Below are 230,686 nucleotides of genomic sequence, written 5' to 3'. Positions count from 1 at the left end.
TGGTGATCGGTACTGACCACGCTGCCGAAGCGGTGATGGGCTTCTTCACCAAGTTCGGCGACGGCGCATGCGATCTGGCACCGTTGAGCGGCCTGGTGAAAAACCAGGTACGCGCCATCGCCCGCCATTTCGGCGCACCGGAATCACTGGTCGAGAAAGTACCGACGGCGGACCTGGAAGACCTGTCCCCCGGCAAACCGGACGAAGCCTCGCACGGCGTGACGTACGCCGAAATCGACGCTTTCCTGCACGGTGAACCGGTGCGTGAAGAGGCCTTCAAGATCATCTGCGAAACTTACGCCAAGACCCAGCACAAACGCGAATTGCCGTACGCGCCTTGAGTGTGTGCGTGCGGAACGAGAGAGCAGCAACACTATTGTGCCCATGCTCCGCGTGGGTACGCCTTTCTGGACGCTCTGCGTCCGCTTCTGAATGTGCGGCGTGGCACAGTTCTGTGACGCGGAGCGTCACCCACGGCATTCCCACGCTGGAGCGTGCGGAACGATAATCTCAACTATCGTGCGACGCTCCGCGTCGGCATGCCGTTCTGGACGCTCCGCGTCCTCGTTCGGGGGCGTGTCGTTACTTCAGGGTCACAGCGCCTTTCATCATGCTGATGTGCCCGGGGAATGTGCAGAAGAATTGATATTCCCCGGCAGGGTCCAGTTTGGACACGTCAAACGTCACCGAACTACTTTCGCCAGCGCCAATGACTTTAGTGTGGGCGATGACGCGGCTGTCGTCCGGCTTCAAATATTCTTTATCGATGCCCGCCGCCATGCCGTCGGTAACGATTGCCTGGGTATCGGACTTCTTGCTCAGCACCCAGTTATGGCCCATGACGTTCTTCGGCAGACTGCCGGAGTGAGTCAAGTTGACGGTGAATTCCTTGCAGCTCTTGTCGATCTCAATGGCTTTGGTGTCGTACATCATCTGATCGGTCGAATCGACTGTGGCTGAACACTCGGCAGCCAGCAACTGGCTACTGGCCAACGACAACAGCGAAATCGCTACAAGCTTGCGAATCATTTGAATCTCCAGGGCAGGACTTGATTAACGTTATAACTAACGTAAGAAGAGAGTGCCCGATCAGGGCCGGGGTTCCAAGGACGTGCGTCAAATGGTCCTTCGGGCGCTCGCGACGGAGCGCCCCACTGAATAACGATTCACAGAGACAGGTAATTAGGCACTGACCGGCATTACCGTCACCCGAACATCGGGATCATGCGTGCCACCGCCCAGAATCACGCCGCGCAAAGGCGATACGTCGGAGAAATCACGCCCCCAGGCCAGGCTGATGTGCTCCAGCGCAGGTTGCACATTGTTGGTGGGGTCAAAGTCAACCCAGCCAGAGGCCGGACAGAACACCGATACCCAGGCATGCGAGGCATCGGCACCGATCAGCCGGGGCTGGCCTGGTGGTGGCTGGGTGAGCAGATAACCACTGACGTAGCGCGCCGCCAGACCTCGAGAGCGCAGGCACGCCAGCATCAAGTGGGCGAAGTCCTGACACACACCCCGTCGCCGCTCCAGCACTTCCATCAAGGGCGTGGCGACCTGAGTCGCCTCGTCATCGAAGGTGAATTCGTCAAAAATCTTTTCCATCAAGGCCTGTACGCCCAGCAACAATGGGCGTCCCGGCGGGAAACACTCTTGAGAAAACTCGACGAACGAACGCTTCAAGTGTACGTAGGGTGATTCGAAGCGATAACGACAGGCCTCAAGAATGTCCTCGGTCATCGGCTTCGCACTGTAAGTCAGTGCACTGCGGGTCACTTCCCATTCCGGCGACAGATTGAAGTCCAGAAACGGCTTCTCCATGACCTCGATACGCAACCGCGCATTGACTTGCAACTCGTCGTGCGGACGCTCGAACGCCAGTCGGGTCAGCGGGTTGCCGAACACATCCAGCTCATCACGGCGCGTGGTAGGCTCCGGAAAAATCTCGAGTGCCTGCTCGGTACAACGCTGCCACGGGCTGCTACGCGGCCAGAGATGCGCCAGTTGCTGGGCCAGCGAAACCGGGCTGTCGTACTTGTAATGCGTGTCATGAAAAATCTGGTAGAAGGCGCTCATCAGACAGATACCGTGCGTTGGCTGACGTCATCGACGTGGGCAAAATGGCGCAGCGCCAGGCGGTCGGAGGCCTGCCCACTGCTGTCGCCAATGCTCTGCAGCAGATCGGCCAGCCCATCGAGGACAGCGTCGATGCTGCTCTGACCGAAAAGCGGGTTCTCCAGGCTGCCAAGGTCGAATGCGGCGAGACGCTGAGCCAGCACCGCCAGGCTGCTGTCGCGCGGCGCCTCAAACTCGTCGTTCAGGCGGCGCAGCGAGCGTTGCACCAGCTTGAGTTGAAACAGCACCGCATGCGGGTTCTGTTCATCAAGCAGCAACAGGTCCAACACCGGAATCAGATGCGGCACGGCCATGTACCGCGAACGATAAGTGATGCTGCTGTTGCCCAGTTCCAGCAACCACTCCAGCCCGGCTTTCTCCGAGACTGCCGAGCCGCGCAAAAACGCCGCCAGACTGGTGCTGAGAAACTTCAGGCGCTCGATACGTCGCCCGATCATCAAAAAGCTCCAGCCTTCGTCGCGGGTCATGTCATCCAGCGCAAAACCGGAAAGCGCTGCCAGAGACATCACCAGCCGGTTGAGGAAATCCAGCAGTTCGCCAAAATCCGGCTCTTCGGTTTCCAGGCTCGAGGCTTCGCGCTGCAATTCGACCAGCGCCTGCCAGTTTTCCCGTGAGAGCTTGCCGCGCACTTGCGAAGCGGCCCACTGCAAACGCTGCAAATTGGCGCGCAGGCTGAACGGCCACTCGTCACCCAGCAGAGCAACCAGCAGGCGATCCTTCAATTCTTCGCCCTCCTCGGCTTCGGGCAGCATGCCCAGGCTCTCGGCCAGCGCGACAGCCGCCTGCAACGCGAGGGGATCGTCGTCATCGACATAGCGCGTCAACATGATGCGCAGCAGACGAGCACTGTCATCGCAACGTTCGCAGTAACGTCCGAACCAGAACAGGTTCTCCACCACCCGCGACGGCAGGTAAGGGTCACGGCGAATCAGGTCATAGACACCCAGCGTGCGCTGCCCCTTCCAGGGCTCGCCAAGGTGCGAGCGTTCGCCCAGCACCCAGGTGTCCTTGCTCGCGCCGCCGCGCTGCATCGATACCACGTCGGCATCGGCTTCGGCGGCCACTCGGGTCAGGCCGCCCGGCAGTACGCGATAGCCGTCGAGGCTGGCCACTGCGTATACGCGCATACCGATGGCACGCGGCTGCAAACCGGTGCCATCGGCCTGCAGCACCGGTGCATGAGACAACTGCGCCAGCTCCTGAGCAACGTAGGCATAGGGGCGCGACTGCATGCGCTGGGCAAGTGCGTTGCGCTGCTCCTCATTCAAGTCGCGACCGAACACCGGGGCGAAGTGCTGCGAAGGAAATGCAGGTTTGATCAACAGATCAGGCAGTTTCTCCAGCGCTTGCGCCAGCACGGGCGGCTCTCCGCACCACCAGGTTGCAACCGATGGCAGGATCAGATCTTCGCCGAACAGGTACTGACTGATTTTCGGCAAAAAGCCCAGCAGGCCAGGCGACTCCAGAACACCACTGCCCAATGCGTTGGCGACCAGCACATTGCCCTGACGCACGGCCTCCAGCAGCCCCGGCACACCGAGTGCAGAATCGGTACGTAATTCCAGAGGATCACAGAAGTCATCGTCCAGACGGCGCATGATCGCGTGAACCCGACGCAGACCGCTGAGGGTTTTCAGGTAAACAGTGGCATCGCGTACGGTCAGATCGCCGCCCTCGACCAGTGGATAACCCAACTGCCGTGCAAGATACAAATGTTCGAAGTAACTTTCGTTGAAACGCCCGGGCGTCAGCAGCACCACCAGTGGCGCCTCGCTGCTGGTCGGCGCCTGTCGGGCAAGCGTCTGTTGCAACGCGTCGAAAAAACCCGAGAGGTGCCGGACCTGCAGGTCGCGATAGGTTTCCGGCAAGGCACGCGCAACGCTCTGGCGATTTTCCAGTGCATAACCGGCCCCCGAAGGCGCCTGTGTGCGGTCGGCAGTCACCCACCAGCGCCCATCGGGGGTGCGTGCCAGATCGACAGCGTACATATGCAGGAACGTGCCTTCGGGAGGTTTTACTCCCTGACACGGCCACAGAAAGTTGTTATGACCGAATACCAGCTCAGCGGGCAGCAAGCCGTTGGCGATCAGCGTCTGCGGGCCATAAAGGTCCGCCAGCACCGCGTTGAGCAGTCGCGCACGCTGGGCAATCCCTGCCGCCACATGCTGCCACTCATCCGCCGCAATGATGTGCGGCAACAGGTCCAGCTCCCATGGGCGATCCGCGCCTTTTGGGTCGGCGTAAACGTTGTAGGTGACACCGTTTTCCTGGATCTGCCGGGTCAGCAAGGCCTGGCGCTGGATCAGCTGCGCCGAGGTGCTGCGTTGCATGTGTTCGTACAGACGACGCCAGTGCGGGCGAACGGCACCGTCGGCATCGAGCATTTCGTGGTAAGTACCCTCGGACAGCGGGTAATGGTCAAGCAGGTCGGGCATGGAAGGCTCGGCAGGCAACGTAAGGACTTCAGATTAGTGCAGTCAGATGTCACGTCCGTGTGCATCTGACGCACAGAGCCACTGTTTTTCTAATGCAGACGCATATCCAGCGTCATCGGCAGCTCGTCGCTAATGTTGAGCGACGGAACGTCCAGTTTGCCCGGGGTATGACCGATGCGGAAGAAACGTGACAGGCGACGGCTTTCCGCTTCGTTGGCGTTGACCGGCAAGGTTTCGTAATTGCGGCCGCCCGGGTGGGCGACATGATACGCGCAGCCGCCCAGCGAGCGGTGCATCCAGGTGTCGACCAGGTCAAAAACCAGTGGCGCATGGACGCCGATGGTCGGTTGCAGGCAGTTGGCCGGTTGCCAGGCGCGATAACGCACACCCGCGACGAACTCGCCTACCCGTCCGGTGGGCTGCAAAGGCACCGCGACGCCGTTGCAGGTCAACACGTAACGCTGCGGTGGCAACCCGCTGAGATGCACCTGAAGACGCTCCAGCGACGAATCGACATAGCGCACCGCGCCACCGGCCGAGCCCTCTTCACCCAGAACGTGCCAGGGCTCCAGCGCCTGCCGCAGTTCCAGCTCGATGCCATTGACGGCGTAATCACCCACGTTCGGAAAGCGAAACTCCAAATGCGCAGAGAACCAGTCGGCCTGCACCGGGTAGCCTGCCGCGTTGAGGTCGGCGACCACATCGGCGAAATCCTGCTCGATGAAGTGCGGCAGCATGAAGCGATCATGCAATTGCGTACCCCAGCGTGCCAGCTTGGCCGGTGCATAGGGCTCACGCCAGAAGCGCGCCACCAGTGCCCGTAGCAGCAACTGCTGCGCCAGGCTCATGCGCGCATGCGGCGGCATCTCGAAGGCACGCAGCTCCAGCAGGCCAAGACGTCCGGTTGCACCATCGGGCGAGTACAGCTTGTCGATGCAGAATTCGGCGCGATGGGTATTGCCGGTGACGTCAATCAACAGGTTGCGCAACAGACGGTCCACGATCCACGGAGCGACTTCTTCACCAGGCTCCGGCATCTGCGCGAAGGCGATTTCCATTTCATAAAGCGAGTCGTTGCGCGCCTCATCGATACGCGGCGCCTGGGACGTCGGGCCGATGAACAGACCGGAAAACAGGTACGACAGCGAAGGATGGTTGTGCCAATAGCTGATCAGGCTGCGCAGCAGGTCTGGGCGACGCAAAAACGGCGAGTCCGCCGGTGTCGCGCCGCCCAGCACGAAGTGGTTGCCGCCGCCTGTGCCGGTGTGGCGGCCGTCGATCATGAATTTCTCTGTGGTCAGGCGTGTGAGACGCGCCTGCTCGTAAAGAAACTCGGTGCGCTCGACCAACTCGTCCCAACTGGCGGACGGCTGCACGTTGACCTCGATCACACCAGGGTCCGGGGTAATCCGGAAGTTACACAGACGCGGATCGCTCGGAGGCTCGTAGCCTTCCAGCAGAATCGGGCATTGCAGTTCTTCGGCGGTCGCTTCGATCAAGGCCACCAGTTCAAGGTATTCCTCAAGCTTTTGCAGCGGCGGCATGAACAGGTACAGCCGCCCTTCGCGCGCTTCGGCACACAACGCCGTGCGGGTCAGCCAGTCGGCCGACTCATCGATCTTCGGCGCGCGCTCGGCGTCCGTGTCTGTGGACTTGAGCGCCGAGGTCAACGAGTCGCTGTCGGCCAGCTCGGGGAAGTCCTGGTTATGGTCGGTCGGGTGAATGAACGGGTATTCCGCCGCCTTGACCCAAGGCTGTGACGCCAGCGGCAATCGATAGCCCAGCGCAGAATCGCCCGGCACCAGACGGCAATGCTCGTCACGCAGGTACCAGCGGCCACTCTGCCAGCTGTCACCGTCCGCGTTGCGGGCCAGCGGCAGGACCTGACCGATCATCTTGTCTAGTCCCTGAGCGAAGACCTTGCGCAGACGCGCGCGCTCCAGCTCATCACCCAGCCGCGAGTCTTCGGCAGTCACGTTGACCGGCAACGCGCCTTCGCGCCACAAGTAGTAGAAATTGTCTTCGTAAGCCGGGAAAACGAAGCGGGCCGGCAGCTTCAGACGCTCGGCAACGCTGGCCAGAAAACGCCCCGCCAGTTCGCCGGTAGCGCCGTAGTCGCGGGTTTCATCGGCGATCAGTGCATTATTGCGCCACACCGGCTGGCCGTCCTTGCGCCAGAAGCAGTTCAGCGACCAGCGCGGCAACTGCTCACCCGGATACCATTTTCCCTGCCCGAAATGCACGATGCCCAGCGGCGCGTAATGCCCGCGCATGCGCTGGAACAGCTCGGCAGACAGCTCACGCTTGCGCGGTCCCAGCGCGGCGGTGTTCCATTCGGCGCCATCGCGATCGTCGATGGACACGAAGGTCGGCTCACCACCCATCGTTAGGCGCACATCATCGCGCAGCAGATCGGCGTCGATCTGTCGGCCCAGGGCCTGGATGTCCTGCCATTGCGCCTCGGTGTAAGGCTTGGTGACGCGCGGCGCCTCCCAGATACGCTCGACCGACATTTCGTGGCTGAAATCGGTTTCGCACGGCTCGACCAGACCGCTGATCGGCGCTGCGGAAGACGGCTCCGGGCTGCACGCCAGCGGAATATGCCCTTCGCCTGCAAAGAGGCCGGAAGTAGCGTCAAGCCCGACCCAGCCAGCACCCGGCAAGTAAACCTCGCACCAGGCGTGCAGGTCGGTGAAGTCGACATCCGTACCCGACGGCCCATCGAGCGCCTCGACATCGGCCTTGAGCTGAATGAGATAGCCCGATACAAATCGCGCCGCCATGCCCAGATGGCGCAACAGCTGCACCAGCAGCCACGCGGAGTCACGGCAAGAACCTGAAGCGTTTTCCAGGGTGAATTCCGGGGTCTGCACACCCGGTTCCATGCGGATCAGGTAAGCGACATCCTGACTCAGGCGCTGGTTGAGGCCGACCAGAAAGTCGATGGCGGGTATCGGCTCGCGACTGATGCTGTCCAGGTAGGCTTTGAACCTCGGCGTCAGCGGCAGTTTTTCCAGGTACGGCGCCAGTTCGCGCTGCTCTTCGCTGGCATACGTGAAGGGGATGTTCTCGGCGTAAGGCTCCAGAAAGAAGTCGAACGGATTGAACACCGCCATCTCGGCGACCAAGTCGACCTCGACGCGAAACTCTTTGGTCTTTTCCGGGAAGACCAGACGCGCGAGGTAATTGCCTTGAGGGTCCTGCTGCCAGTTGATGAAGTGGTTTTCAGGCAGGACTTTCAGCGAATACGACAGCACGCGTGTGCGGCTATGGGCGGCCGGGCGCAGGCGAACGATCTGAGGACCCAGTTCGACCGCGCGTTCGTAGCGATAGTGCGTGACATGGTGCAAGGCAATATGAATCGACACGGCGTGCCTCCTGCGAGCCTGAACGGTGATTGAGCCGCGCAAGACTTATGCCATCCGGTCAAAGTCGTGCGCCAACGAGATTGGAACTCCCCGCCTGAACGGGCGCAGCACCAAAATCGTGCCGGCCGAAGCCAGCGGTGCAAGGGTTGCACGCTAATAAGGCAGACAGTGTGGCAGAGGGAATGAGTGGGGGGTGAAGAATTGTGAGCGGCGTGGGTATGTGGCGTTGATGGACAGAGCTGCATGGCGCAAGTGGTGTGACGCGGAGCGTCACGAACGGCATTCCCACGCTGGAGCGTGAGGAACTATGATCTCGAGTATCGTGCGACGCTCTGCGTCGGCATGCCGTTCTGGGCGCTCTGCGTCCGCCTTACTGCCGGTCCCCGGCAGATCGCGAACAAGTTCGCTCCCACGCCCTCTGGGCAGAAGCTCGCTATTCAGCGGCCTTCAGAACCCATGTATAGACATGCAGTACTGGACGCTCTGCGTTCGCCTTGCTGCCGGTCCCGGGCAGAAGCCCGCTATTCAGCGGCCTTCAGAACCTATGTATGGACATGCAGTTCCGGACGCTCTGCGTCCGCCCTGATACCCCAAGTTAGCGTGGCACCACCGGCTTGCGCTTGGGCGGTTTGGTGCCTTTGCCTTTGGCTGCATCCATGCGTTCCTTGGCGGCCTGCTTGTTGCGCGCCATTGCGGCGGCCTTGGCCTCTTCGCGCTTGTCCCAGGGCTTGCTGCCATCGCTGCCACGCGGCGGCAGGCCGGTGTGCTGGGTCTGGATCAGCGTGGTCTTGGCAGTTTTCGCAACCTTGTGGCTGCCCGCCGGCGTCGAGTTCTTGCGGCGCGCACTCTGATAGCTGTCGGTAGCCGGCTGATGCAACGGAATCAGTTGATCCTTGCCCGGCCCGATCAGATCGGCACGGCCCATGCGTTCCAGTGCCTCACGCAGCATCGGCCAGCCTTTCGGATCGTGATAGCGCAGGAAAGCCTTGTGCAGACGACGTTGCGCTTCGCTCTTCACGATGGTGACCGCATCGCTCTTGTAGGTGACCTTGCGCAGCGGGTTCTTGCCCGAGTGGTACATGGCCGTGGCCGTGGCCATCGGCGACGGGTAGAACGCCTGCACCTGGTCCGCACGGAAACCATTGCCCTTGAGCCACAACGCCAGGTTCATCATGTCTTCATCGGTGGTGCCCGGGTGGGCGGCGATGAAGTAAGGAATCAGGTACTGCTCCTTGCCGGCTTCCTTGGTGTACTTCTCGAACATGCGCTTGAACTTGTCATAGCTGCCAATGCCCGGCTTCATCATCTGGTTGAGCGGACCTTCCTCGGTGTGTTCCGGGGCGATCTTCAGGTAACCACCGACGTGGTGCGTGACCAGTTCCTTGACGTACTCCGGCGACTCGACCGCGAGGTCGTAGCGCAGGCCAGAGGCGATCAGGATCTTTTTCACGCCCGGCAAGGCGCGCGCGCTGCGATACAGCTGGATCAGCGACGAGTGATCGGTATTCAGGTTCGGGCAGATACCCGGGAATACGCAGGACGGCTTGCGGCAGGCCGACTCGATCTCCGGGCTTTTGCAGGCGATGCGATACATGTTCGCGGTCGGCCCGCCCAGGTCGGAAATGACCCCGGTAAAGCCTGGCACCTTGTCGCGGATCTCTTCGATTTCGCGAATGATCGACTCTTCGGAGCGGTTCTGAATGATCCGTCCTTCGTGCTCGGTGATCGAGCAGAAGGTGCAGCCGCCGAAGCAGCCACGCATGATGTTCACCGAGAAACGAATCATGTCGTAGGCAGGGATCTTTTCCTTGCCGTACGCAGGATGCGGGACGCGCGCGTAAGGCATGCCAAACACGTAGTCCATTTCTTCAGTGGTCATCGGAATGGGCGGCGGGTTGAACCAGACGTCGACCTCTCCATGCTTCTGCACCAGCGCACGGGCGTTGCCCGGGTTGGTTTCAAGGTGCAAGACGCGGTTGGCGTGGGCATACAGCACGGCGTCGTTGCGGACCTTTTCCACCGATGGCAAGCGGATGACCGTCTTGTCCCGGGTCATGCGCGGGCTGGCAAGAATCTGCACCACCTTGGCTTCGTTGGGGTCCTCGACGTTGCCTTTTTCCTGCTCGATGGCGCAGGCCTGCGTGTCCTGGGTGTTGACGTACGGGTTGATGATCTTGTCGACCTTGCCCGGGCGGTCAATACGCGTGGAATCGACTTCGTACCAGCCCTGCGGCGTGTCGCGACGAATGAACGCAGTGCCGCGCACGTCGGTGATGTCTTCGATCTTGTGGCCGTAGGACAGGCGCTGGGCGACTTCGACAATCGCACGCTCGGCGTTGCCGTACAGCAGGATATCGGCGCAGGCGTCGATCAGGATCGAGTTGCGAACCTTGTCCTGCCAGTAGTCATAGTGGGCAATACGACGCAGGGAAGCTTCGATGCCGCCCAGTACGATAGGCACATGCTTGTAAGCTTCCTTGCAGCGCTGGCTGTAGACCAGACTCGCGCGATCCGGACGCTTGCCGGCCATGCCGCCAGGGGTGTAAGCGTCATCGGAGCGAATTTTCTTGTCCGCGGTATAGCGGTTGATCATCGAGTCCATGTTGCCTGCAGCGACACCGAAGAACAGGTTCGGCTCGCCGAGCTTCATGAAGTCGTCTTTGGACTGCCAGTTTGGCTGCGCAATGATCCCGACCCGAAAGCCCTGGGACTCAAGCAGACGGCCGATGATTGCCATGCCGAAAGACGGGTGATCGACGTACGCATCACCGGTAACGATGATGATGTCGCAGGAATCCCAGCCAAGCAGATCCATCTCTTCCCGGCTCATGGGCAGGAAAGGTGCTGGTCCGAAACATTCGGCCCAGTACTTGGGATAGTCAAATAACGGCTTGGCTGCTTGCATGTTCAGGACCTACGTTTGCACGTTGGAAAAATCGCGGGCGCGGAATATAGCACATTTTTTGATCAAACCCGACGACAGTGGTCGGATTTGATTGGCCTGCACCCGGATCAATCGTCGTCGAAGTTGTAACTGCCCGGTGCCAGGTTCTCGAAACGCGTGTATTTGCCGATGAATGCAAGGCGCGTGGTGCCGATCGGCCCGTTACGCTGCTTGCCGATGATGATCTCGGCGATGCCTTTATGCTCGGTTTCCGGGTGATACACCTCATCCCGGTAGACGAACATGATCACGTCGGCGTCCTGCTCGATCGCTCCGGATTCCCGGAGGTCGGAGTTGATCGGACGCTTGTTCGGCCGCTGCTCAAGGGAGCGGTTGAGCTGCGACAGGGCTATGACCGGGCAGTTGAATTCCTTGGCCAGCGCTTTCAGCGAGCGCGAAATCTCGGAAATTTCGTTGGTCCGGTTGTCACCGCTCGATCCGGGGATCTGCATCAACTGCAGGTAGTCGATCATGATCATGGCGATATCGCCGTGCTCACGTACGATCCGCCGTGTACGCGCACGCATTTCGGACGGGCTGATACCGGCGGTGTCATCGATGAACAGCTTGCGATCATTGAGCAGGTTGACCGCAGACGTCAGCCGCGGCCAGTCATCGTCGTCGAGCTGACCCGCGCGCACCTTGGTCTGGTCGATGCGCCCAAGCGACGACAACATACGCATGATCAGCGATTCACCTGGCATCTCCAGCGAGTAGACCAGAACCACCTTGTCACTGCGCAGCACCGCGTTCTCGACAAGGTTCATGGCGAACGTGGTTTTACCCATCGACGGACGTCCGGCAACGATGATCAGGTCAGCGGGCTGCATTCCGCTGGTCTTTTCGTCGAGGTCGGTATACCCGGTCGACAGGCCGGTAATGGCGTTATCACTGTTGAACAGGGTATCGATACGGTCGATGGCCTTGGTCAGCAGGTCGTTGACGCTGACCGGACCGCCCGTCTTGGGGCGCGCTTCGGCGATCTGGAAGATCTGCCGTTCAGCCTCGTCAAGAATTTCTTCGGCGGTGCGGCCTTCCGGGTTGAACGCACTGTCGGCGATTTCGGTACTGATGCCGATCAATTGCCGCAATGTGGCCCGGGCCCGGACAATCTGCGCATAGGCCTTGATGTTGGCGACCGAAGGTGTGTTTTTCGCCAGCTCACTGAGATAGCCCAGGCCGCCTACTTGCGAGGTCTGCCCTTCCTTGTCCAGCTGTTCAGCCAGGGTGACCACGTCAATCGGGCTGTTCTGGTCGGCCAAGCGGGCGATAGCGCGGAATATCAGGCGGTGGTCATGTCGATAGAAATCACCATCGGAAACTTGATCGAGCACTCGCTCCCAGGCGTTGTTATCCAGCATCAAACCACCGAGCACGGCCTGTTCGGCCTCGATGGAATGTGGCGGCACCTTCAGGGCAGCGGTTTGCAGATCGTATTGCTCGGGGGTGGAAATATCGTTCATGGCCACTTCAATTCGAGGTTTGCAGAATGGGGATGGCACAAAGACAAAGGGCACGACCTGTGAACAGGATCGTGCCCGATGTTAATCCTCTGGCAGCAATGCCGCCAGACGATTACGTATTGCTTAAGCAGCCACTACGACAACGCGTACGGTCGCTTCTACGTCGCTGTGCAGGTGCACGGCTACGTCGAATTCGCCAACGTTGCGGATAGTGCCGTTCGGCAGACGAACTTCGCTTTTTGCAACTTCAACGCCAGAGGCGGTCAGTGCATCAGCGATGTCGTGTGTACCGATCGAACCGAACAGCTTGCCTTCGTCACCAGCGGTGGCAGTGATAGTCACTTCCAGCTCAGCCAGTTGGGCAGCGCGAGTTTCGGCAGATGCTTTCTTGTCTGCAGCCAGTTTTTCCAGCTCTGCACGACGCTCTTCAAACGCAGCCACGTTGGCAGCGGTTGCAGCGGTTGCTTTGCCGTAAGGCAGCAGGTAGTTACGACCGTAGCCGGCCTTAACGTTTACTTTGTCGCCCAGGTTGCCCAGGTTGGCGACTTTTTCCAGAAGGATCAGTTGCATGTGGAAATCCTCTTAACTTTTAACCTTCACCGTTCGCAGGACCATTGCCGGAATCTTTCGAAATCCGGCGACCGCGAAAATCAATCAGGCTGTCGACAATGGCAATTACCACGAGCAACGGATAGATCAGTTGCATGAACACCAGCAGCGTTATGTACATCCCCACCAGCCAGAACCGGGAAAGCCGCTTTTCAGCAACCAGACCGTGGATCAGAGCCAGCCCCGCAAACACCAGCGGTACGCTGCACAGCGGTGTAAGCATTGCTATCTGCGGACCGAAATTCGGCCCCACCAGCATGCACACCAACAGCGCCAGCGCAGGCACCAGCGGGAGTTTCACAGCGCGAAATTCACGCCCGAAACCACCGGGGTTGTACAACAGCGCTTGCCAGTACCGCCCAAGAATCAGGCACAGCACACTGACGATTTGCAGCACAGCCGCTATCAGGCCATTCAGGACGGGTGCAATCAGTGACCCCAGACGCGCTCGCTCTTCTACGTTCAACTGCTCGTAGAGCCCGGACAGCATTGTCGGCAGATGCTTTTGCAACTCCTGCGACATTGCTTCCAGAGGTTCGCGAAAAACCGTGCCCAGAATTACTGCATACACCACACCCAACGCCACGCTAACCAGCAGCACGCGGACCCAGGACTCGCTGGCACGCAAAACCATTGCCAAACTCAGCGAACCAACCAGCACCATGGCTGTACGAGGTTCGCCGAAATACCACCAGACCAACGCCGGCAGCAGAGCCCAGGACAGGACACCAACGGCATCACTGAACCCGCGTCGCAGGAGCACAAGGCAACCCGCGGCAGCACTCAACCAGAACAACAGCGGCAATGCCGCACATCCAGCCACTACAAGAGTGGCCTGCATACGGCCGCGCATGATGAATTCAGCCAGGGCACGCATGCTTTCTATCCTTTGTTACGTTTTGTCGACTACCTGGTCTCAGCGGCCGTGGCTGTCGGTGTAGGCCAGCAGGGCCAGGAAGCGGGCACGCTTGATAGCGGTGGCCAGCTGACGCTGATAACGTGCTTTGGTACCAGTGATACGGCTTGGAACGATTTTGCCGGTCTCGGATACGTAGGCTTTCAGAGTGTTGAGATCTTTGTAATCGATCTCTTTGACGTCTTCAGCGGTGAAGCGGCAGAATTTACGACGACGGAAGAAACGTGCCATGTAATTGGCTCCTCAAAAGGTCCGTGGATTACTCGTCAGCGTTATCGCTAACGTCGCTGTTGTCGCCGTCATCGCCATCGGCGCTGTCGGAGTGCTCAGGACGGTCACGACGCTCACGGCGCTCACTGCGGTTCTCTTCAGCCTTGAGCATCTCGGACTGGCCAGTTACGGCTTCGTCGCGACGGATGACCAGGTTACGGATCACAGCATCGTTGTAACGGAAGTTGTCTTCCAGCTCGGCCAGAGCCTTGCCAGTGCACTCAACGTTCAGCATCACGTAGTGAGCCTTGTGAACATTGTTGATTGCGTAAGCCAGTTGACGACGACCCCAATCTTCCAGACGGTGGATTTTGCCGCCGTCTTCTTCGATCAGCTTGGTGTAACGCTCTACCATGCCGCCGACTTGCTCGCTTTGATCCGGGTGGACCAAAAAGATAATTTCGTAATGACGCATGAATGCTCCTTACGGGTTGTAGCCTGCCGCTCAAAAGCGGTCAGACAAGGAGTGAATGACACTGTTGGTCTTGCTCAGGGACAGGCACATGCGCGCCTGCCGTGACAGCAAGGGGCGCAATTGTAGAGAAGGGTCGAGGGAGGCGCAAGGCAATTGGTGAATTAATGAGCAGATCGCATGGCGCGACCTGCTCACTCTGGCCAAGCGCCGAAATCAGGCTTTTTTGCCGGCAGCCTTGACACTGCGCTGACGCAGCGCTTCAAACAGACAAACGCCGGTCGCGACCGAGACATTGAGACTGCTGACGCTGCCCGCCATCGGCAGGCGCACAAGGTAGTCGCAGTGCTCGCGGGTAAGGCGACGCATGCCCTTGCCTTCCGCCCCCATGATGATGATGGTCGGGCCGGTCAGGTCCTGTTGATACAACTCGACCTCGGCCTCGCCTGCCGTGCCGACAACCCACAAGCCGCGCTGCTGGAGCTTTTCCAGTGTGCGCGCCAGGTTGGTCACAGCCACCAGCGGGATGACTTCTGCCGCACCGCAGGCGACTTTGCGCACGGCTGGCGTCAAGGTTGCTGACTTGTCCTTGGGCACGATCACGGCCAGCGCACCTGCCGCATCGGCGGTACGCAGGCAGGCGCCAAGGTTATGCGGATCGGTCACGCCATCGAGCACCAGCAGCAACGGCGAACCTTCGCTGCGGTCCAGCAGCTCGTCGAGCATTGCCTCGCCCCAGACCTGACTCGGGCTCACATCGGCAACCACACCTTGATGCACGCCCTCGACCCAGGCATCCATTTCGCGACGCTCCGCCTGACCAATGGTCACGCGATTCTCACCCGCCAGCGCCACCAGCGTCTGAACGCGAGGGTCGTTACGACCCTCGGCCAGCCAGATGTGCTTGACGCGTTTCGGGTGATGACGAAGTAACGCTTCTACGGCGTGAACGCCGTAGATTTTTTCCAGCTGACTCATGACTTGGCCTTGGGTTTACGAGCGCCACCGCTTTTCGCGGCTGGCGCGGAGCCCGTTTTTGACGGACCTTTACGGTGTTTGCTGGCCGGCTTGCCCGATGAAGGCGCAGAGCTCGACCTGTCAGGCTTTCCCGACGACGCCTTGCTACCACCCTTCGCGTCTGCCAGAAGGGCTTTTTTCAGCTCGCGGCTTTTGCGCACTTCTGCGTTTTTCGCCGCTGCATCGCTCGGGCGATACGCTTCGGTACTGCTCTCCTTGGCAGGAGCGCTACGGCGGCCGGACTTGGCAGGCGCCTTTTCCTTTTCCGCCGCTGTGATGGCAGCAGGCGGCGCGGTGTCATGACCACGACGTTTGCGACCAACCGGCGTTGCAGCCGCTGCGGTTTCGGAAATCTCGAAGTCGATCTTGCGTTCATCCAGATCAACACGCATGACACGCACTTCGACGGTGTCGCCCAGACGGAAATTACGTCCGGTACGCTCGCCGGCAAGGCGGTGGTGCAGGGGGTCGAAATGGTAGTAATCACCCGGCAGAGCCGTGACGTGGACCAGACCTTCGACGTAGATGTCAGTCAGCTCGACGAACAGGCCAAAGCCGGTTACCGCCGTGATCACGCCCGGGAATGACTCGCCCACGCGATCTTTCATGTATTCGCATTTGAGCCAGTTGACCACGTCGCGCGTAGCCTCGTCGGCACGGCGCTCGCTCATCGAGCATTGTTCGCCCAACTGATCGAGTAGCGCGTCGTCGTACGGATAGATACGCGCCTTCGGAATTGTTGCAGCACCGGCACGACGTACGTGCGGAGTATCCTGCTTGGAGCGGATCACGCTGCGAATCGCACGGTGCGTCAGCAGATCCGGATAACGACGGATCGGCGAGGTGAAGTGCGTATACGCTTCGTAATTGAGACCGAAGTGGCCGTTGTTGTCAGAGCTGTAAACGGCCTGGCTCAACGAACGCAGCATCACGGTCTGAATCAGGTGGTAATCCGGACGGTCACGAACGGTTTCAAGCAGCGCCTGATAATCCTTCGGTGTCGGACCTTCCTTGCCTTTGTGCAGCGTCAGCCCCAGCTCGCCCAGGAATGCACGCAGTTTTTCCAGACGCTCTGGCGGCGGGCCATCGTGAACGCGGTACAACGCGGGGATTTCGTGCTTCTTCAAGAACTGCGCGGTGGCCACGTTAGCGGCCAGCATGCACTCTTCGATCAGCTTGTGGGCATCGTTGCGAGTGGTCGGACGAATTTCGGCAATCTTGCGCTCGGAACCGAAGATGATCCGGGTTTCCTGAGTTTCGAAATCGATAGCACCGCGCACGTGACGCGCGCCCAGCAACACCTTGTACATGGCGTAAAGCTGCTTGAGGTGCGGAACCACGTCGCCGTATTCGCCGCGAAGGCTTTTGGCTTCAGCCGTTTTCGGCTGCTCCAGGATCGTGCTGACCTTGTTGTAGGTCAAGCGAGCATGGGAGTGGATGATGCCTTCGTAGAATACGTAGTCAGTCATCTCGCCGGTCTTGGAGATGGTCATCTCGCAAACCATGGCCAGACGATCGACATGCGGGTTCAGCGAGCACAGGCCGTTGGACAACTGCTCAGGCAACATCGGTACAACACGCTCAGGGAAGTACACCGAGTTGCCGCGAACCTGGGATTCAGCATCCAGCGCCGAGCCGATTTTCACGTAGCTCGATACGTCGGCAATGGCCACGTAGAGCTTCCAGCCACCGGAAAACAAGCGCAGCTTGCCCGGCTTTGCTTCGCAATAAACCGCGTCATCGAAGTCGCGAGCATCTTCACCATCGATGGTCACGAAAGGCAGGTGGCGCAGATCTACGCGGTTTTCCTTGTCCTTCTCTTCGACTTCCGGCTTGAGCTTCGCAGCTTCCTTGAGTACAGCCTCAGGCCACACGTGCGGAATATCGTAAGTGCGTAGCGCAACATCGATTTCCATGCCCGGCGCCATGTAGTTGCCGACCACTTCGACCACATCACCCTGCGGCTGGAAGCGCGGCGTTGGCCAATGGGTGATTTTCACCTCGACGAACTGGCCGATCTTCGCACTGTTGTTGCGGCCCGGCGTTACCAGCACTTCCTGTTGGATTTTCGGGTTATCGGGTACAACAAAACCAATACCGCTCTCTTCGAAGTAGCGACCAACGATGCTTTCATGAGCACGCGAGATGACTTCGACAATAACGCCTTCGCGACGACCGCGACGGTCAAGGCCGGAAACACGCGCCAGCGCCCGGTCACCATCGAATACCAGACGCATTTGCGCCGGACTCATGAACAGGTCATCGGAACCGTCGTCTGGAACCAGAAAGCCGAAGCCGTCGCGGTGCCCGGAGATGCGACCCAGGATCAGGTCAAGCTTGTCTACCGGTGCATAAGTGCCGCGACGGGTGTAGATCAACTGGGCGTCACGCTCCATCGCCCGAAGGCGGCGGCGCAGAGCCTCGAATTGATCTTCGGTGGTCAGGCCGAACTCTTCGACCAGTTGCTCGCGACTGGCCGGCGAACCGCGCTCGGCAAGGTGCTGCAAGATCAGCTCACGGCTGGGAATAGGGTTTTCGTATTTTTCCGCTTCACGAGCGGCCTCGGGATCGAGGGACTGCCAATCGGCCATTAGATAGTTTTCACCTTGTATATATAGGGGTTAGTTTGGCATAGACCTCATGAAACGGGAAATTTCACGCTCAAACCACTCGACAAAAAGCCTCCCTGACCACGCTGCAACACCCGAAACACACCGCCCGCGAATTTTTCGACTTTTTTTCATCGTCGGGGTTTACAGCCTAAAAAGCGCTCCGTATAGTGCGCGCCATCGACAGGTCGATGCCTGTTGATACTGCCCAGATGGTGAAATTGGTAGACACGCCAGCTTCAGGTGCTGGTGACCGCAAGGTCGTGGAAGTTCGAGTCTTCTTCTGGGCACCAATTCAGGCAACAGACTACAACAGTCTCAAGCCACACAAAAACCCGCGAAAGCGGGTTTTTGCTTTTTCGGGTTTTGATTATTAAATCAAAACAGGGGTTTACAGAGTAAAACGATCGCCGTATAGTGCGCCCCATCAACGGCGGAGACGCTGCTGATGCTGCCCAGATGGTGAAATTGGTAGACACGCCAGCTTCAGGTGCTGGTGACCGCAAGGTCGTGGAAGTTCGAGTCTTCTTCTGGGCACCAATTCAAACAAAACCGAGCCACTGGCTCGGTTTTGTGCTTTCCGACTTCAGAAAAGCTCCCCTCCCATAGGCATGGCAGCGCCACATTTGCAGCGCTGTATGATGCTCAAGCCCGAAACTGCCCCAGGCTCGCCTTCAACTGCGCAGCCAGCCCGCTGAGTACCTTGCCGCTAGCAGTCGTCTCGACCACCGCCTCGGCAGCTTTCTCGGCCTGTGCGTGAATCACCTCGACCCGACCGCGAACGGCCTGCGCGCCTTCAGCCTGATGTACAGCCGCCTTGGTTGCCAGACCGATGGCCGCGTGCACTTGCTCGACGGAAGCCTGCACGGTCTGCTGGCGTTTGGCACTGTCTCGCAGTACTTCCAGACCTTCCTTGGCTTGGCGTCCGGCGATGCCGATGGCGGCGACCGCCTCTTTCGCGCCGCGCTGGAGGGCCACGATGTGCGCCTGAATATCACCCGTCGAACTCTGCGTCTTGCTGGCCAGCGCCCGCACCTCGTCAGCCACCACGGCAAAGCCCCTGCCCGTTTCACCCGCGCGTGCGGCTTCAATGGCTGCGTTGAGTGCGAGCAAGTTGGTTTGTTCGGCAATACCATGAATGACTTCCAACACCACCTCTATCTGCTGACTTTGCTGCGCCAGACGCTCGATGACTTGCGCACCGGTCTCGACCTGCCCGGCCAGCGCTTCGATCAGCCCGCCAACCTGACTGGACGTGCGGGTGTTTTCATCGGTTGCCTGCTTGATATCGATCACCTGACGCAGGGCTGCCTGCATCGCGTGGCTTTCCGACTGCGCCTCGTCGGCCATCTGCTCCAGCGCTTTGAGGCTGGCCGCTACTTCGTCCCGCTGCAATTCGGCCGCCGCATCGGCGCCGGCGTTACGCTGGCTCATGACACCGATTTCCTGCCCGGTGCGCTGCGCCACCTCGCCTGCCTCGCGGACGATAGGTTGCAGCTTGTCGATGAAGCGGTTGACCGCGGCCGACATATCACCAATCTCGTCATTACTGTCCAGCTTGACGCGCTTGGTCAGATCACCCTCGCCCGCCGCCAGGTCATTGAGTGCCGCGATCAGCAGATGCAGCTTGCTGACGACCCGGCGCCCGAGTACTACCGCCAGTAACAGCAATACACCCAGGCCGACCAGGGCCAGCCCCATGCCGATTCTCCAGCGCAGCGTTTCAGCAGCTTCCTGAACCGCCACACGCGTGTTGGCGGTCATTGCCACCCCCGCTGCCTGGGCGGACTGTAGACGCGTGCGCAAGGCAGTCGAGCTGTCTTTCGAGGCGCTGGCAAGGCTGTCAGACACCAACTGCTCACCACTGATGATGAGGGTCGCAAAACGCTTGTCCAGGGCGGCAAGATTCTCTTCGACCGTTGCCGTGGATACACCCATGCGCACCTTGCCGATCTCCACACCGTTAGGGCTGATGGATGCCTCGACGTAATACACGGAAGGATCGTTTTTCGCCGCATTGAGGACCTTGTCCATCGCCCGCTCGCCTTCGCCCTTGGCCAGCAAGGCCTTGACCAGCGGATTGTCGCGGTTCATATAACGCGTAAGGTGCTCACCTGCGGCGTCGTCATAAACCACGAACAGTACATTGGGATTGCGCTGGGCACGGCGTGCGAATTCGGAAAGCGTTGGTGTGTCGTTGTCCCACATGGCGCGTGGAGCGACGGCGGCGAGCAGTTCAGCCATGTCGGTCGCGGACTCGCGAAGGTCTTTCTCCAGCGTGGCACGCAGTTGAGCCTGCTCGTCCTTCAGACGGGTAGAGAGCCCGACACTCAGGCGCTGACGAGTGCTGGCTGACAACGCATCGAGGCTCGACGTCACTTCGCTACTCGCCGACTCCAGCTCTGAGGAAAGATGTTGCGAATCTACCCCGAGACGACTGGCGAGATCAGTCTCAAGCGCGGTGACCGTGCTCCGGGTAAGCGCAACCGCCACCACGACCTGCACCAAAAGGGCGATGCCCAGCGCGATGAAGACCGGGCGCAGCAAACGACTTTGCAACAGAGATAAGACAGCAGACACAGGAGAATCCCTCCACCCTCAGCGCCATTAAAATGATGGCACTTTTCTGTCATCTTTGTAGCAAGCGCCGTGCCGTGACACAAGTCTCACTTTTGCCGGGGCTGAATCCACCAGACACTGAAAACAAAAAGGGCCGCAAAAGCGGCCCTCTTGGTACAGCGCGGTGACGTATCAGCCGAACGGGTGACGCAGCACGATGGTTTCGTTGCGGTCAGGACCGGTCGAAATGATGTCGATAGGCGCACCCACCAGTTCTTCAACACGCTTGATGTAAGCGCGAGCGGCAGCAGGCAGCTCTTCGAGGGTCTTGGCACCCAGCGTGGATTCGCTCCAGCCTGGCATCTGCTCGTAGACCGGACGCAGGCCCAGATAGCTGTCAGCGTCGGTAGGCGCGTCGATGACGGCACCCTCTTCGTTCTCGTAGCCCACACAGATGTTGATGGTTTCCAGACCGTCGAGCACGTCCAGCTTGGTCAGGCACAGGCCAGAGATGCTGTTGATTTCGATGGCGCGACGCAGGATGACGGCGTCGAACCAGCCGCAACGACGAGCGCGGCCGGTGGTAGCGCCGAACTCGTGACCACGCTTGGCCAGGAAAGCGCCGACATCGTCGAACAGCTCGGTCGGGAACGGACCCGAACCCACACGCGTGGTGTAAGCCTTGGTGATGCCCAGAATGTAATCCAGGTACATCGGACCAAAACCCGAACCGGTAGCGATACCGCCCGCAGTGGTGTTGGAGCTGGTGACGTACGGATAAGTACCGTGGTCGATGTCCAGCAACGAACCCTGGGCACCTTCGAACATGATGTCCTTGCCATCGCGACGCATTTCATGCAGCGCAGCGGTGACGTCGAGCATCAGCGGCTTGAGCAGATCGGCGTATTCCATGCACTCGTCGAGTGTCTTCTGGAAGTCGATGGCAGGCTCTTTGTAGTAATTGACCAGCACGAAGTTGTGGTAGTCGAGCAGCTCGCCCAGCTTGGCCGCGAAGCGTTCGCGATGGAACAGGTCGCCAATGCGCAGACCGCGACGCGCAACCTTGTCTTCGTAAGCCGGGCCGATACCACGACCGGTGGTGCCGATCTTGAATTCGCCGCGGGCTTTCTCACGCGCCTGGTCCAGTGCAACGTGGTACGACAGGATCAGCGGGCAGGACGGGCTGATGCGCAGACGCTCACGCACCGGAATGCCTTTCTCTTCCAGCTTGATGATTTCGCGCAGGAGCGCGTCGGGAGCAACCACTACACCGTTACCGATCAGGCACTGCACGCCTTCGCGCAGCACACCGGACGGAATCAGGTGCAATACGGTTTTCTCACCGTCGATCACCAGTGTGTGGCCGGCGTTGTGGCCACCCTGATAGCGAACTACGGCGGTAGCATGTTCGGTCAGCAGATCAACGATCTTGCCTTTGCCCTCATCACCCCATTGAGTGCCCAGGACTACGACATTCTTACCCATAACACTTGTCCTCATTCACGCAAACTTGGTGCCGGCGGCGGCCGGCAGGAATACTCAAGAAGCCAGCGGCATTACCTGCCAGTGCTCGCCATGCTGAATCAATTGCCGGTCACAGTCGGCTTCACGCGCGGCGCTCGCCTGCTGCCCAGGCAACGCCTGAACCACACGCTGACCTTCACTGCGCAACTGGCAAACCATCTGCCAGAGTGCCGCATCCGTACTGTCCGGCACCCAGATGCCACCAGACGGTAAGACGATTTCTGCCTGACCCAGGGTAACCAGGGTTTTCAGGTCGGTGGAAAAGCCGGTCGCCGGGCGGGCACGACCGAAGTCGGCACCGATGTCATCGTAACGACCGCCCTGAGCGATCGACTGGCCCACGCCCGGCACGAACACCGCGAACACCACACCGGTGTGGTAGTGGTAGCCGCGCAGCTCGCCGAGATCAAAGTACAGCGGCAACTGCGGGAAGCGCGCAGCCAGACGCTCGGCGATCGCCAGCAGATCATCCAGCGCAGCCAATACCGGCGCAGGTGCGCCAGCCAGACGGTCGCGCGCCGCATCCAGCACCTCACGACCACCGCACAGATCAACCAGCGCGCGCAGCATTGAAGCAAGCTCTTGCGGCAGATCGGCGGTCAGGGCAACCACTTCATCAATAGCCTTGCGCTGCAGTGCATCGAACAACTGCTGCTCGACTTCTCCCGACAGGCCAGCGGCACGCGCCAGACCACGGTAGATGCCGACATGCCCAAGGTCCATGTGCACATCCGGCACATCGGCCAGTTGCAACATGGCCAGCATCAGGCTGATGACTTCGACGTCACTGCTCGGGCTGGCATCGCCGTACAGCTCGGCGCCCAGTTGAATAGGGCTGCGCGAGGAAGACAGCGCGCGTGGCTGGGCGTGCAGGACACTGCCCGCATAGCACAGGCGGCTAGGGCCTTCACGCTTGAGGGTGTGAGCATCGATGCGTGCAACCTGCGGCGTGATGTCGGCGCGAAAGCCCATCTGCCGGCCCGATTGCGGGTCGATAACCTTGAAGGTGCGCAGGTCCAGATCCGAACCCGCGCCAGTCAGCAGGGATTCGAGATACTCGATATGCGGGGTGACGACAAACTCATAGCCCCAGCTCTGAAACAGATCCAACACCTGACGGCGCGCTACTTCAATGCGCGCCGCTTCCGGTGGCAGTACTTCTTCGATGCCATCTGGTAGCAGCCAGCGGTCGACCGTTGCCATTACGCCATTCCCCTGTGATCCAGGCGGCCAGCCTATTAGGCCAGCCTTGAGTGAAGCAGAAAGTGGTGCGCTGTATGACGGGCACGACAAATGCCCGAGACAGGTCTTGCAGACCACTTTCCTCGAAAAATCTTGCCGTGCTCTATTTCAGATACGGCCAATCAATCGTGCAGACGCAAAAAAGCCGGGAATTTCCCGGCTGCCGCATGATACACACGTTTCACCGTACGTTCACCCCACCGGGCGGTTTTGCCGCCCGGCGGATGATTAATTACGGCTTGGCTTTTTCCAGATAGCGAAAGAATTCGCTGTTCGGATCAAGCACCATCACGTCGCTCTTGTTCGCAAAGCTTTCACGGTAGGCACGCAGGCTACGATAAAACGCGTAGAACTCCTGATCCTGACCATACGCCTTGGAGTAGATCGCGGCAGCTTGGGCATCACCATCACCACGCGCTTCTTCCGATTCGCGATAGGCTTCTGCCAGCAACACACGACGCTGACGATCGGCGTCGGCACGAATGCCTTCAGCCAGCTCGTTACCCTTGGCACGGTGTTCGCGGGCTTCACGCTCACGCTCGGTGCTCATACGTTCGAAAACGCTGCGATTCACTTCCTTCGGCAGGTCGATAGCCTTGACACGGACATCGACAACTTCGATACCCAGCTCTTTCTCGGCCATGCGGTTCAGCGAACCGGTTATATCAGCCATCAGCGCATCACGCTCACCCGACACGACTTCGTGCAGGGTACGCTTGCCGAACTGATCACGCAGACCGGATTCCAGACGACGCGAAAGACGCTCGTCGGCAATCTGTTTGAGGCCGGAAGTCGCGGTGTAGAAACGCTCTGCATCCTTCACCCGCCACTTGGCGTAGGCATCGACCATGACCGCTTTCTTTTCCAGCGTCAGGAAACGCTGGGTCGGTGCATCGAGGGTCAGCAGACGACCGTCGAACTTGCGCACCTGGTTCACGTAAGGAACCTTCACATGCAGACCAGGCTGAACGTCAGCCTGGACCACACGACCGAATTGCAGCAGAACCGCGCGCTCGGTCTGGGACACTATGTAAAAGCTGTTCCAGGCGATGACTGCCAGTACCACGCCGACAATAAGGGTGATCAGTGATTTGTTACTCATCAGCGAGTCTCCCTGGTACGTACTTCACCACGCTGCTGAGCCTCATTCGCCCGGGCAGCGGCGGCAGCAGCGGCAGCATCATTAGCCGACTGCGATGGCGTACCTGAATTGGAGCCATTGCCGTTACTGCTGCGGCTGCTCTCGATCATCTTGTCGAGCGGCAGATAAAGCAGATTGTTCTGCCCCTTGTCGCCGGTCACTAGAACCTTGCTGGTGTTGCTGAAGACTTCCTGCATGGTGTCCAGATACAGACGCTGGCGGGTAACTTCAGGAGCCTTGCGGTACTCGGCAACCAGTTTGGTAAAGCGATCCGCCTCACCCTTGGCGCGCGAAACAATCTCATCGCGGTAGCCGTTGGCATCTTCAAGGATGCGCTGAGCCTGACCACGGGCTTCCGGGATCACACCGTTGGCATAGCTTTCAGCCTGGTTACGCGCACGCTGCTCGTCTTCACGAGCACGGATCACGTCATCGAAGGCTTCCTGAACTTCACGCGGCGCTGCGGCGCTCTGTACGTTGACCTGAGTGACGGTGATGCCGGTACGGTAGGTATCGAGGAAGCGTTGCAGACGCTCCTTGATTTCGCTGGCCATCAGTTCACGACCTTCAGTCAGCACCTGATCCATTGCCGTGGAACCCACGACATGGCGCAGCGCACTTTCAGTGGCGTGCTGCAGGCTGATTTCAGGCTGGTCGACGTTCAGGACGAAGTCCTGCAGATTGCTGATCTTGTACTGCACGGTCAGAGGCACTTCGACGATGTTCTCGTCTTCGGTGAGCATCTGGCCCTGTTTGCTGTAGGCACGCTCGCGAGTCACGTTTTCCATGTACTTGCGATCGAACGGCGGGAAATAGATGTTGAGACCCGGCCCTACGGTTTCGTGGTATTGACCGAAACGCAGCACGACAGCCTGCTCCTGCTCATCAACAACATAAATAGCGCTGTAGAGCCAGAAAGCGACGAGCACGACCAGGCCGATACCGAGCAGGCCAAAGCCACCGCCCTTGCCTGAACCGCCACCACTGCCGCCGCCATCGCTGCCGCGTTTGTTACCGCCGCCGAACAACCCCTTCAGGCTTTCCTGCAGCTTACGGAAGGCCTCGTCGAGATCAGGTGGTCCCTTGCGGTCGCCGCCACGGCGTTTGCCACCCCAGGGATCTTGATTATTCGAGTTGCCACCCGGCTCATTCCAAGCCATAGCGCTCTCCATCTGATAAAGCAAAGACGCGCCCGCGGCGCGCCGACCAATGCTACAGAATGCTCGCGAAAGCCGTACAACGGCTTTCTCGTGCTTTTATTGCAAAGTGTGTTGCTCGATGAACTCCAGCGGCTGCAATCCTTCGCGACTCACCAGTCGATTGAGTTCAACGCGCGGCAGTCGTACGACCAACACGCTGGCACCTTGCTCGTCATGCGTTTCGCTCTGCACCGCACCCAATTCGAAAAACTGGGCGCGCAGCCGGGCAAGACTCTGAGGCAAAAGCAGCGTGCCGACAAACAGGTCGTCGCCGAGCAGTTCGGCGATAGCCTGCTTGAGCAGGTCCAGCCCTCGACCATCACGGGCAGACACCCAGACACGCTGCGGCTTGCCATCGGCATCCCGCTGTATCTGAGGCTCCACGCCTTCAAGCAGATCGAGTTTGTTATAGACCTCAAGGATCGGCAAGCCCTCGGCACCGATCTCACCGAGCACGGCCATGACCTGCTCGATCTGCGACATGCGGTCAGGCTCGTGGGAGTCGATCACATGCAGCAGTAAATCGGAGTTGCTCGACTCTTCAAGCGTCGCTCGAAACGCTTCTACCAGTTTGTGCGGCAGATGGCGAATGAAGCCTACGGTATCGGCCAGCACGATAGGACCCAGGTCATCGAGTTGCAGACGACGCAAGGTAGGATCGAGCGTGGCGAACAGTTGGTCCGCCGCAAACACATCCGAATCGGTCACCGAGTTGAAAAGGGTCGATTTGCCGGCGTTGGTATAGCCCACCAGTGAAACCGAAGGGATGTCGGCGCGACGACGTCCACGACGTGCCTGATCGCGCTGGCTGCGAACCTTCTCCAGCCGACCCTTGATCTGCCGCAGGCGAACCCGCAGAAGACGTCGGTCGGTTTCGAGCTGGGTTTCGCCTGGGCCGCGCAGGCCGATACCACCTTTCTGACGCTCAAGGTGAGTCCAGCCACGGACCAGGCGCGTACTCATATGCTCAAGCTGGGCCAGTTCGACCTGAAGCTTGCCTTCGTGGGTACGTGCACGCTGCGCAAAGATATCGAGGATCAGACCCGTGCGATCAAGCACGCGGCACTCGAAAACGCGTTCGAGGTTACGTTCCTGACTGGGCGTGAGGGTGTGATTGAAGATAACGAGATCAGCCTGTGCGGCCTTGACCTGGTCGCGAAGCTCCTCGACCTTGCCAGAGCCAATCAGGTATTTGGCCGATGGCCGATGACGCGGCACGTTGATAAACGCAACGGTATCGGCACCGGCCGATATGGCCAGCTCCTGAAACTCCTGCGGATCTTCGCGCGCCTCAGGGTCCTGACCATCCAGATGAACGAGAATTGCACGTTCACCACCACTGTGGCGCTCAAAGAACAAGGCAGACTCCTATCAGGCGTTACCTGGCTCGGCGTCTGCGCCGTCAGCGTCGGTAGCGCTGGGAAGGCGAATCGGGCGAACCGGTACGACGGTGGAAATGGCGTGTTTGTAGACCATCTGGCTGACAGTATTCTTCAGCAAAATGACGAACTGGTCGAAAGACTCGATCGTGCCCTGCAGCTTGATACCGTTGACCAGGTAGATCGATACCCCGACCTTCTCTTTTCGCAAGGTATTCAAGTAAGGGTCTTGTAGCGAATGCCCTTTTGACATGTGCCGCACTCCTTTAAGGATCAATAAATAATAAATCGAATTCGATTGGCTTACCGGCCACCCCCCAAGGATAGACGGCTATTGCAGGGACTCAGCTCAATATGGAGACCGATCCCAGGTATTTCAAGGCGCGCGACAGATTGTCGCTGGCCAGACTGTCCAGCCAGTGCAAATCCTCCCAGCTGCGTAGCCAGGTGAACTGCCTTTTGGCCAGCTGGCGCGTTGCAATGATGCCGCGCTCCTGCATTTCATCCAGCGTCAGCTTCCCATCCAGGTGATCCCAGACCTGGCGATAACCGACGGCTCTTATCGAAGGCAACCCGGAATGCAGGTCGCCTCTTGAGCGCAATGCCAGTACTTCGTCCAGAAACCCCTGATCCAGCATCTGCTCAAAACGTAGCGCGATGCGTTGATGCAGCACCTTGCGATCAGCCGGAGCGATGGCAAGGTTCGCGACAGTATAGGGCAATTGCTGACGCCCTGATGCGGCTGCTTCGGTACTTTGCGCAGTTTGTTGCTCGCGGTGTGCTGTCATGCTCATTCCGCTGACGCGATACACCTCGAGTGCCCTGATCAGCCGTTGCGGATCATTGGGGTGAATACGTGCCGCCGAAACGGGATCGACCACCGCCAGTTGATCGTGCAATGACTGCCAGCCGAAGGCCTGTGCATCCGCCTCAAGCTGCGCCCTGACCTGCGCATCGGCCGCCGGCATATCCGCCAGCCCGTCCAATAGAGCCTTGAAATACAACATAGTGCCGCCGACCAGCAAAGGAATATTTCCGCGCGCGGTAATTTCCGCCATGGCCGCCAATGCGTCGCTGCGAAAATCGGCTGCGGAGTAGCTTTGTGCAGGGTCCAGAATGTCGATCAGACGGTGTGGATATTCAGCCAGCTGTGCTTTCGAAGGCTTGGCGGTGCCGATGTCCATGCCGCGATAGACCAACGCCGAATCGACGCTGATCAGCTCACAAGGCAGCACTTTGCTCAGTTCTATCGCAAGGTCGGTCTTGCCTGCGGCGGTAGGCCCCATAAGAAAGATAGCCGGAGGTAAAGCATTCATTCATTGACCGCGCAGGAATAATTTATCCAGGTCATTGAGACCCATCTGGGTCCAGGTAGGACGACCGTGGTTACATTGCCCGCTGCGTTCGGTGTTTTCCATGTCACGCAACAGGCCGTTCATTTCCGGGATGGCCAGACGCCGATTGGCGCGAATCGCGCCATGACAGGCCATGGTCCCGAGCAACTCGTTCATGTGTGCCTGCACCCGGTCGCTGGTGCCATACTCCATCAGATCCGCCAGCACATCGCTGACCAGCCGATTGGCCTCGGCCTGCTTGAGCAGCGCCGGGATCTGGCGGATCGCCAGGGTTTCCGGGCCAAGCCGCTGCAGCTCGAAGCCCAGGCGCTGAAACGTCGCGATATGTTCTTCAGCGCAGTCCGCTTCACGCTGGCTGACCGCGAGAGATTCGGGCACCAGCAATGGCTGGCCACTCAGGCCTTCATTGGCCATCGCTATTTTCAAGCGCTCATACATGATTCGCTCGTGGGCGGCGTGCATGTCCACCAGCACCAGTCCGTGAGCATTTTCAGCGAGGATATAGATACCCTTTAGCTGCGCCAGCGCATAACCCAGCGGCGGAATATCGCCGGGCGACTCCGGCAGCGACGAGGGCGCGGCACTGGGTAGCGGTGCGAAGAATTCACGGTAGGCGCTTTGCGCTTCGGCCACCGGCACGCCAGAGGTGGGCCGAGGCGTGTATTGATACTGATAACCGCTGCCAGCGCCGCCACCGGCAGCAGGCCGGGCAAAAGGCTCGCCCTGCGGCTGTTCAAGCACGGTGTTGGCCAGACGCATTTCACCCTGCGGCCCGAACTCACCGGCCTCAGGCCCGGTAGGCCGAGGCTCGGCGGCGACCGGTACGCTGCCACCCAGTTGATTTTCCGGGCGCACATCACCCAATGCACGGTGCAGGGTGCCATAAAGGAAGTCATGCACCATGCGCCCGTCGCGGAAGCGCACTTCATGCTTGGTCGGGTGAACGTTGACGTCCACAGCGGCCGGGTCGACCTCGAAAAACAGCACGAACGTGGGGTGACGGCCGTTGAACAGCACGTCGCGATACGCCTGACGCACCGCATGAGCGACCAGTTTGTCGCGCACCGCACGCCCGTTTACGAAGAAATATTGCAGGTCGGCCTGGCTGCGAGAGAATGTCGGCAGCCCCACCCAGCCCCAAAGATGAAGGCCATTGCGCTCGATCTCAATGGGTAACGCCTGCTCCAGGAAGCCCGGCCCGCAGATGGCCGAGACACGCCGCGCTCGAGCGGTGTCGTCATGCGCTTCATGCAGGCTCAACACAGTTTTGCCGTTGTGGCGCAAATGGAAGGCCACGTCGAAACGTGCCAGCGCCATGCGCTTGATGACTTCCTGCAGGTGATCGAATTCGGTTTTTTCGGCCTTGAGAAACTTGCGCCGGGCAGGCGTGTTGAAGAACAGGTCGCGCACTTCAACGGAGGTGCCTACCGGATGCGCTGCTGGCTGGACGCGCGGCGCCATGTCACGGCCTTCGGTTTCAACCTGCCAGGCCTGATCGGCGTCGCGGGTGCGCGAGGTCAGCGTCAGGCGCGCCACGGAGCTGATCGAAGCCAGCGCTTCGCCGCGAAACCCGAGGCTCATGACGCGCTCGAGGTCCTCCAGATCGCGAATCTTGCTGGTGGCATGTCGCGCCAGCGCCAGCGGCAGGTCATCCGAGGAAATACCGCCGCCATCGTCACGCACTTTCAGCAGTTTGATACCAGCCTGCTCGACATCGACATCGATGCGCCGCGCGCCGGAGTCAAGGCTGTTTTCCAGCAGCTCCTTGATCACCGACGCCGGACGCTCGACGACTTCGCCGGCCGCAATCTGGTTGGCCAGACGCGGACTGAGCAATTCGATGCGCGCAGCGTTCAGGACAGTCTGAGCGTTATCGGCTTCGGTGCCGTCGAGCAGAAGATCGGTCATTGCTGAGTCGCCACCTCGGAACTTGGAATTCGCAGATCCTGGCCAATCTTCAGTTCATCGCTTTTCAGATTGTTGGCGCTGCGCAGCGTAGCGATGTTCATGTCATAGCGCGCCGCGAGCATGGCCAGGGTTTCGCCGGAGCGGACCACATGGTTGCGTGGCCCTTGGGCCAGCTTGCCGTTGTCACGCAGCCAGGCAATATATGTGCCCTGTGGCGGGTTCTGCTGGAAGAACTGCTTTACCCCGGAATTGATCGAACGCGCCAACGCCTGCTGGTGCGACGCAGAACTGAGCTTGTTGGCTTCGTTGGCGTTGGAGATAAAGCCGGTTTCCACCAGAATCGAAGGGATATCCGGCGACTTGAGCACCATGAAGCCCGCCTGCTCGACGCGCGATTTGTGCAACGAGGTGACGCGACCGATATTGCTCAGCACCTTCTGACCGACGTTCAGGCTCGAAGACAGCGAAGCGGTCATGGACAAGTCCAGCAACACCCCGGCGAGCATGCGGTCCTTGTCATCAAGGCTTACCGCACCGGCACCACCGATCAGGTCGGAACGGTTTTCACTGTCCGCCAGCCAGCGTGCGGTTTCGGAGGTCGCACCGCGATCAGACAAGGCGAACACCGACGCGCCAAACGCCGCGGTGGACGGCGCAGCGTCGGCGTGAATGGACACAAACAGGTCGGCCCCCTTGGCGCGGGCGATCTCGGTACGTTTGCGCAACGGAATAAAGTAGTCGCCGGTCCGCGTCAGTTCAGCTCGGTAGCCTTTCTCGGCATTGACCTGGCGCTGCAGTTCCTTGGCGATCGACAGCACCACGTTTTTCTCTTTCTGCCCGGCACCGCCCGAGGCACCCGGGTCTTCACCGCCGTGCCCGGCATCGATCACCACGACAATGTCGCGCTTGCCATTGGGCACCGGGGTCAGCTTGATTTCAGGCTTGGCCGGGCTGACCGGGACAGCGGGCGCGGTATTGGCCGCGGTATCCGGGATCACCGGTGTCGGGTTGGCATCGGCGGCGTTATCGAACAGGTCGACCACCAGACGGTTGCCGTACTGCTGGTTCGGCGCAAGCGTGAAGCTTTTGGGCGTCACCGCCTTTTTCAGGTCGATGACCACGCGCAGATCCGTCGGCGTGCGCTGGGCAGAGCGCATGCTGTTGATCGGCGTATTGGCTGTCGATACATTCAAAGGGCCACCGAGTGTCGCGCCATTGATATCGATCACCAGACGATCAGGCGAAGTCAGGGTGAATACGCTGTGCTGGACAGGCCCGGACAGGTCGAATACCAGACGTGTGTTGTCCGGTGCTCGCCATAAGCGGACACTTTTTACTTGCGTAGCAGCAACCGCCTCGACAGCCAGGGCCATCAGCAGCAGACCAACTACAGTAACCAGCGCGCGCATGCGCATACCTAACCCCATATCTATTTGAATTCCAAAGCCAAAGTGGCACACCAGTGTTCGCCACGCGAGCCCAGCGGGCTCAATATCACGGACCGACCTTCTCCATGCGGGCCAATGGTAATGGTCAGGTCAGGCTTTGGCAAAAAGCCTGCACCACGCTGGGGCCATTCAATCAGACAAAGTGCATCGCCGTCGAAGTAATCACGCACACCCATGTACTCGAGCTCTTCGGGATCGACCAGACGATAAAGGTCAAAGTGAAAGACCCGGATGGCACCTATTTCGTAGGGCTCGACCAGCGTGAAAGTAGGACTCTTGACAGCCCCGGCATGCCCGAACCCGCGAATCATTCCCCGCGAAAGAGTGGTTTTTCCAGCGCCCAGATCGCCATCCAGAAAGATGACACCCACGCCTTCGGTAACCGCGGCCAGGCGTGCACCAAAATTCATCATGGCCTCTTCGCCAAGCACATGCAGCGTTAAATCAGACACGGTTGCAGCTCCTCCAATAACTGACGAATGGCAGGAATAATATCGCTGGCAGCCAGCCCGCGACCGTATTCACCGACTTTCTGACCGGCGCTTGCGTGCAGCCACACCGCCAGACAGGCCGCATCGAATGGCGTCAGATGCTGCGCCAGCAGCGCACCGATCAACCCGGCCAGCACGTCACCCAGTCCGGCGGTGGCCATGGCCGGATGACCGCGGTCGCACAACGCCAGCTGCCCGCTCGCATCGGCGATCAGGCTGCCAGAGCCCTTGAGCACGCAAACCGTATCGAACTTGCGAGCCAGCGCCCGCACAGCAGCGGCCCGGTCAGCCTGAATGTCCTTGATGCCGACGCCCAGCAAACGCGCGGCCTCTCCCGGATGCGGAGTGATGACGCAGCCTTTGGGCAGGCTCACCGCCCCAGCGGCCAGCATATTCAGAGCATCGGCGTCCCAAACCTGGGGCCGCTCGGCGTTGGCGGCAGCCGACAGCAAACTACGCCCCCAGGCGGCCTGCCCCAGCCCCGGACCGACCACCAATACGCTGGCCGGCTCGATCAACGCCATCAACTGGTTAGCCGAGCGAATGGCCGCACTCATGATTTCCGGCATGCGCGTCAAAGCGGCCGGAATATGTTCGGCGCGGGTCGCCAGCGTCAGCATGCCTGCCCCGCTGCGCAGGGCGCTTTCGGCGCTGAGCAAGGCAGCACCGCCGAAACCGTGATCGCCACCAATGACCAGCACCCGGCCGAACATGCCTTTATGTGCAGTACGCGGACGCGGTGCCAGCGCCGGCAGACTGGATGCGCTCAGACGCTTCGCGCTGACCGGCGCCTGCGCAACCAGCGCAGGGTCGGCGCGTAAGTCATCAAACACCAACTCGCCCACCAGGTCCGCCGCATCGCCCGTCAACAAGCCCAGTTTGAGGCCTATGAAGGTAACGGTCACATCGGCACGCACCGCCACGCCCAGCGCCTGCCCGGTGTCTGCACTCAAGCCCGACGGGATGTCCACAGCGGCGACCGGCAGGCCGCTGGCATTGATCGCCTTGATCGCCGAAACATAAGGCTCGCGCACGTCACCGTTGAGCCCGGTACCGAGCAAGGCATCCAGCACCACGCCGGTCAGCGGCTGTCCGGCCCATGCCTGAGTGTATATGCCGGAAGCCGCCGCGTGCGCCGAAGCGGCATCACCGGTCAATGCAGCAGGGTCGCCGACAGCCAGCACCCTGACTTGCCAGCCTGCCTTGTGCGCCAGCGCGGCCACCAGATACCCGTCACCAGCGTTGTTGCCACGTCCGGCCAGCACGGTCAGTTCATTGGCCTGCGGCCAGCGTCGGAGTATCGTCCGCCAGAGCGCCTGGGCAGCGCGCAGCATCAATTCCAGGCCTGGCGTACCGGCAGCAATCAGCCTTGCATCGAGGTCGCGGACCTGCGCAGCGCTGTACAGCGCGTCGGGTAAATGAGGTTTCGTGTCGAACATGCGTCTATAGGCTCCGATGTCTGGCAGAATTATACGCACCTTGGCCCCGGTTTCTCTCTGCGCATGTCCGCTATTACTGCTGTACTCCCCACTTGTGACGATCTTGCCGCCCTTGCCCTGTCAATCAAGGCATGGGGGCGTGAGCTGGGCTTTCAGGAGGTGGGGATCAGCGGTCTGGACCTGGCAGAGCACGAGCAGCACCTGCAACGCTGGCTCGATGCAGGCTATCACGGCGAAATGGACTATATGGCAGCCCACGGCAGTAAACGTTCCCATCCGGACGAGCTGGTGCCGGGAACGTTGCGCGTGGTGTCGCTGCGCATGGACTATCTGCCCGGCGACACCGAGATGGCCCAGCGCCTGACAGAACCGGAAAAAGCCTATGTGTCACGCTACGCCTTGGGCCGTGACTATCACAAGTTGATCCGCAAGCGCTTGCAGCAGTTGGCCGAGCGCATTCAGCAGGCCATTGGCCCGTTTGGTTTTCGGGCGTTCGTGGACAGCGCGCCAGTGCTGGAAAAGGCCATTGCCGAACAGGCCGGGCTCGGCTGGATCGGCAAGAATACGCTGGTGCTCAACCGCAAGGCGGGCAGCTTTTTCTTTCTCGGCGAGCTGTTTGTCGACATCCCGCTGCCGGTCGATGCGCCGCATGCGACGGAACACTGCGGGCGCTGCACGGCCTGCCTGGACATCTGCCCGACGGCGGCCTTTGTCGGACCCTATGTGCTGGACGCACGGCGCTGTATTTCCTACCTGACCATTGAGCTCAAGACCGCGATCCCCGAAGAGCTGCGGCCCTTGATCGGCAATCGGGTGTTCGGTTGCGACGATTGCCAGATTGTCTGCCCGTGGAACCGCTTTGCACGGCCCACCGACCAAAGCGACTTTCAGCCCCGCCACAACCTGGACAACGCCGGGCTGGCCGAGCTGTTTTTATGGGATGAAGACAAATTCCTCAGCAGTACAGAGGGCTCGCCCCTGCGCCGCGCCGGGTACGAACGCTGGCTACGCAACCTGGCTGTCGGACTGGGCAACGCGCCCTCCACCATCCCGGTGATCGAAGCCCTGCAAGCACGGCGAGATTACCCGTCGGAACTGGTCAGGGAACATGTGGAATGGGCGCTGCAGAGGCATGGGGTGGCGCCGCTTTAAATATGCAGCGCGGCGCAGAATGGTGACGCGGAGCGTCAAGAACGGCATTCCCACGCTGGAGCGTGAGAAACGATGACTCTCCAACTATCGTGCCTAGGCTCTGCGTACGTCTCAGGGCTCGTCTTTATAGACGAACTTGGGCATTTCCCAGCGGAAACGGATCGCCAGCAGGCGCAGCAGCAGGCCGCCGAACAGGGTGATGAGCACGGCCTGCTCATCCGGTAATTGCAGATACTGGCACAGCAAAAAACACCACGCGGCCAGAAACGACACGCTGGCATACAGCTCGCGGCGGAAGATCAGCGGGATGTCGTTGCAGAAGATGTCTCGCAGAATGCCACCGAAGACCCCGGTGATGACACCGCACACTGACGCGATCACCAGACCATGCCCGGCTTCCAGCGCAGTCATGCAGCCGATCAGAGTGAAGGCCACCAGCCCCAGCGCATCAAGCACCAGAAACAGAGAGCGCAGGTGGCGCATCAATGGCGCGATGAAGATCGTCACCAAGGCCGCCACACTGGTCAATATGAGGTATTCCGGGTGCTTGACCCAGGTCAGCGGGTAATGGCCGATCAGCACATCGCGCACCGAACCGCCACCCAGCGCCGTGACGCAGGCAATCAGCACCACGCCAAACCAGTCCATTCCTCGACGACCCGCAGACAGCGCGCCAGTCATGGCTTCAGCAGTGATGGCGATCAGATAAAGCATCAGCAACATGGCGGCGACTCTGCGACAAAGGCGCGCAGTCTAACCAGCCGACAAGCGCACTGAAAGAGTGCAGCGAAGATTATTCACTGCGCGCGCGAGTCTCAATCAAGGCTTGATGAAGTGCTCACGATAAAAGCGCAGCTCGGCAATCGACTCACGAATGTCGTCCAGCGCCAAGTGGGTGCTGCCTTTCTTGAACTTCAGTTCAGGAGACCAGCGCGCAGCCAGTTCCTTGAGGGTCGAGACATCCAGATTGCGGTAGTGGAACCAGTTTTCCAGCGTCGGCATGTGGCGGTACAGGAAGCGGCGATCCTGGCAGATGCTGTTGCCGCAGATCGGCGAACTGCGCTCCGGCACCCACAGTTTGATGAACTCAAGGGTCTGCGCCTCGGCTTCAGCCATGCTGATGGTGCTTTCGCGTACTCGCTGGGTCAGGCCCGAGCCACCGTGCTGGCGGGTGTTCCACTCGTCCATTTTCGCCAGCGTCTCGTCGCTCTGATGCACAGCGATCACCGGGCCTTCGGCCAGGGTGTTCAGCTCGCTATCGGTGATGATCGTGGCCATTTCGATAATGACATCGGTATCAGGGTCCAGACCGGTCATTTCCAGATCGATCCAGATCAGGTTCTGCTTGTTCTGCATGTGTCGACTCCTCAGCGTAGGCGCGCAGTTTAGCTCACCCTGCCGTGCTAGACTCCTGCCGATCAATCGTACTGCCTAATTCATCGGTTACATCACATCGGAACACCCATGGCCAAACGCCAACTCAATCGTCGTCAAAACTGGCGCATCGAAAAAATTCAGGGCGAGCGTGCTGCCCGCGCGGCAAAACGCGAGTCCGCTACGCTTGAAACACTGGAAGGCGGCGACCTCGGCCCCGAACAGACCGGCCTTGTAATTGCTCACTTCGGTGTTCAGGTCGAAGTCGAGGCCCAGGAAGGCGAAGCAAGCGGTCAGGTATTTCGCTGCCACTTGCGCGCCAACCTGCCGGCACTGGTCACGGGTGATCGCGTTGTATGGCGCGCCGGCAATCAGGGCATTGGCGTCATCGTTGCGCAACTGCCTCGCACCACCGAACTGCGCCGACCGGACTCACGCGGCCAGCTCAAGCCTGTGGCTGCCAACGTCGACCTGATCGTGATCGTGTTCGCGCCCATGCCCGAGCCACATGCCAACCTGATCGATCGTTATCTGGTGGCCGCCGAGCATGCCGGGATTCGTCCGCTGCTACTGCTCAACAAGGCCGACCTGATCGACGAGCAGAACGCGCCCGCGCTCAATGCGCTGCTGGCGGTCTACCGCACTCTGGGTTACCCGGTACTGGAAGTGTCGGCGCATCACGGCGACGGCATGCAGACACTGCAAAGCCAGCTTGACGGCCATATCAGTGTGTTCGTTGGCCAGTCCGGCGTCGGCAAGTCTTCGCTGGTCAACAGCCTGCTGCCGGAAACGGATACTCGGGTCGGCCCGCTGTCCGAAGTCTCCGGTCAGGGCACACACACCACGACCACCGCCCGCCTGTTCCACTTCCCGCGTGGCGGCGATCTGATCGACTCACCGGGCATCCGTGAGTTCGGCCTGGGGCACGTCAGCCGTGCCGACGTGGAAGCTGGCTTCATCGAATTCAACGACCTGATCGGCACGTGCCGCTTTCGCGACTGCAAGCATGACCGCGAACCGGGCTGCGCCCTGCTCAAGGGGCTTGAAGATGGCCGAGTGCAGCAACAGCGCATGAACAGCTACCGCTCGATCATTGCCAGCCTGCCGCAAGACAGTTACTGAGCACCGAACGCCGCACGCAAAAACGCCGCGATTATCGCGGCGTTTCTGTATCGGTTGCAGCTCAGTTCTGGGCCGGCTCGACCCGCAACTTGCCATCGTCAAAGATATTCAGCTTCTGCCGGATCTCGTGCGGCTGCGCGTAGGCCTGCGGGTCGGGCTGCGCCCCTGTCGAAGCCCCCGGCGCAGCGGGAGCACCTGGAGCAGCAGGCACCGCCGGTGCGGGTGCTGTCGGCGCCGCAGGCGTGGCTGGCGCACCGCCGGAGTTCTGATCGCCTTCGATACGCTGCTGAGCCTTTTTGGTCAAAACCACAATGTCGATACGGCGGTTGACCGGATTGGTCGGGTTCTCGCGATCATAAAGAGCCGACGAGGCATAACCCACCACCCTGGCCACCTGTGAATCCGGATAAGTACCGGCCACCAGCGCACGACGTGCAGCGTTGGCGCGGTTGGCCGACAGTTCCCAGTTACCGAATCCGCCGTTGCCTACAAAAGGTGTCGCATCGGTATGACCGCTGATGCTGATCTTGTTCGGCACGCTCTTGATGGTGTCAGCCATCGCCAGCAGGATGTCTTCGAAATAAGGCTTGAGACGTGCGCTGCCCGAATCGAACATCGGCCGGTTATCGGCATCCATGATCTGGATACGCAAACCGTCCTGAGTGATCTCGAACAGAATCTGGTCCTTGAATTTCTGCAGTTGCGGGTTTTCCTCAACTTTGTTCTGTAGCTCTTGCAGCAGCATCTCCAGACGCTCCTGCTCGACCTCTTCAGCCTTGGTTTCGGAAGTCTCGGCCTCAAGGGGCACGGTGTCAGGTGACGGCGTGGTCTTGACCTCTGGGTTCAGCGTCTGATTCGGCGACATCTCGGGCGAGCCGCCCAAGTCGATCACATACGGCGAACCGCTGTCTGAAAAGCCGACCGGGTCCTTGAAGTAACCGGCCACCGCGAGCAACTGTTCGGGCGTTGCGGAGGACATCAGCCACAGCACCAGAAAGAACGCCATCATCGCCGTCGCGAAGTCGGCAAACGCGATTTTCCAGGCACCGCCGTGATGTCCGCCACCAAAGCGCTTTACGCGCTTGATGATAATCGGCTGATTATTTTCCATGACTTAGCGACCGCGAACCGCTTGTTCCAGCTCACTGAAGCTGGGGCGATGCAGCGGGTAGAGAACCTTGCGGCCAAACTCGACGGCCAGCGAAGGCGGCATGCCGGAGGCCGAAGCCACCAGCGACGCCTTGATGCTCTCATAGACGTTCATTTCTTCCTTGGCATCATGGGCAAGACAGGTGGCCAAAGGACCGAAGAAACCGTATGCCGCAAGAATACCGAAGAAGGTACCCACCAGCGCCGCACCTACGTGCATGCCGATTGCAGCCTTGTCGCCCGACCCCAGCGACGCCATGGTCACCACGATACCAAGTACCGCCGCCACGATACCGAAGCCGGGCATGCCGTCGGCGATACCGGTAATGGCATGGGATGGATGCTCGAGCTCTTCTTTCATGCTCAGCAGTTCCATGTCGAACAGGCCTTCCAGCTCGTGAGGAGCCATGTTGCCGGACGACATGATGCGCAGGTAGTCGCAGATGTACGCGGTCATGCGCTCATCTTTGAGGACGCCAGGGTATTTGGCGAAGATCGGGCTGGAGGCGGCGTCTTCGATATCCCCTTCAATCGCCATCATGCCCTCACGGCGGCTCTTGTTGAGGATTTCGTATACCAGCCCCAGTACCTCGAGGTAATAGGCGTGTGTGAAGCGCGAACCGAACATCTTCAGCGACTTCTTGAACACGTGCATGGTCATGTAGCCAGGGTTGGCCTGGAGGAACGCGCCCAGTGCAGCACCGCCGATGATCAAGACCTCGTAGGGCTGGAACAGCGCCATGATCTTGCCATGGGACAGCACATATCCGCCGAGGACACTCGCGATAACGACAATGATGCCGATAATTTTAGCCATAGGAAAAAATACTTTACTGAGTCGGGTTCAGGGACAGTCCGGAAGTTCTTGAATCTCTTCTTCTCCTTATCGGCCTAACTGGGCCAGACTATAGCCGGTTCTTTTGAAAAACCCATTTATCCGCCTCCATAAAAGGAGGAAAATGGCCTCAGCGTCCCGTACGCTGGCGGTTTCCCAGCTCAGATAATCAGCCGCACAGGCCATCGAATGTCGACAGCACACGCAGCACATCATCTCGTTCCGAAAACGCTGGATGCCTGGGTCAAGTTGCTTGACGGCATCGCGTTGCCGGTCCCGGCGGTCAATCATGGGCACGTTCGCGCAGCATTGAACGACAGTCGCCGCTCACTGCGTGAAATCGCTGAAATGATGCAGGAAAGCCCCGCACTGGTACTGAGTGTGATGCGCGAGGCCAACCATCACACCCACGGTTTGACCGAGCAGGCCGAGAGCCTCGAAATTGCGATCAACCGCCTGGGGCTGGCGCGTACCGAAATCCTTCTGGGCCGCTTGCCGGCCAAGCCGCCCGAGGAAATTCCTGCGGCCTATCGCCAATTGATTCTGGTCAGCCAGCACGCCACACAACAGGCCAACGGGTTGTTTGCCAGTCGCCTTGCACGACTCTGGCAAGACATCCATATGGGCAGCCTGCTGTTCCTCTCACCACTCTGGCCGATGGCGCTGGCCTATCCGAAGCTGCTCGAAGAGCTGGAGTTGCGGGTTATCCACAAGGGCCATTCCAGCCTTGCAGTGGAAAAAGAGCTGTTCGGCGTCAACCTGCTGGAGCTGTGCCTGGCACTCGCCGAGTTCTGGCGCCTGCCAATCTGGGTCACGCGCGGTTATAAGTTGCTGATCAACGAGCGACGCGATCTGGCCAAGGTGCTGCGCATCGCCCGCGAAGAATACAGCCCGCTGCAACAGCAACAACTCATGGACGCCGACCCCAACTTGCGGCGCTGGCTGAACCAGCCAGCCAATACTGTTTTGCTGGGTAATGGTCTGGCGCTGGCGGCGCAACATGCCTGGAACAGCCCGCATTGCCTGCGCTGGGAACGGCTGACCAGCCTTTATCTGCAACAGTCGATCAGCGAAGTGCAGCAGCAGGCGCATCAAAACGCTGCCAGCAGCGCGCGTATTCATGCGGAAAAAGACCTCTGGCACCCGGCCGAATCGCTGCTCTGGCCCTGGGATGCGCGCCGCGTAAGGCGCGACAACGAACCCGCCCCTCCGCCCTCGGCCGACGCCCTGCAGCTATGGCGCAAGCACTGCGCCGAGCTGCTGCAGGACCCCAGCCCGTTCATCAACGCCATGCACTTGACCACCTCGGCGCGCGACGCGTTCATGTCGTGCGGTATGGAGCGGGTCATGCTGCTGATGCTGGACAAGACATCGACCGTACTGCGCGTCAATCAGATGGCCGGACTGCCGACTGAAACCGCCACCTTGCAGCTGTTCATCAAGGAAAGCACCGTGCTGCAACGCTTGCTGACCCAGCCGACGCAGTTGCGCATGACGCCCGCGAACAACGCGCAGTTTGCCGCCCTGCTGCCCGCGCCGCTGAAAACCCTGTTCAGTGGCCAGCACTGGCTGATTCGTTCGCTGAGCAACAACGGTAAAGTCATGTTGCTGGTGGTCGCCGACCAGGGTGGCGGGGCCTTGTCGGAAATTTCCGTACAGGCATTCGGAAAAACCGCGCAATGTATTGAAAAGGCACTTGGCATCTTTAGTCATCGCAAAGCGTGAGGCCTGGCGTACAATTCGCCTCTTTCCTTTCATCGGAGGCTGCAAATGTCCGCATTCACTGGCTTGTCGCTGGTCATCGAACCCAACGATCTGCTTGAGCGTCTAGACGCCCCGGAATTGATCCTCGTGGATCTGACCAGCAGCGCTCGCTACGAAGCCGGGCACATTCGCGGCGCCCGTTTTGTCGATCCGAAACGTACGCAACTGGGCAAGCCTCCTGCGCCTGGTCTGCTGCCCGACACTGCGGAGCTGCAGCAGCTGTTCGGCGAGCTTGGCCACAACCCCGACGCAGTCTATGTCGTCTACGATGACGAAGGCGGCGGCTGGGCCGGGCGTTTTATCTGGCTGCTGGATGTCATCGGCCATCACCGTTATCACTATCTGGATGGCGGCGTGCTGGCCTGGGAAGCGCAATCGCTGCCGTTGAGCACAGACATTGCGCCCGTTGCAGGCGGCCCGGTCACGCTGACGCTGCACGACGAACCTACCGCCACGCGTGAATACCTGCAAAGCCGTCTGGGCGCCGCCGACCTGGCAATCTGGGACGCTCGCGCCCCGACCGAGTATTCGGGCGAAAAAGTAGTCGCCGCCAAGGGCGGACACATACCCGGCGCGGTCAATTTCGAATGGACTGCGGGCATGGACAAGGCGCGCAACCTGCGTATTCGTCAGGACATGCCGGAGATTCTTCGCGACCTGGGCATGACGCCCGACAAGGAAGTGATCACCCATTGCCAGACTCACCACCGCTCGGGCTTCACCTATCTGGTTGCAAAAGCGCTGGGCTACCCACGGGTAAAGGCCTACGCCGGTTCGTGGGGCGAGTGGGGCAACCATCCGGCTACACCGGTGGAAGGCCCGCAAGCGGTCGCCGCGCCCGTTGCAACGGTTGAGGCCATCGAACCCGAAGCGCCTGTCCAGCCAGCCGAAAGCATCGAGCCTGTCGGTTCCGATGAACCGGGGGAGGCGTCCCGGAAATCCTCAGGGCACTCCTCTTCAAAACGCGCATTTTCAGGACACTCATCTCCAGGACCTTCAATGAAAGACCGCTTGTTCATCATCAGTCAGTACCTGTTGCCACACCACCTGCTGTCCCGACTGGCTGGCTGCGTTGCCGAATGCCGCGTGCGCTGGTTCAAGAATGCCTTTACCGCGTGGTTCGCCCGCCGTTATCAGGTCGACATGTCACAGGCACTGGTCGAAGACCTGACGTCCTACGAGCATTTCAACGCGTTCTTCACCCGTGCGCTGAAAGCCGACGCCCGCCCGCTGGATACCACACCCGGCGCGATTCTTTCGCCGGCCGACGGCGCCATCAGCCAGTTGGGCCCGATTGATCATGGCCGGATCTTCCAGGCCAAGGGGCACAGCTTCAGCGTGCTTGAACTGCTGGGCGGTGATCCCAAGCTGTCGGCACCGTTCATGGGCGGCGAGTTCGCGACGGTCTACCTGTCGCCGAAGGACTATCACCGCGTACACATGCCACTGGCCGGCACATTGCGCGAAATGGTCTACGTGCCGGGCCGTATCTTTTCGGTCAACCAGACCACCGCTGAAAACGTGCCGGAACTGTTCGCCCGTAACGAGCGAGTGGTCTGCCTGTTCGACACCGAGCGCGGGCCTATGGCTGTGGTGCTGGTCGGCGCGATGATCGTGGCGTCGGTCGAGACGGTGTGGGCCGGGCTGGTCACGCCGCCCAAGCGTGAATTGAAGACGTTCAGCTACGACGAAGCAGCGCGTGCGCCCATCCACCTGGAAAAAGGTGCCGAGATGGGCCGTTTCAAACTGGGCTCCACTGCCATTGTGCTGTTTGGGCCAAATCAGGTGAAATGGGCCGAGCAACTGTCCGCTGGCTCCAAGGTACAGATGGGCCAGGCACTGGCAGCTCCGACACAGGCATGAGCGTGATTTGAAGTCACGGTGCCTGGCATGGGCGCCCAATTAATTAAAAGGGGCGCTCATGCAGTTTTAAACCGGACGGTAATGGCTCCAGGCCATATTTACTGCGCAGTGATGCCGATACTGGTAAAGTTGCCCGATCGGTGCTGTAGGATACTTCGCACTTTCATGGGCGTATGCTCGACATGTCGCCGCTCCGCGATGACGTCAGCCCCCATTTAAAGCCACCGTCCGGGCCAGTGAGTTGTTGGAGTTCGCCTGTCACATGAGTAATTTTAGCCTCCCTCTGCTGCTGCGTGCCCCCACGCCAGCGCAGTCGAGCCTGACATTCTGTGAAGCCAACCCACGCGACCTAAAACGCTGGATCTCCAGGCTGCCCAAGGCAAACCTGGGAGAAATGGCACGCCAGCTCTATCAAGGGCTGACCGAGCTGAACCAGCTGATCACCCCCAGCGAAAACCGCCTGCAACTGCTTGAGCTGCTGCGCCCCGAGGTGTATTTCGTCTGCAAGCACCTTGAGCGCCACTTTCTCAATCAGGCCATTGTGCTGGACGAGCGGCCGCGCAAGGTTGCCAATCTCTGCCAAGCCCTGCAAAACCATCTGGCGACCGGTTACAAGCAAATCATCCAGCAGGTAGCGCCCCGCTACACCAAGGATCAGGCCGGACTTTTCAGCACCGCGCTGCAACGAGCACTGCATGGGCTCAACGGACCGCTGATTCGCGCCAATCAGCTCTATTGCCCGGTTCAGGACGGTCTGTGGCTCGAACTGCATCAGATCTACCAGATTGCCCGCCATTACCAGTTGCACAGCGCGCCGGTCGAAGAGCCTCTGGCTCATCACACCAAGGCGTTGAGTGTGGAACAGACGTATGTGATCGCACTGCTGATGGGGTGTTCGCGCTGCAATCAGATGCGTCAGTTGAACATTGGCAAACTGGCCGATGCACTTGAGGCCTGGAGCCCGCTGGTCAAGCTGCAATCGCCTGCCGGGGAGAACAGCCTGTTTGCCCTGGACCCGACGGCAGACAAACCGCCGCTGTATCGCACCCTGTTCAGCGATGAGCAATCACCGAGGCTGCTGGGCATCGACACCCAGTCGCTGGCAGAGGCAATCAACCAGTATCTGGCCTTGCCGGACGACCAGCGCAGCCCGTCCAGACTGCTGATTCCGACCGGTATCAATACCGACCTGCTACAACATCTGGCGGCCGCCTGGGGTGATGTGGCCGAGCGGACCTTTCAGCGCACGGCAGGCCAGGGCACCCTGAAGCTGTGCATCGGCATGAGCGCACTGCATTTTTATGTAGCCGGTCAGAAGTCGTTCAGCGAACTCCTGCAACTCAACAGCGCAGGCAGTGCTGCGAGTTTTTCGCTGAAGATCGCCAATGATGACGAAGACGACCCTTGGGCTTCAGCCTTCGATACACAGCGCGGCAAGACCTCATCGCACCTGCTGCCCTATGAAGAAATCGAATACCCGAAGAACGATGGCGATAACGACTCGCTTTCCAACGGTCAGCACACGTTTCCGACCTTCGACCTGAATATCGTCAACCACAGCCCGGGCGGTTACTGCCTGGCGTGGCAGAAGGAAGTGCCTCAGCAGTTACAGGCTGGCGAACTGGTAGGTATTCAGGACGACTCCGGCCAGGGCTGGAGCATTGCCATTGTGCGCTGGGTCCGGCAAGTGCGCAGCGGCGGCACACAAATGGGCATCGAACTGATCGCCCCCTTTGCCCAGCCGTGCGGCATGCAACTGATTCGTGAACAACAGAATAGCCAGTACCTGCGAACCCTGATGCTGCCGGAAGTACGCGCCATGGAAAAACCTGCGACCTTGCTCGCTCCGCGCCTGCCCTTTCAGGAGGGCAGCAAAGTAATGATCAACGTCGGGGGCGAAGAGCGCCGTGCCTCACTGAGCAACCGGCGCATCAGTAGCGCCAGTTACAACCAGTTCGAGTATCAGATCTACGATGCGCCGAAAGCCGCCGAGGTCGAAAAGGCAAAGCCAGGGCAAGAGTTCGATTCTCTGTGGGGCACGCTGTAGTCGCTGCAAATGTCGCGGACACTGCAACGACTACGGCGCAAGATTCAGCGCTTTCCTTCGCGGTCGCGAAACCCCAACAGATAAAGCACGCCATCCAGCCCCAGCGTTGAAATCGCCTGCTTTGCCGATTGCTTGACCAATGGCTTGGCGCGGAATGCGACACCCAGCCCGGCAATCGCCAGCATCGGCAAGTCATTGGCACCGTCGCCGACCGCAATGGTCTGCTCCAGACTCAAGCCTTCCTTATGCGCCAGCTCGCGCAACAGGTCTGCTTTGCGCTGCGCATTGACGATCGGCTCCACGGCGACGCCGGTTACCTTGCCATCGACCACTTCCAGCTCGTTGGCGTACACATAATCAATGCCCAGCTTTGCTTGCAGCTGCTTGGCGAAGTAGGTGAAGCCACCCGAAAGAATCGCGGTCTTGTAACCCAGACGTTTGAGCTCGGAGAACAGCGTTTCAGCGCCTTCGGTCAAGCGCAGAGAAGCGCCGATTTCATCCAGCACACTTACATCCAGGCCCTTGAGCAGAGCCAGACGCTCCTTGAAGCTTTCGCTGAAATCCAGTTCACCGCGCATAGCACGCTCGGTAATCTCGGAAACCTGCTCGCCTACGCCTGCAGCCTTGGCCAACTCGTCGATCACTTCGGCCTCGATGAGGGTCGAGTCCATGTCGAACACAGCCAGACGCCGGTTGCGGCGAAACAGCGAATCCTGCTGGAACGCGATATCTACGTTGAGATCCTGGGCAACCGCGAGGAATTCGGCCTGCATGGCTTTCGGGTCGGCTGGCTCGCCGCGCACGGTGAACTCGATGCAACCCTTGCCTTTGTCGGCCGGCGTGTCGAGCGGCATGCGCCCGGACAGACGATCGATCTGATCGATATTCAGACCGTATTTAGCCGTAATGGCGCTGACGCACTGCAATTGCTCGGCCGTGACCTTGCGGGTCAGCAGCGTAACGATGTGGCGCGCCTTGCCCTGCCCTTCAACCCAGTGCTGATAATCCGCTTCGGACACCGCCGTGAAACGGACCTGCTGATCCAGTTTGTAGGCGGTGAACAGGATGTCCTTGAGCACGGAAGAACCCTGCACGGTATCCGGAATTTCAACCAGGATGCCGAACGACAAGGTGTCGTGGATAACCGCCTGACCAATATCGAGAATGTTCACGCCACCCTGGGCGAGGACGCCGGTGATGGCAGCAGTGAGACCGGGACGGTCGACACCAGTGATGTTAATCAGGACGATTTCGCGCAAGGCGCACCCCCGTAGTGGAAAAAAACCGCATTCTAACCACATTCAGTGACCACCGGGCACAGGCAGCGCTTTGCCGCTACTGGGTCGCTCGTTATACTGCGCGACAACTTCACCGAAAGAGCCGTGCTCTGTGAACCGGCCCACGCCCGTTAAAACCGATAATTTCTTCCTGCTCATCTTTCGTGCCCTGCGTCATCGCCGAGTACCGATCGCTTTGCGCATTGCCAGCCATAACGTGATCCTGGTCGCTTTGGCGCTGGTGATCTACGCCGGTGTCATGGGTCTGCAATTCAAGCAGGCCATGCATGAACAGGCAGATGCGCTGGGGCAGGCCCTGACGACCCAGACCGCCACCTCGGCCACCGAGCTGTTGGTGTCCAACGACATCCTCAGTCTCAACGTGCTGCTGGGCAATCTGGTCAAGAACCCGCTGGTAGCGCATGCCGCTATCTACAGTGTGGATAACCGCATTCTTGCGGAGGCTGGCCAGCGCCCGAAAAACGGACTTCTGGGCGAAGCTCAGGGCCTGTATGAAATCAAGATCACGTTTCAGGACGTGATGGCGGGTCATCTGCGCATCAGCCTCGACATGTCACAGTTCCAGCAGCCGATGACCATCAGCCTGCAGAGCATGGGCATTCTGGCAGGCATTCTGCTGGCCCTTGCACTGGCACTGAGCCTGCGCCTCGGCCGCCATATCTCCACGCCGCTGATGCAGATGCGCATCTGGCTGCGCGATATCGACCCGTACACACCGGCTACCGACCGCCAGGATGAAATCGGCGATCTGGCCCGGCAACTGCGCACCTCGTTCGCGCCGCCGGTGCCGGAGCCAGAACCGCTGCCCGAGGCCGAGTATGACGGCGAGGAAGACGACAGCGAAGATCCGTATCTGGAGCCGGAAGAGAAGCCTGCGCCAGTGGTTTCAGCTCGTAGCAGCGAAGCAAAACCGCGCTTGCCGGCACCACCGGTGCAGCGCCGCATCGTTGCCGAGGAAGATGAAGACGACGATGAGGATCCGTTCGCCGATCTGCGCGACCACTCGGACAACTCGCCAGCCGTTCGCCCGGCGGCTGCATCGGTAGCGCCGGTCGAACCGCACAACAGTGCAGTACTGGCCGTGCAGCTGGGTGCACAGGATCAATTGCGTCGCCTGCCGCGTGCACGCCTTACCGAATTGCTGCAACGCTACCGCGACTGCCTCGATCAGGCCGCCTCGCTGTATGAAAGCGAGCTGCATACGCTGAATGACGGCAGCACACTTATGCTTTTCCACAGTCACGAAAGCGGTGATGACTACCTGACCAACGCGATCTGCTGCGGCGAGCTGTTGCGCGCACTCAGTCATGCCTTGCAGATCGAGGTGGCCGATAGTGGCATCACCTTGCAACTGCAACTGGGCCTGACGCTGGGTGAAGGCTTGAGCGGTCTGAGCCAGATCGATCTGTTGCTGACCGAAACGGCGCAGGACGCACTGGCGCTGTCTCAGCACAGCCGCAACCTGCTGCTGGTCGAGCGCCGCATCAACGACGATCCGTTGATCCGCCAGCGCGCCCGCATCCGCCCGATCGCCAGCCCGGAAGGTGCCTGCTGCGTAGAACGCCTGATGGAGCCCTACCCGTCGATGCTCGAACGCCAGCTGGCGCGCATGCACGAATCCAACAAGGCCTGATCCTCTCCTCCGCTCACGCTTGAAGTGAGACGCTTGTGCCCATGCTCTGCGTGGGCACGCCGTTCCGGACGCTCTGCGTCCTATCCTGATCAACCTCTCCCGGCGCAAACAGATGACGCAGAGCGTCACGACCTGCATTCCCACGCGGAGCGTGAGGAACGATAGGTGTCCGCAAGATCACCACCTGGCCCGGCCCCAGCGCGGGAATGCCGCACCGGGGCGTGAGGAGCGATAGGTGCGCGCAAGATCACCATCGTGCCCATGCTCCAGCGTGGGCATGGCGTTCTGGACGCTCTGCGTCCTATCCTGACGGTGCAGCGCGTCAGGAACGCCGAGGTGTGGGAACCAGAGATGAGCGCCCAACAAAAAGCCCGCATCGCTGCGGGCTTTTTGTTGGGCCAATCCTAGAAGCGGAACACTTCAAGGTCGGTGCGTATGGGCGAGGCCATTGGAATTCTTGGTTTGTCAGGCTCTTTGGCCTTGGCAACAGGAGGCTTTTTCGGTTCTTCGATCGGTTGCCAGGAAATCGGCTTGATCGCAGTGCTGACCTGATCGGCCAAGCGTTGCAACAGCATGCCCTGGGCCTTGACCTGGTCGGCGGAGCTACCGGCATGGACCTGTTCCAGGTGGACCAGTCGACTGTCACGAACATGGCCTTTACGGTCCAGAAGACGCCATTGCGCATCCAGAACGGCAGGCTGTTTGGCACCGGAGTCCAGACGGGTGATCGACAGTACGACCTGAACGTCCGGTGTGAAGTTGGCAACCGCAGGTGCCATGACGACACGCTGGCTGTCCAGCTTCCAGGCCAGCTGGCGCAAAAGCAGCTGGTCGATGTCCGAAGACAGATTGCCCGCCCAGCGCCCGTCAGGCGATGCGGTCAAGGTGCCGTCGGGCTGGCGTTGCAGCAGGGTTTCGCGTTGCAGATAGTCGGCCACCGAAACAGGACCCAGCAATACTGCCAGACCACTACTCTGTTTCGGCTGACCAGGCTCACCGCTATCGAGCTGATAAAGCGCGGTCGGCTGGCGCACACTGCAACCAGCCAGACCCAAAACGCCAGTCATCAGCAAGATCAGGGGAAGGCGTAAAAGATTCATCATCCCATCCAGGTAGCCGCCCCGAGGCAGGCCACAGTATAAGTACTTTCAAGACCCATGCAGGCACTGAGCCACGCATGCACCCCAAGACCCCATATCATCCGTGAATACGCATCATGACTCCAGCGATTATGCATCGTACTTCATGGCAAAACGAAGAACGCTGGTGCCAGATCAATGTTTTCAGCTATTTTCCACCAATAATGCGTCGACGCGCTGGAAGCCCCTTGGCAGTTTATTGCCACGTCGGCCACGCTCCCCCTTGTAATGCTCAAGATCTTCAGGTTTAAGCGACAGCGTTCGCTTACCCGCCTGGAGTACCAGCGTCGCGCCCTGCGCGATCACCGCCAGATCGGTCACATATTCTTCTCGGCTGGCTACCCGCTCGCCCGGAATACCGATGATCTTGTTGCCCTTGCCTTTGCCCAATTGCGGCAAATCACTGATCTTGAATACCAGCAGGCGGCCTTCGGTAGTCACCGCTGCCAGCCAGTTCTGCTCACGGTCGGGCACCGGCCGAGGCAAGATGACTTTTGCCCCGTTCGGCAAGCTCAGCAACGCCTTGCCCGCCTTGTTCTTGGCTTGCAGGTCTTCGCCTTTGACGACAAACCCATAACCGGCATCCGAAGCGATCACATACAGCGCGTCATCTTCGGGCATCAATACGCACTCGAACGTCGCACCCGGTGGCGGTTGCAGCTTGCCGGTCAACGGCTCGCCCTGGCCTCGTGCAGATGGCAGGGTGTGTGCAGCCACCGAATAGCTGCGCCCGGTCGAGTCGATGAACACGGCGAACTGATTCGAGCGGCCGATGGACGACGTCTTGAAACCATCCCCCGCTTTGTAGGAAAGTCCGGTGGCATCGATATCGTGGCCTTTGGCGCAACGCACCCAGCCTTTTTCCGAAAGCACGACAGTTACCGGCTCGGTGGGCATCAATTCGTTTTCAGACAGCGCCTTGGCTTCGGCACGGGCAACAATCGGCGAGCGGCGATCATCGCCATAGGTTTCGGCGTCGGCGATCAGTTCGGCACGGACCAGCTTGCGCAACTTGGACTCACTGCCCAGCAGTGCCAGAAGCTTGGCCTGCTCTTTGCGCAGGGCATCCTGCTCGCTGCGCAACTTCATCTCTTCCAGACGCGCCAACTGACGCAGACGGGTATCGAGGATGTAGTCCGCCTGAATTTCCGACAGACCAAAGCGTGCTATCAGCTCTGCTTTAGGATGTTCGGCGGTGCGGATGATGTGAATCACTTCATCCAGGTTCAGGTAAGCCGTGAGCAAACCATCCAACAGGTGCAGACGATGCTCGACCTTGTCCAGACGGAATTGCAGACGACGCCGAACAGTACCGATGCGGAACGTCAGCCATTCGCTGAGCAGTGTCTTGAGGTTCTTGAGCTGCGGCTTGCCGTCCAGACCGATGATGTTGATGTTCACCCGATAGCTGGACTCCAGCTCGGTGGTCGCGAACAAATGCTGCATCAACTCGTCCAGCTCAACCCGGTTGGAGCGCGGAATAATCACGATACGACAAGGGTTTTCGTGGTCAGACTCGTCACGCAGGTCGGCAACCATCGGCAGCTTCTTGGCCTGCATCTGCGCGGCGATCTGCTCCAGCACCTTGGCGCCGGAAACCTGATGCGGCAGTGAAGTCACGACAATGTCGCCATCTTCAATGCGGTACACGGCCCGCATGCGCACCGAACCACGCCCGGTCTCGTAGATTTTCAGCAGGTCGGCACGCGGCGTGATGATTTCCGCTTCGGTCGGATAGTCCGGCCCCAGAATGTGCTCACACAGCTCCGGGACAGTAGCCTTGGGGTCGTCCAGCAGATGAACGCAGGCGCTGGCGACTTCGCGCAGGTTGTGCGGCGGCACGTCGGTGGCCATACCGACGGCAATGCCGGTGGTGCCATTGAGCAGGATGTTCGGCAAACGCGCCGGCAGCACCGCCGGTTCGTCCAGTGTGCCGTCAAAGTTCGGCACCCAGTCAGCCGTGCCCTGGCCCAGTTCGCTGAGCAGGACTTCGGAATAGCGCGACAGACGCGCTTCGGTGTAACGCATGGCCGCGAATGACTTGGGATCATCCGGCGCACCCCAGTTACCCTGCCCGTCCACCAGCGTGTAGCGGTAGCTGAACGGCTGGGCCATCAGCACCATCGCTTCGTAGCAGGCCGAGTCGCCGTGCGGGTGGAATTTGCCGAGTACGTCGCCGACGGTACGCGCCGATTTCTTGTGCTTGGCGTCAGCCCCAAGGCCCAGTTCGCTCATCGCGTAGATGATGCGCCGCTGAACAGGCTTCAGGCCGTCCCCGATATGCGGCAAGGCACGGTCCATGATCACGTACATGGAGTAGTTGAGGTAGGCCTGTTCGGTGAAGTCAGCCAGTGATCGGCGCTCTACACCATCCAGGCTGAGGTCAAGGGAGTCGCTCATGCGGGCCTCATTATTTCGTTGACTGGCGCAGCAGCAAGTTGCCGCCACGCTGTGTGAATTCGAGTTGTTTCATGGCACTCATGCCCAGCAGCACCTGCTCACCGTCCAGACCGGGTGCCACCAGAGCACGCACATTGGTCAGGACTATATCGCCCAGTTGCAAGCGGTCGAGCGTGGTCCGGAAACCCTGACTGTTGCCATTGGCCGTGTTGACCGTGACCGCAAAGCCGCGTTTCAGGCCCAGGCTGTCAGCCATATCCCCGGGTACGGCCACGTCGGTCGCCCCGGTGTCGATCATGAACTCTACCGTCCGGCCGTTGATCTGGCCGGTACTGACAAAGTGCCCCTGACGATTACCCGCCAGTTGCACTTCGATGTATCCGTCACCGTGTTGCGAGGCAACCACCGTATTGGGGTTCTGTTGCTTGTCTTCCCAACTGCCGAAAAAGCGCGTCGCCAGAAACAGGCCAGCGGCCCAGGCAACGATCATCAATATCTTGCCAGCGCGCTTGCCGGGTTGCGGTTGATTCGCTGGCTGGCTCACTGACCGGCGCTCCAGCCCGCCTCAGGCGCAGCGAACCGCCAGACAATCGGGCGTTTTTCACCGTCGGCGCGCGCACCGAAGTTATTGTCGATGCCAATCCATGCGCCCTTCTCGTCCACCACCAGCGCTTCGGTCAGGCCATAGGGCTGATCATAACGACGCGAAGGCACCATCGCTTCCTTGGCGAACGACCAGCAACGTTCGATCTGCCCGGTCTCAAGCCCACGCCGACAGATGCGATAGGCCGCTCGCTCGAGCGTGAACAGCTTGCCGTTGTATAGCGAAAGGTCGGAAAAGTCCGTGGACACGGTCTTGTGCCCCTGTTCTGCGGGAAGCAGGTCTTTACCGTCTTCGGACAGCAGCACGCAGCTTTGCCCGCAGCTCCATTGTTCCTTGTCACGCTGCACCACCAGCAGCCCGCGTTTCTCGCGCTCGGCGGCCAGCCAGATGCGGTCGCCCGAGGCGTTCACGGCGATACCTTCGAAAATCGCATTGAAGTGTTGCAACATGCCCTGGCCGCGCGCCTGTTCTATCAGCGCTTGCGGCAAATCCAGCCAGAACGGTGCACCACTGACCGGAACCTTGAGCACCGTGCCATAGGCCTCGCTGACCAGATAGCGATTACCGGCTGCATCACAACTCACGCCTTCGAAATCCAGATCACCACCACGCACCAACGCGGAAAGGCCTGCCAGCGAACGCAACTTGAGCGGCAGATAGCTGTGTGGCGCAGGTGCGTCAATGCGGTGTGCTTCTGCCTTCCAGGTGTTTTGCGACACATCGAGGCTATACAGCACATTGTCGTCACGGTCGGAAACGGTCCACAGCTGGCCATTGCACATGGCCAGACCCGACAGATTGCCGCCGACCATGTCGTCTACCGGGTGCTCGGATTGCAGTTTCAGGACCTCAAGCGGCGCGGCGAAAACCGGCGCGGCAACCAGGGTCAGGGCGGCGAGCCAGGCTCGTATCAAGTCAGGACCTCGGCGAGGTTGCCCTTCGATTCAAGCCAGGACTTGCGATCACCTGCACGCTTCTTCGCCAGCAACATGTCCATCATTTCCGACGTAGCAGCGAAATCATCCAGCGTGAGCTGCACCAGACGCCGTGTGTTCGGGTCCATGGTGGTTTCGCGCAGCTGCGGCGGGTTCATTTCACCCAGGCCTTTGAATCGGGTGACCTGTGGTTTGCCACGTTTCTTTTCAGCCACCAGACGGTCGAGAATTCCGTCGCGCTCGCTTTCGTCCAGCGCGTAATAGATTTCCTTGCCCAGGTCGATCCGGTACAGCGGCGGCATGGCCACATACACATGCCCGGCGTCGACCAGCGGACGGAAGTGCTGAACGAACAACGCACACAGCAGCGTTGCAATGTGCAGACCGTCCGAGTCGGCGTCAGCAAGGATGCAGATCTTGCCGTAACGCAACTGGCTGATATCCGCCGCACCCGGATCAACCCCGATGGCAACCGCGATGTTGTGCACTTCCTGGCTGGCGAGCACTTCGCCGCCGTCGACTTCCCAGGTGTTCAGAATCTTGCCGCGCAGGGGCAGGATGGCCTGGAATTCCTTGTCCCTTGCCTGCTTGGCCGAACCACCGGCGGAATCACCTTCGACCAGAAACAGCTCGGAGCGCGCCGGATCCTGTCCGGCACAGTCAGCCAGTTTGCCCGGTAGTGCGGGGCCTTGGGTAATGCGCTTGCGTTCGACCTTCTTGCTGGCCTTGAGGCGGCGACCGGCGTTGTTGATCGCCAGGTCAGCCAGTTGCAGGCCCAGCTCCGAGTGGGTATTGAGCCACAGACTGAAAGCGTCCTTGACCACGCCGGAAACGAACGCCGCCGCTTCACGGGAAGACAGCCTCTCTTTGGTCTGGCCGGAAAACTGCGGTTCCTGCATCTTCATCGACAGGACGAAGGCAATTCGCTCCCAGACGTCTTCCGGTGCCAGCTTGACGCCCCGCGGCAACAGGTTGCGGAACTCGCAGAACTCGCGCATCGCATCCAGCAAGCCCTGGCGCAAGCCGTTCACATGGGTACCGCCCTGCGCCGTGGGGATCAGGTTGACGTAGCTTTCCTGAACGCTGTCGCCACCTTCGGGCAGCCAGAGCAGCGCCCAGTCGACCGCTTCCTTGTTACCGGCGAAGCTGCCGCAGAACGGTTCATCCGGCAGTCGCAGGAAGTCGCTGACCGAATCCTGCAGATACGAGCGCAAGCCGTCTTCGTAATGCCACTCGACTTTTTCGTTAGTGGATTTGTCTTCAAAGCTGACCAGCAGGCCCGGACACAGAACCGCCTTGGCCTTGAGCACGTGCTTGAGGCGGCTGACCGAGAACTTCGGGGTGTCGAAATACTTCGGATCGGGCGCGAAATAGACGCTGGTCCCGGTGTTGCGCTTGCCGACAGTGCCGATAACCGCCAGCTCTGTGGCCTTATAGCCGTCGGCGAAGGTCATTTCGTATTCGTTGCCATCGCGCTTGACCCGCACCCGAACCTGAGTGGAAAGCGCGTTGACCACGGAAATCCCTACGCCGTGCAGGCCGCCGGAGAACTGGTAGTTCTTGTTGGAAAACTTGCCACCCGCATGCAGCTTGGTGAGGATCAGCTCGACGCCGGACACCCCTTCTTCCGGGTGAATGTCCACCGGCATGCCGCGGCCGTCGTCGGACACCTCAAGCGAGTTGTCGGCATGAAGGATGACCTGAACCGAGCGCGCGTGACCAGCCAGAGCTTCGTCGACACTGTTGTCGATGACTTCCTGAGCCAGGTGGTTGGGCCGCGAGGTGTCGGTGTACATGCCCGGACGTTTGCGAACCGGATCGAGGCCCGAGAGGACTTCGATGGCGTCTGCGTTATAAGAGCTAGCGCTGGGAGTGGCCATGGGTTCTCGTTATCAATCTTTCATGGAATTTCGGGGGTTCAATGTTCTTGCATTCAGTAGGCCGGGCATCGATCGTCTACAGCGCCGACAGGTCGATCTTTTGCAGTAGATCGGGGGCAAACCCGGCAAAGCTCAACAACGCTGGCATTTGCTCGGCAAAACCCTGAAAACTGTGGTCGCCGCCCGCCTGAATGCGCAACGCACAGGCCCGGTAAAACTTCTCGGCGCGACGATAATCAAGGGTCTCGTCACCGGTCTGCAACCACACCTGAAACTGCTGTGAGTCCTGGGGAGCAGGAACCTCCAGCTCGGCCAGCGCCTGAATATGGTCTTCGGTCAACTGCCACTGCTCGCCGGTGTACAGGTTCTGCTGCACGCCGAGAAACCCGTCAAACAGCTGATGCGGGTTGACTGCCGGGTTGATCAGCACCGCCTTGAGGCCATGCTGCTGCGCCAAATGAGTCGCATAGTAGCCGCCGAGCGAGCTGCCGACCAGTAATGGCCGTCCCAGCTCCTTTATAGCGGTTTCAAGCTGACCCATAGCCTGACGCGGATGGTGATGCAGTTCAGGGACTTGCAGACGATCAGCCAGACCCAACGACTTCATCAGCGCGGCCAACTGGCAGGCCTTTCTCGACAGGGCCGAGCTGTTCAAGCCATGAATGTATAGCAATGAAGGTGTGTCGCTCGTCACGCTGTCGCTCCCGAGTGCAAGGCAAAGCCGTGTAGTTTACAGGGACTTACGCTACAACACCTCACTGGAAACGTGTCCGCCCGCTCATTCAGTAGCCAGTACCGCCGTAATCGACTTCGAATTCCATGCCAACCACTCTGGAAACAGCGGTTTCCAGCCGTCCGTCGTCATACAGTCGCAGCCAGCGATAGCCCGGCGCCGTGGTGTCCACCTTGAAATCGGCACTGCCAGGCGCGAACTGAATGCAGGTCGAAGGCGACGCCAGCAGGCGCACACCATTGCGCATCTGGTCGAACTCCTGATGCACATGCCCCCACAATACAGCCCGAACCTGCGGGAATCGATCCAGCACCGCAAACAACGCATCGGCATTGCGCAGACCGATGGGTGCCATCCATTCACAGCCAATGGCCACCGGGTGATGGTGCAGGCAGACCAGATGATGCCGGTCAGGTGCTTCGCTCAGTGACTGTTCCAGCAATTGCAATTGCCCAGTGGCCAGAAAACCTGGCACCGAACCGGGCACTGCCGAATCCAGCAGCGTCACCCGCCACTGGCCGATGTTGATGATCGGATCAAGCAGCCCTTCAGCCTGTGCGACATGCTCCATCTGCGGCAATTCATCGTGATTACCGGCAAACCAGCGCGCAGGCGCTGCGATCTGCGCGCTTATCCGGCGAAACGCTTCATAAGACTCGACGCTGCCATCCTGGGAGATATCCCCGCTTGCAACCACAAGATCAACCTGCGGCTGCTCGGCGAGGACCAGATCAACGACTTTTTCCAGACTGTCGCGGGTACTCATACCCAACAACGCCCCGTCCGCCTCGGCGAACAGGTGGCTGTCGGATATCTGCACCAGCAAAACTGACGATGAAGGGGCTGCGCTTGGCAAGACCGTCTCCCAGAGAGGATTCAGCGCGATTATGTGATGTGGCAGCGGGCGGGTAAACCGGGAATGTGAGCGCAGACGAGCATTTGGTCACATTTGCTGATTCGCTCGGCGCTTGAGCACAATTGAAGCAATAAGTCCGGCCGACACCATGCCCGCCAGTCCCGCACCCAAGAGATAGCTCAGCACCCGCTCATAAGGCATTCCAGGCCAGAGATATCCCGCCAACAAAAGCTCCAGGACAACGCCAAGAATCATTCCTGCCAGTCCAGCCAGATGAACGACCCACGGCATGAGCCTTAAAGACAGAATACCGATGACCACTCCGATAATGGCCGTATATAGAAAGTGTTCCCAACGCAGAGCGCTGCCTGTCAGGGTTATCAGCCCTAGATAGCTGAAAAGGCTGAGGGTGATTCCCGAGAAGCATGCTAACTGACATCCGGGGGAGCCTAAGCCACTCATTCGTTATACCTGCAAATCAATTCAGGTCGAATGTAAGGCATGTTGTTTCAAATCCAAGATGCCGGGGGATTTTCAGAAACCACCTACAAGACTGGAGCCTGCCCGCTGTCAGCTGACGTCACTTATCGGTCAATTGGGTGCAGGAAAAAATACAGGGCGAGGCCAAGGAGCAGTAGCGCGATAACAATTGAAGAGGGGTTAACGCACCGCCTCAAACTCATGCCCGCACGCCAGGCAATGACTCAGCCATTCCCCCAGAAACAGATTGAGCTGGGCCTTTTCATCCGGTTGGTGCATGTCGGCATTGGGGTAGGGATAAATGCCGCGAAAGCGCCGCGCATGCTCGGCGCCGATGACTTCGGCCATGCGTGCATCGTGATAGACCTGCACTTCGAGCACCGGCACCGGCAGCCACGGCAGGCTATGTTCCTGGCGGACTTGCAGGGTGGTGGTGTACGGGCAGTCGAGCAATACCTCGACGGCCAGTACGCCCAGCATCTGGTCACCCTGTGTAACGGCGACGCGGCGTGAGCGCTGTTCGTTGCGCATGTCGGGCAGCAGGCGCATCAGGCGCGCGTAGTTGGCCTCACACGCAGCCTGCAGTCCGGCAAGGTCGACACGGTAGCGCTCGCGCAATAGATTCACGACCATAAACCCCTTATCTCCGCACGATTCAGCGCCAGCCATTGCAGGGCGATAATCGTCGACGCGTTTTTGATTGTTCCGTCTTTCATCGCCTGCATTGCGTCGTCGAATGACCAGACCGTGACCCGGATGTCTTCGCCTTCGGACTCAAGCCCGTGAATTCCGCCTGCCCCCTCACTGCTGCACTGCCCCAGGTACAAGTGAACAAACTCATTACTGCCACCTGGAGAAGGAAAGTATTTGGTGATGGGCCAAAGCGAGCGGAACACCAGTCCAGCTTCCTCCTCTGCCTCGCGATGAGCAACTTCTTCCGGCTGTTCATCCTTGTCGATCAGCCCGGCGACCAGTTCGATCAGCCACGGGTTGCTGGTCTTTTCCATGGCACCCACGCGGAACTGCTCGATGAGCACCACTTCGTCACGCTTGGCATCGTAAGGCAGTACGCAAACCGCATCGTGGCGAACGAAAAGCTCGCGGCTGATTTCCTTGCTCATGCCACCTGCGAACAGCTCATGGCGCACATGCAGCTTGTCCAGCCTATAGAAGCCCTTGAAGCAGTTTTCACGCTGTATGGTTTCAAAAGCGCTTGGTGCAGATCGTGTGGTCTGGGTCATGGGTTTCTCGCTTGCCGCCGTTTTTGACATCGGGTCATCCTAACGCGCATCGACGTTAAGATGCAGCCCCTTTGAAGATGCAGGGTAGACGGCCGGGACTTAAAACAATTCTAATCTGCCATGATCGAACCGAAGACGTTGTTTACAGTCCAACCAGCCTGCATACGCACAACGCAACCGCCTTTACTGAAACTGCCAAGGATCAACATGTCGTTACTGAGGATCACTTCACTGGCTTGCCTGGCCCTGTTGCTCGGCGCCTGCCAAAGCCTCTTCACGCCCAACATGCGCACACCGCTGCAAGTCCAGCGCGATGCCTCCGAGCTGATCAAGCCAGGCTGCACCACGGCGGACTGCCCGCTGGTGAACATCGATACCGTGCATTTCCCCGATGAGCCGCGATTGGACGCCATCGTCCAGAAGACCCTGCTGCAACTGACCGTTGCCGACAGCAGCGCCTCGCCGCCTGCGTCTATCAAAGCCTATCAGGAGCAGTTCCTGAGCCAGGCCCAGGGTCGCAACGCCAGCTATCTGCAGGCCAAGGTACGCGAGCAGCATGACGGTATCGTGGTTGTCGAACTGTCCAGCTACCTGGATACCGGTGGTGCCCACGGCAACCCTGGCCGGGCGTTCATCAACTATTCGCGTCAGCAGCAGAAAGTCCTGACCCTGGCAGACATGATCATCCCGGGCAAGGAAAGCGAGTTCTGGCAGAAGGCCCAACTGGCCCATCAGGGCTGGCTGGTCTCGACCAAGATGAATGAAGACAGCGAGTTCATGAAGACCTGGCCGTTCAAGCGCACGCCACACATCGCGCTGACCTACGGCGCGGTGATCCTCAAGTACTCGGTGGATACCATTGCGCCGTATTCGATGGGTCACATCGAGCTGAAGATTCCTTACCCTCAGCTCAATGGCATCCTCAAGCCGGAACTGTTCCCCGGTCGCGGTTGATTGCACCGCCGATCAACAGCTGCAACACGCCAGCGACAACGAGCGCTGGCAGTGTTGCACCGACATTCGGGTAAAAACCAGCCAGCAGGTGATAGGTGCTGAGCCCGCCCAGCCACGCCAGCAGACTCATCCAGCGCAAACCGCCCTCCACCACCCGACCACTGCGACGACGCAGGATGAAATGGTCGACCAGCACCACGCCGAACAGCGGCGCAAACACCGAGCCGATCAGCAGCAGGAAGTTCTGGTATTGGGCCAGCGGTGCCAGACAGGCGATCAGCGTGCAGATCACGCCGATGATCAATGCCAGGTGCTCGACGTTGATGCGTGACAGCAAAGCACTCGATACCGCCGCCGAATGAATATCGGCGAACGCATTTTCCGTCTCATCCAGCAGAATCAGCAGCAGCGGGATGCCCAGACCTGCGCCGGCCAGCGCCAGCAGCAAGGCATTGACCTCACCGCTCGGCGCGAACGCCAATGTATAGGCAACGCCCAGACTCATCAGCCAGAAGTTGCCAATGAAAAAGCCTGCAGCCGTGCCGCCGAAGACACTTTTCGCACGCTGGCCGAAGCGCGAGTAGTCGGCAATCAGCGGCAGCCAGGACAGCGGCATGGCGATGGCAATGTCGAACCCCGAGGCAAACGGCAGTGAACCATCACCGGATGTCGCCCACAGCGCTGCCAGATCAGCCTTGCTCAGCAGATTCCAGGTCAGCCATGAACACGCGGCCAGCAGTATCCAGATCCCCCACTTGCGCAAGAATCGGCGCACGAAGGTCAATGGTCCGCTGACCGCCAGCAGAGTGGCCAGCGCGCCGAAAAACAGTGTCCAGAGCAGCGGACTGGTCCACAGACTGCCCTGCGAAAAAGCCCGATCGCCCAACAGACTGGCAGCATCGCGCATGACGATGATCTCGAACGACCCCCAACCGATCAGTTGCAGCAGGTTCAACACTGCGGGCAGCGACGCGCCTTTGCTGCCCAAGCTGAGTTTGAGAGCTGCCATGGACGACAAACCGGTGTCACTGCCGATCACGCCGACACTGGCGAGCAGTAAAACGCCCACCAGCGTGCCGAGAAAAATCGCCAGCATCGAGCCAGACATACCCAGCCCCGGCGCCAGCAAGGCCCCGGTTTGCAGCACCATCAAACCGATGCCGAGGGAAAACCACAGGGAAAACAGATCCCGCCCACCAAACACCCGCTGGCTGGCGGGTACAGGGGTGTCGGGAGAATAGGTGCCGGGTGTGTTCACAGAGGGGTCTCGTGTGGAAAGTCAAGGAACCGGGTGCAGCCGCACTGCACCTTCAGAATCGGACGCAGAGCACACTTCTGCCCGTAGGGGCGTAGGAGTGACCGGGGCGGCGATCCGCATTGTTCGCGAAAGCTTTATTCCGGGCGATACATCTTCAGCGGATGTAACGGCCCTTTCGCGAACAAGTTCGCTCCTACGCCCTTCGGGCAGAAGCCAAGCCCTTTCGCGAACAATGCGGGATCGCTGCCCCGGTCGCTCCTACGACCTTCGGCCAGAATCAAAAGCGGAACTGTGTATAACGACGGGCTATCGCCCTCTACACCTTCTTGTACAACTGGCTGCCTTCCTGCTTGAAGCGCTCGGCCTGTTCGGCCAGGCCTTTGGCGACGTCAACGTCGACTGCTTCGATGCGCTGATTGGCGGCGTACTCGCGTACTTCCTGGGTGATTTTCATCGAGCAGAATTTCGGCCCGCACATGGAACAGAAATGCGCGACCTTGGCCGAATCCTTGGGCAGGGTTTCATCGTGGTACGAGCGTGCGGTGTCCGGGTCCAGGCCAAGGTTGAACTGGTCTTCCCAGCGGAACTCGAAACGCGCCTTGCTCAAGGCGTTGTCACGGATCTGCGCGCCCGGATGGCCTTTGGCAAGGTCCGCTGCGTGGGCTGCGATCTTGTAGGTGATGATGCCGGTCTTCACGTCATCCTTGTTCGGCAGCCCCAGGTGCTCTTTGGGCGTGACGTAACACAGCATGGCGCAACCGAACCAGCCAATCATCGCGGCACCGATGCCCGACGTGATGTGGTCATACCCCGGCGCAATATCGGTGGTCAGCGGGCCCAGAGTGTAAAACGGCGCTTCGTCGCAGCATTCCAGCTGCTTGTCCATGTTTTCCTTGATCAACTGCATCGGCACATGACCGGGTCCTTCGATCATGGTCTGCACGTCGTGCTTCCAGGCGATCTTGGTCAGTTCACCCAAGGTTTCCAGCTCACCGAACTGCGCAGCATCGTTGGCGTCGGCAATAGAGCCCGGACGCAAGCCATCGCCCAGCGAGAAGCTGACGTCATAAGCCTTCATGATTTCGCAGATGTCTTCGAAATGGGTGTACAGGAAGTTTTCCTGGTGATGCGCCAGGCACCACTTGGCCATAATTGAACCACCACGGCTGACAATACCGGTCACACGCTTGGCGGTCAGCGGCACATAACGCAGCAACACACCTGCGTGGATGGTGAAGTAATCAACGCCCTGCTCGGCCTGCTCGATCAGCGTGTCGCGGAACAGCTCCCAAGTCAGGTCCTCAGCCGCACCGCCCACCTTTTCCAGAGCCTGATAGATAGGCACTGTGCCGATCGGCACCGGCGAGTTGCGGATGATCCATTCGCGGGTTTCATGAATATGCTTGCCGGTGGACAGATCCATGACCGTGTCCGAACCCCAGCGAATGCCCCAGGTCAGTTTGGCAACTTCTTCTTCGATGGAAGATCCCAGCGCGCTGTTGCCGATGTTGCCGTTGATCTTCACCAGGAAGTTGCGGCCGATGATCATCGGTTCCAGTTCGACGTGATTGATGTTGGCCGGAATGATCGCGCGACCACGGGCGATCTCTTCGCGCACGAACTCGGCAGTAATTTCCTTCGGGATGCTCGCGCCGAAGCTGTGCCCCGCATGTTGCTGGGTCAGCAGGCCTGCGGCGCGGGCTTCCTGAAGCTTCATGTTTTCGCGGATGGCGACGTATTCCATCTCGGCAGTAATGATGCCCTGACGCGCATAGTGCATCTGGCTGACGTTGGCGCCGGCCTTGGCACGACGCGGGTTGCGCACATGAGCAAAGCGCAGCGCAGTCAGTTCGGCGTCGCTCAGGCGTTGCTGGCCGAAGTTGGAGCTCAGGCCGGGCAGACGCTCGGTGTCATTGCGCGAGTCGATCCAAGGCGAGCGAACATCCGCCAGGCCTTTGCGCACATCGATTATCACGTTGGGGTCGGTGTACGGGCCGGAGGTGTCATAGACCGTGACCGGCGCGTTGATCTCGCCGCCAAAGTCAGTCGGCGTGACGTCCAGAGTAATTTCGCGCATCGGCACGCGGATGTCCGGGCGCGAGCCCTGAACGTAGATTTTCTGCGAACGGGTAAACGGCTGTACCGATCCGGAATCGACTTGTGCCGACTCGCTCAAATGGGCTGCATTTTTTAGTGTTGTACTCATCACGGCTCTCCAGACATCCGGTTGCGGATTTATTGTCGGAGTGACCTGACGTGACGGACGGGTGCACCAGTGCTGGTGCTGAGTATCGAAAGGAGGCGAACGTTGTTCGTTTTTTGAACAGTCGACCCCGGACGGTACTCAAGAGGACTCGCCGGGAGACGAGAAATCTTGTTCCCTACGCAGGCGCTAACCTGATCAGGTTCAACGGGATCCGGTTTAACCGATCTCAGCCTCATAGCAAGGCACCCCGACAAGAACGCGATCAGTCTATGCCGGGGCGCGGTCGCAATGCCAGCCTATTTGCACAGGGCTCGATAAATGGCGCAAATCGCCGATTGTTGCTAAAAGAGTCTGGCTCTACACTCGCTAACCCGGTTTCTCTTAAACCGTGATTACTTTTTTCATGAACAGGGAATGCCTCATGCTGCGCAAACTTTCGTTGGTTGTGGCCGTTTCGTTTGCGTCCAGCGGACTGACGTGGGCAGCCGATGTGCCACTGCCGACCCAGACAGGCCTGCTGAATGTCTATCAGCAGGCGGTGGACAACAACGCCGACCTTGCGGCATCCCGCGCCGATTACGATGCCCGCAAGGAAGCCGTACCGCAGGCCCGTGCCGGTTTGCTGCCGAACATTTCCGGCAGCGCACAAAGCAACAATACCCGCACCAGCATCGACCAGCCCAGAGCCGTTGCCACCCGCAGCGGTAACGTCTATCAAGCAACCCTGAGCCAGCCGATCTTCCGTGCCGACCGCTGGTTCCAGTTGCAGGCCGCCGAGGCGAGCAACGAACAGGCGGCACTCGAGCTGTCTGCTACCGAGCAGAACCTGATCCTGCAAGCGGCGCAAAGCTATTTCAGCGTGCTGCGCGCCCAGGACAATCTGGCCTCGACCAAGGCCGAGGAAGCAGCGTTCAAACGCCAGCTCGATCAGGCCAACGAGCGTTTCGATGTCGGCCTGTCGGACAAGACCGACGTGTTGCAGGCGCAGGCCAGCTACGACACCTCGCGCGCCAGCCGGATTCTCGCCAAGCGCCAGGTGGACGATGCGTTTCAGGCTCTGGTGACGCTGACCAATCGTGAATACAACTCCATCGAAGGCATCGTGCATACCTTGCCTGTGCTAGCGCCAACGCCAAACGATGCCAAGGCCTGGGTCGATACCGCAGCACAACAGAACCTCAACCTGCTGGCCAGTAACTACGCCGTCAATGCTGCCGAGGAAACCCTGCGTCAACGCAAGGCCGGGCACGCCCCTACACTCGATGCCGTGGCGACTTATCAGCGTGGCGACAACGACTCACTGGGTTTCAGTAACCCTAACTACACCGGGCGCAATTATGGCGGCGACGTCGAGCAGCGCAGTATTGGCGTGCAGTTGAATATCCCGATCTACAGCGGTGGCCTGACCAGTTCACAGGTCCGCGAGGCTTACGCGCGCCTGAGCCAGAGCGAGCAACGCCGTGAAAGCCTGCGTCGTCAGGTGGTGGAAAACACGCGCAACCTGCACCGTGCGGTGAATACCGATGTCGAGCAGGTCCAGGCCCGCAAACAGTCGATCATCTCCAACCAGAGCGCACTGGAAGCCACCGAAATCGGTTATCAGGTGGGCACCCGCAACATTGTCGACGTGCTGGATGCGCAGCGCCAGTTGTATGCCTCGGTGCGTAACTACAACAACACGCGCTATGACTACATCCTCGACAACCTGCGCCTCAAGCAGGCGGCAGGCACTTTGAACCCGGGCGACCTGCAGGATCTTTCACGCTACCTGAAGGCTGATTACAACCCGGACAAGGACTTCCTTCCGCCCGACCTGGCAACCGCCGCGCAGAAGAACTTCGAGCGACCCGCAAAGCGCTGACAGGTGACGCAGAGCGTCACGAAATGCATTCCCACGCTGGAGCGTGAGGAACGAGAATCTCAACTATCGTGCCCATGCTCCGCGTGGGTATGCCGCTCTGGACGCTCTGCGTCCTCCCCGATTCAGCGCCTGCCCATCAGCCGCCCGATCCCGGCGAGCAGACGTTGTAGCGCGCCCTGATTGGCTTTCATCACTGCCAGCCCTGTATCGGCCATGCTGCGGGCCTGCTGTGGCTGGTCGAAAAGCCCCTGCACGGCGGTGGCCAACGCGGCTGCGTCGCTGACTTCCTGCAGCGCACCGGCAGTGTGCAGCATGGCGGCAATCTCGAGGAAGTTGAACAGGTGCGGGCCGCTGAGTACCGGTTTGGCCAGCGCCGCAGGCTCCAGCAGGTTGTGGCCCCCGTTAGGCACCAGGCTGCCGCCCACAAAAGCGATATCCGCCAGCGCATAGAGAAACAGCAATTCGCCCATGGTATCGCCCATCAGTACCGAGACGTCCGGCGTGACAGCCTGCGCGGACGAACGCCGAACCGTCGCAAAACCCTGCTGCTGACACAGCGCATGCACGCTGTCGAAACGCTCGGGATGGCGCGGTACCAGGATCAGCAGCGCATCAGGATGGCTCGTCAATAACGTGCGATGAGCTGAAAGAACGCTTTCATCCTCGCCCGCATGGGTGCTGGCGGCGATCCATACCGGACGCTGCGCGGTCTGCCATTGTTCACGCTGCTGGGCGGCACGCTTCAGAAGCTGCGGGTCGATACTCAGGTCGAACTTGATCGAGCCGGTCACCGCCACGCACTCGGGACGTGCGCCCAGATCACGAAAGCGCTGCGCCTCAGCTTCAGTCTGCACCGCGAACCAGGCCATTTCCGTGAGCATCGGTCGCGTCAGCCCGGCAAAACGCGCGTAACCCCGCGCCGAGCGCTCCGAAAGCCGCGCATTGGCGAGCACCACGGGAATCCCGCGCAGGGAACACTGATGGATGTGGTTGGGCCACAGTTCGGTTTCCATGATGATGCCCAGCCGTGGCTGCACCTGATCGAGAAAGCGAGCGGCCGCCCACGGCAGGTCGTAGGGCAGGTAGCAATGCTGAATGCGCGGCTCGCTGGCGAACAGCGCCTTGATTCGCTCCGAACCTGTGGGCGTCATGCAAGTCACAGTGATCGGCAACTGCGGATATTGCACCAGCAGCGAGCGAATCATCGGCGCGGCGGCGATGCTTTCACCCACCGACACCGCATGCACCCAGATACCGCCCCGCTGCATGACCGGCAAGCCGCGGGCGAAGCGCTCGCCGATGCGCTGGCGATACGCCGGGGCCTTGCGCGCACGCAACCACAGGCGCAGGGCAACCAGTGGCAGGCCAAGATGAAACAGTAGGGTATAAAGAGTTCTATTCATGGGCGCGGAGTTTATCAGCCCGCCATCACAAGTCGCTAGAATGCGCAGCCTGACGAAAAGGAATGCACCATGAACGCTTATTATCTGCTGGCTATCGCCGTATGCGCGGAAGTCATCGCCACCACATCCATGAAAGCCGTGAAAGGGTTCAGCACTCCCCTGCCGCTGTTGCTGCTGATCACTGGTTATGCGATTGCATTCTGGATGCTGATTCTGGTGATGCGCACGATCCCGGTCGGCATCACCTACGCCATCTGGTCGGGCATGGGCATTGTCATGGTGAGCATTGCGGCGTTCTTCATCTACGGCCAGAAACTCGACCTGCCCGCGTTGTTGGGCATGGGCATGATTGTGGCTGGCGTAGCCGTCATCCAGCTGTTCTCGAAAACCGCCGGGCATTGAAAAGCCGATCCTTTATAATGCTCGTACTTTTTGCTCACTGAGGTGCTCATGCCATCGGTTATTTCCACTGACGTGCTGATTGTCGGGGCTGGCGTAGCCGGTCTATGGCTCAACGCCCGGTTGCGTCGTCAAGGGTTCTCGACAGTGCTGGTAGAAAGCGCCAGCCTGGGTGGCGGGCAAAGCCTCAAGTCTCAGGGAATCATCCACGGCGGTGCCAAGTACGCGCTGCACGGTGCGCTTTCCGGTGCCTCCGAGGCCATCGCCGACATGCCGCGCCGCTGGCGTGAAGCTCTCGATGGCAAGGGCGAGCTGGACCTGTCCGGTGTACGCCTGCTGTCCGAGGCCCACTACTTGTGGTCGCCGGGCAGCATCGCCGGCAACCTCACCAGCTTCTTTGCAAGCAAGGCGGTGCGCGGCCGTGTGGATCAGGTCAAGGGCGAGCAACTGCCACCTGCACTGCAAAACCCCAAATTCAAGGGCAAGGTCTATCGCCTCGCGGAGCTGGTGGTCGATGTGCCGAGCCTGATCGAGCGACTCGCCGAGCTGGCCGGTGACAGCCTGCTGGCCGGTCAGAGCATCGAGCCGCTGTACGAGGGCGATGAGCTGATCGGGCTGCGCGTCGATGGGCGCGATATTCATGCCCAGCGCATCGTACTCAGTGCCGGCGGCGGAAATGCCGATCTGCTCAATGCACTTGGCGTGTCGCAACCGCAGATGCAGCGCCGCCCCTTGCACATGGTGCTGGTCAAGGGCCCGACCCTGAAACCGCTGTTCGCCCACTGCCTGGGTGGCGGCCCCAAGCCGCGCATCACAGTCACCACCCATCCTGCGGCTGACGGCCAGTGTGTGTGGTATCTGGGCGGCGATCTGGCTGAGGCCGAGGGTGTGTCGCGCGAGCCGGACGCGCAGATCGCCGTCGCCCGCAAGGAGCTTGAAGCCCTGCTGCCGTGGGTCGATCTGAGTCAGGCGCAGTGGGCGACCCTGCGCGTGGACCGCGCCGAGCCTGCCCAGTCGGGGCTGGTGCGACCAGACAACGCCTTTCTCGACAGCCAGCGTCGCCTGATGGTTGGCTGGCCTACCAAACTGGCACTGGCCCCGGACTTCGCTGACCGGGTTCTGTCGCAGCTTTCGAGAGATGGCATTCACCCGACACCGCAGTCACCGCTGGTTGATGTGCCACGGCCGCCGATGGCCATACCTGTCTGGGATGAGCTGCTGCCATGAGCCTGAAAACCCTGCACGACCTGCATCGCCCGCTCGGCAATAGCGGCCTGAGCGTATCGCCCCTTGGCCTGGGCACCGTCAAACTGGGCCGCGACCAGGGCGTCAAATACCCCAGCGGTTTCAAGATTCCCGATGACCAGCAGGCGCAGATGCTGCTGCGCATGGCCCGCGACATGGGCATCAACCTGATCGACACTGCACCCGCCTATGGCACCAGCGAAGAACGGCTCGGGCCGTTGCTGCGCGGTCAGCGCCAGGATTGGGTGATTGTCAGCAAGGTCGGCGAAGAATTCGATAACGGCCAGTCGAGCCATGACTTCAGCGCTGAACACACCCGCAAATCGGTCGAGCGCAGCCTGAAACGACTTGAAACCGATTTTCTCGATCTGGTGCTGGTGCATTCGGACGGCAACGACCTGGCGATACTCAACGAGGCCGAGGTGTATCAGACCCTCGCCGACCTCAAGCGCGAAGGCAAGATTCGCGGCTTCGGCTTTTCCGGCAAGACGGTCGAAGGCGGCTTGCTGGCATTGCGCGAAGGTGATTGTGCGATGGTCACCTACAACCTCAACGAGCAAGGCGAGAAACCGGTGCTGGATTACGCTGCCGCCCATGGCAAAGGCATCCTGGTGAAGAAGGCGCTCGCCAGTGGTCATGTCTGCCTGACGCCGGGCATGGATCCGGTGCAGGCCAGTTTCCAACTACTGTTTGAACATCCGGCGGTTGCCAGTGCTATTGTCGGCACCATCAATCCGTTGCACCTGGCGCACAACGTTGCAACTGCCGCTGCCGTGATTTGCCGTCAAGCCTGATTGAGGCGGCCGACCCCAACGCAAGAAGGAGCCGTTATGCCGCGAACACTGATCCGCAAGAACCCCAGCAACTTCAAGACGCTGCCGCTGTTTGTCGAGGCCACGCCGGAAGGCCTGAGCTACCAGAGCATCGGCATGCCGATGAACTTCGCGCAGACCTTGCAGCGGCGGCGCAAGATCGACGTGCCCGACACCGAACGTTTCTCCACCGAGCTTGCCAATCTGGGGGTGTCCGTTCGCCTGACCGTCAGCTGGCAGAATCGCGATTACTGGGTGCTGGTTCGCCAGCGTCGTCAGGACCGTGGCGACGTCGTACTCAAACTGATCTCAGGCTATGTGCCGGCCCATGAACTGGCCCTGCCACTGCATACCGCCATTCAGGAAGTGGCCGAAGAGTGCATGATCGAAACGCCTCAAGGCTGGCTGAGTGGACTGTTCAAAGAGACCTGGCTGCCTGCGCCATATGCCGCTGCGCTGCATTATCGCGAGGCCATGCCCTTTCGTCTGAGCCCGCTTTCCGGCGCAGCGCGACCGGTGCGAAGCAGCAGCCTGACACTGCTGGAACGCCCACGGGCTTATGTGCATTTACCCACCGCGTCCTTGCAGCTGATTTACGACATGCGCCTGGAAATCCCCAAGGAAGCGCGCCCGGTCAGCCTTTTCCATGTCGATGAAGTGCTGGAAAACGATCAACTGGTCGCCCGCCTAAACCGCAGCAAACCCGATCTGTACCTGATGCCGCTGGAAAATGGAGTGCCGCTGCCCGAGCTGTACACGCTCAAGCGCGACAAACTGATCCCGGCTGGCACCCGAGGCCTGTACCTGGCCGAAAGTTTCGCCGCGCAGGATGGCTGGGTCGTACGTGAGGAACGGATTCGCTGGAAGGACTGGCTACGCCAGCAGGGCATGGCCCCGCCGGCGAAGAAGTCTGGACTGAAACGCCTGACCGGAAAGGCTCGGGAGCTGCTGTACGCCATGAGCCGCAAGCTTTGAGCCTCAAACCTCTTGGTTTGCTTTGGCTTGTAGCTTGCAGCTATAAAGCTAACCCTGCCCGCGGATCTTCTCGACAATCGCCGTAGTCGAGCTGTTTTCCACCAGCCCCAACACACGCACCTCGCCACCATACGCCTGGACGATATCAGCACCGACCACCTGATCGACGCCGTAATCACCGCCCTTGACCAGCACGTCGGGTTTGACGTGACTCAGCAGATTTTCAGGGGTGCCTTCAGGGAAGCTGATCACCCAGTCCACAGCACCCAACCCTGCCAACACGGCCATGCGCCGGTCGACGCTGTTGATCGGACGGCCCGGCCCTTTCAGACGGCTGACAGACGCGTCATCGTTGACGGCAACAATCAGACGATCACCCTGCGCCCGCGCCTGCTCCAGGTAGGTCACATGACCCGCGTGGAGAATGTCGAAGCAGCCATTGGTGAAGACGATTTTTTCCTTGTGCGCGCGCGCATCATCAACCGCCAGCAATAGTTGCTCCAGCCCCAGTACACCACGCTCGGAACCTTCTTCGCGCTGAATGGCGCGGCGCAGCTCCGGGGCGCTGATGGCTGCCGTGCCCAGCTTGCCGACCACAATGCCTGCTGCCAGATTGGCCAGCGCCACCGCATGCGGCAGTTCCTCGCCCGCAGCAATCGCTGCCGCGAGGGTGGAAATTACCGTATCACCGGCGCCGGTCACATCGAACACTTCGCGAGCACGGGCCGGCAGGTGCAGCGCCTGCTGATCAGGACGCAGCAGGGTCATGCCGTGTTCACCACGGGTCACCAGCAGCGCGCCGAGATCGAGCTCGTGCATCAACTGCGCGCCCTTAGTGACCAGTTGGGCCTCATCGACGCAATGACCGACGATGGCTTCGAACTCGCTGAGGTTCGGCGTAATAAGGCTGGCACCGCGATAGATCGCGAAATCCTTGCCCTTGGGATCAGCCAACACCGGGATACCGCGTTTACGGGCGGCCTGAATCAGCGCCTGATGGTTTTTCAGCGCGCCCTTGCCGTAATCGGACAGGACCAGCACCTTGATGCCATCAAGCAGGCTGTAGACCTCTGCACTCAGTGCCAGCGGGTCAGTGTTGAACGGCTCTTCGAAGTCGATACGCAGTAACTGCTGATGGCGACTCATGACGCGCAGCTTGACGATGGTCGGCTGATCGGCAATACGCTGAAAACGCGCCAGCACACCCGCTGCTTTCAGGCTGTTGGTCAGACTTTCTGCGGCCTCGTCGTCACCCGTCACACCGACCAGCGAAGCCGGTGCACCCAGCGCAGCGATGTTCAACGCCACGTTGGCAGCGCCGCCCGGACGGTCTTCGATCTGATCGACCTTGACCACAGGCACTGGCGCTTCGGGGGAAATACGCGAGGTACCACCATGCCAGTATCTGTCGAGCATGACATCGCCAACCACCAGGACAGGGGCCTGATCAAAGCGCGGCATGGATAGCTTCATGGAACAACCCGTACTTGAAAAATGGACAGGGGCGGAATCTTAGCACAGGGGTTTATAACCGACAGGCTGTTGAATCACACCGCTCGAAGGCAGGCAGGCCGCAGGGGCCCGCCCGGTGAGAGTGAGGTCAGACTGCGCCGACAGGTGAAGGCTCGTCCAGGCCCATGGCATGCAGACGGGCGTAATAGCCATTCTGTGCCAACAGCTCGGTATGCGTGCCGCGCTCGACGATCTGCCCGGCGTCCATGACCAGAATCATGTCGGCCTTTTCGATGGTCGAAAGGCGGTGAGCGATAACCAGCGTGGTCCGGCCCTTCATGACGTGATCCAGCGCCGCCTGGATGTGGCGTTCGGACTCGGTGTCCAGCGCCGACGTGGCTTCGTCGAGAATCAGCAGCGGTGCGTTTTTAAGCAATGCGCGAGCAATGGCCAGACGCTGCCGTTGACCACCGGACAGCAGCACGCCGTTTTCACCCACCTGAGTATCGAACCCCTGCGGCAACTGGTCGATGAACTCCTTGGCGTAGGCGTCGGCGGCGGCCGCTTCGATGTCGGCACGCGGGGCACCTGCCAGGTCGCCATAAGCAATGTTGTTGGCGATCGTGTCGTTGAACAGCGTGACGTTCTGGTTGACCTGGGCGATGTGTCTGCGCAGGTTGCGCAAACGGTAATCATTGATTTCGACGCCATCGAGCAGGATGTTGCCCAGCTCGTGCCCGTAAAAACGCGGTATCAGATTGGCCAGGGTCGATTTACCGCTGCCGGAACGGCCTACCAGCGCAATCATCTGCCCAGGCGCTGCGGAGAAACTGATGTCATTCAACACCTGACGCTCGGTCTGCGGGTAGAAGAAGCTGAGGTTCTTCACCTCAAGGTGGCCGGTCACGCGATCACGCTCGATGGTGCCGGTATCGACTTCTTCTTCCACGTCCAGTTGTTCGAAGATGCTCTCGGCACCGGCGACGCCTTTCTGGATCGTCGAACTGACTTCCGACAGCTGGCGAATCGGCTTGGGCAGCAGACCGGCAGCAGTGATATAGGCAACCAGGTCGCCCGCTGTGGCATCGCCTCGCAGGAACAGCACCAGAAACATCAGCACAGCCATGGCGCTGTAGATCACCAGTTGCAGCATCGGCGTATAGATGGCACCGGTTTTGGTCATGCGCAGTTGTTTGCGTGTGTTGCTGTCACTGGCCTGAGCGAAGCGGTTCTGTTCGTAGGACTCGCCACCGAAGCTGCGTACCACGCGATAGCCCTGAATGGTTTCCGAGGCAACGTGCGTAACATCGCCCATCGCCACCTGAATCTTCTTGCTCTGCTTGCGGAATTTCTTGCTCGCACTGCCGACCATCAAGGCAATCAGCGGCAGGATGGCGAGCATGACCAGGGTCAGCTTCCAGTTCATCATCAACAGATAGATGAACAGGAACACCACGGTCAGACCTTCACGAATCACGACTTTGATGGCATCGGTGGCGGCACCGGTGACCATCGTGACGTTGAACGTGATACGCGAGATCAGGTGGCCAGAGTTGGTCGTATCGAAGTAACGATTGGGCAGTACCAGCAACTTGTTGAACAGCTCCACCCGCAGGTCATGGACCAACCCTAGAGACACCTTGGCCAGAAAGTAGTTACCCAGGAAAGAGCCAAGCCCCTGCCATGCGGCGATCAGAACGATCAGCAACGGCACTGCCTGCAACAGTTGCAGCTCGCGCAGATAAGGCACATTGGGGAACAGCACGGCTTCAGGGTTGGTCAGGCCATCGACAAAATATTTGAGGATGCCGGCAAGCATCGGCTGGGTCGAGGCGAAGATCACGAAACCAATGATGCTGAGCAGGAAGATGCCCACATACGGACGCACATAAGACAACAGACGGAAATAGATTTTCACGCTGGAAGTCGAGGACGATTCGGAGGTTGTCATGAGAATCCGTCGTATTAAAAAGAGGCCGCATTGTATCACAGCGGTTTTCGCGGCTGCCTGCTGCGGTAACATAGGCGGCTCGTCCATTCCCTGGGGTTCCTGATCGCTGTTTGAAGCCTGCACATCTGGCTTCTGTATGACGACCAGTAGCCCTTGGGGCGTAAAAACCGGAGTATCGATGCAAGCGCTTGACCACGCCCATTACCTTGATCTGGTTCAAGGTGCCGAAGTGCTTGAAGCCGATGGCACGGGCGACAAAGTACTACGTCTGCGTGACGGCTCCATGTTGAAATTGTTTCGACGCAAACGCCTTGTCAGCTCGGCAGCCTGGTATCCCTATGCGCAGCGCTTCGCAGACAACTGTGAAACGCTGATCAAACGCGGCATTCCCTGCCCGCGCATACGCTCGGTAAGCCGCATCGCCGAAATCGAGCGCGATGCAGTGCATTATGATCCGCTGGCAGGCTTCACCCTGCGCCAGCTATTGGGCAGTGCGGTGGCCGACGACAAGCTGCGCATGCAACTGGGGCGCTTCATTGCCCATCTGCATGAAAAGGGCATCTACTTTCGCTCGGCCCATCTGGGCAACGTTATCCTCACACCGGAAGGCGCCCTCGGGCTGATCGACATTGCCGACATGAAAACCTATCGCCGCGCATTGCGTAAAAGCCTGCGCCTGCGCAACTTCAAGCACATGTTGCGCTATCAGGAAGATCGCCAGTGGCTGCTGGATAACGGCAACCCGGCGTTTCTGGATGGCTACATGAGCGCCCAGAGCCTGTGCGACACGAGCGAACTGGTTCAGGCTATTCAGTAACGCTTTCATAAAAAATGGCCGCTTTTGAAGCGGCCATTTTTTATCTTACTGCTGCTGCCTGAGCCGATGCGCCTGCACAATACGGCCCAGCACCATCGTTGCCGGTAACAACACCAGCACCCAGAGCTCATCCGGGTTACCGACCAACTGGCCACCGTCAAAGTTGAGCATCAACAGCGCGCAGGCCAGGTAAAGGCCCCAGGCATCACCGTTGCGCAAGGCGTTCCACAGAGTCATCGCCATCACGACCAGAAACATCACCAGCGAAGCCGCGCCGGTGTACAGCCCCAGCGACACAAAAATGTTGTGTGGATGCTGGATGGGCATACCACCCGTCAGAGTCTGGGTGGTATAAAAATCGACACCACAACCCAGCACCCAGCCGCAGCGACGCCATTCACCGGTCATGATTTCAAACAGCTCGACGCGATAGGAGTCGCCTCTGACCATCAGCAGAGCGACCCACTGCTCATCTTTCACAACCCAGAAGCCTATGGCAGCCACAACGCCCGCCACCAGCAAGGCCACTGCTGTGCGCAGTGGAAAGCGGTAAAGCGAATACGCTGCGCAGATGGCAAACAGGAAGGCTGCGCCCACCAGCGCGGTGCGGGTCTGGACGACAAAGGCCGTTAACACCAAAATAACAAGAACTGCACACCCCGCTTCAATCCAGCGCCGCTCTCTGGCCCATAGCGGCAGTGCCAGGGCGAGGCTGCAAACCAGCCAGGCGCTGGTGTAGATTACATTCTCCATACGTGCCGGAAGAATGGCCACACGCTGACCGAACTCGAATTTCCCGGTCACCCAGCTATAAATGCTGCCGAGCAGGATGTACAGGCAGATGGCCCAGAACATGCCTCGCACGAACAAACCGCGACGGAAGAAACCGTTTTCCGTAATCCCGGCCACGACAAAGACAAACAGGCTGACGTAGACAATGTGCTTGTAATACTGGAACTCCTGCGCTTGCAGCGCCGGCACCAGAAAGCACGCCATGAATACAGCCCAGGCAATGCCCAGCGGTTCTGCAAACACCCCGGCGCCGCGGTACTTGATCAAGAAGAAAAAGCCCGGCAAGGCGGTGAATGCGTAAAACAGATTGTTGGTGATCTTGGCTGACGGATTAAGAATAAAACTCAGTAGAAAGACAACAATCGCTACGGTGAAATACGTCTGTACTTTGCTACTGGGGATTTTGATTCGGTCAACTGACATTATTGAGCAACCAACCTGTTACCAGACCAGCGAGCACAGCGATGATCAGCTTGACGCGATCACGACGCTTGCGACGCTGTTTGTCGAGCCGCTCCTGCGGCACCACCACATGCTCACCGAACCCGGTGTGCAACACGGCATCATTTTCCAGAATCAGAGCGTAACGGTTTTGCGCGGCAAATAATTGTGAAAGTTTCTTCTCGCCACCATGCTCGGCATACGGCGCATGCTGCTGGTAATCAGCCAGGCGGCGAAGCCCCGGATTGAAGGAAAACCCCTGCCACTCCGGCTTGTGCGAGCCCAGCTTGTAAAACGGGATACCTTCGACCACTTCACGCTCGTTCAAATAGACATAGGGGCTGTGAATACGCAGATCATGATTGTAGCTGCGCAACCAGACTTGCAATGCCTGAGGATCGTGCTTGAGCAGCGTCATTGATTCTTCAATGAAGTGCGGGCGATAGAAATCCCAGTCATCCTCGCAATGGAAAACCCAGGATGTCTCGACCAACGAATAGGCCGCATCGACAGAGCGCATCTGCCCCAGCTTGGGGTTGTTGATAATGAAACGTGTATGCGGGCGCCAGTGTTCGGGAATGCACGCCTGAACCTGAGCATCACCCGAATCTTCGGTAATCAGCACATGGCGTATGGGCGCGGTATTGAAACGGTCGAACGTTTCCAGGGTGCTCTTCAACAAGTCGAATCGACCACAACTGGTGACGACCAGCGTAATGTCGCTGTTTTCGCTGAATACCATCATTCGTTCCCAATCATTGAATATTCATAATTCCTTACCATCCCAACCGTGACCGCAAGCGATCAAGCAAGCTCATCGCCGGCATGCTGCGCAACGGCGAACGCATTGCGTCCACGATGGCTTTTCCAAGGGCATGGAATGTAAAGCGTTCTTCGACCAAAGTCTGCCCATTACAGGATATTTCGCTGGCCAGCGCGGTGTTCTCGCGCAACTTCGCCAGCTTTTCACGAAGCTCGGGAATGTCGCGATAGAGCACGATGTTGTGCATGTCGACAAAGCCCAGCGCGCGGTTTTCTTCAGCGCCCTGATCGAAGGCCAGCAGCACGCAACCGCAGGCCATGGCCTCGAAATTCTTGATCATGTACTCGCCCATGCCGACATCGGCACTGACGAAAAAGCGGATGCGGTTCAGGGTGTCGCAATACTCTTCCCCGGACTTGGTACGCGTGACGAGCAGATTCTCGACCTGCCCCAATTCGTCCAGCAATGCCTTGCGGCCGCTGTAGGCCACACTGTTGGTGCTGCCCACAAACGCCAGTTCGATGTCACGTTCACGCGTCTGCAATTGCAGCAGGCTCTGGTCATAGCCCTTGGGCACGAAAACCGCGTCGAAGCCTTCCTGGCGCAGACGCTCGCTGACCATGAACCCCGAGCAGATCACCCGCGCCCAAGGCAGCTTGCGATAGTGCGCGCTGAACTTGCCGGTGTATTTGCAAGGAATGTAGTTCTGGTAGGCATCGTGTTCGAGGATGACCAGATTGGGGATCGTGCGGATAAACCCTACCTGACGCACTTCCTGCTTGAAGCGCAGGAAAAACACTATCCGGTCATAACGGCTGACGTCCACCTCGCGGCGGAAATAGCCACGCAGGTTGCGCTGCTCCCCGGAACTCAGCCAGCGCACGTCGCATTCGCAGTGTGCCGTGATGCCGTCATAGAGACGGTCCAGAATCGCACGCTGCTCTTTCTGGACCAGAAGTAGAACTTTCATGGATTTCCTTGCAGTACTGCGCCTGCTTAATCAGATGTCACGGCTGCGCCAGAACAACTCGTGTCGTCGCACAGCTTTGCGGAAGAATTCGTTTTCGCCTTCGGCCGGCCAGTGGCGACCGGCCAGAACGCGCTGCAGCAGACGGCGCACACGGCGCTTGAACGGCATCGGCGGCAGCAGGTCATGCATCATGCCCAGCGCCATGGCCTTGTCGCGTTGCGCGGCGACCGACAATTGCAGGCTGTACGGCACCAGCGGCAGCGCGGCATCGAATACCGGTGGCAGGCTGATGCCGCTGTAGGCATCGCCCATCGGCCAACGGTCGTTGTCGTGCAGGTGATTGGCATAACCGAGCACCACGTCCGGCTGCCATTCGAGCCCGAGCAGGGCTTCACGCACCGCAGCCTGGGCGCAGATGTGATCGGGATGAGGGTCGATGGCAGGATGCGGCATTACCACAACCTGCGGCCTGGCCTTGAGAATCAGCGCGCGCAGGTCGGCGAGCAGGTTGTTCCAGGTCGGCTGGCCGTCGTCGCCGGGCAGTGGCAGGGTATTGAATTGACGGAACAGGCGGGTATCGGTCAGATCCGCCTCCCGCGAGCCAATCGGCATATCCGGCGCAGCCTGCATGGCGGGCAGTTGCAGGCAGAAATAGCCCAATTGCACACACTGCGACTCGGGCACCCCGCCCCATCGCGCCACGGCGATACTGTCCCAGGCGCGCAAGCGGCCTTTCATGCGCGCAGCTTCGACGCGCTCCATGCCCATCTGGCGATAATGTTCGGCCTCGATCTCACCGGCGGTCAGCGTGACAATCCAGGCTTCCTCGGCCTGACTGTAAAGCCCGAACGCGGCGAGTTCGGCATCGTCGGCATGCGGTGCGATGACCATGACACGCTGCTTGCGCGCATCCGGCTGACGAAACAGCCAGAGGCGCGGTGTACCGGCAAGACGACAGAAACGCCCGCGCAGCTGCAAGGCACCCGCGGCCAGCGGCTCGCCAAGCCCGGTCAGGTTCAGATAACGCATGCCGCAGACGCCACGCTCGAAGGCCTGCCGGTCACTCAAGGCTTGCCCCTGCAGTTCCACGACCGGGTCGAGAAAACGTCCCAGCCAGGTGCTTTTTACTGTCAGTGCCAGTATCAATGTTTCGTCGCCGGTCAGTTGCGGCGGCGTATCCAGCAACAATGTGCCGCCGTCGAGACGTACACCTGGCACTTCGCTGTCGGCCGAAAAACTGTACTGATAGTCGTCAGTGGGTGAATAGAACAGATGATCGGCGAACCAGGCCTCATGAGCGACCCATGCACACACGGCCAGCAGCGGTGCCAGCCACCAGGCCACCAGCACGCCGAGCGCGATCAACAGCAGCAGACCACCCAGCAACGCCAGCCGTTTGCTACGGCGATGGCGCTTGAGCAACTGTTGCTTGCGACTCAAATCTGGAACACCGGAACGGGGTTGCACCATCGGTCCTTGTACTCACGGTCGGCACGACCAAAGGAAAAACGCAGTGACTTGCCCAAGGCTCGGGCGTCCTCCCAGGCAGACTGGGTGTTGACAAAGCTCAGCACACTGCCGGGGCTGAAATCACGGGTTTCGGGGTCAACACCACCGTTGACGTACTCGATGCTGACCCATTGCGGCGCCTCGACGCGATACACCAGTTGAATGGCAATTGGCGCATCGTTGAGGAACACCACCGAACCGATCAACAGATCACGCAGCAATTCGATGACCTCGGCCTTGTGCCGGGCACCGGTGGCCTCGAAGCCCCAGCGACGCTGAAACAGATCGCAATACATGCTCGCCAGCTCGGCGCTGCTGAACTCGCTGACAGGTCTTACCGTACCGCCAGCTTCCTCCAGCAAGCGAAGTTCACGACGCTGGTTGTAACGAAATTTCTTGGACAGTTCTTCAGGCGTACGCGCCATCGCCAGCGATTCGGTCTGCGGCCTGAAGGTGCTGATGCGGCCCTCGTTGAGCGCAGACACATAGCGGGCACGATGGCGGACCGGCACCTGAATATCATCGGCCACCGGTAAAATCAGTTCGGCGTTGCCCAGGTCGAACAGGCCTTTCTTGCCATGACGCTTGAGTTCATCCTTGGACAACGCCAGCGAACGCCCCCAGGTGGCAATCGCTGCCTTTACTTCGCCGCCCTGCTCCCAGGCCAGATAACGCACAGCAATACCGGAAAACGCCGACAGGCGCGCAACGACCAGAGGATGAGTGGCTACGCTGCCCCCCAACCGCTGCCATGCCTGCTCGTAAGCAGCCGCGTCGATCTGCACCCAGCCACGCTCACGCCAGCCTTTGAATCGATTGAGCATCAGGCCCCCGCCGTCAGGCTGGAGACTTGCGGCAGCCGCCAGAAGACATCGCGCACAGCATGATCGGAAAAGCGTTCGCGCAAACGCAGCAGCATGCGTTCGGCGCAGTCCTGACGCTGCTCGGCGTCAAGACCGGCCATGTGTACCAGGCCGTGCGCAAGGCTATGAACATCACCCAGCGGGAACAGCAGACCCACGTCTTCGACCACTTCCTTCGCGCCGCCGCAGGACGTTGCAACCAATGGCACACCAGCCACCATCGCTTCCAGCAGGACCATGCCGAACGGCTCGTGATCAGAACTCAGGGCGAATACATCGAATGCCTTGAAGTAGCGGCGTGCGTCAGGCACCTGCCCAAGAAACAGCACCTGCGGACCAATACCCAGCTCCAGCGCAACCGCCTTGAGGTTTTCTTCCAGACGGCCCTTGCCGAGAATCACCAACTGGCTGTTCTCGGGAAGATTGGGCAGAGCCTCGGCAAAACCGCGCAACAGCGTGGCCTGATCCTTGTCCGGATGCAGGCGACCGACGTTAGCGACGATCCACGCCGAGGCAGACAGGCCCAGCTCTGCGCGGGCATCTTCAGCGGAAAACTGACTGCCCTGCAGTTGCTCGACATCAATGCGGTTGTACAGGGTCTGAATACGCTCGGCTGGCCACTTGGGCAGGCTGTTACGCATGTCGTCACGCACCGCATCGGAAACACCAAGCAGGCTCAGGCGCTTGCGAAACAGGTTGGCGAACAGCTTGCGACTGCGCCGTTGATAATCGCCGAACGCATGATGCACACCGATGACCGGTAACTTCGTTGCCAGCAACGCGATGTACACCGGCTTAAAGCGATGCGCGATGCAGAAGCTGAACGAACGCGTCGCGGCAATTTTGCGCAGGTCCCGAATGGCGCCCAGCTTCAGGCCACGAATGGCGCTGGAGCTGTATTCCATGAACAGCACTTCGTCCGAACCACAGTCAGCGACGACATCCGGATCGGCGGCACCGGTCAGAAACACCGTCGTCACTCGATAGCCCTTGCCGGCGAACAGGCTGGCGTATTGCCGCGCGCAGTCTAGAAACGGCCCGTCATAGCCGTGACAGAACTGCAGTACGTGACGTTCAACCGAGCGTGTCATAAGCCTCGACGCCCTCTTTTACCACCAGGATGTCTTCCATGATCAGGTACTCGAGGTCCGAACCGAAGAACATGTTCAGCGCATCGGTCGGCGAGCAGATCATCGGTTCGCCACGGCGATTGAGCGAAGTGTTCAGGGAAACGCCATTGCCGGTCAGTTCTTCCAGCGCCTTCATCATGTCGTAGTAGCGCGGGTTGTATTCGCGCTTGAGTACCTGGGCACGGGAAGTGCCGTCTTCATGGACGACTTCCGGAACACGGGTTTTCCATTCTTCCGCCACTTCGAAGGTGAAGGTCATGAACGGTGCCGGGTGATCGATCTTGATCATCTGCGGCGCGACGGTGTCGAGCATCGACGGGCAGAAAGGCCTCCAGCGCTCGCGGAACTTGATCTGATGGTTGATACGGTCGGCTACCCCGGTGACGCTCGGGCAACCGATGATCGAGCGACCGCCCAGAGCACGCGGACCGAACTCCATGCGTCCCTGGAACCAGGCAACAGGGTTGCCCTTGACCATGATTTCGGCAATCCGCTGTGGCGTATTGTCGATCTGACGCCAGACCGGCTTGCTCGGGTGCCGGGCACACGCCGCGATCACGTCTTCGTTGCTGTACGCAGGGCCGAGGTAGACGTGCTCCATCTTCTCGACCGGCACACCGCGGGCGTGCGAAACATAGGCCGCAGCGCCCACCGCCGTACCGGCATCGCCGGACGCAGGCTGCACGAACAGCTCCTTGACCTCAGGGCGGGCGATGATGCGCTGGTTCAGTTTGACGTTCAGCGCACAGCCACCGGCGAAAGCGATCTTGCCGGTTTCCTTGAGGATGTCACCCAGGTAGTGATCCATCATCTGCAGCGCGAGCTTTTCGAACAGTGCCTGCATACTCGCGGCGTAGTGAATGTAGGGTTCATCGGCCACGTCACCAACGCGTTTCGGGCCGAGCCATTCGATCAGCTTCGGCGAGAAGTAGAAGCCCTTGCCGTTCTCTTTGTAGCGACGCAGGCCGATGACGTTGGCCAGCTCGGTATTGATGATCAACTCGCCGTTCTCGAACGTGGCCAGACGCGAAAAATCATACTTGCTGGCATCACCGTACGGCGCCATGCCCATAACCTTGAATTCGCCGTCGAGCATCTCGAAACCGAGGAATTCGGTGATAGCGCCATACAGGCCGCCCAGCGAGTCCGGATCGAAGAATTCCTTGATCTTGTGGATCTTGCCGTTTTCGCCATAGCCGAAGAAGGTTGTGGCGTACTCACCCTTGCCGTCGATGCCCATGATCGCGGTTTTCTCGGTAAAACCGGAGCAGTGGTAGGCGCTGGAAGCGTGGGCCAGGTGGTGCTCGACCGGCTCGATCTTGATCTTTTTCGGATCGAAGCCCAGTTGCTCGAGGCACCAGACAATCTTGTTGCGATAGCGCTTGTAACGGCGATTGCCCATCAGCAGCGCATCGAGGGCGCGATCCGGTGCGTACCAGTAACGCTTGGCATAATGCCAGCGGGCCTTGCCGAACAAGCTGATCGGGGCGAACGGAATCGCGACCACGTCGACGTCCGAAGGCTTGATGCCTGCCTGTTCCAGACAGAACTTCGCCGACTCGTAGGGCATGCGGTTCTTTGCGTGCTTGTCACGAACGAAGCGCTCTTCTTCGGCCGCTGCTATCAGCTTGCCGTCGATGTAAAGCGCTGCGGAAGGATCATGGCTAAGGGCGCCGGACAGGCCAAGGATCGTCAATGCCACTAGGGTCTAGCCTCTTTAGTCTGCATGCAGGCGCATCGCGCCCGAGAAAAGGTGTGCCCCCCGCACAGCGGGCTGAGGGCAGCTAAAGGGCGGGATTATAACGTAATGACCAAGGATTGGCTCGACGCGCTGAAATGTCATTGGGGATGCCCGCCAGACGGCGTAGGAAGCTTCTCTTTCTCAGCATCAATAACTATCTACGACTTGACGCCCGTTGCTTCTGATTAATTGAGGCCCATCGTCGCCGGCCCTAAGGCCGACACTCAAACCTCAGCGCCTGAAGCGCGCAATGGAACGCCTGTCATGACCCAAATACTGCCCCCTTTGGCTATAACGCCTACACCACTGACACCTGCCGATACCTGGCCTGCCGCCTCCGCCGCACTGAAAAGGCTCGATGAACTGCGCACTCTTCTGGCCGATGAGCTGGAAGCACTGCCTGGCCCAGGCGAAGCGCTGTTGACTGCGCTTGGCGGTTCCGACGTGTCTGAACGGGAGCTGGAAATATTCAGCCTGCTGCAACAGACCGATGACTACTGGGCAGACCCTGGCAAAAACGCTGAAAGCCGCCGCGACCGGCTTTCATCGGCCTTGCAGCGAGCCTTGCGTGATGAAGCCAGCGTCAGGATTCACGAGCGTGATCTGGAGAGTGGCTACCTGGCCTGCCTGCCGGACTCGCCCGATCAGCAGCAAAGCCCGGCGCTTACTTACGCCTCGCTGCATGTGCAATTGCACGATGACGAACACGTCGAAATGGCAGGCGTGCTGGCGATATCCCAGGAACAGGGACGCACGCTGCTGATGTTGCCTGGGCTGGGTATCATGGGCTTTGCCACGCAGGCCCTGATGCTCGCAACTCTGGCGCGCTGGCTCAATACAGCGACGTTGCAGGACGCTCTCCTGAACACGATGGAGAAGCGTCATCAAGACCAGCTCTTCAAGATCAGCCAGGACGCCGACCTGTACCTTGAGCCTTTCACGGCGGAAGACCTGCAATTACAGCCGGTAACCACCGCCCCCTTCATGCACGCCTTGAGTCGCCTGCTGAACAAGCAGCGCAATGACATTCGCCATGCGTGCGAACGACCTGACAGTGAAGACCGGGCAACACGTCAGGCGCTGATTGAGGCAGCCATCGACATGCGCGGCCTGCTCGGCCCCGCCTGCATGCTCGAACTGCGCGAACTGACCAACAGGCAACGTCAGTATCATCGAAGCCTGCCGGACTGGATGAAGATCGCCAGCGAGGCCGACCTGAAGACCTACGCCAGGCACCTGCAACATTACGATGAGGCGCATGCCGCGATGCTCAGCGTACTGGGCAGCGCGACCTCTCCAGAACATTTTGCCGAAGCCCGTTTGCGCACCCGGCTAGCCAATGACCTGGGCTTTGATCTGGACCCGCGCGCACTGACCATCGACACGCGTCGCACGCTGCCATCCACGAGCGAGACCTACCGCGTGACATGTTCGCTGGTCGAGCTGGCGCTCTACGGCCTGCATACGGATGACGAGCTCGCAGGTTCGGAATTCCTCGACCACACCCTTATCACCCTTGATGGCAAACCGCTGGATGCCGCCTACTCAGCCTTGAACCCGGTCTACCTTGCCGAACTGATTGATGAACTCGACCTGCGCGCAGGGTTTGGCGAGTTTCAACGCAATGCCTACCAGCAAGAATACAACCGGCAAATGCTGTGCGCACTGGCACGAACCCGACTGACCGCTCAGGGTTGGGCGGCGAAGATGCAGGGGCATATCCAGCCCGGTGATTTCGCCATGGTCGCGGCACTGACCGGCCCGCCAGCGGGTGCATCCGATCCAGCATTGCGTGTACAACAGATCAAGCTCAATGACCGCAACGTGATGGCCAGATTACTGGTGTTTCGCAAGCAGGATGCCGAGGGGCGGACGCAGCGGCTGATCATGGTTGCCACCGAAGCACCCGGGCAGCAGTGTTTCAAAGCCTTCGACACTGAAGCCCAACTGTTGCACGAGGTGGTCGGCTGGACTGCTTCGTCGTCAATGGTCAACTATCTGCTCGATCAGGTGGAAGTGGATGCCCGTACGGCACTGGCAGAGCAACTGACGGCACTGGCACTCAAACCCCAGCCTTCAAAAAACTTCATTCAGTTTATTGATCATGCGGACTGCGAGTCGGCCTTGCGCCACTTTACCGACGAACAGACCCGCATATTGCTTTCCGAACAGGCCATGCATACGCCGGACTGGTACCTGCGCGCCAGTCGCGCCCAGCGCCGCGAACTGCTGACCCTTGAGCAGGCCATTGGCGGGGCACTCGACAACTATCAGGCGCAGCCACACACCGGAGTTCAGCCATTCAAGGATTACGTACACCAACGTGCCAGCCAGCAAATCGGCAAACTGCTGAACGTACCAATTGGCACGGTAGACCCCGACCTGATCGTAATCACCACCGAGCGCGAAACACTGACCTACACCGACATGCTGCTCAATGGCTATGACGACAGCATTGACCCCTTGCGTACTTCCGCAGCAACCGACGCAACGTTCAGCGGCCCGGAAGGCATCGACGTGAGCGCGCTGTCAGCCGCTGCCGTTGCAGGTTCGGTGCGCGGTCAGTGGCTGGCGGACGAGTACATCGCCTTGATCAGAAACACCCTGCTGAACAGCGCGAGCGAAGGCTATGCCTACCGTCGCCAGTTCAGCGTGATGATCACTCAACTGCAGATGAAGGCAGCGGCATTGCGCAGCGCCCTGAAAGGCCATATCGAAGCGGCGCACCATGTCTGGTTGAAACAATCTCTGGATAACGCCCACCTTGACGACACTGCCTCCCGCGAGCGATATCCCCTCTACCCACTGCAAGTGCATGTGGACAAACCACTTATCGCCTCGGGGCTGACCGGCGTCGATCAACTGGTCATCCCCAGCCCGCTGCTCACCCACGTCGAAACCGTGCAGGGCTGCCTGGTGATCCTGCCGACACAGACTCGCCATGCTGCGCTGCTCTACACACCGCAGGCACCTGACGGTATCGAGTTTCGTCTGTTCAGCGACTTTGTGCTCTCGCTCGCCAGTGAAGGCATGATCGATTACTACAAGGATCGCTGCCGGATCAAAGCGCGCCGAACCCTGTCGTTCTTGCTCCGCGACATGCAGCAGGGCAAGGCCAACAAACCTCCGGTCATTCCCAGGGCATTCATTTCAGACTTCGCCGACACCTGTTTCAACAGGCCGCTGGAGCGCAGGTTGCGTGATGTGGAAGAGACCACCACCGGCCGTAACGACATTCTGGCGAGGCTGATCTGGGTCAGCGTCGAGATAATTGCTACCGCCCTGACCCTGCCGTTCCCGCCGGCAAGCTTTGCGGTTGGCAGCCTGCTTTCGTTACATGACAGCGGGCAGGCACTTGCAGCGCTGACCGAGGGCGACCAGCAACGCGCTGCCACGTACATGCTCTCGGCACTGTTCAACGGCATCGGCGCAGGCAGCGACTTGCTGGTCGGCCTGAAAGGCTTCGGCGGCGTATTGCATCAGCTCGAGCGCGGTCATCAATCGACACCAGCCCTGCGCTCGTTCCAGCGCCAGTCCTCACTGCCGCGTTATGAGGATCTGTACCCGGTGGAACTGCAGGAGCAGGTGTTCCTGATCGGCAAGCCCAACGCCCATGGTCACGCGGCAGTTTTCCATATGCCCCACGTTGCTTCGGCGCCACCGATGGCAACCGGTCAGCTCGCCATACGTGAAGCGACTGGTGCCTGGCAGCCGCTCCTCCCGCCGCCCAGCGCCGTGCCACGCGCGCCTTCCGGGTTGCGCACCGACCTGGCAGTCGTCGTTTCGCTGGATAACGTGCCACGTATCGCCGACGGCCACGCGAAAGGCGTGTACTCAGTCAGCGGACAACATTACATCAGGTTGTCAGACCACACCTTTCAGGTTCAATACGATGCGCACCTGCGCTGCTGGCAGATTATCGATCCGGCCAATCCATTCGCGTTCTTCGGCAAACAGCCGGTTCGCCTGGATGAACAGGGCCAGTGGCTGGTCCTCGACCGGCGCTTGCGCGGCGGCGGGCTGGACGGTCCGGGGACTTACCGGCCATTGCCTGAAGAGGCAGCCGGAAGCTCGCTCGACATATTGATTGACTATGAGATGCCAAGCACCATGAGAGCGCATCTGGACATTGTCACCAGCAAGGAAGTCTTTGACCCGACCGGCGCAGGCCTGGAAGTCTACTTTGAGACCTATTTCACGGAAGTACGCCAGACCTTTACAGCGTTTCGGGAAAAGCTCTACCAGGACGCTCAGGCATTTTTTGCCCGATTCTCTGCGCCGCCCAGGCCAGCACTTCCCGCTTATAGCCTGCCCGGCAAGGTCGAGACACTGATCGAGCACATCTTCACGCACAGCAACGGGCTGGTTTTCAGCGAGGCACCCAGGTCGGTAGCCAGCAAGCGTCTGCTCCTGCTCAACATGCCCCTGCTCGCAGAGCAGCGTGTCGAGGTCCTGTACATCGAACATCTGCTGACCGACAAACACCTGCGCAAACTGGCCAGATATCGCCAGTTGGGCAAAAAGAGTCGCTCTGGCTCTCATGAACTCAAGTATTACCTGCACGATGTCAATCGTGGTGCCTTGAACAACTCGAGCAGCCAGTACGACTACTACCACCTGATCAAGGAAGCCCACCGTTACGGGATCGAAGTGCGCCCGTTCAGCTCGTCGATCAGCTACCCGTTTCTCGGCCATCCGGTGCTCGCCGCCGCTGATGATCCGGCAGCCGCCAGCAAAATGAGCAACTTCTTCGGGCACCGGCTCATCAACCAGGACATCGCACCTGGCTCCTCAAAACGCTGGGTCGCGCTGCTCGACCAGAAACTTGCCACGACGCATGATCAGGTGCCTGGCATCGCCGAAATGCAAGGGGTAATCAGTGTGCACGTTCAGGACATCCCGGCAGGACGCCCGCCCCGCATCAGCGAAGGTGTCGGCGCGCCGCATCAACACACGCCGACTCGCTGTGACTTCACTATCGCGTTTGCCGACCCTGCGCTGCCGGACGTTCCACGGCCACCCGCCACCCCTGTGGATAACATGCTGATCCGCGAGCTGGGAGACCCTTTCGCCGTTGCCGAGGGCGAGCATTGGGCGGGCCAGTACGGGTTTGTCCGTGGAGAAAACGATACCTGGCTGCGCGTAGAACCCGAAGAGTGGAATGCCGACAGCCCGATGACGGCGATCCAGCAATCCTTGACCGACGCGACCTATGAAATGCCGCTGGATACCAGAACGGCGCTTCATACATTGGCGAACTTCGAAAGGAAGGGGCTCGACATGGAGTATTTCTTTGAAGACATAAAACTCGACACTGTTCGCGACACATTCGCCCTGCTCCGCAAAAACCTGCAAAAGGACGCCGCCACAATAAGCTCGGCCCAACTGCCGCCTCGCCCGACATTGCCATCTATCGAGCCACAGACGGGCCCGGCGAGGCTGCTTGAAACCCTGTACCGCCACACGGAAGGCATCGTTATCGGCGAGTCGCACTCTTCTGTTGCAAGCAAAAGACTGATCATCGACAACCTGCCGATGCTGGCGCAGCAAAACGTCAAGACGCTGTACATGGAGCACCTGCTGACCGACCTGCATCAGGCGGACCTGGATCGTTTCTTCGAAACCGGCCAGATGAACAAAACGTTGCTGCATGACCTGAGAATCCTGGACCGCGGGCATCACACTGATCCGGACAAGGTCTACAACTTCGAACAACTGATCATCAAGGCGCGGCAGCACGGCCTGGAGGTACGCGCTATCGACTGCGCAGGCAGCTACCACCTCAAAGGCATTGCCAGGGAAGAGTCCATCACCCGCCAGCAGATGATGAATTACTTTGCGTCGCGCACAATCCGCAGGCATCAGGACGTGATGGGTTCACACAAATGGATCGCACTGGTGGGCAACAGCCATTCCAATACCTACCAGGGCGTCGTACCCGGTATTGCAGAACTGCAAGGAGGGATCGGCCTGCGGGTCATCGATGTGGCGCCAGGGAAATCAACAGGCGTAGTACTGGATCCGGGAGAGCTTGTTACGGGAGGCATAACCAATGACCAGGTCTACATCAAGGGTGATTACCGGGTGAAAATGGAAGTGCCGCACCCAGACGCAACCAGGCCGTTGAGCATTGAACAACGCCTCTTCAGGCCAGGAATGTTTCTGGTGCAACAGGGCGAAGGCGATCTACACACCATCGTCCATCGCGCTCGTGACACGTGGATTCACCGCACGCCGGTGCAGCGCAATGCGGAGGGCAAACTGTATCTGGAGCATGTGCGCTGGCCGCGCCTCCACCTCAAAGCCTTCGACGACATGGACGCGCTGTTGACGGCATTAGAGGCGATGAACCTCACCCGCATTACCTGAGAGCGCAAGCTCAATCGGGCGTGATCTTCGGCACGCGCTGCTCCAGCATCCGGTGCAGCGCACTCTCCACCGGCCAGTTACGCATAAACCGCGCCCGATCACGCGCGTAGGCTGCTGCGAAGGACGATTGCGAACTGTGCTGCTGCATTGCATCCAGGTCAATCATCGCCCAGCGATCGGTGCGCCAGAACAGGTTATGTCCCTTCAAATCGCCATGACTGATGCGCGCCTGGATGAGCTGTGCGAACAGCGTGTCCAGCGCGAGCAGTTCAGCCTCTGGTACATCGCCGCTTTCGACATGGGGAGCGAAGCGCTCGATGATGTCCGACCCTTCGATAAACTCGGTCACCAGCCAGGCTCTGCTGCGCAAGCCGAGGAAACGCTTTTCCTGAACTGCCAGCGGCTTTGGCGTGGCGATGCCGAGAAACATCAGACGGTTACCTTCGCGCCATGAGTGCCAGGCCCGGCTGGGACGCCAGAAGCGTTTGAACCAGTGACTGAAATTCTTGATGTTGTAACGCTTGATGACCAGCGTACGACCACTGATTTCGACACGGCCGACGCTCGCAGCACCACCGGTCTTGTACAGATGACCCTTGTCGAGCAGGGCATCAGCCTGATCAAGTACCGGCAGCATCGCGGATTCTTCCTCGCGACGAACAGCACGGAACACCGAAGCGCTGTCCTCGACGCTGAACATACTGCAATCGCGCACGGTCTTGCTCATGAAGTCCTTGAGCCGCCAGCTGCGAACCTTGTCGATCTGCTTTTGCAGCGCCTCCATCGGCAAACCATGTTCGGCGTTGCTCAGCAGGTAGTGCACCAGCAACTCTTCGGTGAAGGGCTCGAAGGACTTGGGCAACTGGGCGAAGAACACGCCGAGGTTTTCCAGCACCTTTTGCCGGGACAACGGTTTGCCGGCCTGCTCGGCGCGAATACCGGCGCCATCGATCAGGTACAACTGCCCGTTGTGGCGCAGCAGGTTGTCGAGGTGTAAATCCTCCTGCCACAAGCCTTTGGCGTGTTGCCGGGCGATGGCCGACAACGCCTCGCCGAGCACGGCTTGCTGCTCATCCGCCAAGGGTGGCAGGTCCTGGACAGTGTTCCAGGCATCGCCCAGGCTTGAGGCCTGCTCCAGAAACTCGAACAGCAGCCAGCCACCCTCACCATCCTGCAAACCGTCGGCCAGCAACAGCGGTGTGGTCAGCCCCTGTTCGGCGAGCAGACGCACCCCGGCCAGTTCACGCTGAAAGTGCCGGGCCGCCTTGTCGCCCACCAGCAGTTTTGCCAGCACCGTTCGGCCTCGCCAGACACCGGCACCGACGTAGCGCTGCCCCGGCAATACACGCAGCAGGGTCAGCAATTGCAGCTCAGCCGAACCGGCAGCATCAGCCAGCGTCAGGCTCATCGGCAACTCGGGGGTACGTCCAGCGGTCTTGAGTTCAGACAAACGCATCAACGGGTCTCTTTATCATCGCGGTGTTGAAGGTTTCGTTTGTGAGCGCTGCGCTTGCCCAGACGCGCATTCCAGGCATCGACCAGCAAGCTGTCCGGAGTGGCTTGCAGGTATGCCGCCAACAGCTCGCGCCGCTCGGCTTCATGCCACATCGGTGCACGGCGCAGCAGCGGTTCCAGGTCCCGGGCAAGATCACGCTTGCCGAAGATCACCGGACGGGTTTTCTCCAGGTCGATCAATTGCGCCTGATACCCCGTACCGGCTGCCTGAAGAAAAATATGCTTGGGATAGAAGCAGCCATGTACCTGTCCGGCGCCGTGCAGCGTGCGCGCCAACTGACCGCAGGCGTGCAGTATTGCCTGACGCTGAGCGGCCTCCATCTGGCTCCACTGCTGCAACAGTTCGTCGAGATCGGTCCAGCCGTCCAGCGCACGCGTCATCAGGATCGCCCGGCGCTCGCCGTCGACCTTGCGCTCGCCATAGAACACCGCTTGGAGCGCCGGAATCCCCAGCTCGCGGTAGCGACTGATATTACGAAACTCACGAGAAAAGGACGGTTCGCCAAACGGATGATGCAACGTGTGGGTCAGGTAATTGCTCTGGCGCTTGAGGTAAAACCCCTGACCGTCCAGGTCCAGGCGGAACACACTACTCCAGCCCCCGCGCCCGGTATTGGGCTCGTCGACCGCATCAAGCCTGATGTTCCAAAGCGATTCAAAATCAGCCAGGTTGTGACGCGCCAGTAACGGCTGGTCGGCACTGGCAATAAAAACGCTCATTCACGGCCCTCGAAAAAGCTGACGATATGTCGAATACGTTTCTTGTCGGAGGCGTTCAACCGCGTTCGCTGACGGTACTGCAGGTAAAAGCGCAGACGCTGGGTGGCCGACAAGTGATACTTGGCGACCTTGTCCAGGCACGCCAGATCCTTGGTAATCCGATAGCGCAACATGAAGCTCCACCAGAATGCGCCATTGGGGCAATCGATGAAAAACAGCTTGCCTTCGTCATCGACCAACAGGTTGCGCCATTTCAAATCGTTATGTGTGAAATGGTTGTCGTGCATGGTCCGGGTAAAGGCAGCCAACTGACGGCTGACAGCATCGACCCAATGCCGGTCGGTCAGTCGCGGATCCTTGCGTTGTGCCAGCGCAGACAAGTCTTCGGTATTGGGCAAGCCGCGAGTGATCAGTGCGCCGCGATCATACGCTGCGCCGTTGCGCTCCAGCCCCCAGGCCACCACCTCTGCCGTGGGAATGCCCCATTTGGCAAAGCGCTTGAGGTTCTGCCACTCGGACTTGACCCTGGGCTTGCCGATGTAACGGCGCAGGCCTTTACCCGCACCTACGTAGCGTTTGACGTAATAGTAAACTCCGGCGCGCTCGACGCGAATGACGTCGGAAAGCGGGTCGCGGGTCAACTGCTGGCCCTGCAAGGCAAACACGGCATCCAGACTGCCGAAATCCTGTTCCAGAAAAGCGTACTCGGGCTCGAGCTTCCAGCCCGCCATCAGAGTGCATCCCCGTAGCGCACTTTGCGCTGATACAGCTTGTCGGCCTTTTTATCCAGCCAGCTCAGCAGTGGTGCTTCCTTGAGCAGTATTTCGCGCAGCGGTTTCTGGAAATAACCCTTGAGGAAACGCAGCTTGTCGCGTCGGGTCAGACCAATGTCCAGCGCTGAAAAGTACAGCGCGGCCAGGTCCTTGTTGCGCCAGCGCGGCGTTATGGCCCGGCGCGTCTGGGCGCGGTGCAGGTCGATGACCGACAATCTGAAATCGTCAGCGGTGACCGGCGTATCGGTGTGCAACAGAAAATGACAGATGTAGCAGTCGCGATGGTTCACTCCGGCGCGGTGCATCATGCCGACCAAGCGGGCAACTTCGGCGATGAACGCTCTTTTCAGACGGGGCTCGGGCGGCTGGGTGCGCCAGTTGAGGCTGACGTCTTCCAGGCTGGTGGTCGGGGCCAGCTCTTCAGTGACGATAAACGAATGCTGCGCGGCAGGGTTGCTGCCACGCTCGCCATAGGCCACGGCCGTCATGGTCGGCACGCCGACTTCATGCAGACATTCGATGGCTTCCCATTCCTTGCCCGCGCCCAGCACCGGTAACTTGGCAGTTGCCAGGTTCTTGGCGATTTCGCCCCAACCGATGCCACGGTGGATCTTGACGAAGTAGCCACGCCCGTTGACCTCGGTGCGCAGCGTGCGACGTCCTTCCAGTTCGCGGTAGACCTCGCCGCTCAGGCCCTCGACCTCGACGAACGCATCGCGTCCGGCCCACAGGCTCTTGAACGGTTCAGCCAGGAACAGCTTCATCAATAGTGCTCCGCCAAAATCACATCCGCAGCGTGTTGCGGCATGCTGTAAAGGTCCGCTGTGTCAGCAAAGGCCAGGCCATTGCGACCCCAGGCGCTGCGTGCGCCATCATCCTCAAGCATGTCCGACAGGTAGCGATTGAGCTGCACCTGCTCGAACGGCTCGTCCAGCACCCGTCCGCAGTCAGCTTTGGCTATGTAATGGGCGTATCCGCAGACTGCGCTGACCAGAACCGGCAAACCGGCGACCAGTGCTTCAAGCAATACGGTGCCAGTGTTCTCGTTGTAAGCCGGATGAATCAGCAGGTCGGCGCCCAGCAGAAAGCGCGGAATATCGCTGCGTCCTTTCATGAAGGTCACTTGGTCACCCAGACCGAGCGCCGCGCTCTGCAACTGGAATACTTTGGGGTCGTCCTGACCAATTACAAACAGCCGTGTGCGTTTCTTGAGCTCGGCGGGCAGAGCCGCGAGTGCCTTCAGGCTGCGATCGACACCCTTGGTCTTGAAACCGGAGCCGATCTGCACCAATAACAGGTCATTGTCGGCAAGCCCGAATTCCTTGCGAAAGCCTGCACGAATCTCAGGTGCGTCCGGTGGTGCGCGGCGATCCTGGGAAATGCCCGGTGGCAGCAAGTGAAAGCGCGACTCCGGGGTATGGTAGTGCTTGATGAACAGCGGCTGCTGCACTTCGGAAATCATTAACACGTGGGTTTTCGAGTCACTGGCGAACACCGCGCGCTCGTAATCGGCGAAGTGACGATAACGACCCCACTTTCGATACAACGGGCTGCGCAGATTCTGCGCCTTGTCCTCGAAACAACCGTCGGCGGCGTAATACACATCCAGACCGGGCATCTTGTTGAAACCGATCAGACGGTCCACCGGGCGCCTGGCCAAGTCTGCTTCCATCCACGCAGTGAGCTTTTCGTTGCGTCGATGATTGAAAAACGCCTTGACCGGCGCGACCAGCACCTCGAAACCGGGCGGCACATCGCCTTCCCAGATCAGGGTGTAAACGCGGATCTGATGACCGCGCTGCTGGCACTCCAGCGCAATGCGCATGAAGTCGCGTTGCAGGCCGCCAAACGGAAAGTATTTGTAGAGTACAAAAGCCAGTTGCATCAGCCAGGTTCCTTTGCCAGCAACAGCGCGCCCAGTTGGCTCGCTACTCGCTCGGGATTCAAGCGAGTGAAGCACATAGGCCACTCGCGCTTAAGGTCGAACCGGCGCTGATCGTCGGCGGTCGGTTGGTACGTGCATTTCTTTTGCAGGCACGGCGTGCAGCCCGGATAGTCGCTGGCCAGATGCACCTGCGACTTGCCATACGCTCCAGTCAGGCCGGGGTTGGTCGGGCCGAACAGGGAAATGGTCGGCACATCCAGTGCGGCGGCCAGGTGTCCGATGCCGGTATCGACCGCAACGCAGGCCTGTGCGCTGGCCAATACCCGCGCTACACCTGCCAGATTCAGCTTGGGCAGCACGTGTGCGCTGTCCAGACCGTCAGCAATGCGCTCGGCGCGTGCCTTTTCTGCCGGGTTTCCCCATGGCAACTGCACCTGCAGACCGCGAGCGGCCATCAGTTCGGCCAGTTGTCGCCAGTACAGCTCGGGCCAGTGCTTGGTGTCCCAGGTCGTGCCATGCAGGAACAGTACGAACGGGGCCTGCAACGTATCATCCAGAGTCGCCAGAGGCTTGAGGCCGTAGTCGCCCATGCCGGACGGCTGTGGATAACCCAATGCCTGAGCGAACAACTGACGCAGCCGCTCGACCGCATGCTGCCCGCGTGGCACTGCAAAAGCGTGGTCATAAAAGCGGCTGGCGACCGATTCACGTGCCGAGTCGCGGTCCAGTCCTGCCACCGGCGCATCGATATAACGCGTCAGCCAGGCACTTTTGAACAGGCCCTGAGCGTCAATCACCAGATCATAGCGCTGTTCACGCACTTGCTGTTTGAAGCGCCGCCACTCCCCCGACCTGAACGTCTGCCAAAGGTGCTTGCGCCAGCGGCGGATCGCCACCGGGATCACCTTGTCGACCGCCGGGTGCCAGGCGGGAATTTCGGCGAAACCCTCTTCCACTACCCAGTCGAAGCGAATACCGGGCAGCGCGCGCGCCGCGTCGGTCAGCGCGGGCAAGGCATGGATAACATCGCCCAGCGAAGAAGTCTTGATCAGCAGTACCCGCAAAATCAGGCAACCTCCACCGGCGTACTGCTCAGGCGGCTCAGCGCCTGAATAACGGCGTCCGGCTCAAGCAGACGCATGCAGTTGTAATGGCCGAAACGGCAGGTGCGCTCAAAGCACGGGCTGCACTCGATGCCCAGACGCACCACTTCCACCTCGTCGGCCAGCGGTGGCGTGAAGCCCGGCGAGGTCGAACCGTAGACGGCCACCAGCGGGCGATTCAGCGCTGCGGCCACGTGCATCAGGCCGGAGTCGTTGGACACCACCGCATCGGCACACGAGAGCAGGTCAATGGCTTCAGCCAGCGAGGTTTCGCCACTGAGGTTGACGGACTCCTCACGCAGACCGGGAATCAGTTCCTGACGAATACTCTCGCCGACCGGGTGATCCTTTTTCGAACCGAACAGCCAGACCTGCCAGCCGTCACGAATGCTGGCGTCAGCGACTTGTGCGTAATGCTCGGCAGGCCAGCGCTTGGACTCGCCGAACTCGGCACCAGGGCATAGCGCCAGCACCGGACGGTCGAGGGTCAGGCCGAACTTGCTCAACGCTGCATCGCGAGTCGCGGTGTCGATGCGCAGGCTGGGTTTGGGATAAGGACGCGGCAACTCGGTGCTCTTGTCGAATGCCAGGGCCATGAAACGCTCGATCATCAGCGGATAGCGCTGTTTGTCTAGGGTGCGTACGTCATTGAGCAGGCCGTAGCGGAATTCGCCACGCCAGCCGGTACGTTTCGGGATACCAGCGAAAAAGGGTACCAAAGCGGATTTCAGCGAATTGGGCAGCAGGATAGCCTGATCGTATTGGCCGGCCAGGGACTTGCCGATCCGGCGACGGGTCGCCAGCTCCAGGGCACCGTGACCCAGCGGAAAACTGAGCGCAGCACGAACCTGCGGCATGCGTTCCAGTATCGGACGGCTCCATTCAGGGGCCAGCACGTCGATTTCGCACTCGGGATGACGCTGTTTCAGGCACTGGAACAGCGTTTGTGCCATCACCATGTCACCGACCCAGCTAGGCCCAACGATCAGAATTTTCATGTTCTATCCAAAAACGACCAGAAACGATCAGGGAGGCCGATCAGACTGCGTGACATTCCCACACAACCTGTCGCCTCCCTGTCATAGCTTTATATAGTGTTGCAGCGGAATATGGCGTTGCCATGAGGCTCAGCTCAACCCCATCTGCGTCCAGATCCGCATCACCTCACGCCGCTGGGCATGAAACTGATCGCCGCTGACCACACCCGCCTGCTTCTGCAAAGCCTGACGGTGCGCAGCCGAGCGATACGCCTTGTAGGCTTCGCGTAACAGGCTGGCGTCCGTGTCAGGCAACAGTCCGGCGTCCCCAAGCCCTTCGAGAATCCGGATGTTGTCGGTGTATTGCAGCAGCGCGGGATGCTCTCTGGACCACGCCAAGGCGGCGTATTGCACCATAAATTCGATATCGACGATACCTCCGGCGTCCTGCTTGAGGTCGAATGGCACCGACGCCTCGAAGGCATTGGCCGCCCTTCCGGCTGCTGTCACGCGAGTACCGAGGTTGTCACGCATCTTGCCGCGCATCTCGCTGACCTCTGAGCGCAGCTTGCCAAGATCACGCTCGCGCCCCAGCACATCGGCACGGACTTTTTCGAACTGCTCGCCAACATCACGACTGCCGGTCATCACTCGCGCACGTACCAGCGCCTGATGTTCCCAGGTCCAGGCTTCATTGGCCTGATAACGGGCGAAGGCTCCCAGCGAACTGACCAGCAACCCGGACGCACCCGACGGCCGCAGGCGCATATCGACGTCATACAGCTGACCGGAGTTGGTTTGGGTGGTCAGCAGATGGATGACCCGCTGCCCCAGCCGGGTGAAAAACTGCGCACTGTCGATCGGTTTGGCGCCGTCGGTCTCGGCTTGCAGATCGCCATCATGAATGAACACCAGATCCAGATCGGAGCCGTGGCCCAATTCGATACCGCCAACCTTGCCATAACCGACAATCACGAAACCTGGGTCGCACAACGTGCCGTCCGGGCGCGAGGGCGTGCCGTGGCGAGCCACGCTGTAGCGCCACGCCAGCGCCAGCACCTGGTCCAGAATGGCCTCGGCCAGCCAGGTCAGGTAATCACTGACTTTCATCAATGGCAGACTGCCAGATATCTCGGACGCCGCAACCCGCAGGCTGTGGGCCAGCTTGAAATGCCGTAGGGCTTCCATCTGCTGCTCGAGGTCGTCCTCCGGGATACGAATCAGCCGCTCACGCAGCTCGGCCGCCAGCTCTGGTGCCAACGGCGGATTGAACAGGCGACCTTCATTGAGCAACTCGTCGAGCAGCAGCGGGAAGCGTGCGATCTGCTCGGCAATCCATGGGCTGGCAGCGCACAGGGTCAGCAGTTGGCGCAATGCATCGGGGTTTTCGGTCAGCAACACAAGATACGCCGAGCGCCGCGCGACGGCTTCTACCAGCGGCAGCACGCGTTCCAGGACCAGGTCGGGCTTCTCATGCTCTACCGCCTGAGCCAGCAACCGAGGGATGAACGCATCCAGCCGCTCACGACTCAGACGCTGCATCGAACGCAGGTTGGGACTGCTGCGCAGGCTGGCCAGATTTTTCAGTGCCTTTTCCGCATCCACGAAACCGGCCTGCAACAGCTGGCGACCCGCGGCTTCCTCATCCTGGGACTCTTCCCACAGGGGCAGCCACTCGCCACCCACCGCGACCTCACTGTCGTCCTGCTGCTCGTCGTCGGGATCGGAATCAGGGTCGGCGATGACCTGACGAAAATGCCAGGACACCCGACTGCGCCAGAACATAAGGCGTTGGTGAAAACTGACCCAGTCGGCAAAGCCCATGATCAGGGCGATGCGTGCCTGATCCTGTTCGTTGTCGGGCAACATTTGCGTTTGACGGTCGGCAATCGCCTGAATCGCGTGCTCGGTATAACGCAAAAATTCGTAACCCTCGCGCAGCTCTTCAGTCACCGCCGAAGGCAGATAACCCTGCCCTTCAAGCGTTTTCAGCACTTTGAACAGCGGACGCTGTTGCAGGCTCAGATCGCGGCCACCGTGAATCAGTTGAAAGGCTTGGGCGATGAACTCGACTTCGCGAATCCCCCCGGCACCGAGCTTGATGTTTTCCGCCATGCCCTTGCGCTTCACTTCCTGCTGAATCAGCTGCTTCATGGTGCGCAGCGCTTCAATGGCCGAGAAGTCCAGGTAACGGCGATACACAAACGGGCGCAACATATCCAGCAGCTCGGCACCTGCCGTTTGATCGCCGCCGACCACTCGCGCCTTGATCATCGCGTAACGCTCCCAGTCCCGGCCCTGATCCTGGTAATACTGCTCCAGCGCGTTGAAGCTGAGCACCAGCGCCCCTGAAGAACCGTAGGGCCGCAAGCGCATGTCGACCCTGAACACGAAACCATCGACAGTCACCGGGTCCAGCGCCTTGATCAGCCGTTGCCCCAAGCGAATGAAAAACTCCTGATTGTCCAGCGCACGCTTGGTGCCCTGCGTCTCGCCGCCCTCCGGGTAGGCAAAGATCAGGTCGATGTCCGACGAAAGGTTCAGTTCTACCGCGCCTAGCTTGCCCATGCCCAGAATGACCATGTGCTGCGGCTGCCCCGAGTGACGACCGGTGGGTGTGCCGAACTGTTCGCAGTGCCGTGGATACAGCCATTGGTAGGCCAGGTCGATCGAAGCATCGGCCATTTCCGACAGATCGCGGCAGGTTTCGATCAGATCTGCCTGACGGGTCAGATCGCGCCAGATGATTCGCACTTGCTGGCGTGCACGCTGCCGACGTAGATTACGCCCCAACTCGTCATCACTCGCGGCGCTCGACAGGGCATCGGCAATCTGACCGCGCAATTGGCCGGCAGAGAAGCTACGCTCCAGCTCGCCCGAGTCGGCCAGTTGCAGGAGCATCTGCGGGTCACGGCAAACTTGCTCGGCGACAAAATCACTGGCGGCGCAAACCCGGTCGAACGCCTTGCGGCGCGCCTCGGGCCAGGCCTCGAAATACGCCAGCGCGTCCTCTGACAAAGCAGTGAGCGCGGCCTGGAAAGTCTGGCGGCCACGGGTAATCAATGGCAGCAGAATGGCCGGAAATTCAGCCAGTAAAGGTAGGCTCATGGTCTATCCTTGATCGGCGTGCAAACGCCCGTCTGTCATGACGGCAAGACGCGTCTGCCAGCACCGCTTGTCGAACAAAGGTTATAAATTGCTGGAAAAATCAAATTAGAAGCATAAAAATCCGCTTTTTCCCTGCAAGATATTCAATAGCAATCAACAGTAACGTTTTAAGTTACAAGACAACAGGAGCGATTGAGTCGCTTCTCTGTAGTTTTACTACTGGGTCCGATACTCGGAGGGCTGAAATCGTCGTCGATTTGTAGTAAAACTACACGCCGCCGGATCCCACCCTCCGGTAATCCAAGAATTTATGTCGTCTGCCCACAAGGCCAGTCGCAAACTCAGGCAACCGATTCTGGAAGCCTTTCCGCCCTGGAGCAAGCCATGCAAGACCTCGATCCCGTCGAAACCCAGGAATGGCTGGACGCCCTGGAATCGGTTCTCGACAAAGAAGGCGAAGACCGCGCTCACTACCTGATGACCCGTCTGGGCGAGCTGGCCACCCGTAGTGGTTCGCAGCTGCCGTACGCAATCACTACGCCATACCGCAACACGATTCCTGTCACCCACGAAGCACGCATGCCTGGCGACCTGTTCATGGAACGCCGCATTCGCTCGCTGGTGCGCTGGAACGCATTGGCAATGGTCGTCAAAACCAACCTGAACGACCCGGATCTGGGCGGCCACATCTCCAGCTTCGCCTCCAGCGCCACGCTGTACGACATCGGCTTCAACTACTTCTTCCAGGCCCCGACCGACGAGCACGGCGGCGACCTGATCTACTTCCAGGGTCACGCATCGCCAGGCGTTTATGCCCGTGCGTTCCTCGAAGGCCGCATCACCGAAGACCAGATGAACAACTTCCGTCAGGAAGTCGACGGCAATGGCCTGTCGTCTTACCCACACCCGTGGCTGATGAAGGATTTCTGGCAGTTCCCGACTGTCTCGATGGGTCTTGGCCCGATTCAGGCGATCTACCAGGCGCGCTTCATGAAGTACCTGGAGCACCGCGGTTACATCCCGGAAGGCAAGCAGAAAGTCTGGTGCTTCCTGGGTGACGGCGAGACCGACGAGCCGGAATCCCTGGGCGCCATCGCTCTGGCCGGTCGCGAGAAGCTCGACAACCTGATCTTCGTCGTCAACTGCAACCTGCAGCGCCTCGACGGCCCGGTTCGCGGCAACGCCAAGATCATCCAGGAACTGGAAGGCGTGTTCCGTGGCGCTCAGTGGAACGTCACCAAAGTCATCTGGGGCCGTTTCTGGGACCCACTGCTGGCCAAGGACGTCGACGGTATCCTGCAGCGTCGCATGGACGAAGTCATCGACGGCGAATACCAGAACTACAAGGCCAAGGACGGCGCGTTCGTCCGCGAGCACTTCTTCAACTCGCCTGAACTCAAGGCAATGGTTGCCGATCTGTCCGACGACGAGATCTGGAAACTCAACCGTGGCGGCCACGACCCGTACAAGGTTTATGCGGCCTACCACGAAGCCGTCAACCACAAGGGTCAACCGACCGTGGTTCTGGCCAAGACCATCAAGGGTTATGGCACCGGCGCCGGCGAAGCGAAAAACACTGCGCACAACACCAAGAAGGTCGATGTCGACAGCCTGCGTCACTTCCGTGACCGTTTCGACATCCCGGTCAAGGACTCCGAACTCGAAGCCCTGCCGTTCTACAAACCGGAAGAAGGCAGCGCCGAAGCCCGCTACCTGAGCGAGCGTCGTGCTGCGCTGGGTGGCTTCGTACCTCAGCGTCGCGCGCAGAGCTTCAGCCTGCCGACGCCGCCACTCGATACCCTCAAGGCCATCCTTGACGGTTCGGGCGACCGTGAAATCTCCACCACCATGGCTTTCGTGCGCATCCTGGCGCAGCTGGTCAAGGACAAGGAAGTCGGTCAGCGCATCGTGCCGATCATCCCGGACGAAGCGCGTACCTTCGGTATGGAAGGCATGTTCCGCCAGTTGGGCATCTACTCTTCGGTCGGCCAGCTCTACGAGCCAGTCGATAAAGAACAAGTGATGTTCTATCGCGAAGACAAGAAAGGCCAGATCCTCGAAGAAGGCATCAACGAAGCGGGCGCCATGTCCTCCTTCATCGCTGCCGGTACTTCGTATTCCAGCCACAACCAGCCGATGATTCCGTTCTACATCTTCTACTCGATGTTCGGTTTCCAGCGTATCGGCGACCTGGCATGGGCCGCTGGCGACAGCCGCACACGTGGTTTCCTGATCGGCGGCACCGCCGGCCGTACCACGCTGAACGGCGAAGGCCTGCAGCACGAAGACGGTCACAGCCACATTCTGGCGTCGACCATCCCGAACTGCCGCACCTTCGACCCGACTTACGGTTACGAACTGGCTGTGATCATCCAGGACGGCATGCGCCGGATGTTCGAAGAGCAGCAGGACGTTTTCTACTACCTGACCGTGATGAACGAGTCCTACACCCAGCCAGCCATGCCGGCCGGTGTGGAAGAAGGCATCGTCAAGGGCATGTACCTGCTCGAAGAAGACACCAAGGAAGCGGCGCACCACGTCCAGCTGCTGGGCTCGGGCACCATCCTGCGTGAAGTTCGCGAAGCGGCGAAGATTCTCCGTGACGAGTTCAACATCGGCGCTGACGTCTGGAGCGTTACCAGCTTCAACGAACTGCGTCGCGACGGTCTGGCTGTAGAGCGCAACAACCGCCTGCACCCTGGCCAGAAGCCGGAACTGAGCTATGTTGAGCAGTGCCTCACCGGTCGCAAAGGTCCGGTCATTGCATCGACGGATTACATGAAGCTGTTCGCTGACCAGATTCGTCAGTGGGTTCCAACCAAGGAATACAAAGTCCTGGGCACCGACGGTTTCGGCCGTAGCGACAGCCGCAAGAAGCTGCGTCACTTCTTTGAAGTCGATCGTCACTTCGTTGTGCTGGCAGCCCTGGAAGCTTTGGCGGATCGTGGTGATATCGAGCCTAAAGTGGTAGCGGAAGCTATCGCCAAGTTCGGCATCGATCCTGAAAAACGCAATCCACTAGACTGCTAAGAGTCTGCTTCAAGAGCGCTGATCAAAGCGTAAACAGCCGAGGATGCGGAATTTACCCACCGTAAATGAGCATCCAACGCTGTTTCGTTGTAACTGAACCAGCGTATTGGTGAGTGAACAGGTTCTCCTAAGGAGAGACATAGTGAGTGAGTTAATTCGCGTACCCGACATCGGCAACGGTGAAGGCGAAGTCATTGAATTGATGGTCAAGGTCGGTGATCGCATCGAAGCTGACCAGAGCGTTCTGACGCTTGAATCGGACAAGGCGAGCATGGAAATCCCTGCTCCCAAGGCTGGCGTCATCAAGGCCATGAAGGTCAAGCTGGGCGACCGCCTGAAAGAAGGCGACGAGCTGTTCGAGCTGGAAGTGGAAGGCGAAGCGGCTGCCGCTCCTGCCCCCGCAGCCGAACCTGCCGCGGCCCCTGCTGCTGCCGAAAAACCGGCTGAAGCTGCACCGGCACCTTCCGCTGCTGCGCCTGCTCCGGCAGCCAGCGCCAGCGTTCAGGACATCCACGTGCCGGACATCGGTTCGTCAGGCAAGGCCAAAATCATCGAGCTGATGGTCAAGGTCGGTGACTCCATTCAGGCTGATCAGTCGTTGATCACCCTGGAATCCGACAAGGCCAGCATGGAGATCCCGTCTCCAGCCGCAGGCGTTATCGAAAGCATCGAAGTCAAGCTGGACCAGGAAGTCGGCACCGGCGACCTGATCCTGAAACTGAAAGTCGAAGGCGCAGCGCCTGCCGCTGCTCCGGCACCTGCTGCCAGCGCACCGGCAGCCGCTCCTGCCAAGACTGAAGCGGCTGCACCGGCCGCGGCTCCTGCGCCTAAAGCCGAAGCAGCACCGGCTCCGGCTCCGGCCGCACCGACCAAAGACGGTGCCAAGGTTCACGCAGGCCCGGCGGTTCGTCAGCTGGCCCGCGAGTTCGGCGTCGAGCTGAGCGCAGTCGACGCCACCGGCCCACACGGTCGCGTGCTGAAAGAAGACGTTCAGGTCTACGTCAAGACCATGATGCAAAAGGCCAAGGAAGCTCCAGTTGGCGGCGCAAGCGGCGGCTCGGGCATCCCGCCGATCCCGGAAGTCGATTTCAGCCGTTTCGGCGAGATCGAAGAAGTACCGATGACGCGCCTGATGCAACTCGGCGCTTCGGGCCTGCACCGTAGCTGGCTGAACATTCCGCACGTCACGCAATTCGACCAGGCCGACATTACCGACCTGGAAGCTTTCCGTGTTGCGCAGAAAGGCGCTGCCGAGAAGGCTGGCGTCAAGCTGACCGTGCTGCCGCTGCTGCTCAAATCCTGCGCCCACTTGCTCAAGGAGCTGCCGGACTTCAACGCTTCGCTGGCACCTAGCGGCAAGGCGGTGATCCGCAAGAAGTACGTGCACATCGGCTTTGCTGTGGACACCCCGGATGGCCTGTTGGTCCCGGTTATCCGCGACGTCGATCAGAAGAGCCTGTTGCAGCTGGCCGCCGAAGCCGCAGCACTGGCTGAAAAGGCGCGCAACAAAAAGCTGACTGCAAACGACATGCAGGGCGCGTGCTTCACCATCTCCAGCCTCGGCCACATTGGCGGCACCGGCTTCACGCCGATCGTCAACGCGCCGGAAGTGGCAATCCTTGGTGTTTCCAAGGCCACCATTCAGCCAGTCTGGGACGGTAAAGCCTTCCAGCCGAAGCTTATGCTGCCGCTGTCGCTGTCCTACGATCACCGCGTGATCAACGGTGCAGCCGCCGCCCGCTTCACCAAGCGCTTGAGCGAATTGCTGGCGGACATCCGCACAATTCTGCTGTAAGCCAGCTAGGCCCGTCACCACGACGGGCCTGGCCGTACACCTTTGCGAGCTGCCACGCTCGAACCTCAACCCCGCCCTCCAGCGGGGATTTTTTTGCTTTGAATATCGCGTCCATGCTCGTAAGCGCCTAATAAACCCGACATTCGAAGCAGCGATTTAATGCCTGGTGCTGTGCTGCCAAATATGATTCCTGGCACCTGAGAATGCTTTACTCACAGTGAGTTAATGGGGTGCGATGGGAAACAGCAAATGGCCGGTACGGCCTGTCCACCGCAAAAATCATCAGCCGGGATAATTGTCGAATATCTCTACACGTCGAGTTCTTCGCGCAGAGCAATACCCCCCATATTCTGGAGCATCGGCGCATTCTCACAAGCCAGGTAGACACATTCCCCTTCGCAGGTGTTGACGTGCTGATGCTCTGCCCAGACAGGCACGTAAATGGCGTCCCCCGCGCTCCAAGGCACTTTTTGGTCGCCTATGCGTGAATATCCATCACCCTGCATGATGTAGATCATAGTCTCGTAGTTGTGCCGGTGCAGACGTGTAGTCTCAGCGGGGTCCAGTCGCCCCACCGTCATGCTGATAGCGTGGCTGGGCAAATCGACGATGTGGACCTTATGCTTTCGCTGCGACGAGAAGGTTGCATCATGCCCATGAGTCGCCTGCATGACTTGCGGATGGCAAAGGCGATCAGGCAGGCGTGCCTGCAGACGGCTGGGAACACGCCAAAAGTCCGATGAGCTAAATCGGCTTTCTCTGTCGCGACTGCCTGATTCACTTGCAGCGAGCGCCAGCGACTGTTGCCAGATCGCATCGAACATCGCTATACGGCACTCGATCATTTCGTGACCAATCCGAGTCGCTGATTCCCGACGTTTTTCATCCCCGTTGACCAAGCGCTGTAAGATCGCCAGCATCGTAAAAGCGTGACCCTCATCCTCTTCAATATGAAGGCTAAAGAACTCGGTGGCTTCATCGCCATAGCCCTTTTGCACAAGCGCTTGCATTATCGGGCGATAAATCAGCGGTACGATCGCTTCTGCCCCTAGGCACATCGCTGCGAGACCGGCCAGTGCGTCACTGTTCTGGCAGTGTGCAAGCATAGTCTTGACCATAGTAGTGGTCTCAGGCAGTGGCTTCTCGTCGGCGTTAGAAATACCCAAAACGTGCAGAGTACGCTGGAAAAGTTCAGCGTGGGTGACCCGGCCTTGCCCGTCTACTCCCATTTCTTCGCGCATATTCTCCATTAGCGCCAGTACATCTTCGGCGCGTTCCAGTTGTCCCATCAAGGCACAAAGATAACGTGTGAAATGACGAGAGTAGTGGCCATGCTGTATCAATAGAGTCTTGAGTGCCGCGAGACTTAACTCGTTGCGCTCCAGAGAACGTAACAGCGGATGATGGACAAGTTGATTCAGGTCCTGCGCCGTTAGCCAGTGCGCCCATAGGATGCTTAAGCCAGGCAGCGACGCGGCTTCCATAGAATGGGATGCGATAACGTCCACTCGTTTTCTCCTTGAAAAAATATAACCTAGTTACGGAAAGCTGAAGAAGCGCTAAGATCAGAGCCCTTGAATAACCGTTTTAAATATCAACGCTTATACAGGTCGAAGACCACGAAGTAGTACGTGACTTTCCATGCGCTTGATCAGGTTAACAACCAGAGCATCGCCGGCAGCAAGGCGATCCTATTTGAGTACACATATCGGTTTTTTCAATAGCTGAATGACAGGCAACGTCGCCGACTTTTCGGGCAAGACGCAAAACCCGGGTAGCAAACTGCTTTAAACGCCGTGCCATTGTTGAGAACAATCTGGTACGACTTATAGTATCAAGCTGGGCATGTGCCAACGGGAATACAGCTTAATCAATCAGCACAGTGCTAATTAATAGGCATTGGTAAACAGCAAGGACATCATCCTTGTGGAGTAAGGTTCCCTTCAGGGTAGACTTAAAGTAGCGAGCATCTGATTCATCTTACGCCTCCGTAAATTGTCGGGCGCTCTGACCGGGTCAAAAAGTAAGCACACATAGACGCAAAAATAATGGAGGTGCCGCCGAGAGCGAGGATAACCGCACTGCTGGCGAATTGCAGCAACAGCCATCCGCTCAGCAAGCTGGCAGGGGGGATCGCGAGGTAGGCGATGAGCCGTGTGATACCGACAGTTCGTCCAAGGATAGCCAGCGGCACAGCTTGCTGCCGATAGGTGAAAAAGGCGACGACAACTATAGATTGGCAGCATGTAGAAAGTGCCCAAAGCGCAGAAAGTGGCCATGGAGCAGTCGTCAGTGCACCCGCCAGTGCGAACACCCCTGCCAAGAGGCAACTTCTACGGATTAATATCCCGGCATGGAACCGTTTCACAAGCACCGATCCCAAAGCAGATCCCGTCACGGCACCTGCGCCGATGAGTCCGTAGTAATAGCCAATGTCAATCAATGGGACTGCCAGTAAAGTGGTGTAGATATAGATCAGGCTGGCACCGATCAAGGCAAAGCCAAAGTTGCAGAAAAAAAACAGCAAAACAAACGAAAATAATTCTCGATGCCTAACGACATAGAGCAACCCATTTCTGAGTTCGGTAAGGACACGCGTCTCGGGAGCTGGCGGCCTGCCCTGCTCGCTCAATAGATAGCAAAGAGGAACTGAGATCACAAAGCCTGCGATGCCGAAGAGCAGGATGCTGTCCTTATTGGTGAAGGCCAGGGCTGCGGAGACACCGATGGGTGCAACAATACGAATGAGATTATCGATCGCGTTGACAATGGCATTGAACGTGTGAAGTTTTTGGCCTTCAATCAGCGCGGGCGCGATGCTCTGGAAGACGGGGTGATGAGTTGCTCCAACGCTCGCAAGCATAAAGCTCAGCAGCAACAGCATAATACTCAAGGTCTCTCCAGACTGGGTAGAAACAGCGGCATACATAAGCGCTCCGATGCCTATATTGAGTACATCGCCCACGATCAAAAAACGACGCTTGCTGTAGCGATCGCTCCAGACGCCCGCAAACGGGGTAACCACAATATACGGAGCCATTGCGGCAAAAAATGCCAGTGACGTCCAGATAGGAGAGGCCGTCAGCTCGTAAATGTAGAGGGGGATAAGAAATGCAATGGCCCAAGAACAAACGGTCGTAATAACGTATGAACCCAGCAGCTTGAGCATCTAAATAGTTTCCGCCCGTGCTTGAGCCGGTGCGGACGTCGAGAGAGGGCTACATATCTCGCAATCCGGATTTTTGGCCCAGACTTCCGCGGTGTTGACACTGAGGTCATCGAAGGCGAATTCCTTGAGCTTGTTATTTAACTCTGGCGGCTGACAGCTTGTTATAAGCTTGACCGCCTCACTGACAATCATGCCCGCCGTAACTGCAACCAGTGTAACAAAAGCGGGCGCAGGATGTTCGTAGGTAATGTTGTCATGCTTAGCCATGGTCGATATGCTGTTCACCAAATTGCTCTTGTGGCGCGCGGACGTCAGCCAGCAAGCACCGCACCCTGAAATGCCTGGCACCACAGAGTAAAAAATTGACCGTCGCACATCAAGGCCACCGGTGACGAATGGAATCCCCAGGCCAACACAAGCTTCGTTAAGCCAGTCGGCCATGTAATTGGCAGGCTTGTCCGCTACGCAAATCACGATATCGTGGCCGCGTATTACGCGTGCTATATCTTGAGCTGATTCGATGCGTGCCGCGTGAGCGTTAATCTCAAGATGGCTATTAAACTCGAGCAGTCGCCGCTTAGCGGTTTCAACTTTCCGAGTTCCAATGTCAGCCTCCTTGTAGAGGATCTGGCGATTTAGATTACTGAGCTCAATAGAGTCGAAATCCAGGATCGTCAGGTGATGTATGCCAAGAGCCACTAAGTCATACAGGATATGGGTTCCAAGCCCGCCACAGCCAAGCACGCAAACTTTGGCCTCCCGCAGCCTCTCCTGGTACACAAACTTGTTTTCATCCACCGTCGCCATGGATCCGAAAAAATCAATATTTCGGGAGAACCTGGCGCGATCATGCTCCGACAAGGACGTTGTTTTAAATACATCAGGAGCCTCAACCAACCGATATTTGATCAGGTCCTGTGCAACGCTTCGAATGTCCTCTTCACTCACATCGGGATGAGCATCTGACACATTCACGATTAACTCGTCGAGCGGGGTGTGACCGTTTAATGAGGCCGCGAGCTCCCAAATAGCTCCATGGGGGTCAGGGATTTTTGCGTACTGCCCGTTAAATCGCAGGACGACCTGGCCGTCTAGTTTGAAGGGAATGACGGTCGGTTTCAGACATAGGTTCATGTTATAGCTTCCCTGCGTGATTAGATCTCTCAAAGCGCTAGGGCCAAAAGGCCCTAGCTTATTGGGTGGTTCAACCTACAGCTGTTTCACCAGCGAACGAGATTTTTTCGAAAGTCATGATGATTTCCTCAAAAAGTTAATGGGCCAGTGGCGCACTTCGCGCTTTCCACCGGGATGTGGTATTACCCATAACAAGCGCTGTCGTAAAACTAGACCACGCTTTAGAGCTTCGCAAGCGCGCCCAGTAAAATTTTTAAGAAACCGCTTATTTATTCGGTCTTTCGTTCCAGCGACGCCCTGGACCCTTTGATTTACAAGGAAATAATAATGGGGGTTTTAATTAATCAGCGTCTTCCTGAATTCACGCCTTAACTACAGGCACACAGAGACTTTCCTCGCAGTAGCTGATAACGAGGTACTGCGCAATCCGAGAAAACAGAAATTATCGGAAAAACTCACCCTACATATTGCATCATCAAGATATATCGTCGGCGCTCCATCTAAGCGGATGGGCTACTGAGGCCAATCGAAGTTTTCTGCGTGGTTACACTGGACGGGGAATCGTAGGCCGCTCATGAGCCCACATTCAAAGCAGTCATCTAATACCTGATGCTGTGTCCCGAACGCTCTCAGGAGCCAAGCATCACGATGCGCCCGAGGCAGGCATTGAAAAGTGTATCTCCCCCGCCCGCCCCCCTGGACTTTCGAAACGCATCGACTGGCTGGCGCTACTCGACGAGTTGAATACCTAAGTCGCTGCTTTCAATCGGGTGCTCTGCGTCTTTTTCAACACTGCCCATAACCGCATCAAGGTCTTGTGCCAGGAGCAAAACGACTTTTGCCTTTGGCTCAAACGTCTGGAGTCCGACCAATCAGTGTCACAGCCTTTATCGTCGGTGCCAGGTCTGGCTGGCGGGTGATACACTGCGCGACATTTTTGTTTTGCAGGTCCACCGTCGTGACTAACACCGCTTTCAATTCTCTGCCTCTGTCCGCTGCCATGCTGGCTAACCTGGAGTCGCTTGGTTATGCCGAAATGACGCCGATTCAGGCGCAGAGCCTGCCGGTGATCCTCAAGGGCATGGACCTGATCGCGCAAGCCAAGACCGGCAGCGGCAAGACCGCTGCGTTCGGCATCGGCCTGCTCAACCCGATCAACCCGCGTTTCTTCGGCTGCCAGGCACTGGTCATGTGCCCGACCCGCGAGCTGGCGGATCAGGTGGCCAAGGAAATCCGCCGTCTGGCACGCTCGGAAGACAACATCAAAGTGCTGACCCTTTGCGGCGGTGTGTCTTTCGGCCCGCAGATCGGCTCGCTGGAGCACGGTGCGCACATCATCGTCGGTACGCCGGGGCGCATTCAGCAGCATTTACGCAAGGGCTCGCTGGTACTCGACGGTCTGAACACGCTGATCCTCGATGAAGCCGACCGCATGCTGGACATGGGCTTCTACGACGCCATCGCCGACATCATCGAGCAGACCCCGCAGCGCCGTCAGACCCTGCTGTTCTCCGCCACCTACCCGGTTGGCATCAAACAGCTGTCGTCGAAATTCATGCGCGACCCTCAGACCGTAAAAGTCGAAGCGCTGCACGCCGACAGCCAGATCGAGCAGATTTTCTATGAAATCTCTCCGGAGCAGCGTCTGGAAGCGGTGGTCAAGGTGCTCGGTCATTTCCGTCCGGCGTCCTGTGTGGCGTTCTGTTTCACCAAGCAGCAGGTTCAGGAAGTGGTCGACCACCTGACCGCCAAAGGCATGTCTGCCGTCGGCCTGCATGGCGATCTGGAACAGCGTGACCGTGATCAGGTGCTGGCGATGTTCGCCAACCGCAGTACCTCGGTACTGGTCGCCACCGACGTGGCGGCACGCGGCCTGGATATCGACGCACTGGACATGGTGATCAACGTCGAACTGGCGCGCGATTCGGAAATCCACATTCACCGCGTAGGCCGTACCGGTCGCGCAGGTGAAAAAGGCATCGCGGTCAGCCTTGTGGCACCGTCGGAAAGCCAGCGCGCCCGCGCTATCGAAGAATTGCAGAAAGCCCCGTTGAACTGGCAGCAGTACGATCAGCTAAGCATCAAGGAAGGCGGCAAGCTGCTGCCGACCATGACGACGCTGTGCATCGGTTCGGGTCGCAAGGACAAACTGCGCCCGGGCGACATTCTTGGCGCGCTGACCGGCGAAGCGGGTATTGCGGGCACTCAGGTGGGCAAGATCGCGATCTTCGATTTCCAGGCGTACGTCGCCGTTGAACGCAGCATGGCCAAACAGGCCCTGGAACGTTTGAACAACGGCAAGATCAAGGGCAAGTCGCTGCGCGTACGAATCCTCTGAAATAGTCGTTAGCTGGATTATCGTCCCCACGCTCCGCGTGGGGACGCAGTTCTGGACGCTCTGCGTCCGATTTTGAATAGGTGGTGCGGCGCAGATATGTGACGCAGAGCGTCACGAGAGGCATTCCCACGCGGGGCATGGGAACGATCGTGACCTACAGATCGAGGAATCACGCTGTGCCCGTTACTGACGTTGTAATCATTGGCGCTGGCGCCGCTGGTCTGATGTGTGCGTTCACCGCTGCAGCTCGCGGGCGCAGAGTGATATTGATCGATCACGCCAACAAACCCGGTAAGAAGATACTCATGTCCGGTGGCGGACGCTGCAACTTCACCAACATGTACACCGAGCCGGCCAACTTCCTGTCGCAGAACCCGCACTTCTGCAAATCGGCGCTGGCCCGCTACACCCAGTGGGATTTCATTGCGATGGTCGCTAAACATGGCGTGCCGTATCACGAGAAGAAACTCGGTCAGCTGTTCTGCGACAACAAGTCCAGTGACATTCTGGAAATGCTGCTTGAGGAATGCCGTCAGGCCGGTGTCAGCCTGCACATGGACACTTCCGTGCAGCAGATCGACAAAACCGAATCCGGCTACAACCTGCAAACCACGCTGGGCACGTTGAGCTGCGAGGCCCTGGTCATCGCCACGGGCGGGCTGTCGATTCCGACGCTGGGCGCAACCGGTTTCGGCTATCAGGTCGGCAAGCAGTTCGGCCACACGCTGCTGCCCACCCGCGCAGGCCTGGTGCCGTTCACCATCACCGATCAGCTCAAGGAGCTGTGCACCGAGCTTTCAGGCACATCGGTGGATTGCCTGGTCAGTTGCAATGACACCAGCTTCCGCGAAAACATCCTGTTCACCCATCGCGGCCTCAGTGGCCCGGCGATCCTGCAGATCTCCTCGTTCTGGCAGCCTGGTGACACCGTGGAAATCAACCTGCTGCCAGATCACGATGTGCCCACCTGGCTCAGTCAGCAGCAGGCTGAGCGTCCCAACAGCGAGTTGAAAACCCTGCTGGGCGAGATTTTCACCAAGAAGATGGCCAATCTGATCGCCGAACACTGGTTCGTGTCCAAACCCATGAAGCAGTACACCCATGCCGAACTGGCCGACATCGCCGAAAAGCTGGCGAGCTGGCAGGTGGTCCCGGCAGGCACCGAGGGTTATCGCACCGCTGAAGTGACGCTGGGCGGTATTGATACCCGTGAAGTGTCGTCCAAGACCATGGAGTCACTGAAATCCCCCGGCCTCTATTTCGTCGGCGAAGTGCTCGATGTGAGCGGTCATCTGGGCGGCTTCAACTTTCAGTGGGCGTGGGCCTCGGCGTACGCAGCGGCGCAGTACGTGTGACGTAGTGCGCGTGGCGTAACATCACGACACTGCAAACCGGTATAAATTTTGCCAAGCGGATGTACAGCCAGTCATTTGGTCTGTACATATCCTCCTGCAGAATTGATCAATTGCGAACAGGGCCGTCAGCTTACCCATGGCATCGAAATCTCTCCGTCATACATTCCGTCGATTGTGGGCGCTGGATAAATTCAGCTATAGCGTTCGAGTCTTTATCGCACTGACCGGCAGCATGGCGCTGTGCTGGTACCAAAACGAGATGGCCTTGCTGATCCCGCTGTTTCTGGGGATTATTGCCTGCGCACTGGCAGAAACCGACGACAGCTGGCAAGGCCGGCTCAATGCTCTGGCCGTGACGCTGGTGTGCTTCAGTGTTGCCGCACTCGCCGTAGAACTGCTCTTCCCCTACCCCTGGCTGTTTGTCTGCTCACTGGCGCTGGCCAGCTTCTGCCTGACCATGCTCGGCGCGCTGGGTGAACGCTATGGTGCGATTGCCTATGGCACGCTGATCCTCTCGGTCTACACCATGATCGGCGTCGATCAGCGCGGCGGCGAGGTGCTGGACTTCTGGCATGAGCCGATGCTGCTGGTGGCGGGTGCGGCCTGGTACGGCCTGCTGTCGGTGCTGTGGCAGATGCTGTTTTCCAACCAGCCGGTGCAACAGGCGCTGGCCCGACTGTTCCGTGAGCTGGGGCAGTACCTGAAACTCAAGTCGACGCTGTTTGAGCCGATCCGCACGCTCAATGTGGAGGCCCGCCGCCTGGAACTGGCGCAGCAGAACGGCAAAGTGGTCGCCGCACTGAACTCCACCAAGGAAATCATCCTGCACCGTGTCGGCAGCGGCCGCCCCGGTTCGAAAGTCAGCCGCTACCTGAAGCTGTACTTCATCGCCCAGGACATCCACGAGCGCGCCAGCTCGTCGCACTACCCCTACAACTCGCTGGCCGACGCCTTTTTCCACAGCGATGTGCTGTTCCGCTGCCAGCGCCTGCTGCGTCAACAGGGCGTTGCCTGTCAGGCCCTGTCGGAATCCATACAATTGCGTCAGCCGTTCGTATACGACCCAAGCTTTGCAGAAGCCATGGAAGACCTGCACGCCTCTCTGGAACACCTGCGCATCCAGAGCAACCCTGCATGGCGCGGCCTGTTGCGTTCGCTGCGCGCGCTGGCTGCCAACCTCGGCACGCTGGATCGCCTGATCAGCGACGCCAGCAACCCGGACGCCGTGGCCGATGCCACCGACAGCAGCCTGCTGGACCGCTCGCCGCGCAACCTCAAGGATGTCTGGACCCGCCTGCGCCTGCAGATGACCCCGACCTCGCTGCTGTTCCGCCACGCCCTGCGCCTGCCGCTGGCGCTGACCATCGGTTATGCGATGGTGCACCTGATTCACCCGTCACAGGGCTACTGGATCATCCTGACCACGGTATTTGTCTGCCAGCCGAGCTATGGCGCCACCCGGCGTAAACTCGGCCAGCGGATCATTGGCACGGCAATAGGTCTGACGGTCGGCTGGGTACTGTTCGACCTGGTTACCAGTCCGATTCTGCAATCGATGTGCGCGGTGTTGGCCGGTGTGGTGTTCTTCGTCAATCGCACCACGCGCTACACCCTGTCGACCGCCGCCATCACGGTGATGGTGCTGTTCTGTTTCAATCAGGTCGGCGACGGTTACGGGCTGTTCCTGCCCCGGCTGTTCGATACGCTGCTGGGCAGCCTGATCGCCGGGCTTGCGGTGTTCCTGTTCCTGCCGGACTGGCAAGGACGACGCCTGAACAAGGTGCTGGCCAACACCCTGACCTGCAACAGCATTTACCTGCGGCAGATCATGCAGCAGTACGCCAAGGGCAAGAGTGACGACCTTGCCTATCGACTGGCACGGCGCAACGCCCACAATGCCGACGCCGCGCTGTCGACCACACTGGCAAACATGCTTATGGAGCCAGGTCACTTCCGCAAGGAGGCCGATGTCGGCTTCCGCTTTCTGGTGCTGTCACATACGCTGCTGAGCTACCTTTCCGGCCTCGGCGCGCACCGTGATACCCAATTGCCTGGCGATGTCCGCGAACATCTGATCGATAACGTCGGCGCTACGCTGGCAGCCAGCATCGACGAAATCGCCGCAGGGCTGGCCGAGAAGAAACCGGTCGCCGTACAGAGTGACGCAGAGGAAGCACTGGCTGCGCAACTGGAACAGCTGCCGGAAGAGATGGACGAAAGCCAGCGTCTGGTACAGGCTCAGCTAGCCTTGATCTGCCGCCAGCTGGCACCTCTACGCACCCTTGCCGCCCACCTGATCAAAGCTCCGGAGGCTGTTGCAGCCCATGCAGTCTGAACAGCTCGTCGTAGGTGCCGTCGGTCTTCATGGCGGCAATTTCACGATCGAAATCGGCGACGATTTTTGCGTGGTGAGGATTTTTCAGGCTGACCAGAATGTGCAGACTGTTCTCGCTTAACGAGCCGGGTAGAAACTCGACACGGTCGCGTACCTCATCGGGCTCCATCGCCAGGTTATAGCGGGCGACGTATTCGTCCTCCAGTGCCAGGTCCACACGTTCGGCAGCGAGCATGCGTACGGCTGTGGAGAAGTTTTGTACGGGGACCTTCTTGAGCAGGCTGTCGCTGTCAAACGCTGGGGAATAGGCATAACCGCGTACAACCGCAATCATGTAATTGTGCAGTTGTTCATGGCTCCGAACCTCGATAGGCGATTCCTTGCGCTTGATGAAGCGCACCCGATTGAGCAGGTATTCGGCTGAAAACTGGCCAATTTTTGTGCGATCGTCGCTGAACCACGCGTTGATCAGCACATCGTGCCGCCCTTCACTCAACCCCAGCATTGCACGCGCCCAAGGCACTTGCTCATACAGGGTGGTGTATCCGGCGCGGCGCAACGCCGTATTGACGATATCGGTCGCAAGTCCGCCGTTGAGCAGCAGCGCATCGGTAAAAGGTGGCCAGGGGTCAGCGACAAGGCGCAGTTTCTCGGCTGCACTGGCGTGCGCCATCAGCAAAAAGACCAGCAACCCAACCGCTCGAAGCCACTGCGACATACTCAGGTTCCTGAAAAGGGCGGCATTCCCGATTTAATCCTATCGGCAGCAAAACCATCACTCATGAGAGTGCCTGCAGCTTTTAATTGAAGACCTGAAGCAGTCAGTAGACAAGCCGGGAGGGGAACATGCTCAGTAAGGCTGCACGCACATCGTTGACAGCGTTTATTGGGAATGTCGGCGGATACGTTTAGACTTCGCTTCTGGTTTCCCTGCGAGTCTGCGACATGTCTATCAAATGGATCTGCAAACATCACACCGAGCTGAGCATCCAGCAGCTGTATGCCGTGCTGCAACTGCGCGCCGAGGTGTTTGTGGTCGAGCAGCAATGTGTGTATCTGGACGTGGACGGGCAGGACCTGACGGGCGATACCTGCCACCTGATGGCCTGGCAGGAAGACAAGCTGGTCGCCTATCTGCGCTTGCTGGACCCTATCCAGCAGGGCGGCGACGTCACTATCGGGCGAGTCGTGACAGCCCCTTCGATTCGCAGCCGGGGCATTGGCCATGAACTGATGGAGCAGGCCCTGGAAAATGCCGAACGCACATGGCCTGACCAGCCCATCTATCTATCTGCACAGGCCCACCTGCAAGGCTATTACAGCCGCTACGGCTTCAACCCGGTGGGCGAGGTCTATCTGGAAGACGACATCCCCCACATCGGCATGCGCCGCGATCTGGACTAAGAGCAGTTGCACGCCTTGAGCTGCAAGCTGCACGTTGAAAGCATTGAAAAGGGATTCGTCGATGGAGGTCAGCAAGACCAAAAGCAGTTTCTATCGCCGCCTGTACGTGGCGTACCTGATTGATTCGAAACTCGCCAGCAGCGTACCCGAACTGACAGCCGTGACCGGCATGCCACGCCGCACCGCTCAGGACACCATCAGCGCGCTCTCCGATCTGGACATCGTGTGTGAGTTCGAACAGCAGGAAGGTGCCCGCAATCATGCAGGCAATTACCGTATTCGCAATTGGGGTGCCATCGACAAAACATGGATCGCCCGCAACGTGAACGGCATCAAGGCCGTGCTCGGGTATCCCTAGGAAGGTCAGCTGCGAGCTTTAAGCTCAAAGCTTGCAGCTCGTTATAGGTCAGGTAGACGCGCAGATCGAATTCCAGCTGGTGATACCCGGGCAGCATGTGCTCGCATAACTGGTAGAACGCCTTGTTATGGTCTGATTCGCGAAAATGTGCGAGCTCATGAACCACGATCATTTTCAGGAATTGTGCAGGGGCTTCCTTGAACAAGGCAGCCACGCGAATCTCATTGCTTGCCTTGAGCTTGCCGCCCTGCACTCTGGATATTTTGCTGTGCAACCCGAGCGCGCGATGGGTCAGGTCCAGGCGATTATCGAACAGCACCTTCCTGATAGCCGGCGCGTTGCGCAGGTGATCCTGCTTGAGCGCCAGCGCGTAGGCGTAAAGAGCCTTGTCGCTTTGTATCTGATGACGTTCGGGGTAGCGCTGCTCCAGATAGTCCGCCAGACGGTTCTGGGCAATCAGCTGACGCACTTGATCCTGCAGGGTCTGCGGATAGGCCTGCAGGTATTTGAGTGGAGCATGGCTGGCGGCAGTCATGGGGCCTTTTGCATGATGACGAAAGACGCCATTCTACAGCAATCCACCCGACCTCAACCCCGCCACCTCAAAGTGCCCTGGAAAGCGCAGCGCGTCTTCGGACACCATCGGATGCGCGATCAGAAAGCCCTGCATGACCTGACAGCCATTGTCCGCCAGCCACTGGTATTGCTCGCAGGTCTCGACCCCTTCGGCAATGACCAGCATATCGAGGTTGCGACTCAGGTCGATGATGCTGCTGGCCATCGCCGCCTCGCGCCTGGACTCGACGATATTGGCGACAAAACGCCTGTCCAGCTTCAAGGTGTCGAGCTGAAGATTGCGCAAGTGCGACAGAGAGCATTCGCCGGTGCCGAAGTCGTCCAGCGCAATACGCACGCCGACGTCATGCAGCGACTTCAGCTGTTTATGGCTATGCGTAAGGTTATGCACCAGAGCGCTTTCAGTGATTTCCACCTCGATCTGTCCTGGCTTGAGCTCGAAGCGATCCATGGCACGCTTAAGCTCCGAAGCCAGGTTGGGCATGCAGAATTGTGTGGGGCTGACACAGACACTCAGCACCACATCGGCAGCAAATACCCGGCTCCACGCCTGACGCTGTTCGGCACCCTGATCGAAAATCCAGCTGCCGAGCCGGTTGATCAGCCTGGTCTCTTCAAGCAAGGGAATGAACAGCGCAGGAGGCACCTCGCCGACCGCCGGATGCTGCCAGCGCAGCAACGCTTCGAAGCCACGCAGGCGACCATCCGCCACATGGATCTGGGGCTGGTACACCACCGAGAAATCCTTGCCGTCGATGGCCGTGCGCACGCTTTCCTCAAGCATCAGCCGTGAGCGAGCGCGTCCGTTCATGTTCTGGTCGTAGAACCGGTATTGCTGACGCCCTGCACGCTTGGCCTCATACATGGCGATATCTGCCGCACGCAACAAACCGTCCAGATTCGAGCCGCAGTCCGGAAAGGTCGCGATACCAACACTGGCGCCCAGGGTGATATCGACACCGTCGACCTGGCGTCTTCCCGACACCCGTTCAATGAGTTTCTCAGCGATTTTGGCCGCCTGTTCGGGGTAATCAAGCCCGTCGATCACGACCGTGAATTCGTCGCCGCCAATGCGTGCCAGAACATCATAGGGACGCATGCTGTCCTTGAACTGCTCGGCGACCCAGAGCAATACCTGATCACCGGCGTCATGACCCAGCGCATCATTGATCTGCTTGAAGCCGTCCAGGTCCATGAACAGCACAACCAGGTATTTGTCTGTCTGCTCCTTGCGCAGGAGCATGCCTTCAACGGCCTGATAAAGCCCGCGGCGATTGAGCAGGCCTGTCAACGCGTCGGTAACAGCCTGTTTTTCAAGTTGCTGATAGAGGTCACGGACCACCGACATATCCAGAACCGTCAGCACCATCGCCTTCTGCTCCGCAGGCAGCGCCGCGCAAGACAAGGCGACCGGCAACTGCGTGCCTTGTGCGGTACGCAGAATGGCATCGTGCACCCGGTAGGTGTCGGCCTTGCGATAGTGTTTGTAGAAGCCTGACTCCAGCCAGTCGCCCACTTGCGGTTCGATGATGTAATCCAGCACTTGCGTACCGCGCAGTTGATCGACCGAAGCGTTCAACAACTGGCAAATGGCGGGATTGGCAAAACTGATGGTGCCCGCCTCATCAACGACCAGAATGCCTTCAGCGACGTTGGCCAGCACTGAAGCGTTGAACGCACGAGCCGACTCAAGCTCCAGCGAAAGCTGTTGCAGCGCACGACGATTGCGCTGCTGCTCAAGCAGGGTCTGCACCTTGGGCTTGAGAACGTTCGGGTCGAAGGGTTTGAACAGGTAATCCGTCGCGCCGTTCGCATACCCTTTCTGCACGGCATCCTGAGTCTGCTCATTGGCCGTGAGAAAGATAATGGGCGTCAGGCGGGTGCGCTGACTGCCTCGCATCAACCGGGCAACTTCGAAGCCGTCCATGCCCGGCATCTGCACATCCAGCAGAACCAGGTCGACTTCCTGTTCAAGAAGCACCGTCAATGCTTCGATTCCTGAACTCGCAGTCACGATATGCCAGTCCGTTCTTTGCAGAACAGCGCACATAGTCACCAGATTTTCCGGGTAATCGTCTACAACCAGTAAAACCGAAGAGCCATCATGTGGCTGTGTTGGCACGCGTTCCATGCTGCTTCTCTGTGTGGGCATGACGCCTGGGTTTCAGGACGACCGTCATACTTTGGAATCACTCTAGCCCCGTCTCGCAAAAAGCAGAAGCAAGGCACCCCTTCCCTACCATCAAAGTTCGATCTACCCGACTAACGGTCATTCTCTACACGCGTTGCAGGCTCTGCCCTGCAGGAAAAGTGACAGCACTTTGACGTCATTGGTTCGACAATTTTTCATTAACAAATCGCCCTACAATCCGTATAAAACGCGATCAAACCCTCTTGCTAGAGGTGCCCCCTTGGTAGCAAAAGACATGCGCGGAAGGATTAAAAATGATCGATCTTGGATCGTACCAACTCAGCATTCCAGTGGACTCACCTCCCAGGACCATTACGACCGCTCAGCTTGTGAAAGGTTATGACGGCAAATACTTCAAGTCGAAATCGGACTCCATTGTGTTCTGGTCTCCGGTAACCGGGACCAAAACCGAAAACGCCAAATATTCACGCAGCGAGTTACGGGAAACATGGTCAGATGGATCACTGCACAATTGGGTATATCCCGATGCGGACAACTATCTGAACGCTAAACTGGAAGTCGATCAGGTGCCTTCTTCCGGCAAGATCGTGATCGGCCAGATACATGCCTATGAAAGCACCGAGCCTCTTCTGAAAGTCGAGTATCAATACAAGGAAGACACCAAGACTGGAGAAATCGTTGCGAAAGTTCGCAATCGTTTCGATGACGACGAAAGCAAGGTCTATAAGATAGTCGAAGGTGTGAAGCTCAATCAGACATTCAATTACGTCATTCACCTGAGCAAGGGCGGGAAATTGACTGTCAGTGTCAATGACACCGACTGGAGCAAGCGCATCAGCAAGACCTGGCGCGACAAGCCTTTGTATTTCAAGGCCGGTGTTTATACCCAGGACAATACCGGGTATACCTCGGAAGGTGGCAGGGCCACTTTTTATAATCTCGATATTGATCACAACAAGAGCTGAGCCGTGCGCAGGCCTTGAATCAAGCGCTAAAAAAACGGCCCGCACTTGCAGAAAGTGCGGGCCGCTTTTATTTCATCAGGTCATTAAGCAGCGTTATCAGCGGTTGGCTTTGAACTCCTGCTCAGCCGCCAGGAAACGTGCCTGCATGGACGCCGACGCAGGCTTGCCGATCAGGCTGAATACCACGATGGCGATGCTGGCAAGGATGAAACCCGGGATGATTTCATACAGGCCAAGGCTACTGAACTGCTTCCAGAGTACGACAGTCGCAGCACCGACTATTACCCCGGCCAGCGCACCATTGCGTGTCATGCCTTTCCACAGCACAGATATCAGCACCACAGGGCCGAATGCTGCGCCGAACCCTGCCCAGGCATAACTTACCAGCCCCAGCACGCGGTTCTCGGGATTGGCGGCCAGCAGAATGGCAATGATCGCGATCAGCAACACCATCGCACGCCCGACCCATACCAACTCAAGCTGCGAAGCGCCCTTGCGCAGGTAAGCCTTGTAGAAGTCTTCGGTCAGCGCGCTGGAGCACACCAGTAACTGGCAGCTCAGCGTGCTCATCACCGCAGCCAGAATGGCCGACAGCAGCACACCGGCAACCCATGGATTGAACAGCAGCTTGGCCAGCTCGATAAACACCCGCTCCGGGTTCTCGGTCACCGGCCCGGCCACATCCGGGTGCGCGGAGAAGTAAGCGATACCGAAGAAGCCTACCGCCACAGTACCGCCCAGACACAGGATCATCCAGGCCATGGAGATACGTCGGGCGCTGGCAATCGACTTGACCGAATCAGCCGCCATGAAGCGCGCCAGAATATGCGGTTGGCCGAAATAACCCAGACCCCAGCCAAGCAGGGAAATGATGCCGATGAAAGTCGTGTTCTTGAACATGTCGAAGCTGGTCGGATCTTTCGCTTCAATGGCCAGGAAGGTGGTATCGACCCCGCCTGTTGCCAGCAGGACGATGATCGGCGTCAGGATAAGAGCGAAGATCATCAGCGTGGCTTGTACGGTGTCGGTCCAGCTCACGGCCAGAAAACCACCGACGAAGGTATAGGCAATGGTCGCCGCAGCGCCAGCCCACAGGGCGGTTTCGTAGGACATGCCGAAGGTGCTTTCAAACAGACGCGCACCCGCAACGATGCCCGAGGCGCAATAGATGGTGAAGAACACCAGAATCACGATGGCCGAGATGATGCGCAGCAGGCCGCTGTTGTCTTCGAAGCGGCTGCTGAAGTAATCCGGCAGGGTCAGGGCGTCACCGTTGTGCTCGGTCTGCACGCGCAGACGACCGGCCACGAACAGCCAGTTCAGGTAGGCGCCGATGATCAGGCCAATGGCGATCCAGCTTTCCGACAGGCCGGACATATAGATAGCCCCCGGCAAACCCATCAACAGCCAGCCGCTCATGTCCGAGGCTCCTGCTGAAAGCGCTGTTACAACGCTGCCCAGGCTGCGACCGCCGAGGATGTAATCCGAAAGGTTGTTGGTAGAGCGATAGGCCATCAGGCCGATCAAGACCATTGCCGCTATATAGATCACAAACGTGATCAAGGTAGGGTTGCTGACACTCATGAGTTCTGCCTTGGCATTGTTTTTATGTTGGCACCCGGTGCCAAAGGGAATAGCGACCGATATTCGGCGCATCCGTGCTTTTGCACCCGACACCGCGTTGACTGATCGCTCCGCAAGGATCGGCAATCAATTGCTGGCGGCTGCACCGCGGGAATGAATCCTATTAAACAAACCAAACAAGGTGCAACCCATTTCATCGCGCAAGTTGCACCTGTTACAAAAAAACGGCTACAGGTGCTTTTCTGCTCCATTTTAGGGCGTTTTCGACCCTTTCTACAAACAATCGCGCACCAGCTCTGGGCAAAGCAATGCTATTGCGGGCCGCTTGCCGGGAATGTCACAAAATATTGTCGAAATAGGGTTGCACTCGGTTGCACCTCACCCCGTCACGGCGCTAATCTTCGCCAAAGCCGATGCCACCGCCGCGTGGCTATAATGAGGACAACACATGGCCACCACTACTCTGGGCGTCAAACTTGACGACCCGACCCGCGAGCGATTGAAAGCCGCCGCCCAATCGATCGACCGCACACCGCACTGGTTGATCAAGCAGGCGATTTTCAATTACCTGGAAAAGCTGGAGAGTGGTGCAACCTTGCTGGAGCTCAATGGCACGTCCGGCAAAGACAACGAAGACCGAGGCGAAGTGGCGGAAGACACAGGCCTGCAATGCTTCCTGGATTTTGCCGAGAGCATTCAGCCGCAGTCGGTATTGCGTGCGGCCATTACCTCCGCCTACCGCCGCCCCGAGCAGGAAGTGGTGCCGATGCTGCTGGAGCAGGCGCGCCTGACTGCACCTGTTGCCGAAGCCACCAACAAGATGGCCGCGTCGATTGCCGAAAAGCTGCGTAACCAGAAAAGCGCTGGCGGCCGCGCTGGTATTGTTCAAGGCCTGTTGCAGGAATTTTCGCTGTCCTCGCAGGAAGGCGTTGCACTCATGTGCCTGGCCGAGGCGTTGCTGCGCATTCCGGACAAGGGCACGCGCGATGCCTTGATTCGCGACAAGATCAGCAACGGCAACTGGCAGCCGCACCTGGGCAACAGCCCCTCGCTGTTCGTCAACGCTGCCACTTGGGGCCTGCTGCTGACTGGCAAGCTGGTCGCCACTCACAACGAGGCAGGTCTCACATCTTCGCTGAGCCGCATCATCGGCAAGAGCGGCGAACCGATGATCCGCAAGGGCGTCGACATGGCCATGCGCCTGATGGGCGAGCAGTTCGTCACCGGCGAAACCATCGGCGAAGCCCTTGCCAATGCCAGTCGTTTTGAAGCCAAGGGCTTCCGCTACTCCTACGACATGCTGGGTGAAGCGGCACTTACCGAGCATGATGCACAGAAGTATCTGGCGTCCTACGAGCAGGCCATACACTCCATCGGCAAGGCCTCCCACGGCCGCGGCATCTACGAAGGCCCGGGCATCTCCATCAAGCTGTCGGCGCTGCACCCGCGCTACAGCCGCGCCCAGTACGAGCGCGTGATGGAAGAACTGTACCCGCGCCTGCTGTCGCTGACCCTGCTGGCCAAGCAGTACGACATCGGCCTGAACATCGACGCCGAAGAGGCTGATCGTCTGGAGCTGTCGCTGGATCTGCTCGAACGCTTGTGCTTCGAACCGCAGCTGACTGGCTGGAACGGCATTGGCTTCGTGATTCAGGCTTACCAGAAGCGCTGCCCTTATGTGATCGATTACGTGATCGATCTGGCTCGGCGCAGTCGCCACCGCCTGATGATCCGTCTGGTCAAGGGCGCTTATTGGGACAGCGAAATCAAGCGCGCCCAGGTCGAAGGTCTGGAAGGCTATCCGGTGTACACGCGCAAGGTGTACACCGACGTCTCGTACATCGCCTGTGCCCGCAAACTGCTGGCGGCACCGGAAGTCATTTATCCACAATTCGCCACACACAACGCGCACACCCTGGCGGCTATTTATCAGATCGCCGGGCAGAATTATTACCCCGGCCAGTATGAATTCCAGTGCCTGCATGGCATGGGTGAGCCGCTGTACGAGCAGGTTGTAGGCAAGGTCGCCGACGGCAAGCTGAATCGTCCATGCCGCGTGTACGCTCCGGTCGGTACGCATGAAACGCTGTTGGCCTATCTGGTCCGTCGTCTGCTGGAAAACGGCGCCAACACGTCGTTCGTCAACCGAATTGCCGACCATTCGATCTCCATTCAGGAACTGGTGGCCGACCCGGTCAGCCAGATCGAACGCATGGCAACACAGGAAGGCGGTTTCGGCCTGCCGCATCCGCGTATTCCGCTGCCGCGCGACCTGTATGGCACCGAGCGCGCCAACTCCAGCGGCATCGACATGGCCAACGAGCATCGCCTCGCTTCGCTGTCCTCGGCCCTGCTCGCCACGGCGCACAATGACTGGAAAGCCGCCCCCATGCTCGGCTGCCCGGCCAGCGCAGGCACACTGACTGCCGCGTTGAACCCATCGGACCTGCGTGATGTGGTCGGTCATGTTCAGGAAGCCTCGCTGCAGGATGTCGATAACGCTATCCAGTGCGCCTTGAGCGCTGGTCCGATCTGGCAGGCAACACCACCTGCCGAACGCGCCGCAATTCTGGAACGTGCTGCCGATTTGATGGAAAGCGACATCCAGCCCTTGATGGGTCTGCTGGTCCGTGAGGCGGGCAAGACCTTCGCCAACGCCATCGCCGAAGTGCGCGAAGCCGTCGATTTCCTGCGTTACTACGCCGTACAGGCGCGCAATGATTTCACCAACGACGCCCATCGTCCGTTGGGGCCGGTGGTCTGCATCAGCCCGTGGAACTTCCCGCTGGCAATTTTCAGCGGTCAGGTCGCTGCTGCACTGGCTGCGGGCAACCCGGTGCTGGCCAAACCGGCCGAGCAAACACCGCTGATCGCCGCTCAGGCCGTACGCCTGCTGCTTGAAGCCGGTATCCCGGAAGGCGTGGTGCAATTGTTGCCCGGTCGTGGCGAAACCGTAGGTGCCGGGCTGGTCGGCGACGAACGCGTCAAAGGCGTGATGTTCACCGGCTCCACTGAAGTTGCCCGCCTGCTGCAACGCAATGTGGCGGGTCGCCTGGACTCGCAGGGCCGCCCTATACCGCTGATAGCCGAAACCGGCGGTCAGAACGCGATGATCGTCGACTCTTCGGCGTTGACCGAACAGGTTGTCATTGATGTGGTTTCTTCGGCCTTCGACAGCGCCGGGCAACGCTGCTCGGCACTGCGCGTGCTGTGCCTGCAGGAAGACTCTGCCGACCGCGTCATCGAAATGCTCAAGGGGGCGATGGCCGAGAGCCGTCTCGGCAACCCGGAGCGTCTGTCCGTGGACATCGGCCCGGTGATCGATGCCGAGGCCAAAGCGGGTATCGAAAAACACATCCAGGCCATGCGCGACAAAGGCCGTACGGTTTATCAGGTGGCCATTGCCGACAGCACGCAGCTCAAGCGCGGCACCTACGTGATGCCGACCCTGATCGAGCTGGAAAGCTTCGATGAGCTGCAACGCGAAATCTTCGGCCCGGTGCTGCACGTGGTGCGCTATAAGCGCAAGGAGCTCGGCCTGCTGATCGACCAGATCAATGCATCCGGCTACGGCCTGACCCTTGGTGTTCATACCCGCATCGACGAGACCATCGCCAAGGTCATCGACAACGTCAACGCAGGCAACGTCTATGTAAACCGTAACATCGTCGGTGCGGTGGTCGGGGTTCAGCCGTTTGGCGGCGAAGGCCTGTCCGGTACCGGCCCTAAAGCCGGTGGCCCGCTTTACCTGTATCGCCTGCTGTCGACGCGTCCGCAGGATGCTATCGAGAAATCGTTCGTGCGCAGTGATGCACTGTCTGCTCCGGACACCCGCCTGCGTGACATCCTGAGCAAACCGTTGCAAGCCTTGAAGATCTGGGCAGTCGGTAACCAGCAAGCAGAACTGGATGCCCTGTGCAGCCAATACGCCGAGCAATCGCAAAGCGGCATCACCCGCCAACTGGCCGGCCCGACCGGCGAGCGCAACAGCTATGCGATTCTGCCGCGTGAACACGTGCTTTGCCTGGCGGATGACGAGAACGACCTGCTGATTCAACTGGCGGCCGTGCTGGCTGTCGGCAGTTCTGCTGTGTGGCCGGAAACAGACATCAGCAAGCCGTTGCGCGCTCGTCTGCCAAAGGACGTGCAGGCACGCATCAAGCTGATCCCTGACTGGACCAAGGACGAAGTCGCCATCGACGCAGTCCTGCACCACGGCGATTCCGATCAGCTACGCGCCATCTGCCAGCAGATCGCCCAGCGCAGCGGTACCATCGTCGGCGTCAACGGCCTGTCCCACGGTGAAACCAACGTGCCGCTGGAACGTCTGGTGATAGAGCGGGCATTGAGCGTCAACACTGCTGCGGCGGGTGGCAATGCGAGCCTGATGACGATCGGCTGATGCCGCTCGGTAACAGATGACGCAGAGCGTCAAGAAAGGCATTCCCACGCTGGAGCGTGCGGAACGAGAGGTGTCCGAAAGACACCGACCGTTCCCATGCTCTGGACGCTCCGCGTCTGCTCTCGATACCCCCCGCACACGCTCGACCATCACCCGAATCAATCTTGCTACCCTCCCCCCTCAACCCGACCTAGACTTGAGCCTATTCCAAGAATAGGTACGCCATCATGTCCGAGTCGCTGCTCAGTTCCCGAAACCTGGCTTTCGAGCTGTATGAAGTGCTGGACGCCGAAGGACTGACGCGGCGTGAGCGGTTTGCCGAGCATTCGCGGGAAACCTTTGATGCAGCGCTGGGGACGGCGCGTACCATCGCGGAAAAGTATTTTGCGCCGCACAACCGCAAGGCCGATGAAAACGAGCCGCGCTATGAAAATGGCGAAGCGAATCTGATCCCCGAGGTCAAGCCTGCGGTTGATGCATTTCTCGCCGCCGGTTTTCTCAACGCATCGCGTGATTTTGAAGCAGGTGGAATGCAGCTGCCGACCTTGCTATCACAGGCCTGCTTTGCCCACTTTCAGGCAGCCAATGTGGGAACCACGGCCTACCCTTTCCTGACCATGGGCGCGGCGAACCTGATTGAGAGTTTCGGCAACGACGAACAAAAACAGCGCTTTCTGCAACCGATGATCGAGGGGCGCTTCTTTGGCACCATGGCGCTGACCGAGCCACACGCAGGCTCGTCGCTGTCAGACATTCGCACCCGCGCCGAACCGGCAGACGACGGCACTTATCGACTGCGTGGCAACAAGATTTTCATTTCGGGTGGCGATCACGCGCTTTCGGAAAATATCGTGCACATGGTATTGGCAAAGCTGCCGGACGCGCCGGGCGGGGTCAAAGGTATCTCGCTGTTCATCGTGCCCAAGTTTCTGGTCAGCGACGACGGCAGCCTCGGCAAGCGCAACGATGTGCTACTGGCTGGACTGTTTCACAAGATGGGCTGGAAAGGCACGACCTCCACCGCGCTGAATTTCGGCGATAACGGTGAGTGTGTCGGCTATCTGGTCGGCAAGCCTCACCACGGGCTAAGTTACATGTTCCAGATGATGAACGAAGCACGCATCGGCGTCGGCCTGGGCGCGGTCATGCTCGGCTACTCGGGGTATCTGTATTCTCTGGATTATGCCCGCGACCGACCTCAAGGTCGGCTGCCTGACAGCAAGAGCCCCGAGAGCACGCCTGTTCCGATCATTCAGCACGCCGACGTGCGGCGCATGCTGCTGACCCAGAAAGCCTACGTGGAAGGCGCGTTCGACCTGTGCCTGTATGCCTCGCGACTGTTCGACGACACACAGACCGGCGAAACCGAAGACGCCCGCAAGCATGCCCATGAACTGTTGGACCTGCTGACTCCGGTGGTCAAGTCATGGCCCTCGGAGTTCTGTCTGAAGGCTAACGAGCTGGCGATTCAGGTTCTAGGCGGTCATGGCTATACCCGCGAATACCCTGTTGAGCAGTACTACCGCGACAACCGGCTTAATCCGATTCATGAAGGCACTCACGGCATTCAGTCGCTGGACCTGCTTGGCCGCAAGCTGGCGCAGAACGGTGGCACCGGCCTCAAGCAACTGCTGCGCCTGATATCCGATACATGCGAGCGGGCGCAGGCTTACGATTCACTTCATGAGCTGCGCCAACCTCTGGAGCAATTGGTCACTCATGTGCAGGCTGTCACCCTCGGCCTGCTGACCGATCTGGCGCAAGGCAGAATCACCAGTACACTGGCCAATTCGGCGCTGTACCTCAAGGTATTCGGCCACACCATTATTGGCTGGCGCTGGCTGGAACAGGCTATTCGCGCCGAGGAAGGTCTGGGCAAAGGTCATTCGGCCGACAACGACTTCTACAAGGGCAAGCTGCAAGCAGCCCGGTACTTCCTGACATGGGAAGTACCGGGCTGCCATCACGAACTGAGCATTCTGGAAAACCGCGATGACACTTGCCTTGCCATGCGCGATGACTGGTTTTAAATAAAACCGGGCGGCACTTGATCAGTGAGGGCTGAACAGGTCAGTCAGTGGATTCAGCGGAAAAAACCGGTCGACCAATGCCTTGGCATCTGCCCCCAACTTGAGCGCGTATTGCTCTCGACTGAAGGGTTCGCCTGTACGCAAATCGTAGAGCACCTGTCCCTGAACCGGGCGATCGACCTCCTGCATCTGGACTTTCATGAGGCGATAAAACTCGCCGACTACCTCTTCAATACTGTCGACCTGAAAATAGCACCCGGGCAGAAAGATCGACTCAGCCTCGTCGGGCGAAGCTGAAAACGGCGCAATCGGGGTGGCCCTCAAATATTGACCCTTGGGCAAAATGAACACCACCGAAGTGTCATCGAACGTTACCGGCCCAGTCACTGCGTTCGTGGGAGCGCCGGCTCGACTGCTGGCGAATGCGCCGACCACATAAGGGTTTTCACTGAACGAAGTGATATCGGTATTGACCAGCACATCGCCGACCTTGATCTGCCCGTTGCGAAACACAACACCCGAGGTACCCCGATCACCGCTGCCACCCCGATACAACTCGACATCATTGTTATATCCCACCACATTAATGTCCTCGACCAGTCGTTCGATGAGTCGCACCTGATTGGCCTTATTGCTTTTGCCCGTACGCAGGAATCGATTGAATTCACAATCCTCCTGGGTATAGAGCATGATATTTCTGCCGTAGTAGTCGTCCTCACCAAGCTTGAAAACCCGATGTTTGCCATGCCAAGGGTCCTTGTACACCTCATCGCCTTCGGGTGAGGAATCCGACATGGCCGTATCTTCAGGGCCTGGCTCCCAAATCGTCATCACGTCTTTCTGCCGAGCCAAGGCCATTTCGGCATAGTGTTGCTCATTGAACAGGTCCGTTTGCAGGTACGTGTCCCAAAACGCCGAGTGCACGGTCACATAAGACTTGCCCGTCGCGGCGGATGTACTGCTTGACGGCACCTGCACATCCATCGGGGCACCGCCCTGCAGACCAGGCGAGTCAAGTAACGTCCACTCTCCGCTGGTACTCAGGCGCACCGGCTTGCTGCCTGCGAACGCAAAAGGATTGTCCGGGTTGACAATAAACCAGCACTGCTGCAACTCGTTGAACATCACGCGATAAGGCAGTTGCGCAAGCTTGATCCAGGTTTCGCCATTGCCCAGCGTGTAGATGCCACGAAACCGGCCCTCTGCGGCTGAAGGCGTAAGGCTGTCGAGCAGCAGGTTACCCTCCATATTGTCCAGCGCATGGGCCGGCGCGCTGCCGCCTTCAATTACTTCGCTGGAGACCGGCAGGCCTTCGGTTGCGGCCACCGGCAAAGGTTGGGGGACGGTACGTATGGACATTAAAAGAGGCAGATTGAACAGCAGATAAATGATGTTGATGATCGCGCCAAGCACGCCAGCCTTGCGCTGCGCTGCGGTTTTGCCATTGAGCGCCTGATCGATATTCAAACCGGTATTGGCGAGGCTTGCGCCAACCAGCGTCAAGGCGATCGGCCAACCCAGCGGCGCGAGCCCGCCAAACGCCTGCATGAACGCCCCCAGGTAGCCGATCCACATCTGCTTGCGCAGATCAGCATTGGAGGTCAGCAGTTCACGCGAATCGGCGGCCATTCCCTGACGGGCAACGTCTCGCAAATACACGAAGGGGTCGCCCGCAATCGGCGCCTGCACAAGATTGACGAGTCGAACGTCGGCACGCCAATCGTGCGCTAGCAACTGGCTCACCGCGCGAAAGAACCGCTCACCGTCTTTTGTCCGCGACGCCTCCCCACGCAGAAACTGGTGGGTTATCGCCTTGTCTGCGTGCTCGCCCATAAACCGGGTCTTGAGCCAGCGGTACACCGCGCGCTCACTATCGAACGCCATGAAAGGCTGCTCGGCATCAGGCCAGTAGATGATCTCTCGGCCAGCGGCGGTGACAATACGCAACATGTCATGGGCCTTGATGCCATCGATATCCAGCGTATGTACCGTGACACCGGGGGTTGAGGGAAGCGGGCTCTGCAACGCCTTAAGCGTAGGGGTCTGCAAAGGGTCAGCGGTGATAACGCACGTAACGTGCTTGAAATCGTCGGCTGAAAGATGGCCCTTGCCCAGACAGTGACTGGCGGCAACCAGATAACGTGCCTTGACCAGGGTGCAAAAGTTCTCGCTGTGCAGGCTCCAGAAACGCTCCATATGGCGGGTGTACTGCGCGCTGAAATCAAGCGTCCACATGTCTTTGAGCACGTCCTGAGGGAGCATGGGCACCTCATTGCGCTCGTCGAAAAACCCGTGATCCGGGCCATCGGTATAGAAACCGCCATACAGGGAAAGCTCGTCGCTGGCTTCCTGATCGTGGGCGCTGAAGTGCCGCATGAGCAGCTCGATCAAGGTCATTGACTGAACGGGCGTTCCGGAATGCTGCCAGCCGGTAAACGTGCGCGGACTGCTGCTGGCACTGCTGAAACGATGCCAATACACCTGCTCCGGGGCGAATACTCGTTGGGTGTGCTGAAGAATGATCCTGCTGGCGGCGGTATGTGCCAGATCGTAAAGATCGGGATAATCGAGAACGAACTGCTGCGCACGTGCACGCAGCAGTTGCTGGTCGGTTTTAGGTATTTCCAGGGGGTAAGGTGTCATGACGCCTTCCTGTATGAGAGAAGTCATGCACGTAATCATTCATCAGAGCGTTGGTGGCGCTAACTATCTATACTCTTCACCTGACGTTGAATGCATGCAGCGGCTCAGCCGACGAGCCGCTGCAAACACTGAAGCCTTACCAGCCATTCTCGGAGCCCGGGGAAATTTTCGCCCTGCCCTTGAATGGAAAATAAAAGTCCACGGCCTCGCTCAGGTGTTCGATGTACAACACGGACAAGACCTCATCGACCGGCAAATAGGAACGCTCCAGCAGATCAAAATAGTCAGGTCGCAGCTTTCTCAAGACGTCTGACATGAGTTTGGGGCCGGTCAGGTCGGAAATGCGCGTCATGTACGGTGTCATTCGGTCTCTCGAGGCGCTACGCAAGGCTTCACTGCTGTGGTCGATGAAGGATCTGCGCGTACTGAAAAACGCCTTGTTGGTCTGTTTTTCATTCTGGAAACGCGTATTTATTTCTTTCAGGATCCTCTTCAGGACCGGGTTGTCCGGGTGGCTGGCGAAATGGCTGTTACCTGGCCCGGTGTAGCTCAGTTGCTGTGCACCCAAACGCCTGCCCAGCAATACATCATTGGGCCCGGCTTTCAACGGGATGCCTGCAAAAGGGACATTAATGGTGTCATCACAATCAAGATAAATGCCGCCGTATTCGTTGATCAGTCGATAACGCAAAATATCCGAAGCGGCCGCATAATTACGATTATCCGAGTGCATGAAATAGTTGAAGGCTTCGCCATTTTCACCACTCAGGAACTTGGGAAAGAACGCTTCTTCCTTGAGCCTTGAAATCCGCATCTGTGGATGTGCGCTGAAGTAGTCCAGCAACTGCTGATGCGCCGTCGGGTGGTTGATATCGATATGCAGTTCGAAGCGCAAGTCCGGGCTGGTGCGCATGTTGTCGAGCATCTTTTCCAGCAGGTGATCGCCCGGCATGCGTTCGCCCAGCCATATATGATGAATCACACGGCTGACGGGCTCGGCATCTGCAGGTAACCTGGGCACACGAGGGAAAGAGTAGATTTCGAAGCGGCGGCTCTGTGGCAGTTTTGCCCCGGCCTTCCTGAATGCATCTTCCGACCCGCCGTTCCAGACCCCATAGCGGTCCAGCCACACAAGGCCGTTTGAAGACGGATCAGTTCTCCAGCACAGGATATCGGCATCGTAATAGACGTTCTTTCTAACGCCCCCAATCTGAATGAAGTATTTCTCTACGACCGTTCCTTTTTCCTGGCTCAGGACATCCTCGATCATGATCTTATCCAGAGGCAACTCGACCTGCACCTTGGGTCCCCAGCGCTGAACCTCGACCGCGCGCTCGTCAGGCATGACCTCCGTGACGGCACTTTCTGCCTCGCTGACGGGCGGCAATTGCGACCCATCGAAGCTCTCCCCACCACGCAACCCCAGCTTGAGGTCCAGATCCCAATAGCCTTTGTCGATAGTCTTCACATAGGGTCCCCAGACACGCGGGTCCGAGGCCGTGCGAATTCGGTACTGCTTTTCCTGCGGCACCCACTCCACCCGGAAAACACGATCATGCAGTTCAATGTAGCGTTTGCCTTCCAGCGAATGGATACCAGCCGCTTCGCCCGGTGCCAAACCCGGTAATTCTTGAGGCACCTCGAGAGCACGCAACAGGCGACGCATTTTTGCATCGAGCGAGCGCAAGGCTGGAGGCTCTTCCCTGAAAACAGGAACCGGCTCGACCTCTATCGTCGGGTCGATTGTAGAGGGGCCCGAAACCTCATAACCGCCACCCGCCTCGTCAACCAGCCCGGTTTCAACTCCTGCCTCGACCGCAGCGCCCTCCTCGGCAAGGATCGGCAACGCATTCAATACGCCGAAAGCAATCCGCCCAAGCCCTGCCTGACGCTCTTCAAGCGTGCGACCACTCGCTGCCGCGTCGACGCCAAGCCCCACCAGCGCAAGAGACAGCCCCGCAATCACCGGCATAAGCTCGGGAAAGATGATGGCGACGCCACCTAGAACGGACACGCACTCGCTCAAGCCACTGCTGACTTCTTCTTTCCAGTAGTCGTCGTGGTTGCGGATTTTTTGCAGCGCATCGGTTTCGGACTTTGCCTTGATCCGATCCTTGAAGTGCGAGAACGGCCAAGGCTGCAGCGGCTCACCGAACTGCACCAGTTTGCGCGGGTTCCACGCACCGGTCGCGGCGTTCAGCAGCTTAGGGTAAACAGCAAAGCCTTTCAGGGCAGTAGCGACACCGCTGTAGAAAAAACCATCAACGTCATCCGCAGCGCTGAAATGCCCCTCGAAAGACCGGCGTTTGCCTGGATCCCTGCACATCAGCGCGACCCAATCCTTGAGTGCGTCGGCGTTTTTGAAGGTGTGAATGGGCGACGAGTTACCGGGGATATAAAGCAGTATCGTCGGCGAATCGGCACTGTGTATAACCATGATGTCGACGGCGCAGTAGCCATGTACCCGCAATTCGGAAATCGTCACGCGAGTGGAAACAGGTGCGGCGACAAAGTCGTCGAAACTCAGTTCTTTCCAGCCACGATCGCCAGGCAAGCCGAGCGCCTCCAGTATCATGGCCTTGTGCTCGGCCTTGAGGGTTTGTTCGTCGGCTTGCAGCAAGGCCGCCTTGAACAGTCCGGCCTTGAGCATCAGGTTGTAGTCTTCGGCGTGCGCCTGCCAGAACAGCTTCAGGTAGGCTAGATAGCCCGATTGCAGATTATGATCCCAGATGTATTGCTTGAATGCCTCGGCAGTGATGGCAAGTTGCGTAGTCGAGTCGTAGTGCTGGGGGTCAGTTTTCCGGTAGACAGCCTCATATGCAACGCAGTCATAAGCTGGCAGTTTTTCGTTCACGACCTGGCAGTTGAAACCTCCGTCACGGTGGGCTTGCAGATGACCAAGGTGATCGAACCAGTCGCCGTTGCCTTTTTGTTGCCAGTTACGCAGCAGCGCCTGGGTCAACGTCATCGAATGAACGACATTGGCCCGTTGCGATGCCGGATAGAGTTTCGGGTCTTCGATATACAGAGTGGCGATCAGGGTGTCGTCCGGGTCGATCTCGACACCCCATCTCGATTGGCACTCCTGTGCCACATCGCGCGCAGCCAGGGCGGCGGGTGACTGCAGATTGATCGGGTTGAGCCGGAAGTAATCGCTGACCGAAAAGTCTTCTCTCACCCGCGCCCAGAACTCTGCATGCGGATTCCGGTCATCGTCGAACGGATTTCCGTCCTTTTGATTTGCTGCAACTTCATCGTCCATGATGAAAACCTTCTTATGGCTGGAGCCCGACAATAGGCCGCAAAAAGGTTTGGCTTGCGGTATATAAGTCTGTGTCGACCGCCGGATTGCAACGAGTCATGTGCTCTGGAACGCCTATGCTGCGTGATCCGCCGGAAATTGATCTTTGACAGCCAAGCAATTCAACAGGTTAAATCGCTTGGCACGCGGACTGCATGGTCAGTTTTCGCCCCTCTCGCTTCAATTCAGTTTTCTACGGAGTACCGCCCTTGGACGCCACCACCATCAACAGCCTGTTCCTGGTCGGCGCGTTGCTGGTAGCCGCAAGCATCCTGGTCAGTTCTCTTTCATCACGTCTGGGCATCCCGATACTGGTCATCATTCTGGCCGTGGGCATGGTGGCGGGCGTGGATGGCGGCGGGATCATCTTCGATAACTACGCTACCGCCTACCTGGTCGGCAACCTCGCGCTCGCTGTCATTCTGCTTGACGGCGGGCTGCGCACACGGGTTGCCAGTTTCCGGGTAGCGCTGTGGCCTGCCTTGTCGCTGGCGACGGTGGGCGTACTGATCACCACGGTACTGACCGGCATGGTGGCAGCCTGGCTGTTCAATCTGAGCGTTATCCAGGGGCTGCTGATCGGCGCAATCGTCGGTTCGACAGACGCTGCGGCGGTATTCTCCCTGCTGGGCGGCAAAGGCCTGAACGAGCGGGTCACCGCCAGCCTCGAGATAGAATCGGGCAGCAACGACCCCATGGCTGTGTTCCTGACCGTTACCCTGATCGGCATGCTGGCCAGTGGGCAGACCGGTTTGCACTGGGGGCTGCTGGGGCATCTGATCCAGGAGTTCGGTATCGGCAGTTTCATCGGCCTGGGCGGCGGCTGGATTCTGCTGCAACTGGTCAACCGCATCAATCTGGCGGCTGGCCTGTACCCGATTCTGGTGATTGCCGGGGGGCTTGCGATCTTTGCCCTGACCAACGCCATTCACGGTAGCGGTTTTCTCGCGGTCTACCTCTGCGGGCTGGTGCTGGGTAACCGGCCGATCCGCAGCCGCCACGGCATCCTGCACATGCTCGATGGCATGGCCTGGCTGGCACAGATCGGCATGTTTCTGGTGCTGGGCCTGCTGGTCACGCCCCACGACCTGCTGCCGATTGCAATACCGGCACTGGGCTTGGCGCTGTGGATGATTCTGGTCGCACGCCCGCTGTCGGTGATGGTCGGCCTGCTGCCTTTCAAGGCCTTTCATGGCCGCGAAAAAGCGTTTATTGCCTGGGTCGGCCTGCGCGGCGCGGTGCCGATCATCCTCGCCGTGTTCCCGCTGATGGCCGGGCTGCCCAATGCGCAGCTGTACTTCAACCTGGCGTTCTTTATCGTACTGGTCTCGCTGTTGCTGCAAGGCACCAGCCTGCCGTGGATGGCCAAACTGTTGAAAGTGACGGTTCCGCCTGACCCCGCGCCTATTTCCCGGGCCGCGCTGGAGGTGCACGTCACCAGTGAATGGGAGCTGTTCGTCTACCGTCTGGGCGCTGAAAAGTGGTGCATCGGTGCGGCACTGCGTGAGCTGAAAATGCCTGAAGGCACGCGTATTGCCGCGCTGTTCCGGGGCCAGCAGTTGCTCCATCCGTCCGGCAGTACGACGCTGGAAGTGGGTGACCTACTGTGTGTGATCGGTCACGAACATGATCTTCCGGCGCTGGGCAAACTGTTCAGCCAGGCACCGCAACGTGGTCTGGACCTGCGCTTCTTCGGCGACTTCGTACTTGAAGGCGATGCACGGCTGGGTGAAGTCGCGGCCCTGTATGGCCTGAAACTCGATGGCATTGACCCCGGAATGCCGCTCAGTCAGTTCATCGTGCAGAAGAACCGCGGCGAGCCGGTGGTGGGCGACCAGATTGAATGGAATGGAACTATTTGGACAGTTGCCGTCATGGACGGGAACAAGATCCAGAAAGTGGGCGTCAAATTCCCCGAAGGAACCCGCCCGGGCCCCGGACTGTTCCTTTAAACTGCCAATCCACACGTATCATCATGCGACCGGTGTCTATGTTTTCCCTGCGTTCCATTTGTGCTGCCGCATTGTTTGCGCTTTGCCTGTCCACCTTCCCGGCGCTTGCCGCCGATCCGCCCAGCAGCGATGCCGTGCAGCAAAGCCTCGACAAGATTGCTGATCGCAAGCTGCCCGATGCTGAGCAGAAGGCGCTGCAACAAGTACTCGAGCAAACGCTGGCTTTCCTCGCCAGCAAAACGGACAGCGAGCAGAAACTCGAAGCGCTCAAGCAACAACTGGCCCAGGCGCCAAAACAGACTTCGGAAAACCAGCGCGAGCTGGCCCGCCTGAAAGAAAGCAAAGTGGTGGCCGTTGCGCAGCGCTACGGTGGCCTCGATGTGCCGCAACTGGAGCAGCTGCTCAGCCAGCGCAGTACCCAACAAAGCGACCTGCAAAGCGACCTCAACGACGCCAACAGCCTGGCCATCACCGCGCAGACCCGGCCTGAGCGGGCGCAGACTGAAATCAGCGCCAATCAGACGCGTATCCAGCAGATCAACGCCATCCTCAAGAGCGGCAAGGACAACGGCAAGACCCTGAGCGCCGACCAGCGTAATCTGCTCAATGCAGAACTGGCCTCGATCAACGCCCTCAACCTGCTGCGCCGTCAGGAACTGGCCGGTAACAGCCAGTTGCAGGACCTGGGCAATAGCCAGCATGACTTGCTGACCGAGAAGGTCGCGCGTCAGGAGCAGGAAATTCAGGACCTGCAAACCCTGATCAACGACAAGCGTCGCGCCCAGTCGCAGAAGACGGTCGCCGACCTGTCCCTGGAAGCGCAAAAGTCCGGTGGCAGCAGCCTGCTGGCGACCGAAAGCGCCGCCAACCTCAAGCTGTCTGACTACCTGTTGCGCGGCACCGACCGCCTCAACGAGCTGACCCAGCAAAACCTCAAGACCAAGCAGCAACTGGACAACCTGACCCAGACCGATCAAGCCCTCAGCGAGCAGATCAACGTGCTGAGCGGCAGTTTGCTGCTGTCCAAGATTCTCTACAAGCAGAAGCAGGCGTTGCCGCACCTGGAGCTGGACAAGGGCCTGGCCGACGAAATCGCCAACATCCGCCTGTATCAGTTCGACATCAACCAGCAACGCGAGCAGATGAGCACGCCGACCGCCTATGTCGAAAGGCTGCTCGCCACTCAACCGCCTGAAAACATTACCCCGCAACTGCGCCGCACGCTGCTGGACCTGGCTATCACCCGCAGCGACTTGCTGGAGCGCCTCAATCGCGAGCTGAGCGCGTTGCTCAACGAGTCCATCACGCTGCAACTGAACCAAAAGCAGCTGACCAGCACCGCTCAGGGGCTGCGCTCCACACTCGACGAGCAGATGTTCTGGATCCCCAGCAACAAGCCGCTGGACGTGGAATGGTTTCAGAATATCTGGCCGCGCCTGCAAAAGCAGGTCGCCACCCTGCCCTGGACATCCAGCCTCAGCGAGCTGTCAGACGGCCTGACTCAGCGTCCGCTGCTGTTCCTGCCCCTGCTGCTGTTGATCGGCGTACTGACCTGGCGGCGCAAGGCGCTGTACCAGAAGCTTAATCGCCTGCATGCCGACATCGGCCACTTCAAACGTGACAGCCAATGGAAAACGCCGCTGGCGCTGCTGATCAACGTGCTGCTGGCCATGCCCGTGGCGCTGGGCCTGGCGCTGTGCGGCTATGCCCTGCAAATCGATGCACGCGGGCAGAACGCCAACCTGGGCGAGGCATTGCTACAGATCGCCCTCGCCTGGCTGGTGTTCTACACCGCCTACCGCGTACTCGCCCCATCTGGCGTTGCCCAACTGCATTTCCGCTGGGAAACGGCGCAGGTCGAGTTCCTGCGTGGCTGGGTGCGTCGACTCGGGCTGGTCGTTCTGGCCCTGGTGGCCGTGGTGGCGGTAGCCGAGCACCAGCCTGCCGCGCTGGCCGACGATGTGCTGGGGATCGGCGTGGTCCTGACCTGCTACGCGCTGATGACCTGGCTGCTCGCTCGCCTGCTGATCTCAAGCCCCACGCACCATAACGCTTCGCTGTTCCGCAAGACTGTCGGTGTGGTGTTCACGGCATTGCCCGTCGCACTCTTTCTGGCCGTGTGCTTTGGCTACTACTACACGGCACTCAAGCTCAGCGACCGTCTGATCGACACCCTGTACCTGATGATGATCTGGCTGATGGTCGAGGCGACCTTCGTTCGCGGCCTCAGCGTCGCCGCCCGCCGCCTGGCCTACCAGCGTGCACTGGCCAAGCGTCAGGCAGCCCGGGAAAACGGCGACAGCGACATTCCGGTCGAAGAGCCGAAACTGGACATCGAACAGGTCAACCAGCAGTCGCTGCGCCTGATCCGCCTGGCCCTGCTGGCCGGTTTCGTCGGCGCGCTGTACCTGGTCTGGGCCGAACTGATCACGGTATTCGCCTACCTGGACAACATCATCCTCTACGAATACACCAGCGGCACCGGCGCCAACATGAGCATGGTGCCGATCAGCCTGAGCGACTTCCTCGGTGCCGGGGTGATCATCGTCATCACCTTCGTGCTCGCCGGCAACCTGCCGGGCCTGCTGGAAGTGCTGGTGCTGTCACGCATGAACCTCGCGCAGGGCAGTGCCTACGCGACGACCACACTGCTGTCGTACACCATCGCCGGTGTCGGCTTCGTGACCACGCTGTCGACGCTGGGCGTGAGCTGGGACAAATTGCAGTGGCTGGTCGCGGCGCTGTCGGTAGGGCTCGGTTTCGGCATGCAGGAGATCTTCGCCAACTTCATCTCCGGCATCATGATCCTCTTCGAACGTCCGGTGCGGATCGGTGACACCATCACCATCGGCGCACTCTCGGGAACGGTCAGCAAGATCCGCATCCGCGCCACGACCATCACCGACTTCGACCGCAAGGACATCATCGTCCCGAACAAGACGTTCATCACTGGCCAGCTCATCAACTGGTCGCTGACCGACACCGTCACCCGCGTAACGCTCAAGCTGGGCGTCGACTACGGCTCGGACCTGGATCTGGTGCGCTCCCTGCTGCTGCAAGCGGCTCGGGAAAACCCTCGAGTGCTGAAGGAACCAGAGCCCATCGTCTACTTCCTGAACTTCGGCGAAAGTACCCTTGACCACGAACTGCGCATGCACGTACGCGACCTGGGCGACCGCAACCCGGTGCTGGACGAGATCAACCGCTTCATCAATCGCGAGTTCAAGAAGCAGCACATCAACATCTCGTTCCGCCAGATGGAGATTTACCTCAAGAACACCCAGGGCCTGGAATACAAACTGGTGCCCGCCGAGCCGGTCGACAAAAACGGTGCCCCGACCGGGCAAACAACGCTGCAACCGGTAAACACCAAAGTGGCCCCGGCGACCAAGGATGCACCGGAACCGCCTGAGTTGCGGCTGGATTGAGGTTGAACGTGGAATGACCGGCAGCATTATAATTGCTGTCGGTCATTCAGGGTTGCAAGCCGGACTCTACAGCCCCTTGAAGGCCTGCTCAGCTTCCACAATGATCACGCCCAGCTTTGAGTCATAGGGCCATTGGTCGACGATGACTCTTGAGATACCCAGATCGCGGTTCTGTTTTTCTGGGAGATCATTTTGCGCAATCAGATCCAAAGCCACTTCAAGCTTTTGTTTGAAGTGCTCAAGCTGACTTACTGTGGTCAACGCTAGTACGTTCGCATCCGCTAGTTTGATAGCTTCATTGATACACTCGATGGCGCGTATGATTTCTCTATGCATTTGCCTGGGGGGCCGACATTTTAAGCAATTTAAATGGCACTGCAGTATGCCATTAGCTAGTTTCACCGGAGCACATGCTATATATCTCAGAAAGCAGGTCATGCAGCATCAGGATCGCAAGGTACGCGCGCCACACAGAGCAAAGGTTAACTGCCCGTGACACTCACTTTCATTCCTCGCCCATTTCCCTTTTCAACTTACGTAACAAAGGAGTCTCTCCACCAGTCAGCTCAATCCTGAACTCTGCGAAAGCATGCTCGAGATGAGAATATTGTTGCAAGCCCTCTTCGGTAAATAGGTAACGCCCCGGAATGTCTCGCCACTGCAACTTAACTGTTATCATGCCAGATTCGGCCAGCTTCATCAGTGGTTCGATCTCAACTCGAAGCTTTTCAACAACGGGATCTGACTTTCTCAAATCTTCAATCACCTCACGCAGTTTTTGCGTTTTTTGTTTAAGCTTTTCGATATCCATATAAACCTCTAGTTAAATATTGTACCCAACAGCTTGGGACTTCCCCATTCGCCACGATCAGGAACTATAGATTGAAAAACCTCACCGGTCCTGTTAATCACTCCGCCCAACTCTGTAGTAGGTGCTATCTTACTCACAAAAACTTCTGTAGGCTTTAACGGAGCGATCTGAAAAACCGAATAGCCGACGGACTCACTTTTTAAGGGCAATCCAAATGCGTCGGCAAGTGTTTTCCCTGACTTCATTGCAGCTTGAAGCTCTTCTAGCGTTGTAAAAAATGGAGAATAGCTAGTGACCTCTTGCCCTCGTGGAACGATTTTTATTAACGGTGAATTTACTGTTTTTATTTGGGGAATTGTAGAGCCGCTTGCCACAATGTCATAAGCTCGAGCATAAATACCGGTGGCATCTGTTTGTGGCGATGCTGCCTGGAGTTTACTTATTAGTTTTCCGCCTTCGGGCGTGGATAGAAAATCTGCAATTTGCTCGTCGGACAGCCCCAAAGTTTTGAATTTTTTAACCTCATCGATCTGTTTTTTTAATGGTGCAAAGCCTGAATCTTGCTTGGCATAGTACTCGCGCATATTATCGAGTTCTACGTTCTTTAGCGGAGCCGGCCCATTGACCTGCAACTCCGGTTGAGCCAACAACTTCTGCTCATTACGCGCCAACCAATTCGCAAACTGCTTGTTTGAAATCTCCGCCTGAAGCTTGGCACTGCGCGCTGCGATGCTATCCATGCTGCCCATGAGGCCTGCCTTGACCTGCCCACGTGTCACGTAGGTCACGATAGCAGTAAAGAGCAGCAGTACCAGTTGCTCTTGGCCCTTTGCAAGTTGGCGGGCAGCGCGATCAATGCGCTCCTGCATTACGTATGCCGAACCCCCGGTAGGGTCGAGGCCCTCGGGTTTCAGGCCTTCGTCAGCATGCCAGGCGGTAGCAAAGCCTTCCTGCAGGGTTGCAAGGCAAGTGGGTAGGCCTTGGTAGAAATACTCAGCGATAGAGGCGAGGCCTAGCGTCAACAGGATCAGGTTGCCAACCTGTAGCCCGATACCCGCCCCCGCTGCTGCTACCGGCACAGCGCCCACGCCAAAGAAAAACGACCCGGCAACGCCGCCAGCAATGGTGCCCACCGCAACGCTGCCGCCCAGAATCATCGCCACTTCTTTGACCAGTTGCAGCAGTACCGGGAGGATCTGTTCGATCTCGATAGACGCCCACTTGCGCTTGAGGTCTGACTCGACAATATCGCGGGAGAGCCTCATGGCTGCTTTCACCGAATCGATGCGATTGCTGCCCATGTAGCCGAATGCTTGAGTCGCGGCAGTACTGACGCGCCGAGTGAAGCCATTCCAGCTGTCGTGAGCGCTCTGCAGCCCATCGCTGTAGCCTTGGTTTAGCGTATTGAATTTATCATCGAGGTTTCGCTCGATGTCATCCCAGCTAGGAACATTGGCTAATAGGTCCATTTACACGTCACAGTCCTGGGTTGAAGGAAGCTAGCACCGGTGCCTTGCGTGACCACGAATCAGCGTAGTCTGGGCAGCGCGTATGTCGCCTGTCAGACCTGAATATTTGAGCTGAATTTCAATGCAAGCTCATTTTTCTCATCTGCGAAACAGACCGCAATGATGCCGTTAAGCCATCAACGAGTCGAGTCTTCACTTAAACCATTGTGAATACTGAGTATTTACACATTAAAAAGTATCTGGGCTCGGTGGAATCAGAACGCCCATAGATAACGTGTCTTCATCAAAATCACAGCCAACGCCTGAGCCGCATGGTTGTGGTCGACACGGCGCAGCACCACGGTGTTTCCTTTCATACTTTAAATAAGAACTGTAACGGTTTGTGAGAGATGTAGGGTATTTTTACTGAGCTAGTGGCACTTTCACACTAATTTATGGTCGCACGCTGCAGTATTTGCGAGATGTGGAATGCGTCTGTAGCCCTGGTCCTACGAGATTTTCGGAGGTTTAGGGCGCGATCCACATCCGTGGTTAATGTCAATCCAATGCCCTAAATGATTGATACTTAAGCACCAGACCTAAGCCGTGACTTGTCAGTTCGTAATCGTTAGCCGCTAAACCCGGCGGTGCTGGCCTCCCTGCCCTCAAGGAGATATACATGTTGATGGACCTTGCCGCGATGCTTTCGCCGCAGAACCGGCGCCTTTTCAAATTCAAGAACCTCGCCAATCCTGAGCAGGAACTGCTGCTGGAGTCCTTCCGAGGGACTGAAGGTCTTTCGCGTGCGTACCAATTTGATCTGCTATTGGTGTGCCAGGACTCCGGGGTCGAGCTGAAGTCGATGATGGGCCAACATGTGGTCATCGAGATCGAGCTGGCCGATGGCTCGCCACGCTACATCGCTGGCTATCTCACACGCTTTGCCAGTGCTGGAAGCGACGGCGGCATGGCCAAATACACGGCAACGCTCAACCCCTGGTTCTCAATGCTGAAGAACCGCTTCGACACGCGTATCTTCCAGGGGAATACGGTTGAGGAAGTCGTTACCCAAGTGTTCGCGATGTGTACCGCGTTCTCCAAGCATGAGTTTCGCCTGAGCAAGCCTCTCAAGCGCTATACCTACATCACCCAATACCGCGAATCCGACTTCAACTTCGTCCAGCGCCTGCTGGAAGAAGAAGGGATGTTCTATTACTTCGAGCATACCGCCGAAGGCCACACCATGATCATCTGCGACGACTCCACCACGCTGGTGCCGTTGCCGGAACAGCCCAGATACGCTTCCATTCAGCATCTGTTACCGAGACAGCCGACTCCATCACCGATTGGAACGGCGACCGCAGGCTGCAATCAGGAAAAATGGCGGTTCAGACGTTCGACTATCGTCAGCCTAACAACAGGCTGCCAGTGACCATGAACAGTCTGAACCAGCAGGGTGACGTTGAGAACTTCGAGGTGTACGACTTCCCCGGCCAGTACACCCATGGCACTTATGATGAAGGTGAGGCGTTGTTGCGCTTGCGCGTTGAAGCGCTTGAGTTGAGGGGCAAGAGCTTTCGAGGGGCCAGTAACTGTCGCGCCATGAAGCCTGGCTATACCTTCGAACTGCTGCAGCATTAAGGCCACGATCAGGGCTCGCCTGAAGATCGTCAATTTCTGCTCGTTCTTATTGATAGCGAAGGCCACAACAATTACCTCAACGGCCAGCAAGCCAGTTACCGGAACACCTTCTCCTGCGTACGCAAGAAGATAGTTTTCCGCCCACAGCTCACCACCAATCGCTCCGTCATTTCCGGCCCGCAGACCGCTATCGTTGTGGGCCCGCCCGGAGAAGAAATCTTCACCGATGAACTGGGTCGCGTGAAGATTCAGTTCCACTGGGACCGCAAAGGCGAGCACAACGACAAAAGCTCCTGCTGGGTCCGCGTCGCTCAATCCGGCGCAAGTGGCGGTTTTGGTAGCATGCAGATCCCACGGGTCGATGACGAAGTTGTCGTGGTCTTCCTTGATGGCAACCCTGATCGGCCTCTGATCATGGGCAGCGTATACAACAGCCAGAATACCCCACCGTGGTCTTTACCAGCCAACAAGACCCAAAGCGGTTTCCTCACGCGCTCCATGAAAGGCCATGGCTCCAATGCCAACTTCTTTCGCTTTGAGGACAAAGCTGGTGCAGAGCAGGTAAGCCTGCACGCCGAGCGTGATCTGGATACTCACGTCGAGGCTAATGAAAGTCATACCGTCGGCGGCGACAGAAAGATCACGGTCGAGGGCAAACACTCAGAAACCATCAAGCTTGAAACAAGCATCGCGGTAGAGGAAGGCTCGTACTTCGTCACCGTAGACAAAGGCGAAGTAAAAATAAAGGCTGCTACCTCTATCACGCTTGAGGTGGGTTCCAGCAAGCTGGTCATGAACAAGGATGGGACCATTACCCTGTCGGGCATCATGGTGAATGTTGAAGGCTCTACAAAAATCAACCTGAACAAATAAGCGACTGACAAGGAGTAGCCGCATGCGGCAACGAACGGATGGACGTACAAGTTTTTATGATCGTCTTTCAGAGAACCGTATTCGTGAAGAAAAGCGTCGGGAAGAAGAGCGTCTGGCGCAGGAAGCCCTTGACGCGATTCCAGTACCTGAACGCTTTCAGACTAATGAGCTGAGCTTCATTCGTCCAGAGGGGTTCAAGGACAAGACGTTTCATGTGTTCACATTGACAGACCTCGGGCCTAGCCCCTTTTCAGTTGTCATAGGGCGGTCGGTAGTCGATCAGGACGCAAACCTGGAGTCCATGGCACAACAGCTGCTCACGGAGCTGGGAAAGACCCTGTCCCACCTGGACTGGCTCGAACCGCTTTTCCCGACTCAGGTAGCTGGAATCGATGCACGTCAGGTTGAATTCAGATGGCGGCAGCAGGGGCAGCCGGTGCACCAGTTGCAACTGATCTTTCTGCACCGGGATGAGCAAGGGCAAACGCTTTTGATGCAGATTACCGGCACCAGCAATAATGTCAGTGCGAAGACGCCGGATGAGCGGGCTGCGTTTTTCTCTGTCGTCGAGACACTTGAACTCAGGTATTCGCCACCGCTGGATGAAGCGGCAGTAAAAGCATGACCTCGGCGGCACGGGTTGGCGATCCTATCGAACATAGCGAAGCGCTGAACGGACTGCTGCTGGGTCTGGCAGTGGGAGCGGCAGCCGTAGTAGTGGCTGCCGCCGCCGGTGTATCGATTGTGGCTTCAGGTGGTTTGGCCGCAGTCGCAGTAGTGGGTGCGGTCGTATCGATCTCGGCAGGAGTCGGCGAGTTGATTGGCAATCTGTCCTACTGCACCAATACAGCTGGCCACATTTCGAAAGGCTCCGGCAACGTCTTTATCAACGGCAGGCCAGCAGCTCGCGCTCACCTCGACACCGCCGAGTGCGACAAGCATGGTCAGGTCCCGCAAGTTATTGCCGAAGGAAGCAGCAGCGTCTACATAAACGGCCAACCCGCAGCCAGGGTTGGAGACCGCACCATATGTGACGGTAAAATAAGCGCTGGTTCGGATAACGTCTACATTGGCGGAGGGACCGAACAAACCGACGACATCAATCCTGAGGTTCCAGGCTGGGTACATGGCGTAGTACTCGGCATCGGATTTGGCAGCGCAGTGGTCCTGACATCCTGGGCGACTGCCATTGTCGGAGTTATCGGCGGTGCTGTGGGTGGCTACGGCGGCGGTGCAATCGGCGGTCGTCGCTATGGCGAAGGCTCGGATGAGCAAAAGGTGATGGCCTTCGGCGGCGCGTTCATCGGCGGCAGCTTGGCCGGCAAGGGTCAGCACTGGTTTGATTCGCGGTATGAGCTTAAGACACAGGGATTGGGGTCGCTGTTTGGGAATCTTAAGCTCACTCATCGGGAGCCAAATGCCGTTTACGTAGGCAAGCTCAGGGGGGAGGCTATCGAATTACCAGGAGTACGGACAGAAGAGATAATTTATACTAAACGCTTGCCTGCTGAATTAAAGTTACTAAGAAACAATTTCGAAGGCAAGGCCAAACCAGAATATCTTAAGATGTTATCCGGAAGCCCTGAAAATATAAAAACCCTAAGAAACTCCGGTATTGATGAGCTAGGGATTTCGCGGATGCAAAATGGGAAACAACCTAGCAAGGAATGGCAGGTTCATCATATCAAACCTCTTGATGATGGTGGAACTAACGCATTTGAGAATTTAACGCTTATAAAAAACGAACCATATCATAAGGCGATCACAAATTACCAACAAGAAGTAACACGCCATTTAAAACCTGGAGAAAGCTTAACAATCGAATGGCCCATGATTGACGTTGACATATACCCTCCACCACGAATATAGGAAAAATGATGAACATACTAGATTCCAAAATATCTCTTATAGTAAAAAAATATGAGAGCCAAGGCTATAAATTCAACTGCGGGGCAGACCAAAATGAAATAGAAGAGTTTACAAAGAGATCCGAAACCGAGCTAAAATTTTCACCTATCGAGGAATATTTAAACATCCTCAAGAAACACAACGGCATGGTAGTAGAGGGTGTTTTTCTATACTCGACAAAACCAATAAAGTACATAGAAAGTGACGGGTACTGCCTTGAATTCATCGAAATGAACTTACTCTCTAGAGAGCTTGAATGGAAAGATCAATTTATTATTTTTGGCGACAGCGATCAAGATGAATATGTCTTGGACTTATCAGCAAATAGGTATCAGGTGAGAGATAAGCAGGCGTTTAGCAATATATATGAAGAGTATGAGACCTTCATTGAGCTTTTCGAGTACATGCTAGACCTGATGATTAGCAGGGTTAGCTGATTAGACATTAAAAACTTCATTTTCTGTGCTAACGAAGCCGTGCGATCGTTACTGCTATTATCTAACCACGAAAAAGTCAAGGATGGAGCAGCATGAGAAATACGGCACAGACAAGATATTTTCGTATGCAAATAACCAATCTGACAACACATGCTTGCTCAATACAAGGCTAAGATTCATTTAAAGACATTACAAACAATTCAGAAATGAGCCTTATAAAAGCATTTAAATACTGGCACTATTCTTATGCGAAAAATAGCCCTTATGGAAAATTTTCATACACTGACAGACGATACAAAACAAATCGAATCTCATGCTGAGAGAATGAGTTTATAAAAGACTGTAAGACCTCACTTCACGATTAAACTATGCCTTTTCTCGGGAGCTAACGTATGGAAAAATCAGAAATTATACATAGCTTAGTCATTGAGCTCCCGAACATTCAGTTTATTTTTCGCTTCGGAGTTACGTTATCAACGCATCGAACATGTCCAGACTGTTGCGTTTCAAGCTGCCAGCGGCGCGGTTGATGATGCAGAAGCGATGGCCGTACAAGACGCTTTTTATGTGTCTGTCGTCGAGAATGAAAGCTATGAACCCGATGAGTATCCTGCGATGTTCGTCGGGCACGCGGCTGCCAATTCAATCGTAACGGCAGTTTCCGATGTTCAGTTCGACGCCGACGACCAGCGCGATCAAGACCTGGACCCTGAAGCATTTGAGCCTGATTATTTAGTCGCCTCCGCGTTCGCGGGTGGGTTGTCCGACGACGGCGACCCGGAATTGCGGCGCGCCTTTTGGAGGTGGTATCTGTCTGTTGCCGTGCCGCAGGTGATCTCTGACTTGCCTTGAAAAGCACGCACCAACCGAGCTGCAACACCCGGTTGCGCGGAGCAATTAACAACCTGATTACGTAGCGGCCTCAACCCGCCCGATCATCACCTTCGCCTCCAGATACCCGCCAGGCTCCTTGCTGATCTGCACGGTTCCGGCACACGGCGCCAGTATCGATGTTTCCATCTTCATCGCTTCCATGATCGCGATGACCTGACCCTTTTCTACCGTCGCTCCGTCCTCAACCGCCCACGCATGCAGATTCCCCGCAACCGGGGTCAGCACTGCGTGCGGGTCCGGGGCGTCGGCAACTGGCTGGCTGGCGTCAGCTGGTGCTGCCGGGTTCAGGCTCATGCCGGCCAGCAGCGCAGCAGGCAGGCCCAGTTCGTGGCGTTTGCCGTCGATTTCGACGAAGGTGCGCAGCACGCCGGGATCGGCAGGTTCTGCGTTGCGCGGTGCGAGGGTGACGTGTTCGGCGAAGTCGGTTTCGATCCAGCGGGTGTGGACGGCGAAGGTATTGGCGGCGGTGAAGTCGTCGTGGGCCATGACGGCTCGATGGAACGGCAGCACGGAGGCCACGCCTTCCACTTTGAACTCGGCCAGGGCGCGGCGGGCGCGGCTGATGGCTTGCTCGCGGGTTGCGCCGGTGACGATCAGTTTGGCGATCATCGAATCGAAGTTCGCTGACACTCTCGAGCCTTCTGTCACCCCGGTATCCAGCCGCACGCCCGGTCCGGACGGTGGCTGAAACACGTCGATGCTGCCCGGTGTCGGCAGGAAGCCGTTGCCTGCATCTTCGGCGTTGATGCGGAATTCGAAGCTATGGCCGCGCGGGACCGGCGTACCGTCGAACGACAGCGGCAGGCCGTCGGCCACGCGCAGTTGTTCGATGACCAGATCCACACCGCTGGTTTCTTCAGTTACCGGGTGTTCGACCTGCAAGCGTGTGTTGACCTCCAGGAATGACAGGGTGCCGTCGCCACTAAGCAGGAATTCCACCGTACCAGCACCGACATAGCCTGCCTCGGCACAAACCGCACGGGCAGAATCGTGAATACGCTGGCGCAGTTCACCATTCAGGTAAGGCGCTGGGGCTTCTTCGATCAGCTTCTGGTTGCGGCGTTGCAGCGAGCAGTCGCGGGTGCCGACGACGATTACGCGGCCGTGGCGGTCGGCGATGATCTGCGCTTCGATATGACGAGGACGGTCCAGAAAGCGTTCGACAAAGCATTCGCCACGGCCAAACGCGGTTACTGCCTCGCGTACGGCAGACTCGTACAGTTCGCTGACTTCATCCAGCTTCCAGGCTACCTTCAAGCCGCGACCGCCGCCGCCAAATGCCGCCTTGATGGCAATCGGCAGGCCGTACTGCTCGGCGAACGCAAGCACTTCAGAGGCATCTTTCACCGGGTTTTCAGTGCCGGCTACCAGCGGCGCACCGACTTTCAAAGCGATGCGCCGGGCCTGCACCTTGTCACCCAATGCGTCGATGGTTGCAGGGTCCGGGCCGATCCAGGTCAGGCCGGCGCCGATCACGGCGCGGGCAAAGTCGGCGCGTTCCGAGAGGAAGCCATACCCCGGGTGAACCGCGTCGGCACCGGCGCGAGCAGCCACTGCCAGCAGTTTTTCGATGTTCAGATAGGTGTCGGTCGGGCGCTCACCTTGCAGCCCATAGGCTTCATCGGCCTGACGCACATGCAGCGCGTCGATATCGGCATCGGCATACACGGCCACCGAGGCAACCCCATAGTCACGGCAGGCGCGGGCAATGCGCACGGCAATTTCGCCACGGTTGGCAATCAGAACCTTTTTCATCTGTTATTGGTCTCGTCTGAAGTGGCGGGGCGCACTGGCTCGAAGGCGCTCAGCGGGTTGAAACGAATGCGGGCATTGACCGGAATCTGCCCGGCCTTGTCCAGGTGATAGGTAGCGACTGCGCCGATGACCGGGTAACCGCCCGTCAACGGGTGGTCCGCCAGAAACAGTACCGGCTGGCCACTGGGCGGTACCTGAATGGCACCGACCGTGGTGCCCTCGCTGGGCAGTTCGCCACTGACGGCGCGCGCAAGCGACTGCTCGCCTGCCAGGCGGATACCGATACGATTGGATTGCGGCGTAACCAGCCAGGTTTGCTGCGCAAGCAACGCCTGCGCCTCGGCAGTGAACCAGTCGCTGCGCGGGCCCATGACCACATCCAGCGTAATGACCTGATCATTGCGCGGCATGTCGAAGGCCGGTTGTTCGCCAGTCGACACCGCTGCGCCGCCGGTTCTGCGCGTGAAGCCCAGCCGGTCACCGGCCACCAGCGCTGCGGGTCCGACCTGGGCCAGCGTGTCAGTGGACAGACTGCCCAGCACCGGCTCGTGGACAAAACCACCGCGAACGGCCAGATAACTGCGCAAGCCTGCGGTGGGCGAACCGATGCTAACCTGATCGCCGCTTTGCAAGGAAAACGGCGCGTAAAGCGGCGGGTGCATGCGTTGGCCATCCGCCGTCAGCACCTCGACAGGCGCCTGAGCACCGGTAACCGCTACCACGGTCTGGCCCTGACAGGTAAACGTCAGGCCACCCATGAGAATTTCCAGACCAGCAGTGCCTGGCTCGTTGCCTACTGCGCGATTGGCCGCACGCAATGCGCCGCGATCCAGCGCACCCGATGCGGAAACACCCTGCCCTGCCCGACCGGGACGACCCAGGTCCTGAAACAGGGTCTGCAGACCCGGCGTAACGATTTGCAGATAGTCTTCGGTGATTGTCGACGCCTGCTGACGAACGGGCGCAGCAATCAACACGCTGGTCACGGGCAGCGGACCGGCATCTTGAAAGCGCACGCGATAGCCGGGCTGAAGCAAGGCTGGCTCGTCGCGGCCCAGGTCCCACATTTTTGCGTGAGTCACGCCGATTATCTGCCAGCCTCCGGGGCTGGCCTGTGGATAAACACCGCTGAAGCCACCGGCCAACGCCACTGCGCCAGCCGGAATGCGCGTGCGCGGCGTGCTGCGCCGCGGCACCACAAACCCGGCACCGCCGCTGAGGTAGGCAAAACCTGGCGCAAAGCCGCAGAAGGCAACGTTGTAGTCGCTGCCGGTGTGGCGTTTGATAACTTCGTCAACGCTGATGTCCAGCTCGCGGGCCACATCAGCCAGGTCTTCACCGTTGTAATGCACGGGTATTTCAATCAGCTTGCCGGGCTCGCGAGCGCTGCCGCGAATGTCACGTGAGGCAATCTGCGTCGCCAGCGCTTCGAAACCGATGGCAGACGGACGAAAATGCACCAGCAACGTCCGGGCCGCCGGAACGATTTCCTCCACGCCTGCGATGGGCATCTGCTGTAACGATTCGAACAGGGCCAGAGTCTCGTCCAGGTTCGACAGTTCAACCAGGAGCGCGTCCAGGTTGGCCGGGTAGAAACGCATGAGCCTCTCCTATACGTGGTAGTAGCTGTCCGGAATATCGGTAATGAACATGTGCCCCGGCGCGTGGGAAATCGCAAACGGCACACGGGACGCCATGACCACCGCCTGCGGGGTCACGCCGCAGGCCCAGAACACCGGAATCTCGCCGGGCTTGATGCTCACGGCATCGCCGAAGTCCGGACGTGCCAAATCCTTGATGCCGAGCAGTTCGGGCTCGCCTACATGCACCGGCGCGCCATGCACGCCGGGGTAGCGCCCGGTGATCCGCGCTGCCTCGGCAACCCGGTCGGCAGCGATGGGTCGCATAGACACCACCATGTTTCCCTGCAAGCGCCCGGCAGGTCGACAGACACGATTGCTGCGGTACATCGGTACGTTGCAGCCTTCGCTGATGTGGCGCACATCGATCCCGGCGTTCATCAGGTCGGTCTCGAAGGTGAAGCTGCAACCGATCAGAAAACTGACCAGATCGCCGTGCTGCGCCCAGATTTCGCTGGCGTCGCTGACTTCTTCAGCCAGTTGCCCATCACGCCAGACCCGATACAACGGCAGGTCGGTGCGCAGGTCGGCCTGTTCGGCCAGTAGCGTGGTGTAGCTGCCAGGCTCGGTCACATCCAGCACCGGGCAGGCTTGCGGATTGCGCTGGGCGAACAGCAGAAAGTCATAAGCCCAGTCGCGCGGCAGCGTGATCATGTTGCACTGGGTCAGACCGGGGGCCTGACCCGCGGTCGGCGAAACAAACCCTTGTCGATAGCGGGTACGTGCCTCGATAGCCGCCTGACGGACGTGTTGCAAGGTGTTGTTCATGGTCAGCCCCGATTGAATGCGCGGACGGTAACGCCTGCGTCGTGCAAACGGTCTTTCAGGATGCGGGCGATGTTCACCGCGCCAGGGCTGTCGCCGTGTACGCAGATAGAATCGGCTTGCAGGCTGATTTCGCGGCCGTCTTCAGCCTCGATAACCCCGTCGCGCACCAGACGCAGCATGCGCTCGGCGATCAGTTCGGCATCGTGCAGCACGGCACCGGGTCGCGAACGGGAAACCAGCGTGCCTTCGGCGGTGTAGGCGCGGTCGGCGAACGCTTCGGCAACGCACGCCAGTCCGGCTTCCCGCGCCCAGCCGAGCAGAGGCGAATTGGCCAGACACACCAGCTTCAGCGCAGGGTCGATGCGCAGCAGCGCCTGAATGACCGCCGCTGCCTGGCGCTGATCGCCAGCGATGGTGTTGTACAGCGCGCCGTGAGGTTTGACGTATGTCACGCTGGTACCGGCGCTGCGCGCCAGCCCCTGAAGCGCGCCGATCTGATAAATGACGTCGGCCGTCAGCTGGTCGCTCGGGATGTCCATATTGCGACGGCCAAACCCGACGAGGTCCGGGTAGGCCACATGCGCACCGATGGCCACGCCACGGGCCGCAGCGGCCTCGAGGGTACGCAGGATGCCGGTCGGATCGCCAGCATGAAAACCGCAGGCCACGTTGGCACTGCTGACCACATCGAGAATCGCCTCGTCATCGCCCATACTCCAGGCGCCAAAGCTTTCACCAAGGTCACTGTTGAGGTCTATCGCAGGCATTTCTTGTTCTCCGAAATCAGGCTGCATTGATAAAGGCAAAGATGGCTCCCGCCGATTTGAACGCCATGTACCACGACAACAGGCAGGTCAGCACACCCAGCACCAGCAGCCAGCGAGGGTAGTGGTAGCCGTCCATCAGGTCGGACCGACGCCAGCCGACGTACATGAAAATGCTCAGACCCAGAGGCAGAATCAGGCCGTTGAAGCCACCGGCAAATACCAGCAGCGCGGCCGGTGGTTTGCCCCACATTACGTATACGACCACGGTAATCAGAATAAAGCCGACAGTGGCAAGGTTGCGCGCTCGCTCGGTGATACGTTTGGAAAACACCGTGATGAACGACATGGAAGTATAGGAGGCACCGATTACGCTGCTGATACCGGCAGCCCAGAGCACCAGACCGAACATCATCAGGCCGAAGTTGCCGGCCGCAGCACCGAACGCCTGGGCTGCAGGGTTCGCGCCCTGGCCGGACACATCAATGACGACGCCACTGGCAACCACACCCAGAATCGCCAGAAACAATACGTAACGGGCGATGCCGGTGACCAGAATACCGGTCAGTGCGGCCTTGGATACCACGTCGATGTTTTCCACCCCGACCGTACCGCGATCCAGCAAACGGTGAGCCCCCGCGTAAGTGATATAGCCGCCGACCGTGCCGCCGACGATGGTGGTGATGGCGGCGAAATCGACCATGTCCGGCAATACCGTCTGACGCAGCGCCTCGCCCAGCGGCGGGTGCGAGGCGAAGGCGGCGAACAGGATCAGGCAGACTTTCAAGGTGCCCAGCACCATCATGATGCGGTCCATCGCAATACCCGCACGGTGCGACGAGAAGATCGCAATGGCGATCAGCGCGCTCAAGGCGCCACCCCATTTGGGATCAAGGCCGATCAAGGCATTCAACCCCAGCCCTGCACCGGCAATGTTGCCCAGACTGAATACCAGCCCGCCGAAAATGACCAGCACCGCCAGCAGGTAACCGCTGCCGGGGATCGCCGCGTTGGCCAGGTCCGATGCGCGCATTCTGGTCAGCGTGACAATGCGCCAGACATTCAACTGCACCACGAAGTCGATCAGGATCGACGCCAGAATGCCAAAGGCAAACGCCGCCCCCAGGGTCGCGGTGAAGGTGGCTGTCTGGGTCAGAAAGCCTGGGCCGATGGCAGAGGTCGCCATCATGAAGATCGCGGCGATCAATGAGGCGCGACGCGCCTTGGTGAACTCATTGGCAGTCTGTGTCACGGCGGCATTCCTGAGATGAGAGGTAACCTGCCAGAGCAATGAGCATGCCAGAGGGCATTAAACAGCGCCAAGTTGTAGATACATAAAGATAATATTGTTGAACAATCCATATGTTATGGATCAACAATACGCACCATATTGTTACGCTTGAACTCAAGTGTGCTACCTGATGAAGCATCGGATGGCCTTCGTCCTTGCCAGCCAATGAGCTGTCGTGGAATATCGACTCGGCTTTTCTTTCTCCGGACCCTTTATGAACGACGCTGCTTCTCTCCTCCCTCGTACGCTTGGAGAATCCATCACCACAGAGCTTCGCAGAATGCTGGTCGAGGGTGAGCTGGTTCCCGGTCAACGCCTTTCGGAAGCGGCGCTGGCCGAAAGCCTGCAGATTTCCCGCAATACCTTGAGAGAAGCCTTCAGAATTCTGACCCGCGAGGGTTTGCTCACTCATGAACCCAACCGCGGAGTGACCGTGGCCAAGCCTGACATGGCCTCGATCATCGATATTTATCGCATCCGGCGCTTCATCGAATGCAGGGCGATTGCCCAGGCGTATCCGCAGCATCCTGGCGTGCAGAATATGCGCAATGCGGTCGAGGCAGGCGTGCGCGCCCGTCAAGCCAATGACTGGATTGCCGTGGGCACCGCCAACATGAAGTTTCACAAGGCCATCGTCGAACTGTCCGACAGCCCGCGACTGGTAGCGTTTTATGCGCAGATCTCGGCAGAATTGCGTCTGGCTTTCGGGCTGCTCAACAATCCGGAATTGCTCCACTCGCCCTACCTGGACATGAATGCTGCCGTGCTCGGCTGCCTCGACGCTGGCAAGACCGATGAAGCGACCCATATGCTTGAAGAATATCTGGTGCAATCAGAGCGCACGATCCTGGCCGCCTTCGAGCGAAGCCGGGCCCGGTAGTCCGGGCGTCTACCTGATCGCCAGAACTACCACCCAGGGACCCGGTCTACGGGTTCTGACCGTTGCAACACGCCCGACGAGCCAGGCAGGCCGCCGCTTCGTTGAAAGCCTGAAATTCCCCTCTGGAGGCGCTACGTTTTGAAAGCACTCGACGAACTCATTTTCGACAACCGCTTTGCCCGTCTGGGCGATGCGTTCTCCACCTCCGTGCTGCCTGAGCCCATCGAAACGCCGCGGCTTGTGGTTGCAAGCCAGTCAGCGCTGGCGCTGCTGGATTTGGCCCCTGAACAAGCCGATCTGCCGCTGTTCGCGGAGATATTCAGCGGCCACAAGCTGTGGTCCGAAGCCGAGCCGCGAGCTATGGTTTATTCCGGCCATCAGTTTGGCTCCTACAACCCGCGCCTGGGTGACGGCCGCGGGCTGTTGCTGGGCGAGGTGTATAACGACGCAGGCGAGCACTGGGACCTGCACCTCAAGGGCGCGGGCCGCACGCCGTACTCGCGGATGGGTGACGGGCGCGCCGTGCTGCGTTCGTCGATCCGTGAGTTTCTGGCTTCCGAAGCATTGCACGCTTTGGGTATCCCCAGCAGCCGTGCCGGTTGCGTAGTCAGCTCCAGCACGCCGGTATGGCGCGAGACCCAGGAACACGCCGCGATGGTGCTGCGTCTGGCGCAGAGCCATGTGCGCTTCGGCAGTCTTGAATACTTCTTCTACACCAAACAGCCAGAGCAGTTGAAGACGCTGGCCGAACATGTGCTGACCATGCATTACCCGCATTGTCAGGAGCAGCCAGAGCCGTATCTGGCGATGTTCCGCGAAATCGTCGAGCGTAACGCCGAGCTGATTGCCAAGTGGCAGGCCTACGGTTTCTGCCACGGCGTGATGAACACCGACAACATGTCGATTCTGGGTATTACCTTCGATTTCGGGCCGTTTGCGTTTCTGGATGATTTCGACGAGCACTTCATCTGTAACCACTCCGATCACGAGGGCCGCTACTCCTTCAGCAATCAGGTACCTATCGCACAATGGAACCTGAGCGCACTGGCACAGGCGCTAACGCCTTTCATCAGCGTGGAAGCGTTACGCGAGACTATCGGCTTGTTCCTGCCGCTTTATCAAGCGCACTACCTGGACCTGATGCGTCGTCGCCTGGGCCTGACCATTGCCCAAGAGCAGGACGAACAACTGGTCAGCCAATTGTTGAAGCTGATGCAGAACAGTGGCGTGGACTACACCCTGTTTTTCCGCCGCCTGGGCGATCAGCCCGCCGCAGAAGCGCTGCGCACATTGCGCGACGACTTCGTCGACATAAAGGGCTTCGATGGCTGGGCAGAAGCGTATTTGGCGCGTATTGCCGGGGAGCACAACGGCACCGAGCAGGAGCGTCAAACCCGCATGCACGCGGTCAATCCGCTGTACATCCTGCGTAACTACCTGGCCCAGAACGCTATCGCCGCAGCGGAAAAAGGTGACTATGCAGAAGTCCGCCGCCTGTATCAGGTGCTCTGCACGCCCTTCACCGAACAACCCGACATGCAAGGCTACGCCCAGCGACCACCGGACTGGGGCAAGCATCTGGAGATCAGTTGTTCGTCGTGAGGCGTTTGCCCCCTATAGTGCCCATGCTCAGCGTGGGCGATAACCTGACTATCGTGCGACGCTCCGCGTCGCATGCCGTTCTGGACGCTCTGCGTCCTCTTTATCTATGACAGCCCTGCATCCACCAGCCACAGCTCCAGCCCTTCCAGGTCGGGGATGCGCGCCACGGTTTCGCCGATCTGTACGGCAGCCAGCTCCAGCTCGGCCAGTGGGACGTCGACGTAGCTCAACTGGCTGTCGACTTTGCACGAGCGCGGAATGCCTTGGGTGAGTAACGCAATGAACCTGACGTCGTTGCGCCCGCCCAGTGCATTGAGCACTACAATCCGTGCCCGGCCACCCACGCGGGTGCGGCCTCCGCAGGCGGCCTCGAAGCTGAGCAGCGGCAAGGTCAGCTCGCGCCATCTGATCGGTCCCAGATACCACTCGGGAGCGCCCGGCTCTGCGCTGCAGTCCTGATAGTCGATCAACTCGGCGACCGCGACGTTGGGCAGCAGCAAATGCCGGTCACTCAACGGCAACAGCAGGCCGGTAAGGCTGGTCAGGCGACTGGTCTGGAACGTACCTTCAGACATGGACCTGACTCCAGTAAGCAATACTCTCCAGCAACACGGTTTCCTGATAAGGCTTGCTCAGATACTCGTTGACGCCCACCGCCATGGCCCGATCACGGTGCTTCTGGCCCGAGCGGGAAGTGATCATGATGATGGGCAGTTCCTTGAGCTGTTCGTCCTGGCGGATCTGGCTGGCCACTTCAAAGCCGTCCATGCGCGGCATTTCGATATCCAGCAGCATGATGTCAGGCGTGTGCTCCTGCAACAGGGTCATGGCGTCAATCCCGTCCTTGGCGGTCAGCACATGCATGCCGTGGCGCTCAAGCAACCGGCTGGTAACTTTGCGCACCGTGACCGAATCGTCCACCACCATCACCAGCAACGGCCTGGCGTGCTCGGCTTCGTGGTAGGCAGGCGCCAACCCTCTGAAAGGCAAGCCCTGCAAGGTACGAATCTGCGCCATCAGATCGAGAATCAGCACCACCCGGCCGTCACCCAGAATGGTCGCACCGGAGATACCCTGCACTCTGGAGAACTGCGCGCCAAGGCTCTTGACCACAATTTCGCGTGAACCGGCCAACGCATCGACCTGCACCGCCACCCACTGATCCTGCAAATGCACCAGCAATACCGGCAGCGGCTGCAATTGCCCGGCCAGCCTGGGCGGACTGCTGCCCAGCAACTCGCCCAGATAACGCAGTTCGTAACTGCGTCCGCCGTATTGATAACGCTGCGGGCTGGTCTGGTAATAGCCATCCAGCTCGTTGGCCATGACGCGCACGATGCCATCGACGGTATTGAGCGGCACTGCATATTGCTCTTCGCCGCAGGTAACCATCAGCGCACGGTTGACCGACACCGAAATAGGCAGGCGAATACGGAAGCGCGTGCCCTTGCCAGGCACCGAGTCGATGACCATCGAGCCGCCCAGTTGTTTGACCTCGGCATGCACCACATCCATGCCGACGCCACGTCCGGAAATCTGGGTGATGATCTCGCTGGTGGAAAACCCCGCCTGCAGAATGAACGGCAAAACCTCATGGTCGGACAGATCGGCATCCGGATGGATCATGCCGCGTTTGATGGCCTTGCGGCGCACGGCTGCCAGGTCGACGCCCGAGCCGTCATCGCTCAACTCGATCACCATATCGCCGCCTTCATACATCAGTTCAAGGCTGATATGGCCCTGCTCCGGCTTACCGGCAGCGATGCGTTTCTCGGTGCTTTCCAGGCCATGATCAACAGCGTTGCGCAGCATATGTTCCAGCGGCGCGACCATCCTTTCCAGCACATTGCGGTCCATTTCACCGTCGGCATTACCGACCTCGAACTGGACCTTCTTGTGCAGTTCCGAGGCAACCTGACGCACCACGCGACGCAAACGCGGCACCAGGCGCTCGAACGGCACCATGCGCGTACGCATCAGGCCTTCCTGCAACTGGGTGTTGACCCTGGCCTGTTGTGACAGCAGCGTTTCAGCATCGCGGGCCCGCGCGCCGAGGGTTTCCTTGAGGTCCATCAGGTCGGAGGCAGACTCGAAAAGCGCACGCGACAACTGTTGCAACTGCGAATGACGGTCCATTTCCAGCGGGTCGAATTCCTCATAACCCAGCCGCTCGGCCTGAACCTGTTCACGACTGAGAATGCGGCCCTGGGTTTCTATATCCAGGCGACGCAATTGATCGCGCATCCGCTCGATAGTGGTTTCAACTTCCAGCAGCGCGACCTGTGAATCAAGAATCTGCTGTTCGATCCGCCCGCGGAAAATGGACGTTTCACCGGCCAGGTTGACCAGGTCTTCCAGTTGCTCGGCGGGCACCTTGACCATTTCCGGCCCACTGCGCTCGACCTCGCCGTCAGCAGCGGGCGCGACGGCCACCACGGACTCAGAAGCGACTTCAAAGGCTTGCGCAACCACCGGCTCGCCCACCGGTTGATCGCTGGCCAGTCTGCGGATGCTTTCAATCAGCAGCGAGGCATCAGGCAGCGGCTTTTCGTTACGCACTGCGTCGAGCATGTCAGCCAGCACATCGTGACCACTTTGCAACAAGCTAATCATCAATGGCACAGGTTGCAGGTTGCCGGCAGAAAGCCCTTCGTAAAGCGTTTCCAGCTCGTGGGCCAGGTCGCCTATCGGGGCGATTTCGACCATCCGCGCACCGCCCTTGAGGGTGTGCAGGTCGCGCAGCAGGTTTTCGACTTCCAGCAGGTTGTGCGGATCAGCCTGCCAGCGGGCCAGCGCAGCGCCCGAGCTTTCGATGATATCGAAACCCTCCTCAAGGAAGACTTCATGCAGCTCGGTGTCATGCTCGGGAAGATCTTCGCTGGCCGCTGGCGACGCCTGCACATCAGACCCCGAGCTCTCGAGCGTGCGGCAGCGGCCCAGCGCTTCGATCAAGGCCGAGGGATCACTGAGCGCTTCCTGCCGATACAACTGCTCCAGCAGAATCGCCAGATGGTCGTGACTCTCGTGCAGCAGTTCGGCCAGCGCTGGCGAATGGTTGAAGCGCCGGTCGATCAAGCCTTCGTAGAGGTTTTCCAGTTCGTGGGCAAGGTCGCCCACCTCGGCCACCTCAGCCATCCGCGCGCCGCCCTTGAGCGTGTGCAGGTCACGCTGCAGTGAGGCCAGCGGCGCGGAGTTTTCCGGATCAGCCAGCCAGCGCTGTAAGGCCTGACCGGCGCTGTCGAGGATATCGACGGCCTCTTCCAGAAATATCTCGACGATCTCGTCGTCCGGGCCGGCAGTTTCAGTGTGCTCGGCCTCACTGGCCAATTGCTCGGTGGCCGCGTTGAGTTCGGTAACGCTCAGGGTCCGGTGACCATCGCTCTTGACCAGACCGGTCGCCGAAGGGTCCAGCGCCTGATCCAGCAACTGGTTCAAGGCACGCACGCATTCGGGACGCGGTTCGACATCCTGACCGGCAGCCACCTGATCAAGCATATTGATCAACGCTTCGTGGGCGTTCTCTGCCGCATCGAAAAAGCGTTCGCTGACCGCCAGGCTGCTTTCCTCGACCGCTCCGTAAAGGTCGAGCAAGGCTTCGCAGAGTTCATCGACCTGCGGCAGATCGGCCAGATGCGCGCCATGCCCCAGCGTGGTCAGTTCATCGAGCAACGCGCTCAGCTCCTGACGTTCGCCGGGGTGCTGACGCCAACGCCGCAACAGGTTTTCCGCATCCAGGACGATGTCCATGCCTTCGGCCAGAAAGCCGGCAAGCAGCGTGGGATTGCGCTTGATCCGCAGGCCACTGTCCGACTCGCGCAGCACCACGGTGAGGCGCTCGTTGAGCAGCGCCAGAGCCGCTTCGATCAGCTCCGCAGCACCCGCAATGGTTGCCAGCGGGGTTGTGTCGAGTTGCTTGAGCCCGCTGTGCAACAACGGTTCTGCGCTGCGCAGCAGGGCGAGTTCGGGCGCGCCGATGTCGATAAGGTTGGCTTTGTATTCACGCACCAACTGGTCGAGCGGGCTGGCCAGTTCGGCAATCGGCAACACGCCGGCCATGTGTGCGCTGCCTTTGAGGGTGTGCAGCGCACGCAGCACTGCGTCGCTGATCGAAGGCGATGCCGATTGTTCCGCGTTGTCGAGGAAGCGACCCAGGGTATTCAGATGCCCGAGCGCTTCCTGACGGAAAATTTCCAGCAATTGTGGATCAAGCGCGTCGCCTGGCCCTGGGGCTGCGGGCAGTACCGGCAGCTCAAGTCCATTGGCCAGCGCATGGGCACGGGCCGCCAGCAGGTCGACATCGTTACGCTGGCGCTGCGCATCCTCGGCGAAATCGCGAATCACCGACGGCAGCAGCGTCAGCACTTCGCTCATCAATTGCTGAACTTCAAGGCCCGGCAGCACATCGCCTTCCAGCACCCGGTTGAGCAGGTTCTCCACCGACCAGGCCAGTTCACTGAGGATCAGCGCACGCACCATCCGGCCGCTGCCCTTGAGCGTATGAAACGCTCGGCGCACTTCGGTCAGTGCGGTGCTGTCCCAATGACCGCCACTGCCCAGCGAGGCAAACCAGCGCGGCAGATACTCGCGCAGTGCATCGAGGACCTCGTCTGCCTCTTCCAGAAAGACTTCGCGCAACTCTTCGTCCACTGCCTCTTCATCTGCCGAGGGCGGCAACAGGCTGGTGGGTACATTGCGGGCAGGCGGATTGACTGCTGAAACCGGACTGGCGAGGACCTGGGCAATGGTTTGCGCAGGGCTGACCAGCGCCTTGCGATCGTCCAGTTCCAGCAACTCGTCCTGCGTAATGATTTCTTCCAGCAACGGCACTTCAAGGGTGTCCGCGGCGGGCGTATAGCCCAGCCGCGCCAGGCTTTGCTGGGCCATGTCGAGCACTTGGTCACCCGGCGCCTGATGGTCTTCGAGCATGCGCTCCAGGTAATACTCGATGCCGGTGATGGTGTCGGCCAGGCAATCGAGCTGAACCCAGGTGGGACGGGTTTCGTCCACCAGCAGGTGTTCCTGAATGTATTCGTTGCAGGCGGCCAGCAGGCTGGCAGCACGGGCCAGCGGGATCATCGCCAGCGCACCGCGAACCTGCACGATCAGCGCGCAAAGCGGGTCGAGCCGCTGGCGGTCCCACTCGCCGTCGATGTAATCGAGGATCACGTCCTTGGCCTGCTGCAATACCGTGCGGGCCTCGCGAATCACCAGCTGATGAATCTGCGTCAGATCAGTGGTCGGCAGGCGGCTTTCTTCGCGGCTGGTCTGTTCGTTGCTCCCGGCCATGCCCGCAAGGGTAGATTCGACATAGAGCAAGGCACCTGCAACATCCATCAGCGCGCCGTCACTGGGCTCGCGCTGCCCCTGCGCCAGGCCGAGGACGACAGAAAGCTGATCGATGATCACCTTTCGCGGCTGGCCGAAGCCAAGCACCGCCAGGGTATCGGCGATCTGCCGCAACGGCGGCAGCAAGGCGTTGAGCTCACTGACATGCTGGCGGTCACCACGCACGAACACATCGAGCCGTTCCTTGACCCGGACCAGCCCCTCGCACAAGGCTACGATTACCGAGCGCATGGCATCGCGGTCCGGCCCGGCCATACGTGCGCGTTCTTCGTTGACCACATCGTTGCCGGGCAAGGCATCGGCCAGCGCGTACTGGTCTTTGAGATCGAGCATCTTCGGTGCCAGGCTGTCGGACTTGGCGATGTAGAACAGCAGGCTTTTCAGCAGCTCTTCGGGGGCAGGCTGATTGATGCCAGTCACGCCCTGCTCGGCTAGCCGTTTGAGTTCCTTGTCGGCATCTTTCAACAGGCTGCGCAGGGCCGGGCTGTTGGTGAAGTTGCCGTTGAGCATGGTTTCGACCAGCGCCGAGGCGATTCGCCAGAGCGGCCCGAGCGGCGCGTCCTCACACAACTGCTCCAGCCGGGCAAACACCTTGGCCATGTAACCGAGCTGGGTCTGAACGCCCTGTTCGCGCATCAGTCCCGCCAGCGCCGCCTGCAAGGTCTGACGCAGCTTGCGCAGCAGGTTGGGTAATTCCGGGGTATTGCGCCGCGCCAGCTCCTGTTCATCGAGCGGCGGCACGATGACCAGTTGCGGGGCGAACAAGCTGGTTTCCGAGAGCAGACTTTCGCCCCGCGCACTGCGCAGGTCATTGAGCAACGGCAACACCACCAACGGCAGGTCGCGGCGCGCGGAGTGGATACGCTCCAGATAAACCGGCAACTGACTCATGGCCTGAATCAGCAGTTGCTCGGACTCCACCGGATGGCTGACACGGTTCTGCTGGACCGCCAGCGCCAGTTGCTCGATTTCCTCGGCCAGCAACGCCGCGCCGTAAAACTCGATCATCTGCAGGCTGCCGTGAACCTGATGCACCAGGTTCAGACACTCGGCCATCGCCGCGCTGTTGGCCGGGTCTTCGATGAAGGCATCCAGCTGGTTGCGGGCCTGGCGCAGCGTTTCGGCGATTTCGCCCTTAAGCCATTCAAGGGCCACGTAATCGTGACGATCAGCCATGACGAGTACCGCCTGTTACCCAATCAAGGTTGTTCATTGGTTGTACATCATCCGGCTTTCTTCGATGACGGCAGGGCAAAACCCGATACCGAACGACGCATTTCGCTGGCCATTTTTGCCAGATTGCCGATGCTTTCGGCCGTGGCCGAGGTGCCCGAGGTGGTCTGCGAGGTGGTCTGCTGAATGACGGTCATGATCTGTGAAATCTGTCCGGCCGACTCGGCCTGCTGGTGAGCGGCATCGGTGATACTTTCGATCAGTTCGGCCAGCACTCGGGAAACCCCTTCGATTTCCCCCAGCGCTACCCCGGCGTCCTGCGCCAGTCGTGCGCCGCGCACCACTTCGCTGGTGGTCTGCTCCATGGAGATGACCGCCTCGTTGGTGTCGTTCTGAATGGCCCGCACCAGCGTTTCGATCTGCTTGGTGGCAGACGACGAGCGCTCGGCCAGCCGTTGTACTTCGTCAGCCACCACGGCAAAGCCGCGTCCGGCGTCACCGGCCATAGAAGCCTGAATGGCCGCGTTGAGGGCCAGAATATTGGTCTGATCGGCAATGTCGTCGATCAGGCTGACAATATCGCCGATCTCCTGAGAAGACTCACCCAGACGTTTGATGCGCTTGGAAGTATCCTGAATCTGTTCGCGAATGTTATCCATGCCGTGGATGGTGTTGTGTACGACCTCGTTGCCCTTGTTGGCAATCGCTACAGAGCGCTCTGCCACCGCCGAGGACTCCGATGCATTGGTCGACACCTGATCGATGGACGCTGCCATGTCGTTGATTGCCGTCGAAGCAGCGCTGATCTGCAGCGCCTGATGCTCCGAGGCAGCAGACAATTGCATGGCCGTGGCCTGCGTTTCGGTAACGGCAGCAGCAACCTGTTCGGCCGTCAGGTTGATGGTCACCACCAGTTCGCGCAACTGGTCGATGGAGTAATTGATGGAATCGGCAATCGCGCCGGTGAAATCTTCGGTCACCGAGGCCGTCACCGTCAGATCACCGTCAGCGAGGTTTTCGATCTCGTCCAGCAAACGCATGATCGCCGTCTGGTTACGCTCGCTCTTCTGCGCGGTTTCGCGCAACTGACGGTTGGTTTCGCGGACCATGACCAGACCGATAAGGATGATCGACATCAGCGCCAGCAAACCCAGCACATAACCACCGACGGTATTCACAGTACGGCGCTTGGCCATGTTTTCCAGGCTGTTGGTGAGTACCGAGGTTTCATCCAGCAGGGTCTGTGAGGTGTTGAAAATGTTGCCGGACGCCTCACGCACCTGATACAGCTCGGGCGAGGTTTCAAGAATCTCGTCCACCGAGCCGGACACGAACTCGAACAGCTCGGCAATTTCCGCCAGCCGTGCACGGGCATCGCGGTCTTCGACCTGGGAGATTCGTAGCGTGGCGTTGCCCTCCAGCATGCCGTTGAGCACACGACCAAACTGGCTGGCATCGCGGCCAAACGCATCGGCGGCCTGCACCGCTGTTTCGTCACCGGCCAGCACGGTATTGACCGAGCCGAGGATCCGCTCTGCGAGCAGCGCCTGACGCTGCGCAACCACCACCTGCGCAGCCGGCGCACGGCTTTGCAGAAGGCTTTCAACGACTTTTTCGTATTCGGCCTGCAATTGCGGGATGGTTTCGGCCAGTGTCGCAGCCACCTGATGCAGCGACAAAACCGTCTGTTCGCTGGCCAGAATCACATCGGTACTTTTGCGCAGCCCTTCCCAGTCGCGCTGAACGGTGCGCAATTCGTCGCGTATCAGATCAGGCGCCGCAGGCAGCCCGGTGGCCGGGTCGCCTTTTCTCAGGTAGCCCCAGCGCACGTCGAAATCGTTGCGCGCATCGGCCAGCAGCTTGAACGCCTGGGTTTTACCGGCGGCCGCTTCGGTGGCGTTTTTCGCGATGCGCTGGGATAACACGCGCAGCTCACCAGCATGCCCGATGTACTGTTTGTCGTAGTTCGATTGGGTGTTGAGGTAGGCGAAGTTGGCGAACAGCAACATGATGAAAACGATGAGCGCGACAAATAGCAGAATAATCTGCGTCCGGCTGCGCGCGCCTTCCCTTGATCTGCCTGTATTACTCATTAATCAGGCCCCCGCCTGGATCAATTGTGAAACAAAACAAACCAGAGCCTAAGATGCCAGGTCCATGAAATCTGCAGACTGTACCAGCGCCCACGGACTGAATATCTGCCACGCCTGCTCGCGAATGAACTGCCCGCGCAAGAACGGCGCGATACCTTGATCGATGTCTTGTGATGTCTGGGGTATGAGGCTCAACTGACTGAAACGTTGCATGCCGAACACCTCATCGACCAGCAGACCGGCGAACACATCGTTGTGCTCGACAACCAGCACCCGGCGCTGTTTGCGCGCGGGGGTCAGTTCATGACCGAAAAACCCGCATAAATCCATGAGCGGCAACAGCCGGCCGCGCAGATTGGCGATACCCGCCACCCAGAACTTCACGCCCGGCATCACCGCATGATGAGGCTCGTGAAGGATTTCGGCGATTTCGCCGATAGGCGCTACGAAACGCTGCTCACCCATCCGGAAACCGATGCCGACCCAATCCTGCTGATGAGCTTCCTGCAGCGGCAGGCCCGCCGCCAGCGAACGACAGCGTCGATCCATATCAAGAAGCAGTTCAAAGGCGGTACGAGGCTCGGCCATGGCGATTCCGGCAATCAGCCGGCCAGCACCGCATTCAGGGTTTTCATCAGGGTTTCTTCATCCACCGGTTTGGTCAGGTAATCCCGCGCGCCCTGGCGTTTGCCCCAGACCTTGTCGGTCTCCTGATCCTTGGTGGTGATCATGATCACCGGGATCATGCTGGTGTCGGCATCCTTGGTCAGCTGACGCGTAGCCTGAAAGCCGTTGAGCCCGGGCATGACGATGTCCATCAGCACTGCGTCGGGTTTTTCCTGACGGGCCAGAGCCACGCCATCAGCGCCATTTTCGGCCTTGAGCACTTCATGACCGTGCTTTTCCAGCATACCGGTGAGTTTGTACATTTCAGTCGGCGAATCATCGACGATCAATATTCGAGCCATGGGTGTTCCCCGTCAGATTACGAGCGCGCCATATCGAGCGCGGGCGTCATGATATGTGTTGTTCTGCTGCAACGAAGCCCGGCACATGAGCCTTGATCGCGCTGAGCAGTTCTTCCTTGCTGAAAGGCTTTGTCAAAAACTGATCGGAACCGACAATCCGCCCCTTGGCCTTGTCGAACAGGCCGTCCTTGGAGGACAGCATGATGACTGGCGTGGACTTGAATGCGCGGTTGTTCTTGATCAGCGCGCACGTCTGATAACCGTCCAGACGCGGCATCATGATATCTACGAATATGATTCGTGGGTGGTTATCGGCAATCTTGGCCAGCGCGTCGAAACCGTCTATCGCAGTGATGACTTCACAACCTGCGTTTTTAAGCAGCGTTTCGGCGGTGCGGCGAATGGTCTTCGAGTCATCGATGACCATGACTTTCAAGGCGGAGGCGTGTTGTTCCATAGCTGCTCTTCCATCGCCGCAGCGAATTTTTGCGCATTCTGCGAGGCACTGGGAGCCTGACGGTATCGCTTCATTGATCCACAAGGATCGAAAACTGGATACCGAGCCTTTTTAGCATACTCTCCAGACTCAATCCATAAAGCGCACCGTGGCGGGCCTGCCCCTTGACCGGGAGCAAACGGAACGCCACCCTGATGCCAATTTTACGGCCGTTGCGGCCCTTACCGATCAGAGGATATTGCCCATGAGCGTTCGCCTAGGGATTGTCATGGACCCCATTGAGCACATTTCCTATAAAAAGGACAGCTCGCTGGCCATGCTCCTTGCCGCACAGGAACGCGGCTGGTCGCTGTTCTACATGGAACAGAAAGACCTGTATCAGGACGCTGGCCAGGCCCGCGCGCGCATGAAGCCGCTCAAGGTGTTTGCCGACCCGGCCAAATGGTTCGAGTTCGAAGCCGAAGTCGACGCAGGTCTCGACGACCTGGACGTGATCCTGATGCGCAAGGACCCGCCGTTCGACATGGAATTCGTCTACGCCACCTACCTGCTGGAGCAGGCCGAGCGCGCAGGCGTGCTGGTCGTCAACAAGCCGCAGAGCCTGCGTGACTGCAATGAGAAGTTGTTCGCCACGCTGTTCCCCCAATGCACGCCGCCGACCCTGGTCAGCCGCCGCGCCGACATCATTCGCGAATTTGCCGAAAAACATGGCGACGTCATCCTCAAGCCGCTGGACGGCATGGGCGGCGCGTCGATCTTCCGCCATCGGGCGGGCGATCCGAACCTGTCAGTAATCCTCGAAACCCTGACCGCTCACGGCACGCAGCAAATCATGGCACAGGGCTACCTGCCCGCCATCAAGGACGGCGACAAGCGCATTCTGATGGTCGATGGCGAACCGGTCCCGTATTGCCTGGCGCGCATCCCTGCCGCCGGTGAAACACGTGGCAACCTGGCCGCAGGCGGGCGTGGCGAAGCCCGTCCGCTAAGCGACAAGGACCGCTGGATAGCCGAACAGATCGGCCCCACCCTGCGCGAAAAAGGCCTGTTGTTCGTCGGCCTCGACGTGATCGGTGAGCACCTGACCGAAATCAACGTCACCAGCCCGACCTGCATCCGCGAAATCGACAACGCCTTCGGCACCAACATTGGTGGGCTACTGATGGACGCGATCGAGAAGAAGTTGCAGGCGCGCAAGGGCTGATCAACGGCTGACGTCGCTGGCCACGGATCAACCGTGTGCCACGGCGTCCCTTCGTCTGATCCGCAACGGAGCTTCGCCGTACATTGCGTTATCATGCGCCACCTGTAACACGACACGGATTTTGACATGCAGGCTGACGAGATGCTGAACCGCCAATGACATCCATGGCCAGAAACGACCTCCCCCTCGAACTCGCCAATGTGGGTGTGCGTCCTGCCGATCGCCTGGGCTTTACCATGATGATCGCGGCGCTGATCCACCTCGCGGTGATCCTTGGCGTGGGTTTCACCTATGTAAAGCCGGAGCAGATCTCGCAGACCCTGGAAATCACCCTCGCCACGTTCAAAAGCGAAGAAAAGCCTAAGCAGGCGGATTTTCTGGCACAGGACGATCAACAGGGCAGTGGCACGCTGGACAAGGCCGAAACGCTCAAGACCACCGAGCTGGCGCCGTATCAGGACACCAAGGTCAACAAGGTCACCCCGCCTCCGGCCAGCAAACCTGTGGTCAAGCAGGAAGCGCCCAAGACCGCCGTCGCGACCACTGCGCCCAGCCAGCAGAAAACCGTCGCCAAACGCGATGAGGTCAAGCCCGAGCCAACCACCAAGGCCGCACCGACCTTTGACAGCTCGGAGCTGAGCAACGAAATTGCCAGCCTGGAAGCCGAACTGTCGACCGAGCAGCAGCTTTACGCCAAGCGCCCGAAGATCCACCGCCTCAATGCGGCCTCGACCATGCGCGACAAAGGTGCCTGGTACAAGGACGACTGGCGCAAGAAGGTCGAGCGGGTCGGAAACCTGAACTATCCTGAGGAAGCACGACGCAAGCAGATCTATGGCAATTTGCGACTTCTTGTGTCAATAAATCGGGACGGCTCGCTGTATGAAGTGCTGGTGCTTGAATCATCAGGGCAACCTTTGCTGGATCAGGCTGCACAACGAATCGTGCGTCTGGCGGCACCTTTTGCGCCGTTTACCGGCGATCTGGCCGACATCGACCGGCTGGAGATCATCCGCACCTGGAAATTTGCACGCGGCGACAAGCTGTCAAGCAATTGAATTTTTTGCCAACTGACACCTGACACGTACAAGTGTCAGTTGTCAGGCACGCAAGGCAACGCCAAACTAGGACTCATGAAAAAAGTCTCCCCGAGTTATCTAAAGCACCAGTTCCTGATCGCCATGCCCCACATGCACGACGAGAACTTTGCTCAGACCTTGACCTACGTTGTCGAGCACAACGCCAATGGTGCAATGGGGCTGGTGATCAACCGCCCTCAAAGCCTGACCCTGGCAGATGTACTCGAACAGCTGCGACCGGAGCTTCCTGCGCCAAAGCGCTGCCAGGAAATCGCCATACATTCGGGCGGCCCGGTGCAAACCGATCGCGGCTTTGTCCTGCATCCCAGTGGCCAGACGTTTCAGGCCACAGTCAATCTTCCCGGCGGAATTTCGCTGTCGACCTCGCAGGACGTGCTGTTTTCCATCGCCGATGGCTACGGCCCTGATCAAAATGTGATTACCCTCGGCTACGCGGGGTGGGACGCGGGTCAGCTGGATGCGGAAATGGCTGACAACGCCTGGCTGACCTGCTCGTTTGACCCGGCCATCCTGTTCGATGTCGACAGTGAGCTGCGCCTGGATGCAGCAGCCAGACGCCTGGGCATCAATCTCAACCTCATATCGACCCAGGCAGGGCACGCTTGATGGCCGCTTTACGGCTACTGCTGGGGATTGATTACGGCACCAGACAGATCGGCGTTGCGGTCGGTCAGGCCATTACCGGTCAGGCACGTGAACTCTGTACGCTCAAGGCGCAGAATGGCGTGCCCGACTGGGACAAGGTTCAGGCACTGATCAACGAATGGAAACCTGACGCCATCGTGGTCGGCCTGCCGTTGAACATGGACGGTACGCCCAGCGACATGAGCGCGCGCGCTGAAAAGTTTTCGCGCAAGCTCAACGGACGCTTTGGTGTAACCGTCTACACCCATGATGAACGCCTGACCACCTTCGAAGCCAAAGGCGAGCGCATGGCTCGCGGCGGCCAGAAAGGCAGCTATCGCGACAACCCGGTGGATGCCATTGCCGCTGCGCTGCTTCTGCAAGGCTGGCTGGACGAGCACCCCGAGCTGTTGAATGTGTGACTTTTTCTGCCTTTATCGCTTCGAGATACCCGGATTCCACGTTATCGCTTGAGCATCGCGCCACGGACCAGACTGTGTAAAAACGTCACGAGCGAAGGCAAGACAAGGTAAAAACAGGCGAAAAAGCGGAGTCTAGGTGTTCTAAATGAGCATTTTTCGCCTGTTTTTAACGCAGTATTGCCAAGCGCAGTAGTTTTTACACAGTCTGGGAAGGACGCTGCCCGAGCCTCAAAGGAGCAAATATGAGCCTGCCCGATCCCGCCGAACTGATTCGTCAGATGGCCACTGACCTGAACGCTCACCTGAGCAAGCGCGGCATCAGCGACCCTCGTTTCATCGGCATCCGCACTGGCGGTGTCTGGGTTGCCCAGGCGCTGCTCAAGGCACTGAACAACCCCGCTCCGCTCGGCACCCTGGACGTTTCGTTCTATCGTGATGACTTCAGCCAGAACGGCCTGCACCCTCAAGTGCGACCTTCGGACCTGCCGTTCGAAATAGAAGGGCAGCATCTGGTGCTGATCGATGACGTGCTGATGAGTGGTCGTACCGTCCGCGCCGCCCTCAATGAACTGTTCGACTACGGCCGCCCGGCCAGCGTTACGCTGGTCTGCCTGCTGGACCTGGACGCCGGTGAACTGCCGATCCGCCCGAATTTGGTTGGCGCGACTCTGTCGCTGGCACCCGATGAACGCATCAAGCTGTCCGGCCCCGAGCCGCTGGCGCTCGAACTTCAAGACCTCTCCACCGCCCTTTAAGAGTCCATTGCGATGACGCCTCTCGACGCCAAGCGCCCGCTGCAGCTCAACCACCAGGGCCAGCTGCGCCATTTTCTGTCTCTGGACGGCTTGCCCCGCGAGCTGCTTACCGAAATTCTCGACACCGCCGACTCGTTCCTTGAGGTCGGCGCACGGGCGGTGAAGAAGGTCCCGCTGTTGCGTGGCAAGACGGTGTGCAACGTGTTCTTCGAGAACTCCACCCGTACCCGTACCACCTTTGAACTGGCCGCGCAGCGACTGTCTGCCGACGTGATCACGCTGAACGTCTCGACCTCGTCCACCAGCAAGGGCGAAACGCTATTCGATACCTTGCGCAACCTTGAGGCGATGGCCGCCGACATGTTCGTCGTGCGCCACGCAGACTCGGGTGCTGCGCACTTCATCGCCGAACACGTATGCCCGGACGTAGCGATCATCAACGGCGGCGATGGCCGTCACGCACACCCGACCCAGGGCATGCTCGACATGCTGACGATTCGTCGGCACAAGGGCGGCTTTGAAAACCTGTCGGTGGCCATCGTCGGCGACATCCTGCATTCACGGGTAGCGCGCTCCAACATGCTCGCGCTCCAGGCGCTAGGCTGCCCGGACATCCGCGTGATAGGGCCGAAAACCCTACTGCCGGTCGGCGTCGAACAATATGGGGTGAAGGTCTACACCGACCTCAACGAAGGCTTGAAGGACGTGGACGTGGTCATCATGCTGCGCCTGCAACGCGAACGCATGACCGGTGGGCTGCTGCCCAGCGAAGGCGAGTTCTACCGCCTGTTCGGCCTGACCACCGCGCGCCTTGCGGCCGCGAAGCCGGATGCGATTGTCATGCACCCCGGCCCGATCAACCGCGGCGTGGAGATCGAATCGGCAGTGGCCGACGGCGCGCATTCGGTGATTCTCAATCAAGTGACCTACGGCATCGCAATCCGCATGGCAGTGCTGTCCATGGCCATGAGCGGACAAAACGCACAACGCCAATTCGAACAGGAGAACGCCCAGTGAAGCTCAGCATCCTCGGCGCTCGCGTCATCGACCCGGTCAGCGGGATGGATCAGATTACCGACCTGCACGTTGAAGCAGGCAAGCTCACCGCTATCGGTGCCGCTCCGGAGGGTTTCGAGCCCACCCAGACCATCGATGCTAACGGACTGGTCGCAGCGCCCGGTCTGGTCGACCTCAACGTGTCCCTGCGCGAGCCGGGCTACAGCCGCAAAGGCAGCATCGCCAGCGAAACCCGCGCGGCGGTGGCGGGCGGCGTGACCAGCCTGTGCTGCCCGCCGCAGACCAAACCGGTGCTCGACACCTCGGCGGTGGCCGAACTGATTCTGGACCGGGCCCGTGAAGCCGGTTTCAGCAAGGTGTTTCCTGTCGGCGCACTGAGCAAGGGCCTGGAAGGCGAACAACTGGCAGAGCTGATCGCCCTGCGCGACGCAGGCTGCGTGGCATTCGGCAACGGTCTGAGCAGCTTCAGCAACACCCGTACGCTGTGCCGGGCGCTGGAATATGCGGCCACATTCGACCTGACGGTGATTTTCAATTCGCAGGATCGTGATCTGGCCGAAGGCGGCCTGGCGCACGATGGCGCGACGGCGGCGTTTCTGGGCCTGGCGGGCATTCCCGAGACGGCCGAGACCGTGGCGCTGGCTCGCGACCTGTTGCTGGTCGAGCAAAGCGGTGTGCGCGCGCACTTCAGCCAGTTGACCAGTGCGCGTGGCGCGGCGCTGATTGCCCAGGCGCAGGCACGCGGTCTGCCGGTGACGGCGGATGTAGCGTTGTATCAGTTGATTCTGACTGACGAGGCGCTGATCGACTTCTCCAGCCTCTATCACGTCCAGCCGCCGCTGCGCACTCGCGCCGACCGCGATGGTCTGCGTGAAGCGGTGAAGAGCGGTGTCATTCAGGCGATTTCAAGCCATCACCAGCCGCATGAGCGTGACGCCAAGCTGGCACCGTTTGGCGTCACGGAACCGGGCATCAGCAGCGTGGAGTTGCTGTTGCCGTTGGCCATGACGCTGGTGGATGACGGCCTGCTCGACCTGCCGACCCTGATCGCTCGCCTGAGCAGCGGCCCCGCCGCCGCGCTGCGCCTGCCGGCCGGCAAGCTGAGTGCCGGTGCGCCAGCGGATATCGTCCTGTTCGACCCTGCCGCCTCGACGGTTGCGGGCGAGACCTGGCTGTCAAAAGGCGAAAACTGCCCCTTCATCGGCCACTGCCTGCCCGGCTCGATACGCTACACGCTGGTGGATGGACGGATAAGTTACAGCCGTTGAGCCCGCTCCGGGCTCTCGCTTCCGCATCGTTATACACAAGTCCGCTTTTGATTCTGGCCGAAGGCCGTGGGAGCGAACTTGTTCGCGAAGGGTTTCGACTACCGTGCGACGCTCCGCGTCGGCATGCCGTTCTGGACTGGAGCGTGAGGAACGATAACCTCAACCATCATCCGCGTCGGGCGTTCTTCATCGAGATCTGATCATTCAGGGTCCAGAAGTCATACAGAATCCCCAAGAGAAACAACCCGCCCGTGCACAGGTAGATAATGCCGGTGATCCACTTGCCCTGATACATGCGGTGTACACCAAACAGACCCAGGAAGGTCAGCAGGATCCACGCCAGGCTGTAATCGGTGGAGCCTGAGGTAAAGCGCAGGTCGGCTTCGCGGTCCATCGACGGGATCAGAAACAGGTCGATCAGCCAGCCGATACCAAACAGACCGAACGTGAAGAACCAGATGGTCCCGGTGACCGGCTTGCCGTAGTAAAAGCGATGCGCCCCCAGGAACCCGAAAATCCACATCAGGTAGCCCATGACCTTGCTGTGCGTGTCCGAACGATAGGCGTTCATTTTTACCCTCTTTGCGCTGATAGAAAAAAATACATAACAAATTTGTGACTTGGTTTCCCTCTTCCGACGTATGGCACATGAGGCGGTTTTATGCCGCCAAGCCCTTGTCGTCAAAGGGATTAGCAAGAAAAAAGAAAGAGTCTGTCGCATAAAACGCAACGATACCAGTGTGATGCGCTCGACAAATGGGGTCAGATTTTCCGAAAAAGCTGTTATAAAGTTGCGCGCTGACCACTACGAGCCCTGCCGAATGCGTCCTTTTTTCAAGACATGGCTAACCATTTGCCTTTTTATGCCAGTGGCCGCCCACGCCACCAATCGTGAGCAACAACTTCCTGCGAGCTTCACGGGCTACACCGCCAAAAGCCATTCTTCACCGGCACTCGCGACTCGCAATGCACCCCAGGAAGCCACACCAGTATCCGTTCACCCCAAAAATGCCCTCGCCTCCAAGCCGGTTTCGCGCAAGAACGCCAGCAAGGCCACCTTGCAGGCGTCGGCTGCTGTCCCTGCCAAACAGGGCAATGCCGTCGTGAAACGCGCCTTGCAGGCTGTCGGTACGCCTTACCGCTGGGGCGGCACCACGCCCGGCAAGGGCCTTGACTGCAGCGGGCTGGTCAAATATGCCTACACGGATGTGCGTGAGGTCGACCTGCCACGCACCTCCAATGCCATGGCCCAGGGTCATGGACAGACGGTGGATCGCAAGGATCTGAAACCGGGTGACTTGCTGTTCTTCAACATCAAGAGCCGCAACATCAACCACGTCGCCATTTACCTGGGTGACAACAAGTTCGTGCATGCGCCGCGTCGTGGCAAGGCCGTAACTGTCGATACGCTGAACAAGCCGTACTGGAACAGTCACTACAAGATCGCCAAGCGCGTTCTGCCAAAACAGCCCGGCCAGATGCGCGTCGTTCAGCGCTGAGCCTGGCGTGAATCTGCGGTCCGCAAGCTGCATCTGAAAAAAGGGGTCTTGAACGTGTTCAAGACCCCTTTTTCGTTCCTGCAGCATCCCTGCGATCAGAAGTTATCTGGCACCTTGGCCCGCTCACGAGCGCTTTCACGGGTGATCAGGCCTTTCTTCACCAGATCAGCCAGGCACATGTCCAGCGTCTGCATACCCAGCGAACCGCCGGTCTGGATCGACGAATACATCTGCGCCACCTTGTCCTCGCGAATCAGGTTACGGATCGCTGGCGTGCCCATCATGATTTCATGCGCGGCCACACGCCCGCCGCCGACCTTCTTGAGCAGCGCCTGTGAAACCACTGCGTGCAGCGATTCGGAGAGCATCGAGCGAATCATCGATTTTTCCTGAGCCGGGAACACGTCCACAATCCGGTCAATGGTCTTGGCCGCCGACGTGGTGTGCAGCGTGCCGAACACCAGGTGGCCAGTTTCAGCGGCGGTCAGCGCCAGGCGAATGGTCTCCAGGTCACGCATCTCGCCGACCAGAATCACATCCGGGTCTTCGCGTAGGGCCGAGCGCAGCGCTTCCGAGAAGCCCAGCGTGTCGCGATGAACTTCGCGCTGGTTGACCAGGCACTTCTTCGACTCGTGAACGAATTCGATCGGGTCCTCGATGGTCAGGATGTGGTGATGCTTGTTGCAATTGAGGTAGTCGATCATCGCCGCCAGCGTAGTCGACTTGCCTGAGCCGGTCGGCCCGGTGACCAGAATCAGGCCACGCGCCACATCTGTAATCTTGCGAAACACACTGCCCATCCCCAAGTCTTCCATGCTCAGGATTTTCGAGGGAATGGTACGAAACACCGCGCCTGCGCCGCGATTCTGGTTGAATGCGTTGACCCGAAAGCGCGCAACGCCCGGCACTTCAAAGGAAAAGTCGGTTTCCAGACGCTCCTCGAAATCCTGCCGTTGCTTGTCGTTCATGATGTCGTAGATCAGCGCCTTGACCTCCTTGGCGTCCAGCGGGGGCAGGTTGATACGCCGCACATCGCCGTCGACGCGGATCATAGGTGGCAGACCTGCAGAGAGGTGCAAGTCCGACGCGCCCTGTTTGGCACTGAAGGCCAGCAGCTCGGTAATATCCATACAGCTCCTCAATCACATAGAATGCCGCAGACTTTAGCCCTGCTGGCGCAAATCAATGTCCACGATAGCAGCGAACATTTCAACGCTCGAACAACGAATTCGCGACGCAGCCCTCGCAGCCAACCGCGAACCGGCGTCCGTCGGCCTGCTGGCGGTGAGCAAAACCAAGCCCGCCGGCGACTTGCGTGAAGCTTACACCGCAGGCTTGCGCAACTTTGGCGAAAATTATTTACAGGAAGCACTGGGCAAACAGCTCGAACTGAGCGACCTGCCCTTGTGCTGGCACTTCATCGGCCCCATTCAATCGAACAAGACGCGCGCTATCGCCGAGAACTTCGCCTGGGTACATTCCGTGGACCGCCTGAAAATCGCCCAACGCCTGTCCGAGCAACGCCCCGAGGCGCTTGAACCGCTGAACATCTGCATTCAGGTGAACGTCAGTGGCGAAGCCAGCAAGTCGGGCTGCACGCCTCAGGACCTGCCGGAGCTGGCCGCCGCCATCATCGCCCTGCCGCGACTGAAGCTGCGTGGCCTCATGGCGATCCCCGAGCCCACAGACGACCCTGCGGCTCAGAATGCCTCGTTCGCCGCTGTGCGCACGTTGCAGGAGCAATTGAACCTGGCGCTCGACACACTTTCCATGGGCATGAGCCACGACCTGGAAGCCGCCATTGCACAAGGCGCAACCTGGGTGCGTATCGGCACAGCTCTCTTTGGCGCCCGCGACTATGGCCAGCCATAACCCTCCCCACAAGGACCCCTTCATGAGCAAGACTCGTATTGCCTTCGTCGGTGCCGGAAACATGGCTGCCAGCCTGATCGGCGGCCTGCGCGCCCAAGGCGTGGACGCGGCACTGATCTGTGCCAGCGCGCCGGGTGCCGAAACCCGCGAACGTATCGCCAACGATCACGGCATTCAGGTATTTGCCGACAACGCCGAGGCGATCAAGGGCGCAGATGTCGTGGTGCTGGCGGTCAAGCCGCAGATGATGAAAAACGTCTGCCATGCGCTGAAGTCCAGCCTCGAAGCCAATCAGTTGATTGTTTCGGTTGCGGCCGGCATTACCTGCGCCAGCCTGACTCAATGGCTTGGCGATCAGCCGGTGGTGCGCTGCATGCCCAATACCCCGTCGCTGCTGCGTCAGGGGGCCAGCGGGTTGTATGCCACCGACAAGGTCACTGCCGAACAACGCGAGCAAGCCGAGCAACTGCTGTCGGCCGTCGGTGTGGCAGTTTGGGTCGAGCAGGAAAAACACATGGACGCTGTAACAGCGGTGTCCGGCAGTGGCCCTGCGTACTTCTTTTTGATGATGGAAGCGATGACCGCGGCAGGTGTAAAACTGGGCCTGCCGGAAGACATCGCGAAAAAGCTGACCCTGCAAACCGCACTGGGCTCGGCACTGATCGCGACCGGCAGTGATGTGGGTGCGGGAGAGCTGCGTCGTCGTGTCGCCTCTCCGGGCGGGACCACCGAGGCGGCCATCAAGGCATTTCAGGCAGGCGGCTTCGAAGCACTGGTGGAAACGGCACTGACTGCCGCAGATCACCGTGCCGCCGAGCTGGCTGAGCAACTGGGCAAATAATTTTCGGGTTTTCTGGAGCAGATCGATGATCGGATTGAACACCGCTGCAATTTACGTCCTGCAAACGCTTGGCAGTCTTTACCTGCTGATCGTGCTGTTGCGCTTTGTGCTGCAACTGGTGCGGGCCAATTTCTACAACCCGCTGTGCCAGTTCATCGTGCGCGCCACCCAGCCGCTGCTCAAACCGCTGCGGCGCATCATCCCGAGCCTGGGCGGGCTGGACATGTCTTCGCTGGTACTGGCGATCATCGTGCAGATGGTCCTGATGGCCCTGACCCTGCTGCTGATGTTCGGCACCACGGGCGATCCGCTGCACCTGCTGCTCTGGTCGATCATCGGCGTAACCGCACTGTTCCTGAAGATATTCTTCTTTGCCCTGATCATCAGCGTGATTCTGTCGTGGGTAGCACCGGGTAGCAGCAACCCCGGCGCAGAGCTGGTCAACCAGATATGTGAACCCGCGCTGGCACCGTTCCGCAAGATCGTCCCGAACCTGGGCGGACTGGATATCTCGCCGATCCTGGCGTTTCTGGTGCTCAAGTTGCTGGACATGCTGGTCATCAACAACCTCGCCGCCATGAGCAACATGCCGGATGTGCTGCGGTTGTTGATGTAAGCATTCCTGTTCCCACGCTCCAATGCTCGACGTTACACACAAGTCCGCTTTTGATTCTGGCCGTAGGCCGTAGGAGCAAACTTGTTCGCGAAGGGGTAGGTACATCCAAAGGGGATATATCGACCCAAGCAACGCCTTCGCGAACAAGTTCGCTCCTACAACAGCCTTAACTATCGTGCCGTTGATTTACGCCTCACAACATCCCTTATTGCCGCTGCACCCCGCGGTCTTTAGACTTACGCCTCATTTATGCGAGAGCAGGGTCGATGCCCACGGTATTCCCTCACGATTCTGTCGGACTGGTCACACCACAGATGGCGCACTTCAGCGAGCCTCTGGCGCTGGCGTGCGGTCGTTCGTTGCCAGCCTATGACCTGATTTACGAAACCTACGGTCAGCTCAATGCCGCCCGCAGCAATGCCGTGCTGATCTGCCACGCGCTGTCCGGGCATCACCATGCCGCGGGCTTCCACAGCGCCGATGACCGCAAACCGGGCTGGTGGGACAGCTGTATCGGTCCCGGCAAGCCTATCGACACCAACACGTTCTTCGTCGTCAGCCTCAACAACCTGGGCGGCTGCAACGGCTCGACCGGCCCGAGCAGTATCGACCCGGACACCGGCAAGCCGTTCGGTGCCAACTTCCCGGTGGTGACCGTGGAAGACTGGGTCAACAGTCAGGCCCGGCTGGCGGATCTGCTGGGCATCGACACCTGGGCTGCGGTGATTGGCGGCAGCCTGGGCGGCATGCAGGCGCTGCAATGGACCATCAGCTACCCGGATCGCGTACGCCATTGCCTGGCAATCGCCTCGGCCCCCAAGCTGTCGGCACAGAACATCGCGTTCAACGAGGTGGCGCGTCAGGCCATTCTCACCGACCCCGAATTCCACGGTGGCTCGTTCCAGGAGCGCGGTGTGATCCCCAAACGCGGCCTGATGCTGGCGCGGATGGTCGGGCACATCACCTACCTGTCGGATGACTCGATGGGCGAGAAATTCGGCCGTGGCCTGAAGAGCGAAAAGCTCAATTACGACTTCCACAGCGTCGAGTTTCAGGTCGAAAGCTACCTGCGTTATCAGGGTGAAGAGTTTTCCGGGCGTTTCGACGCCAATACCTACCTGCTGATGACCAAAGCGCTGGACTACTTCGACCCTGCCGCCAACTTCAACGACGATCTGGCAAAGACATTCGCCAACGCCACCGCCAAATTCTGCGTGATGTCGTTCACCACCGACTGGCGCTTCTCGCCGGCCCGCTCGCGAGAGCTGGTGGACGCACTGATGGCTGCACGCAAGGACGTCTGCTACCTGGAAATCGACGCACCTCAAGGCCACGACGCCTTTCTGATCCCGATTCCGCGCTACTTGCAGGCTTTCGGTAATTACATGAACCGAATTTCGTTGTGAGGACGTCATGAGAGCCGATCTGGAAATCATCCAGGAATGGATTCCCGCGGGCAGCCGCGTGCTCGACCTGGGTTGTGGCGACGGCGAATTGCTGACCTGGCTGCGTGACCACAAGCAGGTCACCGGTTACGGGCTGGAAAACGACGCTGCCAACATTGCCGAGTGTGTCGCCAAGGGCATCAACGTCATCGAGCAGGACCTCGACAAGGGGCTGGGCAACTTTGCCAGCAACAGCTTCGATGTAGTGGTCATGACCCAGGCCCTGCAAGCGGTGCATTACCCGGACCGAATCCTCGACGAGATGCTGCGCGTCGGGCGTCAGTGCATCATCACCTTCCCGAATTTCGGTCACTGGCGCTGCCGCTGGTATCTGGCGAGCAAGGGCCGCATGCCGGTGTCCGAATTCCTGCCGTATACCTGGTATAACACACCGAACATTCACTTCTGCACCTTCGGCGACTTCGAAGAACTGTGCCGTGAACGCGATGCAAAGGTGCTCGACAGGCTGGCCGTCGATCAACAGCATCGCCACGGCTGGGCCAGCAAACTCTGGCCCAACCTGCTGGGGGAAATCGGCATCTACCGGGTCACCAGCCCAGGGCTGACGGACCACAAGATTGCCATTTAACCGACCGTTTTCAAGCACCACGACAGGCCAACCATGAACCTCACACAACTCGTACTGGCCAGCCACAATGGCGGCAAGCTCAAGGAACTCCAGGCCATGCTCGGCGGCAGCGTAACGCTGCGCTCGGTCAGCGAGTTCAGCCTGGTAGAGCCGGAAGAAACCGGCCTGTCCTTCGTCGAGAATGCGATCCTCAAGGCGCGCAATGCCTCGCGCCTGTCCGGCCTGCCTGCGCTGGCCGACGACTCGGGGCTGGCGGTGGACTTTCTCGGCGGCGCGCCGGGCATCTATTCCGCACGCTACGCCGACGGCAAAGGTGACGCGGCCAACAACGCCAAGCTGCTAGAGGCGCTCAAAGAGGTGCCGGACGAGCAGCGTGGCGCGCAGTTCGTTTGTGTATTGGCGCTGGTGCGTCACGCCGACGACCCGCTGCCGATCCTCTGCGAAGGCCTGTGGCATGGGCGCATCCTGCATACCGCCAGCGGCGAGCACGGCTTTGGCTACGACCCGCTGTTCTGGGTGCCGGAGCGCAACTGCTCGAGTGCCGAACTGGGCCCGAGCGAGAAAAACCAGCTCAGCCATCGCGCCCGCGCCATGGTCCTGTTGCGCCAACGCCTGGGTCTGCAATGACCCACGATTCGCCTGCGCAGCCGCTGTTTCTCGGCGAGAGCGGTTTCTCGTCAGAGAGCCCACGCCCTGCGCTGCCGCACCTGCCACCGCTGTCGCTATACATCCATATTCCTTGGTGCGTGCGCAAATGCCCGTACTGCGACTTCAACTCGCACACTGCCAGCCCGGTGCTGCCGGAACAGGAATACGTCGACGCCCTGCTCGCCGATCTGGACCTCGACCTGCCGCACGTCTATGGCCGCGAACTGCAATCGATCTTCTTTGGCGGCGGTACGCCAAGCCTGTTCAGCGCAGACGCACTGGGCCGCCTGCTCAAGGGCGTGGAACAACGCATCCGCTTTGCCAGCGATATCGAAATTACCCTGGAAGCCAACCCCGGCACCTTCGAACAGGTCAAATTCAGCGCCTATCGCGGTCTGGGCATCAATCGACTGTCGATCGGCATTCAGAGCTTTCAGGAGTCCAAACTCAAGGCGCTGGGCCGCATCCATAATGGCGACGAAGCGATTCGTGCCGCCGACATGGCGCGTCAGGCCGGTTTCGACAACTTCAACCTGGACCTGATGCACGGTCTGCCGGACCAGTCCCAGGACGAAGCGCTGGACGATCTGCGCCAGGCCATCGCCCTCGCCCCGACTCATCTGTCCTGGTATCAACTGACCCTGGAACCCAACACGGTGTTCTGGAATCAGCCACCGGTGCTGCCGGAAGACGACATTCTTTGGGATATTCAGGAAACCGGACAGCATTTGCTGGCCACTCATGGCTACGCGCAGTACGAAGTGTCGGCTTATGCGCAGCCCGAAAAACCGGCGCGGCATAACCTCAACTATTGGGCGTTCGGGGATTTCATCGGCATAGGCGCAGGTGCACATGGCAAGTTGAGCTATCCGGACGGACGAATCATGCGTACCTGGAAGACCCGGTTGCCCAAGGATTACCTGAACTCGGACAAGCCTTTTCAGGCAGGGGCAAAGCTGTTGCCGCTGGACGAATTGCCGTTTGAATTCTTGATGAATGCATTGCGACTGACAAATGGTGTGGACGCTGCGTTATTTCGGGAAAGAACCGGTCTAAGCCTCGATTCGCTCGCCGAGGCACGTCGACAGGCCGAACAAAAGGGTCTGCTGCACAAGGATCCGACACGTCTGATCGCCACGCCACAAGGCCAGTTGTTCCTCAATGACCTGCTGCAATACTTTCTGATCTAAGGACCCTGCATGGATTTCGTACTCGATCTGCTCGCCACCGTTTCGCGCTGGAGTCGCAGCAATCTCTCGGAAATCGCGCTCGCGCTGGTGGGCTGCCTGCTGGTGCTGTTCGGCTCGGACATCAAAGGCTGGCTGGAACAGCGAATCAGCGGCATTACCGGCGCCCTGCGCATCCCGCTCATCGCCCTGCTGTGCGCAGTCGGCAGCGGCGCGGCGCTGATCTACGCCACTCCGTGGGTAGTGCGCGGCCTGAGCCAATTCAACAACTACAGCCTGGCACCGGTGTTGTTGGTGGTGCTGGTGCTGATCGGGGTAATTGCGGACCGCAAGTAAGCGCTGCTTTTTCAAACGCAGCAAAAAGCCCGGCATCTCTGCCGGGCTTTTTAGTGTTGCCGATGCAGATCAAGGCACCAGTTTGTCCAGCAATGCCTTGTCACGCACCGCGCCCTTGTCAGCGCTGGTCGCCAGCAGGGCATAGGCCTTGAGGGCGGTGGTCACTTTGCGTGGACGCGACTCGACCGGCTTCCAGCCTTTCTTGTCCTGTTCGGCACGGCGCTCGGCCATTTCCGCATCGTCGATCAACAGGTTGATCGAGCGATTGGGGATGTCGATCAGCACTTTGTCGCCATCGCGCACCAGACCGATTGCACCGCCTGCCGCCGCTTCCGGTGAAGCGTGACCGATGGACAGGCCAGACGTACCGCCCGAGAAGCGGCCGTCAGTCAGCAACGCGCAATCCTTGCCCAGCCCTTTGGACTTCAGGTACGACGTAGGGTAAAGCATTTCCTGCATGCCCGGACCGCCTTTCGGGCCTTCGTAACGGATGATGACGATGTCGCCAGCCTTCACTTCGTCAGCAAGAATCCCGCGCACCGCGCTGTCCTGGCTTTCGAAGATTTTGGCGTTGCCTTCGAAGACGTGAATCGACTCGTCGACACCGGCAGTTTTCACTACGCAGCCATCCAGCGCGATGTTGCCGTACAGCACGGCCAGGCCACCTTCTTGCGAATAGGCGTGCTGGACGCTGCGGATACAGCCGTTTTCACGGTCGTCATCGAGGCTGTCCCAACGGGTCGACTGGCTGAACGCGGTCTGCGTCGGGATGCCTGCCGGGCCTGCCTTGAAGAAGGTGTGCACGGCCTCGTCGTCAGTCTGGGTGATGTCCCATTTGGCGATGCCTTCAGCCAGGGTCTTGCTGTGTACGGTCGGCAGGTCGGTGTGCAGCAGGCCGCCACGGGCCAGCTCGCCGAGGATGCTGAAGATCCCGCCCGCGCGGTGCACGTCTTCCATGTGGTACTTCTGGATGTTCGGCGCGACCTTGCACAGCTGCGGCACCTTGCGCGACAGGCGGTCGATGTGGCGCAGGTCGAAGTCGATCTCGGCTTCCTGAGCAGCGGCCAGCAAGTGCAGGATGGTGTTGGTCGAACCGCCCATGGCGATGTCCAGCGTCATGGCGTTCTCGAACGCCTTGAAGTTGGCGATGTTTCGCGGCAACACCGAGTCGTCGTTTTCCTTGTAGTACTGACGGCACAGGTCGACGATGGTGCGGCCGGCCTGCAGGAACAGTTGCTCGCGGTCGCTGTGGGTGGCGAGAGCCGAGCCGTTGCCCGGCAACGCCAGGCCCAGTGCTTCGGTCAGGCAGTTCATCGAGTTGGCAGTGAACATGCCGGAACACGAACCGCAGGTCGGACAGGCGCTGCGCTCGTACTCGGCGACTTTTTCGTCACTGGCGGTCGAATCAGCGGCGATGACCATCGCGTCGACCAGATCGAGGCCATGACTGGCCAGCTTGGTCTTGCCCGCTTCCATCGGCCCACCAGAAACGAAGATCACCGGAATGTTCAGGCGCAACGACGCCATCAGCATGCCGGGGGTGATCTTGTCGCAGTTGGAGATGCACACAATGGCGTCGGCGCAATGCGCGTTGACCATGTACTCGACAGAGTCGGCAATGATCTCGCGGCTCGGCAGCGAATAGAGCATGCCGTCGTGGCCCATGGCGATGCCGTCGTCGACCGCAATGGTGTTGAATTCCTTGGCTACGCCACCGGCGCGTTCGACTTCACGCGCGACCAGCTGGCCCATGTCCTTGAGGTGGACATGGCCGGGTACGAACTGGGTGAAGGAGTTGGCGATGGCGATGATCGGTTTCTTGAAATCTTCGTCCTTCATGCCCGTTGCGCGCCACAGGGCACGGGCGCCGGCCATGTTGCGGCCGTGGGTGGACGTTTTCGAGCGGTAATCAGGCATTGGAGCACTCCGGCAAAAATAAGGCTGATCAGGAAGGGAGTGAGCTTCTATTGACGTCGCAGGCGAGCGGCAGTGACCGCAGGCAGCGAAGAAACCGAACACCACGGGATCACCGTGTACTCGGCCTGAGCTCATAAACCCGCCGGGGGATGACTGGCGATGAATAGCGCCGATTCTACACCGCCGGGTGGTTTGGTGGGGTCCGAATATCGCCATCGGTGCCGCGCTGCAAATCCCGATGGACAAAATGCTATCAGGGAATTTATCCTCCTCGGCAGGCCGCCTCATGTGGCCACGTCGCTCGGACGGTTCCGGGCGCTTACGTTTGCGAGATACTCATGGCTGACCACGGTTCGCCGCGCCGCTTTGCGCGCATAGATCGACTCCCCCCTTATGTGTTCAACATCACCGCCGAGCTGAAAATGGCCGCGCGTCGTCGTGGTGAAGACATTATCGACCTGAGCATGGGCAACCCCGACGGGGCCACACCGCCGCACATTGTCGAAAAACTGATCACCGTCGCCCAGCGCGAAGACACCCACGGCTACTCCACCTCGCGCGGCATTCCACGCCTGCGTCGGGCGATTTCCAACTGGTACAAGAAGCGCTACGAGGTCGACATCGACCCTGAAAGCGAAGCGATCGTGACCATTGGTTCCAAGGAAGGCCTGGCCCACCTGATGCTCGCCACGCTGGACCAGGGTGACACGGTGCTGGTGCCCAACCCCAGTTACCCGATCCACATCTACGGTGCCGTGATTGCCGGCGCCCAGGTGCGATCGGTGCCGCTGGTGCCTGGCGTGGACTTCTTCGACGAGCTGGAAAAAGCCATTCGCGGCTCGATTCCCAAGCCGAAAATGATGATTCTGGGCTTCCCGTCGAACCCGACCGCGCAGTGCGTGGAGCTGGATTTCTTCGAGCGCGTGGTGGCGCTGGCCAAGCAGTACGACGTGCTGGTGGTGCATGACCTGGCGTACGCTGACATTGTCTACGACGGCTGGAAAGCCCCGTCGATCATGCAGGTGCCGGGTGCCAAGGACATTGCTGTCGAGTTCTTCACCCTGTCCAAAAGCTACAACATGGCGGGCTGGCGGATCGGTTTCATGGTCGGCAACCCGGAGCTGGTGAACGCACTGGCGCGGATCAAGAGTTACCACGACTACGGCACCTTCACACCGCTGCAGGTGGCGGCCATTGCCGCGCTGGAAGGCGATCAGCAATGCGTACTCGACATCGCCGAACAGTATCGGCAGCGCCGCAACGTGCTGGTCAAAGGCTTGCACGAACTGGGCTGGATGGTCGAAAACCCCAAGGCGTCGATGTACGTCTGGGCAAAGATTCCCGAAGCCTACGCGCATCTGGGCTCGCTGGAGTTCGCCAAGAAGCTGCTGGCCGAAGCCAAGGTCTGTGTCTCGCCGGGCATCGGTTTCGGTGAGTACGGCGACGATCATGTGCGCTTCGCTCTGATCGAGAACCAGGACCGCATCCGCCAGGCCGTGCGCGGCATCCGCAGCATGTTCAGAGCTGACGACAAGCTCAAGTCCTGAGTTCGCCCTTTACGCCATGCCTGCTGACCGAATGCGCTCGGCAGGCATGCGCATCCCCACCGATTACGCCCCGCCCTGACTGACCGACAGTCGCCTCGGCAATTTTTACTTACTGCAAATGACCGCGGACCGGTATGATCGCGCGCCCCGATACACCCGGAATTCTGAAATAAAATGAAACCCACCTTGATCGCCGCCGCAGAACTCGATCGCATCGACACCTGGGCCAAATACTCCAGCCACATGTGCGGGGGCTGCGTGTCCAGTTGCTGCACGCTGCCGGTAGAAGTGAAGATCAAGGACCTGATCCGCATCGGCATCGTCGATGAGTTCGAACGCGGCGACCCGGCCAAGAACATCGCCAAGCGTCTGCAGAAAGAAGGCATCGTCGAGCGCTACAACCAGAAGTCCGAGATCTTCACCTTGCAGCGCATGAGCAACAACGACTGCCTGTATCTGGACCGTAAAAGCCGCCTGTGCACCATTTACGACAAGCGCCCGGACACCTGCCGCAACCACCCGAAAGTCGGACCGCGCCCAGGTTATTGCGCCTACAAGCCCAAAGAAGTCGTGCGTCAGGAAAGCGGTTCTTTGAGAAACGCCACCAGCGCGCCAGTGCCGAAGTTCTGACCCATTGAAAGGCTGCGCAACGCGCAGAATATCGGCTCACATCAATCAAGCCCCGGTCAGGGGCTTTTTTGTGGGCGATGGAAAAAGTCTATCGATGTTAATTTTTGTGAAAAATAAAAATACTTCACATTATTTACTCATTGATTCACTATCCGATTCACAGATCAGAACAATAACGCTCGAATGCCAGCGACACAGGCATCGGCACTGACTTTGAGGATTACTGCATGACCAACAAAAACGTTGGCGTTATCGGCCTGGGTGCGATGGGTCTGGGCATTGCCCGTTCATTGCTGCGTAGCGGCTTCACTGTGCATGCCTGTGATGTGCGCAGCAGCGTGACCGAAGCGTTTGCCCAGGAAGGCGGCGTTGCCTGCCAATCCCCCGCCAGCATGGCCGCTGCCTGCGACGTGATCATTACCGTCGTGGTCAATGCCGAGCAGACCGAAACCGTCCTGTTTGGTGAAAACGGTGCGGTCGCGGCGCTGCGTCCGGGCAGTCTGGTCATCGGTTGCGCCACCGTTGCGCCGACCTTCGCCGTCGAACTTGGCGAGCGTCTGGCCGCACAGAACCTGCTGTACCTCGACGCACCGATCTCCGGCGGCGCCGCCAAGGCCGCCGCTGGCCAGATGACCATGATGACTTCCGGCCCCGCCGAGTCTTACGCCAAGGCCGAAGCCATCCTCAATGGCATGGCCGGCAAGGTCTACCGCCTGGGCGACGTCCACGGGCTGGGCTCGAAAGTCAAAATCATCAACCAGTTGCTGGCCGGCGTGCACATTGCAACCAGCGCCGAAGCCATGGCCCTCGGTCTGCGTGAAGGTGTCGATGCTGACGCGCTGTACGAAGTGATCACCAACAGTGCCGGTAACTCGTGGATGTTCGAGAACCGCGTGCCGCACATCCTCAACGCCGATTACACGCCGCTGTCGGCTGTGGATATCTTCGTCAAGGACCTCGGCCTGGTGCTGGATACCGCACGCAGCAGCAAATTCCCGCTGCCGCTGTCGGCCACCGCACACCAGATGTTCATGCAGGCCTCCAGCGCCGGTTTCGGCCGCGAGGATGACTCGGCAGTGATCAAGATTTTCCCGGGCATCGAATTGCCGAAAGCCAAGCCAGAAAAAGCCTGAGGAGCGACTGATGAGCCTGAACAACGCTCGCCCTCTGCTGGGCTGCATTGCCGATGACTTCACCGGCGCGACCGACCTTGCCAACATGCTGGTGCGCGGCGGTATGCGCACTGTGCAGAGCATCGGCATCCCCAGCGCCGAAATGGCTGCCGGTCTGGACGCCGACGCGATTGTCATCGCCCTGAAATCGCGCACCACGCCAAGCGCCGACGCGGTGGCTGAATCCCTCGCCGCGCTGGAATGGCTGCGCGAGCGCGGTTGCGAGCAGATCTTCTTCAAATATTGCTCGACCTTCGATTCGACCGCCGCTGGCAATATCGGTCAGGTGAGTGAAGCACTGCTGAAACAACTGGACAGCGACTTCACCCTAGCCTGCCCGGCCTTCCCGGAAAACGGCCGCACGATTTTCCGCGGCCACCTGTTCGTACAGGACCAGTTGCTCAGCGAATCGGGCATGCAGAACCACCCACTGACGCCGATGACCGATGCCAATCTGGTGCGCGTGCTACAAGCGCAGACCACCGGCAAAGTCGGCTTGCTGCGCTATGACACAGTCGCCAACGGTGTGGATAGCGTGCGCAGCAAGATTGCCGAACTGCGCGCCGAGGGCGTGAGCATGGCAATTGCCGACGCCCTGTCGGACGCGGACCTGTACACACTGGGCACAGCCTGCGCTGACCTGCCACTGCTGACCGGCGGCTCGGGGCTGGCATTGGGCTTGCCGGGCAACTTCCGCAAAGCGGGCAAGCTGCGTGACATTGATGCAGCCAAACAGATCGCTATCAGCGGCGGCGAAGTGGTGTTGGCGGGCAGCGCTTCGGTTGCCACCAATGGCCAGGTCGCGGCCTGGCTGGAAGACAATCGCCCTGCGCTGCGCATCAACCCGCTGGATCTGGCCGCAGGCAAGCCGGTGGTCGAGCAGGCGCTGGCATTTGCCAGAGACGCCGGGCAAACCGTGTTGATCTACGCCACCAGCACTCCGGATGAAGTCAAAGCCGTGCAGAAAGAGCTGGGTGTTGAACGCTCCGGTGCCATGGTCGAAGCCGCTTTGGGTGAGATCGCCAAAGGGCTGCTGAACGCTGGTGTGCGCCGTTTCGTAGTCGCCGGTGGCGAAACCTCCGGTGCGGTGGTTCAGGCGCTGGGCGTTCAACTGTTGCAGATAGGCGCACAGATCGATCCGGGCGTTCCGGCCACGGTCAGCAGCGGCGCGCAACCGCTGGCACTGGCGCTCAAGTCCGGTAATTTCGGCGCTCGCGACTTCTTCGCCAAAGCCCTCAAGCAACTGGCGGGGGCAGCCTGATGATCGATGAAAACGCCCTGCGTCAGGAAATCTGCGACGTCGGCAGGCTGTTGTATGGCCGCGGCTACACGGTGGGCAGCGCGGGCAACATCAGCGCGCGGCTCGACGATGGCTGGCTGATCACCCCGACCGACGCTTGCCTGGGCCGCATGGACCCGGCGGATATCGCCAAGGTCAATCTGGCCGGTGAATGGGTATCCGGTAGCAAGCCGTCCAAGACCCTGGCCCTGCACCGCGAAGTCTACGACCGCAACCCTGAAGTCGGCGGCGTGGTGCACACCCACTCGACGCATCTGGTGGCGCTGACCCTGGCCGGCGTATGGCGCGAAGACGACATTTTACCGCCGCTGACGCCATATCAGGTCATGAAGGTCGGACATATCCCGCTGATCCCTTACCAGCGTCCGGGTTCGCCGAAAGTCGCCGAGCGCGTGGCGGAACTGGCCAACAGCGTGCGCGGCGTGATGCTCGAGCGGCTCGGCCCGGTGGTCTGGGAAAGTTCGGTGGCCAAGGCCTGCTACGCCCTGGAAGAGCTGGAAGAAACAGCGCGTCTGTGGCTGATGAGCAATCCCAAACCTGCGCCGCTGGACCCGGCGGCGCTTGAGGAACTGCGTCAGGTGTTCGGCGCGAAGTGGTAACGGACACACATTAATCGAGGGGCGCACTGCGCCTCTCGGCCGAAAAACAATAACAACAGGAATCGAGAGCATGACTCACCCCTATCCCGCTGTTTCGTTGTTCCTCTTTACCACCATCGACCGGAGTGCACGGGCATGACGCCGCTCATGTTGATGGTCGTGGCCGGTGCGGGCATCGCACTGCTGTTGTTTCTGGTGCTCAAGTATAAATTCCAGCCTTTTGTTGCCCTGATGCTGGTCAGCATCCTCGTGGCGCTGGTCGCCGGTGTTAAACCGGCCGACCTGGTTGCCACCATTGAAGGCGGCATGGGCAAGACCCTCGGCCACATCGCGATCATCATCGCTTTGGGCGCGATGATCGGACGCATCATCGAGCTGTCGGGCGGCGCAGAAGCGCTGGCCCGGACCCTGATCAACCGCTTCGGCAACAAGCGCACGCCGCTGGCGCTGACCGTTGCAGGCTTCATGGTCGGTATTCCCGTGTTCTTCGAAGTCGGCGTGATCATCCTGATGCCGTTGGCATACGGCGTGGCACGGGCGGCACGCAAGCCGCTGCTGATTTTCGCCCTGCCGATGTGCGCCGCACTGCTCGCCGTGCATGCGTTTCTGCCGCCGCACCCTGGCGCTGTTGCCGCCGCCAGCCAGTTGGGCGCGGACCTGGGCCGGGTGCTGATGCTGGGTATTCCGATCGTTGCCGTGCTGTGCATGATCGGCTACTTCGTCGCGGGCCGCATGACCCGCAAGACCTACCCGATGACCGATGACATCCGCGCCGAAGTCTATGGCCCGCACGTCACCAACGAAGACCTGGAAGCCTGGGCCCGCAACGATTATTCCGCTGTGCGCGAAGCGACCGAAACCCGAACTATGGGTGCCGAAGAAAGCGCCAGCAGCCTGGCGAGCAAACTGCCACCCGCGCCCGCACCGGGTTTCGGACTGATCATCGCGCTGATCCTGCTGCCGATCGTGCTGATTCTGATGGGCACGCTGGCCACCACCATGCTGCCTGCAACGTCCACGCTGCGTGCAGTGCTGACCGTGCTTGGCGCGCCTCTGGTTGCGCTGCTGATCGATACCCTGTTGTGCGCCTGGCTGCTGGGCTCGCGTCGTGGCTGGAGCCGTACCCAGGTGTCCGATGTGATCGGCTCGGCCTTGCCCGGTGTGGCAATGGTGATTCTGATTGCCGGTGCCGGTGGCGTGTTCGGCAAGGTGCTGGTCGACACCGGCATTGGTGCGGTGGTCTCCGAGGCGCTGCGTAACACTGGTCTGCCGGTACTCGCGCTGGGCTTCCTGCTGACCCTGCTGCTGCGCGCTGTTCAGGGCTCGACCACCGTTGCACTGGTGACCACTGCAGGCATTCTCAGCCCGCTGATCGCCACGCTGGACCTGAGCGCCAACCACCTGGCCCTGCTGTGTCTGGCCATGGGCGGTGGCGGTCTGGCCATGTCGCACATCAACGATGCCGGTTACTGGATGTTCACCAAACTGGCGGGCCTCAACGTCGCCGACGGCTTGCGCACCTGGACCGTACTGGTCACGCTGCTCGGCACACTGGGCTTCGTGATCACCCTGCTGCTTTGGCCATTCGTCTGACCCTTTGAAGACTGGAGTTAACATGCCTCGTTTTGCCGCCAACCTCAGCATGCTGTACCCGCAGCATGATTTTCTTGAGCGCTTTGCCGCAGCCGCTGCCGATGGTTTCGGCGCGGTCGAGTACCTGTTCCCCTACGCCTATAGCCCTCAGGAACTCAAGCAGCGCCTGAGCGACAACGGTCTGGTGCAGGCGCTGTTCAACGCCCCGCCCGGCGACTGGGATGCGTGCGAGCGAGGCATCGCCACGCTGCCGGGCCGTGAAGCGGAATTTCGCAGCGGTATCGAGCGGGCACTGGAATATGCGCAGGTGCTGGGCAATGACCGTGTGCATGTCATGGCCGGTCTGCTGCCTAACGAAGGGTTGCGTGAGCGTCATCAGGCGGTCTATCTGGAGAACCTGGCGTTCGCGGCTGAGCAAGCCAAGAGCGCAGGCGTCACGATCCTGATCGAGCCGATCAACACCCGCGACATGCCGGGCTTCTTCCTCAACCGTCAGGATCAGGCGCAGGAGATCTGTAAGTTGGTGGGCGCCGACAACCTGAAAGTGCAGTTCGACTGCTACCACTGCCAGATCGTCGAAGGCGACCTGACGACCAAGCTGCGTCGTGACTTTGCAGGCATCGGCCACATCCAGATCGCCGGGGTGCCGGATCGCAACGAGCCGGACCTTGGCGAACTGAACTACGAGCACCTGTTCAACGTCATCGACGAACTGGGCTACAGCGGCTGGATCGGTTGCGAATATCGCCCGAAAGGCGATACCAGCGAAGGTCTGGCGTGGTTGCGCGAGTTGCAGGCCAAGGGCTGAACCCTGCTTTTATGGATGACGCGGAGCGTCATGAAAGGCATTCCCACGCGGAGCGTGAGGAACGATCATTCTGTAACTGTCGTGCCCATGCTCCGCGTCCGATCCTCAGCGACCTGAGCGTCAGTCTTCTACGTCGAACTGGTCCTTTATATAGCGGATTTCAGTACGACCATGTGGCACGGGCTGGCCGTCTTCGTCGAGGTTGACGAAGACGATCTTCTCGACCGTCAGAATGCTCTTGCGGGTGATCTTGTTGCGCACCTGGCATTTAAGGGTGATCGAGGTGCGGCCGAATTCCGTGGCGGTGATACCCAGCTCGATGATGTCGCCCTGACGCGAGGCGCTGACGAAGTTGATTTCCGAGATGTACTTGGTCACCACCCGCTGATTACCCAACTGGACAATCGCGTAGATCGCCGCTTCTTCATCGATCCAGCGCAGCAGGCTACCGCCGAACAATGTGCCGTTGGGATTGAGGTCTTCGGGCTTGACCCACTTGCGGGTATGGAAATTCATGTTCACTCCTGAGCGTCTGGCCGGTAGAGACGTGCATGATGGCAGAGCCAGCGGCCCACGCCCATGCCTGCGTCATAGCAACTGTGCATAGACCCGATTACGGGCAGATGGCAATTGCATGGCCTTTAAACCGACAGAAAGCCTTGGGAAGAATCGCGAGCGCAGCTATACTGCCCAACGTTTCAAAACGGTCATCCACGCTTGATACCGTTCCCGCCACCTGTCCGAGGGGCGCTGCAGCAGGTTTTCCCTGTCAGGCTCGGATGGGGCGTTGTTTGCCAGGACGATCCTCGACCGGCAAACCTTAAACGCACAACGGCGCCCATTCGCATTTTTATGGAATGGAGACTCTCAATGAGTGCTGTAATCACGCCCGCAGAATTCAATGACTACAAGGTTGCCGATATTTCCCTGGCCGCCTGGGGTCGCCGCGAAACCATCATCGCCGAATCCGAAATGCCTGCCCTGATGGGTCTGCGTCGCAAATACGCCGGTGACCAGCCGCTCAAGGGCGCGAAAATTCTCGGCTGCATCCACATGACCATTCAGACCGCCGTGCTGATCGAAACCCTGGTTGCCCTGGGTGCCGAAGTTCGCTGGTCGTCGTGCAACATTTTCTCGACTCAGGACCAGGCTGCTGCGGCCATCGCTGCTGCCGGTATTCCTGTGTTCGCCTGGAAAGGCGAAACCGAAGAAGAATACGAGTGGTGCATCGAGCAGACCATCCTCAAGGATGGCCAGCCATGGGACGCCAACATGATCCTCGACGACGGCGGCGACCTGACCGAGATCATCCACAAAAAATACCCGGCAATGCTGGACAAGATCCACGGCGTCACGGAAGAAACCACCACCGGCGTGCACCGCCTGCTGGACATGCTGGCCAAGGGCGAGCTGAAAATCCCGGCCATCAACGTCAACGACTCGGTGACCAAGAGCAAGAACGACAACAAGTACGGCTGCCGTCACAGCCTGAACGACGCCATCAAGCGCGGCACCGACCACTTGCTGTCCGGCAAGCAGGCGCTGGTGATCGGCTACGGTGACGTGGGCAAGGGCTCGGCTCAGTCGCTGCGTCAGGAAGGCATGATCGTCAAAGTGACCGAAGTCGACCCGATCTGCGCCATGCAGGCCTGCATGGACGGTTTCGAGCTGGTCTCCCCGTTCATCGACGGCGAAAACGATGGCACCGAGGCAAGCATCGACAAGGCTCTGCTGGGCAAGATCGACCTGATCGTGACCACCACCGGTAACGTCAACGTTTGCGACTCCAACATGCTCAAGGCGCTGAAAAAGCGTGCTGTGGTGTGCAACATCGGTCACTTTGACAACGAAATCGACACCGCTTTCATGCGCAAGAACTGGGCATGGGAAGAAGTGAAGCCACAGGTTCACAAGATCCATCGTACCGGCCCAGGCTCGTTCGACGCACAGAACGACGACTACCTGATCCTGCTGGCCGAAGGCCGTCTGGTCAACCTGGGTAACGCCACTGGCCACCCAAGCCGCATCATGGACGGCTCGTTCGCCAACCAGGTTCTGGCGCAGATCTTCCTCTTCGAGCAGAAGTACGCTGACCTGGCTCCCGCCAAAAAGGCAGAGCGTCTGACCGTTGAAGTATTGCCCAAGAAGCTTGACGAAGAAGTAGCCCTGGAAATGGTCCGCGGCTTCGGCGGCGTTGTGACCAAGCTGACCAAGACCCAGGCCGATTACATCGGCGTGACCGTCGAAGGTCCGTTCAAGCCGCACGCTTATCGCTACTGATTGAGCAGGTTCGACCCACTTCTCCTGCAGAGGCGGACCGAGCGTAATCAGCCATCACCGGCAGCACTCGCTACGCCGGTGATGTTCAGTATCTGAAGGTCGTTCCGGCCTTTTCGCGAACAAGTTCGCTCCTACGACGAGATCGGCTCCATGTCTCAAGATCGCCGCTTCAGCTTCGAGTTCTTTCCTACCAAGACCGACGCTGGACATGAAAAGCTGCTGACCGTTGCTCGTCAGCTCGCTACGTACAACCCCGATTTTTTCTCCTGCACTTACGGTGCCGGTGGTTCTACCCGCGACCGCACGCTTAATACCGTGCTGCAGCTGGAGAACGAAGTAAAAGTGCCTGCCGCACCGCACTTGTCGTGCGTTGGCGACAGCAAGGAAGATTTGCGCAGCCTGCTGGCTCATTACAAGGATGCGGGTATCAAACGCATCGTGGCCCTGCGCGGCGACCTGCCTTCCGGCATGGGTATGGCAAGCGGAGAGCTGCGTCACGCCAATGACCTGGTGAAATTCATCCGTGAAGAAACCGGTAGCCACTTTCACATCGAAGTCGCCGCCTACCCGGAAATGCACCCTCAGGCGCGTAATTTCGAGGATGACCTGAAGCATTTCGTCACCAAGGCCAACGCCGGTGCCGACAGTGCGATCACCCAGTATTTTTTCAATGCCGACAGTTATTTCAAGTTCGTCGAGCGCGTTGAAAAGCTGGGCGTAAGCATTCCGATCGTGCCGGGCATCATGCCGATCACCAACTACAGCAAGCTCGCACGCTTTTCGGATGCGTGCGGTGCGGAAATCCCGCGCTGGATCCGCAAACAGCTGGAAGCCTATGGCGATGACGTGCAAAGCATTCAGGCGTTTGGCGAAGAAGTCATCACGCAGATGTGTGAACGACTGCTGCAAGGCGGCGCCCCTGGCCTGCACTTCTACACCCTGAACCAGGCAGAACCGAGCCTGGCGGTGTGGAATAACCTGCAATTGTCACGCTGATACCGCTGTAAAGCCGCGATCTGTCGGGCTATTCCCCGGAGATCGCGGCCTGATACACCGTTGGGCAGCAGGAAAGCGGCGTATTGCGTTCGCTCTGTTATACTCCAGCCTTCCCGCCAGGCTTACGCCCGGAGGCCCGGTCTTGCAATCGTCACTCGTTCACGCCAACAGCGCAATTTTCATCAAGCGCAGACGTTACGAGATGCACTGAAGACCCGGCAGGACCGGACGGGATCGCGTTGTCTTTACACGCCATTCGCGCCAGGCAAGACATCCCTTGAGCTTAAGCTCCAACAGAACAGGATTACTCATGTCCTTTGCTTCCCTCGGTCTCTCCGAGGCTTTAGTCCGCGCCATCGAGGCAGCGGGCTATACCCAGCCTACCCCAGTGCAACAGCGGGCCATTCCCGCCGTGTTGCAAGGTCGCGACCTGATGGTTGCGGCACAGACCGGTACTGGTAAAACCGGCGGTTTCGCCCTCCCTATTCTGGAGCGGCTGTTTCCCAATGGTGTTCCGGACAAATCCCAGCGTCACGGCCCGCGTCAACCGCGCGTTCTGGTCCTGACCCCCACCCGCGAACTGGCCGCACAAGTGCACGAGAGCTTCAAGCTCTATGCCCGCGACCTGAAGTTCGTCAGCGCCTGCATCTTCGGCGGCGTCGGCATGAACCCGCAGGTTCAGGCCATGTCCCGTGGTGTGGACGTACTGGTAGCCTGCCCCGGCCGCCTGCTCGACCTGGCCGGTCAAGGCAGTGTCGATTTGTCCCACGTTGAAATTCTGGTGCTCGATGAAGCAGACCGGATGCTCGACATGGGCTTCGTCCATGACGTGAAAAAGGTCCTCGCGCGGCTGCCGGCCAAGCGTCAGAACCTGCTGTTCTCGGCGACCTTCTCCAATGACATCACGTCGTTGGCTGGCAAGCTGCTGCACAATCCCGAGCGCATCGAAGTCACGCCGCCGAACACCACGGTCGAGCGTATCGAGCAACGGGTTTTCCGCCTTGCCGCCAACCACAAGCGTTCGCTACTGGCGCATTTGATCACTGTCGGCGCCTGGGAACAGGTGCTGGTCTTCACCCGCACCAAGCACGGCGCCAACCGTCTGGCCGAGTACCTGGACAAGCACGGCCTTGCGGCTGTCGCGATCCACGGAAACAAGAGCCAGAACGCCCGTACCAAGGCACTGGCCGACTTCAAGGCAGGTGACGTACGCATCATGGTCGCGACCGATATCGCCGCACGCGGCCTGGATATCGATCAGTTGCCGCATGTCGTCAACTTCGAGCTGCCAAACGTTGATGAAGACTACGTTCACCGTATCGGCCGTACCGGCCGGGCCGGTCGTTCGGGCGAAGCCATTTCCCTGGTTGCGCCGGACGAAGAGAAGCTGCTCAAAAGCATTGAGCGCATGACTAAACAGAAGATCGCCGATGGCGACCTGATGGGCTTCGACATCACCGCAGTCGAGGCTGAAAAACCGGAAGTGCGTGAGCGTCCGGATGTTCGCAACTCTCGTGGTGCACGTCCTGCCGGCGACAAGAACAACGGCGGTCGTCGCGACAAGGGCAAGGACAAAGGCAAGGAAAAACCTGCCGCTGCAGCCGCCACTGGCGAACGCCCTGCAAGGCAGCCACGCGAAAAAAAACCTCGTGAGGGCACGCCTCGCAGCGAACAGCGTGCATCGCAGCCATCCATACCGCGTCCGGCGGCTGATCGTGCGCCGGACGAGTTCCGCGACGATGAAGTAGACAACTTCGGCAATCGTGCTGACTACGTCAGCCCTTATCAGGGCAAAGGCCAGAACCGTGGTCGTCGTCCTGCTGCAGCACCCGGTGCAGCACCGGCTGCTGGCGGCGCAGCTCGCCCAACCAACCCGGGTCGACCTGCGGGCGGCGCTCGTAACGGTTCCGGCACTGGTGCGCCAAAGCGCAACGGTTCGGGTTCGTCGGCACCGCGTTCGCGTGATGGCCAGCCGCGCGGCCGCCGCCCGGCACGTGAAGACCAGCCCTTGCCGCGTGAAGGTCAGGAGCCAGCCGTGCGTGCCCCGCGCGACGGCCAGCCTCAGCCAAAGATCGTGCACAAGGAATCCAAGATCGACCGCTTCCCGTCTGCCGAGCAGCTGGACCAGCTGCCAAGCCGCCCACGCGGTGAAAAACCGGCCCTGCTGACCCGCAACCGCGACAGCTGACAGCTGACAGCTGACAGCCACGCAACACTAAAAACGCCCCGACCTGTTCGGGGCGTTTTTGTTTGTTGTGCCTGGAGGATGTTGATCATTGCTCCCACGCTCCGCGTGGTAGCGCAGTTCTGGACGCTCTGCGTCCTCTTTGTGGCGCTCCGCGTCACACAAGGGTTCTGCGAAATCAGTTAAATATGTTCCAGGCTCGAGCCCCCTTTTCGCCCCTCGGCGACCTACTTTGATGGGGCCAAAGTAGGCAAACCCCCTCGCTCCTGTTTCCGGCCCGACTTCGTCGGGTTCCTTCGCCCTGTCACTGATCCGGGGGCCCGCCGCAACGGGCCATCCATGGCCCGGTGCGGCTTGCTCGGCGTCCTGCCGAGCATCCCCCGGATCAGCGTCAGGACTCAGCCGTCACTAAGGTCGCAATCTGCGTCGTCAGTGCCATAGTGATAAAAAAACGCTTTATTCATCGCTCCCACGCTCCGCGTGATAGCGCAGCCTTGGACGCTCTGCGTCCGATCTTGAGACGGTAGTGCAGCGCCGATCTGTGACGCAAAGCGTCACGAAATGCATGCCAACGCGGAGCATTGGCACGATAGTCACCTCAGGAAGTTTCATCGCACCAACAAAAACGCCGACCCTAAGGTCGGCGTTTTGTCGATCAGGCGTGCTCTTACTTCTTCTGTACGCCTTCGAAGGTGATGTCCAGGTCCAGCGTCTGAGACGTCGGGCCGGGGCCCTTGATGCCGAAGTCGTTCAGGTTCAGCGTCGAAGTACCGTTGAAGCCGGCACGGTAGCCGCCCCATGGATCCTTGCCTTCGCCGTTGAAGGTTGCCTTGATGACGATTGGCTTGGTCACGCCGTGCAGGGTCAGGTCGCCAGTGACGTCAGCCGTTTTTTCGCCAGTCGATTTGACTGCGGTGGAAACGAATTTGGCTTCCGGGTATTTGGCAACGTCCAGGAAATCCTTGCTGGAGATGTGCTTGTCACGCTCGGCGTGGTTGGTGAACAGGCTGGCAGTTTTCAGCTCGACATTGATTTTGCTGGCCTCAGGCTTGGCAGCATCAAAGCTGAACGTGCCGTCCCAGTCCTTGAAGGTACCGTGGATGAAGCTGTAGCCCAGGTGACTGATCTTGAAGTCAACGAATGCGTGTTGACCTTCCTTGTCGATAACGTAGTCGGCAGCCATGGCCTGGCCAGCAGACAACAATGCGGTACCCAGAGCCAGAGCGGCGAGAGACTTCTTCAACATGCTTTTATTCCCGTTTTGGTTGAACAATCAATTACGACCCAGCATACGCTTGAGGGTCACATCGCGATCGATGAAGTGGTGTTTCAATGCTGCAAGACCGTGGAGCCCCGCGAATATCACGATGACCCAGGCCAGATACAGGTGAATCCAGCCAGCCGTTTCTGCCTGATCCGGAAGACCCGAAACCAGCGCGGGCACATCGAACAGGCCGAATATCGGAATCCCCACACCATCGGCGGTGGAAATGAGATACCCGGCGAACATCACGGCAAACAGTGCGACGTACAAAAACAGATGGCCGAATGCGGCACCGATGCGCGTCAACTTACTGTAGCTGGTCAACGGCGGTGGCGGCGGACTGAGCAGGCGCCAGACCACACGGATCAACATGACTGCAAACAACGTGATGCCGATGCTCTTGTGCAGATCAGGGCCCGCCTTGCGCCACGTATCGTAGTAATCCAGCCCGACCATCCACAGCCCCAGCGCGAACATACCAAACACGACAGCAGCCACACCCCAGTGCAGCACCACGCTGACCAGACCGTAGCGAGAGGATGAATTACGTAGCTGCATTACCAGTACCTTGTCAGAAGTGTTACCAGACTAGCTTTTTATCTATCGAATGAAAGCGCAAAATTTTGCTCGGACGTATCGAACAATACGATAGGTCTGTTGGACGTTTCGTACGCCGGTTCTGCGGGTTACACCAACACCTGACAGGCTTTACAGCATCTCAGGCTGTCCTCGCTGCAGCAGCATCTCGATAATTTGCCGTCAGTAATACTTTGCAATGACCATCGGCGTTTCGATGCCGATGAACGGCACGCTGAGGCCCGACAAGGTCACCCACAGGGATAGAACGAATCGAGCGTGCATAAAAAAAGGGATGCGGTATGAACCGCATCCCTTTCAGTCAGCCATCGGCTGGTCAGTTGTTGGCGTCTGCAGGCGCTGCGTCAGCAGGGGTCTTGGCTGGAGCCGGTTTGCTCTGAGCCTTTTTCGCTGCTTCTTTTTTTGCAGCTTCTTTCTTCGCCGCTTCTTTTTTGGCGGCTTCCTTGCTCTGCGGCTTTTTCGCCGGTTCAGCCTTGGTCGCCGGTTTCTTCGCAGGCTCGGCTTTTACCGGCGGCTTGGCAGGCTGGACAACCGGTGCAACCACGGGCGCCGGAGCAACAGCCGGTGCAGGCGCTGGAGCAGGAGCAGGCTCTACAGCCTTCTCTACCGGAGCAGGTGCCGGAGCTGGTTCTTCACCACCACCAAACATGCGCGAGAAGAAGCCTGGCTTGTCGGCCTGCGGCTTGGCAGGTTCGGCCGGTTTGTCGGACGAACCACCGAACAGGTTGCTGAAGAAATTGCCTTCGGACTTCTGCGAAGCCGGGGCCGGCGCTTTCGGCGGTGCAATCTTGACCGGTTCGAACGACTTGCCAGCCGCCAGATCCTGGACCTGACCAGCCGCACGCTGACCGCTGCGCAAGGCACCTTCCAGAGTACCGGGGTACAAGGTGTCGGTGTGTTCGCCAGCAAAGGCTACGCGCAGAATCGGCCGCTCCCACAGACGCCAGTATTTACTGATCTGGCCGGGACCGAATGCCAGGTAGGAACCACCGGTGGACGGGTCGACGCTGTAACGGCGGATTTCGTAGCCGGTGTAGGCACCGCGTGCTTCAGGGTAGAACGCATGCAGACGGATCAGCACCTGATCGACCATCTGCTTGTCGCCGAAGGCTTGCATGATGCGTGCGTTGTCGCCGGACAGGTTGATCACCACATTGGCGCCGCCCTTGAGCGCGGGCTCTACCCACAGCATGCCCAGACCGGTGTTACTGAACACTTCACCGGACATGCGCGCCTTGCTGTCCCAGACCGGGGTCTTGAACTTGAGCATGATCTGGTCGCGCCAGCCGTAGTTGGTGCTCTTGATCGCGCCCATGTGCTGAGCGTCCAGTGCAGGCGTCATCTGGATCTTGCCCAGCGAGCGCAGCGGTACGGCCATGACCACGTAATCTGCGGTGTAGCTGGTTGCGCCAGCCTTGACGGTGACCTTGTCCTTTTCCTGGACGACTGCCGTCACCGGCGAGTTGGTCTTGACGGTCTTGAGCTGCTTGACGAACGCCTGGGTCAGCACCGCACTGCCACCGGGCAGGCGCGCAGCGCGCAAGTCACGCTCGTCGACCGAGCGATAAACCCGCGATTGCTGGGCAAGGTACAGCAGCGACAGGCGCGAAGGCTCGTCGTAGCGGGTACGGATCTGCTGGTTGATCAACTGGCGCGCCGTGGCCGGCAGGTTCAGGCGGTCCAGCCAGTTGGCGACGTTGATCTGATCCAGCGCGAACAAGGTGCTGTTGGACGCAGGGTTTTCCGGGTCGTCAACCGAGCGCGCGAGGTTATCCAGCGTGTCGTTGTAACGCTTGATGGCTTCGGCGGTCGCTGGCTGTTTGACGGCCAGGTCAGCCTGGGTGAAGTACACACCGTCGATCAGGTAGCTGGGCGTGCGCACAAACTCAGGCGCGGGCACGGTAGGCAGCTTGAAGCTGTCCAGGTAGCGGTTCAGCACTGGCTGAGCCTTGGTGTTGCCGATCCACTCGCTGGTCGCCAGACCGGAACGTCCGCCCAGGCTGGGCCTGGCTTCCAGCAGCGTCACCTGCCAGCCTTTGGCCTGCAGTTCATAGGCAGCGGTCAAGCCTGCCAGACCACCACCGACGACAATGGCCGTTCGTTGTTTTTCATCGGCGAGCGTCGAAACGCTGACCAACCCTGCCACTATCAGCGCACAGGCGCGCAGCCACCCAGAAAGCATTCGGCGAACTCCAGAAAACATAGGGAAGATTGGGCAAGTCAGCCCGGCACATCGACTTGCTGCGCAGGATACGCGAGCCATCAAATAGCCGCCAGCAATGTCCATCAGCCGTTAAAACTGCATCAAAGGTTGTTCCGTAGCCGGGCATTGCATAGGCTTGCGCGATTGTTCGTCCTCGCATCAGGCGAGTCGCTACCCGGAGATTGAAAATGGGCCTCAATGACCAGTGGATGCAACGTGACCTGAAGGTCCTGTGGCACCCCTGCACCCAGATGAAAGACCACGAAAATCTGCCATTGATACCGATCAAGCGCGGTGAAGGCGTATGGCTTGAAGACTTCGAAGGCAAGCGTTATCTGGACGCGGTCAGTTCCTGGTGGGTCAACGTTTTCGGGCACGCCAACCCACGCATCAACCAGCGCATCAAGGATCAGGTCGACCAGCTGGAGCATGTGATTCTTGCCGGTTTCAGTCACCAGCCGGTCATCGAGCTGTCCGAACGGCTGGTCAAACTCACGCCCGAGGGCCTGAACCGCTGCTTCTACGCCGACAATGGCTCATCGTGCATTGAAGTCGCGCTGAAGATGAGTTTTCACTACTGGCTCAATCGCGGCCAGCCGGACAAGAAGCGCTTCGTCACCCTGACCAACAGCTACCACGGCGAGACCATGGCGGCGATGTCGGTGGGCGATGTGCCGCTGTTTACCGAAACCTACAAGGCGCTGCTGCTCGACACCATCAAGGTACCGAGCCCCGACTGCTATCACCGCCCGGACGGCATGAGCTGGGAAGAGCATTCGCGCAACATGTTCGCCGCCATGGAACAGACCCTCGCCGACCACCACGCCAGCGTTGCAGCGGTGATCGTCGAGCCGCTGATTCAGGGCGCGGGCGGCATGCGCATGTATCACCCGGTCTACCTCAAGCTGCTGCGCGAAGCCTGCGACCGCTACGGCGTACACCTGATCCACGACGAAATCGCTGTCGGTTTCGGCCGTACCGGGACCATGTTCGCCTGTGAACAAGCGGGTATCCGCCCGGATTTCCTGTGCCTGTCCAAGGCGCTGACCGGTGGCTACCTGCCGCTGGCCGCCTGCCTGACCACCGACGATGTGTACGACGCGTTCTACGACGACTACCCGACCCTGCGTGCGTTTCTGCACTCGCACAGTTACACCGGTAACCCGCTGGCCTGTGCGGCAGCGCTGGCGACACTGGATATCTTCGAGCAGGACAACGTTATCGAAAACAACAAGGCCCTGGCGCAACGCATGGCGACGGCCACTGCGCATCTGGTGGATCATCCGCACGTCGCGGAAGTGCGTCAGACCGGCATGGCCATCGCCATCGAAATGGTTCAGGACAAGGCCACCAAGACCGCCTACCCGTGGCAGGAACGGCGTGGCATGAAGGTCTTTCAGCATGCCCTTGAGCGCGGTGCATTGCTGCGGCCACTGGGCAGTGTGGTGTATTTTCTGCCGCCGTATGTGATTACCCCGGAGCAGATCGACTTTCTGGCCGAGGTGGCCACCGAGGGCATTGATATCGCTACACGCAGCAGTGTCAGTGTTGCCGTGCGCGAGAACTTTCATCCGGACTTTCGCGATCCGGGTTGAGGCTGAAAACTGCGGCGTCATGACTGACGCCTTCGCGGACAAGTCCGCTCGTACAGGGGCCTGGCTGCATATGCGGTAGCGATCCGGGTGACGGCACCCTCACAGAATGAACACCAGAACCGAGACACACCATGAGACTGTCGCGCTTTTTTACTGAAACGCCGCTGAGTCTGGGCGAGCACGAACTGCCTGAGGCCCAGGCGCATTACATCAGCCGCGTGCTGCGCATGACCGAAGGTGACGCGCTGCAACTGTTCGACGGATCGGGCCAGGAGTTTCGCGGCACCTTGCTGGAAGTCGGCAAGAAGCGCGTGCATGTGCAACTGACCGAAAGCTTTGCCGGGCAGGTCGAGTCAGGCCTGCACATCCACCTGGGCCAGGGCTTGTCGCGTGGCGAACGCATGGACTGGGCTATTCAGAAGGCCACCGAGCTGGGCGTCAGCGAAATTACCCCGATTGTCAGCGAGCGCTGTGAAGTGCGGCTCAAGGACGAACGCGCCGAGAAGCGCCAGGCGCATTGGCAACAGATCGCAATCAGCGCCTGCGAGCAGTGCGGTCGCTCGGTGGTGCCGGTGATTCATCCGCCGATGCCACTGGCAGAGTGGATCAAGCATACCGAGGCCGACCTGAAACTGGTGCTGCACCCGGTGGCCGAGCCGCTGACCAGCCATGACAAGCCCGCCAGCCTGGCCTTCCTGATTGGTCCGGAAGGCGGCTTGAACGATGCAGAAGTCGATCAGGCGCAAGCCGCCGGCTTCCACGCCGCGCGCCTCGGCCCGCGCGTTCTGCGCACTGAAACCGCCCCGGTGGTCGCGCTCAGCGTGGCGCAGCAGTTGTGGGGCGATTTCTGACTGCTGATGATCTTCCCCACGCTCCAGCGTTCAGCGTTATACACAAGTCCTGATGGGCTTCTGCCCGGAGGGCGTAGGAGCGAACTTGTTCGCGAAGACAGTAATTCAGGCGATGCATTTTCGACGAATATACTGGCCCTTTCGCAAACAATGCGGATCGCCGTCCCGGTAGCTCCTACGGCATTCGGCCAGAGCCAGAAGCAGACTTGCGTATAACGCAGAGCGCTGGAGTGTGGTAACGAGAGTCAGGTCCCGACCGCCCCTCCTCACAGCACATAAAAACAGATCGCCACAAAGTGCATCAAACTGCCGGCAATGACGAACAGGTGCCAGATGCCGTGAAAGTGGCGGATCTGGTCGTAGGCGAAGAACAGAATGCCGACGGTGTACAGCACGCCGCCGCCGGCCAGCCAGATGAAGCCCGCCAGGCCGAGCGCAGCAATCAGTGGTTTGACCGCCACGAGGACGATCCAGCCCATCACGGCGTAGATCACGATGGACATGATTCGCGCTTCGGAACGGGGTTTTATCTCCTGCACAATGCCGATCAGCGCCAGTCCCCAGACGATACCGAACAGGGTCCAGCCCCACACGCCGCGCAATGTCACAAGACAGAACGGCGTGTAGCTGCCCGCAATCATCAGGTAGATCGAAAAGTGATCGACCTTCTGCATGATCGATTTCGAGCGGCCCTTGACGCTGTGGTAGATCGTCGAAACGCTGTACAGCGTGACCAGACAGGCGCCATAGATCGCAATACTGACCACTTTCCAGACATCGCCGTGCAGACTCGCCATCACCAATAGCCAGATTGCGCCGACACCTGCCAGCACTGCGCCCACCAGGTGGGACCAGGCGTTGAATTTTTCTCCGTAATACATCCGCTCAATACCCTCTTGTGACAAAACACTGGGAGCAGAGGCTCGCGGTTATTGAAACAAACCGCAACACCCTATGTAAGTGGCGGATATTTTAAGCAGCTATCGGCGCACGACTTGTGCACAATCAGCGCACATCAATAAACAGCGCCACGACATGCAGATCGATGACGAACTGACGCTCAAGAAACTGGAAATATTCCTGGCTTTCATGCGCACCGGCAATCTGGCGCGGGCGGCGGAGGAGTTGCAGACCAGCAACGTCAGCGTGCACCGCGCCATTCACTCGCTGGAAAGCGCCCTGCGTTGCCCGCTGTTCAGGCACGAAGGCCGCAACCTTACGCCGCTGGAAAGCGCGTATGTGCTGGAAGAGCGAGCGCAGAAGCTGGTGCAGGATGTGCTCGCCACAGTAGAGCTGACCCGTCAGGCGGCAGGCTTTTCGGCGGCGCGCTTCCGCCTTGGGGCCTTGTATTCACTGACCGTCAAGACGGTTCCGCAGTTGATCATGGGCCTGAAAATCCGCCGCAGCGAGCTGAATATCGACCTGATTCTGGGCTCGAACATGGACCTGCTGTACAAGCTCAAGAACATGGAAGTCGACGCCATGCTGGTGTCGCTGGATGACAGCACACATGACCCGGACTGCGAGCACCTGGCGCTGTTTTCCGACGATATCTTCCTGGCTGTGCCCACCGACTCGCCGTTTGCCGAGCACAGCGAGGTGGATCTCAGCGACCTGCGTGAAGCGACATTCATCACCCTCACCCAAGGCTTTGCCACTCATCGCGATGGTATACGGGTGTTTCAGCAGGCCGGGTTCGAGCCCAAAGTGGCGATGCAGGTCAATGACATCTTCACCCTGCTGAGCATGGTCAGTTCCGGCGTCGGCTATGCGCTGCTGCCGGGGCGCATTGCGGCGGTGTATGAAAACCGCGTGCGGCTGATTCCGTTGCAAAGCCGCTACCGGATGCAGCAACACATCGGCATGGTTTTCCTGAAGTCCAGGCAGCGCGATCCCAACCTGCTCGCGCTGCTGGCCGAGTGCCGGATGTATGCGAATCGCCTGCTTGAGCAGGCGACCTGATCGAAGGGACTAACCGACGATTGCACGCACGATGAAATACAGCACCGACGGCCCCAGCAGACAACCCAGCCCGGTATGAAACGTGGCGGTCAGCGCGCCGTAAGGCACCAGACGCCGGTCTGTTGCGGCCAGCCCTGCGGTAACGCCGCTGACAGTACCCGCCAGACCACCGAAGACCATCGCCGAACGCGGGTTGTCCAGGCCCATCCAGCGCGCTGCCATGGGCGTACCGACCATCACCAGAATCGCCTTGATCAGGCCGGTGGCAATCGACAGGGCCATCACGTCAGAGGTCGCACCCAACGCAGCACCGGTCACCGGACCGACGATGTAAGTCACGGCACCCGCGCCAATGGTGGTCATGCTGATTGCATCGCGGTAGCCAAACACCCAGGCAATGCTCGCGCCCACGATAAACGGCAGAATCGTGCCCAACAGCAAGGCGATTGCTCCGATCAGCCCGGCCTTGCGTGCTTCGGTGGCCTGCACTTCAAAGGCAGTCGCCACGATGGCGAAGTCACGCAGCATTGCCCCACCCATCAGGCCGATGCCTGAGAACAGCGCCATGTCGGCGAGCCCTTTCTGGCCGCCGGTCAACGTGCCGCCGACCCAGGCCAGAATCAATCCGATGACAATCGCGATGGCCGAGCCATGCACCCGGCCGAAGGTCAGGCGCCTTGAAAGCACCACCGAGACCCACATGATGATACCGACGAAGGCAAATGCGGTGATCAGGCCGTTGTGTTCAAGTCCTTTCTCGATGAGGTCCCACATATCAGCGACCTCCAGCCGGGGTGATTTCAGGCTTGATCACAGGCGTCAGCAGCGGTTCTTCCTTGGGTAAAGGCTCGCCACGATTGGTGCGACTGATCAATGCGATGGTGCAGGCGCAGAGCACCACCGAGCCGACAGCGGCCAATACCGCGACCGGCCCGCCCTTGAGTGCGGTCACAACGTTTTGTTGCGCGGCCATCGCCACCACCACCGGTATGTACAACGCGCCCCAGAAGCCCACGCCCATTTCGCAGTCCTTGGTCATGCCGCCGTGTTTCTGCATCCACAGGCGTGCGCAGATCAACAGGATCATGGCGATCCCGACCCCACCCACATTGGATTTCACGCCCAGCAGAACGCCGAGCATGTCACCGAGAATCACGCCCGCGAGCGTGCAGATAGCCAGTAGTGCAACACCATAGATAATCATTGTTGTTATTCCTCTGTTTGCATTGCTGAAGTTGTTGTTTTTGTCCTTCGTAGCAGCTGCACGGCGGCTCTATGGAGTGCGGCGACCCTCCTCGTGCGACAGCGCGATCAGGCTGTCCAGACGCGCAGCCTGAAAGGCCAGCGCTGTTCCTTGCTGGAAGACTTTGCGCGCCAGCCCGGTCAACACGGCACCGGGCGGCAATTCGATGTGCAGGCGCACGCCTCGCTCCCAGGCGGTCTCCACAGTGCTTCGCCAGTCGATGACCCGGCACATGTTGAAGGCCAGGTCGTCACGCAGTTTTTCGGCATTCAGCAGCGGACGCGCCGTGCTGCCGCTGAGGTAACGTATCTTCGGTGCCTGCAACGCAACCCTTGAAAAGGCTTCTGCCAGTTGCTGTGCGGGAGCTTCCAGCAAGGCGCAATGCGACGGTACGCTGACCGCAAGACGCTTGACCGCCGCGGCCCCCGACGCCTTGGCCAAATGACCGACCTGCTGCATCGCCACGGCGCTGCCCGAGATCACCATCTGGTTGTCGGCGTTGATATTGGCGAGAAACACCGGCATTTCCGGGCTGTGTACTTGCGTGATCAGCGCCTCGACCTGTGTCTGGTCCAGACCGATCACCGCAGTCATGCCATAACCTTCGGGCCAGGCGTTCTGCATCAACTCGCCGCGCAACGCCACCAGGCGCACGGCATCGTCAAAGGCCAGCACCCCGGAGATCACCGCTGCCGGATAAGCGCCGATGGACAACCCTGCAACGTAGTCCGGCACACAGTCACGCGCCTGCAACAGACGGGCGCAGGCGACACCGGCGATCAACAGGCAAAGCTGGACGGCGCGGGTCGCTTGCAGCGCCTGAGTGCTGTCCAGCGCCAGTACGTCTTCGCCCAGAGCATCGGCAGCTTCCTGCAGGCAATCGTGGACGACAGGGTCGTCGGGTAACTGATGCAGCATGCCGGCCTGCTGAGCGCCCTGACCGGGAAACACCCACAGGCTACTCATGCGCACGCCCCGATCAGATGCCACGGATCTGCAACCAGCCGCGCCCCTGCTGCGGTCTTGAGCAACACCCGCCCCGCTGGGCGCGCCCATTCACGCAGCGCCACAGCGCCATGATCGAGTTGCAGCTGGACATCGACCCGGCAGACCGATGTTTCCAGCGCTTCGACCAGTTCGGCTGCGCAACTGCGACTTAACGGCTCAGGCGTACGCAAAATCAGGTCCAGATCGCTGTCCTGATTCAACGCCGCAATACCACTGGCCAATTCGAACCCGGCGCTGCCGCCGACACCCCAGACCAGTTCCAACGCATCCATCACCGGGCGGACCTGGCGCAAGGCACGCAATGCGGGCCAGTCCTGAGTATTTTCGGTCGGGCACAAGACCAGTTGCTCGGGGGCTACCCGCCGATAGACATCCGTCAGCAACATGCTCGCGGCATAGCGCTGCTCACGACCGTAGCCGCGCAACCCTACGGCCACCTGACCGGCTGGCATGGCCTGCCGACGCACCACGACCGGCTGCCCGGCCAGCACCGTTTCGACCGCCCATTTGGGCGCATCGTCCGGCAAGGCAGACAGTGGCATGCCCCACAGCAAATCATGGGGCAGTACTGCGCAAGCGCTGTCGATCACCATTGCGCCCGCAACAACTGGCGCACGGTGGCCGATGCCGCACGATTGCTCGCGCCCAGGCGGCTGCTCAGGTCGACCCCGCTGGCCCGCACGTCTCTGATCGCACTGCTGAGGACATTGCGAATCTGAGTCAGGTCATCAGCAGTGGGCTGCTCGATCTGGCTGACCGAGAGGGTTTCCCACAGCAGACCGAGGCTTGCGTAGCTGTCGATGTCGTAGGCCATTGGCGGGATGCTGGTGGCAAGTTTTTCCAGGTCTTCGACACTGCGCAGCGTTACCCGAGCGGCGGAAGCCTTGCCCATCGCATGCACCATCACACCGGGATCACGCAGTGCAATCAGCCGATTGGCCTGATACCCGTGGGCCAGAAATGCGCCGGACATAGCCTTGCCGACCAGCAGACCAATGACCGCATGCCCGGCAATACGCGCTCGCGCATAGCTGTCCACCGCACCGGCCAGCGCCTGATGAATGCCCAGCGCTTCTTCGCGGCGGCCATAGGCCTGGCTCGGCACATCGACAATCGCAATCAATGCACGCTTTTCGGCGCGGTCGCGATCCTGCTCGATGGCGTCATCCACAGCTTTAGCCAGGCCCCAGCCTTCCAGCAGACCGACCTCTCCCTGACGCGCCCGAGGGAAACGATTGCCAGTATCGGCAACCACCGCCACAAAGCGCACCGGCTGCTCGCCCAACAAGCCATCGGCGACCTTGAGCGAGGCAGGCAGACCGTCAACTTGCGTAGCACCTGCGCTCAACGCTTTGAACCAGTGCAAACCCCGTTGTGAATAGCTCATGACCGGGCTCCTTGATAAAGGGTACGTACACTCTGCGGATCGATTTGCGCTTCGGTGTCGAGGCTGGTGAGGCGCTGCAAAAACAGTTCGTACTGGCTGCTGCGATGCGCTGCCGGTACGCCCTGCTTGAGCCAGCCGCTGACCTGCTGCCGGATATCGGACACATCGTCTGCGGCAAAACCGTCCACCAGATCACTGGCAAACCGCTGCTCGCCTCCGGTCAGGCTCCAGATAAACGGGCGGTCACGGGAATCGTATTCTTCGATGCCGGCTTCCTGCTCGATCACCTGCGGGCCGTTCAGGCCCAAGCGGGCTTCCTGGGTCACCAGCAAATAGCTGCACAAGCCCGCAGCAATGGACATCCCGCCAAAACAGCCGACGCTGCCCGCCACTACGCCGATTACCGGCTGGTACTGGCGCAAGTCGACCATCGCGGCATGAATCTCGGCAATCGCCGCCAGACCCAGATTGGCTTCCTGCAAACGCACGCCACCGGTTTCCAACAGCACGATGGCAGCGGTGGGAATACCGTTGCGGTTGTCTTCGGCGGCCAGCTCAAGCGCACCGGCCATTTTCGCGCCGCCGACTTCGCCCATGCTGCCGCCCTGAAACGAGCCTTCGATGGCCGCAATGACTACCGGCCACCCGTCAACAGTGCCTTTGGCGACCACCACGCCATCGTCGGCTTGAGGCACAACGCCTTGCCTGGCGAGCCAGGGCGACATGACGCGATCAAACGGGCCAAGCAATTCGCGGAAGCTGTCGGCATCCAGCAGAGCGCGGGCGCGCTGCCGGGCACCGAGTTCAATGAAACTGTGCTGGCTCAGCAAACGTGCATTATCAGTCATGACCGATCTCCTCGAAGCCCTGCTCCAGGCGCAAGCGCACCACGCCGGGCGTGGCCCCGAAGTCATGTATGTCGATGCTCAGCGCAGGCGGGGTCTGGCCGTCGAACATGCGCTCGAAAAGATGCTTCCAGCGCAGCGAGGCACCGTTGACCGAGGTCACCACCTGAATCGACAACTTGCCGGGCGAACCGGGCTCCAGCAGTACTTCCAGATCACCCGAGCCCACCACGCCCACCAGCGCGCGGCCTTTGGGCGGCTGTCCGGCAGGAAATTCAAAAGACAGGGTTTCCATTTCAGGCACTCCTCGAAACACGGCCGAGCACAGGCTCCAGGCCGTCGATGAACAGGCAGGCAGCCAGCAAATCAGCCGCGCCGCCAGGCGAAGCATTAAGCGCCAGCAGTTGCTGATCCAGCTGGCTCAGTGCGCGGCGCCCGGCAAGGCTGGCACTGCCACCAGCGTCCAGCACGTGCTGAGCTCCTCGCTGCATGGTGTGCAAGCCTTCGATACCGGCACGATGCAGCACGCAGGTGTCGGACAGGGTGGTCATGATCGCCAGCAATGCATCCAGCCGGGCGTTCTGCTCGCCACTGCCCGCCGCACGACTGCGTTGCAGTTGCGGCAAGGCGAAATCCCTGACTGCCGGGAAACCTTGCTGCGCCTGTTCTCGGGCACCCATTACACCGTAACGGCGAACCACTTCATTACCGTGACTGCCTTGCACGAGCACCTGGCGGTCCTTGATCTGCGCCAGGCTGGCAGCCCGCGCGAGCACGGCTTCGGGAGCGCAGTTGCGGGCGTCCAGCGCGGCAGCCGTCACCAGCAGGCCCAGCGCCCAGATCGCACCTCGATGAGTATTCACACCCTGGGTGGTGCGCAGCATTGTGGCTTCACCTTCGCGACCGAGACGACCGAGCGCCTCACGTAATGGCTGGCCCACCGAGTTGAATTGTCCGGCGGCGTCAGCCATCAACTTGAAGGTCGGCCGCAGTGACAGCGCCGAGGAATGCATCAGGCCCAGATGCAGGTCGGTGTGTGCGCCGCTGCCACGCCGGTCCACCAGTGCAGGCTTGGGCGACAGGTCGGCTTCGGCGATCAGGGCATCGACGGCCAGATCGGCCAGCCGTTCCGCAAGCGAAGCAGCTTGCGGTGTCAATTGAAGTGCGCTCATCACCAACTCCTGAATTTGGCAGGCGGGCTGTACAGGCCACCGGACCACTGAACCAGATCGGCAATGCTCTTGGCCGCAAGCAGTTCACGGCTGGCATCGGTACGCCGGATACCCAGGTCTTCCGGCAGCGCGATCAGCCCTTCACGACGCATACGTGCAGTGTCTTTCGGGTTATGGCGCAAGCCGATCACGGTCACGCCCGCCACGGCGGCGATCATCGCCTGACGCTCTTCCAGGCTGCGTGCCTTGTAGAGATAGGCTATGCCTTCTTCGGTCAACAAATGAGTGACGTCGTCGCCGTAAATCATGATCGGTGCCAGCGGCATGCCGCTTTTCTTTGCCACCTCGACCGCATCAAGGGTTTCAACGAAGGTGGGTTTACCGCCTTCCTGAAACGTCTCGACCATCTGCACCACGAGCTTTTTGCCGCGTTCCAGATAGGCATCCGGGCCGCTCTCGTTCTGTTGGCGCATGTCCAGCCAGGCAGGGGTGGCATGACGTCGGCCGCGCGGATCATGGCCCATGTTCGGCGCGCCGCCAAAACCTGCCAGCCTGCCACGGGTGACGGTCGAGGAATGCCCGTCGCCATCAACCTGCAGGGTCGCGCCGATGAACAGGTCAACGGCATATTGGCCAGCCAGCTGACAGAGTTGGCGATTGGAACGCAGCGAGCCGTCGCGTCCGGTGAAGAACACATCCGGGCGCGCAGCAATGTAGTTTTCCATGCCCAGTTCGGTGCCGAAGCAATGCACGCTCTCGACCCAACCGCTTTCGATAGCCGGGATCAGCGTCGGATGTGGGTTAAGCGTCCAGTTACGGCAGATCTTGCCCTTGAGGCCCAGCGACTCGCCGTAAGTCGGCAGAATCAGTTCAATGGCTGCGGTATTGAAACCAATGCCGTGGTTCAGCGACTGAACGTTGTGTTTTTCGTAGATGCCGCGAATCGCCATCATCGCCATCAGTACATGCACTGGCTTGATGTGCCGCGGGTCGCGGGTGAACAGCGGCTCGATGTAGAACGGCTTGTCGGCCACCACCACAAAATCGACCCACGAGGCCGGAATGTCCACGCGAGGCAGTTCGCTGACGTCATCCACCAATTGATTGACCTGAACGATGACGATGCCATCGCTGAATGCGGCAGGCTCGATCAGCGCCGGGGTGTCCTCAGTACTCGGGCCGGTGTAGATGTTGCCTGCCCGGTCGGCCATGAAGCCTGCGGCCAGCACCACGTTGGGGATCAGGTCCACCACCAGCCGCGAATACAGTTCGATGTAGGTGTGGATCGCACCGATTTCCAGCAGGCCGTCTTCCAGCAGTTGGCTGATGCGCAGGCTTTGTGTGCCGGCAAACGAGAAGTCCAGTTTGCGTGCGATGCCTTGCTCGAAAAGGTCCAGATGCTCGGCGCGGCCAACGCTTGGCATGATCATGTGCAGGTCATGCACCTTGCCCGGATCGACTTTGGCCAGTGCGCGGGACAGGAAGTCCGCCTGCTTCTGGTTATTGCCCTCAAGTACCACCCGATCACCGGAAACCAGCAGGGCCTCCAGCGCCGAGACAATTTTGTCGGTCGGCAGCACTACGCCATCGGCCAGCGCCCGCACCTGCTCCAGACGCCGCTGCTTCTCGGTGCGACGACGTGTCCAGCGTGCGTCGGGGGAAGTTGTTGTTGTCATGATCGCTCCACGATTTTGCTGTCGTGGGCCACCTTAGGAGCGATAGGGGCAAGCATCAATCAAGCAGCGAGGCGAATCGTTACGGCTGGAGTAACGATAGTAGGAGTGATCATTTTCTGATCACCTTTATTGGTGCCGGTAACATCCGCGAAACGCCCTGCTGATCTTTGTGTAGGACCGGTCTTTAACAGGGCTTCTGCGCACCTGGGTAGCGGTTTTACGCCTAGCCTTCAGGCTTCCAGACCTCAAAGGAAGCACTGCCATGTCGTTCATAGTCAGGGAAGGCGATCTCACCACCACCGGCGGTTTTGTACTGAGTGCATCGGCCAGCGAAGTCATCGAGCGGCGCCGTGTGGCACGCATGGGCGATCCGGTGTGGTGCCCGGCATGCGGGGAGATTGGTTTCATCGCCCAAGGCAACCCGACGTATGTCGACGATCTGGTGGCGGTCGCCACGCGGGGTCACGAAGTAGAGTGCGGCTGCCCACTCGGCAGCAACCGCCTGACTGCCTCACAGGAGCATGTCCAGGCTGATATGGACGCAGCTGTCACCATCTCCACAGAACTGGCTTCGACAGCGAGGCTGAATGCCGAACAGCTGGCGCGCTCACTGAGAGACGGCAGCTATACGCCCGAGGTGCTCCGGCCGCGATGATTTCTGTGTCTGAGCGTTATGCATAAGTCCTGATATGCTCACAGATTGGCTTCTGCCCGCAGGGCGTGGGAGCGAACTTGTTCGCGAATACGGTAGTTCAGACGATACATTTTCTGTGACTATACCGGCCCTTTCGTGAACAAGTTCACTCCCACGGCCTTCGGCCAGAATCATAAGCAGACTTGTGTATAACGCTGAGTGCTAGGCGCGGTGCATACCCATCACGGATGGGCATTGGTCTCCAGCAAATGATGCAGGTCCACGAACTGCTGGGTCAGCTTGTGGCGGGGGTCCAGGTGGATCAGCGGCAGGCTGGCCTGATGAGACTCGCGCATTTTCACCGATGCGCCCAGGTAGACCGGCAACACCGGCAGACCCTCGGCGATCAGCTCGTCGAGCATCTGCTGCGGCAGGCTGGCTCGGGGCTGGAACTGGTTGACGATGATGCCTTCAACCTGAAGATCTTCGTTGTGATCCTCTTTCAGCTCCTCGATCTCGCGCATCAGTCCGTACAGCGCCTGCCGGGAGAAGCTATCGCAGTCGAACGGAATCAATACACGATCAGACGCAATAAGCGCCGAAACCGCATAAAAGTTCAGTGCTGGCGGCGTATCCAGGTAAATCCGCTCGTAATCCTCACTCAGTTCGTCGAGCAGTTTGCGCAGCTTGTTGATCTTGTGTTTCGCCTCAAGTTTGGGCTGCAAGTCGGCAAGCTCGGCAGTGGCCGTGACCACATGCAGGTTATCGAACGGTGTTTCATAGATATCAACGTGGTTTTTCTTGGCGAACGGTGCTGCTGACAGCGTGTTCTTGAAGAACTCGGCAATACCCATCGGAATATCCTGACCGGTAAGCCCGGTGAGGTACTGAGTCGAGTTGGCCTGGGCATCGAGATCGATCAACAACGTCCGATAGCCTTCGTGAGCGCTGACTGCAGCCAGATTGCAAGCGATGCTCGATTTGCCGACACCGCCCTTCTGATTGAATACCACGCGACGCATGCTTTGGATTCCTTGAAAGATGAAGAAACAGCAGGAGTGGCCGATAACGACCTTAAGAGGGTCGAGTCTAGGCAGTACATATGACAACAGCGAGCTTATCGCAAAAGGGCAGGTACCTGTCTGTCATCCGAAAAGCAGACTTGATCTTTAAAATACACGCCTGTAAACGGTTTTTATGTAACAAATTTGCTAGTAATGACCCCCATCGGGATAATGCGCGCACTCGGTCAAATTACCGCACCCAGGCTGATATCTACCTGATATCGATGTAGCGAGAAACAAGCCCGCAGGGGCGGGAAGAGAAGTCTTGATCACCTTCAACATTGCACGATGGCATGCCTGGGCTCCGGGCCTGGCGAGCGCTGACGACTGGTTGCAATGGAGCCGCAATCCGACGTTGCTGGAAACCAGTGACGCCGCGCCAGACGTGTCTTTTCTGCCTGCCATGCAACGCCGCCGCCTGGGCCGCATGGCCAGAATGGCATTTGCCGTCGGCTGGCCATTGACTGAAGGCTTGGGACGCGTACCGCTGGTGTTTGTCTCGCGCCACGGAGAAACCCCGAGAACGTTTGAAATTCTGCGTGATCTGGCCGCGAACGAGCCGGTTTCACCGACCCAGTTCAGCCTTTCAGTGCATAACGCAGTGATTGGTCTGTGGTCGATCATGCGCGGTGAAACAAGTGAGATGACAGCCCTGGCAGCCGCAGGCGACGGGCTGGAGTATGGAGCGTTCGAGGCCGCAGCGTTGCTGGCCGAGGGTGCAGAAGCAGTATTGCTTGTGGTGACTGAAGAACAGCCACCACACGCTTATGCCCAATGGATTGATGACGTGCCCTTTCCCTACGCGGTCGGCTTGCTGCTGACGCCCGGCAACGAGTGGGAATTGTCTTTGCACAGCGACACACAAGGGAACCCGCAGACTCGATGGCCCCACGCATTGAATCTGCTGCAAGCCTTGCACACTGATCAATCCGTCTGCCTGCACCCCTGGAATAACCGGTTATGGAACTGGCAACGCAAGAACTGAAAAAACGTCAGGATGCTTATTACTGGCGTTTGCTGGCAACCGCCTTCAGCTTTGCCCTGTTCGGGTTCAGCGGCCTGTGCCTGCGCTTGTTCGTTTTTCCGGTACTCAGTTGCCTGCCCGGCAGTGTAGCCAGCCATCAGCGCCGCGCCAGGCGGACCATCAGCCGCCTGTTCTGGCTGTTCATCCGCATCATGGCGCGCATGGGCGTGTTGACCTACGAGGTGCAGGGAGCCGAAAAGCTCGGCCGCCCCGGGCAGATGATCATTGCCAACCACCCGTCACTGATCGACGTAGTGTTCCTGATCGGGCTGGTGCGTGACGCCAATTGCGTGGTCAAGCGCAGCCTGTGGGAAAACCCGTTCACCCGCGGCCCGGTGCGCTCCACCGGTTACATCAGCAACGACGGCAGCATGGACATGCTCGACGCCGCCGTGGAGCGCCTGCAAAGCGGCCAGACACTGATTATTTTCCCCGAAGGCACCCGCACCCAGCCGGGTCAGCCGCCGGTCTTTCACCGGGGCGCGGCCGCCATTGCACTGCGTGGCGCGAGCATGATCACTCCGGTGACCATCAAGGTCCAGCCGACCACTCTGACCAAGGCCGAGCCCTGGTATCGCATTGCACAACGCCGCGTGCACTTCAGTTTGCGCGTCGGTGCCGATATAGCCCCCACCGTCTTCAGTTCGCTGGGCCCGCCGCCCGTGGCGTCCCGCAAGCTCAACGATTACCTGCATGACTATTTCACCAAGGAGCTCGCCTCAGATGAGCGATCTGCACCAGGACATTAAATTGTTGATCATCGATGCCCTGGGCCTCGAAGACATCACCCCGGAGGATATCGGCAACGATATGACGCTGTTCGGCGAAGGACTGGGACTGGACTCGGTGGATGCGCTCGAACTGGGCCTGGCCATCCAGAAGCGCTATGGCATCAAGATCGATGCCGATGCAAAGGACACCCGTAACCATTTCGCCAGCGTCGACAGCCTTGCGGCCTTCGTCAGCGCCAGACAACCGGCCTGAGAATTGAACATGCAAACCCGTGAAGACATCTTCGAAATCCTGCGCGCCGCGATGGTGGAACTGTTCGAACTGGAGCCTGAGAGGGTCACACTTGAAGCCAACCTGTATCAGGACCTGGAAATCGACAGCATCGATGCCGTGGACCTGATCGACCACATCAAACGCAAGACCGGCAAGAAGATTGCCGCTGAAGAGTTCAAATCAGTCAGAACCGTGAACGACGTGGTAGAGGCCGTCTACAAACTGGTCAAAACGGCCGAATGAAGCGGCTGATTGGCCTGATTCTGGTACTGGCCGGTGTGCTGTATCCGTTTGCCGTCTACTGGGGAACCGAACACTTCGCCCCGTGGCAGTTCGCGCTGCTGCTGGGCAGCCTGTGGCTGGCGCGTGCACTGACCGGCGAGCGCAAGCCAGGCAGCCTGGCAATGGCGATTGTCGCCCTGGTTTTTTGCGTGGCGCTGGGCGTACTCGACAGCCATCTGATGCTGCGCTGGTATCCGGTACTGGTCAGCGCGTTCATGCTCGGCCTGTTCGGTTCCAGCCTGGTCTACGGCCCGCCGATCGTGGAAAGAATGGCGCGCATAAACCGCCCCGAACTGCCCGAGTCCGGCATCCGTTACACCCGTAAAGTCACGCAGATCTGGTGCCTGTTCTTCCTGGTCAATGGCCTCACGGCAGCCATACTGACGCTCTGGGCACCGTTGTCCTGGTGGACGCTGTACACCGGCCTGGTTTCCTACGGATTGATGGGCCTGTTGTTCGCTGTTGAATGGATAGTCCGCCCACCCGCTGCGGGCGGCAAATGAAATGGATCGCATGAACTGGTTGAACCTTGAACACCTGCTGCTCGACGCCCTGCCCGACCGACTGCTGACGCTGGCTCCGACCCTGGACCACACGCAATTTCGTGATCAGGCACTGAGCGTGGCCGCAGGGCTGCAAGCCCGCGGTATCAAAAACCTCGCGGTACACCTTGAAGATGCCGCTGACCTGGCCGTCGCCTTGTTCGGCGCCTGGCGCGCCGGTGTGCATGTGTTGCTGCCCGCTGACTTGCAAGGCCAGACCCGCGAGCGCTGGGCCAATCAGGTCGACCTGTGGCTGACCGACCTGGCGCACGACACGCATTTAAGCGATCTGCACGCCGCGCAGCTGGCTCCGGCAGCGCTCGACCTAGACCAGTGCCGGTTGAGCCTGTGCACCTCGGGTTCCAGCGGCGAGCCCAAACTGATTGAAAAACGCCTGCGCCAGCTGGCCAACGAAGTCTGCGGGCTGGAACAGTTGTGGGGCGCGCAGCTTGGTTCTGCATGCATGATCGGCAGCGTTGCGACGCAACATATTTATGGGCTGCTGTTCCGTTTGCTATGGCCGCTGTGCGCCGCACGCCCGTTCGTGCGCCGCCAGTTGCCGTTTGCCGAAGACCTGCAACGCGCCAGCCGCGAATACCCGTCCTTTGCCTGGGTCGCCAGCCCGGCACTGCTCAAGCGCATGGGCGACAACCTCGACTGGAGCAGCCTCAGTGCCGTGCGCCGGGTGTTTTCATCCGGCGGCGCATTGCCAGCCGAAGCGGCGCAAAGCCTGCAACAACGTCTTGCTCAATGGCCGACGGAAATTCTCGGCAGTTCGGAAACCGGTGGCATCGCCTGGCGGCAGGGCGAACAGCACTGGCAAGCCTTCGACGGCGTAGAGCTGAGTCAGGACAACGAGGGTGCGCTACGCATCAGCTCGCCCTATCTGCCGCCCGGTCATGTCGAGCAGACCGCCGATGCCGTGCTGATTGGCGATGACGGGCGATTCGAACTGCTGGGCAGGCTGGACCGCATCGTCAAACTTGAAGAAAAGCGCGTGTCGTTGCCGCTGATCGAGCAGGCCCTTACGACTCACAAATGGGTGAACGAAGCGCGTCTTGGCGTGGTTCAGGAAAACCGGGCGTCACTTGGCGCGCTGCTGGTGCTGAGCGATGAGGGCTTGCTGGCCCTGCGCAATCAGGGCCGTCGAGCGCTTACCGAAGCCTTGCGCCAGTATCTGCAACCGCACTGCGAAACCATCGCTCTGCCGCGGCGCTGGCGTCTGCTGCGGCAAATGCCCCTAAACGCCCAGAGCAAACTGGCACAGATGGACGTGCAGAACCTGCTCATGGCGTCACGCCCCGGGCAACCGGAAGTGCTTGACCAACAGGCTGTCGACGGCGAATTACACCTGCAACTGATGGTCCCGCCAGATCTGGCATTTTTCAGCGGCCACTTTCCCAAGGCACCGGTATTGCCCGGCGTGGTTCAGGTCGAATGGGCGATCAGTCTGGGGCAGCGCCTGTTGAATCTGCCACCCGACTTTGCCGGCATGGAAGTGCTCAAGTTTCAGCAACTGGTGCGCCCCGGCGACCGCCTGAAACTGACCCTGCGCTTCGATGCCGCTCGCTCAAAGCTGCATTTCGCCTTTCACAACAGCGAAAACGCACCCTGCTCCAGTGGCCGCGTTGTGCTGGAGGGCGGCCATGCATAAGCCTTGTGTGATCATTCCGGTGTTCGACCACGAGCTGGCCGTGCCCAACGTGGTCAAGGCCGTCCGCAATGCAGGCTTGCCCTGCATACTGGTGGACGATGCCAGCAGCCCGACCTGCGCCGCAGTGTTACAACAACTGGCGCAGGGTGAAGATATTTACCTGCTGCGCCTGCCGGTCAATCAAGGCAAGGGCGGCGCGGTCATGGCCGGGTTTCGCGAGGCGGCACGCCTGGGTTTCAGCCATGCGCTGCAGGTCGACGCCGACGGCCAGCATGACCTGAGCGATATTCCGGTGTTTCTGGAGCAGTCACGCCAGTACCCGCAAGCGTTGATCTGTGGCTATCCGCAGTATGACGAAAGCGTGCCCAAAGGCCGCCTGTACGCCCGTTATCTCACCCACGTCTGGGTATGGATCAACACCCTGTCGCTGCACATTCGCGATTCGATGTGCGGCTTTCGGCTCTACCCGCTGGCCCCGGTTCTGGCGCTGATCGACAGCGTGCAGATCGGCAGGCGCATGGACTTCGACTCGGAAATTCTCGTGCGCCTGTCGTGGCGCGGCCAGGCGATGCGCTGGCTGCCGACCCGCGTTCACTATCCGCAGGACGGCCTGTCGCATTTCCGCCTGTTTCACGACAACGCCCTGATCTCGAAAATGCACGCCAAGCTGTTCTTCGGCATGCTGATGCGCCTGCCGGTGATCCTCTGGCGACGGTGGCGCCCATGACCATTGAAAAATCGCCCAAGGAACATTGGGCCAGTCACGAAGAGCGTGGCAGTTTCCTGCTCATGAAACTTACCGCCTGGGGCATGCGCGTGCTCGGTCGTCGCCTGCTCAGCCCGGTGCTGTATGGCATCGTCCTGTATTTCTTCGCCTTCGGTCGCCGTGCCCGACGCAGCATCTGGGAATACCAGCAGCGCCTGGCGGACTGGAGCGCCAGACCCGAACTGCGCCCCAGCCAGCGGCGCGTGTTTGGCCAGTTCATGGCCTTCGCCGAGGCACTGCTCGACAAGCTTGACGTGTGGAACGGCAAGCTGGGCATCGAGCAGATCGAGATCATCGACTCTGCCCTGCTGCGTCAGAACCTGCGCGGCGAGCGCGGACAGATGCTGGTCGGGGCGCATCTGGGCAACCTTGAGGTGTGCCGCGCACTGGCCGAACTCGGCGAAAAAGTCACCATGAACGTGCTGGTACACACCAAGCACGCCGAACGCTTCAATCGCCTGCTCGGTGAAGCCGGGGCGACCAACCTGCGGCTGATTCAGGTCAGCGAGCTGGACCCGGCGATCATGCTGCAACTGAGCCAGCGTCTGGACGAAGGCGAGTGGCTGGCCATCGCCGGTGACCGCGTTGCCCTGCACGGCGGGCGCAATGTTCGGGTCGACTTTCTGGGCCAGCCCGCAACGTTCCCGCAAGGCCCGTGGCTGCTCGCCGGTCTGCTCAAATGCCAGGTCAATCTGTTTTTCTGCCTTAAAGGCCCGAAAGGCTATCGGGTGATTCTCGAACCGTTCGCCGACGCCATCGAATGGCGACGCAGCGACCGCGCCCAGGTCATCGCCCACTGGGCGACGCGTTATGCCGAGCGTCTTGGGCACTACTGCCTGGAAGCCCCGCAGCAGTGGTTCAATTTCTACCCATTCTGGAAGTCCGATAATGATTCAAGCTCCTGACCCGATCATTTTCGGCGAGCGCGCCCTGTGTATCGAAGACGTGCTGGCCCTGGCCAATCGTCAGGCGCCGAGTGCGTTGCAAGGCGACGCTGAATTTCGCGCACGCATCGCCAGGGGCGCGCAGTTTCTCGATTCGTTACTGAACAAGGAAGGCGTGATTTACGGCGTCACCACCGGCTACGGCGACTCCTGCGTGGTGGCCGTGCCGCTGGAGCATGTCGAGGCGCTGCCGCAGCACTTGTACACGTTTCACGGCTGCGGGCTGGGCAAGCTGCTGGACGCCCAGGCCACCCGCGCAGTGCTGGCGGCGCGTTTGCAGTCACTGTGCCAAGGCGTTTCCGGGGTGCGTGTCGAACTGCTTGAGCGTTTGCAAGCGTTTATCGATCAGGACGTGCTGCCGCTGATCCCGGAAGAGGGCTCGGTGGGTGCCAGCGGTGATCTGACCCCGCTGTCTTACGTGGCCGCAACCCTGTCCGGCGAGCGTGACGTGATGTTCCGTGGCGAGCGCCTTCCGGCCAGCGATGTGCACCGCGAACTGGGCTGGACGCCGCTGGTGCTGCGCCCCAAGGAAGCGCTGGCGCTGATGAACGGCACCGCGGTCATGACCGGCATCGCGTGCCTGGCGTTCGCCCGCGCCGATTACCTGCTGCAACTGGCGACCCGTATCACCGCCATGAACGTGGTGGCGCTGCAAGGCAACCCGGAGCACTTCGACGAGCGCCTGTTCGCCGCCAAGCCGCATCCGGGCCAGATACAGGTAGCAGCGTGGTTGCGTCAGGACCTGGCCATCGACGCGCCAACCGCACCGCTGCATCGTTTGCAGGACCGCTATTCGCTGCGCTGCGCACCCCATGTGCTGGGCGTGCTGGCCGACAGCCTGAACTGGCTGCGCTCGTTCATCGAGATCGAGCTGAATAGCGCCAACGACAACCCGATCATCGATGCAGAAGCAGAGCGCGTGTTGCACGGCGGGCATTTCTACGGCGGGCACATTGCTTTTGCCATGGACAGCCTGAAAACGCTGGTGGCCAATGTCGCAGACCTGCTCGACCGGCAACTGGCGCTGCTGGTCGACGAACGTTACAACCACGGCTTGCCGAGCAATCTGTCGGGGGCCAGCGCCGAGCGGGCCATGCTCAATCACGGTTTCAAGGCGGTGCAGATAGCCACCAGCGCATGGACCGCCGAAGCACTGAAAAACACCATGCCGGCCAGCGTGTTCTCGCGCTCCACCGAATGCCACAATCAGGACAAGGTGAGCATGGGCACCATCGCTGCGCGTGACGCCATTCGGGTGCTGGAGCTGACCGAGCAGGTTGCCGCCGCCACGCTGATCGCCGCTAATCAGGGCATCTGGCTGCGCAGCAAGGCCGCCGATGCTCGCTCGCTGCCACCGGCACTGGCGGCCATGCACCAACAACTGGGCGAGGACTTTGCCCCCGTCATCGAAGACCGGGCGCTGGAGAAGGAACTGCGCCTGTGCCTGAAACATATTGCCAACCGCCGCTGGAGGTTGCATGCGCAGTAAGGGTTTTCTGCACGTCGACACCGAAATCGTGGTGCCGTTTTTCGACGTCGACATGATGAACATCGTCTGGCACGGGCATTACGTCAAATACCTGGAAGTCGCCCGCTGCGCATTGCTCGACCACATCGGTCATAACTACATGCAGATGCTCGAATCCGGTTATGGTTGGCCGGTGATCGACCTGCAATTGCGCTACGTGCGCAGCGCGGTGTTCGGCCAGACACTGAACGTACGCGCCAGTCTGGTGGAGTGGGAGAACCGTCTGAAGATCAACTACCTGATCACCGACGCACACACCGGCGAACGCCTGACCCGCGCCAGCACCGTGCAGGTCGCGATCGACAGCCAGAGCCGGGAAATGCAACTGGCTTCGCCCCAGGTCTTTATCGATGCCGTGAAGAGAGCTTTGCCATGAACCGTCCGTTTCGCGCCTTGCTGCTACTGGGGTTACTGTGCCTGTCATCATTGGCGCAGGCTTTCGATCTGCAACAACTGAGTGACCAGTTGGCTAAACCTGCGGTGGTGCAAGGGCGCTTCATTCAGGAAAAACACCTGCGCGCCCTGCCGCAACCGCTGCTCAGTAAGGGCCGCTTGGTGCTCGCCAGGGATTTCGGGCTGCTCTGGCTGCTGGAAACACCGCTGAAACAGGATTACCGCATCGATGCCAGCGGCATTTCCCGCCGCGAAAGCGTGGGCGACGTCAGCACCTGGAAGCCCGTACCGAACAAGAATGCCGGGGCCGAGCAGAACCGCTTGTTCCTTGCTGTATTGCAGGGTGACAGCAGCGGCCTGCAACGGGATTTCGACTTGCAGCTCAAGGGCGACGCAAACGCCTGGCAACTCACGCTCACGCCGCGCTCGATGCTGCTGCAACAAGTGTTCAAACAGATCAACATCGATGGCGGCGAACTGGTCCAGCGTATCGAGTTGCTGGAAACCCAGGGCGACAGTACCGTCCTGAAAATGATCGACAGCAGCAGTGCCCCAACCCTGACCGATGCGCAGCGTAATGACTTCAACGACTGAGCGGCTATTGCCGCGACTGTTCCTGCTGATTCTGGCAAGTGTGCTGGCGCTGGCCGGCTGGCAGTGGCACGACCGCTCACCGCTGTCGGCCTACCTCATGGAACTGGTGCCGGGCACTGACAACGACGAACTGGTGGTGAGCGCCGAAAAGCGCATGCAGGAGCCGCTCAATCGCGAAATGCTGGTGCTGGTGGGTCACACCGACCGCCAGCAGGCTGTGGAACTGGCTCGCACGCTGGCGGAGCAATGGCAAGCGAGTGGCCTGTTCGAGAAGGTTCAGTGGTCGCTGCAAGCCGATCTGCCCGCGTTGCGCACCCAGTTGCTACAAGGGCGAATCGCCATGTTGCCGGCAGCGGATCGCGCTCTGTTGATCGATGAGCCGAAGACTTTCATCGAGCAGCGCGTACAAACACTCTTCGACCCGTTTGCCGGGTTCAGCCTGGTGCCGGGTCAGGATGACTGGCTGGGGCTGACCGGACGTATCCAGAACGGCTTGCCGAAACAGGGCTCGGTCGAGGCGGATCTGGCCAGCGGCGCGCTGATTGCCAGCGCCGAGGGCAAAAGCTGGGTACTGCTGCGTTCGCGAACCCGAACCGATGCCTTCGACCTGCGCCTGCCCGGTCAGGTCGCCGACCTGCTGGCGAAAGCGCGGGTGCAGGCGCAGCAGGCCGGTGGGCAATTGCTCGCCGCCAGCGGCCTGTTGTACGCCGCCGACGGGCAGAAGCAGGCCAGCCGGGAAATCACCTGGGTGGGCGGCGGCGCAACGCTCGGCATTCTGTTGCTGCTGTTGCTCGCATTCCGACGCTGGAGCGTGTTGCTGGCGTTCGTACCGGTGGTGGTCGGCATGCTCTTCGGCGCGGTGGCTTGCGTGGCGCTGTTTGGCAGCATGCACGTCATGACGCTGGTGCTGGGCTCCAGCCTGATTGGTGTGGCGGTGGATTACCCGCTGCATTACCTGTCCAAGAGCTGGAGCCTGAAACCCTGGCGCAGTTGGCCCGCCTTGCGCCTGACCCTGCCGGGCCTGACGCTGAGCCTGATCACCAGTTGTATCGGCTATCTCGCCCTGGCCTGGACGCCGTTCCCGGCACTGACACAAATTGCCGTGTTCTCCGCCGCTGGCCTGATCGGCGCTTACCTGACCGCGGTGTGTTTGCTGCCTGCACTGCTTGCAAAAGTCGAAATCAGCCCCGCGCAATGGCCGCTGAAACTGGCGCAACTGATGCTTGATTGCCGCGCTGCGCTGTTGCAGCGCATCAGCACGCCGATTCTGCTGGCGCTGCTGTTGGCCTTCTGCGGTGGCGGGCTCTGGCACCTGACCACCAAGAACGATATTCGCCAATGGGTCTCGGCACCTCAGGTATTGACCGACGAAGCCCAGGCTATCGCGCGGATTACCGGTTATCAGCCCACCAGCCAGTTCTTTCTGGTGCGTGGCAAGGATCAACAGCAGTTGCTGGATCGGCAGTCGGCGCTGACTCAGCGGCTCGATCAACTGGTCAGCATGGACAAGCTGCAGGGTTACATGGCGCTCAACCAGTTGCTGGATTCGCCTGCCGAGCAGCAACTGACCCGTGATGCACTGGGCAAATTGCCGCAACACTGGGAGCCACTGGTACAGCTTGGCGTTCCGGCCAATGCACTGAAAACCGAACTCGCGCAATTGCAGGCACTGCCGACGCAAGACATTGATCAGGCGCTTCAAGGCCCGCTCAGCGAACCGTGGCGCACGCTCTGGCTGGGAGCCAGCGAAGATGCCGAAGGCGACGCTCAGGTAGCCAGCATTGTCAGCCTGCGCGGCATGAACAGTATGGCGTTGCTGCGCGTGCAGGCCATCGGCCTGGAGGGCGTGCAACTGGTCGACCGCCTGGGTGAGCTAAACGAGGTGTTCGCCCACACGCAGATCAGCGCGGCAGAATTGAAGCTGGCTTCATGTGTGCTGATCGTCCTGCTGCTGATTGTCCCGTTTGGTTTCAACGGCGCGCTGCGTATCGTCGCCCTGCCCCTGCTGGCAGCCTTGTGCAGCCTCGCCAGCCTGGGCTGGCTCGGTCAGCCGCTGACCCTGTTCAGCCTGTTCGGCCTGCTGCTGGTCACGGCGATCAGCGTCGATTACGCCATTCTGATGCGCGAGCAGATAGGCGGCGCGGCGGTCAGCCTGCTGGGCACGCTGCTGGCAGCGGTGACCACCTGGCTGTCGTTCGGGCTGCTGGCTGTTTCCGGCACCCCGGCGATCAGCAATTTCGGCCTGTCGGTCAGCCTGGGGCTGGCCTTCAGCTTTCTTTTGGCACCGTGGGCCAGCCCGCGTAAAGCGCTTCATTCGCCAGCCGATGCTAAAGGGCCACACGCATGAGTCTTGCAGCGTTGTCGTCACTCCCTGCCACCGCCCAATCGGAAAGGAATACCTGTGCCCATTACTGATAGGGAAATTCGTCAGGTCGTCGTCATCGGTGCCGGCCCGGCCGGTTCCATAGCGGCAGCCCTGCTCAAACGCCAGGGCCACGACGTGCTGATTATCGAGCGTCAGCTGTTCCCGCGCTTCTCCATCGGCGAAAGCCTGCTGTGCCATTGCCTGGACTTCGTCGAAGAAGCCGGGATGCTCGACGCCGTGCAGGCCGCCGGTTTCCAACTCAAGAACGGTGCTGCCTTTGCGCGCGGCGAGCAGTACAGCGATTTCGATTTCGGCGATACCTTCAGCAACGGCAAGCCGACCACCTTTCAGGTGCAACGCAGCGAGTTCGATAAGCTGCTCGCTGATCAGGCCGAGCTGCAGGGGGTGGAAATTCGCTATCAGCAGGAAATCATCAGCGCCGACTTCGACAGCACGCAGCCGGTATTGCGGGTAAAACGCGAGGACGGCAGCGAATACAGCGTACAGGCAACCTTCGTACTCGACGCAAGCGGCTATGGCCGCGTGTTGCCGCGCCTGCTGGATCTGGAAGCGCCGTCGGGCTTTCCGGTGCGCCAGGCGGTGTTTACCCATATTGAAGACCATATCGAAAGCCCGCCCTTCGACCGTCAGAAGATCCTGGTCAGCATCCATCCGCAGCACAGCGATGTGTGGTTCTGGTCGATCCCGTTCAGCGAAGGCCGCTGTTCGATAGGCGTCGTGGCCTCGGCCGAGCGCTTCAAAGACAAGCCCGATGACCTGGACGCCTGCCTGCGCGCCTTTATCGATGAAACACCGCAACTGGCCAGCGTGCTGAGAAATGCGGTCTGGGATACACCGGCAAGGACCATCGGCGGCTACTCGGCGAACGTCACAACCCTGCATGGAAAGGGCTTTGCGCTGCTGGGCAATGCAGCGGAATTTCTCGACCCGGTGTTTTCATCTGGCGTGACCATCGCCATGCGTTCGGCGAGCATGGCCGCTGGCGTGCTGAATCGACAATTGCAGGGTGAGAGCGTGGACTGGGAAACCGAGTTCGCCGTTCCGCTGAAGCGTGGCGTCGATACCTTCCGGGCCTATGTCGAAGGCTGGTACGACGGCTCGTTCCAGAGCGTCATTTTCTACCCTGGAAGCGCGCCGGACATCCGCCGCATGATCAGCGCCATTCTGGCCGGTTATGCCTGGGATGAGCGCAACCCGTTTGTCAGCGAGCCGAAACGCCGCTTGCGCACGCTCTCGGAAATCTGCGCGGACGGTGACTCATGAATCGACCGTTCCTGAGTGACAGCTATGTCGAGGAAACCCGCTTCGGCCTGTGGTTTCTGCGCAGCCACACCTGGCAGTACCGCGTATTGCGTGTGGCGATAGACGATTTGCGCAGCCTGTTCGATAGCGCACTTCCGGCCGCACCGGTTTTGCTCGACGCCGGTTGCGGGCAGGGCAAGTCGTTTCAGCACCTGAGCAGGGTTTTTCAGCCTTCAAGGCTGATTGGTGTCGATGCCGACCTGCACAGCCTGGAGATGAGCCGTCAGGAGGCGCGCGCCAGAGGCATAGAGGTCGAGCTGCTCGGCAGTGATTGCGCGGCGCTGCAAGTGCCGGACGCCAGCGTCGATCTGCTGTTCTGTCACCAGACCTTTCATCATTTGGTCGAGCAGGAGCAGGCGCTGGCCGAGTTTTATCGTGTACTCAAGCCAGGTGGTTACCTGCTGTTCGCCGAGTCCACCGAGGCGTACATCGACACCTGGGTGATTCGCTGGTTGTTCCGTCACCCCATGCACGTTCAGAAAAGCGCGGCTCAGTATCTGCAGATGATCCGCGACCAGGGTTTCGAGTTCGGCGCACAGCATGTTTCGTACCCTTACCTGTGGTGGAGCCGCGCCAGGGATTTCGGTTTGCTCGAAGCCTTGAGGCTGCAAAAACCCAGACCGTTCGGGCAACGGGAAGAAACGCTGGTCAATGTCGTGGCCCGCAAACCGCTGCAAGGTGGCGCATCATGATCCGGGTATTATTGCTGGCCTTTCTGCTGCTGGGCGGCTGCGCTGCACAGGCCCCACTGCCGACCACCGCACCGACGATGCAGTTGCCGATGCAACTGCACATCGAACGTCGACAGGCTGATCAGCGGCAGGACTGGATGCTGGTCATCCAGCGCGAAAACGCCGGGCTACGCTGGTCGATGATGGACCCGCTGGGTATCCCCCAGGCTCGCCAGTTGCTGATCAACGGACAATGGCAAGCCGACGGTCTGCTCCCCCCCAACCCAGAAGCACGCGAGCTGTTTGCTGCAATAATGTTCGCCATGACCTCGGATCTGGAAATGCATGGTCGCTACCCCACGGCGTACCGCCAGGGCATGCAGCGGCGTCTGGATGATCGCTGGCTGGTCGAATATCAATCGGCCAACGCCTTCACCATCCGTCTCAAGGACGGGTTGAGCTACAGGGTTACACCGCTGAACGACGAGAGCATGCCATGACTGCCTATCTCAATGCGCTGGGCCTGATCTGCTCGCTGGGCGACAGCCGTGAAGAGGTGTCGCGCAGACTGTTCGCAGGCGACAGCTCGGGCATGGTGTTCGAAAGCGGCTGGGTGCCGGAACGCGCGTTGCCGGTCGGTGCGGTCAAATCCGCATTGCCGCCCATTCCTCCCGCCATGCAATCGCAGCGCAGCCGCAACAACCAGTTGCTGCTGGCCGCGGCCTTGCAGATTGAAGATGACATTCGTCAGGCCATCGCGCGCTACGGAGCCGGGCGGATCGGCGTGATCATCGGCACCAGCACCTCGGGTATCGATGAAGCAAGCGAGAGCATGGCAAGCTGGCTGCGTGATCAGACCTTCCCCGAAGATTACGATTATCGCCAACAGGAACTGGGCGCACCGGCGAACTTCCTGGCCAGCTGGCTGCGATTGAGCGGCCCGGCCTACGTGATTTCCACGGCCTGCACGTCCAGCGCGCGGGCGCTGCTCAGCGCACGACGGGCGCTGGACATGGGCCTGTGCGATGCGGTGCTGTGCGGCGGCGTCGACAGCCTGTGCAGGTTGACCCTCAATGGGTTCTCGGCGCTTGAAGCCATGTCGCCACAACTGTGCAATCCGTTTTCCACGCACCGCAACGGGATAAACATCGGCGAGGCGGCAGCGCTGTTTCTGATGACCCGCGAAGCTGCCAACAGCCACTCGATTGCCCTGCTGGGCGCGGGTGCCAGTTGCGACGCCCACCACATCTCGGCCCCCGAACCTACCGGACGGGGTGCGCGTGATGCCATGCTGCTAGCGTTGGGCAATGCCCGGCTCGATGCCGCACAGATCGGCTATCTGAACCTGCATGGCACCGCTACGCCGCATAACGATGCGATGGAAAGCCTGGCCGTGCAGACGGTATTCCCGAACGGTGTGCCCTGCTCGTCGACAAAGCCGCTCAGCGGCCACACGCTGGGCGCGGCGGGTGCGCTGGAAGTCGCGTTTTGCTGGTTGAGCCTGGCACCGGACAACACCGAACAGGACCTGCCCCCGCACTTGTGGGATGGCGAAGCTGACCCGCTATTGCCTGCACTGCAATGGACGCTGCCAGGTTCGCGCCTGGCACCTACAAATGCTCGTTACGCGATGAGCAATTCGTTTGCCTTCGGTGGCAACAACATCAGCCTGATTATCGGAGATGCCCCATGACCGAGTGGCCGCTCGCCGAACTCATCCCCCATGCTGGCGACATGATTCTCATCGATCAGGTGCTGAGTTTTGACGAAGAGCAGATTCAAACCCGCCTCACCGTGCGCGCCGATGGTCTGTTCAATCAGCCGGACGGCAGCCTGCCCGCCTGGCTTGGCGTAGAGCTGATGGCCCAGAGTGTCGCGGCCTATGCCGGTTGCCAGGCGCGCACCAGGGGTGAAGCGGTCAAGCTGGGGTTTCTGCTCGGCAGCCGCAAGTTCGAATGCAACGTAGCGCGCTTCCCGCTGGGCAGCGAGCTGCATATCCATGCCGTGCGTTCCTTGCAGGACGACAGCGGCATAGGCGTGTTCGAATGCACCCTGACCGGACCGGATATCAAGGCTTTTGCCCGGCTCAATGTATATTGCCCGCCCAACACTGCTGACTATCTGGCTGAAGGAGCCCCGGCATGACTGAATCGATACTGGTCACCGGCTCCAGCCGTGGCATCGGCCGCGCCATCGCTCTGCGTCTGGCCCAGGCCGGATACGACCTGATCCTGCATTGCCGCACAGGTCGCAGCGAGGCCGAAGCCGTACAGGCTGAAATCGTTGCGCAGGGCCGTCAGGCACGCGTGCTGCAATTCGATGTCTCGGACCGGGCCGCCTGCAAGGCAATTCTGGAACAAGACGTGGAGACGCACGGCGCCTATTACGGCGTGGTACTCAACGCCGGGCTGACCCGCGACGGCGCGTTTCCGGCACTCAGCGATGATGACTGGGATCAGGTGCTGCGTACCAACCTGGACGGTTTCTATAACGTGCTGCACCCGCTGACCATGCCGATGATTCGCCGTCGCGCGGCGGGCCGTATTGTCTGCATCACCTCGGTTTCCGGCCTTATCGGCAATCGTGGCCAGGTCAATTACAGCGCCTCCAAGGCAGGCCTGATCGGTGCCGCCAAGGCCCTGGCCATCGAACTGGGCAAACGCAAAATCACCGTCAACTGCGTCGCGCCGGGGCTGATCGACACCGCAATGCTGGACGAGAACGTGCCAGTCGACGAACTGATGAAGATGATCCCGGCGCAACGCATGGGCACGCCAGAGGAAGTGGCGGGTGCCGTGAATTTTCTGATGTCGGCCGAAGCGAGCTACATCACCCGTCAGGTGCTGGCCGTCAACGGGGGTCTGTGTTGATGAAGCGTGTGGTCGTCACCGGGATGTCCGGCATTACCTCGGTGGGCAGCGACTGGCCGACAATCGATGCGAGCTTCACCGCCAATCGCAGCGGCATTCGCCGAATGGACGAGTGGAACCGTTTCGCCGAACTGAATACCCGACTGGCTGGCCCCATCGACGATTTCGCGGTGCCCGCACACTGGACACGCAAGCAACTGCGCAGCATGGGCCGCGTGTCGCGACTGGCAGTGGCTGCTGCGGAGCAGGCGCTGATCGATGCCGGGCTGCTGAATGATCCGCTCATTCGCGACGGGCGCATGGGCACGGCCTGCGGCTCGTCGACCGGCAGCACCGACGAGATCAAGGCTTTCGGCAACATGCTGATCAACTCGGTGGCCGTGGGTCTGAACGCCAACTCCTACGTACGGATGATGCCGCACACCACCGCTGCCAACATCAGCATTTTCTTCGGCCTGACCGGACGTCTGATTCCGACCTCCAGCGCCTGTACCAGTGGCAGCCAGGGCATAGGCTACGCCTACGAGGCGATCAAGTTCGGCCGTCTGCCGCTGATGCTGGCGGGAGGGGCCGAAGAGCTGTGCCCGACCGAAGCGATGGTCTTCGACGCACTGTACGCCACCAGTCTCAAGAATGACGCGCCACACACCACGCCACGCCCCTACGACAGCGGGCGCGACGGTCTGGTGATCGGTGAAGGCGGCGGCATGCTGGTGCTCGAAGAACTTGAGCACGCTCAGGCACGTGGCGCGCACATTTATGCCGAAATCGTCGGCTTCGGCAGCAATGCCGACGGTGCCCACAGCACTCGTCCCGAGCAGGCCACCATGCGTCGCGCCATGGAACTGGCTCTGGAAGATGCCAACCTGTCGCCCGACGCCATCGGTTACGTCAACGGTCACGGCACCGCCACCGAACAGGGCGACATCGCCGAAACCCTGGCCACCAGCAGCCTGTTCGGCTCACGCATGCCACTGAGCTCGCAGAAAAGCTTCCTCGGCCACACACTGGGAGCCTGCGGCGCACTGGAGTCATGGTTCAGCATCGAAATGCTCAACAGCGACCGCTATATCCATACGCTGAACCTGGTCGACATCGACTCACAGTGCGGCGAACTGGACTACATCGTCGGCGAACCCCGGCGGATGAGTAATGAACACGTGATGAACAACAACTTTGCCTTTGGCGGGGTGAATACGTCATTGATATTCAAGCGTTGGGGGTGAGACCACGCACGTCTCAACTATCGTGCGGCGCTCCGCGTTGCATGCCGTTCTGGACGCTCTGCGTCCGGTCTTGAGTCTGCGGCGCGGCGCAGATTTGTGACGCAGAACGTCACGACAGGCATTCCCACGCGGGGCGTTCGGAACGATAACCTCAACTATCGTGCGGCGCTGCGCGTTGCATGCCGTTCTGGACGCTCTGCGTCCGGTCTTGATTCTGCGGCACGGCGCAGATTTGTGACGCAGAGCGTCACGACAGGCATTCCCACGCGGAGCGTGCGGAACGATAACCTCAACTATCGTGCGGCGCTCCGCGTCGCATGCCGTTCTGGACGCTCTGCGTCCGGTCTTGATTCTGCGGCACGGCGCAGATTTGTGACGCAGAGCGTCACGACAGGCATTCCCACGCGGAGCGTGCGGAACGATAACCTCAACTATCGTGCGGCGCTCCGCGTCGCATGCCGTTCTGGACGCTCTGCGTCCGGTCTTG

The 230,686-nt window shown here is 59.6% G+C and carries 181 protein-coding genes, 2 tRNA genes, 3 pseudogenes and 2 riboswitches (1 of these 188 cut by a window edge); of the genes and pseudogenes, 86 read left to right on the top strand and 100 right to left on the bottom strand.

Annotated elements, in window-relative coordinates; genetic code table 11:
- A protein-coding gene (gene nadE / locus RGM3321_RS23680; protein WP_004654655.1) for an ammonia-dependent NAD(+) synthetase crosses the window boundary here: on the top strand, positions 1-341 show its end. 487 nt of this gene lie to the left of the window's left edge; 341 of the gene's 828 nt are visible here — the last part of the coding sequence; its start codon lies beyond the left edge, outside the window; its stop codon occupies positions 339-341.
- A gap of 241 nt (positions 342-582) precedes the next feature.
- On the opposite strand, the gene azu is transcribed toward nadE, so the two are convergent.
- The 12 genes from azu to rnr form a co-directional block, all read right to left on the bottom strand.
- Positions 583-1,029 carry an azurin gene (gene azu / locus RGM3321_RS23675; protein WP_244395058.1) on the bottom strand — a complete coding sequence of 149 codons (447 nt, stop codon included), beginning with the start codon at positions 1,027-1,029 and terminating at the stop codon, positions 583-585.
- Positions 1,030-1,182: 153 nt separating this feature from the next.
- Positions 1,183-2,076, bottom strand: a complete 894-nt coding sequence (locus tag RGM3321_RS23670; protein WP_244395057.1) for a transglutaminase family protein — start codon at positions 2,074-2,076, stop codon at positions 1,183-1,185.
- The gene (locus tag RGM3321_RS23665) at positions 2,076-4,571 is read right to left on the bottom strand and encodes a circularly permuted type 2 ATP-grasp protein (protein ID WP_244395056.1); all 2,496 of its coding nucleotides are present in this window, start codon (positions 4,569-4,571) and stop codon (positions 2,076-2,078) included. The genes RGM3321_RS23670 and RGM3321_RS23665 overlap by 1 nt, the downstream gene beginning before the upstream one ends.
- Before the next feature lie 89 nt (positions 4,572-4,660).
- Positions 4,661-7,939 (bottom strand): transglutaminase family protein, encoded by a 3,279-nt coding sequence (locus tag RGM3321_RS23660; RefSeq protein ID WP_244395055.1) that lies wholly within the window; start codon positions 7,937-7,939, stop codon positions 4,661-4,663.
- Positions 7,940-8,534: 595 nt separating this feature from the next.
- Positions 8,535-10,844 (bottom strand): YgiQ family radical SAM protein, encoded by a 2,310-nt coding sequence (locus tag RGM3321_RS23655; protein ID WP_244395054.1) that lies wholly within the window; start codon positions 10,842-10,844, stop codon positions 8,535-8,537.
- 107 nt (positions 10,845-10,951) lie between these two features.
- Positions 10,952-12,346: a replicative DNA helicase gene (dnaB, locus tag RGM3321_RS23650; RefSeq protein ID WP_002551832.1), complete on the bottom strand. Its 1,395-nt coding sequence runs from the start codon at positions 12,344-12,346 to the stop codon at positions 10,952-10,954.
- A gap of 123 nt (positions 12,347-12,469) precedes the next feature.
- On the bottom strand, positions 12,470-12,916 hold the full coding sequence (gene rplI, locus RGM3321_RS23645) for a 50S ribosomal protein L9 (RefSeq protein ID WP_003317208.1): 447 nt from the start codon (positions 12,914-12,916) through the stop codon (positions 12,470-12,472).
- Positions 12,917-12,935: 19 nt separating this feature from the next.
- Positions 12,936-13,832 carry a hypothetical protein gene (locus RGM3321_RS23640; RefSeq protein ID WP_244395053.1) on the bottom strand — a complete coding sequence of 299 codons (897 nt, stop codon included), beginning with the start codon at positions 13,830-13,832 and terminating at the stop codon, positions 12,936-12,938.
- A 39-nt stretch (positions 13,833-13,871) separates the two neighbouring features.
- Positions 13,872-14,102 (bottom strand): 30S ribosomal protein S18, encoded by a 231-nt coding sequence (gene rpsR / locus RGM3321_RS23635; RefSeq protein WP_002551829.1) that lies wholly within the window; start codon positions 14,100-14,102, stop codon positions 13,872-13,874.
- 28 nt (positions 14,103-14,130) lie between these two features.
- Entirely contained in the window at positions 14,131-14,556 is a 426-nt protein-coding gene (gene rpsF / locus RGM3321_RS23630) for a 30S ribosomal protein S6 (protein WP_002551828.1), read from the bottom strand.
- 213 nt (positions 14,557-14,769) lie between these two features.
- Positions 14,770-15,531: a 23S rRNA (guanosine(2251)-2'-O)-methyltransferase RlmB gene (rlmB, locus tag RGM3321_RS23625; RefSeq protein ID WP_004666402.1), complete on the bottom strand. Its 762-nt coding sequence runs from the start codon at positions 15,529-15,531 to the stop codon at positions 14,770-14,772.
- Positions 15,528-18,161 carry a ribonuclease R gene (gene rnr, locus RGM3321_RS23620; protein ID WP_244395052.1) on the bottom strand — a complete coding sequence of 878 codons (2,634 nt, stop codon included), beginning with the start codon at positions 18,159-18,161 and terminating at the stop codon, positions 15,528-15,530. The genes rlmB and rnr overlap by 4 nt, the downstream gene beginning before the upstream one ends.
- 224 nt (positions 18,162-18,385) lie before the next feature.
- On the opposite strand from rnr, the gene RGM3321_RS23615 reads away from it, so the two are divergent.
- Together RGM3321_RS23615 and RGM3321_RS23610 are read left to right on the top strand one after the other, a co-directional pair.
- Positions 18,386-18,472: transfer RNA gene (locus tag RGM3321_RS23615), tRNA-Leu, on the top strand.
- 160 nt (positions 18,473-18,632) lie between these two features.
- A tRNA-Leu gene (locus RGM3321_RS23610) sits at positions 18,633-18,719 on the top strand.
- 105 nt (positions 18,720-18,824) lie between these two features.
- Here RGM3321_RS23610 and RGM3321_RS23605 read toward each other — a convergent pair.
- The 12 genes from RGM3321_RS23605 to RGM3321_RS23550 all read right to left on the bottom strand — a co-directional run bounded on the left by RGM3321_RS23605 (position 18,825) and on the right by RGM3321_RS23550 (position 33,864).
- Positions 18,825-20,759, bottom strand: coding sequence for a methyl-accepting chemotaxis protein (locus RGM3321_RS23605; RefSeq protein WP_244395051.1), 1,935 nt, complete (start codon positions 20,757-20,759; stop codon positions 18,825-18,827).
- Between the two features lie 171 nt (positions 20,760-20,930).
- A complete protein-coding gene (locus tag RGM3321_RS23600; RefSeq protein WP_002551824.1) occupies positions 20,931-22,223 on the bottom strand; it encodes an adenylosuccinate synthase in 1,293 nt (430 codons plus the stop codon).
- Between the two features lie 54 nt (positions 22,224-22,277).
- A complete protein-coding gene (locus RGM3321_RS23595) occupies positions 22,278-23,465 on the bottom strand; it encodes an ATP phosphoribosyltransferase regulatory subunit (protein WP_057402892.1) in 1,188 nt (395 codons plus the stop codon).
- 271 nt (positions 23,466-23,736) lie between these two features.
- A complete protein-coding gene (gene hflC, locus RGM3321_RS23590; protein WP_002551822.1) occupies positions 23,737-24,606 on the bottom strand; it encodes a protease modulator HflC in 870 nt (289 codons plus the stop codon).
- Positions 24,606-25,805, bottom strand: coding sequence for an FtsH protease activity modulator HflK (gene hflK, locus RGM3321_RS23585; protein WP_244395050.1), 1,200 nt, complete (start codon positions 25,803-25,805; stop codon positions 24,606-24,608). The genes hflC and hflK overlap by 1 nt, the downstream gene beginning before the upstream one ends.
- A 96-nt stretch (positions 25,806-25,901) precedes the next feature.
- Positions 25,902-27,203, bottom strand: a complete 1,302-nt coding sequence (gene hflX, locus RGM3321_RS23580) for a ribosome rescue GTPase HflX (RefSeq protein WP_244395049.1) — start codon at positions 27,201-27,203, stop codon at positions 25,902-25,904.
- Between the two features lie 12 nt (positions 27,204-27,215).
- Positions 27,216-27,476, bottom strand: a complete 261-nt coding sequence (gene hfq / locus RGM3321_RS23575; protein WP_002551819.1) for an RNA chaperone Hfq — start codon at positions 27,474-27,476, stop codon at positions 27,216-27,218.
- Positions 27,477-27,567: 91 nt separating this feature from the next.
- On the bottom strand, positions 27,568-28,539 hold the full coding sequence (gene miaA / locus RGM3321_RS23570) for a tRNA (adenosine(37)-N6)-dimethylallyltransferase MiaA (protein WP_244395048.1): 972 nt from the start codon (positions 28,537-28,539) through the stop codon (positions 27,568-27,570).
- Positions 28,540-30,486: a DNA mismatch repair endonuclease MutL gene (gene mutL, locus RGM3321_RS23565; protein WP_244395047.1), complete on the bottom strand. Its 1,947-nt coding sequence runs from the start codon at positions 30,484-30,486 to the stop codon at positions 28,540-28,542.
- On the bottom strand, positions 30,483-31,913 hold the full coding sequence (locus RGM3321_RS23560; RefSeq protein WP_199523490.1) for an N-acetylmuramoyl-L-alanine amidase: 1,431 nt from the start codon (positions 31,911-31,913) through the stop codon (positions 30,483-30,485). The genes mutL and RGM3321_RS23560 overlap by 4 nt, the downstream gene beginning before the upstream one ends.
- Positions 31,914-31,915: 2 nt before the next feature.
- Positions 31,916-32,386: a tRNA (adenosine(37)-N6)-threonylcarbamoyltransferase complex ATPase subunit type 1 TsaE gene (tsaE, locus tag RGM3321_RS23555; protein ID WP_244395046.1), complete on the bottom strand. Its 471-nt coding sequence runs from the start codon at positions 32,384-32,386 to the stop codon at positions 31,916-31,918.
- A complete protein-coding gene (locus RGM3321_RS23550) occupies positions 32,374-33,864 on the bottom strand; it encodes an NAD(P)H-hydrate dehydratase (protein WP_244395045.1) in 1,491 nt (496 codons plus the stop codon). Before RGM3321_RS23550 ends, tsaE begins: the two co-directional genes overlap by 13 nt.
- Before the next feature lie 63 nt (positions 33,865-33,927).
- Here RGM3321_RS23550 and queG point away from each other — a divergent pair, with 63 nt between their 5' ends.
- Positions 33,928-35,016 (top strand): tRNA epoxyqueuosine(34) reductase QueG, encoded by a 1,089-nt coding sequence (queG, locus tag RGM3321_RS23545; RefSeq protein WP_244395044.1) that lies wholly within the window; start codon positions 33,928-33,930, stop codon positions 35,014-35,016.
- A 111-nt stretch (positions 35,017-35,127) separates the two neighbouring features.
- Here the strand turns inward: queG and RGM3321_RS23540 are convergent, their stop codons facing one another.
- Together RGM3321_RS23540 and orn are read right to left on the bottom strand one after the other, a co-directional pair.
- On the bottom strand, positions 35,128-35,739 hold the full coding sequence (locus RGM3321_RS23540) for a trimeric intracellular cation channel family protein (protein ID WP_005742997.1): 612 nt from the start codon (positions 35,737-35,739) through the stop codon (positions 35,128-35,130).
- Between the two features lie 96 nt (positions 35,740-35,835).
- Positions 35,836-36,372, bottom strand: coding sequence for an oligoribonuclease (gene orn, locus RGM3321_RS23535; protein WP_002551812.1), 537 nt, complete (start codon positions 36,370-36,372; stop codon positions 35,836-35,838).
- A gap of 108 nt (positions 36,373-36,480) precedes the next feature.
- On the opposite strand from orn, the gene rsgA reads away from it, so the two are divergent.
- The gene (gene rsgA / locus RGM3321_RS23530; protein WP_002551811.1) at positions 36,481-37,512 is read left to right on the top strand and encodes a small ribosomal subunit biogenesis GTPase RsgA; all 1,032 of its coding nucleotides are present in this window, start codon (positions 36,481-36,483) and stop codon (positions 37,510-37,512) included.
- Positions 37,513-37,573: 61 nt separating this feature from the next.
- On the opposite strand, the gene motB is transcribed toward rsgA, so the two are convergent.
- Both motB and motA read right to left on the bottom strand, forming a co-directional pair.
- Positions 37,574-38,623, bottom strand: a complete 1,050-nt coding sequence (gene motB / locus RGM3321_RS23525) for a flagellar motor protein MotB (protein ID WP_244395043.1) — start codon at positions 38,621-38,623, stop codon at positions 37,574-37,576.
- A gap of 3 nt (positions 38,624-38,626) precedes the next feature.
- Positions 38,627-39,478 carry a flagellar motor stator protein MotA gene (gene motA / locus RGM3321_RS23520; RefSeq protein ID WP_002551809.1) on the bottom strand — a complete coding sequence of 284 codons (852 nt, stop codon included), beginning with the start codon at positions 39,476-39,478 and terminating at the stop codon, positions 38,627-38,629.
- Between the two features lie 207 nt (positions 39,479-39,685).
- Here motA and RGM3321_RS23515 point away from each other — a divergent pair, with 207 nt between their 5' ends.
- The 4 genes and pseudogenes from RGM3321_RS23515 to RGM3321_RS23500 all read left to right on the top strand — a co-directional run bounded on the left by RGM3321_RS23515 (position 39,686) and on the right by RGM3321_RS23500 (position 45,170).
- A complete protein-coding gene (locus RGM3321_RS23515; RefSeq protein ID WP_244395042.1) occupies positions 39,686-41,221 on the top strand; it encodes an HDOD domain-containing protein in 1,536 nt (511 codons plus the stop codon).
- Between the two features lie 45 nt (positions 41,222-41,266).
- Positions 41,267-42,076: pseudogene (locus RGM3321_RS23510) on the top strand (rhodanese-like domain-containing protein); the annotation flags it as partial.
- Positions 42,077-42,259: 183 nt separating this feature from the next.
- Positions 42,260-43,123 carry an archaetidylserine decarboxylase gene (asd, locus tag RGM3321_RS23505; protein ID WP_058401248.1) on the top strand — a complete coding sequence of 288 codons (864 nt, stop codon included), beginning with the start codon at positions 42,260-42,262 and terminating at the stop codon, positions 43,121-43,123.
- A gap of 262 nt (positions 43,124-43,385) precedes the next feature.
- Positions 43,386-45,170 (top strand): molecular chaperone, encoded by a 1,785-nt coding sequence (locus RGM3321_RS23500; protein ID WP_244395041.1) that lies wholly within the window; start codon positions 43,386-43,388, stop codon positions 45,168-45,170.
- Positions 45,171-45,214: 44 nt separating this feature from the next.
- On the opposite strand, the gene serB is transcribed toward RGM3321_RS23500, so the two are convergent.
- Complete coding sequence (gene serB, locus RGM3321_RS23495) at positions 45,215-46,429, bottom strand: phosphoserine phosphatase SerB (RefSeq protein WP_004654576.1); 1,215 nt, start codon at positions 46,427-46,429, stop codon at positions 45,215-45,217.
- 130 nt (positions 46,430-46,559) lie between these two features.
- Here serB and RGM3321_RS23490 point away from each other — a divergent pair, with 130 nt between their 5' ends.
- On the top strand, positions 46,560-48,101 hold the full coding sequence (locus RGM3321_RS23490) for a histidine kinase (RefSeq protein WP_244395040.1): 1,542 nt from the start codon (positions 46,560-46,562) through the stop codon (positions 48,099-48,101).
- Positions 48,102-48,505: 404 nt separating this feature from the next.
- Here the strand turns inward: RGM3321_RS23490 and RGM3321_RS23485 are convergent, their stop codons facing one another.
- The 10 genes from RGM3321_RS23485 to RGM3321_RS23440 all read right to left on the bottom strand — a co-directional run bounded on the left by RGM3321_RS23485 (position 48,506) and on the right by RGM3321_RS23440 (position 58,369).
- Positions 48,506-49,201 carry a PqiC family protein gene (locus RGM3321_RS23485; RefSeq protein WP_244395039.1) on the bottom strand — a complete coding sequence of 232 codons (696 nt, stop codon included), beginning with the start codon at positions 49,199-49,201 and terminating at the stop codon, positions 48,506-48,508.
- A 183-nt stretch (positions 49,202-49,384) separates the two neighbouring features.
- Positions 49,385-51,640: a DNA topoisomerase IV subunit A gene (parC, locus tag RGM3321_RS23480; RefSeq protein WP_244395038.1), complete on the bottom strand. Its 2,256-nt coding sequence runs from the start codon at positions 51,638-51,640 to the stop codon at positions 49,385-49,387.
- A gap of 10 nt (positions 51,641-51,650) precedes the next feature.
- The gene (locus RGM3321_RS23475; RefSeq protein WP_244395037.1) at positions 51,651-52,184 is read right to left on the bottom strand and encodes a TIGR02281 family clan AA aspartic protease; all 534 of its coding nucleotides are present in this window, start codon (positions 52,182-52,184) and stop codon (positions 51,651-51,653) included.
- The gene (locus tag RGM3321_RS23470; RefSeq protein WP_005731106.1) at positions 52,181-53,158 is read right to left on the bottom strand and encodes an esterase-like activity of phytase family protein; all 978 of its coding nucleotides are present in this window, start codon (positions 53,156-53,158) and stop codon (positions 52,181-52,183) included. Before RGM3321_RS23470 ends, RGM3321_RS23475 begins: the two co-directional genes overlap by 4 nt.
- Entirely contained in the window at positions 53,155-55,059 is a 1,905-nt protein-coding gene (gene parE, locus RGM3321_RS23465; RefSeq protein ID WP_244395036.1) for a DNA topoisomerase IV subunit B, read from the bottom strand. Before parE ends, RGM3321_RS23470 begins: the two co-directional genes overlap by 4 nt.
- A 76-nt stretch (positions 55,060-55,135) precedes the next feature.
- Positions 55,136-55,753: a YqiA/YcfP family alpha/beta fold hydrolase gene (locus RGM3321_RS23460; protein WP_244395035.1), complete on the bottom strand. Its 618-nt coding sequence runs from the start codon at positions 55,751-55,753 to the stop codon at positions 55,136-55,138.
- A gap of 88 nt (positions 55,754-55,841) precedes the next feature.
- Positions 55,842-56,648: a 3',5'-cyclic-AMP phosphodiesterase gene (gene cpdA / locus RGM3321_RS23455; protein WP_244395034.1), complete on the bottom strand. Its 807-nt coding sequence runs from the start codon at positions 56,646-56,648 to the stop codon at positions 55,842-55,844.
- 87 nt (positions 56,649-56,735) lie between these two features.
- Positions 56,736-57,110 (bottom strand): hypothetical protein, encoded by a 375-nt coding sequence (locus RGM3321_RS23450; protein WP_244395033.1) that lies wholly within the window; start codon positions 57,108-57,110, stop codon positions 56,736-56,738.
- Positions 57,111-57,308: 198 nt separating this feature from the next.
- Complete coding sequence (locus RGM3321_RS23445) at positions 57,309-57,761, bottom strand: DUF1249 domain-containing protein (RefSeq protein WP_002551796.1); 453 nt, start codon at positions 57,759-57,761, stop codon at positions 57,309-57,311.
- Positions 57,752-58,369: an NUDIX domain-containing protein gene (locus tag RGM3321_RS23440; protein ID WP_002551795.1), complete on the bottom strand. Its 618-nt coding sequence runs from the start codon at positions 58,367-58,369 to the stop codon at positions 57,752-57,754. Before RGM3321_RS23440 ends, RGM3321_RS23445 begins: the two co-directional genes overlap by 10 nt.
- Positions 58,370-58,576: 207 nt before the next feature.
- On the opposite strand from RGM3321_RS23440, the gene RGM3321_RS23435 reads away from it, so the two are divergent.
- A complete protein-coding gene (locus RGM3321_RS23435) occupies positions 58,577-59,323 on the top strand; it encodes an RsiV family protein (protein WP_244395032.1) in 747 nt (248 codons plus the stop codon).
- On the opposite strand, the gene cytX is transcribed toward RGM3321_RS23435, so the two are convergent.
- Positions 59,292-60,581, bottom strand: coding sequence for a putative hydroxymethylpyrimidine transporter CytX (cytX, locus tag RGM3321_RS23430; protein WP_244395031.1), 1,290 nt, complete (start codon positions 60,579-60,581; stop codon positions 59,292-59,294). The two genes, RGM3321_RS23435 and cytX, sit on opposite strands and share 32 nt — an antisense overlap.
- A 316-nt stretch (positions 60,582-60,897) precedes the next feature.
- Positions 60,898-62,787: a phosphomethylpyrimidine synthase ThiC gene (gene thiC, locus RGM3321_RS23425; protein WP_005731099.1), complete on the bottom strand. Its 1,890-nt coding sequence runs from the start codon at positions 62,785-62,787 to the stop codon at positions 60,898-60,900.
- Between the two features lie 155 nt (positions 62,788-62,942).
- Positions 62,943-63,047, bottom strand: a riboswitch (TPP riboswitch).
- 161 nt (positions 63,048-63,208) lie between these two features.
- Between thiC and RGM3321_RS23420 the strand changes: the two genes are divergently transcribed.
- Complete coding sequence (locus RGM3321_RS23420) at positions 63,209-64,648, top strand: TolC family outer membrane protein (RefSeq protein ID WP_244395030.1); 1,440 nt, start codon at positions 63,209-63,211, stop codon at positions 64,646-64,648.
- A gap of 122 nt (positions 64,649-64,770) precedes the next feature.
- Here the strand turns inward: RGM3321_RS23420 and waaA are convergent, their stop codons facing one another.
- Positions 64,771-66,051, bottom strand: a complete 1,281-nt coding sequence (waaA, locus tag RGM3321_RS23415; protein ID WP_244395029.1) for a lipid IV(A) 3-deoxy-D-manno-octulosonic acid transferase — start codon at positions 66,049-66,051, stop codon at positions 64,771-64,773.
- Positions 66,052-66,120: 69 nt separating this feature from the next.
- Here waaA and RGM3321_RS23410 point away from each other — a divergent pair, with 69 nt between their 5' ends.
- Genes RGM3321_RS23410 through RGM3321_RS23395 form a run of 4 tightly spaced genes read left to right on the top strand, consistent with a single transcriptional unit; the run spans position 66,121 to position 69,482 of the window.
- Positions 66,121-66,453 carry an SMR family transporter gene (locus RGM3321_RS23410; RefSeq protein WP_002551789.1) on the top strand — a complete coding sequence of 111 codons (333 nt, stop codon included), beginning with the start codon at positions 66,121-66,123 and terminating at the stop codon, positions 66,451-66,453.
- Between the two features lie 48 nt (positions 66,454-66,501).
- Positions 66,502-67,677 carry an FAD-dependent oxidoreductase gene (locus RGM3321_RS23405; RefSeq protein WP_244395028.1) on the top strand — a complete coding sequence of 392 codons (1,176 nt, stop codon included), beginning with the start codon at positions 66,502-66,504 and terminating at the stop codon, positions 67,675-67,677.
- On the top strand, positions 67,674-68,489 hold the full coding sequence (locus tag RGM3321_RS23400) for an aldo/keto reductase (RefSeq protein WP_019742281.1): 816 nt from the start codon (positions 67,674-67,676) through the stop codon (positions 68,487-68,489). Before RGM3321_RS23405 ends, RGM3321_RS23400 begins: the two co-directional genes overlap by 4 nt.
- A gap of 36 nt (positions 68,490-68,525) precedes the next feature.
- Positions 68,526-69,482, top strand: coding sequence for a metal ABC transporter ATPase (locus RGM3321_RS23395; RefSeq protein ID WP_244395027.1), 957 nt, complete (start codon positions 68,526-68,528; stop codon positions 69,480-69,482).
- Between the two features lie 48 nt (positions 69,483-69,530).
- Here the strand turns inward: RGM3321_RS23395 and hldE are convergent, their stop codons facing one another.
- On the bottom strand, positions 69,531-70,955 hold the full coding sequence (gene hldE, locus RGM3321_RS23390) for a bifunctional D-glycero-beta-D-manno-heptose-7-phosphate kinase/D-glycero-beta-D-manno-heptose 1-phosphate adenylyltransferase HldE (RefSeq protein WP_244395026.1): 1,425 nt from the start codon (positions 70,953-70,955) through the stop codon (positions 69,531-69,533).
- Positions 70,956-71,082: 127 nt separating this feature from the next.
- Entirely contained in the window at positions 71,083-72,885 is a 1,803-nt protein-coding gene (msbA, locus tag RGM3321_RS23385; RefSeq protein ID WP_244395025.1) for a lipid A export permease/ATP-binding protein MsbA, read from the bottom strand.
- 178 nt (positions 72,886-73,063) lie between these two features.
- Here msbA and RGM3321_RS23380 point away from each other — a divergent pair, with 178 nt between their 5' ends.
- Positions 73,064-73,702, top strand: coding sequence for a toluene tolerance protein (locus RGM3321_RS23380; protein ID WP_244395024.1), 639 nt, complete (start codon positions 73,064-73,066; stop codon positions 73,700-73,702).
- A gap of 45 nt (positions 73,703-73,747) precedes the next feature.
- Here the strand turns inward: RGM3321_RS23380 and RGM3321_RS23375 are convergent, their stop codons facing one another.
- The 7 genes from RGM3321_RS23375 to RGM3321_RS23345 are packed head-to-tail and all read right to left on the bottom strand — an operon-like array spanning position 73,748 to position 81,872.
- A complete protein-coding gene (locus RGM3321_RS23375) occupies positions 73,748-74,917 on the bottom strand; it encodes an O-antigen ligase domain-containing protein (protein ID WP_244395023.1) in 1,170 nt (389 codons plus the stop codon).
- Positions 74,907-75,680 (bottom strand): glycosyltransferase family 2 protein, encoded by a 774-nt coding sequence (locus RGM3321_RS23370; protein ID WP_244395022.1) that lies wholly within the window; start codon positions 75,678-75,680, stop codon positions 74,907-74,909. Before RGM3321_RS23370 ends, RGM3321_RS23375 begins: the two co-directional genes overlap by 11 nt.
- 31 nt (positions 75,681-75,711) lie before the next feature.
- The gene (locus RGM3321_RS23365; protein WP_244395021.1) at positions 75,712-76,668 is read right to left on the bottom strand and encodes a glycosyltransferase; all 957 of its coding nucleotides are present in this window, start codon (positions 76,666-76,668) and stop codon (positions 75,712-75,714) included.
- 30 nt (positions 76,669-76,698) lie between these two features.
- Positions 76,699-78,108 carry a PIG-L family deacetylase gene (locus RGM3321_RS23360; RefSeq protein WP_244395020.1) on the bottom strand — a complete coding sequence of 470 codons (1,410 nt, stop codon included), beginning with the start codon at positions 78,106-78,108 and terminating at the stop codon, positions 76,699-76,701.
- Complete coding sequence (locus RGM3321_RS23355; RefSeq protein WP_122280671.1) at positions 78,105-79,001, bottom strand: antimicrobial resistance protein Mig-14; 897 nt, start codon at positions 78,999-79,001, stop codon at positions 78,105-78,107. The genes RGM3321_RS23360 and RGM3321_RS23355 overlap by 4 nt, the downstream gene beginning before the upstream one ends.
- Entirely contained in the window at positions 79,001-80,131 is a 1,131-nt protein-coding gene (locus RGM3321_RS23350; RefSeq protein ID WP_244395019.1) for a glycosyltransferase, read from the bottom strand. Before RGM3321_RS23350 ends, RGM3321_RS23355 begins: the two co-directional genes overlap by 1 nt.
- Positions 80,115-81,872: a carbamoyltransferase gene (locus RGM3321_RS23345; protein WP_002551776.1), complete on the bottom strand. Its 1,758-nt coding sequence runs from the start codon at positions 81,870-81,872 to the stop codon at positions 80,115-80,117. Before RGM3321_RS23345 ends, RGM3321_RS23350 begins: the two co-directional genes overlap by 17 nt.
- A 303-nt stretch (positions 81,873-82,175) precedes the next feature.
- On the opposite strand from RGM3321_RS23345, the gene RGM3321_RS23340 reads away from it, so the two are divergent.
- Positions 82,176-88,280 (top strand): membrane-targeted effector domain-containing toxin, encoded by a 6,105-nt coding sequence (locus RGM3321_RS23340; protein WP_244395018.1) that lies wholly within the window; start codon positions 82,176-82,178, stop codon positions 88,278-88,280.
- A gap of 10 nt (positions 88,281-88,290) precedes the next feature.
- On the opposite strand, the gene RGM3321_RS23335 is transcribed toward RGM3321_RS23340, so the two are convergent.
- The 8 genes from RGM3321_RS23335 to glnE all read right to left on the bottom strand — a co-directional run bounded on the left by RGM3321_RS23335 (position 88,291) and on the right by glnE (position 98,361).
- Entirely contained in the window at positions 88,291-89,736 is a 1,446-nt protein-coding gene (locus tag RGM3321_RS23335; protein ID WP_244395017.1) for a lipopolysaccharide kinase InaA family protein, read from the bottom strand.
- On the bottom strand, positions 89,736-90,515 hold the full coding sequence (locus RGM3321_RS23330; RefSeq protein WP_244395016.1) for a lipopolysaccharide kinase InaA family protein: 780 nt from the start codon (positions 90,513-90,515) through the stop codon (positions 89,736-89,738). Before RGM3321_RS23330 ends, RGM3321_RS23335 begins: the two co-directional genes overlap by 1 nt.
- Positions 90,512-91,246: a lipopolysaccharide kinase InaA family protein gene (locus RGM3321_RS23325; RefSeq protein ID WP_244395015.1), complete on the bottom strand. Its 735-nt coding sequence runs from the start codon at positions 91,244-91,246 to the stop codon at positions 90,512-90,514. Before RGM3321_RS23325 ends, RGM3321_RS23330 begins: the two co-directional genes overlap by 4 nt.
- Positions 91,246-92,052, bottom strand: a complete 807-nt coding sequence (gene rfaP, locus RGM3321_RS23320) for a lipopolysaccharide core heptose(I) kinase RfaP (protein ID WP_244395014.1) — start codon at positions 92,050-92,052, stop codon at positions 91,246-91,248. The genes RGM3321_RS23325 and rfaP overlap by 1 nt, the downstream gene beginning before the upstream one ends.
- Positions 92,052-93,173 carry a glycosyltransferase family 4 protein gene (locus RGM3321_RS23315; RefSeq protein WP_244395013.1) on the bottom strand — a complete coding sequence of 374 codons (1,122 nt, stop codon included), beginning with the start codon at positions 93,171-93,173 and terminating at the stop codon, positions 92,052-92,054. The genes rfaP and RGM3321_RS23315 overlap by 1 nt, the downstream gene beginning before the upstream one ends.
- Positions 93,173-94,237, bottom strand: a complete 1,065-nt coding sequence (gene waaC, locus RGM3321_RS23310; protein ID WP_244395012.1) for a lipopolysaccharide heptosyltransferase I — start codon at positions 94,235-94,237, stop codon at positions 93,173-93,175. Before waaC ends, RGM3321_RS23315 begins: the two co-directional genes overlap by 1 nt.
- A gap of 2 nt (positions 94,238-94,239) precedes the next feature.
- Positions 94,240-95,274 carry a lipopolysaccharide heptosyltransferase II gene (gene waaF, locus RGM3321_RS23305; protein WP_244395011.1) on the bottom strand — a complete coding sequence of 345 codons (1,035 nt, stop codon included), beginning with the start codon at positions 95,272-95,274 and terminating at the stop codon, positions 94,240-94,242.
- Positions 95,275-95,403: 129 nt separating this feature from the next.
- Positions 95,404-98,361, bottom strand: a complete 2,958-nt coding sequence (gene glnE, locus RGM3321_RS23300; RefSeq protein ID WP_244395010.1) for a bifunctional [glutamate--ammonia ligase]-adenylyl-L-tyrosine phosphorylase/[glutamate--ammonia-ligase] adenylyltransferase — start codon at positions 98,359-98,361, stop codon at positions 95,404-95,406.
- A gap of 384 nt (positions 98,362-98,745) precedes the next feature.
- Between glnE and aceE the strand changes: the two genes are divergently transcribed.
- Positions 98,746-101,391: a pyruvate dehydrogenase (acetyl-transferring), homodimeric type gene (gene aceE / locus RGM3321_RS23295; RefSeq protein ID WP_244395009.1), complete on the top strand. Its 2,646-nt coding sequence runs from the start codon at positions 98,746-98,748 to the stop codon at positions 101,389-101,391.
- A gap of 142 nt (positions 101,392-101,533) precedes the next feature.
- On the top strand, positions 101,534-103,186 hold the full coding sequence (gene aceF / locus RGM3321_RS23290; RefSeq protein ID WP_244395008.1) for a dihydrolipoyllysine-residue acetyltransferase: 1,653 nt from the start codon (positions 101,534-101,536) through the stop codon (positions 103,184-103,186).
- A gap of 308 nt (positions 103,187-103,494) precedes the next feature.
- On the opposite strand, the gene RGM3321_RS23285 is transcribed toward aceF, so the two are convergent.
- The 3 genes from RGM3321_RS23285 to RGM3321_RS23275 all read right to left on the bottom strand — a co-directional run bounded on the left by RGM3321_RS23285 (position 103,495) and on the right by RGM3321_RS23275 (position 107,489).
- Positions 103,495-104,694, bottom strand: a complete 1,200-nt coding sequence (locus RGM3321_RS23285; RefSeq protein WP_244395007.1) for an iron-containing redox enzyme family protein — start codon at positions 104,692-104,694, stop codon at positions 103,495-103,497.
- A 467-nt stretch (positions 104,695-105,161) separates the two neighbouring features.
- Entirely contained in the window at positions 105,162-106,355 is a 1,194-nt protein-coding gene (locus RGM3321_RS23280; protein WP_244395006.1) for an MFS transporter, read from the bottom strand.
- Complete coding sequence (locus RGM3321_RS23275; RefSeq protein ID WP_244395005.1) at positions 106,356-107,489, bottom strand: ThiF family adenylyltransferase; 1,134 nt, start codon at positions 107,487-107,489, stop codon at positions 106,356-106,358. It lies immediately after the preceding gene.
- Between the two features lie 958 nt (positions 107,490-108,447).
- Here RGM3321_RS23275 and dbpA point away from each other — a divergent pair.
- The 3 genes from dbpA (at position 108,448) to yccS (ending at position 113,517) form a co-directional block, all read left to right on the top strand.
- Positions 108,448-109,827, top strand: coding sequence for an ATP-dependent RNA helicase DbpA (gene dbpA / locus RGM3321_RS23270; protein WP_004654486.1), 1,380 nt, complete (start codon positions 108,448-108,450; stop codon positions 109,825-109,827).
- Positions 109,828-110,003: 176 nt separating this feature from the next.
- Positions 110,004-111,182: an NAD(P)/FAD-dependent oxidoreductase gene (locus RGM3321_RS23265; protein ID WP_244395004.1), complete on the top strand. Its 1,179-nt coding sequence runs from the start codon at positions 110,004-110,006 to the stop codon at positions 111,180-111,182.
- A 136-nt stretch (positions 111,183-111,318) separates the two neighbouring features.
- Complete coding sequence (yccS, locus tag RGM3321_RS23260) at positions 111,319-113,517, top strand: YccS family putative transporter (protein ID WP_011167518.1); 2,199 nt, start codon at positions 111,319-111,321, stop codon at positions 113,515-113,517.
- Here the strand turns inward: yccS and RGM3321_RS23255 are convergent.
- A complete protein-coding gene (locus RGM3321_RS23255) occupies positions 113,480-114,235 on the bottom strand; it encodes a transporter substrate-binding domain-containing protein (RefSeq protein WP_244395003.1) in 756 nt (251 codons plus the stop codon). The two genes, yccS and RGM3321_RS23255, sit on opposite strands and share 38 nt — an antisense overlap.
- Before the next feature lie 227 nt (positions 114,236-114,462).
- Here RGM3321_RS23255 and RGM3321_RS23250 point away from each other — a divergent pair, with 227 nt between their 5' ends.
- Together RGM3321_RS23250 and RGM3321_RS23245 are read left to right on the top strand one after the other, a co-directional pair.
- A complete protein-coding gene (locus RGM3321_RS23250; protein ID WP_244395002.1) occupies positions 114,463-114,921 on the top strand; it encodes a GNAT family N-acetyltransferase in 459 nt (152 codons plus the stop codon).
- A 61-nt stretch (positions 114,922-114,982) separates the two neighbouring features.
- Entirely contained in the window at positions 114,983-115,279 is a 297-nt protein-coding gene (locus RGM3321_RS23245) for a winged helix-turn-helix domain-containing protein (protein ID WP_244395001.1), read from the top strand.
- Here RGM3321_RS23245 and RGM3321_RS23240 read toward each other — a convergent pair.
- On the bottom strand, positions 115,254-115,814 hold the full coding sequence (locus RGM3321_RS23240) for a M48 family metallopeptidase (protein WP_244395000.1): 561 nt from the start codon (positions 115,812-115,814) through the stop codon (positions 115,254-115,256). The two genes, RGM3321_RS23245 and RGM3321_RS23240, sit on opposite strands and share 26 nt — an antisense overlap.
- Positions 115,815-115,847: 33 nt before the next feature.
- Positions 115,848-117,986, bottom strand: coding sequence for an EAL domain-containing protein (locus RGM3321_RS23235; RefSeq protein ID WP_244394999.1), 2,139 nt, complete (start codon positions 117,984-117,986; stop codon positions 115,848-115,850).
- Positions 117,987-118,300: 314 nt separating this feature from the next.
- Here RGM3321_RS23235 and RGM3321_RS23230 point away from each other — a divergent pair, with 314 nt between their 5' ends.
- Positions 118,301-118,972 (top strand): polysaccharide lyase family 7 protein, encoded by a 672-nt coding sequence (locus RGM3321_RS23230; RefSeq protein WP_244394998.1) that lies wholly within the window; start codon positions 118,301-118,303, stop codon positions 118,970-118,972.
- A 96-nt stretch (positions 118,973-119,068) separates the two neighbouring features.
- Here the strand turns inward: RGM3321_RS23230 and putP are convergent, their stop codons facing one another.
- On the bottom strand, positions 119,069-120,556 hold the full coding sequence (gene putP, locus RGM3321_RS23225; RefSeq protein ID WP_244394997.1) for a sodium/proline symporter PutP: 1,488 nt from the start codon (positions 120,554-120,556) through the stop codon (positions 119,069-119,071).
- Between the two features lie 448 nt (positions 120,557-121,004).
- Here putP and putA point away from each other — a divergent pair, with 448 nt between their 5' ends.
- Both putA and RGM3321_RS23215 read left to right on the top strand, forming a co-directional pair.
- A complete protein-coding gene (putA, locus tag RGM3321_RS23220) occupies positions 121,005-124,958 on the top strand; it encodes a trifunctional transcriptional regulator/proline dehydrogenase/L-glutamate gamma-semialdehyde dehydrogenase (protein WP_244394996.1) in 3,954 nt (1,317 codons plus the stop codon).
- A gap of 227 nt (positions 124,959-125,185) precedes the next feature.
- Positions 125,186-126,988: an acyl-CoA dehydrogenase gene (locus tag RGM3321_RS23215; protein ID WP_244394995.1), complete on the top strand. Its 1,803-nt coding sequence runs from the start codon at positions 125,186-125,188 to the stop codon at positions 126,986-126,988.
- Between the two features lie 21 nt (positions 126,989-127,009).
- Here RGM3321_RS23215 and RGM3321_RS23210 read toward each other — a convergent pair whose 3' ends face one another.
- Positions 127,010-129,631: a DUF6543 domain-containing protein gene (locus tag RGM3321_RS23210; protein WP_244394994.1), complete on the bottom strand. Its 2,622-nt coding sequence runs from the start codon at positions 129,629-129,631 to the stop codon at positions 127,010-127,012.
- Between the two features lie 136 nt (positions 129,632-129,767).
- On the bottom strand, positions 129,768-132,893 hold the full coding sequence (locus tag RGM3321_RS23205; RefSeq protein ID WP_244394993.1) for a DUF6543 domain-containing protein: 3,126 nt from the start codon (positions 132,891-132,893) through the stop codon (positions 129,768-129,770).
- Positions 132,894-133,141: 248 nt separating this feature from the next.
- On the opposite strand from RGM3321_RS23205, the gene RGM3321_RS23200 reads away from it, so the two are divergent.
- Entirely contained in the window at positions 133,142-134,884 is a 1,743-nt protein-coding gene (locus RGM3321_RS23200) for a potassium/proton antiporter (protein ID WP_055010350.1), read from the top strand.
- A gap of 38 nt (positions 134,885-134,922) precedes the next feature.
- The gene (gene mscK / locus RGM3321_RS23195) at positions 134,923-138,312 is read left to right on the top strand and encodes a mechanosensitive channel MscK (RefSeq protein WP_244395117.1); all 3,390 of its coding nucleotides are present in this window, start codon (positions 134,923-134,925) and stop codon (positions 138,310-138,312) included.
- 66 nt (positions 138,313-138,378) lie between these two features.
- On the opposite strand, the gene RGM3321_RS23190 is transcribed toward mscK, so the two are convergent.
- From RGM3321_RS23190 to RGM3321_RS23180, 3 genes are all read right to left on the bottom strand, one after another.
- The gene (locus RGM3321_RS23190; protein ID WP_244394992.1) at positions 138,379-138,648 is read right to left on the bottom strand and encodes a hypothetical protein; all 270 of its coding nucleotides are present in this window, start codon (positions 138,646-138,648) and stop codon (positions 138,379-138,381) included.
- Positions 138,649-138,817: 169 nt separating this feature from the next.
- A complete protein-coding gene (locus tag RGM3321_RS23185; RefSeq protein WP_116828585.1) occupies positions 138,818-139,123 on the bottom strand; it encodes a hypothetical protein in 306 nt (101 codons plus the stop codon).
- Between the two features lie 8 nt (positions 139,124-139,131).
- A complete protein-coding gene (locus RGM3321_RS23180) occupies positions 139,132-140,592 on the bottom strand; it encodes a DUF6861 domain-containing protein (protein ID WP_244394991.1) in 1,461 nt (486 codons plus the stop codon).
- Between the two features lie 658 nt (positions 140,593-141,250).
- Between RGM3321_RS23180 and RGM3321_RS23175 the strand changes: the two are divergent.
- From RGM3321_RS23175 to RGM3321_RS23155, 5 genes and pseudogenes are all read left to right on the top strand, one after another.
- Positions 141,251-143,085: pseudogene (locus RGM3321_RS23175) on the top strand (type VI secretion system Vgr family protein).
- A gap of 22 nt (positions 143,086-143,107) precedes the next feature.
- Positions 143,108-143,710, top strand: coding sequence for a DcrB-related protein (locus RGM3321_RS23170; protein WP_244394990.1), 603 nt, complete (start codon positions 143,108-143,110; stop codon positions 143,708-143,710).
- Complete coding sequence (locus tag RGM3321_RS23165; RefSeq protein ID WP_244394989.1) at positions 143,707-144,954, top strand: PAAR domain-containing protein; 1,248 nt, start codon at positions 143,707-143,709, stop codon at positions 144,952-144,954. Before RGM3321_RS23170 ends, RGM3321_RS23165 begins: the two co-directional genes overlap by 4 nt.
- Positions 144,955-144,962: 8 nt before the next feature.
- Positions 144,963-145,430 carry a YrhA family protein gene (locus RGM3321_RS23160; protein ID WP_244394988.1) on the top strand — a complete coding sequence of 156 codons (468 nt, stop codon included), beginning with the start codon at positions 144,963-144,965 and terminating at the stop codon, positions 145,428-145,430.
- Positions 145,431-145,904: 474 nt separating this feature from the next.
- Positions 145,905-146,282, top strand: a pseudogene (locus RGM3321_RS23155) (Imm5 family immunity protein); the annotation flags it as partial.
- A gap of 57 nt (positions 146,283-146,339) precedes the next feature.
- On the opposite strand, the gene RGM3321_RS23150 reads toward RGM3321_RS23155, so the two are convergent.
- The 5 genes from RGM3321_RS23150 to RGM3321_RS23130 are packed head-to-tail and all read right to left on the bottom strand — an operon-like array spanning position 146,340 to position 152,503.
- Positions 146,340-148,079: a biotin carboxylase N-terminal domain-containing protein gene (locus RGM3321_RS23150; RefSeq protein WP_244394987.1), complete on the bottom strand. Its 1,740-nt coding sequence runs from the start codon at positions 148,077-148,079 to the stop codon at positions 146,340-146,342.
- Complete coding sequence (locus RGM3321_RS23145; protein ID WP_244394986.1) at positions 148,076-149,680, bottom strand: 5-oxoprolinase/urea amidolyase family protein; 1,605 nt, start codon at positions 149,678-149,680, stop codon at positions 148,076-148,078. Before RGM3321_RS23145 ends, RGM3321_RS23150 begins: the two co-directional genes overlap by 4 nt.
- 9 nt (positions 149,681-149,689) lie before the next feature.
- Positions 149,690-150,487 (bottom strand): putative hydro-lyase, encoded by a 798-nt coding sequence (locus RGM3321_RS23140; protein WP_244394985.1) that lies wholly within the window; start codon positions 150,485-150,487, stop codon positions 149,690-149,692.
- 2 nt (positions 150,488-150,489) lie between these two features.
- Complete coding sequence (locus tag RGM3321_RS23135; protein ID WP_244394984.1) at positions 150,490-151,254, bottom strand: 5-oxoprolinase subunit PxpA; 765 nt, start codon at positions 151,252-151,254, stop codon at positions 150,490-150,492.
- Positions 151,255-151,270: 16 nt separating this feature from the next.
- On the bottom strand, positions 151,271-152,503 hold the full coding sequence (locus tag RGM3321_RS23130) for an NRAMP family divalent metal transporter (protein WP_244394983.1): 1,233 nt from the start codon (positions 152,501-152,503) through the stop codon (positions 151,271-151,273).
- Positions 152,504-152,756: 253 nt separating this feature from the next.
- Here RGM3321_RS23130 and RGM3321_RS23125 point away from each other — a divergent pair, with 253 nt between their 5' ends.
- Together RGM3321_RS23125 and selO are read left to right on the top strand one after the other, a co-directional pair.
- Positions 152,757-153,422, top strand: a complete 666-nt coding sequence (locus tag RGM3321_RS23125) for a GntR family transcriptional regulator (RefSeq protein ID WP_244394982.1) — start codon at positions 152,757-152,759, stop codon at positions 153,420-153,422.
- 138 nt (positions 153,423-153,560) lie between these two features.
- Positions 153,561-155,024 carry a protein adenylyltransferase SelO gene (selO, locus tag RGM3321_RS23120; protein WP_244394981.1) on the top strand — a complete coding sequence of 488 codons (1,464 nt, stop codon included), beginning with the start codon at positions 153,561-153,563 and terminating at the stop codon, positions 155,022-155,024.
- A 104-nt stretch (positions 155,025-155,128) separates the two neighbouring features.
- Here selO and RGM3321_RS23115 read toward each other — a convergent pair whose 3' ends face one another.
- The 6 genes from RGM3321_RS23115 to pilG are packed head-to-tail and all read right to left on the bottom strand — an operon-like array spanning position 155,129 to position 165,061.
- Positions 155,129-155,599 carry a chemotaxis protein CheW gene (locus RGM3321_RS23115; RefSeq protein WP_244394980.1) on the bottom strand — a complete coding sequence of 157 codons (471 nt, stop codon included), beginning with the start codon at positions 155,597-155,599 and terminating at the stop codon, positions 155,129-155,131.
- Positions 155,592-161,546: an Hpt domain-containing protein gene (locus RGM3321_RS23110; protein WP_244394979.1), complete on the bottom strand. Its 5,955-nt coding sequence runs from the start codon at positions 161,544-161,546 to the stop codon at positions 155,592-155,594. The genes RGM3321_RS23115 and RGM3321_RS23110 overlap by 8 nt, the downstream gene beginning before the upstream one ends.
- A gap of 47 nt (positions 161,547-161,593) precedes the next feature.
- Positions 161,594-163,636 (bottom strand): methyl-accepting chemotaxis protein, encoded by a 2,043-nt coding sequence (locus RGM3321_RS23105; protein ID WP_244394978.1) that lies wholly within the window; start codon positions 163,634-163,636, stop codon positions 161,594-161,596.
- Between the two features lie 48 nt (positions 163,637-163,684).
- Positions 163,685-164,224 carry a chemotaxis protein CheW gene (locus RGM3321_RS23100; protein ID WP_002551740.1) on the bottom strand — a complete coding sequence of 180 codons (540 nt, stop codon included), beginning with the start codon at positions 164,222-164,224 and terminating at the stop codon, positions 163,685-163,687.
- Between the two features lie 14 nt (positions 164,225-164,238).
- Positions 164,239-164,604 carry a twitching motility response regulator PilH gene (gene pilH, locus RGM3321_RS23095; RefSeq protein WP_003316741.1) on the bottom strand — a complete coding sequence of 122 codons (366 nt, stop codon included), beginning with the start codon at positions 164,602-164,604 and terminating at the stop codon, positions 164,239-164,241.
- Between the two features lie 46 nt (positions 164,605-164,650).
- Positions 164,651-165,061 carry a twitching motility response regulator PilG gene (gene pilG / locus RGM3321_RS23090; RefSeq protein ID WP_002551738.1) on the bottom strand — a complete coding sequence of 137 codons (411 nt, stop codon included), beginning with the start codon at positions 165,059-165,061 and terminating at the stop codon, positions 164,651-164,653.
- 244 nt (positions 165,062-165,305) lie between these two features.
- Between pilG and gshB the strand changes: the two genes are divergently transcribed.
- The 7 genes from gshB (at position 165,306) to RGM3321_RS23055 (ending at position 171,451) form a co-directional block, all read left to right on the top strand.
- On the top strand, positions 165,306-166,265 hold the full coding sequence (gshB, locus tag RGM3321_RS23085; RefSeq protein ID WP_244394977.1) for a glutathione synthase: 960 nt from the start codon (positions 165,306-165,308) through the stop codon (positions 166,263-166,265).
- Between the two features lie 155 nt (positions 166,266-166,420).
- Entirely contained in the window at positions 166,421-167,323 is a 903-nt protein-coding gene (locus RGM3321_RS23080) for an energy transducer TonB (protein ID WP_016982509.1), read from the top strand.
- Between the two features lie 75 nt (positions 167,324-167,398).
- Positions 167,399-167,971 (top strand): YqgE/AlgH family protein, encoded by a 573-nt coding sequence (locus RGM3321_RS23075; protein WP_057422023.1) that lies wholly within the window; start codon positions 167,399-167,401, stop codon positions 167,969-167,971.
- Positions 167,971-168,411: a Holliday junction resolvase RuvX gene (ruvX, locus tag RGM3321_RS23070; protein WP_244394976.1), complete on the top strand. Its 441-nt coding sequence runs from the start codon at positions 167,971-167,973 to the stop codon at positions 168,409-168,411. Before RGM3321_RS23075 ends, ruvX begins: the two co-directional genes overlap by 1 nt.
- A gap of 242 nt (positions 168,412-168,653) precedes the next feature.
- Positions 168,654-169,166 (top strand): bifunctional pyr operon transcriptional regulator/uracil phosphoribosyltransferase PyrR, encoded by a 513-nt coding sequence (pyrR, locus tag RGM3321_RS23065; protein ID WP_244394975.1) that lies wholly within the window; start codon positions 168,654-168,656, stop codon positions 169,164-169,166.
- A gap of 12 nt (positions 169,167-169,178) precedes the next feature.
- A complete protein-coding gene (locus RGM3321_RS23060) occupies positions 169,179-170,183 on the top strand; it encodes an aspartate carbamoyltransferase catalytic subunit (protein WP_004666454.1) in 1,005 nt (334 codons plus the stop codon).
- Positions 170,180-171,451: a dihydroorotase gene (locus RGM3321_RS23055; protein WP_244394974.1), complete on the top strand. Its 1,272-nt coding sequence runs from the start codon at positions 170,180-170,182 to the stop codon at positions 171,449-171,451. Before RGM3321_RS23060 ends, RGM3321_RS23055 begins: the two co-directional genes overlap by 4 nt.
- 166 nt (positions 171,452-171,617) lie before the next feature.
- Here RGM3321_RS23055 and RGM3321_RS23050 read toward each other — a convergent pair whose 3' ends face one another.
- Entirely contained in the window at positions 171,618-172,022 is a 405-nt protein-coding gene (locus RGM3321_RS23050) for a TM2 domain-containing protein (protein ID WP_057459276.1), read from the bottom strand.
- Between the two features lie 250 nt (positions 172,023-172,272).
- On the opposite strand from RGM3321_RS23050, the gene RGM3321_RS23045 reads away from it, so the two are divergent.
- Complete coding sequence (locus RGM3321_RS23045; protein ID WP_244394973.1) at positions 172,273-172,950, top strand: C40 family peptidase; 678 nt, start codon at positions 172,273-172,275, stop codon at positions 172,948-172,950.
- Between the two features lie 95 nt (positions 172,951-173,045).
- On the opposite strand, the gene RGM3321_RS23040 is transcribed toward RGM3321_RS23045, so the two are convergent.
- Entirely contained in the window at positions 173,046-174,080 is a 1,035-nt protein-coding gene (locus tag RGM3321_RS23040; RefSeq protein WP_002551728.1) for a type IV pilus twitching motility protein PilT, read from the bottom strand.
- A 55-nt stretch (positions 174,081-174,135) separates the two neighbouring features.
- Between RGM3321_RS23040 and RGM3321_RS23035 the strand changes: the two genes are divergently transcribed.
- The 8 genes from RGM3321_RS23035 to RGM3321_RS23000 all read left to right on the top strand — a co-directional run bounded on the left by RGM3321_RS23035 (position 174,136) and on the right by RGM3321_RS23000 (position 180,484).
- Positions 174,136-174,822, top strand: coding sequence for a YggS family pyridoxal phosphate-dependent enzyme (locus tag RGM3321_RS23035; protein WP_244394972.1), 687 nt, complete (start codon positions 174,136-174,138; stop codon positions 174,820-174,822).
- 22 nt (positions 174,823-174,844) lie between these two features.
- Entirely contained in the window at positions 174,845-175,663 is an 819-nt protein-coding gene (proC, locus tag RGM3321_RS23030; protein ID WP_244394971.1) for a pyrroline-5-carboxylate reductase, read from the top strand.
- A gap of 25 nt (positions 175,664-175,688) precedes the next feature.
- Positions 175,689-176,279, top strand: a complete 591-nt coding sequence (locus tag RGM3321_RS23025) for a YggT family protein (RefSeq protein WP_002551725.1) — start codon at positions 175,689-175,691, stop codon at positions 176,277-176,279.
- A gap of 266 nt (positions 176,280-176,545) precedes the next feature.
- Positions 176,546-177,685 carry a homoserine O-acetyltransferase gene (locus RGM3321_RS23020; RefSeq protein WP_244394970.1) on the top strand — a complete coding sequence of 380 codons (1,140 nt, stop codon included), beginning with the start codon at positions 176,546-176,548 and terminating at the stop codon, positions 177,683-177,685.
- Positions 177,686-177,692: 7 nt separating this feature from the next.
- On the top strand, positions 177,693-178,313 hold the full coding sequence (gene metW / locus RGM3321_RS23015; protein ID WP_244394969.1) for a methionine biosynthesis protein MetW: 621 nt from the start codon (positions 177,693-177,695) through the stop codon (positions 178,311-178,313).
- A gap of 33 nt (positions 178,314-178,346) precedes the next feature.
- The gene (rdgB, locus tag RGM3321_RS23010) at positions 178,347-178,940 is read left to right on the top strand and encodes an RdgB/HAM1 family non-canonical purine NTP pyrophosphatase (RefSeq protein ID WP_244394968.1); all 594 of its coding nucleotides are present in this window, start codon (positions 178,347-178,349) and stop codon (positions 178,938-178,940) included.
- Positions 178,937-180,151, top strand: coding sequence for a radical SAM family heme chaperone HemW (gene hemW / locus RGM3321_RS23005; RefSeq protein ID WP_244394967.1), 1,215 nt, complete (start codon positions 178,937-178,939; stop codon positions 180,149-180,151). The genes rdgB and hemW overlap by 4 nt, the downstream gene beginning before the upstream one ends.
- 9 nt (positions 180,152-180,160) lie before the next feature.
- Positions 180,161-180,484 carry a DUF3392 domain-containing protein gene (locus RGM3321_RS23000; RefSeq protein ID WP_002551720.1) on the top strand — a complete coding sequence of 108 codons (324 nt, stop codon included), beginning with the start codon at positions 180,161-180,163 and terminating at the stop codon, positions 180,482-180,484.
- A gap of 69 nt (positions 180,485-180,553) precedes the next feature.
- On the opposite strand, the gene ilvD is transcribed toward RGM3321_RS23000, so the two are convergent.
- Positions 180,554-182,401, bottom strand: coding sequence for a dihydroxy-acid dehydratase (gene ilvD, locus RGM3321_RS22995; RefSeq protein WP_024640355.1), 1,848 nt, complete (start codon positions 182,399-182,401; stop codon positions 180,554-180,556).
- 338 nt (positions 182,402-182,739) lie between these two features.
- Between ilvD and alaC the strand changes: the two genes are divergently transcribed.
- The 7 genes from alaC (at position 182,740) to otnI (ending at position 190,050) form a co-directional block, all read left to right on the top strand.
- Positions 182,740-183,948 (top strand): alanine transaminase, encoded by a 1,209-nt coding sequence (gene alaC, locus RGM3321_RS22990; RefSeq protein ID WP_244394966.1) that lies wholly within the window; start codon positions 182,740-182,742, stop codon positions 183,946-183,948.
- Between the two features lie 174 nt (positions 183,949-184,122).
- The gene (locus RGM3321_RS22985) at positions 184,123-184,578 is read left to right on the top strand and encodes a YkgJ family cysteine cluster protein (protein WP_002551717.1); all 456 of its coding nucleotides are present in this window, start codon (positions 184,123-184,125) and stop codon (positions 184,576-184,578) included.
- A gap of 227 nt (positions 184,579-184,805) precedes the next feature.
- Complete coding sequence (gene ltnD / locus RGM3321_RS22980; protein ID WP_244394965.1) at positions 184,806-185,711, top strand: L-threonate dehydrogenase; 906 nt, start codon at positions 184,806-184,808, stop codon at positions 185,709-185,711.
- 10 nt (positions 185,712-185,721) lie between these two features.
- Positions 185,722-187,011, top strand: a complete 1,290-nt coding sequence (gene otnK / locus RGM3321_RS22975) for a 3-oxo-tetronate kinase (RefSeq protein ID WP_244394964.1) — start codon at positions 185,722-185,724, stop codon at positions 187,009-187,011.
- Positions 187,011-187,649 (top strand): aldolase, encoded by a 639-nt coding sequence (locus RGM3321_RS22970; RefSeq protein WP_244394963.1) that lies wholly within the window; start codon positions 187,011-187,013, stop codon positions 187,647-187,649. Before otnK ends, RGM3321_RS22970 begins: the two co-directional genes overlap by 1 nt.
- A gap of 135 nt (positions 187,650-187,784) precedes the next feature.
- Positions 187,785-189,242 (top strand): SLC13 family permease, encoded by a 1,458-nt coding sequence (locus RGM3321_RS22965; protein WP_244394962.1) that lies wholly within the window; start codon positions 187,785-187,787, stop codon positions 189,240-189,242.
- 22 nt (positions 189,243-189,264) lie between these two features.
- Positions 189,265-190,050: a 2-oxo-tetronate isomerase gene (otnI, locus tag RGM3321_RS22960; protein WP_244394961.1), complete on the top strand. Its 786-nt coding sequence runs from the start codon at positions 189,265-189,267 to the stop codon at positions 190,048-190,050.
- Between the two features lie 120 nt (positions 190,051-190,170).
- Here the strand turns inward: otnI and RGM3321_RS22955 are convergent, their stop codons facing one another.
- Entirely contained in the window at positions 190,171-190,566 is a 396-nt protein-coding gene (locus RGM3321_RS22955) for a hotdog domain-containing protein (protein ID WP_003404521.1), read from the bottom strand.
- Between the two features lie 220 nt (positions 190,567-190,786).
- Positions 190,787-190,897: riboswitch (S-adenosyl-L-homocysteine riboswitch) on the top strand.
- A gap of 23 nt (positions 190,898-190,920) precedes the next feature.
- Between RGM3321_RS22955 and ahcY the strand changes: the two genes are divergently transcribed.
- From ahcY to RGM3321_RS22940, 3 genes are all read left to right on the top strand, one after another.
- On the top strand, positions 190,921-192,330 hold the full coding sequence (gene ahcY / locus RGM3321_RS22950) for an adenosylhomocysteinase (RefSeq protein WP_002551710.1): 1,410 nt from the start codon (positions 190,921-190,923) through the stop codon (positions 192,328-192,330).
- A gap of 150 nt (positions 192,331-192,480) precedes the next feature.
- A complete protein-coding gene (gene metF / locus RGM3321_RS22945) occupies positions 192,481-193,326 on the top strand; it encodes a methylenetetrahydrofolate reductase [NAD(P)H] (RefSeq protein WP_244394960.1) in 846 nt (281 codons plus the stop codon).
- Positions 193,327-193,636: 310 nt separating this feature from the next.
- Positions 193,637-195,514 carry a DEAD/DEAH box helicase gene (locus RGM3321_RS22940; protein ID WP_244394959.1) on the top strand — a complete coding sequence of 626 codons (1,878 nt, stop codon included), beginning with the start codon at positions 193,637-193,639 and terminating at the stop codon, positions 195,512-195,514.
- Positions 195,515-196,178: 664 nt separating this feature from the next.
- On the opposite strand, the gene RGM3321_RS22935 is transcribed toward RGM3321_RS22940, so the two are convergent.
- The 3 genes from RGM3321_RS22935 to RGM3321_RS22925 all read right to left on the bottom strand — a co-directional run bounded on the left by RGM3321_RS22935 (position 196,179) and on the right by RGM3321_RS22925 (position 199,554).
- Entirely contained in the window at positions 196,179-196,757 is a 579-nt protein-coding gene (locus tag RGM3321_RS22935; protein ID WP_003378759.1) for a YceI family protein, read from the bottom strand.
- A gap of 27 nt (positions 196,758-196,784) precedes the next feature.
- Positions 196,785-197,333 carry a cytochrome b gene (locus RGM3321_RS22930; protein WP_244394958.1) on the bottom strand — a complete coding sequence of 183 codons (549 nt, stop codon included), beginning with the start codon at positions 197,331-197,333 and terminating at the stop codon, positions 196,785-196,787.
- A 355-nt stretch (positions 197,334-197,688) separates the two neighbouring features.
- Positions 197,689-199,554, bottom strand: a complete 1,866-nt coding sequence (locus tag RGM3321_RS22925) for a flavin monoamine oxidase family protein (protein ID WP_244394957.1) — start codon at positions 199,552-199,554, stop codon at positions 197,689-197,691.
- Between the two features lie 209 nt (positions 199,555-199,763).
- Here RGM3321_RS22925 and RGM3321_RS22920 point away from each other — a divergent pair, with 209 nt between their 5' ends.
- Both RGM3321_RS22920 and RGM3321_RS22915 read left to right on the top strand, forming a co-directional pair.
- Positions 199,764-201,170 (top strand): adenosylmethionine--8-amino-7-oxononanoate transaminase, encoded by a 1,407-nt coding sequence (locus RGM3321_RS22920; protein WP_244394956.1) that lies wholly within the window; start codon positions 199,764-199,766, stop codon positions 201,168-201,170.
- 131 nt (positions 201,171-201,301) lie between these two features.
- On the top strand, positions 201,302-202,021 hold the full coding sequence (locus tag RGM3321_RS22915) for a 16S rRNA (uracil(1498)-N(3))-methyltransferase (protein ID WP_244394955.1): 720 nt from the start codon (positions 201,302-201,304) through the stop codon (positions 202,019-202,021).
- Between the two features lie 266 nt (positions 202,022-202,287).
- On the opposite strand, the gene RGM3321_RS22910 is transcribed toward RGM3321_RS22915, so the two are convergent.
- On the bottom strand, positions 202,288-202,902 hold the full coding sequence (locus RGM3321_RS22910) for a hemolysin III family protein (RefSeq protein ID WP_244394954.1): 615 nt from the start codon (positions 202,900-202,902) through the stop codon (positions 202,288-202,290).
- 154 nt (positions 202,903-203,056) lie between these two features.
- On the opposite strand from RGM3321_RS22910, the gene RGM3321_RS22905 reads away from it, so the two are divergent.
- A complete protein-coding gene (locus tag RGM3321_RS22905; RefSeq protein WP_244394953.1) occupies positions 203,057-203,983 on the top strand; it encodes a LysR substrate-binding domain-containing protein in 927 nt (308 codons plus the stop codon).
- Positions 203,984-203,992: 9 nt separating this feature from the next.
- Here the strand turns inward: RGM3321_RS22905 and madM are convergent, their stop codons facing one another.
- From madM to mdcA, 9 genes are all read right to left on the bottom strand, one after another.
- The gene (gene madM / locus RGM3321_RS22900) at positions 203,993-204,757 is read right to left on the bottom strand and encodes a malonate transporter subunit MadM (RefSeq protein WP_244394952.1); all 765 of its coding nucleotides are present in this window, start codon (positions 204,755-204,757) and stop codon (positions 203,993-203,995) included.
- A 1-nt stretch (position 204,758) separates the two neighbouring features.
- Complete coding sequence (gene madL, locus RGM3321_RS22895; protein ID WP_244394951.1) at positions 204,759-205,187, bottom strand: malonate transporter subunit MadL; 429 nt, start codon at positions 205,185-205,187, stop codon at positions 204,759-204,761.
- Between the two features lie 69 nt (positions 205,188-205,256).
- Positions 205,257-206,192: a malonate decarboxylase subunit epsilon gene (gene mdcH, locus RGM3321_RS22890; protein WP_244394950.1), complete on the bottom strand. Its 936-nt coding sequence runs from the start codon at positions 206,190-206,192 to the stop codon at positions 205,257-205,259.
- On the bottom strand, positions 206,189-206,827 hold the full coding sequence (locus RGM3321_RS22885) for a malonate decarboxylase holo-ACP synthase (RefSeq protein WP_244394949.1): 639 nt from the start codon (positions 206,825-206,827) through the stop codon (positions 206,189-206,191). Before RGM3321_RS22885 ends, mdcH begins: the two co-directional genes overlap by 4 nt.
- Complete coding sequence (mdcE, locus tag RGM3321_RS22880) at positions 206,821-207,621, bottom strand: biotin-independent malonate decarboxylase subunit gamma (RefSeq protein ID WP_244394948.1); 801 nt, start codon at positions 207,619-207,621, stop codon at positions 206,821-206,823. The genes RGM3321_RS22885 and mdcE overlap by 7 nt, the downstream gene beginning before the upstream one ends.
- Positions 207,618-208,469 carry a biotin-independent malonate decarboxylase subunit beta gene (locus tag RGM3321_RS22875; protein ID WP_244394947.1) on the bottom strand — a complete coding sequence of 284 codons (852 nt, stop codon included), beginning with the start codon at positions 208,467-208,469 and terminating at the stop codon, positions 207,618-207,620. The genes mdcE and RGM3321_RS22875 overlap by 4 nt, the downstream gene beginning before the upstream one ends.
- The gene (locus tag RGM3321_RS22870) at positions 208,462-208,761 is read right to left on the bottom strand and encodes a malonate decarboxylase subunit delta (protein WP_004654333.1); all 300 of its coding nucleotides are present in this window, start codon (positions 208,759-208,761) and stop codon (positions 208,462-208,464) included. Before RGM3321_RS22870 ends, RGM3321_RS22875 begins: the two co-directional genes overlap by 8 nt.
- Before the next feature lies 1 nt (position 208,762).
- Positions 208,763-209,638: a triphosphoribosyl-dephospho-CoA synthase gene (locus tag RGM3321_RS22865; RefSeq protein ID WP_244394946.1), complete on the bottom strand. Its 876-nt coding sequence runs from the start codon at positions 209,636-209,638 to the stop codon at positions 208,763-208,765.
- A complete protein-coding gene (mdcA, locus tag RGM3321_RS22860; RefSeq protein ID WP_122259103.1) occupies positions 209,638-211,314 on the bottom strand; it encodes a malonate decarboxylase subunit alpha in 1,677 nt (558 codons plus the stop codon). Before mdcA ends, RGM3321_RS22865 begins: the two co-directional genes overlap by 1 nt.
- 262 nt (positions 211,315-211,576) lie before the next feature.
- On the opposite strand from mdcA, the gene RGM3321_RS22855 reads away from it, so the two are divergent.
- Positions 211,577-211,969, top strand: coding sequence for a PAAR domain-containing protein (locus RGM3321_RS22855; RefSeq protein WP_244394945.1), 393 nt, complete (start codon positions 211,577-211,579; stop codon positions 211,967-211,969).
- A gap of 221 nt (positions 211,970-212,190) precedes the next feature.
- On the opposite strand, the gene RGM3321_RS22850 is transcribed toward RGM3321_RS22855, so the two are convergent.
- Positions 212,191-212,970: a ParA family protein gene (locus tag RGM3321_RS22850; RefSeq protein WP_004654324.1), complete on the bottom strand. Its 780-nt coding sequence runs from the start codon at positions 212,968-212,970 to the stop codon at positions 212,191-212,193.
- 307 nt (positions 212,971-213,277) lie between these two features.
- Here RGM3321_RS22850 and RGM3321_RS22845 point away from each other — a divergent pair, with 307 nt between their 5' ends.
- The 19 genes from RGM3321_RS22845 to RGM3321_RS22755 are packed head-to-tail and all read left to right on the top strand — an operon-like array spanning position 213,278 to position 230,199.
- Complete coding sequence (locus tag RGM3321_RS22845; protein WP_002551689.1) at positions 213,278-213,997, top strand: beta-ketoacyl synthase chain length factor; 720 nt, start codon at positions 213,278-213,280, stop codon at positions 213,995-213,997.
- The gene (locus RGM3321_RS22840; protein ID WP_244394944.1) at positions 213,973-214,785 is read left to right on the top strand and encodes a lysophospholipid acyltransferase family protein; all 813 of its coding nucleotides are present in this window, start codon (positions 213,973-213,975) and stop codon (positions 214,783-214,785) included. The genes RGM3321_RS22845 and RGM3321_RS22840 overlap by 25 nt, the downstream gene beginning before the upstream one ends.
- Positions 214,760-215,020: a phosphopantetheine-binding protein gene (locus RGM3321_RS22835; RefSeq protein ID WP_002551687.1), complete on the top strand. Its 261-nt coding sequence runs from the start codon at positions 214,760-214,762 to the stop codon at positions 215,018-215,020. The genes RGM3321_RS22840 and RGM3321_RS22835 overlap by 26 nt, the downstream gene beginning before the upstream one ends.
- 9 nt (positions 215,021-215,029) lie before the next feature.
- Positions 215,030-215,284, top strand: coding sequence for an acyl carrier protein (locus RGM3321_RS22830; RefSeq protein ID WP_244394943.1), 255 nt, complete (start codon positions 215,030-215,032; stop codon positions 215,282-215,284).
- Positions 215,281-215,826, top strand: coding sequence for a hypothetical protein (locus RGM3321_RS22825; RefSeq protein ID WP_244394942.1), 546 nt, complete (start codon positions 215,281-215,283; stop codon positions 215,824-215,826). Before RGM3321_RS22830 ends, RGM3321_RS22825 begins: the two co-directional genes overlap by 4 nt.
- A 10-nt stretch (positions 215,827-215,836) precedes the next feature.
- Entirely contained in the window at positions 215,837-217,519 is a 1,683-nt protein-coding gene (locus RGM3321_RS22820; RefSeq protein ID WP_244394941.1) for an acyl-CoA synthetase family protein, read from the top strand.
- Positions 217,512-218,246: a glycosyltransferase family 2 protein gene (locus tag RGM3321_RS22815; protein ID WP_244394940.1), complete on the top strand. Its 735-nt coding sequence runs from the start codon at positions 217,512-217,514 to the stop codon at positions 218,244-218,246. The genes RGM3321_RS22820 and RGM3321_RS22815 overlap by 8 nt, the downstream gene beginning before the upstream one ends.
- On the top strand, positions 218,243-219,190 hold the full coding sequence (locus RGM3321_RS22810) for a glycosyl transferase (RefSeq protein ID WP_244394939.1): 948 nt from the start codon (positions 218,243-218,245) through the stop codon (positions 219,188-219,190). Before RGM3321_RS22815 ends, RGM3321_RS22810 begins: the two co-directional genes overlap by 4 nt.
- Positions 219,174-220,718: an aromatic amino acid ammonia-lyase gene (locus RGM3321_RS22805; protein WP_244394938.1), complete on the top strand. Its 1,545-nt coding sequence runs from the start codon at positions 219,174-219,176 to the stop codon at positions 220,716-220,718. The genes RGM3321_RS22810 and RGM3321_RS22805 overlap by 17 nt, the downstream gene beginning before the upstream one ends.
- Positions 220,708-221,133 (top strand): acyl-CoA thioesterase, encoded by a 426-nt coding sequence (locus tag RGM3321_RS22800; protein ID WP_244394937.1) that lies wholly within the window; start codon positions 220,708-220,710, stop codon positions 221,131-221,133. The genes RGM3321_RS22805 and RGM3321_RS22800 overlap by 11 nt, the downstream gene beginning before the upstream one ends.
- Positions 221,130-221,744, top strand: coding sequence for an outer membrane lipoprotein carrier protein LolA (locus RGM3321_RS22795; protein ID WP_244394936.1), 615 nt, complete (start codon positions 221,130-221,132; stop codon positions 221,742-221,744). Before RGM3321_RS22800 ends, RGM3321_RS22795 begins: the two co-directional genes overlap by 4 nt.
- Positions 221,728-224,091 carry a hypothetical protein gene (locus tag RGM3321_RS22790; protein WP_244394935.1) on the top strand — a complete coding sequence of 788 codons (2,364 nt, stop codon included), beginning with the start codon at positions 221,728-221,730 and terminating at the stop codon, positions 224,089-224,091. The genes RGM3321_RS22795 and RGM3321_RS22790 overlap by 17 nt, the downstream gene beginning before the upstream one ends.
- 54 nt (positions 224,092-224,145) lie before the next feature.
- Entirely contained in the window at positions 224,146-225,393 is a 1,248-nt protein-coding gene (locus tag RGM3321_RS22785; protein ID WP_244394934.1) for an NAD(P)/FAD-dependent oxidoreductase, read from the top strand.
- Positions 225,390-226,124: a class I SAM-dependent methyltransferase gene (locus tag RGM3321_RS22780; RefSeq protein WP_244394933.1), complete on the top strand. Its 735-nt coding sequence runs from the start codon at positions 225,390-225,392 to the stop codon at positions 226,122-226,124. The genes RGM3321_RS22785 and RGM3321_RS22780 overlap by 4 nt, the downstream gene beginning before the upstream one ends.
- Positions 226,121-226,603, top strand: coding sequence for a hypothetical protein (locus RGM3321_RS22775; RefSeq protein ID WP_244394932.1), 483 nt, complete (start codon positions 226,121-226,123; stop codon positions 226,601-226,603). Before RGM3321_RS22780 ends, RGM3321_RS22775 begins: the two co-directional genes overlap by 4 nt.
- Complete coding sequence (locus tag RGM3321_RS22770; protein WP_244394931.1) at positions 226,600-227,796, top strand: beta-ketoacyl-[acyl-carrier-protein] synthase family protein; 1,197 nt, start codon at positions 226,600-226,602, stop codon at positions 227,794-227,796. Before RGM3321_RS22775 ends, RGM3321_RS22770 begins: the two co-directional genes overlap by 4 nt.
- On the top strand, positions 227,793-228,248 hold the full coding sequence (locus tag RGM3321_RS22765; protein ID WP_244394930.1) for a hotdog family protein: 456 nt from the start codon (positions 227,793-227,795) through the stop codon (positions 228,246-228,248). The genes RGM3321_RS22770 and RGM3321_RS22765 overlap by 4 nt, the downstream gene beginning before the upstream one ends.
- On the top strand, positions 228,245-228,973 hold the full coding sequence (fabG, locus tag RGM3321_RS22760) for a 3-oxoacyl-ACP reductase FabG (protein ID WP_244394929.1): 729 nt from the start codon (positions 228,245-228,247) through the stop codon (positions 228,971-228,973). The genes RGM3321_RS22765 and fabG overlap by 4 nt, the downstream gene beginning before the upstream one ends.
- Positions 228,973-230,199 (top strand): beta-ketoacyl-ACP synthase, encoded by a 1,227-nt coding sequence (locus RGM3321_RS22755; protein WP_244394928.1) that lies wholly within the window; start codon positions 228,973-228,975, stop codon positions 230,197-230,199. Before fabG ends, RGM3321_RS22755 begins: the two co-directional genes overlap by 1 nt.
- Positions 230,200-230,686: the final 487 nt, after the last annotated feature.

Origin of the sequence: Pseudomonas sp. RGM 3321 (assembly GCF_022836805.1) — a bacterium.
GTDB lineage: Bacteria > Pseudomonadota > Gammaproteobacteria > Pseudomonadales > Pseudomonadaceae > Aquipseudomonas.
The sequence above is the reverse complement of the archived record's forward strand: the minus strand, read 5'-3'. Positions and strand labels throughout refer to the sequence as shown.

What these genes read in the sequence shown, in the direction of transcription:
- yccS (WP_011167518.1), top strand. Translation starts at nt 111,319, where the DNA reads ATGGCATCGAAATCTCTCCGTCATACATTCCGTCGATTGTGGGCGCTG.
- RGM3321_RS22910 (WP_244394954.1), bottom strand. Translation starts at nt 202,902, where the DNA reads ATGTATTACGGAGAAAAATTCAACGCCTGGTCCCACCTGGTGGGCGCA.
- RGM3321_RS23125 (WP_244394982.1), top strand. Translation starts at nt 152,757, where the DNA reads ATGAACGACGCTGCTTCTCTCCTCCCTCGTACGCTTGGAGAATCCATC.
- waaF (WP_244395011.1), bottom strand. Translation starts at nt 95,274, where the DNA reads ATGAAAATTCTGATCGTTGGGCCTAGCTGGGTCGGTGACATGGTGATG.
- RGM3321_RS23060 (WP_004666454.1), top strand. Translation starts at nt 169,179, where the DNA reads ATGACGCCTCTCGACGCCAAGCGCCCGCTGCAGCTCAACCACCAGGGC.
- RGM3321_RS22805 (WP_244394938.1), top strand. Translation starts at nt 219,174, where the DNA reads ATGATTCAAGCTCCTGACCCGATCATTTTCGGCGAGCGCGCCCTGTGT.
- RGM3321_RS23255 (WP_244395003.1), bottom strand. Translation starts at nt 114,235, where the DNA reads ATGTCGCAGTGGCTTCGAGCGGTTGGGTTGCTGGTCTTTTTGCTGATG.
- RGM3321_RS23170 (WP_244394990.1), top strand. Translation starts at nt 143,108, where the DNA reads ATGCGGCAACGAACGGATGGACGTACAAGTTTTTATGATCGTCTTTCA.
- RGM3321_RS23180 (WP_244394991.1), bottom strand. Translation starts at nt 140,592, where the DNA reads ATGGACCTATTAGCCAATGTTCCTAGCTGGGATGACATCGAGCGAAAC.
- mscK (WP_244395117.1), top strand. Translation starts at nt 134,923, where the DNA reads ATGTTTTCCCTGCGTTCCATTTGTGCTGCCGCATTGTTTGCGCTTTGC.
- RGM3321_RS23115 (WP_244394980.1), bottom strand. Translation starts at nt 155,599, where the DNA reads ATGTCTGAAGGTACGTTCCAGACCAGTCGCCTGACCAGCCTTACCGGC.
- RGM3321_RS23215 (WP_244394995.1), top strand. Translation starts at nt 125,186, where the DNA reads ATGTCCGAGTCGCTGCTCAGTTCCCGAAACCTGGCTTTCGAGCTGTAT.
- aceE (WP_244395009.1), top strand. Translation starts at nt 98,746, where the DNA reads ATGCAAGACCTCGATCCCGTCGAAACCCAGGAATGGCTGGACGCCCTG.
- dnaB (WP_002551832.1), bottom strand. Translation starts at nt 12,346, where the DNA reads ATGAACGATATTTCCACCCCCGAGCAATACGATCTGCAAACCGCTGCC.
- pilH (WP_003316741.1), bottom strand. Translation starts at nt 164,604, where the DNA reads ATGGCTCGAATATTGATCGTCGATGATTCGCCGACTGAAATGTACAAA.
- RGM3321_RS23040 (WP_002551728.1), bottom strand. Translation starts at nt 174,080, where the DNA reads ATGGATATTACCGAGCTGCTGGCCTTCAGTGCCAAACAGGGCGCGTCG.
- RGM3321_RS23445 (WP_002551796.1), bottom strand. Translation starts at nt 57,761, where the DNA reads ATGGTCGTGAATCTATTGCGCGAGCGCTACCGTGTCGACCTTGCCGGA.
- metW (WP_244394969.1), top strand. Translation starts at nt 177,693, where the DNA reads ATGAGAGCCGATCTGGAAATCATCCAGGAATGGATTCCCGCGGGCAGC.
- RGM3321_RS22800 (WP_244394937.1), top strand. Translation starts at nt 220,708, where the DNA reads ATGCGCAGTAAGGGTTTTCTGCACGTCGACACCGAAATCGTGGTGCCG.
- RGM3321_RS23670 (WP_244395057.1), bottom strand. Translation starts at nt 2,076, where the DNA reads ATGAGCGCCTTCTACCAGATTTTTCATGACACGCATTACAAGTACGAC.
- RGM3321_RS22965 (WP_244394962.1), top strand. Translation starts at nt 187,785, where the DNA reads ATGACGCCGCTCATGTTGATGGTCGTGGCCGGTGCGGGCATCGCACTG.
- RGM3321_RS22855 (WP_244394945.1), top strand. Translation starts at nt 211,577, where the DNA reads ATGTCGTTCATAGTCAGGGAAGGCGATCTCACCACCACCGGCGGTTTT.
- RGM3321_RS23665 (WP_244395056.1), bottom strand. Translation starts at nt 4,571, where the DNA reads ATGCCCGACCTGCTTGACCATTACCCGCTGTCCGAGGGTACTTACCAC.
- RGM3321_RS23105 (WP_244394978.1), bottom strand. Translation starts at nt 163,636, where the DNA reads ATGAGTAATACAGGCAGATCAAGGGAAGGCGCGCGCAGCCGGACGCAG.
- RGM3321_RS23135 (WP_244394984.1), bottom strand. Translation starts at nt 151,254, where the DNA reads ATGCCTGCGATAGACCTCAACAGTGACCTTGGTGAAAGCTTTGGCGCC.
- hflK (WP_244395050.1), bottom strand. Translation starts at nt 25,805, where the DNA reads ATGGCTTGGAATGAGCCGGGTGGCAACTCGAATAATCAAGATCCCTGG.
- metF (WP_244394960.1), top strand. Translation starts at nt 192,481, where the DNA reads ATGTCTCAAGATCGCCGCTTCAGCTTCGAGTTCTTTCCTACCAAGACC.
- ltnD (WP_244394965.1), top strand. Translation starts at nt 184,806, where the DNA reads ATGACCAACAAAAACGTTGGCGTTATCGGCCTGGGTGCGATGGGTCTG.
- RGM3321_RS23640 (WP_244395053.1), bottom strand. Translation starts at nt 13,832, where the DNA reads ATGCGTGCCCTGGCTGAATTCATCATGCGCGGCCGTATGCAGGCCACT.
- RGM3321_RS23400 (WP_019742281.1), top strand. Translation starts at nt 67,674, where the DNA reads ATGAGCCTGAAAACCCTGCACGACCTGCATCGCCCGCTCGGCAATAGC.
- rplI (WP_003317208.1), bottom strand. Translation starts at nt 12,916, where the DNA reads ATGCAACTGATCCTTCTGGAAAAAGTCGCCAACCTGGGCAACCTGGGC.
- RGM3321_RS22885 (WP_244394949.1), bottom strand. Translation starts at nt 206,827, where the DNA reads ATGGTGATCGACAGCGCTTGCGCAGTACTGCCCCATGATTTGCTGTGG.
- RGM3321_RS23595 (WP_057402892.1), bottom strand. Translation starts at nt 23,465, where the DNA reads ATGGCAACGGTCGACCGCTGGCTGCTACCAGATGGCATCGAAGAAGTA.
- parE (WP_244395036.1), bottom strand. Translation starts at nt 55,059, where the DNA reads ATGGCCACTCCCAGCGCTAGCTCTTATAACGCAGACGCCATCGAAGTC.
- RGM3321_RS22870 (WP_004654333.1), bottom strand. Translation starts at nt 208,761, where the DNA reads ATGGAAACCCTGTCTTTTGAATTTCCTGCCGGACAGCCGCCCAAAGGC.
- mdcE (WP_244394948.1), bottom strand. Translation starts at nt 207,621, where the DNA reads ATGAGCTATTCACAACGGGGTTTGCACTGGTTCAAAGCGTTGAGCGCA.
- proC (WP_244394971.1), top strand. Translation starts at nt 174,845, where the DNA reads ATGAGCAAGACTCGTATTGCCTTCGTCGGTGCCGGAAACATGGCTGCC.
- msbA (WP_244395025.1), bottom strand. Translation starts at nt 72,885, where the DNA reads ATGACAACCTCCGAATCGTCCTCGACTTCCAGCGTGAAAATCTATTTC.
- RGM3321_RS23435 (WP_244395032.1), top strand. Translation starts at nt 58,577, where the DNA reads ATGTCGTTACTGAGGATCACTTCACTGGCTTGCCTGGCCCTGTTGCTC.
- ilvD (WP_024640355.1), bottom strand. Translation starts at nt 182,401, where the DNA reads ATGCCTGATTACCGCTCGAAAACGTCCACCCACGGCCGCAACATGGCC.
- ruvX (WP_244394976.1), top strand. Translation starts at nt 167,971, where the DNA reads ATGGCCGCTTTACGGCTACTGCTGGGGATTGATTACGGCACCAGACAG.
- RGM3321_RS22985 (WP_002551717.1), top strand. Translation starts at nt 184,123, where the DNA reads ATGAAACCCACCTTGATCGCCGCCGCAGAACTCGATCGCATCGACACC.
- mutL (WP_244395047.1), bottom strand. Translation starts at nt 30,486, where the DNA reads ATGACCGATCTTCTGCTCGACGGCACCGAAGCCGATAACGCTCAGACT.
- RGM3321_RS22780 (WP_244394933.1), top strand. Translation starts at nt 225,390, where the DNA reads ATGAATCGACCGTTCCTGAGTGACAGCTATGTCGAGGAAACCCGCTTC.
- RGM3321_RS22865 (WP_244394946.1), bottom strand. Translation starts at nt 209,638, where the DNA reads ATGAGCGCACTTCAATTGACACCGCAAGCTGCTTCGCTTGCGGAACGG.
- RGM3321_RS22905 (WP_244394953.1), top strand. Translation starts at nt 203,057, where the DNA reads ATGCAGATCGATGACGAACTGACGCTCAAGAAACTGGAAATATTCCTG.
- RGM3321_RS22940 (WP_244394959.1), top strand. Translation starts at nt 193,637, where the DNA reads ATGTCCTTTGCTTCCCTCGGTCTCTCCGAGGCTTTAGTCCGCGCCATC.
- RGM3321_RS22830 (WP_244394943.1), top strand. Translation starts at nt 215,030, where the DNA reads ATGCAAACCCGTGAAGACATCTTCGAAATCCTGCGCGCCGCGATGGTG.
- RGM3321_RS22840 (WP_244394944.1), top strand. Translation starts at nt 213,973, where the DNA reads ATGGAACTGGCAACGCAAGAACTGAAAAAACGTCAGGATGCTTATTAC.
- RGM3321_RS23375 (WP_244395023.1), bottom strand. Translation starts at nt 74,917, where the DNA reads ATGTCAGTTGACCGAATCAAAATCCCCAGTAGCAAAGTACAGACGTAT.
- RGM3321_RS23335 (WP_244395017.1), bottom strand. Translation starts at nt 89,736, where the DNA reads ATGCGTTTGTCTGAACTCAAGACCGCTGGACGTACCCCCGAGTTGCCG.
- RGM3321_RS23235 (WP_244394999.1), bottom strand. Translation starts at nt 117,986, where the DNA reads ATGGAACGCGTGCCAACACAGCCACATGATGGCTCTTCGGTTTTACTG.
- hldE (WP_244395026.1), bottom strand. Translation starts at nt 70,955, where the DNA reads ATGAAGCTATCCATGCCGCGCTTTGATCAGGCCCCTGTCCTGGTGGTT.
- RGM3321_RS23600 (WP_002551824.1), bottom strand. Translation starts at nt 22,223, where the DNA reads ATGGGTAAGAATGTCGTAGTCCTGGGCACTCAATGGGGTGATGAGGGC.
- RGM3321_RS23160 (WP_244394988.1), top strand. Translation starts at nt 144,963, where the DNA reads ATGAACATACTAGATTCCAAAATATCTCTTATAGTAAAAAAATATGAG.
- RGM3321_RS23395 (WP_244395027.1), top strand. Translation starts at nt 68,526, where the DNA reads ATGCCGCGAACACTGATCCGCAAGAACCCCAGCAACTTCAAGACGCTG.
- RGM3321_RS23280 (WP_244395006.1), bottom strand. Translation starts at nt 106,355, where the DNA reads ATGCTCAAGCTGCTGGGTTCATACGTTATTACGACCGTTTGTTCTTGG.
- RGM3321_RS23020 (WP_244394970.1), top strand. Translation starts at nt 176,546, where the DNA reads ATGCCCACGGTATTCCCTCACGATTCTGTCGGACTGGTCACACCACAG.
- RGM3321_RS23540 (WP_005742997.1), bottom strand. Translation starts at nt 35,739, where the DNA reads ATGTTGCTGATGCTTTATCTGATCGCCATCACTGCTGAAGCCATGACT.
- otnK (WP_244394964.1), top strand. Translation starts at nt 185,722, where the DNA reads ATGAGCCTGAACAACGCTCGCCCTCTGCTGGGCTGCATTGCCGATGAC.
- RGM3321_RS23440 (WP_002551795.1), bottom strand. Translation starts at nt 58,369, where the DNA reads ATGACCCAGACCACACGATCTGCACCAAGCGCTTTTGAAACCATACAG.
- otnI (WP_244394961.1), top strand. Translation starts at nt 189,265, where the DNA reads ATGCCTCGTTTTGCCGCCAACCTCAGCATGCTGTACCCGCAGCATGAT.
- alaC (WP_244394966.1), top strand. Translation starts at nt 182,740, where the DNA reads ATGGCTGACCACGGTTCGCCGCGCCGCTTTGCGCGCATAGATCGACTC.
- motA (WP_002551809.1), bottom strand. Translation starts at nt 39,478, where the DNA reads ATGGCTAAAATTATCGGCATCATTGTCGTTATCGCGAGTGTCCTCGGC.
- RGM3321_RS22825 (WP_244394942.1), top strand. Translation starts at nt 215,281, where the DNA reads ATGAAGCGGCTGATTGGCCTGATTCTGGTACTGGCCGGTGTGCTGTAT.
- RGM3321_RS22810 (WP_244394939.1), top strand. Translation starts at nt 218,243, where the DNA reads ATGACCATTGAAAAATCGCCCAAGGAACATTGGGCCAGTCACGAAGAG.
- azu (WP_244395058.1), bottom strand. Translation starts at nt 1,029, where the DNA reads ATGATTCGCAAGCTTGTAGCGATTTCGCTGTTGTCGTTGGCCAGTAGC.
- RGM3321_RS22820 (WP_244394941.1), top strand. Translation starts at nt 215,837, where the DNA reads ATGAACTGGTTGAACCTTGAACACCTGCTGCTCGACGCCCTGCCCGAC.
- RGM3321_RS23190 (WP_244394992.1), bottom strand. Translation starts at nt 138,648, where the DNA reads ATGCATAGAGAAATCATACGCGCCATCGAGTGTATCAATGAAGCTATC.
- RGM3321_RS23150 (WP_244394987.1), bottom strand. Translation starts at nt 148,079, where the DNA reads ATGAAAAAGGTTCTGATTGCCAACCGTGGCGAAATTGCCGTGCGCATT.
- RGM3321_RS23450 (WP_244395033.1), bottom strand. Translation starts at nt 57,110, where the DNA reads ATGAGTGGCTTAGGCTCCCCCGGATGTCAGTTAGCATGCTTCTCGGGA.
- waaA (WP_244395029.1), bottom strand. Translation starts at nt 66,051, where the DNA reads ATGAATAGAACTCTTTATACCCTACTGTTTCATCTTGGCCTGCCACTG.
- RGM3321_RS22875 (WP_244394947.1), bottom strand. Translation starts at nt 208,469, where the DNA reads ATGACTGATAATGCACGTTTGCTGAGCCAGCACAGTTTCATTGAACTC.
- rnr (WP_244395052.1), bottom strand. Translation starts at nt 18,161, where the DNA reads ATGGCCGATTGGCAGTCCCTCGATCCCGAGGCCGCTCGTGAAGCGGAA.
- gshB (WP_244394977.1), top strand. Translation starts at nt 165,306, where the DNA reads ATGAGCGTTCGCCTAGGGATTGTCATGGACCCCATTGAGCACATTTCC.
- madM (WP_244394952.1), bottom strand. Translation starts at nt 204,757, where the DNA reads ATGTGGGACCTCATCGAGAAAGGACTTGAACACAACGGCCTGATCACC.
- rfaP (WP_244395014.1), bottom strand. Translation starts at nt 92,052, where the DNA reads ATGAAGCTGTTCCTGGCTGAACCGTTCAAGAGCCTGTGGGCCGGACGC.
- RGM3321_RS22930 (WP_244394958.1), bottom strand. Translation starts at nt 197,333, where the DNA reads ATGCAGCTACGTAATTCATCCTCTCGCTACGGTCTGGTCAGCGTGGTG.
- RGM3321_RS22755 (WP_244394928.1), top strand. Translation starts at nt 228,973, where the DNA reads ATGAAGCGTGTGGTCGTCACCGGGATGTCCGGCATTACCTCGGTGGGC.
- RGM3321_RS22835 (WP_002551687.1), top strand. Translation starts at nt 214,760, where the DNA reads ATGAGCGATCTGCACCAGGACATTAAATTGTTGATCATCGATGCCCTG.
- RGM3321_RS23050 (WP_057459276.1), bottom strand. Translation starts at nt 172,022, where the DNA reads ATGAACGCCTATCGTTCGGACACGCACAGCAAGGTCATGGGCTACCTG.
- pyrR (WP_244394975.1), top strand. Translation starts at nt 168,654, where the DNA reads ATGAGCCTGCCCGATCCCGCCGAACTGATTCGTCAGATGGCCACTGAC.
- RGM3321_RS23405 (WP_244395028.1), top strand. Translation starts at nt 66,502, where the DNA reads ATGCCATCGGTTATTTCCACTGACGTGCTGATTGTCGGGGCTGGCGTA.
- RGM3321_RS23185 (WP_116828585.1), bottom strand. Translation starts at nt 139,123, where the DNA reads ATGGATATCGAAAAGCTTAAACAAAAAACGCAAAAACTGCGTGAGGTG.
- RGM3321_RS23025 (WP_002551725.1), top strand. Translation starts at nt 175,689, where the DNA reads ATGATCGGATTGAACACCGCTGCAATTTACGTCCTGCAAACGCTTGGC.
- RGM3321_RS22920 (WP_244394956.1), top strand. Translation starts at nt 199,764, where the DNA reads ATGGGCCTCAATGACCAGTGGATGCAACGTGACCTGAAGGTCCTGTGG.
- RGM3321_RS23165 (WP_244394989.1), top strand. Translation starts at nt 143,707, where the DNA reads ATGACCTCGGCGGCACGGGTTGGCGATCCTATCGAACATAGCGAAGCG.
- RGM3321_RS22790 (WP_244394935.1), top strand. Translation starts at nt 221,728, where the DNA reads ATGACTTCAACGACTGAGCGGCTATTGCCGCGACTGTTCCTGCTGATT.
- RGM3321_RS22775 (WP_244394932.1), top strand. Translation starts at nt 226,121, where the DNA reads ATGATCCGGGTATTATTGCTGGCCTTTCTGCTGCTGGGCGGCTGCGCT.
- asd (WP_058401248.1), top strand. Translation starts at nt 42,260, where the DNA reads ATGAAAGACCGCTTGTTCATCATCAGTCAGTACCTGTTGCCACACCAC.
- RGM3321_RS23245 (WP_244395001.1), top strand. Translation starts at nt 114,983, where the DNA reads ATGGAGGTCAGCAAGACCAAAAGCAGTTTCTATCGCCGCCTGTACGTG.
- RGM3321_RS23035 (WP_244394972.1), top strand. Translation starts at nt 174,136, where the DNA reads ATGTCCACGATAGCAGCGAACATTTCAACGCTCGAACAACGAATTCGC.
- RGM3321_RS23330 (WP_244395016.1), bottom strand. Translation starts at nt 90,515, where the DNA reads ATGAGCGTTTTTATTGCCAGTGCCGACCAGCCGTTACTGGCGCGTCAC.
- RGM3321_RS23655 (WP_244395054.1), bottom strand. Translation starts at nt 10,844, where the DNA reads ATGCAAGCAGCCAAGCCGTTATTTGACTATCCCAAGTACTGGGCCGAA.
- RGM3321_RS23075 (WP_057422023.1), top strand. Translation starts at nt 167,399, where the DNA reads ATGAAAAAAGTCTCCCCGAGTTATCTAAAGCACCAGTTCCTGATCGCC.
- RGM3321_RS23550 (WP_244395045.1), bottom strand. Translation starts at nt 33,864, where the DNA reads ATGTTCGACACGAAACCTCATTTACCCGACGCGCTGTACAGCGCTGCG.
- RGM3321_RS23410 (WP_002551789.1), top strand. Translation starts at nt 66,121, where the DNA reads ATGAACGCTTATTATCTGCTGGCTATCGCCGTATGCGCGGAAGTCATC.
- RGM3321_RS23210 (WP_244394994.1), bottom strand. Translation starts at nt 129,631, where the DNA reads ATGACACCTTACCCCCTGGAAATACCTAAAACCGACCAGCAACTGCTG.
- RGM3321_RS22915 (WP_244394955.1), top strand. Translation starts at nt 201,302, where the DNA reads ATGAGACTGTCGCGCTTTTTTACTGAAACGCCGCTGAGTCTGGGCGAG.
- motB (WP_244395043.1), bottom strand. Translation starts at nt 38,623, where the DNA reads ATGGAAAATAATCAGCCGATTATCATCAAGCGCGTAAAGCGCTTTGGT.
- RGM3321_RS23250 (WP_244395002.1), top strand. Translation starts at nt 114,463, where the DNA reads ATGTCTATCAAATGGATCTGCAAACATCACACCGAGCTGAGCATCCAG.
- mdcH (WP_244394950.1), bottom strand. Translation starts at nt 206,192, where the DNA reads ATGAGTAGCCTGTGGGTGTTTCCCGGTCAGGGCGCTCAGCAGGCCGGC.
- RGM3321_RS23110 (WP_244394979.1), bottom strand. Translation starts at nt 161,546, where the DNA reads ATGGCTGATCGTCACGATTACGTGGCCCTTGAATGGCTTAAGGGCGAA.
- hfq (WP_002551819.1), bottom strand. Translation starts at nt 27,476, where the DNA reads ATGTCAAAAGGGCATTCGCTACAAGACCCTTACTTGAATACCTTGCGA.
- rpsR (WP_002551829.1), bottom strand. Translation starts at nt 14,102, where the DNA reads ATGGCACGTTTCTTCCGTCGTCGTAAATTCTGCCGCTTCACCGCTGAA.
- RGM3321_RS23560 (WP_199523490.1), bottom strand. Translation starts at nt 31,913, where the DNA reads ATGGGGTTAGGTATGCGCATGCGCGCGCTGGTTACTGTAGTTGGTCTG.
- parC (WP_244395038.1), bottom strand. Translation starts at nt 51,640, where the DNA reads ATGAGCGACTCCCTTGACCTCAGCCTGGATGGTGTAGAGCGCCGATCA.
- RGM3321_RS22925 (WP_244394957.1), bottom strand. Translation starts at nt 199,554, where the DNA reads ATGCTTTCTGGGTGGCTGCGCGCCTGTGCGCTGATAGTGGCAGGGTTG.
- hemW (WP_244394967.1), top strand. Translation starts at nt 178,937, where the DNA reads ATGACCCACGATTCGCCTGCGCAGCCGCTGTTTCTCGGCGAGAGCGGT.
- RGM3321_RS22765 (WP_244394930.1), top strand. Translation starts at nt 227,793, where the DNA reads ATGACCGAGTGGCCGCTCGCCGAACTCATCCCCCATGCTGGCGACATG.
- RGM3321_RS22815 (WP_244394940.1), top strand. Translation starts at nt 217,512, where the DNA reads ATGCATAAGCCTTGTGTGATCATTCCGGTGTTCGACCACGAGCTGGCC.
- RGM3321_RS23100 (WP_002551740.1), bottom strand. Translation starts at nt 164,224, where the DNA reads ATGGCCGAGCCTCGTACCGCCTTTGAACTGCTTCTTGATATGGATCGA.
- pilG (WP_002551738.1), bottom strand. Translation starts at nt 165,061, where the DNA reads ATGGAACAACACGCCTCCGCCTTGAAAGTCATGGTCATCGATGACTCG.
- RGM3321_RS23380 (WP_244395024.1), top strand. Translation starts at nt 73,064, where the DNA reads ATGCAAGCGCTTGACCACGCCCATTACCTTGATCTGGTTCAAGGTGCC.
- RGM3321_RS23000 (WP_002551720.1), top strand. Translation starts at nt 180,161, where the DNA reads ATGGATTTCGTACTCGATCTGCTCGCCACCGTTTCGCGCTGGAGTCGC.
- RGM3321_RS23365 (WP_244395021.1), bottom strand. Translation starts at nt 76,668, where the DNA reads ATGAAAGTTCTACTTCTGGTCCAGAAAGAGCAGCGTGCGATTCTGGAC.
- putA (WP_244394996.1), top strand. Translation starts at nt 121,005, where the DNA reads ATGGCCACCACTACTCTGGGCGTCAAACTTGACGACCCGACCCGCGAG.
- RGM3321_RS23275 (WP_244395005.1), bottom strand. Translation starts at nt 107,489, where the DNA reads ATGAACCTATGTCTGAAACCGACCGTCATTCCCTTCAAACTAGACGGC.
- RGM3321_RS23340 (WP_244395018.1), top strand. Translation starts at nt 82,176, where the DNA reads ATGACCCAAATACTGCCCCCTTTGGCTATAACGCCTACACCACTGACA.
- rlmB (WP_004666402.1), bottom strand. Translation starts at nt 15,531, where the DNA reads ATGAGTCAGCTGGAAAAAATCTACGGCGTTCACGCCGTAGAAGCGTTA.
- RGM3321_RS23045 (WP_244394973.1), top strand. Translation starts at nt 172,273, where the DNA reads ATGCGTCCTTTTTTCAAGACATGGCTAACCATTTGCCTTTTTATGCCA.
- RGM3321_RS23315 (WP_244395013.1), bottom strand. Translation starts at nt 93,173, where the DNA reads ATGCAACTGGCTTTTGTACTCTACAAATACTTTCCGTTTGGCGGCCTG.
- glnE (WP_244395010.1), bottom strand. Translation starts at nt 98,361, where the DNA reads ATGAGCCTACCTTTACTGGCTGAATTTCCGGCCATTCTGCTGCCATTG.
- orn (WP_002551812.1), bottom strand. Translation starts at nt 36,372, where the DNA reads ATGCAGAACAAGCAGAACCTGATCTGGATCGATCTGGAAATGACCGGT.
- thiC (WP_005731099.1), bottom strand. Translation starts at nt 62,787, where the DNA reads ATGAGTACAACACTAAAAAATGCAGCCCATTTGAGCGAGTCGGCACAA.
- RGM3321_RS23145 (WP_244394986.1), bottom strand. Translation starts at nt 149,680, where the DNA reads ATGCGTTTCTACCCGGCCAACCTGGACGCGCTCCTGGTTGAACTGTCG.
- RGM3321_RS23325 (WP_244395015.1), bottom strand. Translation starts at nt 91,246, where the DNA reads ATGGCGGGCTGGAAGCTCGAGCCCGAGTACGCTTTTCTGGAACAGGAT.
- putP (WP_244394997.1), bottom strand. Translation starts at nt 120,556, where the DNA reads ATGAGTGTCAGCAACCCTACCTTGATCACGTTTGTGATCTATATAGCG.
- RGM3321_RS23350 (WP_244395019.1), bottom strand. Translation starts at nt 80,131, where the DNA reads ATGACACGCTCGGTTGAACGTCACGTACTGCAGTTCTGTCACGGCTAT.
- RGM3321_RS23080 (WP_016982509.1), top strand. Translation starts at nt 166,421, where the DNA reads ATGACATCCATGGCCAGAAACGACCTCCCCCTCGAACTCGCCAATGTG.
- miaA (WP_244395048.1), bottom strand. Translation starts at nt 28,539, where the DNA reads ATGAATGCTTTACCTCCGGCTATCTTTCTTATGGGGCCTACCGCCGCA.
- RGM3321_RS23240 (WP_244395000.1), bottom strand. Translation starts at nt 115,814, where the DNA reads ATGACTGCCGCCAGCCATGCTCCACTCAAATACCTGCAGGCCTATCCG.
- RGM3321_RS23515 (WP_244395042.1), top strand. Translation starts at nt 39,686, where the DNA reads ATGTCGACAGCACACGCAGCACATCATCTCGTTCCGAAAACGCTGGAT.
- RGM3321_RS22795 (WP_244394936.1), top strand. Translation starts at nt 221,130, where the DNA reads ATGAACCGTCCGTTTCGCGCCTTGCTGCTACTGGGGTTACTGTGCCTG.
- RGM3321_RS23230 (WP_244394998.1), top strand. Translation starts at nt 118,301, where the DNA reads ATGATCGATCTTGGATCGTACCAACTCAGCATTCCAGTGGACTCACCT.
- fabG (WP_244394929.1), top strand. Translation starts at nt 228,245, where the DNA reads ATGACTGAATCGATACTGGTCACCGGCTCCAGCCGTGGCATCGGCCGC.
- mdcA (WP_122259103.1), bottom strand. Translation starts at nt 211,314, where the DNA reads ATGACAACAACAACTTCCCCCGACGCACGCTGGACACGTCGTCGCACC.
- rdgB (WP_244394968.1), top strand. Translation starts at nt 178,347, where the DNA reads ATGAACCTCACACAACTCGTACTGGCCAGCCACAATGGCGGCAAGCTC.
- madL (WP_244394951.1), bottom strand. Translation starts at nt 205,187, where the DNA reads ATGATTATCTATGGTGTTGCACTACTGGCTATCTGCACGCTCGCGGGC.
- RGM3321_RS22955 (WP_003404521.1), bottom strand. Translation starts at nt 190,566, where the DNA reads ATGAATTTCCATACCCGCAAGTGGGTCAAGCCCGAAGACCTCAATCCC.
- hflC (WP_002551822.1), bottom strand. Translation starts at nt 24,606, where the DNA reads ATGAGTAACAAATCACTGATCACCCTTATTGTCGGCGTGGTACTGGCA.
- RGM3321_RS22970 (WP_244394963.1), top strand. Translation starts at nt 187,011, where the DNA reads ATGATCGATGAAAACGCCCTGCGTCAGGAAATCTGCGACGTCGGCAGG.
- RGM3321_RS23140 (WP_244394985.1), bottom strand. Translation starts at nt 150,487, where the DNA reads ATGAACAACACCTTGCAACACGTCCGTCAGGCGGCTATCGAGGCACGT.
- RGM3321_RS23205 (WP_244394993.1), bottom strand. Translation starts at nt 132,893, where the DNA reads ATGGACGATGAAGTTGCAGCAAATCAAAAGGACGGAAATCCGTTCGAC.
- queG (WP_244395044.1), top strand. Translation starts at nt 33,928, where the DNA reads ATGTCCGCTATTACTGCTGTACTCCCCACTTGTGACGATCTTGCCGCC.
- RGM3321_RS23485 (WP_244395039.1), bottom strand. Translation starts at nt 49,201, where the DNA reads ATGAATCTTTTACGCCTTCCCCTGATCTTGCTGATGACTGGCGTTTTG.
- RGM3321_RS23370 (WP_244395022.1), bottom strand. Translation starts at nt 75,680, where the DNA reads ATGATGGTATTCAGCGAAAACAGCGACATTACGCTGGTCGTCACCAGT.
- RGM3321_RS23420 (WP_244395030.1), top strand. Translation starts at nt 63,209, where the DNA reads ATGCTGCGCAAACTTTCGTTGGTTGTGGCCGTTTCGTTTGCGTCCAGC.
- ahcY (WP_002551710.1), top strand. Translation starts at nt 190,921, where the DNA reads ATGAGTGCTGTAATCACGCCCGCAGAATTCAATGACTACAAGGTTGCC.
- RGM3321_RS23500 (WP_244395041.1), top strand. Translation starts at nt 43,386, where the DNA reads ATGAGTAATTTTAGCCTCCCTCTGCTGCTGCGTGCCCCCACGCCAGCG.
- rsgA (WP_002551811.1), top strand. Translation starts at nt 36,481, where the DNA reads ATGGCCAAACGCCAACTCAATCGTCGTCAAAACTGGCGCATCGAAAAA.
- RGM3321_RS22935 (WP_003378759.1), bottom strand. Translation starts at nt 196,757, where the DNA reads ATGTTGAAGAAGTCTCTCGCCGCTCTGGCTCTGGGTACCGCATTGTTG.
- RGM3321_RS22850 (WP_004654324.1), bottom strand. Translation starts at nt 212,970, where the DNA reads ATGCGTCGCGTGGTATTCAATCAGAAGGGCGGTGTCGGCAAATCGAGC.
- RGM3321_RS23355 (WP_122280671.1), bottom strand. Translation starts at nt 79,001, where the DNA reads ATGCTCAATCGATTCAAAGGCTGGCGTGAGCGTGGCTGGGTGCAGATC.
- rpsF (WP_002551828.1), bottom strand. Translation starts at nt 14,556, where the DNA reads ATGCGTCATTACGAAATTATCTTTTTGGTCCACCCGGATCAAAGCGAG.
- RGM3321_RS22770 (WP_244394931.1), top strand. Translation starts at nt 226,600, where the DNA reads ATGACTGCCTATCTCAATGCGCTGGGCCTGATCTGCTCGCTGGGCGAC.